Annotated in this window: 220 protein-coding genes, 4 tRNA genes and 1 other RNA gene (2 of these 225 running past the window's edge); 119 read left to right on the plus strand and 106 right to left on the minus strand. The window is 68.2% G+C overall.

The window, feature by feature from the left end; all coding sequences use genetic code 11:
* The 9 genes from BMX29_RS00730 to BMX29_RS00770 all read left to right on the plus strand — a co-directional run.
* A protein-coding gene (locus BMX29_RS00730) for an RluA family pseudouridine synthase (RefSeq protein ID WP_092809595.1) crosses the window boundary here: on the plus strand, positions 1-587 show its 3' portion. 460 nt of this gene lie to the left of the window's left edge; 587 of the gene's 1,047 nt are visible here — the last part of the coding sequence; its start codon lies off the left edge, out of view; it ends in the stop codon at positions 585-587.
* A complete protein-coding gene (locus BMX29_RS00735; RefSeq protein WP_092809597.1) occupies positions 584-1,261 on the plus strand; it encodes an HAD-IA family hydrolase in 678 nt (225 codons plus the stop codon). The genes BMX29_RS00730 and BMX29_RS00735 overlap by 4 nt, the downstream gene beginning before the upstream one ends.
* A complete protein-coding gene (locus tag BMX29_RS00740; protein ID WP_092809599.1) occupies positions 1,258-1,974 on the plus strand; it encodes an ATP12 family chaperone protein in 717 nt (238 codons plus the stop codon). The genes BMX29_RS00735 and BMX29_RS00740 overlap by 4 nt, the downstream gene beginning before the upstream one ends.
* Positions 1,975-2,177: 203 nt before the next feature.
* Positions 2,178-3,194, plus strand: coding sequence for an amino acid ABC transporter substrate-binding protein (locus BMX29_RS00745; RefSeq protein ID WP_043844874.1), 1,017 nt, complete (start codon positions 2,178-2,180; stop codon positions 3,192-3,194).
* 153 nt (positions 3,195-3,347) lie between these two features.
* Entirely contained in the window at positions 3,348-4,568 is a 1,221-nt protein-coding gene (locus tag BMX29_RS00750) for an amino acid ABC transporter permease (protein ID WP_043844875.1), read from the plus strand.
* Position 4,569: 1 nt separating this feature from the next.
* On the plus strand, positions 4,570-5,862 hold the full coding sequence (locus tag BMX29_RS00755) for an amino acid ABC transporter permease (protein ID WP_092809601.1): 1,293 nt from the start codon (positions 4,570-4,572) through the stop codon (positions 5,860-5,862).
* 12 nt (positions 5,863-5,874) lie between these two features.
* Complete coding sequence (locus BMX29_RS00760) at positions 5,875-6,663, plus strand: amino acid ABC transporter ATP-binding protein (protein WP_043844877.1); 789 nt, start codon at positions 5,875-5,877, stop codon at positions 6,661-6,663.
* Between the two features lie 354 nt (positions 6,664-7,017).
* Positions 7,018-7,902, plus strand: coding sequence for a formyltetrahydrofolate deformylase (gene purU, locus BMX29_RS00765; RefSeq protein ID WP_043844878.1), 885 nt, complete (start codon positions 7,018-7,020; stop codon positions 7,900-7,902).
* Between the two features lie 186 nt (positions 7,903-8,088).
* Positions 8,089-8,547, plus strand: coding sequence for an NUDIX hydrolase (locus BMX29_RS00770; RefSeq protein WP_092809603.1), 459 nt, complete (start codon positions 8,089-8,091; stop codon positions 8,545-8,547).
* 6 nt (positions 8,548-8,553) lie between these two features.
* Here BMX29_RS00770 and smc read toward each other — a convergent pair whose 3' ends face one another.
* Positions 8,554-12,009 carry a chromosome segregation protein SMC gene (gene smc, locus BMX29_RS00775; protein WP_092809605.1) on the minus strand — a complete coding sequence of 1,152 codons (3,456 nt, stop codon included), beginning with the start codon at positions 12,007-12,009 and terminating at the stop codon, positions 8,554-8,556.
* Between the two features lie 203 nt (positions 12,010-12,212).
* Between smc and BMX29_RS00780 the strand changes: the two genes are divergently transcribed.
* From BMX29_RS00780 to BMX29_RS00795, 4 genes are all read left to right on the plus strand, one after another.
* Positions 12,213-12,704 (plus strand): GNAT family N-acetyltransferase, encoded by a 492-nt coding sequence (locus tag BMX29_RS00780; RefSeq protein ID WP_043844881.1) that lies wholly within the window; start codon positions 12,213-12,215, stop codon positions 12,702-12,704.
* Positions 12,705-13,204: 500 nt separating this feature from the next.
* A complete protein-coding gene (locus tag BMX29_RS00785; protein WP_092809607.1) occupies positions 13,205-14,092 on the plus strand; it encodes a methylated-DNA--[protein]-cysteine S-methyltransferase in 888 nt (295 codons plus the stop codon).
* 131 nt (positions 14,093-14,223) lie between these two features.
* The gene (locus tag BMX29_RS00790) at positions 14,224-14,895 is read left to right on the plus strand and encodes a YiaD family glycine zipper/OmpA-like lipoprotein (protein ID WP_043844883.1); all 672 of its coding nucleotides are present in this window, start codon (positions 14,224-14,226) and stop codon (positions 14,893-14,895) included.
* 94 nt (positions 14,896-14,989) lie between these two features.
* The gene (locus BMX29_RS00795; RefSeq protein WP_092809609.1) at positions 14,990-15,544 is read left to right on the plus strand and encodes an NADPH-dependent FMN reductase; all 555 of its coding nucleotides are present in this window, start codon (positions 14,990-14,992) and stop codon (positions 15,542-15,544) included.
* 21 nt (positions 15,545-15,565) lie between these two features.
* Here the strand turns inward: BMX29_RS00795 and BMX29_RS00800 are convergent, their stop codons facing one another.
* Positions 15,566-16,258, minus strand: coding sequence for a sugar transferase (locus BMX29_RS00800; RefSeq protein ID WP_092809611.1), 693 nt, complete (start codon positions 16,256-16,258; stop codon positions 15,566-15,568).
* Between the two features lie 819 nt (positions 16,259-17,077).
* Between BMX29_RS00800 and BMX29_RS00805 the strand changes: the two genes are divergently transcribed.
* The 6 genes from BMX29_RS00805 (at position 17,078) to BMX29_RS00830 (ending at position 20,952) form a co-directional block, all read left to right on the plus strand.
* Positions 17,078-17,692 (plus strand): ribonuclease D, encoded by a 615-nt coding sequence (locus BMX29_RS00805; protein ID WP_092809613.1) that lies wholly within the window; start codon positions 17,078-17,080, stop codon positions 17,690-17,692.
* Between the two features lie 15 nt (positions 17,693-17,707).
* Positions 17,708-18,319 carry an LPS export ABC transporter periplasmic protein LptC gene (gene lptC / locus BMX29_RS00810; RefSeq protein WP_051487762.1) on the plus strand — a complete coding sequence of 204 codons (612 nt, stop codon included), beginning with the start codon at positions 17,708-17,710 and terminating at the stop codon, positions 18,317-18,319.
* Positions 18,320-18,340: 21 nt separating this feature from the next.
* Positions 18,341-18,850: a lipopolysaccharide transport periplasmic protein LptA gene (gene lptA, locus BMX29_RS00815; RefSeq protein ID WP_043844888.1), complete on the plus strand. Its 510-nt coding sequence runs from the start codon at positions 18,341-18,343 to the stop codon at positions 18,848-18,850.
* Positions 18,851-18,852: 2 nt separating this feature from the next.
* A complete protein-coding gene (lptB, locus tag BMX29_RS00820) occupies positions 18,853-19,614 on the plus strand; it encodes an LPS export ABC transporter ATP-binding protein (RefSeq protein WP_092809615.1) in 762 nt (253 codons plus the stop codon).
* A gap of 246 nt (positions 19,615-19,860) precedes the next feature.
* Positions 19,861-20,430, plus strand: coding sequence for a ribosome hibernation-promoting factor, HPF/YfiA family (hpf, locus tag BMX29_RS00825; RefSeq protein ID WP_092809616.1), 570 nt, complete (start codon positions 19,861-19,863; stop codon positions 20,428-20,430).
* Positions 20,431-20,487: 57 nt separating this feature from the next.
* Positions 20,488-20,952: a PTS sugar transporter subunit IIA gene (locus tag BMX29_RS00830; protein ID WP_043844891.1), complete on the plus strand. Its 465-nt coding sequence runs from the start codon at positions 20,488-20,490 to the stop codon at positions 20,950-20,952.
* A 52-nt stretch (positions 20,953-21,004) separates the two neighbouring features.
* Here BMX29_RS00830 and BMX29_RS00835 read toward each other — a convergent pair whose 3' ends face one another.
* From BMX29_RS00835 to cysQ, 8 genes are all read right to left on the minus strand, one after another.
* Positions 21,005-22,432, minus strand: coding sequence for a sulfotransferase family 2 domain-containing protein (locus tag BMX29_RS00835; RefSeq protein WP_092809618.1), 1,428 nt, complete (start codon positions 22,430-22,432; stop codon positions 21,005-21,007).
* 40 nt (positions 22,433-22,472) lie between these two features.
* The gene (locus BMX29_RS00840; RefSeq protein WP_092809620.1) at positions 22,473-24,170 is read right to left on the minus strand and encodes a DUF5927 domain-containing protein; all 1,698 of its coding nucleotides are present in this window, start codon (positions 24,168-24,170) and stop codon (positions 22,473-22,475) included.
* The gene (locus BMX29_RS00845) at positions 24,167-25,177 is read right to left on the minus strand and encodes a glycosyltransferase family 2 protein (protein ID WP_092809622.1); all 1,011 of its coding nucleotides are present in this window, start codon (positions 25,175-25,177) and stop codon (positions 24,167-24,169) included. The genes BMX29_RS00840 and BMX29_RS00845 overlap by 4 nt, the downstream gene beginning before the upstream one ends.
* Before the next feature lie 43 nt (positions 25,178-25,220).
* Positions 25,221-26,423 carry a glycosyltransferase family 4 protein gene (locus tag BMX29_RS00850; RefSeq protein ID WP_092809624.1) on the minus strand — a complete coding sequence of 401 codons (1,203 nt, stop codon included), beginning with the start codon at positions 26,421-26,423 and terminating at the stop codon, positions 25,221-25,223.
* Complete coding sequence (gene galE / locus BMX29_RS00855) at positions 26,413-27,396, minus strand: UDP-glucose 4-epimerase GalE (RefSeq protein ID WP_092809625.1); 984 nt, start codon at positions 27,394-27,396, stop codon at positions 26,413-26,415. The genes BMX29_RS00850 and galE overlap by 11 nt, the downstream gene beginning before the upstream one ends.
* Before the next feature lie 6 nt (positions 27,397-27,402).
* On the minus strand, positions 27,403-28,296 hold the full coding sequence (gene galU / locus BMX29_RS00860; RefSeq protein ID WP_092809627.1) for a UTP--glucose-1-phosphate uridylyltransferase GalU: 894 nt from the start codon (positions 28,294-28,296) through the stop codon (positions 27,403-27,405).
* A gap of 110 nt (positions 28,297-28,406) precedes the next feature.
* Positions 28,407-29,639: a glycosyltransferase family 2 protein gene (locus BMX29_RS00865; RefSeq protein ID WP_092809629.1), complete on the minus strand. Its 1,233-nt coding sequence runs from the start codon at positions 29,637-29,639 to the stop codon at positions 28,407-28,409.
* A gap of 5 nt (positions 29,640-29,644) precedes the next feature.
* A complete protein-coding gene (gene cysQ / locus BMX29_RS00870; protein WP_043844899.1) occupies positions 29,645-30,442 on the minus strand; it encodes a 3'(2'),5'-bisphosphate nucleotidase CysQ in 798 nt (265 codons plus the stop codon).
* 140 nt (positions 30,443-30,582) lie between these two features.
* Between cysQ and BMX29_RS00875 the strand changes: the two genes are divergently transcribed.
* Both BMX29_RS00875 and BMX29_RS00880 read left to right on the plus strand, forming a co-directional pair.
* A complete protein-coding gene (locus tag BMX29_RS00875) occupies positions 30,583-31,416 on the plus strand; it encodes an ABC transporter permease (protein ID WP_043844900.1) in 834 nt (277 codons plus the stop codon).
* A gap of 60 nt (positions 31,417-31,476) precedes the next feature.
* Positions 31,477-32,124 carry a COG3650 family protein gene (locus BMX29_RS00880; protein ID WP_175471095.1) on the plus strand — a complete coding sequence of 216 codons (648 nt, stop codon included), beginning with the start codon at positions 31,477-31,479 and terminating at the stop codon, positions 32,122-32,124.
* Between the two features lie 6 nt (positions 32,125-32,130).
* Here BMX29_RS00880 and BMX29_RS00885 read toward each other — a convergent pair whose 3' ends face one another.
* Positions 32,131-32,736 carry an alpha-ketoglutarate-dependent dioxygenase AlkB family protein gene (locus BMX29_RS00885; protein ID WP_043844902.1) on the minus strand — a complete coding sequence of 202 codons (606 nt, stop codon included), beginning with the start codon at positions 32,734-32,736 and terminating at the stop codon, positions 32,131-32,133.
* A gap of 256 nt (positions 32,737-32,992) precedes the next feature.
* Here BMX29_RS00885 and dnaK point away from each other — a divergent pair, with 256 nt between their 5' ends.
* From dnaK to BMX29_RS00915, 6 genes are all read left to right on the plus strand, one after another.
* Positions 32,993-34,918: a molecular chaperone DnaK gene (gene dnaK, locus BMX29_RS00890; protein ID WP_043844903.1), complete on the plus strand. Its 1,926-nt coding sequence runs from the start codon at positions 32,993-32,995 to the stop codon at positions 34,916-34,918.
* Positions 34,919-35,014: 96 nt separating this feature from the next.
* Positions 35,015-36,169 carry a molecular chaperone DnaJ gene (gene dnaJ, locus BMX29_RS00895; RefSeq protein ID WP_043844904.1) on the plus strand — a complete coding sequence of 385 codons (1,155 nt, stop codon included), beginning with the start codon at positions 35,015-35,017 and terminating at the stop codon, positions 36,167-36,169.
* 188 nt (positions 36,170-36,357) lie between these two features.
* Entirely contained in the window at positions 36,358-36,717 is a 360-nt protein-coding gene (locus tag BMX29_RS00900) for a hypothetical protein (RefSeq protein ID WP_043844905.1), read from the plus strand.
* A gap of 110 nt (positions 36,718-36,827) precedes the next feature.
* The gene (locus tag BMX29_RS00905; RefSeq protein ID WP_092809633.1) at positions 36,828-38,858 is read left to right on the plus strand and encodes an NADPH-dependent 2,4-dienoyl-CoA reductase; all 2,031 of its coding nucleotides are present in this window, start codon (positions 36,828-36,830) and stop codon (positions 38,856-38,858) included.
* A 106-nt stretch (positions 38,859-38,964) separates the two neighbouring features.
* Complete coding sequence (locus BMX29_RS00910) at positions 38,965-39,525, plus strand: type 1 glutamine amidotransferase domain-containing protein (RefSeq protein ID WP_092809635.1); 561 nt, start codon at positions 38,965-38,967, stop codon at positions 39,523-39,525.
* Between the two features lie 200 nt (positions 39,526-39,725).
* Positions 39,726-40,631 carry a LysR family transcriptional regulator gene (locus BMX29_RS00915; protein ID WP_043844908.1) on the plus strand — a complete coding sequence of 302 codons (906 nt, stop codon included), beginning with the start codon at positions 39,726-39,728 and terminating at the stop codon, positions 40,629-40,631.
* Between the two features lie 73 nt (positions 40,632-40,704).
* Here the strand turns inward: BMX29_RS00915 and BMX29_RS00920 are convergent, their stop codons facing one another.
* The 7 genes from BMX29_RS00920 to ttcA form a co-directional block, all read right to left on the minus strand.
* Entirely contained in the window at positions 40,705-41,202 is a 498-nt protein-coding gene (locus BMX29_RS00920) for a SixA phosphatase family protein (RefSeq protein ID WP_342342368.1), read from the minus strand.
* Positions 41,199-42,092 (minus strand): acetylglutamate kinase, encoded by an 894-nt coding sequence (gene argB, locus BMX29_RS00925; protein WP_092809637.1) that lies wholly within the window; start codon positions 42,090-42,092, stop codon positions 41,199-41,201. The genes BMX29_RS00920 and argB overlap by 4 nt, the downstream gene beginning before the upstream one ends.
* A 134-nt stretch (positions 42,093-42,226) precedes the next feature.
* Positions 42,227-42,880 (minus strand): ribosome biogenesis GTP-binding protein YihA/YsxC, encoded by a 654-nt coding sequence (gene yihA / locus BMX29_RS00930; RefSeq protein ID WP_092809639.1) that lies wholly within the window; start codon positions 42,878-42,880, stop codon positions 42,227-42,229.
* On the minus strand, positions 42,877-43,623 hold the full coding sequence (locus tag BMX29_RS00935; RefSeq protein WP_092809641.1) for an MOSC domain-containing protein: 747 nt from the start codon (positions 43,621-43,623) through the stop codon (positions 42,877-42,879). Before BMX29_RS00935 ends, yihA begins: the two co-directional genes overlap by 4 nt.
* Complete coding sequence (yidC, locus tag BMX29_RS00940) at positions 43,620-45,524, minus strand: membrane protein insertase YidC (RefSeq protein ID WP_092809642.1); 1,905 nt, start codon at positions 45,522-45,524, stop codon at positions 43,620-43,622. Before yidC ends, BMX29_RS00935 begins: the two co-directional genes overlap by 4 nt.
* Positions 45,525-45,874: 350 nt before the next feature.
* Complete coding sequence (locus BMX29_RS00945) at positions 45,875-47,425, minus strand: EAL domain-containing protein (protein WP_092809644.1); 1,551 nt, start codon at positions 47,423-47,425, stop codon at positions 45,875-45,877.
* A 63-nt stretch (positions 47,426-47,488) separates the two neighbouring features.
* Positions 47,489-48,367: a tRNA 2-thiocytidine(32) synthetase TtcA gene (gene ttcA, locus BMX29_RS00950; RefSeq protein WP_092810147.1), complete on the minus strand. Its 879-nt coding sequence runs from the start codon at positions 48,365-48,367 to the stop codon at positions 47,489-47,491.
* Between the two features lie 95 nt (positions 48,368-48,462).
* On the opposite strand from ttcA, the gene BMX29_RS00955 reads away from it, so the two are divergent.
* Complete coding sequence (locus BMX29_RS00955) at positions 48,463-49,020, plus strand: superoxide dismutase family protein (RefSeq protein ID WP_240092503.1); 558 nt, start codon at positions 48,463-48,465, stop codon at positions 49,018-49,020.
* 81 nt (positions 49,021-49,101) lie between these two features.
* Here the strand turns inward: BMX29_RS00955 and yidD are convergent, their stop codons facing one another.
* The 3 genes from yidD to rpmH are packed head-to-tail and all read right to left on the minus strand — an operon-like array spanning position 49,102 to position 49,910.
* The gene (gene yidD / locus BMX29_RS00960; protein ID WP_043844915.1) at positions 49,102-49,323 is read right to left on the minus strand and encodes a membrane protein insertion efficiency factor YidD; all 222 of its coding nucleotides are present in this window, start codon (positions 49,321-49,323) and stop codon (positions 49,102-49,104) included.
* A gap of 4 nt (positions 49,324-49,327) precedes the next feature.
* Positions 49,328-49,723 (minus strand): ribonuclease P protein component, encoded by a 396-nt coding sequence (rnpA, locus tag BMX29_RS00965; protein ID WP_244889113.1) that lies wholly within the window; start codon positions 49,721-49,723, stop codon positions 49,328-49,330.
* 49 nt (positions 49,724-49,772) lie between these two features.
* Positions 49,773-49,910, minus strand: a complete 138-nt coding sequence (gene rpmH / locus BMX29_RS00970; protein ID WP_043844917.1) for a 50S ribosomal protein L34 — start codon at positions 49,908-49,910, stop codon at positions 49,773-49,775.
* Between the two features lie 359 nt (positions 49,911-50,269).
* On the opposite strand from rpmH, the gene BMX29_RS00975 reads away from it, so the two are divergent.
* From BMX29_RS00975 to BMX29_RS00990, 4 genes are all read left to right on the plus strand, one after another.
* Positions 50,270-51,034, plus strand: coding sequence for a TVP38/TMEM64 family protein (locus tag BMX29_RS00975; protein WP_425314267.1), 765 nt, complete (start codon positions 50,270-50,272; stop codon positions 51,032-51,034).
* A gap of 3 nt (positions 51,035-51,037) precedes the next feature.
* Entirely contained in the window at positions 51,038-52,459 is a 1,422-nt protein-coding gene (locus tag BMX29_RS00980) for a dihydrolipoyl dehydrogenase family protein (RefSeq protein ID WP_092809648.1), read from the plus strand.
* A 21-nt stretch (positions 52,460-52,480) separates the two neighbouring features.
* Entirely contained in the window at positions 52,481-53,875 is a 1,395-nt protein-coding gene (locus BMX29_RS00985; protein ID WP_043844919.1) for a sensor histidine kinase, read from the plus strand.
* 110 nt (positions 53,876-53,985) lie between these two features.
* A tRNA-Arg gene (locus BMX29_RS00990) sits at positions 53,986-54,062 on the plus strand.
* Positions 54,063-54,184: 122 nt separating this feature from the next.
* Here BMX29_RS00990 and BMX29_RS00995 read toward each other — a convergent pair.
* Genes BMX29_RS00995 through BMX29_RS01005 form a run of 3 tightly spaced genes read right to left on the minus strand, consistent with a single transcriptional unit; the run spans position 54,185 to position 56,273 of the window.
* Complete coding sequence (locus BMX29_RS00995; protein WP_092809650.1) at positions 54,185-54,982, minus strand: metal ABC transporter permease; 798 nt, start codon at positions 54,980-54,982, stop codon at positions 54,185-54,187.
* Positions 54,979-55,767, minus strand: coding sequence for a metal ABC transporter ATP-binding protein (locus BMX29_RS01000; protein ID WP_092809652.1), 789 nt, complete (start codon positions 55,765-55,767; stop codon positions 54,979-54,981). The genes BMX29_RS00995 and BMX29_RS01000 overlap by 4 nt, the downstream gene beginning before the upstream one ends.
* Positions 55,764-56,273 carry a Fur family transcriptional regulator gene (locus BMX29_RS01005; RefSeq protein ID WP_092809654.1) on the minus strand — a complete coding sequence of 170 codons (510 nt, stop codon included), beginning with the start codon at positions 56,271-56,273 and terminating at the stop codon, positions 55,764-55,766. The genes BMX29_RS01000 and BMX29_RS01005 overlap by 4 nt, the downstream gene beginning before the upstream one ends.
* Positions 56,274-56,360: 87 nt before the next feature.
* Between BMX29_RS01005 and BMX29_RS01010 the strand changes: the two genes are divergently transcribed.
* Positions 56,361-57,434, plus strand: coding sequence for a zinc ABC transporter substrate-binding protein (locus BMX29_RS01010; RefSeq protein ID WP_092809656.1), 1,074 nt, complete (start codon positions 56,361-56,363; stop codon positions 57,432-57,434).
* A 45-nt stretch (positions 57,435-57,479) separates the two neighbouring features.
* On the opposite strand, the gene BMX29_RS01015 is transcribed toward BMX29_RS01010, so the two are convergent.
* The 9 genes from BMX29_RS01015 to BMX29_RS01055 all read right to left on the minus strand — a co-directional run bounded on the left by BMX29_RS01015 (position 57,480) and on the right by BMX29_RS01055 (position 67,159).
* Complete coding sequence (locus tag BMX29_RS01015) at positions 57,480-58,946, minus strand: mannitol dehydrogenase family protein (protein WP_092809658.1); 1,467 nt, start codon at positions 58,944-58,946, stop codon at positions 57,480-57,482.
* A 32-nt stretch (positions 58,947-58,978) separates the two neighbouring features.
* Positions 58,979-59,752 carry an L-iditol 2-dehydrogenase gene (locus BMX29_RS01020; RefSeq protein ID WP_092809660.1) on the minus strand — a complete coding sequence of 258 codons (774 nt, stop codon included), beginning with the start codon at positions 59,750-59,752 and terminating at the stop codon, positions 58,979-58,981.
* Positions 59,749-60,753: an ABC transporter ATP-binding protein gene (locus BMX29_RS01025; RefSeq protein WP_043844925.1), complete on the minus strand. Its 1,005-nt coding sequence runs from the start codon at positions 60,751-60,753 to the stop codon at positions 59,749-59,751. The genes BMX29_RS01020 and BMX29_RS01025 overlap by 4 nt, the downstream gene beginning before the upstream one ends.
* A gap of 11 nt (positions 60,754-60,764) precedes the next feature.
* Positions 60,765-61,595 (minus strand): carbohydrate ABC transporter permease, encoded by an 831-nt coding sequence (locus tag BMX29_RS01030; protein ID WP_092809662.1) that lies wholly within the window; start codon positions 61,593-61,595, stop codon positions 60,765-60,767.
* Positions 61,596-61,608: 13 nt separating this feature from the next.
* Entirely contained in the window at positions 61,609-62,475 is an 867-nt protein-coding gene (locus tag BMX29_RS01035) for a carbohydrate ABC transporter permease (protein ID WP_043844927.1), read from the minus strand.
* A 143-nt stretch (positions 62,476-62,618) separates the two neighbouring features.
* The gene (locus BMX29_RS01040; RefSeq protein ID WP_043844928.1) at positions 62,619-63,926 is read right to left on the minus strand and encodes an ABC transporter substrate-binding protein; all 1,308 of its coding nucleotides are present in this window, start codon (positions 63,924-63,926) and stop codon (positions 62,619-62,621) included.
* 157 nt (positions 63,927-64,083) lie between these two features.
* On the minus strand, positions 64,084-65,109 hold the full coding sequence (locus BMX29_RS01045; RefSeq protein WP_043844929.1) for a LacI family DNA-binding transcriptional regulator: 1,026 nt from the start codon (positions 65,107-65,109) through the stop codon (positions 64,084-64,086).
* 131 nt (positions 65,110-65,240) lie between these two features.
* Complete coding sequence (rlmN, locus tag BMX29_RS01050) at positions 65,241-66,419, minus strand: dual-specificity RNA methyltransferase RlmN (RefSeq protein ID WP_092809664.1); 1,179 nt, start codon at positions 66,417-66,419, stop codon at positions 65,241-65,243.
* A gap of 164 nt (positions 66,420-66,583) precedes the next feature.
* Positions 66,584-67,159 carry an invasion associated locus B family protein gene (locus tag BMX29_RS01055; RefSeq protein ID WP_081749771.1) on the minus strand — a complete coding sequence of 192 codons (576 nt, stop codon included), beginning with the start codon at positions 67,157-67,159 and terminating at the stop codon, positions 66,584-66,586.
* A gap of 168 nt (positions 67,160-67,327) precedes the next feature.
* On the opposite strand from BMX29_RS01055, the gene BMX29_RS01060 reads away from it, so the two are divergent.
* On the plus strand, positions 67,328-68,329 hold the full coding sequence (locus BMX29_RS01060; RefSeq protein ID WP_092809666.1) for an asparaginase: 1,002 nt from the start codon (positions 67,328-67,330) through the stop codon (positions 68,327-68,329).
* Between the two features lie 15 nt (positions 68,330-68,344).
* Here BMX29_RS01060 and serB read toward each other — a convergent pair whose 3' ends face one another.
* Positions 68,345-69,220 (minus strand): phosphoserine phosphatase SerB, encoded by an 876-nt coding sequence (serB, locus tag BMX29_RS01065; protein ID WP_092809668.1) that lies wholly within the window; start codon positions 69,218-69,220, stop codon positions 68,345-68,347.
* A 158-nt stretch (positions 69,221-69,378) separates the two neighbouring features.
* On the opposite strand from serB, the gene BMX29_RS01070 reads away from it, so the two are divergent.
* Entirely contained in the window at positions 69,379-70,536 is a 1,158-nt protein-coding gene (locus BMX29_RS01070) for a phosphoserine transaminase (protein WP_092809670.1), read from the plus strand.
* Between the two features lie 114 nt (positions 70,537-70,650).
* Entirely contained in the window at positions 70,651-72,246 is a 1,596-nt protein-coding gene (gene serA, locus BMX29_RS01075) for a phosphoglycerate dehydrogenase (protein WP_092809672.1), read from the plus strand.
* Between the two features lie 69 nt (positions 72,247-72,315).
* Here serA and BMX29_RS01080 read toward each other — a convergent pair whose 3' ends face one another.
* Positions 72,316-72,687, minus strand: a complete 372-nt coding sequence (locus BMX29_RS01080; RefSeq protein ID WP_342342369.1) for a hypothetical protein — start codon at positions 72,685-72,687, stop codon at positions 72,316-72,318.
* 297 nt (positions 72,688-72,984) lie between these two features.
* On the opposite strand from BMX29_RS01080, the gene fdhF reads away from it, so the two are divergent.
* The 5 genes from fdhF (at position 72,985) to BMX29_RS01105 (ending at position 80,430) form a co-directional block, all read left to right on the plus strand.
* Positions 72,985-75,771, plus strand: a complete 2,787-nt coding sequence (gene fdhF, locus BMX29_RS01085; RefSeq protein WP_092809676.1) for a formate dehydrogenase subunit alpha — start codon at positions 72,985-72,987, stop codon at positions 75,769-75,771.
* A gap of 99 nt (positions 75,772-75,870) precedes the next feature.
* Complete coding sequence (locus tag BMX29_RS01090) at positions 75,871-76,332, plus strand: DUF2383 domain-containing protein (protein ID WP_092809678.1); 462 nt, start codon at positions 75,871-75,873, stop codon at positions 76,330-76,332.
* Positions 76,333-76,506: 174 nt separating this feature from the next.
* Positions 76,507-78,483, plus strand: a complete 1,977-nt coding sequence (locus tag BMX29_RS01095; protein ID WP_092809680.1) for an AMP-binding protein — start codon at positions 76,507-76,509, stop codon at positions 78,481-78,483.
* 76 nt (positions 78,484-78,559) lie between these two features.
* Positions 78,560-79,372, plus strand: coding sequence for an ABC transporter ATP-binding protein (locus BMX29_RS01100; RefSeq protein WP_092809682.1), 813 nt, complete (start codon positions 78,560-78,562; stop codon positions 79,370-79,372).
* Positions 79,373-79,479: 107 nt separating this feature from the next.
* Positions 79,480-80,430, plus strand: coding sequence for a branched-chain amino acid ABC transporter permease (locus BMX29_RS01105; protein WP_043844942.1), 951 nt, complete (start codon positions 79,480-79,482; stop codon positions 80,428-80,430).
* Positions 80,431-80,443: 13 nt separating this feature from the next.
* Here BMX29_RS01105 and BMX29_RS01110 read toward each other — a convergent pair whose 3' ends face one another.
* Positions 80,444-80,638, minus strand: a complete 195-nt coding sequence (locus tag BMX29_RS01110; RefSeq protein ID WP_043844943.1) for a hypothetical protein — start codon at positions 80,636-80,638, stop codon at positions 80,444-80,446.
* A gap of 144 nt (positions 80,639-80,782) precedes the next feature.
* On the opposite strand from BMX29_RS01110, the gene BMX29_RS01115 reads away from it, so the two are divergent.
* From BMX29_RS01115 to BMX29_RS01145, 7 genes are all read left to right on the plus strand, one after another.
* The gene (locus tag BMX29_RS01115; protein WP_092809684.1) at positions 80,783-80,995 is read left to right on the plus strand and encodes a hypothetical protein; all 213 of its coding nucleotides are present in this window, start codon (positions 80,783-80,785) and stop codon (positions 80,993-80,995) included.
* A 57-nt stretch (positions 80,996-81,052) separates the two neighbouring features.
* Complete coding sequence (locus BMX29_RS01120; RefSeq protein ID WP_092809686.1) at positions 81,053-82,129, plus strand: branched-chain amino acid ABC transporter permease; 1,077 nt, start codon at positions 81,053-81,055, stop codon at positions 82,127-82,129.
* 56 nt (positions 82,130-82,185) lie between these two features.
* A complete protein-coding gene (locus BMX29_RS01125; protein WP_092809688.1) occupies positions 82,186-83,481 on the plus strand; it encodes an ABC transporter substrate-binding protein in 1,296 nt (431 codons plus the stop codon).
* Between the two features lie 121 nt (positions 83,482-83,602).
* Positions 83,603-84,427, plus strand: a complete 825-nt coding sequence (locus BMX29_RS01130) for an ABC transporter ATP-binding protein (protein ID WP_092809690.1) — start codon at positions 83,603-83,605, stop codon at positions 84,425-84,427.
* A 139-nt stretch (positions 84,428-84,566) separates the two neighbouring features.
* Entirely contained in the window at positions 84,567-84,851 is a 285-nt protein-coding gene (locus tag BMX29_RS01135) for a hypothetical protein (RefSeq protein WP_043844951.1), read from the plus strand.
* A gap of 206 nt (positions 84,852-85,057) precedes the next feature.
* Entirely contained in the window at positions 85,058-86,278 is a 1,221-nt protein-coding gene (locus BMX29_RS01140; RefSeq protein ID WP_092809692.1) for a phenylacetate--CoA ligase family protein, read from the plus strand.
* 37 nt (positions 86,279-86,315) lie between these two features.
* Positions 86,316-88,031: a peptidoglycan-binding protein gene (locus tag BMX29_RS01145; RefSeq protein WP_092809693.1), complete on the plus strand. Its 1,716-nt coding sequence runs from the start codon at positions 86,316-86,318 to the stop codon at positions 88,029-88,031.
* A 228-nt stretch (positions 88,032-88,259) separates the two neighbouring features.
* On the opposite strand, the gene ykgO is transcribed toward BMX29_RS01145, so the two are convergent.
* Positions 88,260-88,385, minus strand: a complete 126-nt coding sequence (ykgO, locus tag BMX29_RS01150) for a type B 50S ribosomal protein L36 (RefSeq protein ID WP_008562923.1) — start codon at positions 88,383-88,385, stop codon at positions 88,260-88,262.
* 90 nt (positions 88,386-88,475) lie between these two features.
* Positions 88,476-88,550: transfer RNA gene (locus tag BMX29_RS01155), tRNA-Val, on the minus strand.
* Positions 88,551-88,708: 158 nt separating this feature from the next.
* Between BMX29_RS01155 and BMX29_RS01160 the strand changes: the two genes are divergently transcribed.
* Positions 88,709-89,572 carry an N-formylglutamate amidohydrolase gene (locus tag BMX29_RS01160; protein WP_092809695.1) on the plus strand — a complete coding sequence of 288 codons (864 nt, stop codon included), beginning with the start codon at positions 88,709-88,711 and terminating at the stop codon, positions 89,570-89,572.
* Between the two features lie 6 nt (positions 89,573-89,578).
* Here BMX29_RS01160 and lpxK read toward each other — a convergent pair whose 3' ends face one another.
* Genes lpxK through BMX29_RS01175 form a run of 3 tightly spaced genes read right to left on the minus strand, consistent with a single transcriptional unit; the run spans position 89,579 to position 91,996 of the window.
* The gene (gene lpxK / locus BMX29_RS01165) at positions 89,579-90,580 is read right to left on the minus strand and encodes a tetraacyldisaccharide 4'-kinase (RefSeq protein WP_092809697.1); all 1,002 of its coding nucleotides are present in this window, start codon (positions 90,578-90,580) and stop codon (positions 89,579-89,581) included.
* Positions 90,580-91,770 carry a 3-deoxy-D-manno-octulosonic acid transferase gene (locus tag BMX29_RS01170; RefSeq protein WP_425314268.1) on the minus strand — a complete coding sequence of 397 codons (1,191 nt, stop codon included), beginning with the start codon at positions 91,768-91,770 and terminating at the stop codon, positions 90,580-90,582. Before BMX29_RS01170 ends, lpxK begins: the two co-directional genes overlap by 1 nt.
* A 4-nt stretch (positions 91,771-91,774) precedes the next feature.
* Complete coding sequence (locus BMX29_RS01175; protein ID WP_043844959.1) at positions 91,775-91,996, minus strand: DUF4170 domain-containing protein; 222 nt, start codon at positions 91,994-91,996, stop codon at positions 91,775-91,777.
* A gap of 196 nt (positions 91,997-92,192) precedes the next feature.
* Between BMX29_RS01175 and BMX29_RS01180 the strand changes: the two genes are divergently transcribed.
* The 3 genes from BMX29_RS01180 to BMX29_RS18705 all read left to right on the plus strand — a co-directional run bounded on the left by BMX29_RS01180 (position 92,193) and on the right by BMX29_RS18705 (position 94,430).
* Positions 92,193-92,606 carry a BrnA antitoxin family protein gene (locus BMX29_RS01180; protein ID WP_217644368.1) on the plus strand — a complete coding sequence of 138 codons (414 nt, stop codon included), beginning with the start codon at positions 92,193-92,195 and terminating at the stop codon, positions 92,604-92,606.
* 115 nt (positions 92,607-92,721) lie between these two features.
* Positions 92,722-93,825: a hypothetical protein gene (locus BMX29_RS18700; RefSeq protein WP_139196890.1), complete on the plus strand. Its 1,104-nt coding sequence runs from the start codon at positions 92,722-92,724 to the stop codon at positions 93,823-93,825.
* A 77-nt stretch (positions 93,826-93,902) separates the two neighbouring features.
* Positions 93,903-94,430, plus strand: a complete 528-nt coding sequence (locus BMX29_RS18705) for a hypothetical protein (protein ID WP_139196892.1) — start codon at positions 93,903-93,905, stop codon at positions 94,428-94,430.
* Between the two features lie 20 nt (positions 94,431-94,450).
* Here the strand turns inward: BMX29_RS18705 and BMX29_RS01185 are convergent, their stop codons facing one another.
* The 5 genes from BMX29_RS01185 to rbfA all read right to left on the minus strand — a co-directional run bounded on the left by BMX29_RS01185 (position 94,451) and on the right by rbfA (position 100,212).
* Positions 94,451-95,191: an inositol monophosphatase family protein gene (locus BMX29_RS01185; protein ID WP_092809700.1), complete on the minus strand. Its 741-nt coding sequence runs from the start codon at positions 95,189-95,191 to the stop codon at positions 94,451-94,453.
* The gene (locus BMX29_RS01190; protein WP_092809702.1) at positions 95,178-96,530 is read right to left on the minus strand and encodes a TldD/PmbA family protein; all 1,353 of its coding nucleotides are present in this window, start codon (positions 96,528-96,530) and stop codon (positions 95,178-95,180) included. The genes BMX29_RS01185 and BMX29_RS01190 overlap by 14 nt, the downstream gene beginning before the upstream one ends.
* An 890-nt stretch (positions 96,531-97,420) precedes the next feature.
* On the minus strand, positions 97,421-98,494 hold the full coding sequence (locus BMX29_RS01195) for a hypothetical protein (protein ID WP_092809704.1): 1,074 nt from the start codon (positions 98,492-98,494) through the stop codon (positions 97,421-97,423).
* Positions 98,495-99,047: 553 nt separating this feature from the next.
* Positions 99,048-99,809, minus strand: coding sequence for a phosphodiester glycosidase family protein (locus BMX29_RS01200; RefSeq protein ID WP_092809706.1), 762 nt, complete (start codon positions 99,807-99,809; stop codon positions 99,048-99,050).
* 7 nt (positions 99,810-99,816) lie between these two features.
* Positions 99,817-100,212 carry a 30S ribosome-binding factor RbfA gene (rbfA, locus tag BMX29_RS01205; protein ID WP_043847404.1) on the minus strand — a complete coding sequence of 132 codons (396 nt, stop codon included), beginning with the start codon at positions 100,210-100,212 and terminating at the stop codon, positions 99,817-99,819.
* A 149-nt stretch (positions 100,213-100,361) separates the two neighbouring features.
* Here rbfA and dapB point away from each other — a divergent pair, with 149 nt between their 5' ends.
* A complete protein-coding gene (gene dapB, locus BMX29_RS01210) occupies positions 100,362-101,171 on the plus strand; it encodes a 4-hydroxy-tetrahydrodipicolinate reductase (protein ID WP_092809708.1) in 810 nt (269 codons plus the stop codon).
* A 241-nt stretch (positions 101,172-101,412) separates the two neighbouring features.
* Here the strand turns inward: dapB and BMX29_RS01215 are convergent, their stop codons facing one another.
* Positions 101,413-101,628: a hypothetical protein gene (locus BMX29_RS01215; RefSeq protein ID WP_092809710.1), complete on the minus strand. Its 216-nt coding sequence runs from the start codon at positions 101,626-101,628 to the stop codon at positions 101,413-101,415.
* Positions 101,629-101,940: 312 nt separating this feature from the next.
* On the minus strand, positions 101,941-102,129 hold the full coding sequence (locus tag BMX29_RS01220) for a DUF1674 domain-containing protein (protein WP_043847378.1): 189 nt from the start codon (positions 102,127-102,129) through the stop codon (positions 101,941-101,943).
* 86 nt (positions 102,130-102,215) lie between these two features.
* On the opposite strand from BMX29_RS01220, the gene BMX29_RS01225 reads away from it, so the two are divergent.
* Both BMX29_RS01225 and BMX29_RS01230 read left to right on the plus strand, forming a co-directional pair.
* Positions 102,216-103,496, plus strand: a complete 1,281-nt coding sequence (locus tag BMX29_RS01225) for an RsmB/NOP family class I SAM-dependent RNA methyltransferase (protein WP_092809712.1) — start codon at positions 102,216-102,218, stop codon at positions 103,494-103,496.
* Between the two features lie 272 nt (positions 103,497-103,768).
* A complete protein-coding gene (locus BMX29_RS01230) occupies positions 103,769-104,656 on the plus strand; it encodes a LysR family transcriptional regulator (protein ID WP_092809714.1) in 888 nt (295 codons plus the stop codon).
* A 6-nt stretch (positions 104,657-104,662) separates the two neighbouring features.
* Here the strand turns inward: BMX29_RS01230 and BMX29_RS01235 are convergent, their stop codons facing one another.
* Positions 104,663-105,010, minus strand: coding sequence for an ArsR/SmtB family transcription factor (locus tag BMX29_RS01235; protein WP_043847384.1), 348 nt, complete (start codon positions 105,008-105,010; stop codon positions 104,663-104,665).
* 204 nt (positions 105,011-105,214) lie between these two features.
* Between BMX29_RS01235 and BMX29_RS19055 the strand changes: the two genes are divergently transcribed.
* From BMX29_RS19055 to BMX29_RS01270, 7 genes are all read left to right on the plus strand, one after another.
* Positions 105,215-105,751, plus strand: coding sequence for an OmpA family protein (locus BMX29_RS19055; RefSeq protein WP_217644369.1), 537 nt, complete (start codon positions 105,215-105,217; stop codon positions 105,749-105,751).
* A gap of 136 nt (positions 105,752-105,887) precedes the next feature.
* Positions 105,888-106,175 carry a hypothetical protein gene (locus BMX29_RS01245; protein WP_043847386.1) on the plus strand — a complete coding sequence of 96 codons (288 nt, stop codon included), beginning with the start codon at positions 105,888-105,890 and terminating at the stop codon, positions 106,173-106,175.
* 340 nt (positions 106,176-106,515) lie between these two features.
* The gene (locus BMX29_RS01250; RefSeq protein ID WP_043847387.1) at positions 106,516-106,869 is read left to right on the plus strand and encodes an AtpZ/AtpI family protein; all 354 of its coding nucleotides are present in this window, start codon (positions 106,516-106,518) and stop codon (positions 106,867-106,869) included.
* On the plus strand, positions 106,862-107,647 hold the full coding sequence (locus BMX29_RS01255) for a F0F1 ATP synthase subunit A (protein ID WP_092809718.1): 786 nt from the start codon (positions 106,862-106,864) through the stop codon (positions 107,645-107,647). Before BMX29_RS01250 ends, BMX29_RS01255 begins: the two co-directional genes overlap by 8 nt.
* 88 nt (positions 107,648-107,735) lie before the next feature.
* Positions 107,736-107,960 (plus strand): F0F1 ATP synthase subunit C, encoded by a 225-nt coding sequence (locus tag BMX29_RS01260; protein ID WP_043847389.1) that lies wholly within the window; start codon positions 107,736-107,738, stop codon positions 107,958-107,960.
* A 92-nt stretch (positions 107,961-108,052) separates the two neighbouring features.
* Positions 108,053-108,604 carry a F0F1 ATP synthase subunit B' gene (locus BMX29_RS01265; RefSeq protein WP_043847390.1) on the plus strand — a complete coding sequence of 184 codons (552 nt, stop codon included), beginning with the start codon at positions 108,053-108,055 and terminating at the stop codon, positions 108,602-108,604.
* A gap of 4 nt (positions 108,605-108,608) precedes the next feature.
* A complete protein-coding gene (locus BMX29_RS01270; RefSeq protein WP_043847391.1) occupies positions 108,609-109,175 on the plus strand; it encodes a F0F1 ATP synthase subunit B in 567 nt (188 codons plus the stop codon).
* Between the two features lie 278 nt (positions 109,176-109,453).
* Here BMX29_RS01270 and BMX29_RS01275 read toward each other — a convergent pair whose 3' ends face one another.
* Positions 109,454-110,608 carry an alkane 1-monooxygenase gene (locus BMX29_RS01275; RefSeq protein WP_092809720.1) on the minus strand — a complete coding sequence of 385 codons (1,155 nt, stop codon included), beginning with the start codon at positions 110,606-110,608 and terminating at the stop codon, positions 109,454-109,456.
* Between the two features lie 91 nt (positions 110,609-110,699).
* Positions 110,700-111,779 carry an A/G-specific adenine glycosylase gene (gene mutY / locus BMX29_RS01280; protein WP_092809722.1) on the minus strand — a complete coding sequence of 360 codons (1,080 nt, stop codon included), beginning with the start codon at positions 111,777-111,779 and terminating at the stop codon, positions 110,700-110,702.
* Between the two features lie 135 nt (positions 111,780-111,914).
* Here mutY and BMX29_RS01285 point away from each other — a divergent pair, with 135 nt between their 5' ends.
* The 7 genes from BMX29_RS01285 to BMX29_RS01315 all read left to right on the plus strand — a co-directional run bounded on the left by BMX29_RS01285 (position 111,915) and on the right by BMX29_RS01315 (position 120,751).
* Positions 111,915-112,430 (plus strand): DUF721 domain-containing protein, encoded by a 516-nt coding sequence (locus tag BMX29_RS01285; protein WP_092809724.1) that lies wholly within the window; start codon positions 111,915-111,917, stop codon positions 112,428-112,430.
* 66 nt (positions 112,431-112,496) lie between these two features.
* Positions 112,497-113,231, plus strand: coding sequence for a DsbA family protein (locus BMX29_RS01290; protein WP_244889115.1), 735 nt, complete (start codon positions 112,497-112,499; stop codon positions 113,229-113,231).
* Positions 113,228-114,352: a CaiB/BaiF CoA transferase family protein gene (locus tag BMX29_RS01295; protein WP_244889116.1), complete on the plus strand. Its 1,125-nt coding sequence runs from the start codon at positions 113,228-113,230 to the stop codon at positions 114,350-114,352. Before BMX29_RS01290 ends, BMX29_RS01295 begins: the two co-directional genes overlap by 4 nt.
* Before the next feature lie 275 nt (positions 114,353-114,627).
* A complete protein-coding gene (locus BMX29_RS01300; protein ID WP_092809726.1) occupies positions 114,628-115,803 on the plus strand; it encodes an aminotransferase class I/II-fold pyridoxal phosphate-dependent enzyme in 1,176 nt (391 codons plus the stop codon).
* A 40-nt stretch (positions 115,804-115,843) separates the two neighbouring features.
* Positions 115,844-119,038, plus strand: a complete 3,195-nt coding sequence (locus BMX29_RS01305) for a DNA translocase FtsK (protein WP_092809728.1) — start codon at positions 115,844-115,846, stop codon at positions 119,036-119,038.
* A gap of 477 nt (positions 119,039-119,515) precedes the next feature.
* Positions 119,516-120,082: an exopolysaccharide biosynthesis protein gene (locus BMX29_RS01310; RefSeq protein ID WP_240092465.1), complete on the plus strand. Its 567-nt coding sequence runs from the start codon at positions 119,516-119,518 to the stop codon at positions 120,080-120,082.
* Positions 120,083-120,154: 72 nt separating this feature from the next.
* Complete coding sequence (locus BMX29_RS01315) at positions 120,155-120,751, plus strand: outer membrane lipoprotein carrier protein LolA (protein WP_092809730.1); 597 nt, start codon at positions 120,155-120,157, stop codon at positions 120,749-120,751.
* A gap of 46 nt (positions 120,752-120,797) precedes the next feature.
* On the opposite strand, the gene BMX29_RS01320 is transcribed toward BMX29_RS01315, so the two are convergent.
* Positions 120,798-121,382, minus strand: coding sequence for a transglycosylase SLT domain-containing protein (locus tag BMX29_RS01320; RefSeq protein ID WP_043846531.1), 585 nt, complete (start codon positions 121,380-121,382; stop codon positions 120,798-120,800).
* Between the two features lie 250 nt (positions 121,383-121,632).
* Here BMX29_RS01320 and hspQ point away from each other — a divergent pair, with 250 nt between their 5' ends.
* On the plus strand, positions 121,633-121,959 hold the full coding sequence (gene hspQ / locus BMX29_RS01325) for a heat shock protein HspQ (protein WP_043846530.1): 327 nt from the start codon (positions 121,633-121,635) through the stop codon (positions 121,957-121,959).
* A gap of 260 nt (positions 121,960-122,219) precedes the next feature.
* On the opposite strand, the gene BMX29_RS01330 is transcribed toward hspQ, so the two are convergent.
* The 9 genes from BMX29_RS01330 to clpS form a co-directional block, all read right to left on the minus strand.
* Complete coding sequence (locus tag BMX29_RS01330) at positions 122,220-123,263, minus strand: threonine aldolase family protein (protein ID WP_092809732.1); 1,044 nt, start codon at positions 123,261-123,263, stop codon at positions 122,220-122,222.
* Between the two features lie 45 nt (positions 123,264-123,308).
* Complete coding sequence (locus BMX29_RS01335; RefSeq protein WP_092809734.1) at positions 123,309-123,806, minus strand: YcgN family cysteine cluster protein; 498 nt, start codon at positions 123,804-123,806, stop codon at positions 123,309-123,311.
* Complete coding sequence (locus BMX29_RS01340; protein WP_092809736.1) at positions 123,803-124,738, minus strand: bifunctional riboflavin kinase/FAD synthetase; 936 nt, start codon at positions 124,736-124,738, stop codon at positions 123,803-123,805. The genes BMX29_RS01335 and BMX29_RS01340 overlap by 4 nt, the downstream gene beginning before the upstream one ends.
* Before the next feature lie 147 nt (positions 124,739-124,885).
* Positions 124,886-125,329 (minus strand): MaoC family dehydratase, encoded by a 444-nt coding sequence (locus tag BMX29_RS01345; protein ID WP_043846524.1) that lies wholly within the window; start codon positions 125,327-125,329, stop codon positions 124,886-124,888.
* Positions 125,330-125,463: 134 nt separating this feature from the next.
* Positions 125,464-126,336 (minus strand): TIGR01459 family HAD-type hydrolase, encoded by an 873-nt coding sequence (locus tag BMX29_RS01350; protein WP_092809738.1) that lies wholly within the window; start codon positions 126,334-126,336, stop codon positions 125,464-125,466.
* A gap of 233 nt (positions 126,337-126,569) precedes the next feature.
* Positions 126,570-127,463 carry an oxygen-dependent coproporphyrinogen oxidase gene (gene hemF, locus BMX29_RS01355; RefSeq protein ID WP_092809740.1) on the minus strand — a complete coding sequence of 298 codons (894 nt, stop codon included), beginning with the start codon at positions 127,461-127,463 and terminating at the stop codon, positions 126,570-126,572.
* A gap of 76 nt (positions 127,464-127,539) precedes the next feature.
* Positions 127,540-128,343 carry an SDR family NAD(P)-dependent oxidoreductase gene (locus tag BMX29_RS01360; protein ID WP_043846518.1) on the minus strand — a complete coding sequence of 268 codons (804 nt, stop codon included), beginning with the start codon at positions 128,341-128,343 and terminating at the stop codon, positions 127,540-127,542.
* Between the two features lie 16 nt (positions 128,344-128,359).
* On the minus strand, positions 128,360-129,355 hold the full coding sequence (locus BMX29_RS01365) for a class I SAM-dependent methyltransferase (RefSeq protein WP_092809742.1): 996 nt from the start codon (positions 129,353-129,355) through the stop codon (positions 128,360-128,362).
* A gap of 36 nt (positions 129,356-129,391) precedes the next feature.
* Positions 129,392-129,745 carry an ATP-dependent Clp protease adapter ClpS gene (gene clpS, locus BMX29_RS01370; protein ID WP_092809744.1) on the minus strand — a complete coding sequence of 118 codons (354 nt, stop codon included), beginning with the start codon at positions 129,743-129,745 and terminating at the stop codon, positions 129,392-129,394.
* 488 nt (positions 129,746-130,233) lie between these two features.
* Between clpS and BMX29_RS01375 the strand changes: the two genes are divergently transcribed.
* A complete protein-coding gene (locus BMX29_RS01375) occupies positions 130,234-131,793 on the plus strand; it encodes a D-alanyl-D-alanine carboxypeptidase family protein (protein ID WP_092809746.1) in 1,560 nt (519 codons plus the stop codon).
* Between the two features lie 63 nt (positions 131,794-131,856).
* Here the strand turns inward: BMX29_RS01375 and BMX29_RS01380 are convergent, their stop codons facing one another.
* Positions 131,857-132,732, minus strand: a complete 876-nt coding sequence (locus BMX29_RS01380) for a LysR family transcriptional regulator (RefSeq protein WP_092809748.1) — start codon at positions 132,730-132,732, stop codon at positions 131,857-131,859.
* 100 nt (positions 132,733-132,832) lie between these two features.
* Between BMX29_RS01380 and BMX29_RS19060 the strand changes: the two genes are divergently transcribed.
* Positions 132,833-132,976 carry a hypothetical protein gene (locus BMX29_RS19060; RefSeq protein ID WP_157835909.1) on the plus strand — a complete coding sequence of 48 codons (144 nt, stop codon included), beginning with the start codon at positions 132,833-132,835 and terminating at the stop codon, positions 132,974-132,976.
* A gap of 81 nt (positions 132,977-133,057) precedes the next feature.
* Positions 133,058-133,201 (plus strand): hypothetical protein, encoded by a 144-nt coding sequence (locus BMX29_RS19065; RefSeq protein WP_175471096.1) that lies wholly within the window; start codon positions 133,058-133,060, stop codon positions 133,199-133,201.
* Between the two features lie 93 nt (positions 133,202-133,294).
* On the opposite strand, the gene BMX29_RS01385 is transcribed toward BMX29_RS19065, so the two are convergent.
* The 5 genes from BMX29_RS01385 to BMX29_RS01405 form a co-directional block, all read right to left on the minus strand.
* Entirely contained in the window at positions 133,295-134,887 is a 1,593-nt protein-coding gene (locus tag BMX29_RS01385) for an ABC transporter ATP-binding protein (protein WP_092809750.1), read from the minus strand.
* A 223-nt stretch (positions 134,888-135,110) separates the two neighbouring features.
* Positions 135,111-136,259 (minus strand): ABC transporter permease, encoded by a 1,149-nt coding sequence (locus tag BMX29_RS01390; RefSeq protein WP_051487890.1) that lies wholly within the window; start codon positions 136,257-136,259, stop codon positions 135,111-135,113.
* Between the two features lie 58 nt (positions 136,260-136,317).
* On the minus strand, positions 136,318-137,412 hold the full coding sequence (locus tag BMX29_RS01395; RefSeq protein WP_092809752.1) for a microcin C ABC transporter permease YejB: 1,095 nt from the start codon (positions 137,410-137,412) through the stop codon (positions 136,318-136,320).
* Positions 137,413-137,421: 9 nt separating this feature from the next.
* Positions 137,422-139,422, minus strand: a complete 2,001-nt coding sequence (locus BMX29_RS01400; protein WP_092809754.1) for an extracellular solute-binding protein — start codon at positions 139,420-139,422, stop codon at positions 137,422-137,424.
* Positions 139,423-139,853: 431 nt separating this feature from the next.
* Positions 139,854-140,369, minus strand: a complete 516-nt coding sequence (locus BMX29_RS01405; RefSeq protein WP_092809756.1) for a c-type cytochrome — start codon at positions 140,367-140,369, stop codon at positions 139,854-139,856.
* Positions 140,370-140,492: 123 nt separating this feature from the next.
* Between BMX29_RS01405 and BMX29_RS01410 the strand changes: the two genes are divergently transcribed.
* The gene (locus tag BMX29_RS01410; protein ID WP_043846508.1) at positions 140,493-141,332 is read left to right on the plus strand and encodes a prephenate dehydratase; all 840 of its coding nucleotides are present in this window, start codon (positions 140,493-140,495) and stop codon (positions 141,330-141,332) included.
* 3 nt (positions 141,333-141,335) lie between these two features.
* Here the strand turns inward: BMX29_RS01410 and BMX29_RS01415 are convergent, their stop codons facing one another.
* A complete protein-coding gene (locus BMX29_RS01415; protein WP_092809758.1) occupies positions 141,336-141,590 on the minus strand; it encodes a DUF3253 domain-containing protein in 255 nt (84 codons plus the stop codon).
* Between the two features lie 167 nt (positions 141,591-141,757).
* On the opposite strand from BMX29_RS01415, the gene BMX29_RS01420 reads away from it, so the two are divergent.
* Complete coding sequence (locus tag BMX29_RS01420; RefSeq protein WP_092809760.1) at positions 141,758-142,270, plus strand: protein-tyrosine phosphatase family protein; 513 nt, start codon at positions 141,758-141,760, stop codon at positions 142,268-142,270.
* Between the two features lie 326 nt (positions 142,271-142,596).
* On the opposite strand, the gene ffs is transcribed toward BMX29_RS01420, so the two are convergent.
* Together ffs and BMX29_RS01430 are read right to left on the minus strand one after the other, a co-directional pair.
* Positions 142,597-142,693: signal recognition particle sRNA small type (ffs, locus tag BMX29_RS01425), an RNA gene on the minus strand.
* Between the two features lie 48 nt (positions 142,694-142,741).
* The gene (locus BMX29_RS01430) at positions 142,742-144,691 is read right to left on the minus strand and encodes a 5'-nucleotidase C-terminal domain-containing protein (RefSeq protein ID WP_175471097.1); all 1,950 of its coding nucleotides are present in this window, start codon (positions 144,689-144,691) and stop codon (positions 142,742-142,744) included.
* A gap of 202 nt (positions 144,692-144,893) precedes the next feature.
* On the opposite strand from BMX29_RS01430, the gene nudC reads away from it, so the two are divergent.
* The gene (gene nudC, locus BMX29_RS01435) at positions 144,894-145,886 is read left to right on the plus strand and encodes an NAD(+) diphosphatase (RefSeq protein ID WP_092810159.1); all 993 of its coding nucleotides are present in this window, start codon (positions 144,894-144,896) and stop codon (positions 145,884-145,886) included.
* 70 nt (positions 145,887-145,956) lie between these two features.
* Complete coding sequence (locus BMX29_RS01440; protein ID WP_043846499.1) at positions 145,957-146,424, plus strand: SRPBCC family protein; 468 nt, start codon at positions 145,957-145,959, stop codon at positions 146,422-146,424.
* 427 nt (positions 146,425-146,851) lie between these two features.
* Here BMX29_RS01440 and hemC read toward each other — a convergent pair whose 3' ends face one another.
* A complete protein-coding gene (gene hemC, locus BMX29_RS01445) occupies positions 146,852-147,808 on the minus strand; it encodes a hydroxymethylbilane synthase (RefSeq protein ID WP_092809764.1) in 957 nt (318 codons plus the stop codon).
* 96 nt (positions 147,809-147,904) lie between these two features.
* Here hemC and hemE point away from each other — a divergent pair, with 96 nt between their 5' ends.
* From hemE to BMX29_RS01465, 4 genes are all read left to right on the plus strand, one after another.
* Positions 147,905-148,930, plus strand: coding sequence for a uroporphyrinogen decarboxylase (hemE, locus tag BMX29_RS01450; protein ID WP_092809766.1), 1,026 nt, complete (start codon positions 147,905-147,907; stop codon positions 148,928-148,930).
* A 365-nt stretch (positions 148,931-149,295) separates the two neighbouring features.
* Positions 149,296-150,234: an ABC transporter ATP-binding protein gene (locus BMX29_RS01455; RefSeq protein ID WP_092809768.1), complete on the plus strand. Its 939-nt coding sequence runs from the start codon at positions 149,296-149,298 to the stop codon at positions 150,232-150,234.
* A gap of 37 nt (positions 150,235-150,271) precedes the next feature.
* A complete protein-coding gene (locus tag BMX29_RS01460; RefSeq protein ID WP_092809770.1) occupies positions 150,272-151,033 on the plus strand; it encodes an ABC transporter permease in 762 nt (253 codons plus the stop codon).
* A 185-nt stretch (positions 151,034-151,218) separates the two neighbouring features.
* Positions 151,219-152,454, plus strand: a complete 1,236-nt coding sequence (locus BMX29_RS01465; RefSeq protein WP_092809772.1) for an MFS transporter — start codon at positions 151,219-151,221, stop codon at positions 152,452-152,454.
* A gap of 19 nt (positions 152,455-152,473) precedes the next feature.
* On the opposite strand, the gene BMX29_RS01470 is transcribed toward BMX29_RS01465, so the two are convergent.
* Positions 152,474-154,069 carry a sodium:solute symporter gene (locus BMX29_RS01470; RefSeq protein ID WP_092809774.1) on the minus strand — a complete coding sequence of 532 codons (1,596 nt, stop codon included), beginning with the start codon at positions 154,067-154,069 and terminating at the stop codon, positions 152,474-152,476.
* Between the two features lie 89 nt (positions 154,070-154,158).
* Between BMX29_RS01470 and BMX29_RS01475 the strand changes: the two genes are divergently transcribed.
* Positions 154,159-155,028, plus strand: coding sequence for a 50S ribosomal protein L11 methyltransferase (locus BMX29_RS01475; RefSeq protein WP_092809776.1), 870 nt, complete (start codon positions 154,159-154,161; stop codon positions 155,026-155,028).
* Between the two features lie 122 nt (positions 155,029-155,150).
* Complete coding sequence (locus tag BMX29_RS01480) at positions 155,151-155,492, plus strand: hypothetical protein (RefSeq protein ID WP_092809778.1); 342 nt, start codon at positions 155,151-155,153, stop codon at positions 155,490-155,492.
* A 106-nt stretch (positions 155,493-155,598) separates the two neighbouring features.
* Here BMX29_RS01480 and BMX29_RS01485 read toward each other — a convergent pair whose 3' ends face one another.
* Positions 155,599-155,805, minus strand: coding sequence for a DUF1127 domain-containing protein (locus BMX29_RS01485; protein ID WP_051487882.1), 207 nt, complete (start codon positions 155,803-155,805; stop codon positions 155,599-155,601).
* Positions 155,806-156,108: 303 nt separating this feature from the next.
* Between BMX29_RS01485 and ruvC the strand changes: the two genes are divergently transcribed.
* The 7 genes from ruvC to BMX29_RS01520 all read left to right on the plus strand — a co-directional run bounded on the left by ruvC (position 156,109) and on the right by BMX29_RS01520 (position 162,493).
* Entirely contained in the window at positions 156,109-156,663 is a 555-nt protein-coding gene (gene ruvC, locus BMX29_RS01490; protein WP_092809780.1) for a crossover junction endodeoxyribonuclease RuvC, read from the plus strand.
* Entirely contained in the window at positions 156,660-157,340 is a 681-nt protein-coding gene (gene ruvA, locus BMX29_RS01495; RefSeq protein ID WP_092809782.1) for a Holliday junction branch migration protein RuvA, read from the plus strand. The genes ruvC and ruvA overlap by 4 nt, the downstream gene beginning before the upstream one ends.
* 31 nt (positions 157,341-157,371) lie before the next feature.
* Positions 157,372-158,397 (plus strand): Holliday junction branch migration DNA helicase RuvB, encoded by a 1,026-nt coding sequence (ruvB, locus tag BMX29_RS01500; RefSeq protein WP_092809784.1) that lies wholly within the window; start codon positions 157,372-157,374, stop codon positions 158,395-158,397.
* Between the two features lie 282 nt (positions 158,398-158,679).
* On the plus strand, positions 158,680-159,333 hold the full coding sequence (locus BMX29_RS01505; RefSeq protein WP_092809786.1) for a hypothetical protein: 654 nt from the start codon (positions 158,680-158,682) through the stop codon (positions 159,331-159,333).
* A 37-nt stretch (positions 159,334-159,370) separates the two neighbouring features.
* The gene (gene ybgC, locus BMX29_RS01510; RefSeq protein WP_043846480.1) at positions 159,371-159,760 is read left to right on the plus strand and encodes a tol-pal system-associated acyl-CoA thioesterase; all 390 of its coding nucleotides are present in this window, start codon (positions 159,371-159,373) and stop codon (positions 159,758-159,760) included.
* 293 nt (positions 159,761-160,053) lie between these two features.
* Positions 160,054-161,472 carry a calcium-binding protein gene (locus BMX29_RS01515; RefSeq protein WP_092809788.1) on the plus strand — a complete coding sequence of 473 codons (1,419 nt, stop codon included), beginning with the start codon at positions 160,054-160,056 and terminating at the stop codon, positions 161,470-161,472.
* A 151-nt stretch (positions 161,473-161,623) separates the two neighbouring features.
* A complete protein-coding gene (locus BMX29_RS01520) occupies positions 161,624-162,493 on the plus strand; it encodes a DUF2927 domain-containing protein (RefSeq protein WP_092809790.1) in 870 nt (289 codons plus the stop codon).
* A gap of 171 nt (positions 162,494-162,664) precedes the next feature.
* Here BMX29_RS01520 and BMX29_RS19470 read toward each other — a convergent pair whose 3' ends face one another.
* The gene (locus tag BMX29_RS19470) at positions 162,665-163,279 is read right to left on the minus strand and encodes a hypothetical protein (RefSeq protein WP_139196898.1); all 615 of its coding nucleotides are present in this window, start codon (positions 163,277-163,279) and stop codon (positions 162,665-162,667) included.
* Positions 163,280-163,564: 285 nt separating this feature from the next.
* Positions 163,565-163,798 (minus strand): hypothetical protein, encoded by a 234-nt coding sequence (locus BMX29_RS19475; RefSeq protein ID WP_244889117.1) that lies wholly within the window; start codon positions 163,796-163,798, stop codon positions 163,565-163,567.
* Positions 163,799-164,254: 456 nt separating this feature from the next.
* Between BMX29_RS19475 and tolQ the strand changes: the two genes are divergently transcribed.
* From tolQ to BMX29_RS01575, 10 genes are all read left to right on the plus strand, one after another.
* On the plus strand, positions 164,255-164,950 hold the full coding sequence (gene tolQ, locus BMX29_RS01530) for a protein TolQ (RefSeq protein ID WP_043846476.1): 696 nt from the start codon (positions 164,255-164,257) through the stop codon (positions 164,948-164,950).
* A gap of 1 nt (position 164,951) precedes the next feature.
* Positions 164,952-165,452, plus strand: a complete 501-nt coding sequence (gene tolR, locus BMX29_RS01535; RefSeq protein ID WP_051487879.1) for a protein TolR — start codon at positions 164,952-164,954, stop codon at positions 165,450-165,452.
* Positions 165,453-165,462: 10 nt separating this feature from the next.
* Positions 165,463-166,674 carry a hypothetical protein gene (locus BMX29_RS19075; RefSeq protein ID WP_092809792.1) on the plus strand — a complete coding sequence of 404 codons (1,212 nt, stop codon included), beginning with the start codon at positions 165,463-165,465 and terminating at the stop codon, positions 166,672-166,674.
* Between the two features lie 82 nt (positions 166,675-166,756).
* A complete protein-coding gene (gene tolB, locus BMX29_RS01545) occupies positions 166,757-168,076 on the plus strand; it encodes a Tol-Pal system beta propeller repeat protein TolB (RefSeq protein ID WP_092809794.1) in 1,320 nt (439 codons plus the stop codon).
* 219 nt (positions 168,077-168,295) lie between these two features.
* Entirely contained in the window at positions 168,296-168,838 is a 543-nt protein-coding gene (gene pal, locus BMX29_RS01550) for a peptidoglycan-associated lipoprotein Pal (protein WP_043846472.1), read from the plus strand.
* An 8-nt stretch (positions 168,839-168,846) separates the two neighbouring features.
* Positions 168,847-169,782 carry a tol-pal system protein YbgF gene (gene ybgF / locus BMX29_RS01555; RefSeq protein ID WP_092809796.1) on the plus strand — a complete coding sequence of 312 codons (936 nt, stop codon included), beginning with the start codon at positions 168,847-168,849 and terminating at the stop codon, positions 169,780-169,782.
* A 16-nt stretch (positions 169,783-169,798) separates the two neighbouring features.
* The gene (tilS, locus tag BMX29_RS01560; protein ID WP_244889126.1) at positions 169,799-171,076 is read left to right on the plus strand and encodes a tRNA lysidine(34) synthetase TilS; all 1,278 of its coding nucleotides are present in this window, start codon (positions 169,799-169,801) and stop codon (positions 171,074-171,076) included.
* Positions 171,077-171,164: 88 nt separating this feature from the next.
* Entirely contained in the window at positions 171,165-173,087 is a 1,923-nt protein-coding gene (ftsH, locus tag BMX29_RS01565; protein ID WP_043846470.1) for an ATP-dependent zinc metalloprotease FtsH, read from the plus strand.
* Positions 173,084-173,875 (plus strand): methyltransferase domain-containing protein, encoded by a 792-nt coding sequence (locus tag BMX29_RS01570; RefSeq protein WP_092809798.1) that lies wholly within the window; start codon positions 173,084-173,086, stop codon positions 173,873-173,875. Before ftsH ends, BMX29_RS01570 begins: the two co-directional genes overlap by 4 nt.
* A gap of 43 nt (positions 173,876-173,918) precedes the next feature.
* A complete protein-coding gene (locus BMX29_RS01575; RefSeq protein WP_092809800.1) occupies positions 173,919-174,518 on the plus strand; it encodes an MOSC domain-containing protein in 600 nt (199 codons plus the stop codon).
* Positions 174,519-174,551: 33 nt separating this feature from the next.
* Here BMX29_RS01575 and BMX29_RS01580 read toward each other — a convergent pair whose 3' ends face one another.
* The 4 genes from BMX29_RS01580 to BMX29_RS01595 all read right to left on the minus strand — a co-directional run bounded on the left by BMX29_RS01580 (position 174,552) and on the right by BMX29_RS01595 (position 179,129).
* Positions 174,552-174,968, minus strand: coding sequence for a PaaI family thioesterase (locus BMX29_RS01580; protein ID WP_092809802.1), 417 nt, complete (start codon positions 174,966-174,968; stop codon positions 174,552-174,554).
* The gene (gene pdeM, locus BMX29_RS01585) at positions 174,965-175,660 is read right to left on the minus strand and encodes a ligase-associated DNA damage response endonuclease PdeM (RefSeq protein ID WP_092809804.1); all 696 of its coding nucleotides are present in this window, start codon (positions 175,658-175,660) and stop codon (positions 174,965-174,967) included. Before pdeM ends, BMX29_RS01580 begins: the two co-directional genes overlap by 4 nt.
* Positions 175,661-175,701: 41 nt before the next feature.
* On the minus strand, positions 175,702-176,130 hold the full coding sequence (locus BMX29_RS01590) for a PACE efflux transporter (protein ID WP_092809806.1): 429 nt from the start codon (positions 176,128-176,130) through the stop codon (positions 175,702-175,704).
* Positions 176,131-176,684: 554 nt separating this feature from the next.
* Positions 176,685-179,129, minus strand: a complete 2,445-nt coding sequence (locus BMX29_RS01595; protein ID WP_092809808.1) for a ligase-associated DNA damage response DEXH box helicase — start codon at positions 179,127-179,129, stop codon at positions 176,685-176,687.
* Between the two features lie 80 nt (positions 179,130-179,209).
* Between BMX29_RS01595 and BMX29_RS01600 the strand changes: the two genes are divergently transcribed.
* The 4 genes from BMX29_RS01600 to pnp all read left to right on the plus strand — a co-directional run bounded on the left by BMX29_RS01600 (position 179,210) and on the right by pnp (position 183,818).
* Positions 179,210-179,725, plus strand: coding sequence for a DUF1643 domain-containing protein (locus tag BMX29_RS01600; protein ID WP_092809810.1), 516 nt, complete (start codon positions 179,210-179,212; stop codon positions 179,723-179,725).
* Between the two features lie 93 nt (positions 179,726-179,818).
* Positions 179,819-180,910, plus strand: coding sequence for a calcium-binding protein (locus BMX29_RS01605; RefSeq protein WP_092809811.1), 1,092 nt, complete (start codon positions 179,819-179,821; stop codon positions 180,908-180,910).
* Between the two features lie 148 nt (positions 180,911-181,058).
* The gene (gene rpsO, locus BMX29_RS01610; RefSeq protein ID WP_043846542.1) at positions 181,059-181,328 is read left to right on the plus strand and encodes a 30S ribosomal protein S15; all 270 of its coding nucleotides are present in this window, start codon (positions 181,059-181,061) and stop codon (positions 181,326-181,328) included.
* 348 nt (positions 181,329-181,676) lie between these two features.
* On the plus strand, positions 181,677-183,818 hold the full coding sequence (pnp, locus tag BMX29_RS01615; protein WP_043846455.1) for a polyribonucleotide nucleotidyltransferase: 2,142 nt from the start codon (positions 181,677-181,679) through the stop codon (positions 183,816-183,818).
* Positions 183,819-184,472: 654 nt separating this feature from the next.
* Here pnp and BMX29_RS01620 read toward each other — a convergent pair.
* The 4 genes from BMX29_RS01620 to BMX29_RS01635 all read right to left on the minus strand — a co-directional run bounded on the left by BMX29_RS01620 (position 184,473) and on the right by BMX29_RS01635 (position 188,440).
* Positions 184,473-187,004: an outer membrane protein assembly factor BamB family protein gene (locus BMX29_RS01620; protein WP_244889118.1), complete on the minus strand. Its 2,532-nt coding sequence runs from the start codon at positions 187,002-187,004 to the stop codon at positions 184,473-184,475.
* The gene (locus tag BMX29_RS01625) at positions 187,001-187,360 is read right to left on the minus strand and encodes a hypothetical protein (RefSeq protein ID WP_092809813.1); all 360 of its coding nucleotides are present in this window, start codon (positions 187,358-187,360) and stop codon (positions 187,001-187,003) included. Before BMX29_RS01625 ends, BMX29_RS01620 begins: the two co-directional genes overlap by 4 nt.
* A gap of 110 nt (positions 187,361-187,470) precedes the next feature.
* Positions 187,471-188,175, minus strand: coding sequence for a helix-turn-helix domain-containing protein (locus BMX29_RS01630; protein ID WP_043846452.1), 705 nt, complete (start codon positions 188,173-188,175; stop codon positions 187,471-187,473).
* Complete coding sequence (locus BMX29_RS01635; RefSeq protein ID WP_092809815.1) at positions 188,147-188,440, minus strand: hypothetical protein; 294 nt, start codon at positions 188,438-188,440, stop codon at positions 188,147-188,149. Before BMX29_RS01635 ends, BMX29_RS01630 begins: the two co-directional genes overlap by 29 nt.
* A 152-nt stretch (positions 188,441-188,592) precedes the next feature.
* Between BMX29_RS01635 and BMX29_RS01640 the strand changes: the two genes are divergently transcribed.
* From BMX29_RS01640 to BMX29_RS01655, 4 genes are all read left to right on the plus strand, one after another.
* Positions 188,593-189,288: a hypothetical protein gene (locus BMX29_RS01640; RefSeq protein ID WP_092809817.1), complete on the plus strand. Its 696-nt coding sequence runs from the start codon at positions 188,593-188,595 to the stop codon at positions 189,286-189,288.
* Between the two features lie 62 nt (positions 189,289-189,350).
* Positions 189,351-189,980 carry a ribonuclease HII gene (locus BMX29_RS01645; RefSeq protein WP_043846449.1) on the plus strand — a complete coding sequence of 210 codons (630 nt, stop codon included), beginning with the start codon at positions 189,351-189,353 and terminating at the stop codon, positions 189,978-189,980.
* Between the two features lie 93 nt (positions 189,981-190,073).
* The gene (locus BMX29_RS01650) at positions 190,074-191,183 is read left to right on the plus strand and encodes a site-specific DNA-methyltransferase (protein ID WP_043846447.1); all 1,110 of its coding nucleotides are present in this window, start codon (positions 190,074-190,076) and stop codon (positions 191,181-191,183) included.
* Positions 191,184-191,368: 185 nt separating this feature from the next.
* Positions 191,369-192,250, plus strand: coding sequence for a DMT family transporter (locus BMX29_RS01655; protein WP_092809819.1), 882 nt, complete (start codon positions 191,369-191,371; stop codon positions 192,248-192,250).
* A 227-nt stretch (positions 192,251-192,477) separates the two neighbouring features.
* Here BMX29_RS01655 and BMX29_RS19080 read toward each other — a convergent pair.
* A tRNA-Tyr gene (locus BMX29_RS19080) sits at positions 192,478-192,561 on the minus strand.
* Between the two features lie 142 nt (positions 192,562-192,703).
* Here BMX29_RS19080 and rlmB point away from each other — a divergent pair.
* Complete coding sequence (gene rlmB / locus BMX29_RS01660; RefSeq protein ID WP_092809821.1) at positions 192,704-193,486, plus strand: 23S rRNA (guanosine(2251)-2'-O)-methyltransferase RlmB; 783 nt, start codon at positions 192,704-192,706, stop codon at positions 193,484-193,486.
* Between the two features lie 110 nt (positions 193,487-193,596).
* Here rlmB and nusB read toward each other — a convergent pair whose 3' ends face one another.
* The 5 genes from nusB to BMX29_RS01685 form a co-directional block, all read right to left on the minus strand.
* Complete coding sequence (nusB, locus tag BMX29_RS01665) at positions 193,597-194,097, minus strand: transcription antitermination factor NusB (RefSeq protein WP_081749810.1); 501 nt, start codon at positions 194,095-194,097, stop codon at positions 193,597-193,599.
* Entirely contained in the window at positions 194,094-194,609 is a 516-nt protein-coding gene (locus tag BMX29_RS01670) for a 6,7-dimethyl-8-ribityllumazine synthase (RefSeq protein ID WP_043845609.1), read from the minus strand. Before BMX29_RS01670 ends, nusB begins: the two co-directional genes overlap by 4 nt.
* Positions 194,609-195,736, minus strand: coding sequence for a 3,4-dihydroxy-2-butanone-4-phosphate synthase (gene ribB, locus BMX29_RS01675; RefSeq protein ID WP_092809823.1), 1,128 nt, complete (start codon positions 195,734-195,736; stop codon positions 194,609-194,611). Before ribB ends, BMX29_RS01670 begins: the two co-directional genes overlap by 1 nt.
* 356 nt (positions 195,737-196,092) lie before the next feature.
* Complete coding sequence (locus tag BMX29_RS01680; RefSeq protein ID WP_092809825.1) at positions 196,093-196,842, minus strand: COG3904 family protein; 750 nt, start codon at positions 196,840-196,842, stop codon at positions 196,093-196,095.
* A complete protein-coding gene (locus BMX29_RS01685) occupies positions 196,839-198,191 on the minus strand; it encodes an AAA family ATPase (RefSeq protein ID WP_092809827.1) in 1,353 nt (450 codons plus the stop codon). Before BMX29_RS01685 ends, BMX29_RS01680 begins: the two co-directional genes overlap by 4 nt.
* A gap of 123 nt (positions 198,192-198,314) precedes the next feature.
* On the opposite strand from BMX29_RS01685, the gene BMX29_RS01690 reads away from it, so the two are divergent.
* The gene (locus BMX29_RS01690; RefSeq protein WP_092809829.1) at positions 198,315-198,791 is read left to right on the plus strand and encodes an MmcB family DNA repair protein; all 477 of its coding nucleotides are present in this window, start codon (positions 198,315-198,317) and stop codon (positions 198,789-198,791) included.
* Here BMX29_RS01690 and BMX29_RS01695 read toward each other — a convergent pair.
* Complete coding sequence (locus tag BMX29_RS01695; protein WP_043845602.1) at positions 198,769-198,969, minus strand: DUF6324 family protein; 201 nt, start codon at positions 198,967-198,969, stop codon at positions 198,769-198,771. The two genes, BMX29_RS01690 and BMX29_RS01695, sit on opposite strands and share 23 nt — an antisense overlap.
* A gap of 105 nt (positions 198,970-199,074) precedes the next feature.
* Between BMX29_RS01695 and BMX29_RS01700 the strand changes: the two genes are divergently transcribed.
* Both BMX29_RS01700 and BMX29_RS01705 read left to right on the plus strand, forming a co-directional pair.
* A complete protein-coding gene (locus BMX29_RS01700) occupies positions 199,075-199,557 on the plus strand; it encodes a GNAT family N-acetyltransferase (RefSeq protein ID WP_092809831.1) in 483 nt (160 codons plus the stop codon).
* Positions 199,558-199,612: 55 nt separating this feature from the next.
* Positions 199,613-199,689, plus strand: a tRNA-His gene (locus BMX29_RS01705).
* Positions 199,690-199,720: 31 nt separating this feature from the next.
* On the opposite strand, the gene BMX29_RS01710 is transcribed toward BMX29_RS01705, so the two are convergent.
* Positions 199,721-200,035 (minus strand): DUF6476 family protein, encoded by a 315-nt coding sequence (locus BMX29_RS01710; RefSeq protein WP_092809833.1) that lies wholly within the window; start codon positions 200,033-200,035, stop codon positions 199,721-199,723.
* Between BMX29_RS01710 and BMX29_RS01715 the strand changes: the two genes are divergently transcribed.
* The 3 genes from BMX29_RS01715 (at position 200,034) to BMX29_RS01725 (ending at position 203,232) form a co-directional block, all read left to right on the plus strand.
* Positions 200,034-201,086 carry an RluA family pseudouridine synthase gene (locus BMX29_RS01715; RefSeq protein ID WP_092809835.1) on the plus strand — a complete coding sequence of 351 codons (1,053 nt, stop codon included), beginning with the start codon at positions 200,034-200,036 and terminating at the stop codon, positions 201,084-201,086. The two genes, BMX29_RS01710 and BMX29_RS01715, sit on opposite strands and share 2 nt — an antisense overlap.
* Positions 201,087-201,223: 137 nt before the next feature.
* On the plus strand, positions 201,224-202,120 hold the full coding sequence (gene rpoH, locus BMX29_RS01720; protein ID WP_092809837.1) for an RNA polymerase sigma factor RpoH: 897 nt from the start codon (positions 201,224-201,226) through the stop codon (positions 202,118-202,120).
* Positions 202,121-202,263: 143 nt separating this feature from the next.
* Positions 202,264-203,232, plus strand: coding sequence for a Gfo/Idh/MocA family protein (locus BMX29_RS01725; protein WP_092809839.1), 969 nt, complete (start codon positions 202,264-202,266; stop codon positions 203,230-203,232).
* 19 nt (positions 203,233-203,251) lie between these two features.
* Here BMX29_RS01725 and BMX29_RS01730 read toward each other — a convergent pair whose 3' ends face one another.
* Together BMX29_RS01730 and phaZ are read right to left on the minus strand one after the other, a co-directional pair.
* Entirely contained in the window at positions 203,252-204,469 is a 1,218-nt protein-coding gene (locus BMX29_RS01730; protein ID WP_092809841.1) for an MFS transporter, read from the minus strand.
* 140 nt (positions 204,470-204,609) lie between these two features.
* Positions 204,610-205,878, minus strand: coding sequence for a polyhydroxyalkanoate depolymerase (gene phaZ, locus BMX29_RS01735; protein WP_092809843.1), 1,269 nt, complete (start codon positions 205,876-205,878; stop codon positions 204,610-204,612).
* Between the two features lie 114 nt (positions 205,879-205,992).
* On the opposite strand from phaZ, the gene BMX29_RS01740 reads away from it, so the two are divergent.
* The 4 genes from BMX29_RS01740 to phaR all read left to right on the plus strand — a co-directional run bounded on the left by BMX29_RS01740 (position 205,993) and on the right by phaR (position 209,794).
* Positions 205,993-207,798, plus strand: coding sequence for a PHA/PHB synthase family protein (locus BMX29_RS01740; RefSeq protein ID WP_092809845.1), 1,806 nt, complete (start codon positions 205,993-205,995; stop codon positions 207,796-207,798).
* 130 nt (positions 207,799-207,928) lie between these two features.
* Positions 207,929-208,381, plus strand: coding sequence for a phasin family protein (locus tag BMX29_RS01745; RefSeq protein WP_043845589.1), 453 nt, complete (start codon positions 207,929-207,931; stop codon positions 208,379-208,381).
* 240 nt (positions 208,382-208,621) lie between these two features.
* On the plus strand, positions 208,622-209,083 hold the full coding sequence (locus BMX29_RS01750) for a phasin family protein (protein ID WP_043845587.1): 462 nt from the start codon (positions 208,622-208,624) through the stop codon (positions 209,081-209,083).
* Between the two features lie 159 nt (positions 209,084-209,242).
* Positions 209,243-209,794, plus strand: a complete 552-nt coding sequence (gene phaR / locus BMX29_RS01755) for a polyhydroxyalkanoate synthesis repressor PhaR (protein ID WP_043845586.1) — start codon at positions 209,243-209,245, stop codon at positions 209,792-209,794.
* Between the two features lie 40 nt (positions 209,795-209,834).
* On the opposite strand, the gene BMX29_RS01760 is transcribed toward phaR, so the two are convergent.
* The 13 genes from BMX29_RS01760 to cutA form a co-directional block, all read right to left on the minus strand.
* The gene (locus BMX29_RS01760) at positions 209,835-211,025 is read right to left on the minus strand and encodes a DegT/DnrJ/EryC1/StrS family aminotransferase (RefSeq protein WP_043845584.1); all 1,191 of its coding nucleotides are present in this window, start codon (positions 211,023-211,025) and stop codon (positions 209,835-209,837) included.
* Positions 211,026-211,127: 102 nt separating this feature from the next.
* Positions 211,128-212,429: an NAD(P)/FAD-dependent oxidoreductase gene (locus BMX29_RS01765; RefSeq protein WP_092809847.1), complete on the minus strand. Its 1,302-nt coding sequence runs from the start codon at positions 212,427-212,429 to the stop codon at positions 211,128-211,130.
* Between the two features lie 76 nt (positions 212,430-212,505).
* A complete protein-coding gene (locus BMX29_RS01770; protein ID WP_092809849.1) occupies positions 212,506-213,867 on the minus strand; it encodes a glutamine synthetase family protein in 1,362 nt (453 codons plus the stop codon).
* Positions 213,864-214,547, minus strand: coding sequence for a type 1 glutamine amidotransferase (locus tag BMX29_RS01775; RefSeq protein WP_092809851.1), 684 nt, complete (start codon positions 214,545-214,547; stop codon positions 213,864-213,866). Before BMX29_RS01775 ends, BMX29_RS01770 begins: the two co-directional genes overlap by 4 nt.
* Before the next feature lie 88 nt (positions 214,548-214,635).
* Complete coding sequence (locus BMX29_RS01780) at positions 214,636-215,988, minus strand: glutamine synthetase family protein (RefSeq protein ID WP_043845580.1); 1,353 nt, start codon at positions 215,986-215,988, stop codon at positions 214,636-214,638.
* Between the two features lie 28 nt (positions 215,989-216,016).
* A complete protein-coding gene (locus tag BMX29_RS01785; RefSeq protein WP_043845578.1) occupies positions 216,017-216,826 on the minus strand; it encodes an ABC transporter permease in 810 nt (269 codons plus the stop codon).
* Between the two features lie 82 nt (positions 216,827-216,908).
* A complete protein-coding gene (locus BMX29_RS01790; RefSeq protein ID WP_043845576.1) occupies positions 216,909-217,793 on the minus strand; it encodes an ABC transporter permease in 885 nt (294 codons plus the stop codon).
* Between the two features lie 47 nt (positions 217,794-217,840).
* A complete protein-coding gene (locus BMX29_RS01795; protein ID WP_092809853.1) occupies positions 217,841-218,569 on the minus strand; it encodes a transporter substrate-binding domain-containing protein in 729 nt (242 codons plus the stop codon).
* 39 nt (positions 218,570-218,608) lie between these two features.
* The gene (locus tag BMX29_RS01800) at positions 218,609-219,385 is read right to left on the minus strand and encodes an ABC transporter ATP-binding protein (protein WP_092810164.1); all 777 of its coding nucleotides are present in this window, start codon (positions 219,383-219,385) and stop codon (positions 218,609-218,611) included.
* A 162-nt stretch (positions 219,386-219,547) separates the two neighbouring features.
* Positions 219,548-219,988, minus strand: a complete 441-nt coding sequence (locus BMX29_RS01805) for a tellurite resistance TerB family protein (RefSeq protein ID WP_092809855.1) — start codon at positions 219,986-219,988, stop codon at positions 219,548-219,550.
* Positions 219,989-220,028: 40 nt separating this feature from the next.
* Positions 220,029-220,415 (minus strand): TerB family tellurite resistance protein, encoded by a 387-nt coding sequence (locus BMX29_RS01810; RefSeq protein ID WP_051487807.1) that lies wholly within the window; start codon positions 220,413-220,415, stop codon positions 220,029-220,031.
* Positions 220,416-220,526: 111 nt separating this feature from the next.
* On the minus strand, positions 220,527-221,333 hold the full coding sequence (locus tag BMX29_RS01815) for a 23S rRNA (adenine(2030)-N(6))-methyltransferase RlmJ (RefSeq protein ID WP_092809857.1): 807 nt from the start codon (positions 221,331-221,333) through the stop codon (positions 220,527-220,529).
* A protein-coding gene (cutA, locus tag BMX29_RS01820; RefSeq protein WP_043845568.1) for a divalent-cation tolerance protein CutA crosses the window boundary here: on the minus strand, positions 221,333-221,446 show its 3' end. The gene runs 210 nt beyond the window's last position; only the last 114 of its 324 coding nucleotides appear in the window; the start codon falls outside the window, past its right edge; its stop codon occupies positions 221,333-221,335. The genes BMX29_RS01815 and cutA overlap by 1 nt, the downstream gene beginning before the upstream one ends.

The following is a 221,446-nucleotide window of genomic DNA, read 5'->3' on the forward strand; positions in this document are numbered from 1 at the left end:
GCACCCGCGAGGTGGCCAAGGGCCTTTCCGAGGCATTCCGTGCCCGCGATGCGCGCAAGATCTACTGGGCCGCGGTCGCCGGCGTGCCGCATCCGCCGATGGGCACCGTGCGCTACGGTCTGGTGAAGGCGCCGGGCCACGGCTCTGGCGGGGAGGGCGAGAAGATGCTCTGCCTTCATCCCGACGACGTGCCGCGCACGGAAGGCGCCAAGAACGCCACAACCGATTACGCGGTGCTGTCTCCGCTGGCCAAGCGGGCGGCGTGGGTCGCGCTGGTGCCGGTGACGGGGCGCACGCACCAGCTGCGCGCGCACATGGCCGAGATGGGTCACCCGATCGTGGGCGACGGCAAGTATGGCGGCTCGGGACAGGAAAACCTCGGCGACGGCTGGGGCGCCCAGCTGGGCGGCGAGATCAGCCGAAAGCTGCACCTGCACGCCCGGATGCTGTCGTTCACCCACCCGGTGACCGGCGCCCGCGTGGTCGTCACCGCACCGTTGCCCGACCACATGGCCCGCACCTGGGACACCGTCGGGTGGGCCGCGAACGACGTGCCGGTGGACCCGTTCGACGAGGACGAACTGTGACCGACCTGCGACTGGTGATCTTCGACGTCGACGGCACGCTGGTGGACAGCCAGGCCGACATCCTCGCCGCGATGGGCGGCGCCTTCGCGGCGGTGAACCGGCCCGCGCCCGACCGGGGCGCGATCCTCGGTATCGTCGGGCTCTCGCTGCCGCAGGCGATGGTGGCGCTGGCCCCCGACCTCGAGGCCGACCGGCGCGCGGTCATGGTCGAGGCCTACAAGGACGCCTATTTCGATCTGCGAGCCAAGGCGGGCGCCGCGGAATCCTCGCCGCTCTATCCCGGCGTGCGCGATGTGCTGGAGCGTCTGCACGCGCACCCTGAAACTCTGCTCGGGGTCGCCACGGGCAAGTCGCGCCGGGGCCTCGACAAGCTGATCGAGGGGCACGGGCTGGAGCACCTGTTCGTGACACGCCACTGCGCCGACGATCACCCGTCCAAGCCGCATCCGGCGATGGTGCAGGCGGCGCTGGCCGACACCGGGCTCGATCCGCACCGCGCGGTGATGGTCGGCGACACGAGCTTCGACATGGAGATGGGTGCGGCCGCGGGCGTCGTGCCCGTGGGCGTCGCCTGGGGCTACCACCCTGCCGAACGCCTGAACGCGGCGCATACCGTCATCGAGACGATCGAGGCGCTGCCGCCGCTTCTCGACACGATCTGGGAGGACGCATGACCGAGTGGGCCGCACGCCGCTTCTGGACCGACGCGACCGCCGAACCGATGGAGGGCGGCGGCCATACCGTGCGCCTCGACGGGCGGGCGGTGAAGACCCCCGCCAAGTCGCCGCTGATCCTGCCGTCCGAGGCGATGGCGCGCGCCGTCGCCGCCGAATGGGCCGCGCAGGGCGAACTGATCGCGCCGCTGTCGATGCCGGTCACCCGCGGCGCCAACGCCGCCATCGACAAGGTGCGCCCGCAGCGCGCCGAGGTCGCCGACATGTTGGCCGAGTACGGTGACAGCGATCTTCTGTGCTACCGTGCCGAGACGCCCGAGGAACTGGTCGCGCGGCAAGAGGCTGCGTGGGACCCGCTGCTCGACTGGGCGGCTGACACGCTTGGAGCACGGCTCGAGGCCCGCACCGGTATCATGCACGCGCCGCAGGACGCCGACTCGCTGGCGCGGCTGCGCGCCGCCGTGCACCGGCTGGACGCGTTCGAACTGGCGGCGTTTCACGACCTCGTGTCGCTGACCGGCTCTCTCGTGATCGGCTTCGCGGCCGAGCGAGGACAAGGCGCGCCGGACGATCTCTGGGCTGCCTCGCGCATCGACGAGGACTGGCAGGCGCAGCAATGGGGCGAAGACGAAGAGGCTGCCAACGCAGCCGAACACAAGCGCCGCGCGTTCCACGACGCGGTCGCCTTCCTGAGCCTCGCGCGGGCCGAATAACGCTGCGTCAGCGGCCTGCCCGATTTCGCGCCGACTGCGGAATTACCGGGCAAACGTCAGGGCCTATGGCTTGACCTCCGGAAAAGATTGCGACCACACTCCTGCGCACCGATAGGGGAGATCCCGACTTTCGTCGCAAGGTCCCGGAACTGGGGCCACCGTAACCGCCCACGAAGGGCGGCGGACAACAGGAAGAGGTTACCATGAACAAATCCGTCATTCTTGGCACGCTCACCGTGGCGGCGCTCTCGGCCGGCATGGCCAGCGCGCAGACCGTCTCGGATGTGCAGGATCGCGGCACGATGAACTGCGGTGTGACCACGGGCCTCGTGGGCTTTGCCGCTCCCGACGCCAACGGCGAGTGGTCCGGCTTTGACGTGGCCGTGTGCCGCGCGGTCGCCGCGGCCGTGCTGGGCGATCCCAGCGCCGTCGAGTTCGTCCCGACCACCGGCAAGACGCGCTTCACCGCGCTCGCCTCGGGCGAAATCGACCTGCTCGCGCGCAACACCACCTGGACCTTCACCCGCGACGTCGACCTCAAGTTCGAATTCGTCGGCATCAACTACTACGACGGCCAGGGCTTCATGATCCCGAAGGAGCTGGGCGTCAGCTCGGCGCGGGAGCTTGGCGGCGCGACGGTCTGCATCCAGACCGGCACCACCACCGAGCTGAACCTCGCGGACTACTTCCGCAAGAACAACATGGAGTACACCCCGGTCCCGATCGAGACCAACGCAGAGGCGCAGCAGCAGTACCTTGCCGGCGCCTGTGACGTGTACACGACCGACGCGTCCGGCCTCGCCGCGACCCGTGCCGCTTTCGAGACCCCGAGCGATCACGTCATCCTGCCCGAGATCATCTCGAAGGAGCCGCTGGGCCCGCTGGTCCGCCATGGCGACAACGAGTGGGGCGACATCGCACGCTGGACCCTCAACGCGCTGATCGCGGCGGAAGAGTACGGCATTACGTCGGCCAACATCGACGAGCTGAAAGAGGGCACCGACAGCCCCGAGATCAACCGGATCCTCGGCACCGAGGGCAACCTGGGCGAGATGCTGGGCCTCGACAACGAGTGGGCCTACCGCGCCATCAAGGCGAACGGCAACTACGGCGAGATCTTCGCCAAGAACATCGGTGAATCGACCCCGATCGGCCTGTCGCGCGGCCTGAACGCGCAGTGGACCGACGGTGGCCTGATGTACGCACCGCCGTTCCGTTGATCGCATGACCGGGGGCGCTGGCCTGTGTAAGGCCCGCGCCCCCTTTCCGTTCGGCCCCCGCGGGGGCCGGCGGCCAGGATAAGGATCCGCTCGGGACGTCAGGACGGGATCAACCCGCCGGCAGTGAAGCGGACGCCAACAGGGATCACATCGATGGCTTCTCTCAGCGACCCGCAAGGCAGCGAGTCGTCGTTCCGGCTTTCTATGCTGCTGAACGACACGCGCTATCGTTCCTATACATTCCAGTTCATCGCGCTTGTCTGCGTCGCCCTGCTGTTCGCCTATCTGGGCTCGAACCTGGCGGCGAACCTGCGGGCGGCCGGCCTGAGTATTTCGTACGACTTCCTCGGCGATCCCTCGGGCTATGACATCAACCAGGCTCTTCTGCCCTATACCAGCCAGTCCACCCACCTGCGCGCCTCGCTCGTGGGCCTGCTGAACACGCTGCTGGTGTCGATCCTCGCCTGCATCACCGCGACCCTGATCGGGGTGACGGCGGGCGTGCTCCGGCTGTCGAACAACTGGCTCGTGTCCAAGCTGATGGCCGCCTACGTCGAGCTGTTCCGCAACGTGCCGGTGCTGATCTGGATCATCATCATCTTCACGATCATGACCGCCGTGGCCCCGGCCCCGAGCGCCTTCCGCGGTGACAACCCGGATGCGAACATGCTCTTCGGCGCCATCGCCTTCACCAACCGCGGGGTCTACGTGCCGAAGCCGCTGCTCGACCCGCTTGGATGGGTCGTGGTCGCTGTCTTCGTCGCGTCGATCATCGGAGCGATCCTCTACCGGCGCCACGCGCGCAAGCGGCTCTACGCGGACGGAACGCTTTTGCCGACGACCTGGCCGACGCTTGCCATCGTGTTCCTGCCGGCGCTCGTGGCCTACGTCATCCTCGGCCGCCCGATCACGCTAGAGCTGCCCGAGCTTGGCGGCTTCAACTTCTCGGGCGGGATCAACCTTCTCGGGTCGCTGATCGCGCTGTGGTTCGCGCTAGCCATCTACACCGGCGCCTTCATCGCCGAGAATGTCCGCGCCGGCATCCTTTCGGTCAGCCGGGGCCAGACCGAGGCGGCCGCCGCACTCGGCCTGCGCCCGCGCCGGATCATGAACCTCGTGATCCTGCCGCAGGCGCTGCGTGTGATCGTTCCGCCGCTGATCTCGCACTACCTCAACATCACCAAGAACTCGTCGCTGGCGATCGCGGTGGGATACATGGACCTCACCGGCACGCTGGGGGGCATCACGCTCAACCAGACGGGCCGCGCGATCGAGACGATCCTGCTGCTGATGCTGTTCTACCTCGCGATCAGCCTGACGATCTCGGCGCTGATGAACGTCTACAACAACGCCGTCCGGCTGAAGGAGCGCTGAGATGAGCGATCTTCACGCGCATTCCGTCGCCTATGTCCGCGAGTCGATGCTGGACCAGCAGCCGCCCCCGGCCACCGAAACCGGCGTGGTCAAGTGGATGCGGTCGAACCTATTCTCGACGATCCCGAACGCGATCCTCACGCTGCTTGCGCTCTGGGCGCTGTGGTCTCTTCTGTCCGGCGTGGCGCCCTGGCTGTTGAACGGCATCTGGACGGCACCATCGCTGTCGGCGTGCCGCGAGATCCTCGACGGCGCGACAGGCGGCTGCTTCTCGGTTCTGACCGAGCGGTGGAACCAGCTTCTGTTCGGTTTCCAGTATCCGTCCGAGCTTTATTGGCGGCCGACGCTGGCCTTCGTGCTGCTGTTCGTCGCCATCGCGCCGGTGCTGTTCTTCAACACCTTCCCGCGCAGGATGCTGATCTTCACCGCGATCTACCCCTTTCTCGCCTACTGGCTGATCTGGGGCGGCTCGATCCTTGTGCCGCTTCTCGCGGCGGTTGGGCTGGTCGCGGGCTACTTCGTCTACGCGCGCTTCGTGGCGCAGTCCTTCGCGATGGGCTTCTTCGGCGGGATCGTCGCGGCCTTCGTGGTGTGGTGGATCACCGGCTTCCTGCCGGTGGAGGGCATCCTCGCCCTGACCCCGGTGGAAAGCCGGAACATGGGCGGCTTCATGCTGAACCTGATCCTGGGCTCGGTCTGCGTGTCGCTGTCGATCCCGTTCGGCATCGCGCTGGCCCTCGGGCGGCAGTCCCGGATGCCGATCATCAAGTGGATCTGCGTGGTCTTCATCGAGTTCATCCGGGGCGTGCCGCTCATCACATTGCTCTTCGTGGCGAACGTGGTGCTGGCCTACTTCCTGCCGCCGGGCACCAACTTCGACCTGATCCTGAGGGTGATCATCATGATCACGATGTTCGCCTCGGCCTATATCGCCGAGGTGATCCGCGGTGGCCTCGCCGCCCTGCCCAAGGGTCAGTACGAGGCGGCCGACAGCCTCGGGCTCGACTATCCGCAGGCGATGCGCCTCATCATCCTGCCGCAGGCGCTGAAGATCTCGATCCCCGGCATCGTCAACGTGGCGGTGGGCCTGTTCAAGGACACGACGCTGGTGTCGGTCATCTCTATGTTCGACCTCGTGGGCATGATCCGCGGGCCGATCCTCGCCTCGACCGAGTGGAACGGCGTCTACTGGGAGCTTCTGGGATTCGCCGCGCTCCTGTTCTTCGTCACCTGCTACGGCATCTCGCAATATTCCCAGTGGCTCGAGCGTCAGCTCAACACAGACCGGCGCTAAGGAGGTCAGGACATGGCACAAACCGCAGTAGACACGCCGTCCCCGGCAAAGCTCGAGGTCTCCGACGAGGTCGCGATCCAGATCTCGAATATGAACAAGTGGTACGGCACCTTCCACGTGCTGCGCGACATCGACCTGACCGTCTATCGGGGCGAGCGGATCGTGATCGCGGGGCCCTCGGGCTCGGGCAAGTCCACCCTGATCCGCTGCATCAACGCGCTGGAGGAACACCAGCGCGGCCGGATCGAGGTGGACGGCACGGTGCTGTCCTCCGACATCAAGAACATCGACACGATCCGGTCGGAGGTCGGGATGGTGTTCCAGCACTTCAACCTGTTCCCGCACCTCACGATCCTCGAGAACTGCACGCTTGCGCCGATCTGGGTGCGCAAGACGCCGAAGCACGAGGCGGAGAAGACCGCCATGCACTTCCTCGAAAAGGTCAAGATCCCCGAACAGGCCGACAAGTATCCCGGCCAGCTCTCGGGCGGTCAGCAGCAGCGCGTGGCGATCGCGCGGTCGCTCTGCATGAAACCCCGGATCATGCTGTTCGACGAGCCGACCTCGGCGCTCGATCCCGAGATGATCAAGGAGGTGCTCGACACCATGGTCGAGCTCGCCGAGGAAGGCATGACGATGATCTGCGTCACCCACGAGATGGGCTTTGCCCGGCAGGTGGCGAACCGGGTGATCTTCATGGACCAGGGCCAGATCGTTGAACAGAACGAGCCGGAAGAGTTCTTCAACAACCCGCAGAACCCGCGGACGAAGCTCTTCCTGAGCCAGATCCTCGGGCACTGAGGCGATCGGGGCAGGGGCTCTGGCCCCTGCCTCGCGGCCGGCCGTTCGTGCGTCGGCCGACGGGCAGAGGGCTGGCCACGAACCAGCAAGGCGTGGCGGAGATCGATCGCGCCCCTGCCATTGATCTCGAAGGCTGCGTCCGCCGGTGCGGAAAGCATCCGCGCGATTTCCATCCTGATAACCAAAGCCGAAATTGCGCCGCGACTGGTCGTTTGCGGGCCTTTTCGCGACCGGGCCCGCGTGTAGGGTGCCGGTCAGCACACCGGGCGTGCGACTGATCTCCATGGCACGCGCGCGGTCGGCGTGTCCGGGATCGCGCGACCCTGACCAAGGCCCCCGACCGCCGGAACCGTCATGTCTGAATACTTCCTCACGATGACCTGCCCCTCGACGCGCGGGATCGTCGCGGCGATTTCGACCTACCTCGCCAAGAACGGCTGCAACATCACCGACAGCGCGCAGTTCGACGACCAGGAGACCGGCAACTTCTTCATGCGCACGAGCTTCGTGCCCGAGACCGGCGTGTCGCTCGAGGACCTGCGCGATGGCTTCGACGAGGTCGCGGCCCCCTTCGACATGACTTTCGACTTCCACAGCCGCGACACGCGCATGAAGGTCGTCATCATGGTGTCGCGCTTCGGGCACTGCCTGAACGACCTGCTTTACCGCTGGCGCATCGGCGCGCTGCCGATCGACATCGTGGCGGTGATCTCGAACCACATGGATTACCAGAAGGTCGTGGTGAACCACGACCTGCCGTTCCACTGCATCCGCGTCACCAAGGAGAACAAGCCGCAGGCCGAGGCGCAGATCATGTCCATCGTCGAGGAGACGGGGGCCGAGCTGATCGTGCTGGCGCGCTACATGCAGGTGCTCTCGGACGACATGTGCGCGCGCTACTCGAGCCGGATCATCAACATCCACCACTCGTTCCTGCCCTCGTTCAAGGGGGCCAACCCCTACAAGCAAGCCTTCGAGCGGGGCGTGAAGCTGATCGGCGCGACGTCGCATTACGTGACGGCCGACCTCGACGAGGGCCCGATCATCGAACAGGATGTGGTGTCCGTCACCCACGCCCAGAGCGCGTCGGACTACGTGTCGCTTGGCCGGGACGTCGAGGCGCGGGTGCTGTCGCGCGCGGTACACGCGCACATCCACCGGCGGGTGTTCCTGAACGGGGCGAAGACGGTGGTCTTCCCGGCCTCGCCCGGCTCTTACGCGTCAGACCGCATGGGCTGATCCCGCCGATATTGGTCGGCCTCCCGTTTCGACCGAAGCGGAGTGACAAATCGGAACCGCCGGAATTGCCTTCCGGCGGTTTTCTATTTTGGAAACCGCGGGCGGTTGGAAACTGTCTTTCCCGGATTACACTCTGTGTTTACGATGGAAGACATAAAAACAAATCGGGCAAATCGTGGCGGCACAATGCCAGACCGGGGAGAACAGATCGCGGCCCTTCCTCTAAGCTGGGACCGCAAGGCGCGGCTGCGCGTGCTGATGGTGACATCGCGCGACACCGGCAGGTGGGTCATGCCCAAGGGCTGGGAAATGGACGGCAAGAAACCGTGGGCCGCCGCCGAGATCGAGGCGCTCGAGGAAGCCGGGGCAAAGGGTTACATTTCCAGGCAGTCGGTCGGGTCCTACACCTACGACAAGGGTTTGGACGACGGCACCGTGCTCCCGTGCATCGTGCAGGTCTACCCGATGTTCGTCAGCAACCTGAAGCGCCGGTGGAAAGAGCGGAAAGAGCGCAAGCGCCGCTGGTTCACGCTCGACGCCGCGGCCGATCGTGTGGACGAGCCGGACCTCGCGGAGCTTCTGCGCAACCTCGACCTCAAGGGCATCCCGCGCGACGTCGCCAAGCGGCTGAAGCGCGCAGCCTGAGGGTGGTCAGGCCACCATCTTCTCTGCGCGCTTGAGGTCGACCGAGACCAGCTGGCTCACGCCCTGTTCCTGCATCGTGACACCGAACAGCCGGTCCATCCGCGCCATCGTCACCGCGTGGTGCGTGATGATGAGAAAGCGCGTGTCGGTCTGGCGGCACATCTCGTCAAGCATGTCACAGAACCGCGTGACGTTCGCGTCGTCCAGCGGGGCGTCAACCTCGTCGAGCACACAGATTGGCGCCGGGTTCGCGAGGAACACCGCGAAGATCAGCGCCAGCGCGGTCAGTGTCTGCTCACCCCCTGACAGGAGCGACAGCGTCGACAGCTTCTTGCCCGGCGGCTGACAGAGGATCTCGAGTCCGGCCTCCAGCGGATCGTCGCTTTCGACCATGACGAGGTTCGCCTCGCCGCCGTTGAAAAGATGGGTGAAGAGCAGTTTGAAGTTCGAGTTCACCTGCTCGAACGCGGTCAGCAGCCGTTCGCGGCCTTCCTTGTTCAGGCTGGCGATGCCCGACCGGAGCGTGGTGACGGCCTCTTCGAGGTCGGCCTTCTCGGAAACGAGGGTGTCGTGCTCCTCCTGCACGGTGCGTGCGTCCTCTTCGGCGCGCAGGTTAACCGCCCCAAGGGCGTCGCGCTGGCGCTTGAACGTGTTCACCTTCGCCTCGATCTCGTCGGCGGCTTCCAGTGCCTCGGCGTCGATCTCCAGGCTCGCCTGCAGCGCGGCAGGCGTCGTTTCGAGTTCGTCCTCGATGCGCTCCTCGGCGGCCTTCACGGCCTCGTCCGCGGCCTCGGCACGGGCCTCGTCGCGGGCGCGGGCCTCGCGGGCGTCGGACGCGGCGCGCTCGGCCTCGCGTTCGGCGGCGACCGCCTCGCGCAGCGCGGTCTCGGCGGCGGCGAGCGCGTCCGACGACGCGCGGCGGCGGGTTTCGGCGGCCTCGATCTGTCCGGTCAGCTTCTCGCGCCGTGCGATCAGCGCCTCGGGCGCGGCCGATGCTTCAGCCAGTTCGGCCTCGGCCTTGGCGCGGCGGCTGTCGAGTTCCGAGGTTCGGGTCCGTGCCGTCTCCAGCCGGTGGCGCCAGCCCGCCAGCTCCCTCGTGACCTGCTGTTTGCGGTGTGCCCGGGCCTCACCCTCGCGGCGCACCTCGTCGTGGGCCGAGCGGCGGGCCATCATCGTCATGCGCGCCGCCTCGACCGTCATCCGTACATCCTCGAGTTCGGCGCGTGCGGCGTCGAGGTCGGGCAGGTCGGCGACGGCGCTCTCGGCCTCGGCGAGGTAGCGTCGCGCTTCCGAGGCCTCTTCCGCATGGCGGTCCACCGATGCGGCGGCGGTCTCGACCTTGCCCTCGGCCATGTCGCGGTCGGCCTCCGCACGGCTGACCGCGCGGGCGGCCTCGGCCACGGCCTTGTCGGCCTCGCGCCGGGCGGCGCGCGCCTCGGTCTCGGCGCGGCTGAGATCCGCCAGCCGCGACGCCAGCGCCTCGTGCGCGGACGCCGCCCCTTCCAGCTGCGCCTCGGCGTGGGCGTTCTCCTGCTTCAGCGCCTCGAGCCGGTTGAGCTGCTCAAGCCGCAGCGCGGCGGCCGAGGGCATGTCCTCGGCCCAGGCGCGGAACCCGTCCCAGCGCCAGAGGTCGCCGTCGCGGTTCACCAGTCGCTGCCCGGGGGCGAGCTCTGCCTGCAGCACGGTGCCCTCGTCGCCCTCAACGAGCCCGATCTGCGCCATCCGGCGTTCCAGCACGTCCGGCACCGAGACATGGCGCGACAGGGGCGTGACGCCCGGCGGCAGCGGCTGCGCGGTGTCGTAGGCCGGAAGCACGGCCCAGCCGGAGGGACCGTCGGCGGCCACTTCCGGTGCGCGCAGGTCGTCGGCCAGCGCGGCGCCGAGCGCCTTCTCGAAGCCCTGCTCGACCTGGAGACGGTCGAGGATCTGCCCGCCCTCTGCGGTATCGCGGTCGAGCAGCCGGGCCAGTGCCGACACCTCGGCGCGAAGGGCGGTGGCTTCGCCCTCGGCGGCGCTGCGGGCGGCGCGGGCATCGGCCTCGCGACCCTGGGTGTCGGCGCGGGCGGCCTCGGCATCGGTCAACAGAGTCTCCGCGCGGGCGGCGGTCTGGCGGGCGCGCTCGGCTTCGGCCTCGGCACCGAGCTGCGCGTCGCGGGCCGCGGCGCGGGTCGCTTCGGCCTCGGTTGCGGCGGTGCGCGCCGCCTCGGCGGCGGCTTCGCTGCGGGTCAGTGCCTTGGCGGCCTCGTCGCGCGTCCGGTGCGCGGACTGGTGGCGCGCGGACAGGCGCGCCATGTCCTCGGTCTGCTCGGACAACGCGCTTTCACGTGCCTCAAGCACCGATGCCGCCTCGCGCGCGGCCTCGGCCGCCTCGTCGAGTCGGTCCTCGTGGCCCTCGCCGGCCTCGGCCAGCTCCTCCGCCTCCTGTTCGAGGTTGGCGATGGTTTCGTCGGCGTCGCGGTTGAGCCCGCCCTCGCGCTCGATGTCGCGGGTGAGCTGTTCGATACGGGCCGTCAGGGTCTCGATCGCCTCGGCGGCGCGCGCCTCCTCGGCGGTCAGCTGGTCGCGCTCGACACCGAGCCGCTGAAGGATCGCGGACGCGACGCTGTCCTCCTCGCGCAGGGCGGGCAGGGCGTCTTCCTGTGTCTGTCGTGTGTCGGAGGCCTTCTGCGCGGCGGTCTCGGCGCGGGCTGCCGCGGCGACGGCCTCGCGCAGCGCGGCGCGGGCGGTGCGGCGCGCGGAATCGGCATCCATCCAGCGACGGTAAAGCAGCCGGCCCTCGGCCAGCCGCAGGTCCGCCCCGATGGCGCGGTAGCGCGCGGCCTGCTTGGCCTGCCGCGCCAGGCTGGCAAGCTGGGTCGCGAGGCCCTCGACCACGTCGTCGACGCGGGTGAGGTTGGCCTCTGTGTTCTTCAGCTTTAGCTCGGCCTCGTGCCGGCGCTGGTAGAGACCGCCGATGCCGGCCGCATCCTCCAGCACACGGCGCCTCGACTTGGGCTTGGCGTTGATCAACTCGCTGATCTGGCCCTGCCGCACCAGCGCGGGCGAGTGCGAGCCGGTCGCCGCGTCCGCGAAGAGCATTTGCACATCGCGGGCGCGCACCTCCTTGCCGTTGACCCGGTAGGCGCTGCCCACGTCGCGGGTGATCCGGCGGGTGACGTCGAGCGTGTCGGTCTCGTTGAAGCCGGCCGGCGCCAGCCGGTCGGAGTTGTCGATCTGCAGCGCGACCTCGGCGTAGTTGCGCGCGGGGCGCGAGGCGGCGCCGGCAAAGATCACGTCCTCCATGCCGCCACCGCGCATGGCGGTGGGGCGGTTTTCACCCATCACCCAGCGCAGCGCTTCGAGCAGGTTGGACTTGCCGCAACCGTTCGGCCCGACCACGCCGGTCAGACCCTCCTGAATCAGGAGGTCGGTGGGGTCGACGAAGCTTTTGAACCCTGTCAGGCGCAGCTTTGAAAAGCGCATGGCGCGGCCTCGATTCCTGCTCTTTTTTCCAATGTGCCGGTCCGCGAGGGGGAGAGTCAAAAGCTTTCGACTGCATATCGCCGTGGGCAAGGGCTTATCCACAACATCTGGGTCGTGCTAACGCAAATCCGCGGCTTGACCCGCAGGCATTTCGGCCTGTCTTGTGGGGAGTAGATACATGCTAGCCAAGATCGGTGGACGTCATGCCCCTCGTCATCCGCCCCGTCTCGCCGGATTTGCCCGCTGCGCGCGCCCTCCTGGACGCCAGTCACGCGCTGATGGCAGCGCTGTTTCCACCGGATGAAAATGCGGTTCTCGATGCGACGGCGCTGGCCGAACCGGACGTTACCTTCTATGGCGCCGAAGAGAGCGGGGCGCTTCTGGGCTGCGTCGCGCTGAAGCGTCATCCGGAATTCGCCGAGGTGAAATCGCTGTTCGTGGCGCCCGAAGCGCGGGGGATCGGGCTCGGTGCTCGGCTGCTCGCCCACGTCGAGGCTGAGGCCGCGCGCGAGGGGCTGCCACTCGTGCGGCTCGAGACCGGCGACAAGCTGATGGCGGCAAGCGCGCTCTACCGGCGGGCGGGCTACCGCGCACGGGGACCGTTCGGCAGCTACCGCGCCAATGCCTCGAGCGTGTTCTTCGAAAAGGCGCTGACCGCGCCGGCCACCGCGGCGCAATCGAGAGAAAGGCCGTAACGAAAGCCGCCCACGTCCGAGGGGTCGGCATCGAGAACCTCGCAGTCCACTACCGGCGGCGGGTGCGGCGGCGCGGGCGGCAGTCGGGCCGGGCAATCCAGACCCATCCGCAAGAGAGCCGCATCGCCCCGCACCCACTCCACCCCGCAGCCGGTTCTTCGCGACACCACCAAGGCGGCATGGGTCGCAACGCGCGCAGGGTCGGGCATCCATGCGGGGTCGAGGCGTATCGCCTCCACCTCCGGGCCAGCCTGGCGCAGGGCGAAGCGGTGAGGTCCGCTTGCCACCAGATGCACCGGTGCCCCCCGAAAGCCCGGACCCGCCACGTTGCAGGCGGCGAGCCAGGCCATCAGGGGGCCAAGGAGAAGCAGGCGGACCATGTCCCCGATCTACAGCAGGCACCTTCCCGAAGGATTAACGGCGCACATTCCGCAAGAACCGGGTCGCGCGCGCGACCCGCGCCCCGTTAGATGGGGCAGCGTTCCATCGGAGGTTCCGCGATGACCGACATGACCCTGACCGCCGAGACCACCCCGCCCGCTGGTCGCAGCCGCTACCATTTCGAGGTGATGCGCCGGGCGATTGACGTGATCGACGCCGCCGGCCCGCAGGCGCGGCTCGAGGACGTGGCGGCCGAGATGGGCATGAGCGCAGCGCACTTCCAGCGCGTTTTCTCGGACTGGGCAGGCATCAGCCCCAAGCGCTTCGCGCAGTATCTTGCCCTCGGTCACGCCAAGTCGCTGTTACAGGAGCGGTTCACCACGCTCGAGGCCGCGCATGCCGCGGGTCTTTCGGGCACCGGCCGGCTGCACGATCTCTTCCTTCGGTGGGAGGCGATGAGCCCCGGAGATTTCGCCCGCGACGGCGCGGGCCTCGACATCGCGTGGGGCTGGTTCGACAGCCCGTTCGGGCCTGCATTGGTGACCGGCACGGCACGTGGCATCTGCGGGATCGCCTTTGCCTCCGAGGCCGGGGAGGATGCGGCCTTTGCCGACCTGACCGGGCGCTGGCCGGCGGCGGCCTTCACCGAGTCGCCGGGACGACTGGCCCCGTGGGTGGACAGCGCCTTCGGGCAGGGCGGCGGCGGGCCGACCCCGCTGGTGATGATCGGCGCGCCGTTCCAGATCAAGGTGTGGGAGGCGCTGATGCGGATCCCCTCGGGCCATGTCACCACCTATTCCGAGATCGCCGGCGCCATCGGTCATCCGAAAGCCGTCCGCGCCGTCGGGACCGCGGTGGGGCGCAACCCGATCAGCCTTCTGATCCCGTGCCACCGGGCCTTGCGGAAATCGGGCGGGCTCGGTGGCTATCACTGGGGCCTGCCGGTCAAGCGCGCGATCCTCGCCTGGGAAAGCGCGCGGGCCGATGCGGGCGTCTCGGGAGGCTGAAACAGTGTTTCAAGGAGGGCGGCGAAACTTCGCCGAAATATCGCGGCAAGGTGTCGCTTGCGCGCAAACGGCAAGCTATACCTGAGCGGGATCCCGAGCCGGGACCGAAACAAGGAACGAGGCCTACCGACATGATCCGCGCCAAATCCGCACTTCTTCTCGCCTCTGCCGCCGTCGTGGGCCTTGCCGCCTGCGAGCCGCTGCCGAGCGACCCGAACAACCCCAACCCGCGCCAGAACACCCAGCGCGGCGCGCTGATCGGTGCCGGTGTCGGCGCCGCGGCTGGCGCGCTGATGGGCAATGACCCCGAAGAGCGTCGCGCCAACGCGGCCGCGGGCGCCCTGATCGGTGGCGGTGCGGGCGCGCTCGTCGGCAACGAGCTCGACAAGCAGGCGGCAGAGCTGCGCAACTCGGTCGGCAACTCGAACATCGACGTGCGCAACACCGGCGACCGCCTGATCGTGACGCTGCCGCAGAACATCCTGTTCGCCACCGACAGCGCCCAGGTGTCCGGCTCGATCCAGGGCGACCTGCGCGCCGTGGCGTCGAACCTGCAGCAGTACCCGAACCAGACCATCCAGGTGATCGGCCACACCGACAACACCGGCGAGGCCGCCTACAACTACGACCTGTCGCAGCGCCGCGCGCAGGCGGTGTCGGGCATCCTGATCGCCAACGGTGTGCCGTCGGGACGCGTGCAGGCCATCGGCCGTGGCGAGGACCAGCCCGTTGCGTCGAACCTGACGCCCGAGGGTCGTCAGCAGAACCGCCGCGTCGAGATCGTGATCCTGCCGAACGCCTGATCGTTCACGCAGACCAAGTGTGGAGCGCCGCGGCTTGCCGCGGCGCTTTTTCGTGTCATGTCGGGCGCAGACACGGCCACAGGAGACCCATCGCATGTCCGACCTTCGCCTTCTCGGCCTCTGCGGCGCCTTGCGCGCCGCCTCCACCAATCGGCTTCTCCTGCATGAGGCCGCTCGTCGCTTCGGGCCCGCACACTTCGCCGAGGCCGATCTGCGCCTGCCGCTCTTCGACGGCGATCTCGAGGCCGAGGGCATCCCGCCCGAGGTGCAGGCCCTGTCCGACCAGATCGCGGAGGCGGACGCGGTCATCGTCTGCACCCCGGAATACAACAAGGGCGTCTCGGGCGTTCTGAAGAATGCGCTCGACTGGGTCAGCCGCACCAAGGGCGCGCCGTGGCGCGACAAGCCGGTGGCGATCCTGTCGGCGACGTCGGGCGTAGCGGGCGGTCATCGCGCTCAGACCATGCTGCGCGCGTGCCTCAACCCGTTCCGTCCGCTCGTGCTGCCCGGTCCGGAGGTCTTCGTCGGAAATACCTCGCAGAAATGGGACGAAGACGGGCGCCTCACCGACGAGGTCGGCGGCAGGATGATCGACGAACTGATGGGCCTTCTGCGCGAGGCGGCCGAGGATCGTCGCGCCAGGGGGTGAGGCGTCCGGAGCGGTACCGGCCTAGCAGCCGGTGCCGGTGACGACCACGCGCACGGTACGGGCCAGCACCCGCATGTCCGTGCCGAAGGACAGCTCGCGCAGGTAGGCGGCGTCGAAGCGCGCGCGCTCGGCAAAGCTTGCCTCGTTGCGGACCGAGGTCTGCCAGAAGCCGGTGATGCCGGGCCGCAGCGCGTAGTAGGCGGAGCCGGGATAGAGAGCGCGCTGGTTCACCATCATCGGACGCGGACCCACGAGGGCCATGTCGCCGGCCAGCACGTTCCACAGTTGCGGCAGCTCGTCGAGCGACGTCTTGCGCAGCAGGTGCCCGATTGGCGTGATGCGCGGATCGCGCCGCAGCTTCTGGGTCACCGTCCACTCCAGCCGCGCGTGGGGATCGGCGGCGAGATGCGACTCGAGCCGCGCCTCGGCGTCCGGAACCATGGTGCGCAGCTTCCACATGCGAAACACGCTGCCGTTGCGGCCCACCCGGGCCTGCCGGTAGATCGGCGCTCCGCCGTCGAGGGCGATCAATGCGAGGAGCGGCAGGAGAATGGCGAGCACGGGTAGCGCCGAGAGCAGAACCGCGGCCACGTCGAACGCGCGCTTGAAGATGTCGCGGTAAAGAACGGGAGCGGTCGCCGGCGACAGGGCCTCGGCGATCAGCGGGTCGAACTCGGCAACGGCCTGGACCGGCTGGCGAACATGCAACGTCACGGTGCTCTCCTCGGAGGCAGCGCGGAAGAGAGCACCGGCGGCGCGACCTCGCCCTCAAGGGGCGGCCGTCAGACGCCGGTGCGACAGCAGCGTCGCGAGCGGTTGACGGATCACGTCGCCGGACGATCCCTCCCGCTCGAATGCACCAGCCCCCAAGTGCCACGATGGGAAAAACGTCTGAAATGTGGCGGTCCACATGTGCCAAGGATATGCGATTGCGGCATATTTTAGTCAACTTGGCTCACGCAGATACATCCGGAAGGAGAGCTGCGCCCAAGTGTCCGCACGGGCATCGATGACACACGCGCCTTCGCTTCATGGTTTGGCGCAGCGAAGTGTTCTCGTGAGAAGAGAAACGATCGCTCGGGCGTCGAGTGGCAACTGATCTCGACTTTCGCACACTTCCCGGTCAGCGAGGGGATTTTGCGGGGTTTGTCCGCCTCGGGCTCATCGAGCTACCGCGCTACCGGCTGTTTGATTGGTATTCGGAAACAATAGGGCTCCGGCAATCTACATGACGATGCGGCGCGCCGGCTGGGCGCGGGGCCGCAGCGGGCTGGCCCTGACACGCACAGGCTGTGTGGCGCGGCTTTCGGTTTGTAACAATGCACCGCTTAAACCCGGCCTCATTCTGGCGGGAAGCCCGGAATTTCGCCTCAATTCGTGCGAATCGTTCAGTGACCGGACAGCTTGCGCAGGGGCAGGCGGGACTTCGGACCGCGGCCGACGCCCCGCCCGCGCCTTGCCTCGGACCCCCGCGCTGGCTATGTGCGCCGGGAAGACGCTGCGGGAGTGCGGCGGAATTGAGGACGCGAGGGCATGGCGAACCACCTCTACCAGCGGGACCTGCCGAGCGGCCTCGACCTCGGGCCGGTGGTGGCCATCGACTGCGAGAGCATGGGCCTCAACCCGAATCGGGACCGCCTCTGCGTTGTGCAGCTGTCCTCGGGTGACGGTGATGCGCACCTCGTGCAGATCGCCCGGGGTCAGACCGACGCGCCGAACATCGTGCGGCTTCTGACCGATCCCGCGGTGCTCAAGCTCTTCCACTTCGGGCGCTTCGACATCGCGATCCTGCTGCGGACATTCGGCGCCCTGACCGCTCCGGTCTACTGCACCAAGATCGCGAGCCGTCTGGTGCGGACGTATACCGACCGGCACGGGCTCAAGGTCCTGCTGCAGGAGCAGGTCGGCGTCGACATTTCCAAGCAGCAGCAGAGTTCCGACTGGGGGGCGGTGCAGCTGACCGACGCGCAGATCGGTTATGCCGCCTCCGACGTCCTGCACCTTCACAAGTTGCGGGACCGGCTGGCCGCCATGCTCGACCGCGAGGGCCGCACCGAGATGGCGCAGGCCTGCTTCGACTTCCTTCCCATGCGCGCGCGTCTCGACCTGGCCGGCTGGCCAGAGACCGACATCTTCGCGCATTCCTGACGGGGAGGGATGGCGATGGCCCGGGGGGTGGGCTCCTATTCGCGGATCGTCTCCTGGCTGAAGCTGCTTCTGCCGCTGGGCGCCCTGGCGCTTCTGTCCACGATCTTCCTCTTCGCGCGCAGCTCGGACCCGGTGGAGAACCTGCCGGTCGCCACGCGGGAAGGACTGGCGGGACGCGCCTCCGAGATGGTGACCTCCCCCAGCTATTCCGGAACGACCGATGATGGCGCCATGCTGACGATCAGTGCCGAGAGCGCCCGCCCCGATCCGGACACCGAGGGCCGCATTCGCGCGCAGGCGCTCGATGCGGCGATGAGCTTCGAGGATGGCAGCCGCATCGACCTGTCGGCGCCCGAGGCCACCATCGACGACGAGAGCGATGCCGCCCGGCTGACCGGCGGCGTGACGATCCGCAGCTCGCAAGGCTATCGCCTGACCACCGACGCGCTGGACGCCGCCCTGACCCGCGTCGAGGTGGAGAGCGACGGGCCGGTCGAGGGGCAGGGGCCGTCGGGCACGCTGTCGGCGGGCAAGATGCGCGTCGAGGCCGAGACCGGCGAAGGCGCAGATACGGGCGCGGTGCGACTGCTCTTCACCGGGGGCGTCGACATGATATATCAGCCGTAACCCCAGACCGGAGAACTCCCAATGGTCCGCGCCTTCCTTCTTGCCGCCCTCCTTGCGGCCCCGGCCCTGCCCGTCCTCGCGCAGGGCACCGAGGTCGCGTTCGGCGGGATGCGGCAGGACAGCTCTCTTCCGGTCGAGATCAGCGCGGACCAGCTCGAGGTCAGCCAGTCCGATGGCACCGCGCTTTATACCGGCAACGTGGTGATCGGCCAGGGCGAGATGCGCCTCGCGGCCCCGCGCGTGCTGGTGGTCTACGGCGAACAGGCAGGCCGGATCGACCGGCTCGAGGCGTCGGGCGGCGTCACGCTTGTCTCGGGCGAAGAGGCCGCGGAGGCCGACCAGGCGGATTACGACATCGACGCCGGCACAGTCGAGATGACCGGCAACGTGCTTCTCACCCAGGGCCAGAACGCGCTGACCTCCGAGCGCATGGTCGTGGATCTCGACACCGGAACGGCGCAGATGGCCGGCCGCGTGCGGACCGTGCTCCAGCCCGGCGAGGGCAACGGCACCGGCGGCGGGTCGCAATAGGCATGGCCGAGAGTCCCGATCTGAGCGTGGCCGACGGGCCACACGGCCTCGAGGTGCGCCACCTGCGCAAGAGCTATCGCAAGAAGGTGGTGATCCGGGACGTGTCGATCTCGCTCGACCGGGGCGAGGTCGTGGCGCTGCTCGGGCCGAACGGGTCGGGCAAGACCACCAGCTTCTATGCGATCGCGGGTCTCGTGAACCCCGAGGGCGGTCAGGTGCTGATCGACGGGCGCGACGCCACTTACCTGCCCATGTATCGCCGCGCGCGCATGGGCATCGGCTACCTTCCGCAGGAGATGTCGATCTTCCGCGGTCTGTCGGTCGAGGACAACATCCGCGCGATTCTCGAGGTGAGCGTGCCGGCCGCGCACAAGCGCCGCCGCCGGCTCGAGGAGCTTCTTGGCGAGTTTTCGATCGAGCACTTGCGCCGGGCGCCGGCCTTGGCGCTGTCGGGCGGCGAGCGGCGCCGGGTCGAGATTGCGCGCTGCCTCGCGGCGGATCCCAAGTACCTGCTGCTCGACGAGCCCTTCGCCGGGGTCGACCCGATCAGCGTCGGTGACATCCGCGGCCTGGTGGCCGACCTCAAGACCCGGGGAATCGGCGTTCTCATCACCGATCACAACGTGCGCGAGACGCTCGAGATCGTGGACCGGGCCTACATCCTGCACGACGGACAGGTGCTCATGTCGGGCACGCCGGACGAGGTCGTGCGGAACGAGAACGTGCGCCGCGTCTACCTCGGTGACAATTTCCGGATCGGCTGAGCGGCGTTGCGCGGCCTTCAGCATCGCTGACGGTTTCGTTTGACAGCCCGCGCCCTTCTCGCCTCAAATGGACAAATGACGTCGCGAGATCGCACCGGCCCGATGCATCGAGAAGCCCCCGGCTTCGGCGCATTTCCATGGGCCGCGATCACCCCTCTCGGGCGTCGTTTCCACAGCAATACCGCAGGGGGCCGGGCCATGTCCGGCACCGGCCCGCGTGCGCCGTTCCCCAGGAGGAGCCTTTCCATGCGTTACCAGATCACGGGCAAACAGATCGACGTCGGTGAATCGTTGCAGACACATGTGGAGACCGAGCTCGGGGCAATGCTCGAGAAGTATCCGGGCCGCCCCACCGATGCGAACGTCATCTTCTCCAAGTCCGGGCATGAATACGTGTGCGAGGCGGTGATTCACCTGTCGACCGGCCTGAACTGCACCGCGAAGGCCAAGGGCACCGAGATCTACGCCACGTTCGCCGACTGCGCCGAGAAGATGGACAAGCAGTTGCGCCGCTACAAGCGCAGGCTCAAGGACCATCACAAGGAGCGGACGACTCCGGTTGAACTCTTCGGGGCCGCCTCGTATATCCTCGCCGGAACGGGAGAAGGCGACTCCGAGGTCGCTGAACCCGAAAGCTTGCAGCCGATCATCGTGGCCGAGATGGAGACGAAGATTCCGTCCCTGTCGGTCGGTGAGGCGGTCATGCAGATGGAGCTTGCCGGGGCCCCGGTCCTGGTGTTTCGCAACGAGAAGAAGGACGGCGTGAACGTCGTCTACCGCCGCGACGACGGCAATATCGGCTGGATCGATCCGTAACCGGCCGACCCCCGTCCACAGGGCGCGGCCCGACGCCCCGGAAAAGAGCAGGCACTGATGAACGTGATGGATCTTCTGAAGCCCGCGGCTGTCCGCGCGATTTCGGCCGCTTCGAGCAAGAAGCGCATGATGCACGATATCGCCGATATTGCCGCGGGGGCCTACGGGCTGAACCCCGACCGCACGGTCGAGGCGCTGATGGAGCGCGAGAGCCTCGGACCCACAGGAGTCGGTCACGGCGTGGCACTGCCGCACGCGCGGCTTGCCGGGCTCGACAAGGTGGTGGGTGCGTTTCTGCTGCTGGAAAAGCCGATCGACTTCGAGGCAGTGGACCGTCAGCCGGTGGACATCGTCTTTGCCCTGTTCGCCCCCGAGGACGCGGGCGTCGAACATCTCAAGGCGCTGGCGCTGGTGTCGCGCACGCTGCGGGATCCGGCCTTTTGCGACAAGCTGCGGGCCAACCCGGATCCGGCGAAGCTCTATACCATCCTGACCGAAGTCGCCCCCGTAAAGGCGGCGTGACCGGCCCCGCGGCCGGGCCTTTCGGTCCGGCCGGAACCGCCCTGACCGGCGCTTATCCCCAGTCCGAGAAACCGAACATCAGGTAGTCGCGCGCGTAGGCGTCGCGGGACAGTTGTTCGAGCGTGTCGTCGTAGATGCGCGCAAGGCCGTGAGGCGCCGCCACCGGGGTCGGTTGCGGTTCGATCGCGGTCTCGCGGCCGACCTGCATGGCCAGCGCCGGCAGGTAGGCGGCCATCTCGTCCTCGCGCACGATCATGTCAGGCAGCGTGAACTCGGCCATGCCCTGAAGCGTCTGCGCCTGCCCGGCCCAATGCGCGTCCACCCGGATCGGCGTCTGGCCGTTCAGATTGTCCTTGAGAAACCGCAGGAAGCCTTCGAACGCGGCGCGGTGTGCGTCGGCGTCCCAGTCGGCGCCCGGATCGCCCTCGGGCAGGGCGAGGTTATACTTCTTGCCGAGGAACCGACGGATCGCGGCGAAGGTGCCGGGGCCTGTGGCGAGGATCTTGTCGCAGAAGGCCGCGTGGGCGCGGGCCAGCGGATGCCGCACCACGGTAAAACTGCGGTGGCCGGGCCGCTCTCGCTTCCACTGCCGGAGGGTCTTCTGGCTGAAATCGCGGGTCAGCGCATCGGCGTCCACGCCGTCGAGCGCGGCCAGCCAGGCGGTCACCGCCGCCTCGGGGCCCGAGCGGATCGGCATGTACAGAAGCGGCGTCTCGGCGCCCGCGACGTAGGAGGGCACCACCGGGCCGCGCCGCGGCTCGAAGTTCGGTGTCCGCGACAGGTCGAACCGGTCGATCCGTGCAAGCGCTGCTTCCATCTCGGGGAAGTTCGCGACCTTGCTTTCCAACGGTTCGGGGTTCTGCCGTTTCAACGAGGTGTCGAGGCTCTCCAGCCGGTCGGGAATGCCGAGCCACGCGGCGATGCCGTTCATGACCTCAACGTCCTGAAGGTCCTCGTAAGCGACGTAAAAGGCCGTCTGACCGCTACGCTGGAGCGCGCGCAGCAGCGTGATCTGGAATTCCTGAAGTCCGGCGAGATGCGTCTCGAATTCGGCGCGGTCGAAGCGGGCCTTGGCCGCCTCGCGGCGGGCGACGTTGGTCAGCTTCCACTGGCCGGTGGCCTGCGCGATCTTCCAGCTGACATAGCTGTCGACCGGGTTGCGGGTCAGCACGATCTTGGCCGCACGAGGGTCTGACAGGATGGCATCCAGAACGCGAGGGTCGTGATCGTGGAAGTACCGGAAGCCCCCCATGCCGTGGCTGGCTCGCGCGATGTGGCGCAGAAGCCGCTCGGGGTGGGCGTCGCGCTCTTCGCGCGAGATCCCGAGTATATCGGTGGAATTCGGGTAGCCGATGAAGTGCGGGTTGAACGCCTCGCCGTGACAGGTGAGGGGCGGGAACGCGTTGAGGTTCGTTTCCAGAAAGTTCGATCCCGTCCGCATTTCTGCGAAGACGACGAAATAGTCGAAGCGGTCGGTCATCGGGCCTCTCGGACGCGGCGGCGGTTTTCGGCGCGGCGCGTCATCGCTTGATCAGGTAGGGCTTTTTCGCGGGCGTTGCGCCGCGGCGCGGCGCGGGGTCCACGGGGAAGTCGCCCATCAGGTAGGGGTGCATCCCCTGGTTCTTGAGGTTTTGCAGAAACTGACCAAAGCCGGCCAGGTCGGCCATGCGCGGGGCCTCGGTCAGGCGGCGCTGCGCTTTCTGGCCGATCTCGTCCACGATGACCTGCAGGGGCTCCATCGGGGCCTCGATGAACTCGGCCATGGACCAGATGCGGATGCGGGCCTTCACGTCTGGACTGCGTAGCTCGTCGAGGAACTTGGCCTCGACCTTCTGAAGGGCGGCGGCCTCGCGGCGCAGGTCGGCGAAATCGCGGTTCGAGCGGAACAGCGGCACCGCCCAGGCCCCCGACACGATCGAGATCTGCGCGTTCGGATCGCGCCCGGTGAACCAGTTGACCGACGGCGTGTCGTGTGGCCCGAACTGGAAGCACTGCCGCTCGCCGCGGGTGTTCCAGATCAGGTTGGTGAGGAAGGCGCGCGGGTTGGCGTCGCGGATCGCCGCGCTGTCCGACAGGGCCCCGTTCACCAGCGTCTGCCCGCCAGCGTAGTGCACCCGATCAGGGGCGAAGAGGTGGCCGTGCACCTGCGCGTCGGTGGCGCGCGCGAGCCAGGTCTCGAAGTCCTCGAACAACTCGGCGAAGCCGTGGAAGACGGAATACTTGCCCGCTGTCAGCCCATTTTCCCATCCCCAGTTCGGAAAGCGCGACTGCATGTAGAGGCCCGGGCGCCCCCGCGTCCGGCGGTCCACCGCCTTGGCGAAGATACGGTCGATCTTGCCGGGGTTGGGCTCGGCCTGGTTCTGGGCGGCGGCCTCTCCGAGGAAGGCGTCGTAAAGCCGCTGCGCGCGGGGCCAGATCTTGCGCGCAACGAAGCAGTCCGACCGCCGCAGAAGCTGCAGGTGGTCGTCGTAGAAGATGTGCGGCTTGCCCTGGAAATCGAACTTCGACAGCGTGAGCGACCGGCTTTCGATGTTGGTCGAGTAAAGCCGCGCGAGAGTCTGGAAGTAGCTCTCGTCGGGGATCCAGACCGAGCGGAAGTAGCGGTCGTATGTCGGGCGCTTGGGGTCCTGAAGGATCGCAGAAAGCGTCTGCCGGGTCAGGCACCACCATTGAGAGCCCATGTGCGGCACCAGCCCGCGCGGGATGCGGCGGCGGTAGCCCACGCGGCGCTGGAACGCCACGAAGCGGTCGAACAGCGTCCGATGGCGCCGCCACGAGAACGGGAACCGCATCGTGAAGCGTTCCTCGTCCAACCCGCCCACGGTCCACGGAACCTCCGACGTGGTGGCGCTTTCGATGAAGTCGGTGCGCGGCCGCTCGGCGAGGTAGTCGATCAGCTCTTCCACCGGGCGCAGCGGCAGGCACGACCCCGACGCGAGGTAGACGTGGCGGACATCCGGAAACTCGGCCAGCATCAACTCGCTCGCATCCTGGCTGGCGGCGACAAGACCCCAGGTGCCCCACTCGCAGCGATGCCGGCGTGAGAAGCGGATCAGCGGATCGTCCGAAAGCCTTTCCCTGAAGTCGGCGTAGGCTTTCGACGCGACAGTCACGTCGGTGTGGATCACAACCGGACAGCCCGCCCTCGTCCAGTGCCGGGCGACCTGCTCGGCTCGCCCGAACGCGGTGTGGATCAGCATGACGATCCCGACGCTCACGCCCAGTTCCCCTTGGACATGAGGCCGAGAATCTCGAGCTGTCGCCAGTTGATGTAGCGCTCGGACCACTTGCACCAGAGCTGCGGATTCTCCTTCAGGCCGGCGGCGTAGGCCACGTATTCCTTGGACGCGCCATAATGCTCCCGGCGGGTCAGCTCTTCCTCGGCCTTGGATGTGAAGGTGTCGAGGAACTTGGTGTGCAGCAGGACGCCCGACGCCTTTTCGCCGCCCCACTCGTCGTAGACGAGATTCAGCCCGCGCGGCAGGAGCATGTGCGTGGACGACACGTAGGCGTAGCGCCGATCCCACTTCACCAAAGGAATCTTGTTGAGCGCCGGCGCCTTCTCGGGAGCCTCGGGGAAGAACACGCGCGACCGCGGGCCGCCCTGGATCCACAGGTTGCCGAACCGCGGGTTGCGGGTGATCGTGTAGTTGCCGGCGTCGAACCACGGCGCGACCTCGAGCGGATCCTGACCGGCGCGGTAGGGCTCCTCGTCGATCCGGCCCTTGGGATACATGTCGAGCAGCATCGCCGAGAACGACTTGATCGACGACGCGTCGAGCCAGTCGGTCAGAGCCCGCAGGGGCCGCGTGTCGCAGAACGGGTAGAGGAACAGCTCGTCGGGATCGACCACGAGGCACCAGTGCCCGTGGGCGTACTTCATCTGGAGCCAGTTCAGCCAGTCGACCCCGAAGCGCGCACGCTTGTAGCTGTGGCGCGTGTGCCAGACCGACACGTCGGGCTGCGACGCCAGCCAGTCGAGCGACCCGTCGGTGGAGTCGTTGTCCACGATCAGGAAGTGGTTCACCCCCATCTCGCGGTAATACTTGAGGAAGTAGGGCAGGCGGACGCCCTCGTTCCGCGCGGTCGAAAACAGCAGCAGGTCGGACGGTCGGATCTGATCGGTGCGGTTCGCGACGGGGGCGAGGTTGCGCCGTTTGCGGAAGGCGCGGATGCGCCAGCGTCGCCGCTGCAACCTCAGCCGGTATGACTGCCAGACCCCCACGGGAAACCGCTGCCCTCATCATGTCCCGCGCGGGGGACGTCCCTCAGATACGCGCCAGAACCGTGTCGAAATGCGCGCGCCAACTGGGCGGGGTGATCCCCGTCCGCTGGCCCGGCGCCCCGGTCCCCGGCGCGGCGGCTTCTGCAATGAGCCGCCTTATCGCTTTTGTCCAAAGATAGTGTTCAGAAAGTGGAGCGTAAATTGGAAAACCTGTGGCGATCTCGCGGAAGACGGGCAGGTCGCTGCACACCACCGGAACCCCCAGCGCTGCAGCTTCGAGCAGGGGCAGGCCGTAGCCCTCGGCAAGGCTCGGGAACAGAAGGCCCGCGCTTCCGGCCACCAACGCGAAAAGCGCGCCATCGTCGAGGCCATTGAGCTCGTGGATGCCGGGCGGGCCCGCGTCCAGCCGGGCGAAGGTCGCGTGGTTCTCCCACCCCCGTGCGCCGAGGATCAGGAGAGGCGGTGCGTCGGCGCCCATCTCCTCCCAGAGGTCCAAAAGGAAGGCGTGGTTCTTTCGCGGCTCGATGGTGCCCACGGTGACGAGGTAGGGCCGGTCGCTCCACGGGCCTGACGGTGCCGTACCGGGGCGCGGCGGATCGATCCCAAGATGCGCGACGACTGTGTCGGGCGGCGTGTCCAGGTGGCCGGCGATGTCGTCCGCGGTGGCTTTCGAGTTCGCGATCAGAAGGTCGGCATGGCGCTCCGCGCGGTGCAGGAGATGGGCGAAGCGGTCTGGCGTGCCGGGGCGCTGGTGGTCCGGCCAGTCGAGCGGGATGGTGTCGTGGATCATCATCGCGATCCGGGCCTCCGCCTCGGTCAGACCGGCAAGCAGACGGTCCGACAGTGCGGTGTGGCCGACGTTCACGTAGCGCGTCCCCAAAGGAAGGTGCCGCCTCAGGAGCCGTCCGAGGCCCCCCGGCAGGACGCGGCCGACGGCGCGGCGCCGCACGGTGTCCTCGGCCCCGGCTCGGTCCGGATCGCCCCGTCGCATCAGTCTCGCGGCGAGGCCGGGCACGTCCCAGCCCGGGCCGTCCAGCCGGTCACGGATAGCCGCGACGCTCCCCGGGTCCAAGAGAAGGAACCCCGCGCCTGTGCGAACCAGTCCCCAGAGCGGGGCGTCATCGGCGCGCGAGAGATATTCGAGATAGGCGCGCTCCACCCGGTCGACACCGGTGGGGCGGCGTCCTGCGCGGCTGACCGTGCGGCTCAGGTCCAGAAGCCGCGCGGGCGGAGGCTCAGCGCGCATAGCCCCCGGATCGATGCCAACGCCACGCATCCGCGATCATCGTGTCGAGGGTCGAGCGATCCGCCTTCCACCCCAGTTCCTCGGCGGCGCGGATCGACCCGGACACCAGCCGGGTCGCGTCGCCGGCGCGGCGCGGGCCGGTGTTGTGCGGCACCTCGGCGTTCGTCACCCGCCGCGAGGCATCGAGCACCTCGCGCACGGAAAAACCGCGCCCGGTGCCGAGGTTGAACACGCGGCTCTCGCCACCTTCGAGAAGACGGTCGAGTCCGCGCAGGTGGGCGTCCACCAGGTCGGAGACGTGCACGTAATCGCGGATGCAGGTGCCGTCGGGCGTGTCGTAGTCGGTGCCGTGGATGGTCAGCGCGGGGCGCTGCCCGTCAATGGCCTCCAGCATGACCGGAATCAGGTGCGTTTCGGGCTCGTGGGCCTCGCCCAGTTCGGCCTCGGGATCGGCGCCGGCCACGTTGAAGTAGCGGAAGATCACGTGCCGCATCCCGTGCGCGGCCTCGAAGTCGGTGAGCATGTCCTCGATCGCGCGCTTGGACTTGCCATAGGCATTGAGCGGATGCTGCGGCGTGGTCTCGTCGAGGACCACGTCGTCGTGCTCGCCATATGTCGCACAGGTCGACGAGAACACGAACCGCGTGCAGCCGGCCGCGGCCGCGGCTTCCAGCAGGGTCAGCGAGCCGACGACATTGTTGCGCCAGTAGCGACCCGGGTCGGCCATCGCCTCGCCGACGAGGCTGAGCGCGGCGAAGTGCATCACCGCGTCGGGCGCGTGGTCGGCGAAGGCCCGGTCCAGCGCCGCGCGGTCCGACAGGTCGCCTTCGACCAGCGGGCCGAAGCGCACGGCCTCGCGCCAGCCGGTCGAGAGATTGTCGAATGTCACCGGAACGTGCCCCGCCCGGGCCAGCGCCTTGCAGGCATGGGCACCGATATATCCGGCGCCCCCGGTTACAAGAATCGTCGCCATCGCCGCTTACCCGGCTGACGGGCGGGTGCCGCAGACCTCGTCGAGGTAGGCCTGCAGGTCATCCTTGAGGTCGTCACGCTCCAGCCCGAAGGCCACGGTCGCCTGCAGGAAGCCCGCCTTGGAGCCGCAGTCGAAGCGTCGCCCGTTGAAACGCAGGCCGTGTACGCCTTCCGAGCTTCCGATCTCCTGCGCGATGGCGTCGGTCAGCTGGATTTCCCCGCCCGCACCGTCGGAGGCGTTGTCGAGGTTGTCGAGCACCTTCGGAGACAGGATGTAGCGGCCGATCACGGCAAGGTTCGACGGTGCGTCCTCGACCTTGGGTTTCTCGACCATGCCCTTGACCTGGACGATGCTGCCCTTGTCCTCGGCCACGTCCAGGATGCCGTAGGACGACGTCTTGTCCTGCGGCACTTCCATCGCGGCAACCATGTTGCCACCGGTCTCGGCATAGGCGTCGACCATCTGCTTGAGGCAGGGGACGTCGGCCGAGATCACGTCGTCGGGCAGCATCACGGCGAAGGGTTCGTTTCCGATCAGGCGCCGCGCGCACCACACGGCGTGGCCGAGGCCGAGCGCGCGGTGCTGACGGATGTAGGCGATCTCGCCCGAATCCATGTAGGTGGACTTCAGCGTGGCGAGAAGCTCGTCCTTGCCCTTGCTCTCCAGCTCGCGCTCGAGCGTGGGCGCGTGGTCGAAGTAGTCCTCCAGCGCGCCCTTGCCGCGCGACGTGACGAAGATGAATTCCTTGATCCCGGCGGCGCGGGCCTCGTCGATGGCGTATTGCACCAGCGGGCGGTCCACGAGGGTCATGATCTCCTTCGGCACCGACTTGGTGGCCGGCAGGAACCGCGTTCCCAGCCCCGCCACGGGGAAAATTGCCTTGGTGACCTTGTGTTGCATCGTGCCGTTCTCCTCGAAACCTTGTGGGCAACCTAGCCGATGCGGCGGACCATGCACCACGTCGAACTGCTGGGCCATGACGAATTCGGACCGTCATGCGTCCCGAGGGGTCAGCCGCGCACGAGTGGGCGGATCGGGGCCAACCGTTCGATCTCGGCCGCAACCCGTGTGGAGCGGCGCGTGATCCGGATGCGCGGCCCGGTCCGGTCGGAGCGGCCGAAGAGGCCGCCGGACTGTACCCAGACCCCGCCGGGGTCGAAGCGCATGTGGTGGGCACGGGTGCCGGGCCGCATGTGCAGAACGGTCACCACCTCGCCGGCGCGGTCGCGGCGGCGGGCAGCGTCCAGCAGGGGCGCGAGGCGACGCCCGGTCAGCAGCACTTGCGGCGCGCCGGGGCGCGTGGGGTATGAGACAAACCCCTGCGCCGGGCGGGGCAGCGGATCGAGGGGGGCGAGCGGCCGCGTGCGGCCCTGGGCGATGCCGGCCTCGAGGCCGCGCATCAGTCGGCGCATGTCGGATGGGTCGAGCGGCCCGCGCTGCAAGAGCCCGATCAGCCGCGCGCGCTGGTGCCGGCGCAGGGCGTCCAGAGCGGGACCGTGCCGATCGTCTTCGGCGTGACGCCGCAGGAAAACAGCGGTGGATGCGCCGATCTCGGTCAGGTCGCGCGGCGTGCGGTCCGGCCCGCGACGGGCGCTTTCGGCGAAACCATGATGGACCTGCGCCCGCGGCACCAACGCGGTGGCGTGACCAGCCCGGGCCAGCCGCAGGTTCAGGTCGGTCTCGTCGAGGTAGAAGCGGTAGGCCGGGTCGAAGCCGCCGAGCGCGGCCAGCACGTCGCGCCGGACCGCCATGTTGGTGCCCTCGGTCTTGATCGCGCGGCGCGGCGTGCCGTGCAGGATCACCGGGGCATCGCCGGTCAGCGCAAGCGGCGTGGCAAAGCCGGTGTCGTCCACGGTCCGCGCGCCCCACTGTAGCGAGATGCCGTTGCGCCCCAGCACGTAGCCGCCCGCGGCATCGACCTCGGTGACGGCGAACGGGGCGACGAGGTGGCGCAGCCAGCTGGCCTCGGGCACCGCATCGTCATCGAGGAAGGCGACGACCTCGCCCGCGGCGGCGGCAATGCCGCGATTGCGTGCGGCCGATATGTTGGCGGCGTTGTATTCGAGGATCTTCGCCGCCCGCCCTTCGGGATGCGCCCGCGCCGCCTCGGCGCCGCGGGAGCAGGCCACCACGACCACCTCGAGCGCGTTCCAGTCGAGCCGCGCCAGCGCGGTCAGCGTCACGGCCAGCGAGCGCGGCCTGCCGTGCGAGACGACGACGACGCTGACCGTGGGATCCTCCACCCGGTTCAGCCCTCCTTGAGGTCCACGCCGGGTGCGTAGGCGATGAAATAGGGATTGGCGAAGCCCGGCTTGCCGTAGGCCAGCGCGGTGTGATCGTCGAAGCGCACCACGCGCCCGCCAGCGCCGAAGAGCACGGCGTGCCCGGCGGCGGTGTCCCACTCCATCGTGCGGCCGAGGCGGGGGTAAAGGTCGGCCTCACCGGTCGCGACGAGGCAGAACTTCAGCGACGATCCTGCCGAAGTCATGTCCTTGACCGCGTAGCGGTTGATGTATTCGTCCGTCGCCTCGTCGCGGTGCGACTTCGACGCCACGATCATCAGCGCATCGTTGTCGGGCTCGGAAACCTCGAGAGGCTTCGTTTCGCCCGGCGTGTCCTTCTCGAACGGGCCGATCTCCTCGACGCTGCGGCCGGTGGAATCGGTGTAGAAGAGCCTCCCGCGCGCCGGAGCATAGACGACGCCGCGCGTGGGCGCGCGGTCCTCGACGAATGCGATGTTCACGGTGAAATCGCCGCGCCGGTTGATGAATTCCTTGGTCCCGTCGAGCGGATCGACGATCAGGAAGGTGATCGCGTCGACATCGTGCGTGTCGGCCTGTTCTTCGGTCACGATGGGCGTATCGGGAAACGCCTCGGCCAGACCCTGGGCAATCAGACGGTCGGCGGCCTTGTCGGCGGCGGTCACCGGGCTGTCGTCGTCCTTGGTCTCGACGTCGAGGTTCGGGCGCTCGTAGATTTCCATGATCGCGTCGCCGGCCTCGAGTGCGAGACGACGCATCACCTGGGTCAATTCGGAATAGTTCAAACTCTCGCCCTTTCGGTGGCACATTCGTGCGGTTTGTTGATCGGACATCCGCCGCCCCTTATGGTGACGGTGGCACCCGGCGTCCAGCGTCGGCACCGCTCCGCCGACGCGCGGATCACCCGGAGGCGAGAGCGCGCGGCATGTTCCAGACCACCCGAGACAGTCGCGGCCGCGCCGGTTCGGCGCTGGTCCTGGCGGAGGTCACGTATCACGCCGCTGTCCGTTCGGTCCGCAAGACTCACGGCAACGCGCTTCTGGCGATCGCCCTGAACATCATGCAGGCGGTGATCTTCGTCGCCGTCTTCTACTTCATGTTCGCACTTCTCGGGCTGCGCGGGGCGTCGCTGCGCGGGGATTTCCTTCTTTACATCATGTCGGGCGTGTTCCTGTTCCTGACCCACACCAAGACGCTGGGCGCGGTCGCGGGTGCAGAAGGTCCGACCAGCCCGATGATGCAGCACGCGCCGATGAACACGGCGGTGTCGATCCTCGCGGCGATGCTGTCGACGCTCTACATCCAGACACTCAGTCTGTTCACCATCCTGTTCGTCTACGACGTGGTGCTGAATCCCGGCGTGGTGATGGAGATCATGGACCCGATCGCGGCGTTCGGGATGTTTCTGCTGGCGTGGTTCACCGGCGCGGCGCTGGGCATGGTGCTGATGGCGGCCAAGCCTTGGGCCCCGGTGCCGGTGGGCATCATCACTACGCTCTATCAGCGCGCCAACATGATCGCGTCGGGCAAGATGTTCGTCGCCAATACCCTGACGCCGCAGCTTCTGGCGATGTTCGACTGGAACCCGCTGTTCCACTGTATCGACCAGGCGCGGGGGCACATGTTCGTCAATTACTTCCCCCGCAACTCCAGCGTGGAGTACCCGATCTGGGTCGCGGTGGTGTTCCTGATGCTGGGTCTCATGGGCGAGTTCTATACCCGCAAGCACGCCTCGGCCTCGTGGGGTGCCAAGCGGTAGCGATAAGGGCTTTGGCGCGGGGCCGCCCTGTCGTATCCTCGGCGCATGATGCGTGTTCGCTTGTCTGCCGCGCTCTGCGCGATGATCGCCGCCGGTCCCGTCCTGTCGCAGGAGGAGGCCGAGGCTCCGGCCGATCCGGCCATGACCGCCTTGCCGGACGTGCCGGCATTGTTCGACGTCTCGGGCGTCGTTCCGGGCGACGTTCTCAATATTCGGACGGAACCCGATGCGAGCGCCGAGAGGATCGGCGAGTTCGCGGCCGATGCGGTGGGCGTCGAGGTGATCGAGATCGACGAGGCGACGGGCTGGGGCCGGGTGAACACAGGCGAGCGGACCGGGTGGGCCTCGCTCGATTTCCTGACCGAGGCCGAGCCCGCGCGCCTGCCGGACGTGGCGCGCTTCACTTGTTTCGGGACCGAGCCGTTCTGGACGCTCGACCTCGACGCGGGCGGCCTGTCGAACTTCTCGACGCCCGAAGCCGAGGCGCTCTACCTCACCGGACCGGTGCGGCCGGGCGAGAACCGGCCGGGGTCCTTCGGTGTCACCGGCGGAGCGGCGGACAGCACGCTCGCGCTGGCGATCACCTCGGCGCAGTGCTCGGACGGGATGTCGGACCGGCTCTTCGGGCTGACGGCGCAGCTGTTGCTGGGTGGGGGCGGGGCACGGACGCTGTCGGGGTGCTGTTCGCTGCAGGGCGCGGGCGAGTAGCCCGACTCAGCTCACCACGCGCAGTGTCAGGTTGATTCGCCCGCCTTTCGGCAAAAGCGTGGACGAACCGAAACGGATCCTGTCGACCCCGTGATGGCGCAGGCGCGCCGCGCCGCCCATCACCACCACGTCGCCCGAGCGCAGCCAGACCGATTCCGTCTTGCCGCCACGCTCGACGTTGCCCATGCGGAACAATCCGTCGTCCCCGAGCGAGATCGACACCACCGGCTGGTCGAAATCGGCCTCGTCGCGGTCCTGATGAAGCCCCATGCGCGCGCCCTCGCCGTACCAGTTGATGAGGCAGCACTCGGGCGGCCGTGCATCCGGCACCACCGCGTCCCAGACCGCGCGGACGCTGTCGGGGATCGGGGGCCACGGCTGCCCGTCGGGATGCGTCTCGGAATAGCGGTAGCCCTTGCGGTCGGTGATCCAGCCGAACCGACCGGCCGCCGACATCCGCACCGACATCGGCCGCCCGCGCGGCGTCACCGGCTGGACCAGCGGCGCGACCTCGAGGGCGGCGCGCAGATCGGCCACCATCGACTCCTGGGCAGAGCGGTCGAGAAAGCCGTGGAAGAGTGAGAAGTCGCGGATCGAAAGCGGTGCGGTCATTGCGCCATGCTCGCCCGGCGTCACGGGGATGCAACCCCCGGAGCCCATGAAATCGACCCGAAAAATGCCCCGGAAATTGCCGGACCGGCCGGTTCCGTCTTCTTGCAGGTAAATTTCCCGCTCCTTATATACCGATCGAACGCGGCGCAGGGGCCGTTCCCTCAGCCGCATCTTCACCCCAGACCGGGGCTTGGATGCCGTTTCGGGTCCGGCGCCTCGGGGAATCGCCTTGAAGACAAGAAGGGATCGAAAGCACATGGGCAAAGTCATCGGCATCGACCTCGGCACCACCAACAGCTGCGTCGCCATCATGGACGGCAGCCAGGCCAAGGTCATCGAGAACGCGGAAGGGGCACGCACGACCCCGTCCATCGTCGGTTTCACCGACGACGAACGTCTGGTTGGCCAGCCGGCCAAGCGCCAGGCGGTCACCAACCCGACCAACACCATCTTCGGCGTCAAGCGCCTGATCGGTCGTCGTCAGGACGACCCCGATCTCGCCAAGGACAAGAAGAACATGCCGTACGAGATCGTCGACGGCGGCAACGGTGATGCGTGGGTCAAAGCCAAGGGCGAAACCTATTCGCCGTCGCAGGTCTCGGCCTTCATTCTGCAGAAAATGAAGGAAACCGCCGAGAGCTACCTCGGTGAGGAAGTGACGCAGGCGGTCATCACCGTGCCCGCATACTTCAACGACCAGCAGCGTCAGGCCACCAAGGACGCCGGCAAGATCGCGGGCCTCGAAGTCCTGCGCATCATCAACGAGCCGACCGCAGCCGCGCTGGCCTATGGCCTCGACAAGAAAGAGAGCAAGACGATCGCGGTCTACGACCTCGGCGGCGGCACGTTCGACGTGACCATCCTCGAGATCGACGACGGCCTGTTCGAGGTGAAGTCGACGAACGGTGACACGTTCCTCGGCGGTGAAGACTTCGACATGCGGATCGTCAACTACCTCGCCGACGAGTTCAAAAAAGAGAACCAAGTCGATCTCACGCAGGACAAGATGGCGCTTCAGCGCCTGAAGGAAGCTGCCGAGAAGGCGAAGATCGAGCTGTCCTCGGCCAGCCAGACCGAGATCAACCAGCCGTTCATCTCGATGGGCTCCAATGGCCAGCCGCTGCACATGGTCATGAAGCTGACCCGTGCGAAGCTGGAAAGCCTCGTGGGTGACCTCATCAAGGGCTCCATCAAGCCGTGCCAGGCGGCGCTGAAAGATGCCGGCCTTTCGACCGACGACATTGACGAGGTCGTGCTTGTCGGTGGTCAGACGCGGATGCCGAAAGTGATCGAAGAGGTCACCAAGTTCTTCGGCAAGGAGCCGCACAAGGGCGTGAACCCCGACGAGGTCGTCGCCATGGGCGCCGCGATCCAGGCAGGCGTTTTGCAGGGTGACGTGAAGGACGTGGTTCTTCTCGACGTGACCCCGCTGTCGCTGGGCATCGAGACGCTCGGTGGCGTGTTCACCCGCCTGATCGACCGCAACACGACGATCCCGACCAAGAAGTCGCAGATCTTCTCGACCGCCGAGGACAACCAGAACGCCGTGACCATCCGGGTCTTCCAGGGTGAGCGCGAGATGGCGGCCGACAACAAGATGCTCGGCCAGTTCAACCTCGAGGACATTCCGCCGGCACCGCGCGGCATGCCCCAGATCGAGGTGACGTTCGACATCGACGCGAACGGCATCGTCCACGTTGGCGCCAAGGACAAGGGCACCAACAAGGAGCAGAAGATCACCATCCAGGCCTCCGGTGGTCTGTCGGAATCCGACATCGAGCAAATGGTGAAGGATGCCGAGGAAAACGCCGAGGCGGACAAGAAGCGCCGCGATCTGGTCGATGCCCGCAACCAGGCGGAAAGCCTGATCCACTCGACCGAGAAGTCGATGGAAGAGCATGGCGACAAGGTCGATCCCTCGACGATCGAGGCAATCGAGCTGGCCATCGCCGCGCTGAAGGACGAACTGGAGAACGACGATCCGGAGAAGATCCGCTCGGGTATCCAGAACGTCACCGAAGCCGCGATGAAGCTGGGCGAGGCGATCTACAAGTCGCAGGCCGATGACAGCGCCGGCGATGCCGATCCCGACGCCGACGATCAGTCGCAGAACTCCGCGTCGGGTGACGACGACATCGTCGATGCGGATTTCGAGGATCTCGACGACAGCAAGCGGGCCTGATCCCGCTGGTCGCCGCAACGAACGGGGCCGGTCCGGACGCCGGACCGGCCCCGCGCACGTTTCGGTGGCCGTGCTGTCCCCAGAAGGAGGGCATGAATGTCCAAGCGTGACTACTACGACGTTCTCGGCCTCAAGAAGGGCGCCTCGGCGGACGAGATCAAGAAGGGCTATCGCAAGAAGGCGAAGGAACTTCACCCCGACCGCAACGCCGACAACCCCGACGCCGAGTCCCAGTTCAAGGAAGCCAACGAGGCCTACGACGTCCTGAAGGATCCCGAGAAGAAGGCGGCCTACGACCGCTTCGGCCATGCCGCTTTCGAAGGCGGAATGGGTGGCGGCGGGGGCGGTCCGCGTCCCGGCGCTGGCGGCCCGCAGGGCGACTTCGCCTCGGCCTTCTCGGATGTGTTCGACGACCTTTTCGGCGACTTCATGGGCGGTGGCGGCCGGGGCGGCCGCAGCCGTGCTGCGCGTGGCGCGGACCTGCGCTACAATCTGCGCGTCACCCTCGAAGAAGCCTATAACGGCCTGTCCAAGACCATCACCGTGCCGACCTCGGTCGCGTGCGGGGCCTGCAGTGGCTCGGGCGCGGAAGGGGGCGCCGAACCCACCACCTGTCCGACCTGTTCGGGCATGGGCAAGGTGCGCGCGACGCAGGGCTTCTTCACGGTCGAGCGGACCTGCCCGACCTGTTCCGGCCTCGGTCAGATCATCAAGAACCCGTGCAACGAGTGCGGCGGCAACGGCCGCGTCCAGCGCGAGCGCGCGCTCAGCGTCAACATTCCCGCGGGCGTCGAGACCGGCACCCGCATCCGGCTTGCCGGTGAGGGCGAGGCGGGGATGCGCGGCGGTCCTCCGGGCGATCTCTACATCTTCGTCGAGGTCACGAAGCACGAGATCTTCGACCGTGAGGGCGTGAATCTGCATTGCCGGGTGCCCGTGTCGATGACCTCGGCTGCGCTCGGCGGCGACATCGAGGTGCCGACCATCGCGGGTGGTCGTTCGCGTGTGGCGATCCCGGCGGGGTCGCAGTCGGGCCGGCAGATGCGCCTGCGCGGCAAGGGTATGCCTGCCCTGCGCGGCGGCGGACATGGCGACATGTTCATCGAGCTGGCCGTCGAGACCCCGGTGAACCTGACCTCGCGCCAGAAGGAACTGCTGCGCGAGTTCGAGGACCTGTCCGAGGACAACAACCCGGAGTCCAAGAGCTTCTTCAAGAGCGTGAAGGGATTCTGGGACGCCATGAAAGGCTGACCGGGTCACCTCCCGGTCTCCGGACCCGATAACGGAACGGCCCGTCGCACCAAGCGGCGGGCCGTTTTCGTACGTCGCCGCGGTATTGCTCCGGTTTGCCTGAGCCTGTGGTATCCTTGACGCGCGCACCGCCGGATATTCCCGGCAACGCGCCATTTTTTCAATGATACTCACGAGGAACGATTGCCATGACCTACTCAAAACCCGCCCTCGCCGTGGTCGCGCTCTTGGCCCTTGCCGCCTGCGACGAGGATATGAGCGGCTCGTCCGACATGATGGCGACCCCGCAGATGCAGCCCGCGCCGGGTGGACCGCCCTTCATCGAAACCATGGACGCCTCGGTCAGCAATGCCGCGGTCAGCGCGTGCCGTTCGGCGCTGGAAGCCACCACCACCGGCGGGGTGACCGTGGTGGGGTCGGAGTTTTCGCAGGCCAACACCGCGATCTACATGCGGGTGGGCGCAAACGGCGCGCCCTGGCGCTGCCTCGTCTCCGCGGACGGCTCGAATCCGTCGCTCGAGTTCCAGGGCAGCGAGGGCGCCGCCTGACACGGTCCGTGCCGGGCGCCCGTTGACGCGGGCGCCTCTTACGTCACGTTGAACTCGACACCTCCCGCGCCCCGTGGAACCTTCGCGCGCAAGGCAAGGGAGGCCCGTTCATGTCCGATCTCTACCCGCATTTGCTGCAGCCGCTCGACCTCGGTTTCACGACGCTGAAGAACCGGGTCCTGATGGGCTCCATGCACACCAACCTCGAGGAAACAGGCGACTGGAACCGGGTGGCCGAGTTCTACGCCGCCCGCGCGCGCGGCGGCGCGGCCCTGATGGTGACGGGTGGTATGGCGCCCAACCGCGAGGGCGGGGTATTTCCCGGCGCGGCGGGGCTGTTCTCGGATCAGGACATCGCCAACCACCGTGTCGTCACCGACCGGGTGCACGAGGCGGGCGGCAAGATCGCCATGCAGATCCTGCACGCGGGCCGTTACGCCTACAGCCCCGAGTGCGTGGGGCCGAGCCCGATCAAGTCGCCGATCTCCCCGTTCACGCCAAAGGAACTGGACGAGGAGGGCATCGAGAAGCAGATCACCGACATGGTCACCGCCGCGGTCCGCGCCCGAGAGGCCGGCTACGATGGTGTCGAGGTGATGGGCTCGGAAGGCTACTTCCTCAACCAGTTCCTCGCCGCCCACGTGAACAAGCGAGAGGACCGCTGGGGCGGCTCCTACGAGAACCGGATGCGCCTTCCAGTCGAGGTCGTCCGCCGCGTGCGCGAGGCCGTCGGGCCGGACTTCATCGTGATCTTCCGCATTTCGATGATTGATCTCGTGCCCGACGGCGCGACCCATGACGAGGTGGTGCAACTGGCGCAGGCGATCGAAGCGGCCGGCGCAACGATCCTCAACACCGGCATCGGCTGGCACGAGGCGCGCGTGCCCACCATCGTGACCTCGGTGCCGCGCCGGGCCTTCGCCTGGGTGACCAAGAAGCTCGTGGGCAAGGTCGGCATCCCGGTCATCACCTCGAACCGGATCAACACCCCCGAGGTGGCGGAAGAGGTGCTGGCCGAGGGCTGCGCCGACATGGTGTCGATGGCGCGGCCGTGGCTTGCCGACGCGGAGTTCGTGACCAAGGCGGTCGAGGGACGGTCGGCGCAGATCGCGCCTTGCATCGCCTGCAACCAGGCCTGTCTCGACCACACCTTCCAGGGCAAGATCTCGTCCTGCCTCGTCAACCCGCGCGCCTGCTACGAGACCGAGCTCACGGTGACGCCGGCGGCCACACCCAAGACGGTTGCGGTGGTGGGCGCGGGGCCCGCGGGCCTTTCGGCCGCCATGACTGCGGCCGAGCGGGGCCACGCGGTGACACTCTTCGACCGGGCGCCCGAGATCGGCGGACAGCTCAACATGGCCAAGGTCGTGCCGGGCAAGGAAGAGTTCCACGGCCTCGTCGACTGGTTCGACACCATGCTGGACGTGCGCGGCGTGACCCGGAAACTCGGCACCGAGGCTACGCCGGAGCTGCTCGCGGAGTTCGACGAGGTGGTGATCGCCACCGGGGTCCTGCCGCGCGACCCGGAGATCCCGGGGCAGGACGGCGACAATGTCGCAAGCTACGTGGACGTGCTGCGCGGGACCGTGACGCCGGGCAAGCGCGTCGCCGTCGTGGGCGCTGGCGGCATCGGCTTCGACGTGTCCGAGTTTCTCGTGATGGACGGCACCAGCCCCACCGAGAACCTGCCCGAATGGCTGCGCGAATGGGGCGTCGCGGATCCCGAGGACGCGCGTTCGGGCCTTGCGCCCGAGGGTCCGCAGCCGCATCCGGCAGCTCGGGCGGTGACGCTTTTGCAGCGCAAGGCCGAGAAACCGGGCAAGCGGTTGGGCAAGACGACTGGCTGGATCCACCGTGCCGGCCTGCAAATGAAGCAGGTTCAGATGAAGGCGGGCGTGAACTACGAGCGGATCGACGCGGAGGGCCTGCACATCTCCTACAGCGAGGGGCGCGAGCGGCCGGAACTGGTCGAATGCGATACCGTGGTGCTCTGCGCGGGGCAGGTCAGCGCGCGCGGTCTGGCCGATGCGCTCGAGGCCGAGGGCCGGAGCGTCCACGTCATCGGGGGCGCGGATGTTGCTGCCGAGTTGGACGCCAAGCGCGCCATCGATCAGGGGACGCGGCTCGGCGCACGACTTTGAGAGCGGCCCCGGGGGGATCGGAACGCGCCCCGGTATTCGGCGTTGGTCGGGTGAAGGCGCGCGGCAATCGCGCGCCACACATCTAGATCGCACGAAGGAGGCCCACATGCCCCGCATTACCGAATCCAAAGTGCTTATCATCGCAACCCACGGCTTCGAGCAGTCCGAGCTCGAGACCCCGCGCGACGACCTCAAGAAGGCCGGTGCCGAAGTCCACGTCGCCTCGCTCGACGGCAAGGAGATCAAGGGCTGGGACGGCGACGACTGGGGCAACACGGTGCCCGCCGACCTGAGCCTGTCGGACGCCGACCTGACCGCCTACGACGCGCTTGTCCTTCCGGGTGGCCAGATCAATCCGGATATCCTGCGCACGAAGGACGAGGTCCTGTCGGCCGTGAAGACGTTCCACAATGCCGGGAAGGTCATCGCCGCGATCTGCCACGCGCCGTGGATCCTGATCGAGGCAGGCGTTCTGAAGGGCCGCGAAGCCACGTCCTACACGTCCATTTCCACCGACGTGAAGAACGCCGGGGCCACGTTCCTCGACCAGCAGGTAGTGGCGGATAACGGTATCGTGACCAGCCGGAACCCGAATGACCTCGAGGCGTTCGTGAACAAGATTGTTGAAGAGATCGAGGAAGGCCGCCACGAGCGCGCCGCAGCCTGATTTCTGAAGCGAACTCATGTGTTCCAAGGCCGGGTGCGTCGCGCACCCGGCCTTTTTCTTGTGTGTGTCCCGCCCGGGTTGTTTCGTTGCCTCCGACATTTCCGCGAATGACCACCCCATTGTCGGTCCCGTGACGCGGTTTCGCCCAGATCTGCGACGATACCGGTCGGACGAAGATCCGACGATGCAAGGAGACACGCATGGACCGCCTCACCGAGATGGAGGCCTTTGCCACGGTGGTGGATCAGGGCGGCTTCACCGACGCCGCCCGGAAGATGGGAATTTCCAAATCCGCTGTCTCCAAGCACGTTTCCTCGCTCGAGGCGCGGCTGGGAGCACGGCTTCTGAACCGCACGACGCGCCGCGTGAGCCCGACCGAGATCGGTCTGGCCTACTATGATCGTGCGCGCCGCGTGCTGAACGACGCGGGCGAGGCCGATGCACTGGTGACGTCGATGCAGTCGGCGCCATCGGGCCTTCTGCGAATCTCGGTCGCGACCGATTTCGGGGTGAATCATCTGTCGCCGGTGCTGGGTGACTTCCTGGCGGAGTTTCCCGACATCACCGTCAACATGGTGCTGAACAACCGCTACGTGGAGCTGATCTCGGAAGGCTTCGACATGGCGGTGCGGATCGGCGATCTCGAGGATTCGACGCTGCGCGCGCGCAAGCTGACAGAGACCACGAAGCGCATGATCGCCGCGCCGTCCTATTTCGAGAAGTTCGGCCGCCCCGCGCGGATCGACGACCTCAACGAGCACAAGCTTCTGCACTACTCGAACCAGGCGTCGGGCAACGTGTGGAAGGTCACCGCGCCCTCGGGCGAAAAGCGGCAGGTGCGCACAGCGGGCTGGTTGTCGGTCAATGACGGACAGTCGCTGCTGAACGCTTGCGTGGCGGGGCTGGGAATCGCCTACCTGCCGTCTTTCCTCTACGCAGACGCGATGGAGAAGGGGCTGGTCGAGGACGCGATCCCGGATCTTCCGACCGAGACGCAGGGCATCTACGCCGTCTACCCGCCAGGCCGCTTCACGCAGCCCAAGGTACGGGCTTTCATAGATTTTCTGGTCGCGTCCTTCGGCGAGAAGGGTCCGATCGACTGGTAACTCCCTCGCCTGTTCAGGCAACCTGGCCCCGGACGCGCGCGCTGCGCCTCCGGGGCTTTTTATCGCGCGGGGGTCAGACGCTGGGAAGTTCGCGCGGGACGACGAATGAGACGGTGCGGGCGGTTCCCCAGTCTAGGTCGGTCCAGTCCTCGATGTCCAGATCAGCAACGAGGGTCGCGCCTGTCGGGTAATCCCCTGCGCGAGGGTGGGCGATCGGGGCGCCCACGATGCGGGCAGCGAATTCCTGAAGGCCGGGGTTGTGGCCCAGCACCATCACGCACTGGCCCTTGGCGTGACGCAGCACGCGCAGGACTCCGTCGGCCTCTGCGAGGTAAAGAGCCTCCTCGAAGCGTACTGCGGCATCGGGCAGCGCCAGCCGGTCAAGCGTCTCGCGGGTCCGCACCGCTGATGAACACAGCACCTGATCCGGCGCGTGCGCTGTCTCTCGCATCCATGTGCCGAGGGCGTCGGCGCTGCGCCGGCCCCGCTCGTTCAGGGGGCGCGCATGGTCCGACAGGCCGCGCGACCAGTCCGACTTGGCGTGACGCATCACGATCAGGCGCCGGGTCACAGCCTCTGCTCGTGCTTGGGCAAATCCGGCGATCGGATGAGAGAGCCTGCGCCGTGCTCGGTGAACAGCTCGAGCAGGCAGGCGTTCGGCACCCGCCCGTCGAGGATAACCACACCCCGCACGCCCTGCTCGATAGCCTTCAGCGCGGTTTCGGTCTTGGGGATCATGCCGCCAGCGATGGTGCCATCCTCGGTCATGGAGCGCACGTCCTCGGGCGACAGCTGCGTGACGACCTCGCCCGCGGCGTCTTTCACGCCCGGCACGTCCGTGAGCAGTAGCAGCCGGTCCGCGGCGAGGGCCCCGGCGATGGCGCCCGCCGCGGTGTCGCCGTTGACGTTGAAAGTCTCGTTGGGGTCCATACCCGTCGCCACCGGCGCGATGACGGGGATGATTCCCGCCGCGAACAGGTCGCGCAGGACCTGCACGTTCATCTCGATGGGGCGCCCGACAAAGCCCAGCTCGGGATCGTCGGCCTCGCATACGATAAGATCGTCGTCCTTGCCCGAAAGGCCCACCGCGCGGCCGCCCTCGTCCATGATCGCCTGCACGATCCGCTTGTTGACGAGACCGGTCAGAACCATCTCGACCACCTCGACGGTGGCCTGATCGGTAACTCGCTTGCCGCGCACGAACCGTGATTCGATCCCGAGCTTGTCGAGCGTCGCGTTGATCATGGGCCCGCCGCCATGCACCACGACCGGGTTCATGCCGACCTGGCGCATCAGCACGATGTCCCGGGCGAAGCTCGCCATTTCTCGGACGTCGCCCATGGCGTTGCCGCCGAACTTCACGACGACGGTGGCCCCGGAATAGCGCTGCATGTAGGGCAGGGCCTCCGAGAGGGTGCGGGCTGTGGCGTGCCAGTCTCGATTCATGTCTTGCGGCTGCATCTCGTTGTCCGGGCCTGAAGCCCCTTGGTTATCGGCACCGGGGCGCGGGGGTGCAAGCACATCGGCCCGTGGCCTCGGGGGCGCGGCGCGTCGTTGCGGTTTCGACCCGGGCTGCGCCCCGGCGGGTCCGGACGTCAGGGTAGGGTGGCGATGATCGCGCGCAAGGTGTCGATCCCCATCCCCTTCTCGGACGAGGTCAGGACCATCTCGGGGAATGCCGCAGGGTGCTTCGACAGGCGCTCTCGCACCTGGTCGAGGATGCGCGCGCGATCCTTCTCCTTCACCTTGTCGGCCTTTGTCAGCACCGCCTGGAAGGTCACCGCGCTCTGGTCGAGCAGGGTCATGATCTCTTCGTCGGCTTTCTTCACGCCGTGGCGCGCGTCGATCAGCACGAAGGCCCGGCGCAGCGTCGCACGTCCGGCGAGGTAGGTCCGCAGCAGCTCCTGCCAGCGCTGAACGACCGGCAGCGGGGCTTCGGCAAAGCCGTAGCCCGGCAGGTCCACGAGGTAATGGCTGTCGCCCAGCGTGAAGAAGTTGATCTCCTGCGTGCGGCCGGGGGTGTTCGACGCGCGCGCGAGGCCCTTGCGGCCGGTCAGCGCGTTGATCAGGGTCGATTTCCCGACGTTCGAGCGCCCGGCAAAGCACACCTCGATCCGGTCGGCGGGGGGCAGGCCGTCCATGGCAACCACGCCCTTGAGGAAGTCCGCGCCGCCGGTGAAGAGCCTGTGCGCGGCCTGCGCGGCCTGCGGTTCGGGCGCCTCGGCAAGGGGGAAGGGCAGGGACGTCATAGGGGGGTCACCTCGTCGTCGATGGCGACGTCGCCGCCCGAGATCACCTCGGCCTTGACCGAGAAATCCGTGTGTCCGAAGCGCGAGGACAAGAGCGACAGCATGTCTAGATCGCGCACGCCGGTTTCGGGATCGGCATGGGTGGCCTTGCACCGTCCTGTGGCCTCGCGCACCCGCAGGGTCACGCCACCGATGCGGATGTCATGGCCGATCCAGTCCATCTCGGCCCAGGGGCTCAGCCCGTCGATCCAGACGTTGCCGCGCCAGCGATGGATCGACAGCGGCCGGCCTGCGGCCTCTTCGACCGCGACGTGGGAGGCGCGGTTGCACAGGGTGACCGAGGGCCAGTCGCTGTCGGTCATGCCGCGCTCGGCGGCACGCACGACGGCGACCGGCGCGCGGGGATCGTCGCCTACAAGAGGGCCCAGCCAGTCGATGATCGCCGCACCCTCGGTGTCGGGGTCGACGGTCAGGCTCGGCCGGTCGGGATGGGTCAGGGTCAGGTGCAGCGCGGCCTCGTCGAAGCGCGCTTCGACCGCCATCAGGGCGGGCAGGTTCACGCCGCGCGCGAAGCTGCCGCAATGGGCCCATTCGGACCCATCGGCCCGGCTGCGCGCGTGCGGTGCGGCCCAGGCCCGATCCCACGGAAAGGTCTGCGCCGCCGTGAGAGTGACGCGCGCCACCGCCTCGCGGCCGATGGCCTTGACCGGGTGCCGCCAGAGACCGGTGACGCGGGCCGTCACTTCTTGTCCGCCCCGCCCTTCTTGGCGTCTTTGGCATCTTTCGCATCACCACCGGACTTGCGCTTGAAGCTCGACTTTATGTTGCCGAACACGTCCGGGTGGTAACCTTGGCTGCGCATGATCAGGTACTGCTGCGTGAACGTGATGGTGTTGTTCGCGATCCAGTAGACCACCAGGCCGCTGGCAAAGCTGCCCAGCATGAACATGAACACCCAAGGCATCCACGCGAAGATCATCGCCTGCGTCGGGTCCGGCGGCGCCGGGTTCAGCTTCTGCTGGAGCCACATGGACGCGCCGAGCAGCAGCGGCAGCACCCCGATGAAGACCAGCGCCAGCATCGTGCCCTCGGCCGGCGCGCCCCACGGCAGCAGGCCGAACAGGTTGAAGATCGACGTCGGGTCGGGCGCCGACAGGTCCTGGAACGGGCCGAAGAACGGCGCGTGACGCAGCTCGAGCGTGACGAAGATCACCTTGTAGAGCGAGAAGAAGATCGGGATCTGCATGAGGATCGGCAGACAGCCCGAGGCCGGGTTCACCTTTTCCTTCTTGTAGAGACCCATCATCTCCTGCTGGAGCTTCTGGCGATCGTCGCCGGCGCGCTCCTTGATCTTCTCCATCTCTGGCTGGAGTTCCTTCATCTTCGCCATCGAGACGTAGGACTTGTAGGCCAGCGGCAGAAGCAGCGCCTTGATCAGCAGCGTCAGGACGATGATCGCCACGCCCATGTTGCCGATCAGGCCGTTGAGGAAGTGCAGCACCGCGAAGATCGGCTTGGTCAGGAAGAAGAACCAGCCCCAGTCGATCGAGTCGACGAAGCGGTCGATCGGCTGGCGGTCGGAGTTCTGCTCGGCCCCGAAGAGACGGGCAAAGAGACCGGGCTGGTTCTGGTACTCGCGGATGGTTTCCCATTCCTTGGCGCCGGCGAAGAGGCGGGTCGAGACCTCGGCGCTCTCGCCCGCGGCCACGGTCATCGTCGGCAGCACCTGCTCGGCCTGGTAGATGTCGCGCTGCTCGTCGTACTTCGCGGTGGCGCGGAAGCGCTGGCCCTGGTCGGGGATCAGCGTCGACATCCAGTAATGGTCGGTGAAGCCGATCCAGCCGTCCTCGGCCACCTCGGTGACCTCGGCGCGGGCGCCCTCGCGCTCGTTCACGTCGAGATCGGTCATGTTGTCCCAGGAGGTCTCGGTCAGTTCGCCATCGGCCATGGCGATGGCGCCCTCGTGGAGGATGAAGAAGTTCTTGGCGTTCACGGGCTCGCCGTGGCGGCGCAGGATGCCGTAGGGCGCAAGCGCGGCGCTGTCGCCGCCGGTGTTCTCGACTCGCTGGGTGACGGTGAACATGTAGTCGTCGTCGACCGCGATCTGACGCGTGAAGGTGAGGTCCGCCGGGCTCTCCCATGTCAGGACGAGAGGCGTGTCGGGAGTGAGCGTCGCACCGGCCTCGGCCTGCCACTCGGTTTCGGGACCGGGTACGTCAGCGGGGTCGAGACCCTGGCCCGCGGCCCAGCCGTAGAGCGCGTAGTAGGCGTCCTGTCCACCCACCGGGTTGAACAGATGGACGATCTCGGAGTCGGGCTCGATCGTTTCGGTATAGTCCTTGAGCTGCAGATCGTCGATCCGACCGCCCTGGAGCGACACCGACCCGGCCAGTCGCGGAGTGTCGATCTCGACGCGCGGGGACTCACTGGCCTCTTGCACATCGGCCGGCGCGCTGTCGGTGGTGGCCGCATCCGACTGCGCCGAGGGTGCGACGACGGGACCGCCATCCACGGTCTCTTCCTGCTGCGCGGGCGCGTTCGGATCGGTCGGCTGTTCCGGTGGCGGGAAGAGCAGGAACCACACGAGGATGACCACGAAGCTGAGCGCGGTGGCGAGGATGAGGTTCTTGTTCTGGTCGTCCATGGAGGCGGATTCCGGTCCCGGGCAAATCTGCTGGGGTTCAACAGAGACAGGGGGTGAAGGTCAAGCGGAAAGGCCCCGGGCGCGACCGGGCGCCGCTGGAAGGCCATGGATAGCACGCGGACCTGTCCCTGCGTCAGTGCGCGGGCGACGGGCGCCGGTTTCCGTCCCGGAACGTAACGCGAGCCGACCAGAAGGCCGTGAGCCGGGTCGCGGCCTGCGGAATATCCTCGGCGCCATCGGACAGCGCGTCGCGGAAACCGTGTCCGGCCTGGACGGGCACAGCGCTCCACTTGCGAAAGCCGATGCCGAAGCCGTCAGGCTGATCGGTTCCGGCAACGCGAAATCCACCTTCACGGCAAGCGTCGTGAAAGCGTGGGGGCGGCGATGGTCGCTCGGTGGTTCTGCACCCAGTCCGTGAATCGCTCGGCCGGCATCGGGCGCGCGATGCGGTAGCCTTGCACGTGACCACAGCCGAGCTGTGCGAGAAGCGCATGCTCTCCCGCGCTTTCGACGCCTTCGGCCAGCGTCTCGATGCCAAGTTGTTCTGAAAGACTGAGCATACCCGCGACCATGCGGCGCTGCGCCTCGTTCCGGTCGATGCCGGCGATGAAGCCCCTGTCGATCTTCACCCGGTCGATGGGCAGGCGGTGCAGCGCCATGATCGAGGCGTTGCCGGTGCCGAAATCGTCGAGATCGATGCGGCAGCCGAGCGTCTTCAGCCGCGCGACGTTGGCAGTGACCGGGCATCCCTCTGCCGCGGTGAACACGGTTTCGAGGACTTCGACCGCCAGTCGGTTCCCGCTGAGCCCATGGCGGTCCAGCTCCCACTGGAGACGCGCGGCGAAGCTGGGGTCGCCAAGGTCGTCGCCCGACAGGTTCACGCTCACGCAAGGGATGTCGAGGCGGTCGCGATCCCATCGCACCAGCGCGGCCAGGGCGCCGGACAGGATGGTGTCGGTAAGCCGGGCCATGTGTCCGCCGGATTGCAGCGCCTCGAGGAACTGGCCCGGCGGAATGATGCCGCGCTCGGGGTGAACCCAGCGCGCGAGGGCCTCGACGCCGCTGATCTGGCCGGTGGAGGTGCAAATCTGGGGTTGGAACCACGGCCGGATCTGCTGGTTCGACAGCGCCGCCACCACATCGGTCCGCAGCACGCGTCGCAGGCTGCGCGACGCATCGAGGCTGTCGCACCAGGCGCGGATCTCGGACGGACCGTCACGACCCGCTTCGGACAGGGCGCTCAGCGCCGCATCGAGGAACCCTTCGCCCCGCCGGTCGGACGGCAGCCGTGCCCCGGTGCAGCAGCCGATCGCCGCCTGTGGCGCAATCAGCGCATCGTCATGGGTGCGCAACGGCTCTTCGAGCGAGGATTGCAGCCGGTTGGCGAGGTCGAGCACGCTGCCGGTGTCGAGACGCAAATCGGGCTTCAGGATGACGAGGTACCGCCGGTCGCCGATGCGCACGGCCCGGTCCCCGGTGCGCAGGCGAGCGCGCAGGCGCAGGAGGCACGCACGCGCCAGTTCGGCCACGGCACGGTCGTCCAGCCGGTGGGGCACGGCGTCGCCCGAGGTTACGTCGATGGCGAGGATCGCTGTTGCGAGACAGGACACGCGCGCGTCTTGCAGGGCCGCGCCGCAAAGATCTTCGGCCCGGGCGATATCGACGAGGTCGGCTTCGGGCCGGGCGGTGCGCAGACCGGCCGGCGCCACGGCATCGAGCCCGCCGCCGAGAGCCATCATCAGCGGGAGGCCGAGCGCCACCGCAATAAGCATCCACTCTCCGCCGATCCAGAACGCGCCGAGTGCCGCGGCCGGCAGGAAGGCCAGCATCTGCGCACCAGCCATGCATCGGCGCAGGGCTGCACCCGCTCGCGCGCAGCGTTGCGCGACGGTAGTCCCCATGATCTTGCCCCCTCAGGCGGACCGTATCGGGAACATCTTTAGATCGTGTGGATGAGTGATCCGTTAATTCAGGTCGGGGACGTCGTCCGTCGCCGCGTCGCGAGTGGAGCGCTTCAGCCCGGCAAAGTCGAAGAGCTTCGGGTCAAGCAGGTGCGACGGCCGCGCGTTCATCAGCGCGCGGAACATCACCTGCCGCCGGCCGGGGCTGTTCCTTTCCCAGCCGTCGAGGATCTGTTTCACCTGCTGTCGCTGTAGCCCGTCCTGAGACCCGCAGAGGTCGCAGGGAATGATCGGGTACTGCATGGCATTGGCGAACTTCTCGCAATCGGCCTCGGCCACGTGGGCGAGCGGGCGATAGAGAAACAGGTCGCCTTCCTCGTTCACCAGCTTCGGCGGCATGGTCGCCAGCCGTCCGCCGTGGAAGAGGTTCATAAAGAAAGTCTCGAGGATGTCGTCGCGGTGATGACCCAGAACCACGGCCGAGCATCCCTCCTCGCGCGCGAGACGGTAGAGGTGCCCCCGACGCAGCCGCGAGCAGAGCGCACAGAAGGTCCGCCCCTGCGGGATCTTGTCGACCACGACGGAATAGGTGTCCTGGTACTCGATCCGGTGCGGCACGCCCCGTTCCTCGAGGAACGCCGGGAGCACGGTGGCCGGAAAGCCGGGCTGTCCCTGGTCAAGATTGCACGCCAGCAGGTCCACCGGAAGCATTCCGCGCCATTGCAGCTCGTGCAGAATGGCGAGCAACGTGTAGCTGTCCTTGCCGCCCGAGAGACACACGAGCCATTTCGGGCGGGTGCCGTCGGCGGTCCGTTCGACCATGCCGTAGTGCTCCACCGCCTCGCGCACGTTCTGCACGAGCCGCTTGCGGAGTTTCTTGAACTCCGTGGTCTTGGGCGCTCCGGCAAAGAGCGGATGGATATCGTCGCTGTCGTCGAGCATGCCCCGGGCCATACGCGCGGTCATGTGACCGGGCAAGGGGGAACGCGCCCTCCGGGGGTCACGTTAGGGGTACAGCAATCAAGGAGATTTCTTCCATGTTCCGCACCACCACGATGATGACCGCCACGGCTGCCGCACTTCTCGCCGCGCCTGCGTTCGCCGAAAGCCACGGCGACGGTTCCAGCGAAATGAGCGGCGACATGGCGAGCCCCGCGGCAATGGCGACGCTTATGGACCAGAGCGGCACCGAGGTTGGCCAGGTCGAGATCTACGAGACCGTCGAAGGCCTTCTGTTCCACGTCGAGGCCACGGGTATGCCCGAAGGCGCGCACGGCTTCCACGTGCACCAGACCGGCGAGTGTTCGGACGATTTCACCTCGGCGGGCGATCACTACCAGCCGGGCGGCAACGGCCATGGCCTCATGTCCGAAGAGGGCGCGCACGCGGGCGACCTGCCGAATGTCTTTGCCGACGACAGCGGCAACGTCCGTGCCGACCTGACCAGCGCCCGACTGAGCATGGAAGACGGTGACGCGCCGATCATGGATGACGACGGCTCGGCGATCATCGTGCATGAGAACGGCGATACCTACAGCTCCGACGCCGGCGCTGGCGGCCGCATCGCATGTGGCGTGATCGAGGCGGCCTCCTGATCCGGAGCCATTCACACCGGTAGACCCTACGCCCCCGGCCCGTGCCGGGGGCGTTTTCGTGTGCGGCCGGGTCGAAGCGGTTCAGTCCGGCACATTGTCGATCCCCGAACTGCCCCACGGATGGCAGCGGCCGATGCGGCGCAGGGTCAGCCAGAGACCACGCCGTGCGCCGTGCTTCTCCAGCGCCTCGAGCGCGTAGGCCGAGCATGTGGGGTGGTAGCGGCAGTGGAAGCCGACCCAAGGCGAGAAGACGAGACGGTAGGCCCGGACGGGCAGGGCGAGAAGGCGCGCGGCGGGGCGCATCGGACTAGCGCCGGCCGTTCAATCGCCCGTGCAGACGGTCGAGCGCCTGCCTCAGGTCGCCGGTCAGCGCATCGAAGGGCCGCGTGACGGTGGCACCCGGCTTGCCGATCAGCACGTAATCGAGGCCGGGACGGGCGTGGACAGACAGCACTTCGCGCGCCGCAGCGCGAAGCCTGCGCTTGGCACGGTTGCGGGTGACCGCGTTGCCGATCTTCTTGGAACACGTGAAGCCGACACGCACTGTGGACGTGCCGTCAGCCCGGGGGCGCGCCTGCACGAGCATGGACGCTGTGCCCTGCTTGTCCGCGCGCGCGGCGGCAAGAAAATCCGGCCGCCGCCGAAGCGTCTCGATCCGGGGAAGCGGGCACGACGAAGCCGCCGGAGACATGTCCGCACGCATTGGCGCGGGGTCGTCCGGCGGCGTCGTCATCGGCCCGGGCCGAATCGGCTCAGGCGCTGAGCTTCTTGCGGCCACGCAGGCGGCGTGCGTTCAGGATCTTGCGGCCGGCCTTGGTGGCCATGCGTGCGCGGAAGCCGTGGCGGGCCTTCCGCACGTAGTTCGAGGGCTGATAGGTGCGCTTCGACATCGCTTCGGTCTTCCTTCGTCTTGCGTCTCGCGGGGGCCGGTCAGTGGGCGGACCCGTGACGTCGGCAGAATCTGTCTCGTGTGAGCCACGCGCTATAGGGAAACAAGGAGCGTCTGTCAAACGGGTCCGTGCAGCGTGCGCGCCGGCGCGCGCGGCTGCAACATCCTGCCCTCGCCACCACGCGATTCTGAAACATTTCGCCCCGGAAATCGCGCCCATGTGCTTGCCAGCCTACGTTTCGCGTCGCGCTGCTTCAATGCGGCGTGAGGCGGCTGTTGCGACGTGCCGTGGCGGCTCATGTTGTCGCAGGGGGCATCATCGTCCCCCGCACGCCTGCCCCCGCCGTGAAAGGACCTCCCATGCCGAATGCCGCCGCCGACCCCGAGAGCGACGAGATGTCCGGCCCGTCCCGGACACGGCCCGGCTGGCTGCGGCACGTGCCGCTCGCTCTGATCGTCATCGTGGCGCTGATCGGGACGTTCGCGCTGCGCGACTATCTCAGCTTCGAGACGCTGGCAGAAAACCGCGAGCGGCTGCTGGCATTCCGGAACGACAACTTCGCCGGGCTCGCGGCGATCTTCGTGGCGGTCTACGTGGCGATCGTCGCGTTCTCGCTTCCGGGCGCGGCAGTGGCGTCCGTCACCGGGGGCTTCCTGTTCGGCCTCTGGGCCGGGACCGCGTTCAACGTTTTGGCCGCAACGATCGGCGCGGTCGCGATCTTCCTTGCCGCGCGCACTGGCCTCGGAAGCGCGCTGGCCCGGCGGATCGAGGCGTCGGAGGGCACGGTGAAACGTCTCAGCAAGAGCCTGCACGAGAACGAGATCAGCGTGCTGTTCCTCCTGCGTCTCGTGCCGGTGGTGCCGTTCTTCGTCGCCAATCTCGTGCCGGCCTTCGTCGGTGTATCGCTGCGGAACTTTGTGCTGACCACCGCGCTTGGCATCGTGCCGGGGGCTTTCGTCTACACCTCGGTCGGCGTCGGCGTGGGTGAGGTTTTCGACCGAGGCGAGACGCCGGACCTTTCGCTTCTGTGGGAGCCGCAGGTGATCCTGCCCCTGCTCGGCCTTGCCGCACTGGCGGCTCTGCCGATGGTCATCAAGGCCGTGCGCGGCAAGTCGGGAGTTTGAGCGATGGAGCGGATCGAGACCGATCTTCTGATCGTCGGTGCCGGATCGGGCGGTCTTTCGGTCGCGGCTGGCGCCGTGCAGATGGGGGCCCACGTCGTGCTGGTCGAGCGCGGGGAAATGGGTGGCGATTGCCTGAACTACGGCTGCGTTCCCTCGAAGGCGCTGATCCGTTCGGCCAAGACGGCGCACGCCATGCGTCATGCCGACCAGTACGGGATCGCGTCCGTCGCGCCGCAAGTCGATTACGCCGCGGTGAAGGATCATGTGAAGGGCGTGATCGCTTCGATCGCCCCACATGACAGCCAGGAGCGGTTCGAGGGCATGGGCGTTCGCGTGATCCGCGAAAGCGCGCGCTTCGTGTCGGGCGACGAGATGGAGGCCGGCGCGCACCGCATCAAGGCCCGCCGCATCGTTCTGGCGACGGGCTCGGGTCCCTTCGTGCCTCCGATCGAGGGTCTGTCGGAGGTTCCCTACCTCACCAACGAGACCCTCTGGGACCTGCGTGAATTGCCGCGGCACCTGATTGTCATCGGGGGCGGCCCCATCGGGATGGAGATGGCGCAGGCACACCGCAGGCTGGGCTCCGAGGTCACGGTGCTGGAGGGCGGCACGGCGCTGTCCAAGGACGACCCGGAGCTTTCGGCCATCGCACTCGATGCCGTGCGCGGAGAGGGCGTCCGGATCGTCGAGGGCGCGCAGGCCGCGCGCGTGTCCGGCACGGAGGGTGCCCTGACGGTCGAGACCGACGACGGCCAGCGGTTCGAGGGCTCGCATATCCTGGTGGCCGTGGGGCGGCGGGCCAACACCGACGGGCTCGGTCTCGATGTCGCAGGCATCGAGACCACGAAGACCGGGATCAAGGTGGACGACGCGCTGAGGACCACCAACCGCAAGGTCTACGCCATCGGTGACGCCGCCGGCGGTCTGCAGTTCACCCATGTCGCGGGCTACCACGCGGGCATCGTCGTGCGCTCGGCCGTGCTGGGCCTGCCTGCCAAGGCAAAAGCGGATCACCTGCCCTGGGCGACCTATCTCGACCCCGAGCTTGCGCATGTGGGCCTGACCGAGGCGCAGGCCCGCGAACGTCACGGCGAAAGCGCGATCGAGATCGCGCGCTTCGACTACGAGGGCAACGACCGGGCGCAGGCGGATCGGCTGACCGATGGCAGGGTCAAGGTCGTCATTCGCAAGGGCAAGCCGGTGGGGGCCTCCATCGTCGGCCACCAGGCCGGCGAGCAGATCTCGCTCTGGGCCTTCGCTATCGCCTCGGGCGCGAAGATGCGGGACGTATCAAGCATGGTTGCGCCCTATCCAACCTACGGAGAACTACACAAACGGGCTGCCGGGGCCTACTTCTCTCCCAAACTCTTCGACAGCGCGGCGGTGAAGCGCGTGGTGCGGCTCGTCCAGCGGGTCCTGCCCTGATCCGTCGCAGCCAAGGCGCGCATGTTCAATTCTCTTTCCGGCCGCTTCCTGATCCTCACGACAATCTTCGTGATGCTGGCCGAGGTTCTCATCTTCGTGCCCTCCGTGGCGCGCTTCCGCGAAAGCTACCTGCTGACGCGGCTCGAACGCGCGCAGATCGCGTCGCTCGCCGCGCTTGCGACCGAGGACGTGGATCCCGCGCTCGAGGAGGAGTTGCTGCTCAACGCAGGCGTCTACAACGTGGTGCTGCGTCGGGACGAGGCGCGCCAGCTCATGCTGTCCTCGCCGCTGCCGTCCGAGGTCGAAACGACCTATGACCTGCGCGATGCCACCGCGTTCGAGCTTATCGTGGACGCGCTCACGACGATGGTGCAGCCGCACTCGGAGCTCGTGCGCGTGATCGGCAGCCCTTCGCGAGAAGCGGGGCTGCAGATCGAAGTGACGATGCACACCGCCGAGCTCCGCACGGCGATGGTCGACTACGGCCTGCGGATCCTCGCGCTGTCGGCGGTGATCTCGGTTCTGACGGCGTTCCTCCTCTTCCTGGCGGTGCGGCGGCTCCTGGTGCGGCCGATCAAGGGCGTTGTGGGCCACATGCAGCGCTACGCGGACGCGCCCGAGGATGCCGGGCGGATCATCCGGCCCACCGCCACCGTGCGGGAGCTGCGCGAAGCCGAGGACGCGCTCGCCAAGATGCAGACCGAGCTGACCCAGGCCCTGCGTCAGAAGGAGCGGCTTGCCCAGCTGGGCGGCGCAGTCGCGCGGGTCAGCCACGATCTGCGCAATATCCTGACCTCGGCCCAGCTCTTCACCGACCGGATCGAGACCTCGGAGGATCCGATCGTCTCGCGGCTCGCGCCGAAGCTCGTGAACTCGATCGCGCGGGCGGTGTCGCTCTGCGAATCGACCCTCGCCTTCGGGCGCGCGGAAGAGCCGGCTCCGGTCCTGACCATGGTGAATCTCGCCGCCGTGGTGGACGAGGTGCTGGAGGCCGAACACGCGGCCATCGGCGACGCGGACATCTCTCTGGCCGCCGAGGTGCCGCCGCACATGCGCCTGCGCGCCGACCCTGAACAGTTGCATCGCATCTTGTCCAACCTCGTGCGTAACGCCCGGCAGGCCCTGATCGGCACCAACGCCCCGGGCGAGATCACCGTCCGCGGTCACACCGGCGACGATCACTGGATCATCGAAGTCGCCGACAACGGCCCCGGCCTGCCGCCCAAGGCGCGGGAAAATCTGTTCAAGCCGTTCCAGGGCGGCGTGCGGAAGGGCGGGTCCGGTCTCGGCCTCGCCATTGTGTCCGAACTGGTGCGTGGCCATGGCGGGCGGCTGGACCTGAAGGAGACCGGTGACGCGGGCACGACTTTCATCATCCGGCTGCCGATGGGCGCGGTGGAGGGCGAGCAGCGTTAAGTCTCGTCGCCCTGCCGCGGCGTCACGATGGGCGGGCGAAAAATCCGTCCGGATTTTTCCCGCCGATCCCCTTGCGCTCCTGCGGCACCCCGGTTAGACCCGCGATCCACGGACCGATAGCTCAGCTGGATAGAGTACCTGACTACGAATCAGGGGGTCGGGGGTTCGAATCCTCCTCGGTCCGCCACTTCCCTCCTAGGGAATGGCGAAACGCCCGGATAGGGCACCGTATCCAGCACATTTCCCGAGAAATTCGCGACCGAAACCGGAACGTCTTTCCCTAGCGGATGTCGTGTGAACGGACGCACGTCAGCGCGCCCGTTGCAGGCCCGAGGCCACCGTCGACAGTCCGAACAGAAGGGCCGCCACGCAAACGATCGTCGGGCCCGTCGGCGTGTCGAGCGCGTAGGACGCGCGGAGCCCCGCCCAGGCCGACGCCATGGCGACCAGAGCGGCCAGTGCGCCCATACGCTCGGGCGTGGTGGCGAAGGGGCGCACCGTCGCGGCGGGGATGATGAGAAGCGCGGTGATCAGCAGGACGCCCACCACTTTGATCGCCACGGCCACCACCACCGCGAGCGCCAGCGTCAGCACCAGTTGCTCGCGCTTCGGATCGATGCCGGCGGCACGGGCGAGGTCGGGGTTCAGCGTCGAAGTGAGCAGCGCCGACCAGCGCCACCCGATCAGCCCCAGCACGAGCGCCGCGCCGCCCCAGATCACCGCGAGGTCCGCACGGGACACCGACAGGATGTCTCCGAAGAGGTAGGCCATGAGGTCGATCCGCACGCCGCCGAGGAACGACACCCCGACGAGGCCGAACGCGAGTGCGGAATGCGCCATCACTCCGAGAAGCGTGTCCATCGCGTAACCCCGGCCCGAGATCAGAGTCACCGCCGTCGCCATGACGAGCGCGACCACCAGAGCGCCTGCGAAGACCGGCAGAGACATCGCCAGGGAAAGCGCCACGCCGAGGATGGCTGCGTGTGCCGTGGCGTCACCGAAATAGGCCATGCGGCGCCAGACCACGAAGCAGCCGAGCGGCGCCGCGGCGAGCGCGGTGCCGATCCCGGCAAGCGCCGCGCGGGTCATGAAGTCGTCGAGAATCATTCCGTCGCGCCTCTTTCGGTCCCGTGGTGGTGGGCGCATCCCGGTCCGTGCGTATGTGCGTCGTCGTGGAAATGCGTGTGGTCGTGGTCGTGACGATAGAGCGCCAGCGTCCCGCGCGTGCCCGCACCGAAGAGGCGTCGGTAATCCGGCGCGGCGGCGACCACCTCGGGCGTGCCCTCGCAGCAGACATGGCCATTCAGGCAGATCACCCGGTCGGACGCGCTCATCACCACGTGCAGGTCGTGACTGACCATCAGCACGGCGCAGCCTGTGTCGGCGCGTACCTGCTCGATCCGCTCGTAGAAGGCGGCCGAGCCCGGCTGGTCGAGGCCCGCGGTCGCCTCGTCAAGTATCAGCAGGTCCGGCGTCGACAGGAGCGCGCGGGCCAGAAGCGCGCGCTGGAATTGGCCGCCCGACAATACGGACATCTGACGGTCGGCTATCCCGGGCACGCCGGCGCGCTCCAGCGCATCGTGCACACGGTCGCGGGGGACGCGGCGTGGCAGGCTCAGGAAGCGCGCCACGGTCATCGGCAGCGTGGGGTCGAGGACCAGCCGCTGCGGGACGTAGCCGATCCTGAGGTCGGGCCTGCGGGTCACACGGCCCTCGGACGGGCGCACGCCGCCCAAGATTGCGCCGATCAGCGTCGACTTTCCGGAGCCGTTCGGCCCGACGAGGGTGACGATCTCGTTCGGCGCCACCTGCAGGTCCACGCCCTGCAGCACATCGGAATCGCCGTAGCGCACAGAGAGGTTTGAGACCTCCACGAGGGGACGGTCGGTCATGCGCTGGCGGTCCGGTCGCCTGCGACCTCCGGGGTGGCGCCCGCGCAGGCCGGGCAGAGTCCCTCCGCCTCGCGCACAGTGCGTTCGATGACGAAACCCGCTTGCGTGGCGGCGCGCCCCAGTTCTCCGCCCACCGGGTCCGACTCTGCCTCGACCACGCGCTCGCAGGAGCGGCAGATCAGGAAGGCCGGAGCGTGGGCGTTCTGCAGATGCGTGCAGGCAATGAAGGCGTTCAGCCGCTCGATCCGGTGCGCGAGCCCGTGCTTGGTAAGGAAGTCGAGCGCGCGGTAGGCTACGGGCGGCTGCGAGCCCAGCCCCTCGGCGCGCAGGTGATCGAGGATCTCGTAGGCGCCCATCGCCTTGTGCTCGGACAGCAGGATCTCGAGCACGCGCTGGCGCACCTGGGTGAACTGCAGCTTGCGTTCGGCACACAGCCGTTCGGCTGCCGCGACGGCGTCGGCGATGCAGTCTTGGTGATCGTGCGCTTCGAAGGCGTGGCGCGACATGCGGGGCTCCGGTGAGTTCGAGCTTGATATGTTATACTATTCGATATAGGTCGATCGTTAAGTGTTATATAATCACATGAGGTACCGATGTCCACGCCGCTCTATCGTTCGAATCGCTGCGCCGCTCTGCTTCTCTCGGGCGTGGCGGGAGCCACGCTCGCTTCGGCCGCAACCGCTGAGGTGCCCAGCGTGGCCACCGATATCGCGCCGGTTCACGGGTTGGTGGCGCGGGTGATGGAAGGTTTGGGTGAGCCCGCGCTGATCGTGCGTCCCGGCGCCTCGCCGCACGGCTATGCCATGCGCCCGTCCGAGGCCCGCGCGCTGCAGGACGCCGACGCAGTGTTCTGGGTGGGGCCGGAGCTGGAGCCGTGGCTGGCCGAAACCATCGACACGCTGGCGCAGGACGCGGCGGTGACCGAACTATTGGAGGTGTCGGGGACCGAGACGCTGGAGTTCCGCGAAGGGGCTACCTTCGCAGGCCACGATCATGAAGATGGCCATGGCGACGGTGACGACCACGCCGAGGACAATTACGACGAGGAAGATCACGACGACCACGCCGATCACGCAGAGGACGACCATGACGACCATGCAGAGGACGACCATGCCGAGGATGATCATGATGACTATGCCGGCCATGATCATTCCGGGGTCGATCCACACGCGTGGCTCGACCCCGAGAACGGCAAGGCCTGGCTCGATGTGATCGCCACGGAACTGGCGGCGCTCGACCCGGACAACGCGGAGACGTATCGCGCGAATGCCGCCGCAGGGCGGGACGAGATAGACGCGGCTGCTGACGCGGTCCGTGCCCGCTTCGCCGAGGCCGGCACGCCGGAGTTCGTCGTGTTCCACGACGCCTACCACTACTTCGAGAATCGCTTCGGGCTCGCCGCGGCGGGCGCGATATCGCTCAGCGACGCCTCCGATCCGAGCCCGGCGCGGGTCGAGGAGGTGCGCGATACCGTGCGGGATCTCGGCGTGGACTGCGTGTTCTCGGAGCCGCAATTCGACCAGCGTCTCGTGCAGACCGTCCTCGACGGAACGGAAGGACAGGCGGCCGTCGTCGACCCGCTCGGGTTCGAGATCGAGACGGGACCGGGCTTTTACCCGGCGCTGATCGAGGCCATCGGAACCGAGATCGCGGACTGCGCGTCCTGACGGCGGAACGGTGTCCCCGCTCGGGGGCGCGGGGACACCGGGCGGCTACTCCGCCACGTAGCGCCGCAGGGCCGCGCGGGCGCCCTCGGCCCAGATCAGGCCGAGCCAGTCGCCAAACGCCTCCGCAAAGCGGGGGGCGTCGGCAAGAGGACCGTAGAAGCCCCGCTGCGCAAGCCACGCGGCGGGGTCCGAGCGGGCGGCCACAGCGGCCGCCTGCAGATCGTTCCAGAAGGGATCGTTGGGCTCGATCCTGGTGCCGTCCTCTCGCTCTCCGGTGCACATGCGCGCCCACAGAGCCTCGGTCAGCGCGAGGCCCGATATCGGCGTGCCGGCATCGAGCGCGTCGCGCAGGGTCGGAAGGACGAAGCCCGTGTGTCGCGACGAGCCGTCGAAAGCCACGCGCCGGGTCGAGTCGCGAATGGCCGGGTTGGCGAAGCGGCCCGCGATGAGTTCGAGATACTCGGTCGGTGTGCGGTCGGGGACGGCCGCCACGTGCGGGACGATCTCCTGGGCTTCGACCTTGCGAAAGAACGGCGCGATGTCGGCATCGGCCATGCAGTCGGCTATGGTCGGCACCGACAGGATCTCGCCCGCGTTTGCCAGCACCTGGTGGCCGCCGTTCAGCATCCGGATCTTCATCGCCTCGTAGGTATGGACATCGTCGGTCAGCGTCGCGCCGGCCTCTTCCCACGCGGGCCGTCCGTTGCAGAACGTGTCTTCGATCACCCACTGGCGGAAGTTCTCGTGGGTCACGGGGGCCGCATCCTCGATGCCCAGTTCGCGCGCCAAGGCAAGGGTTTCGGGGCTCGTGGCGGGCACGATGCAGTCGACCATGGAATTCGGGAACGCGCCCTCGGCCTCGATCCACGCGGCGAGGTCAGCGTCGATCAGTCGGGCGAGGCCGGTAACGCAGTCGCGCAGGATATGCCCGTTGCCCTGAAGGTTGTCGCAGCTCATGGCGGTGAACGGCGCTGTTCCGGCTGCGCGCCGGCGGGCAAGGGCGGCGACCATGGCGCCGAAGGCGGTACGCGGCGCGTCGGGATGTGCGGCGTCGTGGCGGATGTCGGGGTGTTCCGGGTCGAACGCGCCCGAGGTCGGGTCTAAATAGTAGCCCCCCTCGGTCACCGTCAGCGACACGATGCGGATGCGCGGATCGGCCATCGCTTCGATCAGGGGACCATTGGCCTCGGCGATGGGCAGGTAGTCGATCATCGACCCTGTCACCTCTGCCGAAACGCCGGCCGGGTCGAGCTCGATCAGGGTGGTCAGGCAGTCCTGCGCCAGCAGCCGGTCGCGCATGGCGGCGTCGTAGGGCCGGACGCCCGCGCCGATGATCGCCCAGTCGCGCGCGCCGCCCGCCTGCATCAGCCGGTGCAGGTACCAGGCCTGATGTGCGCGGTGAAAGTTGCCGAGACCGATGTGCACGGTGCCCGGCGTCAGTGCGCCGCGGTCGTAGGTGGGGCGGGCCACCGCCTCGGGGAGGCGGTCGAGCGTGGCGTTCGAAAGGGTCATGGCGGCGGGTCCTCGGGAAGCGGTCTGTGCCATCAGCTCATCCAGTTGCCGCCGTCGACGTTGTAGGTCTGGGCGACGATGTATTTCGCCTCGTCGGTGGCGAGGAAGATCGCCATGCCGGTGAGGTCCTCTGCGGTGCCCATGCGGCCGAAGGGCACGGCGGCACCGACCTCGCGCTTCTTCTGGCCCGGGGCCTTGCCTTCGTGGCGGGCGAAGAAGGCGTCGACGCCATCCCAGTGTTCGCCATCGACGACGCCGGGCGCGATGGCGTTCACGTTGATGCCGTGGGAGATCAGGTTCAGCCCCGCCGACTGCGTCAGCGAGATCACCGCTGCCTTCGAGGCGCAGTAGACCGCGACGAGCGGCTCGCCCCGGCGGCCGGCCTGGCTGGCCATGTTGATGATACGGCCTGCGATGCCCCGCTCGATCATGTGGCGCGCCACGGCCTGCATGGTGAAAAGGCAGCCCGAGACGTTGATCGCGAACACCCGGTCGTAATCTGCGCGCTCGATCTCGGTCAGGGGCGCGGCGGTGAAGATCGCGGCGTTGTTGATGAGGATGTCGATCTGCCCGAGCCGGTCCGCGGTCTCGGCCACCGCGGCGTCGATGCTTTCCTGCCGGGTCACGTCCATCTCGACCGCGATGGCGGCTTCGCCGATCTCGGAAGCCGCGGCGCGCGCCCGGTCGATGTCGATATCGGCGAGAGCCACGCGCGCGCCTTCGCGCACGTAGGCTTCGGCGAACGCGCGGCCTATGCCGCGCGCCGCGCCGGTAATCAGCGCCGTCTTGCCGTCCAGCCGCCTCATCCGATGCGCAGTCCCTGCTTGTCGAAGCGATGGATGGCGTCGGTCCGCGGGCTCAGCCTGATGCGGTCGCCGTGGCGGAAGCCGACCTCGCCGTCCGCGCGGACGGTGATGGTTTCGGCCAGACCGGTGTCGTGGATGTGGAAGAAGGTATCGGAGCCCAGATGCTCGGACACGCCGACCACGCCGGACCACTCGCCCTCGGTCTGGGATACGGCGATGTGCTCGGGGCGGACGCCGATGGTGTGCGCGTCGTGCCTTGCGGCGGTCTCGCCCTCGATGAAGTTCATCCGGGGCGAGCCGATGAAACCCGCGACGAACAGGTTCCGCGGAGTCCTGTAGAGCTCCAGCGGAGAGCCCACCTGCTCGATATGGCCGGCGCGCAGGACGACGATCTTGTCGGCCATGGTCATCGCCTCGACCTGATCGTGAGTCACGTAGATCATCGTGGTCTGCAGCCGCTTGTGCAGTTCCGAGATCTCGAGCCGCATGCCCACCCGCAGCGCCGCGTCGAGGTTCGACAGCGGTTCGTCGAAGAGGAACGCGGCCGGCTCGCGCACGATCGCGCGGCCGATGGCGACTCGCTGGCGCTGGCCGCCAGACAGCTGGCCGGGCCGGCGGTCGAGGTAGTCGGTCAGGTTCAGCACGTCCGCCGCGCCGGTCACCCGGCGGTCGATCTCGGCCTGGTCGAGTTTGGCCATCCGCAGCGGAAACGCGATGTTCTTGCGCACGCTCATGTGGGGGTAGAGCGCGTAGGACTGGAACACCATCGCAAGGCCGCGCTTGGCGGGTGGCGTTTCCGTGGCGTCCTGGCCGTCGATCCGGATCTGGCCGCTGCTGACGTCCTCGAGGCCTGCGATCAGGCGCAGGAGGGTGGACTTGCCGCAGCCCGAGGGGCCGACGAAGACCGCGAACTCGCCGTCCTCGATGGTCAGGTCCAGCGGCGGGATGACCTCGGCCTCTCCGAAGCTCTTGGTCACCTTGTCGAGCGTGATACGTCCCATGTCTGTCGTCCTTATTTCACCGCGCCGAAGGTCAGGCCGCGGACGAGCTGCTTCTGGCTGAACCAGCCGAGGATGAGGATCGGCGCGATCGCCATGGTCGAGGCGGCCGAGAGCTTGGCGTAGAACAGGCCTTCGGGGCTCGAGTAGCTGGCGATGAAGGCCGTGAGCGGAGCGGCCTTGGCGGCCGTGAGGTTGAGCGTCCAGAACGCCTCGTTCCAGGCGAGGATGACGTTCAGCAGGATCGTCGATGCGATGCCCGGAATGGCCATCGGCGTCAGCACGTGCACGATCTCGTCGCGCAGGGTCGCACCGTCCATCCGGGCGGCGTCGAGGATTTCGCCCGGGATCTCGCGGAAATAGGTGTAGAGCATCCAGACGATGATCGGCAGGTTCACGAGCATCAACACGAGAGTCAGGCCGATGCGGGTGTCGAGCAGGCCCATCTGGATGAAGATCAGGTACATCGGATAGAGCACGCCCACCGCCGGCAGCATCTTGGTGGACAGCATCCACAGCAGGATGTCCTTGGTCCGGTGCGAGGGCACGAACGCCATCGCCCAGGCCGCGGGCACGGCGACGATGATTCCGAGGATCGTGGAGCCACCGGCGAGGATCACCGAGTTCCACAGGAATCGCAGGTAGTCCGACCGCTCCTGCACGACCGAGTAGTTTTCGAGCGTCCAGTCGAAGAACAGGAACACCGGCGGGTCGCTGATCGCCTGCGCCTCGGTCTTGAAGCTGGTCAGGATGGTCCAGAGGATCGGGAAGAAGATCAGGAGACCGACTGCCCAGGCGGCGAGAGTGGTCAGGGCCTTGCGGCGGGGGGTGACGGCGCGTGCCATGTGGGGTCCCTCCTCAGGCGTCGAGGTTCTTGCCGACGATCCGCATCAGGAAGATCGCGACGATGTTGGCGAGGATGATGGCGTAGACGCCGCCGGCGGAGCCGAGGCCGACGTTCTGGCTTTCCAGCACGCGCTGGAAGATCAGGTAGGTCAGCGTGCGGGTTCCGAACGAGCCCTGCGTTGTCACGAAGATCTCGGCGAAGATCGACAGCAGGAAGATCGTCTGGATCAGGATCACCACGGTGATCGCGCGGCTCAGGTGCGGCAGGATGATGTGCCAGAACCGCGACAGCGACGGCGCGCCATCCATCTCGGCGGCCTCCAGCTGTTCGCTGTCCAGCGACTGGATCGCGGTCAGCAGGATCAGCGTCGCGAAGGGCAGCCACTGCCACGACACGATCAGCACGATCGAAAACAGCGAGGCCTCGGACAGCCACGACACCGGGTCGGCCCCGAAGGCCCGCCAGAGATGCGCGAACAGCCCGTTCACCGGGTCCATGAACATGTTCTTCCAGACCAGCGCCGAGACGGTGGGCATCACGAAGAAAGGCGCGATCACGAGGATCCGCACGATCCCCTGGCCCCAGAAAGGCTGGTCGAGCAGCATCGCCAGCAGGACGCCGAACACCACCGTGATGGCAAGGACGCCGCCCACGATGATGAGGGTGGCCTGGACGCTCGGCCAGAAGGCCGAGGACGTGACGAAGCGGACGTAGTTCTCGAAGCCCACCCAGCCGAGATCCCCGCCGCGCAGCGGCAGGTACTGCTTGAACGAGAACCACAGGGTCATCGTCAGGGGCACGAGCATCCACGCCAGCAGCAGGACGACGGCGGGCGCCATCATCAGCCGGGCAGCGGAACGGGAGTGCTGGGTCGCCATCGGGGATACCTCCTCCGGGGCGCGCAGCCGCGGAGAGGGCGGCGCGCGCGGGAAACGACGGTCGGTCGAAGGGTCGTGTCAGTCGTATCAGGTGGCCGGGGGCACCCTTGGGGATGCAGCGCCCCCGGCCTGGGAGGAGCCGGTCAGTAGCCTGCGGCTTCCATCTCGTCGGCGGTCAGCGCCTGGGCCTTCTCGAGGGCCTCTTCAGCCGACTGCTGCCCGGCCAGAGCGGCCGAGAATTCCTGGCCCGCCAGGGTGCCGATGCCCGCGAATTCCGGGATCGCGACGAACTGCACGCCGGTATAGGGGACTTCGTCCACCGACGGATTGGTCGGATCGGCGGCCTGGATCGACTCGAGCGTTTTCTGGGCGAAGGGCGCCGCGTCCAGGTATTCCTGGTTCTCGTAGAGCGAGGTGCGGGTGCCCGGAGGCACGTTGGCCCAGCCCTCTTCCTCGGCGACCAGTTCGGTGTAGCCCTTGGAGGTCGCCCACTGGACGAACTTCTTGGCAGCCTCTTCCGAGTCGGTGCCCGCCGGGATTGCCAGCGTCCACGCCCACAGCCAGTTGCTGCGCTTGCCGAGGCCGGCATCCGGCGCCAGTGCGAAGCCGACGCTATCGGCGACGGTCGAGTCGTCGGGGTTGGTCACGAAGGATGCGGCCACGGTGGCGTCGATCCACATGCCGCACTTGCCCTGCTGGAACAGCGACAGGTTCTCGTTGAAGCCGTTGTTCGACGCGCCCGGAGGGCCGTATTCGTTCATCAGCCGCAGGTAGGTGTCGAGGGTGGTCGCCCAGGCCTCGGAGTCGAACTGCGGCTGCCAGTCCATGTCGAACCAGCGCGCGCCGAAAGAGTTCGACATCGCGGTGAGGAACGCCATGTTCTCGCCCCAGCCGGCCTTGCCGCGCAGGCAGATGCCGTAGACCTCGTTGTCCTTGTCGGTCATCGCCGCGGCGGCTTCCTCGATGAACTCCCACGTCGGAGCCTCGGGCATCTCCATGCCGGCCTCTTCCATGAGGTCGGTGCGGTACATGACCATCGAGCTCTCGCCGTAGAACGGTGCGGCGTAGAGCTCACCGTCGACGGTGAGGCCATCGCGAATTGCCGGCAGAAGGTCCTCGGCGTCGTACTCTTCCGGCAGGTCGTTGAGGGACACGAGCCAGTCGTTCTTGGCCCAGATCGGAACCTCGTAGGTGCCGATCGTCATCACGTCGAACTGACCACCATTGGAGGCGATGTCCTGCGTGACGCGCTGGCGCAGCACATTCTCTTCGAGGGTGACCCACTCGAGCTCGATGTCGGGGTTCTGTTCGGTGAAGTCCGCGGTGAGGCCCTGCATCCGGATCATGTCACCGTTGTTCACGGTGGCGATGGTGATGGTTTCGGCCGATGCAGCCGCACCCCACACCAGTGCAATCGCCGTCGCCGCGCGACGTGCGTTCGTAAGGTACATCCCACTCCTCCCTTGGCTTGGATGTGTATCAGGAAGGTTACGTAGGAATGGTGCGCGCCGTCAATAAAAAGTTTTCGCGCGTAAACTTTTGAAGCTAATGTAGCCGGTTTCCGATGCCCCATGGAAAGGTGCGGGATTTCCGTGTGTTGCGCTCTGCTCAGGCAGAATCGCGCATGACCAGCTTGCCCTCGAACAGGGTCACTTCATGGGGCGTCTCTTGCCCTTCGAGGGCGCGGAACAGCGTTTCGACCGCGTGACGGGAAATCGAATCGTAGTCCTGTGCCACGGTGGTCAGCGGCGGACAGGTGTAGCGCGAGAAAGGGTGGTCGTCGTGCCCCGCGACCCGGATGTGGCAGTCGGAGCCGCGACCGACCTTGAGGCCCCTCTCGTAGCACGCGGTGAGGAAGCCGATCGCCAGCCGGTCGTTGCTGCACAGCACGGTGTCGGTGTCGAACCGGCCCGCGTCGAGCGCTGCCAGGCCCTCGCGCAGCCCGATCTCTTCGAAAGCCCAGCCTTCACCCGGAACCTGCACGATGTGCGGTGCATGGCCGAGAGCTTCCATGGCGGCGATGTAACCCTGCCGCCGCCTGTTCGCGTTGGGGTTCGCGGGGGTCTTCATCTCGAAGAAGCACGGCGGTTCGCCCGAGCGGCAGAGATAGTCCACCATGAGCCGCGAAAACTGCGGGTTGTCCGAGCCGACGAAGGCCAGCCCGAGGTCGCGGATCGAGCTGTCGAACAGCACCGTCGGTACATCGCCGCAGAACTTCTCGATCGCGGCGCGGTCCGAGAGGCGACCGAGAGGCGCCAGCAGCACGCCCGCCGGCTTGAGCGAACGCAGGCTGTCCAGGATGTCGTTCTCGAGGTCGGGCTCGCCGTGGGCACTGTAGAGCACCGGGGTGTATCCGGCTGCGATGCATGCCTGTTCCAGCGTCCGGGCGATCTCGGCAAAGAAGGGGTCGGCAAGATAAGGGACCACGATCCCGACGTTCTTCGTCAGCTTCCGGTTCTGGTTCATCGCGAAGATGTTGGGCCGGTAGTCGTAGCGCTCGAGCGCGTCCTCGATCCGGGCGCGCGTTTTCGGGCGGACGCTGTCGGGGTCGTTGAAATACTTCGAGACCGTGGGTCGCGAGACGCCGCTGGCCGCGGCGAACTCTTCCATATTGCGAATCCTGGTCTCGGACATGCGGCCAGCCTCCCATGCGCCGACCTGCTTCGGTCGGCGGTTCGTCCCCCGACCTCAGCGTTATTTGTCACGCGAAAAAACGCAATCCTTCCGCGCGTAAATTTATGGAAAGTTCGAGCGGCGCCGCCGGGTCAGCCGCGCGCGGCTTCGGCCTCGATCGCCTTGCGCGACTTGCGCGCGCGTTCGGTCGCTGATTTCAGCTGGCCGCAGGCCGCCATGATGTCCTCGCCCCGCGGCGTGCGGATCGGCGACGCATAGCCGGCCTTGTAGACGATGTCAGCGAAGGCCTCGATCCTGCTCCAGTCCGAACGTTCGTAGGGGGCGCCGGGCCATTCGTTGAACGGGATCAGGTTGATCTTGGCGGGGATGCCCTTGATCAGGTTCACCAGCCTACGCGCATCCGCGTCGCTGTCGTTCACGTCCTTGAGCATCACGTATTCAAACGTGATCCGCTCCGAGTTCGAGAGGCGCGGATATTCCTTGAGCGCGCCGAGCAGCGCCTCGATGTTCCACTTCTTGTTGATCGGCACGAGCTTGTTGCGAACCTCGTCCGTGGTCGCGTGGAACGACACGGCAAGCTGGCAGCCGATCTCTTCGGCGCAGCGCGCGATCTCGGGGACGATGCCCGAGGTCGACAGCGTGATGCGGCGACGCGAGAGCGCGATGCCCTCACCGTCCATGACGATCTTCATGGCGTCGCGCACGTTGTCGAAGTTGTAGAGCGGCTCGCCCATGCCCATCAGCACGACGTTCGACAGGAGCCGCGTCTCGTTCTTGGGGCCGCCGCGTTCGGGCCACTCGCCGAGGTCGTCGCGCGCCAGCATGACCTGGCCGACGATCTCGTCGGGGGTCAGGTTGCGGACCAGCTTCTGCGTGCCGGTGTGGCAGAACGAACAGGTCAGCGTGCAGCCCACCTGGCTCGAGATGCACAGCGTGCCGCGATCGGATTCGGGGATGTAGACGACCTCGACCTCGTGACCGCCGGCAATACGAACAAGGTATTTGCGGGTGCCGTCGGCCGACACATTGCGCGACACCATCTCGGGCAGGCGGATGACGAAGTTGTCCGAAAGGAGCTGGCGGTAGTCCTTGGACAGGTTCGTCATGTCCGCGAAGTCGCGCACACCCCAGTAGTAGATCCACTGCCAGACCTGGTTCACCCGCATCTTGACCTGCTTCTCGGGCGTCCCGGCAGCAAGGAAGGCGTCGCGCATGGCGTCGCGCGAAAGGCCGACGAGGTTCAGCGGTCCCTCCGGCGCCTTGCGGGGGATCGTGACGAGGTCCTGTGTGATCGGTGCGGTCGCGGTCATGTCCAACGCTCCATCGGGAAGCCGGGTGCATACATCATTCGGGTGTCCGACGCAATTTGGGGTCGTCTGGTCAAAACGAAAGGGGCGGCCGCACGGCGCCCGCCCTCATCTGTATCTGTCATATGCTGCGGGACCTGACGATCAACGTCCGCCCCGCTCGCTGATCAGCTGTCGCTGCTTGCCTCGGCGTCAGAGCCGCCGCCATCGCTGGAGCAGCGCTGCTGAGCATCCTCGACCGCAGCGGTGAACCCGAGCAGAGAGAACGTGTCCTCGGTCTGCGTCCCGCGCGAAGAGCGTGCGGTGACCACAGCATCGGCGCCGCGCTTCATTGCGGTTACGATGCGGGCATCGTCCTGCGGCGACGGCGGCCACGCCCACTCGCCCTCGGTGAACAATTCGAACTCGGACCCGCCGATATTCATGTTCACGGTCGAGTTCTCGGCGAACGGGTAGCCACCGGTGAACGCGACCTGCCCCTGCACCTCGGCGCCCGGGCGGAAGAACACCATCAGGAGAATCTCGCCCCGCGTCACCGACACCACGCGGCCGTCGCGGGTGTTCTCGCTTTCCTTGAAGGTCGTCACCGCCCAGCATTCACGCGGGTCGCTGCCCTCGAAAACCGACCAGTCGGTCATCGCGTCCACGCGATTGCTGCTTTCCGCGTCCTGTGCCGCGACCGTGCCCACCAGGGCGAGCGACAGAAGCCCCCCGGTCAGCGCGCCCTTCGTCCATGCCATCATGCGACCAGCCTCCAGCCGTCCTGAACCTCTTCGCGTCGCGGGTTGCACCCCATCTGCGTGTGCTTATGGTGATTTTTCCGGGCCGCGACGGCGCGAAACCTACTCGTATTTTGCCGGACGCGAAAACCCCTCTCGGCAGAATATCGCTGAGACGTGAGGACACCTGACATGATCGCGGGCGCAATCCCCCTGGCGGAAATCTGGCGCGGGCCGATCGCCGAGTCCGTCCACCTTGGACACGCGGTGATCGCCCGCGACGACGGCACGCTCGAAGACGCCTTCGGCGCGCCCGAGACAATGGTGCTGCCGCGGTCCTCGGCCAAGATGATTCAGGCGCTGCCGCTGGTGGCCTCCGGGGCCGCCGATGCGGCCGGGCTTTCGTCGCGCCACCTCGCGCTTGCCTGCGCGAGCCACGAGGGCGCGCCCCTGCATGTCGAGGCGGTCGGTGACTGGCTGGAGGCGCGCAGGCTGTCAGAGGCCGACCTGCGCTGCGGCGCGCAGCCGCCAAGGGACCGCGCCCTCAAGCACGAGATGATTCGCGCGGGCGGGACACCGGACCAGCGCCACAACAATTGCTCGGGCAAGCACGCGGGCTTCTTGACGCTGATGCAGCACCTGGGCGCGGGGGCCGAGTATCACGAGGCCGACCACCCGGTGCAGGTGGCTGCCCGAGAGGCATTCGAGACGGTCACCGACCGGACCAGCCCGTTCTACGGGATCGACGGCTGCTCGGCGCCGAACTTCGCCACCACCGTTGCGGCGATGGGCCGGGCGATGGCGTGGTTCGCGACCGCGCATGGTCGCTCGGACCCGCTGTCGCTGGCGGCCGCCCGGCTGGTGCAAGCGATGATCGCACACCCGATGGAGGTCGCCGGAGAAGGCCGCGCCTGCACGCTCCTGATGCGAGCGGCGACCGAGCCAGTGGCCCTCAAGACCGGGGCGGAGGGCTTCTTCATAGCGATCCTGCCCGAGCGCGGGCTCGGGGTGGCGCTCAAGGCTGCGGACGGGGCGACGCGGGCGGCGGAATGCGCGGTGGCGGCGCTGCTCGTGCGACTCGGCGCGCTCGATTCGCGACACCCGGACGTGGTGCGGTTCCTGAATCCCGAGATCCGCAACTTCCGCGGTGTGGTCACTGGTCAGATCAGGCCAGCGGACAACATTTTCGCCTGAAACGAGGCGCCGAGCCTAGGCCGGGGTCGCGAAGTCCGACCGCGCGTAGCCCTGCAGGAACAGCAGCGCCGTAAGGTCGCCGTGGTTCACGCGGACCTCGCAGGCCTCCTGCACGGACGGCTTGGCGTGGAGGGCGACGCCGGTGCCGGCGCGCTCCAGCATCCCGAGATCGTTTGCGCCGTCGCCCACGGCGATCACGTCTGTCTCGGACAGCCCGAGCCGGGCGCTGATCTCGGACAGCGCCTGCACCTTCGCTTCGCGCCCGAGGATCGGCTGCGCGACCTCTCCGGTCAGCGTGCCGTCTTCCATCAAGAGCGTGTTCGCGCGGTGCTCGTCGAAGCCGATCTGTTCGGCGATGCGCGCGGTAAAGGCGGTGAAGCCGCCAGAGACCAGCGCCGCGTGGCCGCCCTCCGCCTTCATCGTCGCGATCAGTTCCGGACCGCCGGGCATCAGCTCGATCCGGGTGGCGATGACCCGATCGACGATATCCTCGGGAAGGCCCTTCAGCAGCGCGACGCGCTCGGTCAGCGCGCCCTCGAAGTCGAGTTCGCCGTTCATGGCGCGGGCGGTGATCTCCTTCACATGCGCGCCTACGCCGGCTTCCTCGGCCAGCTCGTCGATGCACTCCTGCCGGATCATCGTGGAATCCATGTCCGCCAGCAGCATGCGCTTGCGGCGTCCCTCGGTGGGCTGAACCACGAGGTCGGTGCGCTGCCGTTGCAGGTCGGCCCACACGTCCCAGCGGTTCGAGGGGACTTCGGCCAGCGTGAATTCCGCCGCCTCGTCGGGGGCAAGCCACACCGCGTCGCCGCCACCCCAGGCGTCGCGCAGGGCGTGGACAAGGGCGGGATCGAGCACGCCCCGGGGCGCGATGAGCGTGGCGGTGAACATGGGCGCGAGTTTCCGATAGAGGACGCGAGGCGCGTGATTTCGACTGTTCCGGCCCCCGTAGCGCCATTTTCGCGCTTGTGGAACCGGGGGCGCGACCGTATCTGCGGCGGTGGGACACCCCTCCCCAACGAGGGGCTTCTATCTGGAAGGTTAGATACATGACCACGACCGAAAAACCGGCCGCGCGGCCGGCCAATCCGCGCTTTTCTTCCGGCCCCTGTGCCAAGATCCCCGGCTTCACCCTCGACATGCTGAACGACGCGCCCCTGGGGCGGTCGCATCGCGCCTCCGTGGGCAAGACCAAGCTCAAGGACGCGATCGAGGGCACCCGCGAGGTGCTGGGCGTGCCCGCCGACTACCGCATCGGGATCGTGCCCGCCTCGGACACCGGCGCCGTCGAGATGGCGATGTGGTCGATGCTTGGCGCCCGCAAGGCGACGATGGTCGCCTGGGAAAGCTTCGGCGCGGGCTGGGTCACCGACGTGGTCAAGCAGCTCAAGATCGATGCCGACGTGGTCGAGGCCGACTACGGCCGCATCGTCGACATGGCCGCGCTGGACTACGACACCGACGTTGTCTTTACTTGGAACGGCACGACCTCGGGCGTGCGGGTGCCGAACGGCGACGCGATCCCGGCGGACCGCGCGGGCCTGACGATCTGTGATGCGACCTCGGCCGCCTTCGCGCAGGACCTGCCGTGGGACAAGCTCGATGTGGTCACCTTCTCCTGGCAGAAGGTCATGGGGGGCGAGGCCGCGCACGGTGTGCTGGTGCTGTCCCCGCGTGCCGTGGAGCGCCTTGAAAACTACACCCCCGCGTGGCCGCTGCCCAAGATCTTCCGCATGACCAAGGGCGGCAAGCTCAACGAGGGGATCTTCGAAGGCGCGACGATCAACACGCCGTCCATGCTGTGCGTCGAGGACTACCTTGTCGCACTGGACTGGGCCCGCCGGATCGGCGGCCGCGAGGCGCTGCAGGCGCGGGCGGATGCCAACGCGCAGGTCGTCTGGGACTTCTGCGAGACGCGCGACTGGATCGCCAACCTCGCCGAGGATCCGGCGACGCGGTCGAACACCTCCGTGTGCCTCAAGTTCACCGATGCGCGCATCTCCGATGCCGGCGCCTTCGCCAAGGCCGTTCAGAAGCGGCTCGAGGCCGAGGGCGTGGCTCTGGACGTGGGCGCCTACCGCGACGCGCCCGCAGGTCTGCGGATCTGGTGCGGCAGCACGGTCGAAACCGCGGATGTCGAGGCGTTGATGCCCTGGATCGAGTGGGCGTTCCACGCCGAGCTTGACGCCCAGGCGCAGGCCGCCTGATCCATCCCGCCTTCGCCCGGCATGCCGGGCTTTCCTGACGGACCCGGCGCCGCGGACACCCGCGGCGCCGCACCGGGGAACTCCCATTCCATCCTGCTCGCAAGGACCCGTTCCATGGCACCCAAAGTTCTGATTTCCGACAAGCTCTCCGCCGCCGCCGTCCAGATCTTCAAGGATCGCGGCATCGAGGTCGACTTCCAGCCCGACCTCGGAAAGGACAAGGACAAGCTGGCCGAGGTGATCGGCCAGTACGATGGCCTCGCCATCCGCTCGGCCACCAAGGTCACGCCGAAGATCCTTGAGAACGCGCCGAATCTGAAGGTGATCGGCCGCGCCGGTATCGGTGTCGACAACATCGACAAGGAGGCTGCGTCCAAGCAGGGCGTGATCGTGATGAACACGCCGTTCGGCAACATGATCACCACCGCCGAGCACGCCATCGCGATGATGTTCGCCGTCGCGCGCCAGATCCCCGAAGCGTCGACATCGACCCATGCCGGCAAGTGGGAGAAGTCCAAGTTCATGGGCGTCGAACTGACCGGCAAGACGCTCGGCGTTATCGGCGCCGGCAATATCGGCGGCATTGTCTGCGACCGGGCGCGCGGCCTGAAGATGAAGGTCGCGGCCTACGACCCCTACCTGAGCCAGGAGAAGGCGGACCAGATGGGTGTCGAGAAGGTCGAGCTCGACGAGCTGCTGACCCGCGCCGACTTCATCACGCTGCACGTGCCGCTGACCGACCAGACCCGCAACATCCTGTCGCGCGAGAACCTCGCCAAGACCAAGAAGGGCGTGCGGATCATCAACTGCGCCCGCGGCGGCCTGGTCGACGAGCAGGCGCTGGCCGATATGCTGAAGGAGGGTCACGTCGCGGGCGCCGCCTTCGACGTGTTCGCCGAGGAGCCCGCGACGGACAACCCGCTCTTCGGCCTGCCGAACGTGGTGTGCACCCCGCACCTCGGCGCGGCGACCACCGAGGCGCAGGAGAACGTGGCCCTGCAGGTCGCCGAGCAGATGGCGAACTACCTGCTGACCGGCGCTGTCGAGAACGCGCTCAACATGCCGTCCGTTTCGGCGGAGGAAGCCAAGGTCATGGGGCCGTGGATCAAGCTCTCGGACCATCTCGGCAGCTTCATCGGTCAGATGACGGACGAGCCGATCAAGGCGATCAACATCCTCTACGACGGCTCGGTCTCCGAGATGAACCTCGCGGCACTGAACTGCTCGGTCGTGGCAGGCATCATGAAGCGGGTGAACCCCGACGTGAACATGGTGTCGGCCCCGCTGATCGCGCAGGAGCGCGGCATCCGGATCTCGACCACCAACCAGGCGCAGTCGGGTGCGTTCGAGGGCTACATCAAGGTCACCGTCGTGACCGACAAGCGTGAGCGCTCGATCGCGGGCACGGTGTTCTCGGACGGCAAGCCGCGCTTCATCCAGATCAAGGGCATCAACATCGACGCCGAGATCGGCCGCCACATGCTCTACACCACGAACGAGGACGTGCCTGGCATCATCGGCACGCTGGGCCAGACCATGGGCCAGAACGGCGTGAACATCGCGAACTTCACGCTCGGCCGGTCCAAGGCCAAGGGCGAGGCGATCGCCTTGCTCTACGTCGACGACGTGGTGCCCGCGGACGTGATCGGCGCGCTCGAGGACACCGGCATGTTCCAGCAGGTGAAGCCGCTACAGTTCGACGTGGCCTGAGCCGCAGCGACCTCGGTAAAATCGGAAGGCGGCGCGGGCAGATGTCCGCGCCGCTTTTCTGTTGAAAGGTCAGGCCACGGCCGGCCGCGACGGTGCCGAAGCTCGATGCGGGCGCAGTACCACGGCCGCAAAGGCGATCAGCGACAGGACCGTCAGGATCGAGCCGATCTTCGCGAGGGTTTCGCCGGTCCCTTGCACAGCCGACACGATGCCCGGCACGATGAAGACCACGCCCGTGACCGCGAGAGCGAAATGAGCCCTCGCGAGCCTTCCCTGCGCCGCCTGTGGCACGAGGTGGTAGTAGAAAGCGAAAATCGCGAAGCCGACCCAGCCCAGCAGGTTCAGGTGGGCGTGGGCGACGGAAAGTCCGTGATCTCCCGAAGCGGACATCTGTATGCCCCATCCCATTCCGACAATCGCCGATATCACGGCGAGGATCATGAAGCGGCGTGCCAATCCATTCATCTCGAATTACTCCCTGTGGCCACCTGGTATCTGGCGGCGGCCGGAAAATGCGCGACCGGCACCCCCGATCGCGGAACGGATCTTACATTCGTGATCTGGCCCCACGAAGTGTTTTCGGCAGGCTTGCCGGACTGGCCGGTGCTGCGGCGCGGGGGCGTGATTGCAGCGCATCGGAACCCTCCGCGCCGCGTTTTCTAGGCAAGGAGTCGGAATTGACCGCAGCGCCCCCCGCGCGCGATTGGTAGAGGTAGCCCGACCAAGGGAGGCTTTCGCATGTCCGGCACCATCCGCTTCACACTCGACGGCCGAGAGGTCGAGGCAGAGCCCGGCCAGACCATCTGGGAGGTGGCGCACGGGCAGGGCCTCGTGATCCCGCACCTCTGCCACCGGCCCGAGCCCGGCTATCGCCCCGACGGCAACTGCCGCGCCTGCATGGTCGAGGTCGAGGGCGAGAGGAATCTCGTGGCCTCGTGCATCCGCGAGCCGAAGGAGGGCATGGTCGTGACGTCCGATTCCGGCCGGGCTACACACGCGCGCAAGATGGTGGTCGAGATGCTGATGGCCGACCAGCCGGAGCCCGAGGTGGCGCACGATCGCTCGGCGCATTTCTGGAAGATGGCCGAACTGCAAGGCGTGACCGAAAGCCGCTTCCCGACGATGGAAGCCGAGCGCATTCCGCTGCTCGACGACAGTCACGTCGCCATGCGCGTGAACCTCGACGCCTGCATCCAATGCAACCTCTGCGTCCGCGCCTGCCGCGAGGTGCAGGTGAACGACGTGATCGGCATGGCCGACCGCGGCCACGATGCTTTCCCGATCTTTGATCTCGACGACCCGATGGGCGCCTCGACATGCGTGGCCTGCGGCGAATGTGTGCAGGCCTGTCCCACCGGTGCGCTGATGCCGGCCTCGGTGGTGGACGAACAGCAGGTCGGCGACCGCGAGGACTTCGATGAGGAGGTCGACAGCGTCTGCCCGTTCTGCGGTGTCGGCTGCCAGGTCTCGATCAAGGTCAAGGACGACAAGGTGAAGTACGTTCAGGGCATCAACGGCCCGGCGAACGAGGGGCGGCTTTGCGTCAAGGGCCGCTTCGGCTTCGACTACATCCATCACGGCCACCGTCTCACGAAGCCGCTGATCCGGCGCGAGGACGCGCCCGACAAGGGCTTGAACGTGGACCCCGAAAATCCCTGGACTCATTTCCGCGAGGCCACCTGGGAGGAAGCGCTGGACGTCGCCGCGCGTGGCCTCGCCGACCTGCGGTCCTATTACGGCGGCAAGACGATCGCGGGCTTCGGCTCGGCCAAGTGCACCAACGAAGAAGCCTACCTGTTCCAGAAGTTCATCCGCCAGGGCTTCAAGCACAACAACGTCGACCACTGCACCCGGCTCTGCCACGCCTCGTCGGTGGCCGCCTTGATGGAGAACGTCGGTTCGGGCGCCGTCACCGCCTCGTTCAACGAGATCGAGAACGCGGATATCGCCATCATCATCGGCGCCAACCCGACCGAGAACCACCCCGTCGCGGCCACCTTCTTCAAGCAGTTCGCCAAGCGCGGCGGAAAGCTGGTCATCATGGACCCGCGGGGGCAGGGCGGTCTGAAACGGCATGCCTGGCAGAACCTCCAGTTCCGGCCCGGCACCGACGTTGCGCTCCTGAACGCGATCATGAACGTGATCGTCGAAGAGAAGCTCTACGACCGGCAATACATCGAGGGCTTCACCGAGGGCTTCTTCGAGTTCCGCGATCACATCCGCGCCTTCCCGCCCGAGCGCATGGCCGAGCTCTGCGGCATCGAGGCGGAGACCATCCGCGAGGTCGCACGCGAGTTCGCACGGTCCCGTGCAGGGATGATCTTCTGGGGCATGGGCGTGTCGCAGCACATCCACGGCACCGACAACTCGCGCTGCCTTATCTCTCTCGCGCTGCTCTGCGGCCATGTCGGGCGGCCGGGCACCGGTCTGCATCCGCTTCGCGGGCAGAACAACGTGCAGGGCGCGTCGGATGCGGGGCTGATCCCGCAGGTCATGCCGGACTATCAGCCCGTGACCGACAGCGAGGTGCGCGATCTTTTCCGCCACATCTGGCGCGGCACCGAGATCGACGCCGAGCCCGGTCTGACCGTGGTCGAGATCATGGACCGGGTCTATCGTGGAGAGATCCGAGGCATGTATGTGCTGGGCGAAAACCCGGCCATGTCCGACCCTGACGTCGAACATGCCCGCCGCGCCCTCGCCAAGCTGAGCCACCTCGTGGTGCAGGACATCTTCCTGACCGAGACGGCGATGTATGCCGACGTGATCCTGCCGGCCTCGGCGCTGCCCGAGAAGACCGGCACGGTGACCAACACCAACCGGCAGGTGCAGATGGTGCGCCGCGCGGTGCCGACCCCCGGCGAGGCGCGGGAGGACTGGCGTATCATCGTCGATCTCGCGCGGCGGATCGGGCTCGACTGGGACTACGACCACCCGCGTCATGTCTTCGACGAGATGAAGATGTCGATGTTCTCGCTGCATCATATCACCTGGTCGCGGCTGGAGCGCGAAAGTTCGGTCACCTATCCCTGCAAGGGGCCGGACATTCCCGGCGAGGACGTGGTGTTCGGCGACGGCTTCCCGCGCCGGGCGGGCCGCGCCAAGTTCACCCCCGCCCGCGTGACCCCGCCGGCGGAGGTGCCGGACGAGGCCTACCCGATGATCCTGACCACCGGCCGCCAGCTCGAGCATTGGCACACCGGGTCGATGACCCGGCGGGCCTCGGTGCTCGACGCGGTGGAGCCCGAAGCGAACTGCTCGCTACATCCCTCGACCCTGCGCAAGCTGGGGGTCGATGCCGGCGGGCGGGTGCGCCTGACCACGCGACGCGGCAGCCTCGACGTGATGGCACGGGCCGACCGCAACGTGGCGCCGGACATGGTGTTCCTGCCCTTCGCCTACGTCGAGGCCGCGGCGAACATCCTGACGAACCCGGCGCTGGATCCGTTCGGCAAGATTCCCGAGTTCAAGTACTCCGCGGTGCGCGTCGAGGCCGCGGACGGAGACGCGGTGGCGGCCGAGTAGCGCCGAACCGGCGGCCTCTTTCCGCCCATTGCCGCGCGGGCCCGGGAACGGGCGCGGGCGGCGTACGTTTGGCTGGCATCCCGGACGGAGGATGACACCATGACGGACCGTGACGATGCGCCCACCAGCCCCGACGCCGTGCAAGACGTTCAGATCAATGCGGTGCAGTCGCTGTTGCGGCGCACGGTAGACGCGCGCGAGGGCTTCGACGTAATGGTCGAAAAAGCCGAACCAGAGTTTCGGCCGGTCGCCCTCAAGTTCCGCGAGACCCACCACCAGCACGCCGAGCGTACCGCTGCGATCGTCACCGCGCTGGGCGGTGAGCCGGACAGCGAAGGCAGCTTCTTCGGCACCGTGAACCGCACGGTTGTCTCGGTGCGCGCCATGTTCGACGAGATCGACGAGGACGTGATGGACAGCGTCCGCGACGGCGAGAAGCACGTGCTCGAGTCGTTCGACGAGGCCATCTCCACGCTCGGCACCAATCGACACCGCGATGAAATCCTCGCCATGCGTGGCGAGATCGAAGCGCTGCTGGACGAGACCCGCCACCTCGACTGAGAGAGCGGCTTGTGCCGCGCCGCGGCACAAGCCGACCCTGCGGAACCTTCCCAAGAAACCGTTGACCGGTGCGCGGTTGGCTGACCAAATGGGTTTGCCGCGCACAGACGCGGCCGTGCGCCGGGAGGACGGCTCCGGACCCCGGAGACGCGGCGCCGAGAGGGAGGATTTGCCGTGGCAACGACGCCGCAGGGCGCGGAGCATCCGCGCTCCGTACCTGCATTGCTGGCTCGCAACGCCGCGCGCTTCGGCGCGCAGGCGGCCTATCGCGAGAAAGAATTCGGCATCTGGCAGAGCTGGACCTGGGCCGAGGCGCAGGAAGAGATCGAGGCGCTGGCACTCGGTCTGCTCGATCTCGGCGCTCAACCGGGCGATTTCATCGCGGTGATCGGGCGCAACAGGCCCTACCTCTACTGGTCCATGGTCGCGGCGCAGATGGTCGGAGCCGTGCCGGTGCCGCTCTACCAAGATGCCGTGGCCGAAGAGATGGCATACGTTCTCGACCACTGCGGCGCGCGCTTCGTGGTCGCCGCCGATCAGGAACAGGTCGACAAGGTGATCGAAGTCGCCGACCGGCTGCCGTCGTTCGAGCGCATCATCTACGTCGACTCACGGGGCTTGCGGAAATACGACCACAGCCGCCTAAGCGCCTTCGACGCGGTGCAGAAGGCCGGGCGCGAGGCAGGTGAGACGCAGCGCGAAGAGTTGGAGAACCGGCGCGCCCGGCTCGACTACGACGATATCTGCGTGATGCTCTACACCTCGGGCACCACCGGAAAGCCCAAGGGCGTCGTGCTGTCCAACCGCAACATCATCGAGACGGCGAAAAACTCGGCCGAGTTCGATCACCTGCGCGCGGACGACGAGGTCTTGGCCTATCTGCCGATGGCCTGGGTGGGCGATTTCATCTTCTCGATAGGGCAAGCCTACTGGACGGGGTTCTGCGTGAACTGCCCGGAAAGCGCCGACACGCTGGTCACGGACCTGCGCGAAATCGCCCCAACCTACTACTTCGCGCCGCCGCGCGTCTTCGAGACCAATCTCACCCAGATCATGATCCGGATGGAAGACGCGGGCGCTCTCAAGCGGCGCATGTTCCACTACTTCATGGAGCACGCCCGTCGCGTGGGGCCGCGCCTTCTCGACGGACATTCCGTTGGGCTTTGGGACCGGCTGAAATACCGCATGGGCGAGGTGCTGGTCTACGGTCCGCTCAAGAACGCGCTGGGCTTCAGCCGGATCCGGGTGGGCTACACCGCGGGCGAGGCCATCGGGCCGGAGATCTTCGACTTCTACCGCGCGCTCGGCATCAACCTGAAGCAGCTCTACGGCCAGACCGAAGCGTCCGTGTTCATCACCCAGCAACCCGACGGAGAGGTGCGCTCGGACACCGTGGGCGTGCCGTCGCCGGGGGTGGAGCTGAAGATCGCGGAGTCGGGGGAGGTGTTCTACCGCTCTCCGGGCACCTTCGTGGAATACTACAAGAACGCCGAGTCGACCCGGGACACCAAGGATCCCGAGGGCTGGGTCGCGACCGGCGATGCGGGTTTCGTCGAGGAGGACAGCGGCCACCTGCGGATCATCGACCGCGCGAAGGATGTGGGGCACATGGCCTCGGGCGCGCTGTTCGCGCCGAAATACGTGGAGAACAAGCTCAAGTTCTACCCCGCGATCCTCGAGGCGGTGGTGTTCGGCGCGGGCCGCGAGACGTGTTGCGCCTTCATCAACATCGACCTCACCGCGGTGGGCAACTGGGCCGAGCGCAACAACATCGCCTACTCGTCCTACCAGGAGCTTGCCGGGCATCCGTTGGTGCTGGAAACGATCCAGTCCCACGTCGAGGAGACCAACGAGAGCGTCGCGCAGGACGAGATGCTGTCGGGCTGTCAGGTGCATCGCTTCCTGGTGCTGCACAAGGAGTTGGACGCCGACGACGGCGAGCTGACGCGCACCCGCAAGGTGCGGCGCAAGATCATCGCCGAGAAATACGCGGACCTCGTGACCGCGCTCTACGACGGGTCGGACGAGGTCTACACCGAGACCGAGGTGACCTACGAGGACGGCCGCACGGGCCGGATACGCGCGACGCTCGCGATCCGCGACGCAAAGACGGTGCCGGTGTCCGCGCCGGTCAGGGAGGCTGCAGAATGACGCGTGACGCTCGCGCTGACGCGCATCGCCCCACCCGCCATCCCGTGGCGCCGGTCAGAACCAGAGGGGACCGGACATGATGGATGGGGCGGGATACGTGACCGCGGACGGCCGTCAGATCGGTGGGGAGCTTCTGGCCCTGCATAACATCACCCTGCGCTTTGGCGGCGTGGTGGCCATCAACGACATCTCGTTCGATATCCGCGAGGGCGAGATCCGGGCCATCATCGGACCGAACGGAGCAGGCAAGTCGTCGATGCTGAACGTGATCTCGGGGTTCTACACGCCGTCCCAAGGCGAGGTCCGCTACAAGGGCGAGACGCGTCCGCCCATGAAGCCCTACGAGGTGGCTCGAATGGGCGTTGCGCGCACGTTCCAGAACATCGCGTTGTTCGAGGGCATGACGGTTTTGGACAACGTGATGACCGGCCGGCTTACGCACATGAACACAGGCATCGCACAGCAGGCGCTCTGGTGGGGCCGCGCACGCGACGAGGAAATGGAGAACCGCGCCAAGGTCGAGCGGGTGATCGATTTCCTCGAGATCCAGAACATCCGCAAGACGCCGGTGGGGCGGCTGCCCTACGGTCTGAAAAAGCGGGTCGAGCTGGCGCGGGCGCTGGCGGCCGAGCCGTCATTGCTGCTGCTGGACGAGCCGATGGCGGGCATGAACGTCGAGGAGAAGGAGGACATGAGCCGCTTCATCCTCGACGTGAACGACGAGTTCGGCACCACGATCTGCCTGATCGAGCATGACATGGGCGTGGTGATGGACCTGAGCGACCGGGTGGTCGTGATGGATTACGGCAAGAAGATCGGGGACGGCACGCCGGACGAGGTGCGCGGCAACCAGGACGTCATCGACGCCTATCTCGGGGTGTCGCATTGATCCGGCGCGGCGCACGGGCGGCATTGTGCGAGAGGCGCGGTCCCTCGCGCTCCGCGGAAAATTTGAACCAGGAAGAAGCGGCGCCCGCGGGCGGGGAGAGGCGGTAAATGTACACGTACCTGATCGAGCCTTTCGTGGAGATGTTCGAGGCTCCGGATTTCCTGATGCAGGTGCTCTGGGAGGGCCTGGTCTCGGGCGTGCTCTATGCGCTGATCGCACTCGGCTTCGTGCTGATCTTCCGCTCGAGCCGCATCTTCAACTTCGCGCAGGGTATCATGGTGGTCTTCGCGGCGCTGACGCTGGTCGGGCTGCATGCCGCGGGGCTGCCGGCCTGGATCGCGGTGGCGGCCACGCTGGGCGTGATGTTCCTGCTGGCTGTGACGGTCGAGCGGGTCGTGTTGCGGCCGCTGGTCGGACAGCCGGACATCATCCTCTTCATGGCGACGATCGGCATCACGCTGTTCCTGATCGGTTTCGGCGAGATCATTTTCGGCGGCGAGAACAAGGCGATGATCACGAGCGAGCTCGGGATCCCGACCGGAGACGTGGTGCTGGAGCCGTTCGGCGGGCTGCTGATCCTGCAGAAGCTCGATATGACCGTGGTCGCGGTGGCGGTAATCCTCGTCGGTGCACTGCTGGCGTTCCTCAACTTCACGCGTATGGGGCGCGCGATCCGGGCGCTCGGCGACGATCACCAGGCGGCGCTGTCGGTGGGCATCTCGCTGCAGACGATCTGGGTGCTGGTGTGGTTTATCGCCGGGGTCATCGCGCTGGTAACGGGCATCGCCTGGGGCGCGCGTGCGGGCGTATCCTTCGCGCTCGAGGTCATCGCCTACAAGGCGCTGCCGGTGCTGATGCTGGGCGGGCTCGAGTCGATCACCGGGGCAATCATCGGCGGGCTGATGATCGGGATGCTGGAGAAGCTCTTCGAGATCTACTGGGGTCAGCCGTTTCTCGGCGGCAACACCGAGACGTGGTTCGCCTTCGTGCTGGCGCTGATCGTGCTGCTGTTCCGCCCGCAGGGTCTGTTCGGCGAGCGGATCATCGAGAGGGTGTGAACGTGCAGGCGGCTCAGCGGCGGGAGAACGGAAACCACATGGCGCGCATCATCGAGATCGCCGGGGCCGTCCAGAACTCCATCGCGTCGCGCATGGCGTGGGTCCCGGTGAAGCGCCGCGGGGCGGCGTCGCCGTCGCGCTCGAAGCCGATGTCAGCCTCGGCATCGGAGATGAGCTGGCGCATGCGGGTTTCGAGGTCGTCGTACATCGCTCGGGCCTTTCCGGTCATTGATGCAACTATGTTGCGCACAGGCGTTTTATATCAACCAAAAATAACTCTCAGGCCGCGAGAGGGTTCCGTGGCTAGGCCTGCCCGATGCGAAAATGCCGCGACGTGTTGCGGGAGAGCTGCATGAGGGAAGACGGCCTGCGGCGACTGCGCCTGGTGGTGGGGCTGCTCGCCGCGCTTGGCACCGCGGCGGCGGTGGCGGCGGCACTCGCAGGTCAGGGCGCGGTCCTGCGGATCGTGACGGTCCTCCCGCTCTGGGCGGTCGCCGGGTTCGCGGACTGGCGGCTGAGCGGGCGATGGCGCGGGCTCTACGCCCCGGTGTTCGGAGGCCGCTGAGGCAGGAAAGACGGAAGACCGGGCGGCAGGTGCCGCCGGCAAGGGAGGAGAAAGCAGATGCTCTACCGCACGGCGGGGCAGTTCAAGACGAGCTACACGGCCGACCAGGCGCTTTTCCCGGTCCGGCAGGATGCGGTGCTGCTCGGGATCATCCTGGTACTGGCCTGGGTGGTGTTGCCGCTGACGGCGTCCGAGTTCGCGTTCCAGACGCTGCTGATCCCGATCCTGATCTACGCGCTGGCGGCGACGGGTCTGAACCTGCTCACGGGCTATGCCGGTCAGCTGTCGCTGGGCACGGCCGCGTTCATGGGGGTCGGGGCCTATGCCTGCTACAAGCTGGTCACTCTGATGCCGTGGCTGAATCCGGTCGTGGCGATCCTGCTGTCGGGCGTGTTCTCGGCCGGCATCGGCGTGGCGTTCGGGATCCCGTCTCTCAGGATCAAGGGATTCTACCTGGCGATCGCCACGCTCGCCGCGCAGTTCTTCCTGATCTGGCTCTTCGAGAAATGGGCGTGGCTCTATAACTACAACGCCTCTGGCGCAATCCAGGTACCGAACCTCGACATGTTCGGGCTGTGGGTTGCCGGGCCGCAGGCGGCGTCGGCCACGCAATACTTCGTGGTCCTGGCTGTGGTCACGCTGATGACCGTGCTGTGCATCAACCTGACGCGGGGGACTCTGGGCCGGACGTGGAAGGCCACGCGCGACATGGACATCGCGGCCGAACTCATCGGCATCAACCTGATGAAGTCGAAGCTGACCGCCTTCGCGATCTCGTCCTACGTGGTGGGCGTCGCCGGCGCGCTTTTCGTCTTCATGTGGCGCGGCGCGGCAGAGCCCAACCTCTTCGACATCGGTCTGTCCTTCCGCATCCTCTTCATCGCGATCATCGGGGGGCTGGGCTCGATCCTCGGCAACTACCTGGGCGCGATCCTGATCGTGGGCCTGCCGGTGGTCCTGAACGTCGTGCCGGAGGCGCTTGGGCTGCACATCTCGTCAGCGACGGTCGAGCATCTGAACACGATGATCGTCGGCTCGCTCATCATCTTCTTCCTCGTGATCGAACCGCACGGACTGGCGCGGCTGTGGACTCTGATCCGGGAAAAACTCATCGTGTGGCCGTTCCCATACTGACCTGAAGGACGGCCCCGCGCAGCACGAACGACAAAGGACAAGGGAGGAGACCAGACATGAAACTTCTGACGAGCGTCGCCGCGATTGCCGCCCTCTTGGGGACGGGTGCGCTGGCGCAGGAACTGAACGTGCCGAACTTCAGCTACCGCACGGGACCCTTCGCCTCGACTGGGATTCCGCTGATGAACGGCCAGCGCGATTACCTGCTGATGCTCAACGAGCGCGACGGCGGGATCGGCGGTCTCGAGGTGAACTACAGCGAGTGCGAGACCGGCTATGCCACCGAGAAGGGCGTGGAGTGCTACGAGTCCAACAAGGCCGACGCGCTGGTGACGCAGCCCTGGTCGACGGGCATCACGCTACAGGTTCTGCCGCAGACCAACGTGGACGAGATTCCGATCTTCGCGCCGGGCTACGGCTTTTCGCCGATGCGCGACGGACGGGTGTTCCAGTGGGCGTTCAACATTCCGGCAGGCTACTGGGACGGTGCGTCGATGCTGATCCAGGCGCTGCTCGACGAGAACGACGGCTCGCTCGAAGGCAAGAAGATCGCCTTCCTGCACCTCGATCACCCCTACGGCAAGGAGCCGCTGCCGTTCTTCGAGGACGCGGCCGAACGCCAGGGCTTCGAGTTGCTGCCGATCCCGGTCGGCCTGACCGAAATGCAGAACCAGTCGGCCCAGTGGCTGCAGATCCGGCGCGAGCGTCCGGACTACGTCATCATGTGGGCCTGGGGCGCGATGAACGGCTCGGCGATCAAGGAGGCCGTGCGCACCAAGTACCCGATGGACCAGTTCCTGTCGGTCTGGTGGGGCTCGCACACCGACGACCTCCAGCCCGTGGGCGAGGACGGCACCGGCTTCCGCTCGATCTCTTGGTCGAAGCCGGTGGATGACGCGCCGGCCATGCAGGCGATCCGCGAGCATGTGATCGACGCGGGCGAGAGCCTCGCGGACGAAGAGCAGGCCAGCGAGGTCTACTACCAGCGCGGCGTGGTGATGTCGGCGATCCTCGCCGAGGCGATCCGCGTGGCACAGGATAATGCGGGCACGCCCGAGATCACGCCGACGGACATGCGCTACGGCTTCGAGAACCTGAAGATGGACGAGGCGCGGCTCGAAGAACTGGGCATCTCGGGCATGGTGCCGCCGTTCGAGACCTCGTGCGCCGATCACACCGGACAGGGTGGCGGCTGGATGCTCGAGTGGAACGGGTCGGAGTTCGTGCAGGCCTCGGACCTCCTGAAGCCCGAGATGGACAAGATCGCGCCGCTGGTGGAGGCGAACGCCCAGGAATACGCGGATGCGAACGCGCCCTGGCCCGTGAACGAAGAGTGCAACGTGGGCGGCTGACGCCCTTCGCCCGGCGGCGGCGCGGTCGCCGCCGCCGGGGTTTCGAATATTTTGAACGAGAAGAAGCGGGGGACGGGGCCACGACCGGGGCGCCGCGCCCGCGATGCGCGGAGAGCGGGCCATGCTGGACACGGGCGAGACGCGGGAGCCGATCCTCGAGGTCAACAACATCGAGGTGATCTACAACCACGTGATCCTCGTGCTGAAAGGCGTGTCGCTGACCGTACGCGAGCGCGGGATCACCGCGCTGCTCGGCGGCAACGGCGCCGGCAAGACCACGACGCTCAAGGCGATCTCGAACCTGCTGCACTCGGAGCGGGGTGAGGTCACCAAGGGCTCCATCGTCTATCGCGGCGAACGTGTGCAGCACCTCGACCCGGCGGCGCTGGTGAAGACGGGCGTCATCCAGGTCATGGAGGGACGACATTGCTTCGAGCATTTGACCATCGAGGAGAACCTGCGCACCGGCGCCTATACGCGCCGCGACGGCCGGGGCGCCGTCGAGGCCGACCTCGAGATGGTCTATTCCTACTTTCCCCGTCTCAAGGAGCGACGGAAGAGCCAGGCGGGATATACCTCGGGCGGCGAGCAGCAGATGTGCGCGATCGGCCGGGCGCTGATGTCACGCCCCGAGACCATCCTGCTCGACGAGCCGTCCATGGGTCTCGCCCCGCAGCTGGTGGAGCAGATCTTCGAGATCGTGAAGGCGGTGAACGAGGGCGAGGGCGTCGCCTTTCTGCTGGCCGAGCAAAACACCAACGTGGCGCTGCGCTATGCCCATTCGGGCTACATCCTCGAGTCGGGGCGTGTGGTGATGGAGGGCACGGCCCAGGCGCTGCGCGAGAACGACGACGTGAAGGAGTTCTACCTCGGCATGTCCGACAAGGGCAGGCGGTCGTTCCGCGACGTGCGCTCCTATCGTCGCCGCAAGCGGTGGCTCAGCTAAGCCGACTCGCGCTAGATAAACCTGCCGAAACCGCGGTCAAACACGATTGTTTGTGTCACCTGGCAGGAACGGGCCGGCGCCTGGGCGTGTTTTTTCGCCAGAGGTCGACATCGACCACACACGAACTCAGGAGACAGACATGAAGACCGTTGCAACTCTCGTCGCGGCCCTCGGCCTGACCACCACCTTCGCCGGCGGCGCGTTTGCCGCTCAGCACGAGATGGACCTGACGACGACGAACTGCGCCGAATACCTCACCATGGACGAAGAGACCCAGATGGGCGTGGCCGAAATGGCCGCTGCGGACATGGAAGGCATGGACGCCGAAGAGGTGGCGAACGAGCTGATGGAAGTCTGCAATCAGGACGACGAAGATACCGCGACGATCTCGCTTCAGGACGCGCTTGCCCCCGGCGGCGAGTGATCCCGACTTTCCATAGACCGATCTTTGGACGCCCGGCCTTCGCGCCGGGCGTTTTTGCGTGCGTGGGGACGCTTGGGCCGACGCTGTTATCTGATAGCGTCGACCCGGACATTGCATGACCCGGCCCCCGCGACCAGGTCCGAGCCAAGGAGGCGCCCGATGCCGATGCACCCCGAGACGAAGACAGGCCGGGAGGAGACCCGCGCATGACCAGCTATTTCGACGCGCTCGAGACGCGCAGCGTGGACGAACGCGCGGCCGCTTTGGGCACCGCGCTGCCCGAGCAGATCGCCCGAGCGAAGGGCTTGACCGGTTATGCCGAGCGACTGGCCGACGTGGACGCTTCGACCATCACGGACCGCGATGCGCTGGCCGCGCTCCCCGTCCTGCGGAAGGCCGATCTTGGTGCTGCGCAGGCCGATGCGCCGCCCTTTGGCGGGCTGACGACGCGCCATGCCAGTGGCTTCGCCCACATCTTCCAGTCGCCAGGCCCGATCTACGAGCCGGGCAGCACCGATCCCGACTGGTGGCGCCTGGGCCGGTTTCTTTATGCCTGCGGAATCGGGCAGGGCGACATCGTGCAGAACTGTTTCGGTTATCACCTGACGCCCGCGGGCAAGATCTTTGAAAGCGGCGCGCGGGCGGTGGGGGCTGCGGTGCTTCCCGCCGGCACGGGCCAAACCGAGCTGCAGGCGCGCGCCGCGCACGACCTCGGCGTGACCGCCTATGCCGGAACACCGGATTACCTGAAGGTCATCCTGGAGAAGGCCGACGAACTAGGGCTGTCGCTGAACATTACGCGGGCGGCCGTTTCGGGGGGCGCGCTCTTTCCGTCCCTGAGGGAGTGGTACGCTGACCGCGGCATCACCTGCCTGCAGTGCTACGCGACCGCGGATCTGGGCAATGTCGCCTACGAAAGCCCGGCCATGGAGGGACTGATCGTCGACGAGGGTGTGATCGTCGAGATCGTGACCTCCGGAACCGGCGATCCGGTGCCCGAGGGCGAGGTGGGAGAGGTCGTGGTGACCACCCTCAACCCCGACTACCCGCTGATCCGGTTCGGGACTGGCGATCTTTCCGCCGTGATGCCGGGGCAAAGCCCGTGCGGCCGGACCAATATGCGGATCAAGGGCTGGATGGGGCGCGCCGACCAGACCACCAAGATCAAGGGCATGTTCGTGCGGCCCGAACAGGTCGCGCAGCTTGTCGCCCGGCACCCCGAGATCCAGCGCGCCCGCGTGGTCGCCGGACGTTCGGGCGAGGCCGATACCATGACCGTGCGGATCGAGGCCGAGGGCGGCGACGCCGAGGCCTTCGCCGCTACCGTCGCCGACGTTCTGAAGCTCAAGGGCGAGGTCGAGATCGTCGCCCCCGGCGGACTTCCGCGCGACGGGCTCGTCATCGAGGACACGCGGAGCTACGAGTGACTGCTCCGTCGGATTGTCACCCTGCAAGGAGGACCGAATGAACCGGACCCTGACCGCCGTGCTGGCCACGCTGCCGGCTGCCGCGCTTGCCCTGACGCTTCTGCCCCGGGAGGCCGATGCGGCGGGCGACGCACTAATTTTCGCGAACGGCGAATACGACGACATGCCACGGCTTTCGGGGGCGAACCGCGTGCTTGCTGCTGCCGAGCCTCTCGAGCGGCAGGGCTTCGCCGTGACGCGTCTGGTCGAGGGCGCTTCGGACGAGATGCGGGAGGCGCTGCGCGATTTCCTCGCCGGGATCGATAGCGAGACCGACCGCGTGGCGGCAATTCTGTCCGGGCGCTTCGTGCACACAGAGGCCGAGACCTACCTGCTGCCACCGGATGCGCCCGATCCGCTGGACGAGGCGGCTGTGCTGACAGAGGGACTGCCGGTATCGGCGCTTCTCGGTGTGCTGGCGGACTTTCCCGGAAGCGCGGTTCTGCTGATCGCCGAGGACGAGATGGACCCGCTGCGCGAGACGCGGTTCCTGTCGGCGGGCAGCGGACCGATCGAGCCGCCGCAGGGCGTGACCCTCGTACGCGGAACGCCCCGGCAGATCGAGCGGCTGGCCCGGCGCGACCTCGCGACCCCGTCGCGGGACTTCGCCGAGGCCGTGCGGGACGCCGAGCTCGAGATGGAGGGCTACGCGCCACGTCGCATGGTCTTTATCGACGAGGCCTTCGAGCCCGAGCCCGAGCGCGAAGAGCCCGCGCCCGAGCCCGAGCAGACCACGGAAGACCGCGGCGAAGAGCGCCTCTGGTCGTCGGTCAGCCAGCGCGACGATGCGGCGGGCTACGAGACCTACCTCTCGGCCTATCCCGACGGGGCCCATGCCGCCACGGCGCGGGACCGGCTGGAATACCTCCGGGACGCGCCGGGCCGGCAGGCCGAGGCCGACGAGGACGCCCTGAACCTGTCGCGGACCGAACGGCAGGAGATCCAGTCGGACCTGACCTCGCTCGACTATGACACCCGCGGGGTGGACGGCATCTTCGGGCAGGGCAGCCGCCAGGCGATCCGTTCGTGGCAGGAGGCCAACGGGCAGGAGGCGACCGGCTTCCTCACCCGCCGACAGATCGAGAGAATCGATGCGCAAGCCGCCTCCGCCGAGCGCCGTGCCGCCGAAGAGCGCGACCGCGCGGACCGGGCCTACTGGTCCGAGATCTCGCCGGATCCGGGCGCCGAACAGCTGCGCACCTATCTCGACCGCTATCCCGATGGCATCTACGCCTCGGACGCGCGCAGCCGACTCGATTCGCTCGAACAGAGCGCGCGCGACAGGGCCGCGCAGCGCGACCGGGATGCCTTCGTGGCCGCGCGGGACCAGGACACGGTGCGGGCGTACCAGCTCTACATCGAGGAATGGCCCAACGGCGCCTTCACCGACCGGGCCGAGCAGCGCATCCGGGCGCTGCGGCAGGCGGCGCAGGAGCGGCAGGGCGGCAACGTGCAAGACGGCGGAAGCGCCTCGGGGTCGCGGGCTGCGGCCGAGGAGGCGGCGATGAACCTGCCGAACATGGCGTGGGCCATCGCCGAGCGCCAGCTTGCCGCGAATGGTCACAACCCGGGCCAGGTGGACGGCACCGTGGACGGGCAGACCCGCCGCGCGCTCGCCGCTTACCAGGCCGACAAGGGACTGACCGCGCACGGGTATCTGGATCAGGCCACGGCAGCTCAGCTGCTGTCGGACACGGTGTTCGGGCGGTTTTGATCTGGCAGGGCGCGTCGCGCCCCGTCGCAACGCGAAAGGGCCGCCCAAACGGGGCGGCCCTTTTCTTGCGTTTCTGCCCGCTTCGGGTGGGCGTCGCCTTGCCAGATGAGGGTCCGAAGATCCGCGCGAGGAGCGCGTTAATCATCCGATCATCGAACATGCGAAAGGGCCGCCCGAGGGCGGCCCGTTTCACATCGGACCCACGCGCGCCCGCGGGCGCGCAGCGGATCAGCCCTGGCGTGCCTTGAAGCGACGCTGGGTCTTGTTGATGACGTAGACGCGGCCCTTCCGGCGCACCACGCGGCAATCGCGGTGACGGTTCTTGAGCGAGCGGAGCGAGTTCTTGACCTTCATCGGTCGTCTCCTCATGTCGCGGCGCTCGGTTGCGCCTGGCTGGTGTTCGGGGCCCCGGGGATCTTGCGATCCCGCCGGAGCGGTGATGGATGGTGGGCGGTACTGGGATCGAACCAGTGACCCCTACGATGTCAACGTAGTGCTCTACCGCTGAGCTAACCGCCCGTTTTCACCTGCGCTTTTCCCCCATCGGGTGCCCCATAAAGACATGGGGCGCGGGAGACCCGCGCCGGTAAGCGGGGTCTATAAATAGAGTCGGAGGCGGGATCAAGGGGCTTTTGAGCGCGTTCGAAAACGGGCTATGTTGCCCCCGAGGAGTACGAATGCCCAAGGTTCCCTATCACCTCTTTCGTCCGGAGCACCTGACCTCCCGTGTCGTGTTCGCCTCGCCGCATTCGGGGCGCGACTATCCGTGGTCCTTCCTGCGCCACACCGTGCTGGACGAACATTCGATCCGCTCGTCCGAAGATGCCTATGTCGACCGGCTCTTCGATTGCGCCCCGGAATTTGGCGCGGCCTTCCTGAAGGCCGGGGCGCCGCGGGCCTTCATCGACCTCAATCGCGCCCCGGACGAACTCGATCCCGCGCTTGTCGAGGGCGTGCGCCGGTCGGGCCACAACCCGCGCGTGGCGTCGGGACTGGGCGTCGTGCCGCGGGTCGTCGCAAACGGTCGCGCGATCTACCGCGGCAAGTTGCCCTTTGCAGAGGCCGAACGGCGCATCCGTGATTACTGGCATCCCTACCACGCCACCTTGCAGAGCGCACTCGACGACGCGCACGCGGCCTTCGGTGAGGCGCTGCTGATCGACTGTCACTCCATGCCGCACGAGGCGGTGGACGGCATCGCCCGCGGCGGCGCCCGGCGGCCCGAGATTGTCATCGGCGACCGATTCGGGGCCTCCGCCTCTCCGGACTTCGTGGACCGGATCGAGGCGGCGTTCACGGCTGCAGGCTTTGCCGTGTCGCGCAACACGCCTTTCGCGGGCGCCTACATCACCCAGCATTACGGCCGCCCCGCCCGGCGCCAGCACGCGGTGCAGATCGAGATCGACCGCGCCATCTACATGGACGAGATGCGGATCCGCCCGAACGCGCAGTTCCACACCGTCCGCAAGGCGCTGCGCGGGATCATCGCCGAGATCGCCGCGCTGGGCGCCCCCCGGATCGACAGCCTCGCCGCCGAGTAGGGCGGGTCAGTCCCGGGCCGGCCAGAGCGCGTCCAGTGCCGCATCGAGCGGCCCGGGCGCATCGAAACGCAACCGCACCGGAACTGTCAGAACCTTGCGCCGGAAGGCCTCGGGCAGTCGCACCGCGTCCTTCTCGGTCGTCACGAGCTGCGCGTTCATCATCTGCGCGTCCCGTTCCAGACGGGTTAACAGGGCGGTCGTCAGCGGCTGGTGGTCGTCAAGCGCCTCGGCGTGGACGACGTCGGCGCCAAGATCGCGCAGGGTGGCAAAGGCCTTCTCCGGCCGCCCGATCCCGGCGAAGGCAAAGGCGCGCAGGCCCTCCCATGGCATCCCGGTCTGAAGCGCCTCGACATGGGCGGACACGATCGGGCAGGGGACCTGATCGCCCCAATCCTTGCGGAACGCCTCTTGCGCGATGCTGTCGCCGATGGCGACCACGAGGTCGGCGCGCGAGAGCCCCGTGTCGACCGGCTCGCGCAGGGGGCCTGCCGGCAGGCAGAGCCCGTTGCCGAAGCCGCGCGCCGCGTCCACCACGACCAGTGACAGGTCCTTGGCGACGCCGGGGTTCTGGAAGCCGTCGTCGAGCAGGATCGCCTGGGCACCTGCGGTTTCGGCCGCGCGGGCTCCGGCTGCGCGATCGCGGGCCACCCAGACTGGCGCGAAGGCCGAGAGGAGCAGCGGCTCGTCGCCCACGGCGGCCGCGTCATGTGTCTGCGGGTCCACCCGCACCGGCCCGGCGAGTTGCCCGCCATAGCCGCGCGAGACCACGTGCGGGGTCACGCCGCGGGCAGTCAGCCGCTCGATCAGCGCGATGGTGGTGGGGGTCTTGCCGGTCCCGCCGGCGTGCAGGTTTCCGATGCAGATCACCGGGACGGCCGGGCGGGCGCTCGGCGGACGGGTCACGCGCCGCGCGGTGGCGAGCGCGGTGAGCGCGCCCAGAGGCTGCAGCGCGCGCGCGCGCAGGCCCGGGGCATTGGCTGGCCGATCCCAGAAGCGGAACGGGCGCATCAGGTCCGCCCCCTGCGCGCGTCCAGAAGCTCGACCATGCGGGCGAGAACCGCGTCCGTCGCCTCGGCCCCGGCGGAGACCACTTCCCAGCCCGCATGGGCCATCGAGGCCGCGCGGTCCGGGGCCAGAAGCTGCGAGACCGCGCCGGCAAGGCTGTCCTCGTCCCGCACGATCCGCGCCGCGCCCGCGTCCACCAGGGTGGTGTAGGCGGCAAGGTGACGGCCCACGTTCGGGCCGTAGAGGATCGCGACCCCCAGCGAGGCTGCCTCGAACGGATCGGTGCCGCCGTGGCCCGACACCAGCGACCCGCCGAGGAAGGCCAGCGGGGCGAGGCGATACCACAGGCCGAGCTCTTCGGCGCCCTGGCACAGGATGATCTGCGTGCCGTCGTCCACGGTCTCGCCCTCGTCCCAGCGGCTGACGCGCAGGCCGCTGGCATCGGCGGCGGCGGCGATCTGGACGCCGTCCTCTTCGGAGGCGGGCACCAGCACGAGGACCAGCCGGTGCGACAGCCGCGTAGCCACCCTGTGGGCGTCGATCACGAGCCGCGCCTCGCCCGCACGCAGTCGCGCCGCCAGCCAGATCGGGCGTCCGGCCAGCAGCCCCAGAAGTTCCTCGTGCTGGTCGTCGTCGCAGTCGAGCGGCAGCGTCGTCTCCTGCAGGACGCCGCTGCGGCGGATCCGGTCCGCGGAGAGCGAGGCTCGGGGCAGGCGGCGCTCGGCGGCGGCATCGGCGACGAAGAGCGTGTCGAACAGCGCGAGCGTCGCCGGCACGGGGTCCGGCAGCCAGCGCGCGGCGGGCGCGACATGGGGCGCCTGGCCGTCGTCGGCGTGCAGGAGCGGGACGCCGTCCTCGTGGGCGGTCCAGAGGAGGGCGGGGTTCAGGGTGGGGCCGGACCACAAACAGAGGTCGGGGCGCCAGTGATCTAGGAAGAGACGGGCGTCGCCGGGCGTTTCGGGGGGCAGGGCAGCGGCGCCCTCGTCCCAGGCGCCGGTGGCCAGGAGGCCGGTCTCGGGACGCTGCTGGCGCAGGCGCGCGGCGAGCGTCTCGAGCGCGCGCGCCTCGGCCCGGCTGCCGGCGTGCAGCCACACCAGCTCACCCTTGGGGCGGGGGGCGTCCGGGGTCCAGACGGGAGCGCGTCCGCGCGTCGAGGCGAAGTAGGTATTGATGGAAAACGGACGCTTGACCAACGGCTTACGCGGAGGCGGCGCCGCTGCCGACGCGGTCGCCCAGCGGCACGAGGAAGTAGCGCATGTGGGCGTTGTCCACGGTCTTCTGCGCCCATTCCGCCCAGGCCTCGCGCCCGGCCTCGCGGGTCGGGAACACGCCAACGACGTGCAGGTCGGAGGGGTCCTTGAACTCGTCGCGCTCGGGCGTCACGAGCTCTCCGCCGAAGACGAGGTGCAGGTCTTGCATCGGTGGCATCCTTTCCGTCGCTCCCTCCCCGGCGCGACCCTGACGCGGGGCGGCGGGGCGGTCAAGCGGGGGGTGGCTCGGGTCTGGCAGGCGTATGGCATCGGTCTGGCCGCGGCGTACGGTCCGCTCACGCCCGGGGAAGGGGCCGCGGGGCATCCTGCGGGCATCCCTCGGACCCCAAGGACGGAGCCCCGCCATGCGCCGGATCGACCCCAGCAAGATGACCAAGACCGAACGCGTCCACTACTCGTTCGGAATCGACGCGATGGAGATCCTCGAACACGAGCTGCTGGACAAGTTCATGGCCGCCCGGAAGGTGCCGCGCGACTGGCACGAAATCAGCCGCGACCGCGACCACCGCGACGGCCGCTCGGTGAAGGTGACGATCCGGCTCGACGCGGACGTGGTGCGGTTCTTCAAGGGGATCGGCCCGGGCTACCAGCCGCGCATCAACAAGGTGCTGCGGGCCTTCATGCACATGAAGCTCGCCCACATCCTCGACGGGCCGGACTGCACCGACGTGGTGATGCGCCCCGACGCCGTCCTGGAGAAGGCGCGGGACCGTCCGGGCTGGGGGAAGACGGCGGAGTGGCTGGCGGAGGAGGGGTGACGCCGAAATACGATAAACGTAAATGATAGAGAGCCATATTCATTAAATGGTTGCGTGAAAACGAAAGGTAATATCATATGCGGGAAACCGGCAAGAAAATACTTATGAGATCTTCATGATACGAGTCGACCTGAACTCAAGAATAATTGACGAAGGGCATAAGGTCTTTATGGTTAGGCCGGGCGCAAACTATCGTCTCTACGACTTGTTTCGCGAGAATGAGGCGATATTTGCAGACATAGTTGCCTTGGACTTGAAGCAAGGTATCTCGTTCGATGATCAAGATAGAATTTTAGCGCAACTGCAAAGATCCAGGAACATTCGAGCGCATCTTTTGAGGCCTAGCGGGGATGCTCCTTCACGGGACTTGGATCATTATCAAAGTGTTTCGCGAACCTCTGCCCTCGCACAACTTTTGCGCGTTTTGCGTGGCTATTTTGAGCAGGCGAAGAAGGGCGACCTGGTCTTGGTCCCGCCTTCAGCGTTTTCGCTCGATGCTCTAGTCGGCGAAATTCAGGATGAGCCAAATAACTTTAAAGTAATCGAATATTCCGAGAGATATGGAAATGAGAGGCTTTATGGTCGACGTGTTAGGTGGCTTGGTAAAGTTCAAAAGGGAAAGCTCTCTCCATATCTATTGGACTTAATATCGAAGCCGAACGCCTTTGTTCAGATCCGACGGCAGGAGGCTCAGTCTATATATCGCATCGCATATGGAAGTTATGCTGACGAAAGCGATGTAAGGGTAAGCTTCACGGTTGATGACCCTGACTTCACTATCTCAGACGATCTCAAGATTCAGGCTTTCTTCAACTTTGTCGCTGTAAATTTGGAAAATCAGCGGAAGGGTAGACCGCCTCAGTCGGTCGAAGAGGCAATTTTTTCTAGAGATGGAGATAGTTTTGAGCTGCAATCTAATATTCATTCCCCTGGATACCTTAATCTTGTTTCCAAGGCGACCGGTCCTCTCACCGTCGCTGCTTTGTTCCTGCTTGCGACTCAGCTTGGGCCGGAGGCAGTCGACGCGGCGGGTAACGATACGGTCATAATAGGCAACTCGAAAGATCCAAATGATGTGTGCACAGCGGAGGTAAGTCGCGAAGTCTTGAGTCAACTGCGGCTGTTGGGGGCAGAACGTTGGGCCAAGGCTTGCGAAATCGCAAACGATGCTGCATTGTCCTCTGGTTTGAAGGGGCCTGCGACCATAGATCTTCCGTAGCCGCTAGGGCACGACTGCGTACCGCATCCAGCGAGTAGAAACTTCGTTCATTATTGATATCAATGACTGAGGTCGGCGTGGAAAGTAAAGACGAATCCAGCACGTCAGGCACGAATCTGCCCAGCGGCCCAAACGGCTTAAAGATTCCTAGTTGGCTTGCGAAGTCACTTATCGGATTAGTGTGTCTATTTTCTGGTGCATTGGTCGAGAACTATTTTGATGTATTTGGTCAAAATCACAAAATTACAGCTGAATATTCAGAAGCTGTGGATAACGCTGCAGCTGCTGTAGATGAACAACTTCAGAAGGTCTTCGCTGTAATTGATCATCCCTATGATCGGGTTTCCGACGAACTTAAATTGGAGTTGCAAAGCGCACTCCTCGATCTGAATAGAAATGTTGAGCGCCTGTCTGACCAAATCGGTGACAATAATTTGCCGGCCGCGCAGTTTTCTATCGCTATGGCAAATTTATTGAGCGAGATAGACAATGCCGAAAGTGCGCTGTTTGCAAAAGGTTTTGTAAGTGCGACTGGTGCGTATTACGAGGATAAACGCGCATTTCAGGCGGCTGTGTCGGAAAAGCTCAAAAGAACATTTCTCTAACTCTTACGTCTCAACCTAGCTCACTTCACCCCAGCCCACACCCCGTCCGCCTTGGCGGCCTCGGAGTTGAACCGCAGTGCGGCGCCCTTGCCGTCGGTCACGTTGGCTCCGGCCTCCTGCACGACCAGCGCGCCGGCAGCGATGTCCCATTCCCAGGTCTCGCGGAAGGTGAACATGGCGTCGAAGCGGCCCTCGGCCACGAGGCACATGCGGTAGGCCAGCGACGGGCGGTGGGACCGCCTCACGTTGGGCACGCCGTTGGGCCAGAACTTGGGCGCCATGTTGGGCTTGGTGGCCAGCACGTGCGCGCCCTCGAGCCCGGTGCGCGCCGACGGCGCGATGGGGGCGCCGTTGAGGTAGGCGCCGTGGCCCTTCGAGGCGGTATAGAGCTTGTCGACCAGCGGCAGGTAGACCACGGCGGCGGTGATCTCGTTCCCGTCGCAGACCGCCAGCGAGTGGGCCCAGATGTCGTCGCCGTCGATGAAGGACCGGGTGCCGTCGATGGGGTCCACAATGAAGGTCGAGGGCGCGAGGGTGCGCGTGGGGTCGTGGGCGCTTTCCTCCGACAGCCAGCCATAGGCCGGGCGGGCCGAGAGCAGCGTGTCGGCCAGCGCCTCGTTCACGGCGAGATCGGCGGCGGTCACCGGACCCTGGCCGCCGGGCTTCTCGCGGATGTCGAGGGGGCCGCCGATGTGGCGGGTGGCGACCTCGGCGGCGCGGTGGGCCGCGTCGATGAGCAGGTCGAGATCAGTCGCCGGCAAGGGTGAGCCCCTCGACCAGAAGCGACGGCACCACGCGGGTCAGCCACGGCCGCGCGTCGTTGGCGGGCACGATGGAGCGCAGCATCTCGGGCAGCGACCCGGCGATGGTGACGCCCGAGACCGGGTAGGCGGGTTCGCCGTTCTCGATCCACATGCCGGCGGCGCCGCGCGAGTAGTCCCCGGTGTTGGGGTTGATCGTGGCGCCGATCATGGAGGTGACCAGCAGGCCGGTGCCGATCTCGGCCATGAGGTGTTCGCGGGTCCTGGAGCCCTGGGTCAGCGCGACGTTCCATGCCTGCGGCGAGGGCCCGGAGCTCAGCCCGCGCGAGGCGTTCGCGGTCGGCGCGAGGTCGAGCTGGCGCGCGGCGGCGAGGTCCAGCGTCCAGCCCGAGAGCACCCCGTCCGAGACGATGTCGCGGGGCCGGGTGGGCAGGCCCTCGGCGTCGAAGGGCCGCGATGCGAGGGTGCGCGGGCGGTGCGGGTCCTCGTGCAGCGACAGGCCCCTGGGCAGGACCTCTTCGCCCATGCGGCCGCGCAGCCACGAGGCGCCGCGGCCCACCGCGCGCCCCGAGGCGGCCGACAGCAGGTGCCCGATCAGCGAGGCGGCGATGCGTTCGTCGAAGATCACCGGGTAGGCGCCGGTCTTCGGGCGGCGCGGCGCCATGCGGGCGAGGGTGCGTTCGGCGGCGGTGCGGCCGATGTCCTCGGGGGTCCGCAGGTCCGCGGCGTGAGAGCGGGCATCGCCGTCGTAGTCGCGCTCCATCCCCGTGCCTTCCCCGGCGATGGCCACGCAGGAGAGAGAGCGCATGGTCCGCGCGTAGCCCCCCGAGAAGCCGTTGGTCGCCGCGAGGTGCATCCGGGTCTGCGAGAACCCGGCCGAGGCGCTGTCGATCCGGGTGATGCCGGGCACCGCGCGGGCGGCGGCCTCGGCGCGGCGGGCCTCGTCCTCGAGCGCGGCCGGTTCGGCGGCGACGCCCGCGTCCCAGAGGTCGAGCGCGGTGGCGTCGGTGGCCTCTCCGGTGGCCACTTGCGACGGATCGGCGAGGCCGACATGCGGATCTTCGGGGGCGACGCGGGCCATGGCGACGGCGCGCTCGGCCATGGCGTTCATGGTCTCGGGGCGCAGGTCCGAGCCCGAGACCGTCGCCGCGCGGGTGCCGAGCAGCACCCGCAGGCCGATCTCCACCGCCTCCGAGCGTTCGGCCTGTTCCAGCGTGCCCGCGCGCACGTCCACGCCCACCGACGTCCCCGCGATCGCCAGCGCGTCGGCGGCGTCGGCCCCCGCCCGCGTCGCCGCGGAGAGAAGCGCGTCGGTGAGGGCGGAGAGGTCGTGGGCCATGCGTGCGCGTCCTGTTCTTGGTCCGTCCTGAGGTAGAGGCGCGGGCAGGAGGGCGCAAGGGAAAGGGGCGGTGTCGGAGCGTCGCGCCGGGTGGCTCGGAGGGGGCGCGAAGAACTGCGTCGAGGGCATGACCGCGCGCCGCGGTGGGCGCTGGTCCGGGGGATTTCCCGCGGCATATGTCGGGAAGGGAGGGCACCGCGCGGGCGTTGCAGCGGCGGCGTGCGTGCCGTTCCTTCGGTGACCGATGGTGAGGACCGTGGGCGGACCGGTTCGACCGGTGGTGGACGGCCCCTGCCGCGGCTGACGTCCGATGAGCGCGATGCTCGTCCGGGCGCGGGGCGCCGGCAAACGGCCGACGCGCAGGGAGCGCACGTCGTGTCTGGCGAGGCAACAGCGCAGGTCGCGCCGATGAACGTGCCGCTTGCCCGGATCGCTGGGACCAACGTGGTGCCGGGGCCGACCGTGAGGGCCGTGCGGTCGGCGTGCAGCGCGGTTTGGACCTGAAGGGCGGGCCGGTCGCGGTGCTAGGTGCGCGGGTTAGGTGGCTCGGGCCGGGTCGCGCCACGCACGGTGCGGCCCGAGCAGCGCTGGGACCGGACGCCTCCGGCAGCAGTCGTGCAGCCCCTCCGAACGTGCCTCGCGGCGAAGAAGATGCCCACCAGAGCCACGGGGTGCTCTCCACAACACGTGGCACCTTAATGCCGGGCGGCCGAGGGCCCGCAGCGACCGCGGGAGGCGCTGCGACACTCGAGTCACGGGACCCTCATCTCAACGCACCAGCCCTCACGGCACTGCCTCGCCGGGCGAGCGGACGCCCGGACCGGCCACGGGACGGGCCGCTAAGGGCCCCGGACCCGTCCGGCCCGAAGCCCCTCGCGACCTCGCCCCGGTCAGCAGTCCGAGCTGACCGAGACGTGTCCGCGGTCGATGCCGTCCACGGTGACGCTGCAGCCGTCACCGGCGTCCACGCTGTCCCCGAGCGCCACGGTCTGCGGCACCACGCCGTTCACCGCGATCCGGGCGCTGGTCGAATCCGCCGAGACGCCCGAGACGAACACCCGCACGTCGCCGTCGGCCAACCGGATCGTGTTGCCCGCGCGGGCCCCCTCAGGGGCCGGGAGCGCGTCGCCGCATGCCGCCGAAACCACCGCGCGGCGGCCCGAGACCGAATCGAGCGCGACCATGCAGGGGCCGCCCTCCGTGTCGGCCTCGTAGGTCTCGCCGGTCGACAGCGCGGCGAGCGCGCCGTTGATCGACAGCCGCGCGGCGCCGCCCTCGGCGTCGACGCGGCTGACGAAGACGCGCACCGCCCCATCGGCGAACGAGGCGGTCTCGCCCGCGGCGATGCCCTCGAGTTCGCCGGCCTCGGCGACCGCCTGCGCCGCGGGGCTCTGCGCCTGCGGTTCCTGGCCGCCGCCTGCGCCGCTCTCGCCGTCGGCCGTCTGCGTGCCGGAGCTTGCATCGCCGGAGCCAGACCCGCCGGACCCCGAGCCGCCCGCCATCTCCGACAGACCGCCCATGGCACCGAGCGCGCCGGCAAGCCCCGACAGACCCTCGCCGAGACCGGACAGCGCGCCTTCCAGGCCCTCTTGCGCGTCCGCGCTTGCCGATAGGCCCTGATCCACGGCGCCGCGCAGCTCGGCCACCTGGCTTTCCAGCGCCGAGACCGCCTCGGCGGTGCCACCCAGTCCCGAAAGCTGCTCCTCGATCGCGGCGAGACGCGCGTCCAGCGCGGCGACGGACTCGGCGACCGCCGTGATGCCCTCGCCGGCCGATTGCGCCGCGTCGCGTGCCTCCGTCGCGGCGTCCCCGGCGGCGCCGCCGGCTTCGGTGGCCGGGGTCACCGCCGCGGTGACGGTGTCGCCGATCTCATCGAGCGAGGGCCCGGTCGAGACGGTGACGGTGCCGATCACCACGCCCGCCACGAGGCCCGCGACCCCCAATCCGATCGCCTTGGTGTCCATGTGAAGTCCTCCCTGAAAATCATGACCGCCGCGCGAAAATCCGAGGGACCGGTGCGCGGCTGGTGGGAATGGTAGACAGCCAGGGGCGATGCGCGAAGGCTTTTCGGCCCGTCTGCGGCACCGTGCCCGACCATTGGTCTAGCCCCGTGCCCGCCGAACGGGCAGATCGACCGCGGCGTGCGGTCCCGGGCCTCCGGCCACGACGCACCGTAATCCGGTCCGCGTCCCGGCGGATCTGTCCGGTGCGCCCGGCCGAAGCCGCGCGTCACGTCGAATGCGCCCACGGGCCCGCGATCGACGCCCCGCCGTCACCGGCCCCCCACGTAGCATCTACCGCCACGCGATGGTCTGCGGCGCGCCGCGCCGAACCCGGACCGGGATCACCCGCCGGTCCTCTTCCCGTGCAGGATGCGTCCCGGAGCACGAAGGCGGAGCTCTCTGTCCGGCACCGCAGGCACGCACGCGCACCTGCCCCTTCTTCTCGGTGAAAATACTCCGGGAGCGCGAGGGCAGCGCCCTCGCTCCGCCGCGGGCCGCACGCGCCGCGGCGCGTCTACTCTCCGGCGCCCTCCGCCGGGGCCGCGACGCCGATGATCGGGCCCATGGTGCGCCCGAAATCCGAGCGGTTCAGCGCCGGCGCGTGCAGCTTGGACACCGACCCGTCGAGAAACAGCGCCTGGTCGACGCCCAGCCCGTCGCGGAACAGGCGGCCGAACTCGTGGAAGGTCACCGGTCGGTGCGAGATCGCGAAGATCGCCTCGCCGCCTCCGGCGAAGGTGCCGACGCCGTTGCGCACGTAGCGAGAGGTGCTGTCGGGCAGGAACCGGGGGTGCAGCTCGCCGTCGATCACCAGCATCGGTCCAGACTGGGTGGCGTGGCGGCACGCGGGGGGATCGGCGCGGTAGGCCTCGGTCTCGATCACCCGGGCGCGGTCGCCGGCGATGCAGAACACCCCGTTCGGGACGAGGCCGAAATTGCCCGGCCCGGCGCCGGCGACCAGCGGCGCGATCTCCTCGCCGTCCTGGATGTAGAGGCCCACCGGCGCGCGGTCGGCGTGGTACATGCCGGCGTTCATGGCGAAGGACAGGCGGCGGCCCTCGCCCTCGAGCGCGGCGTCGAGCCGTCCGAACTGCCCCCACGGGCGGCCGTCGGGGGCCTCGAGGAAGAGCCGCAGGTCGTCACGCTCCATGTCCACGCGGCACACGGTGTAGCCCTGTCCGTCGAAATCCAGCGTCTTGCATCCCAGCGCCAGCGCCGGCGCGGGGCCGAGGACGGCCGCGAGACAGAGCGCGGCGGCGGCGGACAGAAGGCGCATCGGGGACTTACTCGTCGATGTCGCGGCGGACGTTGTCCTGCGAGAACAGGCGCCGGGTCTCGTCGAGCCGGTCGAAGGTCTCGTCGAGGCGGAAGCGCAGGTCGGGCGAGAACTTGAGCGTCATCTGCTTCGACACCTGGCGGCGCAGCTCGCTCTTGTTGCGGGCGAGGATCTGCACGATGTCGTCCTGCCCTTCGCCGCCGAGCGGCAGCACGTAGGCGGTGGCGACCTTGAGATCCGGCGACACGCGCACCTCTCCCACGGTGATCGAGCGGCCCACGAGGTCGGGGTCGTGCACGTCGCCGCGCATGAGGACGTCGGACAGCGTGCGGCGGATCAGTTCGCCGACGCGCAGCTGTCGTTGAGAGGGGCCGTCGCCCGCGTTGTGTCGTGCCTTCGCCATCGCTCCACAGGTAATCCCGCGGGGAAGATTTGCCAATGGGGGCCACGCGGCTCGTGGCGGGCGACGCCGGGGCAGGGCGCGGCGCTTTGCCAGCGCCCGCCCGCGCCGCTATGCAGGGCCGAGATGAAGGCACAGGCGGGAGAGACGGCATGAGCGAGTTGCCGGGCGTTGCGGTGATCGGCCCCTCGGGGCGCATGGGGCGGATGCTGGTGGCCGAGCTTGCGCGCTCGGACCGGCTGCGGCTCGCGGGTGCGCTGGTGCGGCCGGGGCACGACTGGGCCGGGCGCGATCTCGGCGCGGCGCTGGGCGGGGCAGAGAGCGGCCTGACGGTGACGGACGATCCCGCAACCGCGCTGGAGGGCGTCGCGGCGGTGATCGACTTCACGGCGCCCGAGACCACGCTGGAGATCGCAGAGCATCTCGAGGGCCGGGGCGCGGTGCATGTGATCGGCACCACGGGCTTCGATTCGGAGCAGCTGGCGCGGCTCGACGGCTACGGCGCGCGGGGCGTGCAGGTCCGGGCGGGAAACATGTCGCTCGGGGTGAACCTGCTGGTGAGCCTCACGCGGAAGGTGGCCGAGGCGCTCGACGCCGACTGGGATGTCGAGGTGATCGAGGCGCACCACAACCGCAAGGCCGACGCGCCTTCGGGCACCGCCCTGATGCTGGGCGAGGCCGCGGCGGCGGGCCGGGGCGTGACGCTGGACGAGGTGGCCGACCGGGGCCGCGACGGCATCACCGGACCGCGCGAGAGGGGGCACATCGGCTTTTCGGCGGTGCGCGGCGGCGACATCGTGGGCGAGCACGACGTGCTTTTCGCCGGGGCCGGCGAGCGGATCGTGCTGCGCCACATGGCCACCGACCGGGGCATCTTCGCCCGAGGCGCGCTAAAGGCCGCGCTCTGGGGGCTCGACCGCGAACCCGGCACCTACGACATGGCGGACGTGCTGGGGCTTTGACCTTTGCCGAAGGCGTGGCTCCGGGGGGACGTTGTTCCTGTCCGAATGCCCCGGGGCGGTTGGCGAAGGCATTCCCAGTCGGCCGGATCGGCCAGTTGCGTCGCGCAGGCGCAGGTGCAGGGGCCGGGGAGCGGGACGATATCTCCGCCCGCCAGTGCTTGCCCATCCATCCTTCGGGCTGGCTGAGCGGGAACGGCGGCGACACCCTCGCCACGCAGACCGGCCGGAAGCCGCTCTGTCGTTAGAAGGCGGGATCGGGATAGCTTGTCGTGACTTCGGCGCCCCCGGCCACCAGGTCTGCCAGGGGCCGTGACAAAAGCGCCTGCGCGATGCTTTGGCGCTGGCGCTCTGGCGTCACGGCGAAGGGCGACAGCATGTAGCCGATGCGTGGGGCGGCTCCGAGGGTCAGTCGGGGGAATACCGTCGCCGCGATCGGAGCGCCACGCTCTTCTGCCACTTAGACGCGTCGTTCCCGCGCGGGCATGACGGTCAGCAGACGCTCGACCAGATGTCGGACAAAGTGGCCTTCGTCGGACCCCTCCGAAGCGGTGAACCTGTCTCGAACAGCGATGACAGGGTGTCTTCGCGGCCTTCTCATCAGGTCGAGCCGTCCAGCACTGTCCTGTCCGGCGGCGAGCCGCCACGGACCGCCGGGGGTGGCGGCAGGGTGGCTGCGCGGAGCGCGCGCGGCCAAGCTCACCGGGGCGGGAGGGGAAAGGGCCGAAGCCGTCCGGGTCGGTTTCGGCCGCGAGCCCGCAAGAGCCGGCGATCAGAAGTCGATCGCCAGGCCCTTCTTCTCCCAGTCGCCGTAGCGCACGGGCTCGGGACCCTTGCGGCCGCCCAGCTCGACGGGGCGGGGGTTGGCGGCCTCGGCTTCGGCGGCCTCCTTGCGGCGCGCTTCGGCCTCTTCGAGGGCGCGGCGGGCGGCGGGGGGCAGGTCGTCGGGACGGTCTGTCATCGGAACGCTCCTTCCTCGGGTGGCGGTCTTTGCGTCGGCCGCCGCCCCTGATATACGCCCGCGTCCCCGACGAACAAGGAAGCGCCATGCCCGCCCGTCCCGCCGCCCCCGCCGCCGATCCCGCGCGCCGCGCCGCCGTGGACCTTCTGAACGGGGTCCTCGGCGAGGGTCGGCTGATGTCCGACCTGACCGCCGCGCCCGCGTTCCAGCGCCTGCCGCCCGAGGCCCGCGCCGCCGCGCAGCGGCTGGCGGCGGGCGTGCTGCGCGGGCTCGACCGCTGCGACGCGCTTCTCGAACCGCACCTGAGGAAGGCGCCGCCGCTGCGCGCGCGCAACGTGCTGCGGCTCGGCGCGCTGGAGCTGGCCGAGGGCGGTGCGCCGCACGGCGTGGTCAACGAAGCGGTGGCGCTGCTCGCGGCGTCGAAGCGCACCGCGGGTTTCAAGGGGCTGGCCAACGCGGTGTTGCGCAAGCTCGCGCCCGAGGCGGCGGCCCGCTGGGCCGACCTGCCGGTGCCTGAGCTGCCGGAATGGCTGCGCGGCCCGCTGGTCGAGGCCTGGGGGGCCGAGGCCGTCGTCGCGATGGAGGCCGCCCACGCCGACGGCGCGCCGCTGGACCTGAGCCCGCGCTCGGACGCCGCCGCCGTGGCGGACGCGGTTGGCGGAACTGTCCTGCCCACCGGGTCGGTGCGCTGCGGAACGGCCGGGCAGGTCTCGGCGCTGCCGGGCTTCGACACCGGCGACTGGTGGGTGCAGGACGCCGCCGCCGCACTGCCGGCGCGGCTTCTGGGCGATGTCGCGGGGCTGCGCGTCCTCGACATGTGCGCCGCGCCGGGCGGCAAGACGCTTCAGCTTGCGGCGGCGGGCGCCGAGGTCACGGCGCTCGACCTGTCGGAGGCGCGGCTCGGGCGCCTGCACGAGAATCTCTCTCGCACCGGACTTGCGGCCGAGGTGGTCGCGGGGGACGCGCTGGCCTTCGAGGGCGGCCCATTCGACGCGGTGCTGCTCGACGCGCCGTGCTCGGCCACCGGCACGATCCGGCGCCATCCGGACCTTCCTCACGCGCGGGCGGGCGAGGGGATCTCGGAGCTGATCGGCCTTCAGGCCGAGATGCTCGACCGTGCGCTGGCGCTGCTGAAGCCCGGCGGCCGGGTGGTGTTCTGCACCTGCTCGCTCATCCCCGACGAGGGCGAGGTGCAGATCGAGGAGGCGCTGGAGCGTCATCCGGGCCTGCGCGTCCTGCCGCCCGAGGCGCCGGGGATCGAGGAGGCGTGGCGCAGTTCCGAGGGCGGTCTGCGCCTGCGGCCGGATTACTGGTCCGATCGCGGCGGGATGGACGGCTTCTACATGGCGGTGCTGCAGCGCGACTGACCGGGCGAGGCACTGACGCCGGGCGGGCGGCGGCCGGTGTGCCCGGCCGCCCGAGCCGTCTTCGTCCGGTGGCGCAGAACCAATGGCGCCGCGCCGTGGTCCGTCGCGGGACTGACCGTCGCGCCGGTGGCTTTGGCTCCGCCGGGCGCGGGCGGGTCGCGGGCGTCACCGTCCGCCCGACCTGCGCGCCGCTATTTTCCTTGCGCCGATGCACCTCGTCACGGCACAGGGGCGGTATATGTGTGTCGCTGCACCAAGGGAGGCCGCCCGCGATGGACAACTGGGACGAGATTCGCACCGCCTACCAGGTCGCGCGCCGGGGCACCGTGTCCGGCGCCGCCGAAGAGCTGGGCGTCCACCACGCCACCGTGATCCGGCACATCGACGCGCTCGAGGCGCGGCTCGGGGTGAAGCTGTTCCAGCGCCATGCGCGCGGCTACACCGCGACCGAGGCGGGCTCGGACCTTCTGCGCGTGGCGCAGACCACGGATGAGCAGTTCCAGCAGCTGGCCGGCCGCATCAAGGGGCGCGGCTCGGACGTGTCGGGCGACCTGCTGGTGACATCGCTCATCAACTTCGCGTCGCTGATGGTGCCGGCGCTGGTGTCGTTCCGGCAGGAGCATCCCGAGGTGCGGGTGCGCTACCTGACCGACGATCGCGTGTTCCGCCTGGAATACGGCGAGGCGCACGTGGCCCTGCGCGCGGGCAGCGCCCCGCAGGAGCCCGACAACGTCGCGCAGCGATTCGCGTCGGAGCCGGTCGCGCTGTTCGCGGCGCAGTCCTACATCGACCGCCAAGGCCGCCCCGAGGGGGTGGAGGACCTGGCCAACCACGATTTCGTCGGTCCCGAGAACCTCGACAGCCGGGCGCCGTTCTGGCGCTGGCAGCGCAAGCACGTCCCCGACGACCGGGTCGTGTTCCGCGCCGCCGATCCGCGGGTGCTGGAGCAGGCGCTGCTGCTGGGCGACGGGCTCGGTTTCATGCGGACGCGGGATGCCAAGCGGCACGAGAACCTCGTCGAGATCATGCCGTCGCAGGACGACTGGACCACGCCCTTGTGGCTGGTGACGCATGTGGACCTGCACCGCACCGCCAAGGTGCAGGCGTTCCTCAAGCACCTGAAGGCCTTCGCCGAGAACGGCTGGACCGAGCAGGACTAGGGCGGGTCAGCCGCGCTCGGGCTCGTCGGGCTTCGGGGCGAGTTCCACCGCGAGGAATCGCTCGAAGGCGTCGAGGTGGACCGGCTCGAACTGGCCGAAGCCCTGCATCCAGACGCTGGCGGCGCGCAGCGCGTCGGGTTCGAGCTGGCACCAGCGCAGGCGGCCGCGCTTCTCCTGGCTGATGAGCCCCGCCTGCGCGAGAATCGCGAGGTGCTTCGAGACGCCCGCCAGCGAGATGTCGAAGGCGGCGGCCACGTCCGTCACCGCCATGTCGTCCTCGAGCAGCAGCGTGAGGATGCGGCGGCGGGTGGGATCGGCCAGCGCCGAGAACACGAGGTCGAGGTCGCGGGTCATCCGCGCACCGGGCAGAACATCGCCTGAACGGGGCGCATGTCGGCCGAAAACCGCCCGTATGCCGGAAATGTTCGCATTATCTTAACTCGCGCGCTGGACAGCTACGGCCCATACTACAGGTCGCGTATCCACGCCAATCCGCAGAAACGCCGCGCCCGACGCGGCGATCACGGCCCAAAGGGCGAAGGACAGGAGACCACGACCATGACGCACCTCACACGCGCGCTTGCCGCGCTTGCGGTGACCGGCGCCGCTGCCGCGGCTGCCGTCCCGGCGCAGGCCCAGGACACGCAGACCTGCGGCATCTACGTCTTTTTCAACAGCGGCCAGTCCAGTGTCGGCGCCTCGGCGCGCGACGTGCTGATCGAGTTCGCGCGCGACTATCCCGGCGCGCAAATGACGGTCACCGGCTATTCCGACGCCGCTGGCAGCGCCGCGGCGAACCAGGCGCTGTCGCTCCAGCGCGCCCAGAGCGTGGCCGCGGCCCTTGCCGGCACCGAGATCTTCGCCGTCAACGGCGTGGGCGAGGCCGTGCGCCCCGGCACCACCGGGCCGAACGATCCCTCCAACCGCCGTGTCGAGGCGCTGCGCGCCGATTGCGACGAGGTTCCCGGCGTGGTGACCGACAACGCGGGCCTCGCGGCAGGCGCGGGCGTCGCCGCACTTGCCATCGGCGCGGCCGTCGCAGGTGACGACGACGACAGCGACAGCGGCACCTCGACCGGCGGAACCGGCGACTGAATGATGCGTTTTCGCGCTGCGACGGCGTAAAAAGGCAACAGCTGACGGCACCAATACGATTTTCTATGGTAATGGCGGCGCGCAATCGTCTATGGGTGCAATCAGCGGAACTCCACTGCATGAAGAGAGAGACGGCATGAACATTTCCATCAAGGCACTCGTGGCGGCCACCGCATCGGCCACCCTCCTGGCAACTTCGGCCTTCGCAGGCGGCAAGAGCGACGTGGTCATGGACCCGGTCGTCGTGGGTGACGACGACGTCGTCGTTCCCGCAGCAGGTTCGTCGCTCGCAGGCGGCACCGGCCTCGCGATCGCAGCAGGCGTCGGCGCACTCGCCATCGCAGCTGCCGTTGCAGGCGGCGACGACGATGACGATTCGGACGACAGCACCTCGACCACCCCGACCGATCAGGCAGAAGACTGATACGTCGGCGCCGTCCTGTCGGACGGTGCGAGGACAGAGTTCAGGAGGCGCGCCCCAGCCGGGCGCGCCTCTTTTCTTTGCGCGGTATTCCGTGCGCGGTGCCCGCGACGCCGATCCGGTCGGCAAGACCGCGGGTGGGGCGTCCGTCGGCGGTGGTGCGGGCACCCACGCCATGCTCAACCCGCCGGTTGAATAAGGCCGTGCCGTCAGATCGGACCCGCGCAGTCTTGCGAGAGTCGGAATTCCGAACATTTCCAGCCGCTTACACGGCGCTTGCGGCTGCTTGACTTGAAGCGGCCGGCGACATAGCAACCTCGCGACGATCCGACAGGGGTGCAGATTGACCGAACCCGATCCCAAGGCCCGGATGAAGGCGCTCGAGGCGCGCATCGCGGCGGCCCGGGGACGCAAGGACGGCGAGAAGCGCCACCAGGAGGAGCATTACAGTCAGGCCCAGATGGCCTGGCGCATGGTCATCGAGCTGGTCGCGGGTCTCTGCATCGGCTTCGGGATGGGGTTCGGGCTCGACTACCTGTTCGGGACGACGCCGTTCCTGATGGTCATTTTCACTTTGCTGGGCTTCGTGGCCGGCGTGCAGACGATGATCCGCAGCGCCAACGAGATCCAGCGCCGCGGTTTGATGGACGATACGGGCGAGACGCCCGCCGAGAACGAGGACGAGGGTCATGGCTGAAACCACGGGCGAAGCACACGGCGCGGCAGACGCGGCACACGGCGACGGCGGCGGCCTGGTCTTCCACCCGATGGACCAGTTCATCGTCGAGCCGCTGTTCGGCGACGGCGCCGTGAACATGCTGACCGTCACCAACGTGACGCTGTGGATGGCGATCGCGGTTCTGTGCATCATGGCGCTGATGGTTCTGGGCACCAGCGGCCGGGGCATCGTGCCGGGCCGGGTCCAGTCGGTCGCCGAGCTTGCCTACGGCTTCGTCTACAAGATGGTCGAGGACGTCAGCGGCAAGGACGGGGTGAAGTATTTCCCCTACATCATGACGCTGTTCATGTTCATCGTCTTCAGCAACTTCCTCGGGCTGATCCCGATGGCGTTCACCACGACCTCGCACTTCGCGGTCACCGTGGTGCTGGCCCTGGCGGTGTTCATCGGCGTGACGGCGCTCGGCTTCGTCAAGCACGGCGTGAAGTTCCTCGAGCTGTTCTGGGTGACCTCGGCGCCGCTGGCGTTGCGCCCGGTGCTGGCGGTGATCGAGCTGATCTCGTACTTCGTGCGGCCGGTCAGCCACTCCATCCGTCTTGCCGGCAACCTCATGGCCGGCCACGCGGTCATCAAGGTCTTCGCGGGCTTTGCCGCGCTGGCGGCGGTGTCGCCGATCTCGGTCCTCGCGATCACCGCGATGTACGGGCTCGAGGTGCTGGTGGCCTTCATCCAGGCCTACGTCTTCACGATCCTCACCTGCGTCTACCTCAAGGACGCACTGCATCCGCATCACTGAACGTGCGGCGGGCTCCGGTCCGCCCGCGCCGGCCCCGGCCGGACGACCCATCACGAACGCAACTTCCAATTCGTAAGGAGAATTCACCATGGAAGGGCAACTCGCACACATCGGCGCAGGTCTTGCTGGTCTCGGCTGCGGCCTCTCGGCACTCGGCGTCGGCAATGTCGCCGCGAACTACCTCTCGGGCGCCCTGCGCAACCCCTCGGCTGCCGCTTCGCAGACCGCGACGCTCTTCATCGGCATCGCCTTCGCGGAAGCCCTGGGCATCTTCTCGTTCCTCGTCGCCCTGCTGCTGATGTTCGCGGTCTGAACCGCGACAGGCTACGAGACGATCCTTACGCGCGGGCGGTGCCGGTCGATCCGGCCCCGCCCGTTGTGATCACCCACTGACCGGAGGGCGCCATGGCGACCGAACCGTATCAGCAGGAGCTTGCCGGCGCGTGTGTCGGCCCCAACGGCTCTGCCATCGGCATGCCGCAGCTCTGCGGCGACTGGGTGTGGAACCAGGTCTTCTGGCTGGTTCTCGCACTGGTCGCCATCTACTTCGTGCTGAACCGCGTCGCGCTGCCGCGCATCGCGGCGATCCTGGCCGAGCGTCAGGGCACCATCACCGGTGACCTCGCGAAGGCCGAGGATCTCAAGCGCAGCGCCGAGGAGGCCGAGGCCGCCTACGACAAGGCGCTGGCCGATGCGCGCACCGAGGCGCGCAAGATCGCCGACGAGACCCGCGCGGAAATCCGTGCCGAGGTCGAGGAGGCGGAAGCCAAGGCGGACGCGGACATCGCCGCGAAGACCGCCGAATCGGAAAAGCAGATCGCCGAGATCCGCGCCTCCGCGCTCGCCAATGTCGAGCAGGTGGCCAAGGAGACGGCGGAGGCGCTTGTCGCCGCGCTGGGCATCGACGCGTCGAAAGCCGAGCTGGACGCGGCTGTCGACAAGCGGATCGAGGGGTAACGTCATGCGCAAGCCGATCATCGCACTGAGCGTGCTGGCCGCGCTGGCGGCGACGCCCGCGGCCGCGGCAGGAGACGTGTTCTTCTCGCTCAACAACACCGACTTCATCGTGCTGCTGGCCTTCGTGCTGTTCATCGCGGTGCTGCTGTACTTCAACGTGCCCACGCTGCTGGGCAAGATGCTGGACAAGCGCGCCGAGGGCATCCAGTCCGAGCTCGACGAGGCGCGGACGATCCGCGAGGAGGCGCAGAGCCTTCTGGCGTCCTACGAGCGCAAGCAGCGCGAGGTGCAGGACCAGGCGGACCGCATCGTGGCGCAGGCCCGCGAAGACGCCCGCGCGGCGGCGGACGACGCCAAGCGCGACCTCGATCGCTCGATCGAGCGCCGTCTGCAGGCCGCCGAGGACCAGATCGCGTCGGCCGAGGCGTCGGCGGTGGACGAGGTCCGCAACCGCGCCATCGACGTGGCTGTGGCCGCGGCCCGCGAAGTGGTGTCGCGCGAGATCAGCGACGCCAAGCGCGCGGAGCTGATCGACCAGTCCATCGAGACGGTGAACCAGCGCCTGAACTGAGATCGCGACGGGGCGTGATCCCCGGCCGCTTGCACAAAGAGCCCGGTGCCGCGAGGTGCCGGGCTTTTTCGTGGGCGGGCGTCCGGACGGCGCTCGGCTGCGCCATCGCCCCGCCCGCCGTCCCGCCGGCGTTGCGCTGGGGAGGAGGGGGCGTGTGGATGCGAACGGTGTTGGGGTGAGAAAGATCTCCGGGCCGGACCATTTCGGGACCAGCCGCGGTGGCTGGTCCTCGTCCCGCGCGCCGGGCCCGAGCGAGGGCCCGTCGGTCCCGCGTCGCCTCAGCGCGGCAGCGGCAGGGTGCCCCGGTTGTAGGGCGTCCAGTCGGTGATCTCGGGATAGAACTGCCGCCGCCATGCCCGCACGCGCGGGTTCATCACCCGGCGCCAGACCGGCGGGACCATCGCCGCCATCGCCATCAGCGGGTAGCCGTAGGGCAGCTGTGGCGCCTCTTCCTCGGCGTAGGTCTGGAGCAGGGGAAAGCGCCGGTCGGGCTTGTAGTGGTGATCCGAGTGACGCTGCAGGTTGATGAGCAGCCAGTTCGACGCGGTGTGCGAGGCGTTCCACGAGTGGCGCGGCTTCACGTGCTCGTAGCGGCCGTGGCCCTCGTGCTTGCGGGTGAGGCCGTAGTGCTCGACGTAGTTGATGAGCTCGAGCTGCCAGATCGCCACGCCGGCCTGCACCGCGAAAAGGCCCAGACCGGCCCAGCCGCCGAGCAGCGCGGCCAGGGCCAGCATCGCGGCCTGGAGGCCCCAGTAGATCCAGAACGGGTTTCGGTGGTGTGTCCACGGCAGCCCGCGCCGCGCGAGCATGGCGCGCTCGGCCTCGAAGGCGGACACCAGCGATTGCCGCAGCACCCGCGGGTAGAAGCGGTGGAAGCCCTCGTTGTAGCGCGCGGTCACCGGATCGCGCGGGGTGCCGACATAGCGGTGGTGGACGTGCAGGTGCTCGGACCGGAAGTGGCCGTAGAGGACCATCGCGAGCAGCAGGTCGCCCAGCCGCCGTTCCCACCGGTTCCGCTGGTGCATGAGCTCGTGGGCGTAGTTGATCCCGATGGTGCCCGAGATCACGCCCATGCCCGCGAAGAGCGCGATCTTCTCGCCGGTGCCCAGGTGGTCCGAGGGCGCGATCCAGGCGATCAGGCCGAACAGCGTGGCGCCTTGCAGCGGTGGCCAGACCAGCGTGACGAGGCGATACCAGACGAGCTGCGACTCCTCGGTCATCGGGTCCGCATTCTCGGTGTTGAGGCCGAGCGCCGCGTCGAGGGCCGAGAACAGGTACCACGTCAGCAGAGGCGGCAGGGCCAGCCACGCGCCGCCCCTGGCCGCCGCGATCCAGAGGACCGGCAGCAGCAGCAGCGACACCCAGAACGGCAGCGCCGCGGTCAGTCGGGCGATGGCGGGGCGGCTGGGGGCGGTGTCGGTCGTGTCGGTCATGCGCGCGCTCCGGGGCGGGTGATCCTGTCAGTTACCGCGTCCCGGGCCGCGCGGCCAAGTGAGCACCGTGCCGCAGGCGGACGGGGCGGGCTCAGCGCGGGCGGGCGAGGTCGAAGGCCTTGCGCATGAGCGTTGGCAGATCGGCGGGGCGAAACTCGGGCGCGGGGATGAACTCTCCGCGGCACGGCGCGCGGTCCATGGGAACCAGCGCGACCCTGAGGGTGAGGCGCAGGTGGAAATGCGTGAAGGTGTGGCGCGCTTCTTCGGACAGCGTGCGCCACTCGGCCCGGATCGGGGGCGCGTCGTCCGGAAGGGCCGCGTCGCTGGAAAACCAGTCGGTGCCGGGCCAGCCGAGCATTCCGCCCAGAAGCCCGGTCTCGGGGCGTGTCTCGAGCAGCCACGCACCGTCCACCCGCCGCGCGAGGTAGGCGATGCCGTGGCGCGTGGGCTTGACCTTCTTCGGAGCCTTCTTCGGCAGCTCGGGCGCGGTGCCCGCGGCCCACGCGGCGCAGTCGGTGCGCCACGGACAAAGCCCGCAGGCCGGGTTCCTGGGCGTGCAGATGGTCGCGCCGAGATCCATCACCGCCTGCGCGTAGTCGCCGGGGCGCTCGGGCGGCGTGAGGGCGCGGGCGTGTTCGGTCAGGATCGGCTTGGCGGCGGGCAGCGGCGTGTGCTCGTCGTGGAGCCGCGCCATCACCCGCTCCACGTTGCCGTCCACGACCGTCTCGGGCCGGTCGAAGGCGATCGCCGACACCGCGGCGGCGGTGTAGGGGCCGACCCCCGGCAGGGACAGGAGCGCGTCGTGGCTGTCGGGAAAGATGCCCTCATGCGTCTCGGCCACGGCGCGCGCGCATTTCAGCAGGTTGCGCGCCCGGGCGTAGTAGCCGAGCCCGGCCCACGCTGCCATGACGTCGGCATCGGCCGCGGCGGCGAGGTCCGAGACGGTGGGCCAGCGGGCGGTGAACGCCTCGAAGTAGGGCTTCACGGCGGCCACGGTGGTCTGCTGGAGCATGATCTCGGAGAGCCACACGCGGTAGGGATCGGGGCGCACGCCGTCCGCGCGCGCCGCCGGCCCGGTGCGCCACGGCATGGCGCGGGCGTGGCGGTCGTACCAGTCCAGCAATTCGGCGGCGAGGCGGGGCGCGCGGGCTGTCGGCGCGGCGTCGGTCATCGAGGCTCCGGGACCAGTGGGTCGGGCGCGCGGTTGCGCGCTCACGCAGGGGTGACGATCTCATGATGCGGCGCGGGCAGGGGTGGTGCCCGCGCCGCAAGCCACTAGAATGGCAATACGGAAGGGGATGCAACCATGGCAGAGCGCCGCACCACCACCTACGGCTTCACCCGGACCTCGAGCCTGTTGCAGGCCCGGATCCGGCAGGCGTCGGAGACCCGTGGCTTCGCGCAGAGCCGGGTGCTGACCCACTGGCCCGAGATCGCGGGCCCGCAGATCGCGGCGATCTGCCGCCCGGTCGAGATCGGCTATTCCCGCGGCGGCTTCGGCGCGACGCTGACGCTGCTGACCACCGGGGCCAACGCGCCGATGCTCGAGATGGAGCGCGAACGCCTGCGCGAGCGCGTGAACCAGGTCTACGGCTACACCGCGATCGCCCGCATCCGCATCACCCAGACCGCCGCCACCGGCTTTGCCGAGGGGCAGGCTGACTTCGTCCATCGCAGGGCCGCCGCCGAGGAGCGCCCGCCGTCGCCCGAGCACAAGCGCGCCGCCGAGGCGACCACCGAGGGCGTGGGCGACAGCGGCCTGCGCGCGGCGCTCGAGCGGCTGACGCTGAACCGTCTCGCCAAAGAGGGGCGCGACGGATAGGCGCGGGCCGCGCGTAGAAGATTTCGATACCCGAAAGACCCGACACCGGATCATCAGGAGGCCGACTTGGCACAGACACGGATCATCTCCACCGCGGCGCTGGCCGCCGCTTTCGCAGCTGGCGGAGCCTGGTTCTTCGCCCCCGCAGGCGGGCCGGACATGACGCTGCCCGGCGCCGCCTCGGCGCAGACGGCGGATGACGCGCAGGACAGCGCGGACGCGGAAGCCTCTGCCGGCGATGAGTCCGCCGAGAGCGCGCCGTCCGGCGAGGTGAAGGACATGATGCTGGGGTCGGCGGACGCGCCGGTGGAGGTGATCGAGTACGCCTCCTACACGTGCCCGCATTGCGGCAACTTCCACGACACGGTCTACGACCAGCTCAAGGAAAACTACATCGACACCGACAAGATCTCGTTCACCTACCGCGAGGTCTACTTCGACAAGTACGGGATGTGGGCGTCGATGATCGCACGCTGCGGCGACGACACCGACCGCTTCTTCGGCATCACGGACATGCTCTACGACAGCCAGGAAAGCTGGACCCGCGCGGGCTCGGAGGCCGAGATCGCCGACGAGCTTCGCAAGATCGGCCGGCTGGCCGGGATCGACAACGAGCAGCTTGAAGCGTGCATGACCGACGGCGAGAAGCTGCGCTCGCTTGTCGAATGGTACCAGACCAACGCCGAAGAGGACGACGTCACCTCGACGCCGACCTTCATCATCGACGGCGAGAAGTACTCGAACATGAATTACGAGGACTTCTCGGCCATCCTCGACGAGAAGCTCGCGGAGGCCGAGTGACCGTCTCTGCACCACGCGGCCCTCTCGAGGGGCTGAAAGTCGTCGAACTGGCGCGCATCCTGGCCGGCCCCTGGGCCGGTCAGACGCTGTCGGACCTGGGCGCCGAGGTCATCAAGGTCGAGGCGCCGCAGGGCGACGACACCCGCCGCTGGGGCCCGCCCTTCGTCGAGCGCGAGGGCGACACCAGCGCCGCCTATTTCCACTCGTGCAACCGCGGCAAGCGCTCCGTGGTCATCGACCTGGCCTCCGAGGCGGGGCAGGCCGAGCTGCACGAGCTGGTCGCCGGGGCCGACATCCTGATCGAGAACTTCAAGGTCGGCGGCCTGCGCAAGTACGGCGCCGACTACGAGACGCTGAGCGGGGTGAACCCGCGGCTGATCTACTGCTCGATAACGGGATTCGGACAGGATGGACCCTACGCGCACCGGGCCGGCTACGATTACATCATCCAGGGCATGTCCGGGCTGATGTCGATCACCGGCGATCCCGAGGGCCAGCCGCAGCGCGCGGGCGTCGCGGTCACGGACCTGTTCACCGGGCTCTACTCGGTGGCGGGCATCCTCGCCGCGCTGCACCAGCGCGAGCGCACGGGCAAGGGTCAGCACCTCGACATGGCGCTGCTCGACTGCGCGGTAGCGGCCACGGCGAACCAGTCCCTGAACTATCTCTCGACCGGCACGCCGCCGGGGCGGACCGGGAACTATCACCCGAATCTCGCGCCCTACCAGGTGTTCGACTGCTCGGACGGGTTCATCATCGTGGCCACCGGAAACGATCCGCAATACCAGCGGTTCTGCCGCCTGCTGGGCCTGCCCGAGATGGCCGTCGCGCCCGAGTTCCTGACCAACGCCGACCGGATCGCCAACCGCACCGAGCTGACGGCGCGGCTGACCGAGGCGACGCTGCGCATGACGAAGGCCGAGCTTCTGGCGGCCTGCGAGGCCGAGGGCGTGCCCGCCGGGCCGATCAACGACATGGCCGAGGTCATGGCAGACCCGCAGGTCATCGCGCGCGGCCTTCAGATCGCGCCCGAGGGGCTGCCCGGAGTGCGGGCTCCGTTCCGCTTTTCGGATGCCGAGCTGGTCACCGACCGTCCCGCGCCCAAGCTCGGCGCGGGCTGAGGAACCGCGCCGCCCGCGCAAGGTCGTTCTCGACGCGCGGGCGGTGGCCCTTCCCCGTTTTTTCGGGGCCCCCGGGCAGGGCAGGGGGGATAAGTCCCTGCAATCGTTGACCTCGTGTGCTGGTCCCCTCGCGGAAATTTCCTGCGCGGCTTGCGACCTTCCTGCCACAGCGTGGCGCTTCGGCACCTCTTGTCTGGACGGATGGCCTGTGGCGGCGCTATCGTGACGCCCAATGACGGGGCGCCAACGACCCCGCGACCGAGGCAGTTACAGCAATGTTCCCCGAGCGGTTTTCAACCCTCCCGGCTTACGCGTTCCCGCGTCTGCGTGCGCTTCTCGATGCGCACGAGGCGGGTGGACCGGTCGTGCACATGACCATCGGCGAGCCCAAGCACGGGTTTCCGCCGTGGATCTTGGACGTGATCGCGGACCATGCCGAGGGATTCGGCCGCTACCCCGTGAACGAGGGTACGCCCGAGCTTCTGGAGGCGATCGGCGCGTGGGTCGCGCGGCGCTACGGCGTGACGCTCGACCCCGCGACTCAGGTCATGGCGCTCAACGGCACGCGCGAGGGGCTCTACAACGCCGCCATGGCGCTTTGCCCGGAAGAGAAGGGCGATAAGCGCCCGGTCATCCTGTCGCCGAATCCGTTCTACCAGGTCTACGCGGTCGCGGCCCTGTCGGTCGCCGCCGAGCCGGTGTTCGTCAACGCGACCGAGGAGACGGGCCACCTGCCGGACTACGAAAGCCTGCCGGCCGACGTTCTCGACCGCACGGCGCTGGCCTACATCTGCTCGCCCGCGAATCCGCAAGGGGCCGTCGCCGACCGCGACTACTGGACCCGGCTGATCGCGCTGGCCGAGCGGCACGATTTCCGCATCCTCGCGGACGAGTGCTATTCCGAGATCTACCGCGACACGCCGCCCGTGGGCGCGCTTCAGGTCGCGCAGGAGATGGGCGCCGATCCAGAGCGGGTCGTGGTGTTCCATTCGCTGTCGAAGCGGTCGAACCTGCCGGGCCTGCGCTCGGGTTTCGTCGCGGGCGGACCCGAGAGCATCGCGCGGATGCGCCAGCTTCGGGCCTATTCGGGCGCGCCGCTGCCGTTGCCGCTTCAGCACGCGGCCGCGGCGGTCTGGGCCGAAGAGACCCACGTGGAGGAGAATCGCGCCCTCTACGCCGAGAAATATGCGGACGCGGATCGCATCCTCGGGCACGTTCCGGGCTATCACAGCCCGCAGGCGGGGTTCTTCCTGTGGCTGCCGGTGGACGATGGCGAGGAGGCGGCGCTGAAACTCTGGCGCGAGACCGGCGTGCGGGTGCTGCCCGGCGCCTACCTGTCGCGGGACACCGCGGCGGGCAATCCGGGAAAGGGATACATCCGCGTGGCGCTCGTCGCCCCGCGGGTCGAGACGGCGGACGGCCTGACGCGGCTGGCCGGCTGTCTCTACTGACGAACCGACACGAGAGAAAAGACCGATCAAGAGGCGAGGCATGGCATATCAGGCTCGGGGGCGGGACCCTCTCTTCGACACCGACATGGCGAACGCGCTCGAACGGCGCGGCAAGGAGCTTCTGGGGCTCGCGCTGGTCGTCGTCGGCCTGATGGCGGCGGCGATGCTGGGCTCCTACACGCCCGACGATCCGTCGTGGATGTCGGCCACCGACGCGGCGATCCAGAACTGGATGGGCCGGATCGGGGCCTCGGTCGCCGCGCCGCTGGTGATGATCTTCGGTGCGGGCAACTGGATCCTGCCGCTGTTGCTGGTGGGCTGGGGCCTGCGCTTCGTGACCCATCGCGGCGAGGAGCGCGCGCTGGGCCGGGTGATCTTTTTGCCGATCTGGTGGGCGGTTGCGTCGATCTACGCCGCGGGCCTGACGGCCGGTCCGGAGTGGGGGCACTCCTTCGGGCTGGGTGGACTCTTCGGGGACGTGGCGATGGGTTCGGCCATGGGAATGCTGCCGTTCGGCGCGGGCTTCAGCCTGACGCTGGTGACGGTCCTGGCCTTTGCCGGCGTGCTGGTCGTGGGCGCGTTCGTGCTGGGCTTCACCCGCGCCGAGCTGAGCCAGGCGGGCCGATTCGTGATGCTGGCGCTGGTCATGGCGTACGCCGCCGTGGTGCGCCTTCTGGGGCAGGGCGCCTCGGGCGCGGCGCAGGGGGCAAGCGCCATGCGTGCGGCCCATGCCGATCGCCGCGCGCGCCGCATCGCCGAAGCCGAGGACGACCGCGCCTGGGCCGAGGCACAGGAGCCTTCGCTCGGCCGCACCGCCGCGGCCGCCGCCCCGGCGCCGCGCGTGCGCCGCTCGGCCCGGATCGAGCCGGAGCCCGAGGTCGAGGTGGTCGAGGACGACTACGATGACTGGGACGCGGCGCCCGAACCCGCGCCGCGTGGCGGCTTGCTGTCGCGGGTGCCCGGCCTGATGCGCTTTGGCGGGGGCGGTGACCGCGCGGTCGCCGACGAGGCCGACGACCTGCCGTTGCCCGAACTGGTGGAAGAGGCGTTCGACGAGGTCGATGCGCCCGCCGACGACCGCGTGCAGGCCAAGATCGCCGACGCCATCCGTGCCCGCCTGCGCGCCACGCCGCAGGCCCGCGTCGCGACGGACACGCCGCTGACCCGTGGCCGGGGCCGCCGTCCCGATCCGCTGATCGCGGACCTCTCGCCGCGCCGCCAGCGCGCCGAGCCGCCGCTGACCGCCGAGCCGGGCACCGTCGAGACCCGCCGCGAGCCAGTCCTGACCGCGCCCGCGCGGGCGGCTGCCGCCGAGCCGCGTCCGCAGGCGCAGCCGGTCGCCGCGCGTCGCGCCTCGGCCGCCGCACCGATGACCCACGTGGAGCCGGAAGACGATTACGACATCGCGAACCCGGTCGAGGAAGAGGCCTTCGAGGCCGACGCTCCGCAGGCCGGCCGCCTGCTGCGCCGCTCGGGCGCACCGGCGCCGGCCGAGCCCGCGGTGCCGGAGTTCGACGACGGCTACGACGACGAGGACGACGATGCGGTCGCCGCCTTTGCCGCCGCCGAGGCCGAGGCAGCCCCCGCGCCGCGCCCGCAGGTGCCGGTCGCGCCTCAGAAGAAGGTCGTGCAGCAGGCTGCGCCGAAGCCGGTGCAGCCCTCGAAACGCGCCCAGGAAGAAGCCGAGCCGCGTCTGCAGTTCGAGGAAAACGCCGAGGCGTTCGAATTGCCGCCGCTCTCTCTCCTGATGAACCCCGACCGGATCCAGCGTCATCACCTCAGCGACGAGGCGCTGGAAGAGAACGCGCGGATGCTCGAGAACGTGCTCGACGACTACGGCGTGAAGGGCGAGATCGTGTCGGTCCGTCCCGGCCCCGTGGTCACCATGTACGAGCTGGAGCCGGCGCCGGGTCTCAAGGCGAGCCGCGTGATCGGACTCGCCGATGACATCGCGCGGTCGATGTCGGCGCTGTCCGCGCGTGTCTCGACCGTGCCGGGCCGGTCGGTGATCGGCATCGAGCTTCCCAACGACAACCGCGAGATGGTGTCGTTCCGCGAAATCCTGTCGTCGCGCGAATACGGCGACGGCAACGCCAAGCTGCCGCTGGCGCTCGGCAAGGACATCGGGGGTGATCCGCTGGTCGCCAACCTCGCCAAGATGCCGCACCTGCTGATCGCGGGCACGACAGGCTCGGGCAAGTCGGTGGCGATCAACACCATGATCCTGTCGCTGCTCTACAAGCTGACGCCCGAGGACCTGCGCCTCGTGATGATCGACCCGAAGATGCTGGAACTGTCGGTCTACGACGGCATCCCGCACCTGCTGTCGCCGGTGGTGACCGACCCCAAGAAGGCGGTCGTGGCGCTCAAGTGGGTCGTCGGCGAGATGGAGGACCGCTACCGCAAGATGTCCAAGATGGGCGTGCGGAACATCGACGGCTACAACGGCCGGGTCGAGGATGCGCTTCGGAAGGGCGAGATGTTCTCGCGGACGGTCCAGACGGGCTTTGACGACGAGACCGGCGATCCGGTGTTCGAAACCGAAGAGATCGAACCCAAGAAGATGCCCTACATCGTCGTCATCGTCGACGAGATGGCCGACCTGATGATGGTCGCGGGCAAGGAGATCGAGGCCTGCATCCAGCGACTTGCGCAGATGGCGCGGGCGTCGGGCATCCACCTCATCATGGCGACGCAGCGCCCGTCGGTGGACGTCATCACCGGCACGATCAAGGCCAACTTCCCGACGCGGATTTCCTTCCAGGTGACGTCGAAGATCGACTCGCGGACCATTCTTGGCGAGATGGGCGCCGAGCAGCTTCTGGGCATGGGCGACATGCTCTACATGGCCGGCGGGGCGAAGATCACCCGCTGCCACGGGCCGTTCTGCTCGGACGAAGAGGTCGAGGAGGTGGTGAACCACCTCAAGGCCTTCGGCCCGCCCGCCTACGTGGGCGGCGTCGTGGAGGGGCCCGAGGAAGAGAAGGCCAGCGACATCGACGCGGTGCTCGGCCTCAACACCGGGGGCAACACCGGCGGCGAGGATGCGCTCTACGACCAGGCGGTGGCGATCGTCATCAAGGACCGCAAGTGCTCGACCTCCTACATCCAGCGCAAGCTGGGGATCGGCTACAACAAGGCCGCGCGACTGGTGGAGCAGATGGAGGACGAGAACGTCGTCTCCTCGGCCAACCACGTCGGCAAGCGCGAAATCCTGGTGCCGGAGCCGCAATAGGGGCCGGCCGTGCATGTTCGAACGGGGAGGGGCGGTCCGGAGCGGGCCGCCCTTTTTCGTTCGCCTCCGCGAGGGAGCCGCCCCCGCGTCGGAGCGGTGTGTGCCTGGTCTGATGGCGGCTGGGGATGCTCTGCCCCGTGTTGGTCAGGCAGAGCCTGCGACTGGTCGTTCGCCCACCTATGTTCAGCGGAGGGCCCGCGCCGGACCGTGGGCTGGCGCGGACGCCGTGCGGGGCCCGCGCTTTATCCAGACCAAGTCACTCCGACACCCGAACGCAGCGCGCGGGTGACAAGGCGCCGGCCCGGCGGGCCCTGCGCCCCTTGTTCCGGGCCGGGTGCGTCCACACGGCTTCGGCGCGTCGAGTATCCCCCGCCGGAACAACCCTGTTCACAAACGCGTTCCGGGCGCATGTCAGCGACCTCCGCCTCCCCCGACCGGAAACGAGAACGGCAGCCCGGCCGACGGGCCGTGGAGGGCGTGCTCGACAGGCTCAAGGCGCGGATGGAGGAAGGCGACGACGAAGCGGTGACCATCGGCGACGCGGTGGAGGCGATCGGGACGCGGGGCTTTGGGCCGGTGTTCCTTGCCCTCGCGCTTCTGGTGGCGAGCCCGTTCGGCGGAATCCCCACGGTGCCCACGATCTTCGCCGCGATGCTGGCGATCCTCGCGGGGCAGATGGTGATCGGGCGGCAGAGCCTCTACGTGCCGGGCATCTTCGCGCGCCGCGAGGTGCCGGGAAAGCGGGTCGCCAAGGGCGTGGACTGGCTGCGGCCGATCGCGCAACGCATGGACCGCTGGTTCGGGCGCCGGCTGGTGGTGATGACCTCGGACCCGGCGCGACGACTCGCGGGGGTGGTCATCATGGCCCTCTGCGTGACGGTGCCGCCGCTCGAATTCGTGCCCTTCGCCTCGGCGATCCCGATGACCGGCATCGCGCTTTTCGGCCTCGCGATCACGGCGCGTGACGGGCTGTTGATGATGCTCGCCTTCGCCGCCGCGGCGGCCGCCTTGATCGGCGGGCCGTGGCTGCTTTTATCCAACTGAAACCCGTTGCTATCGCCTAGCGGCGGCCTTTCCGTCACAAACGGACGGACCAAAACGAGGAGAGACCACACGATGCGAGTCGCACAGACCCTTGCCGCCGCAGCCCTCGCCGCGCTGACCGCGCTGCCCGCGAGCGCGGCGCAACTGTCGCTTGGACAGGTGTCGAACTACCTGAACCAGCTCAGCTCGGCCACGAGCGGCTTCACCCAGGTGAACGGCGACGGCACGATCTCCAAGGGCACCGTCTACATGCAGCGCCCCGGCAAGGTGCGGTTCGAGTACGATCCGCCCGAAGAGGCGCTGGTCATGGCCAACAACGGAACCGTGGTGATCTTCGACCGCAAGGTGAACGCCGCGCCCGAGACCTATCCGCTGAGCCAGACACCGCTGTCGATCATCCTTGACCGGAACGTGAACCTCGGCCGGGCCAACATGGTGACGAACCACTCCTACGACGGCACCGCGACGACGGTCACCGCGCAGGATCCGCGGAACCCGCAATACGGCACGATCCAGATGAAGTTCACCGACAACCCGGTGGAGCTGCGCCAGTGGATCATCAACGACAGCAACGGCTCGTCGACGACCGTGATCCTTCAGGGGCTTCAGCCCGCGCAGATCAACTCGGGCAAGTTCAACGTCCGGGGCGAGATCGCCCGCCGCGACTGATCGTGCATGGCCGGCCCGGGGATAGCCCCCGGACCGGCGCATATGCTCAGCGGCAGCGCACCAGCTGCGCCTGGTACATGGCGGCGCGGCTGTTCACCTTGTCGGCCACCCGCACCAGCCAGGCCTTCTGGTTGTAGCTCCCGCGGGAAAAGCCAGTCCGGCCCTCGTGATAGGCGAGGTACTGGTTGCGGGCGTCCCAGAGCGAGATGCCGAGGCTGTCGCGGGACTTCACCATGTACCAGCCCATGAAGTCTGTCGCGTCGTCGATGCGGTCCCGCCGCGTGCGGCGGCCGCCTTGCTGGTCCTGGTATTCCTCCCACGTGCCGTCGAGGGCTTGGGAGTAGCCGAAGGCCGAGCTTTGCCGGCCGATCGGAATGACGCCGAGGGAGTAGCGGAACGGGGTCCGCGCATCGCCGTCGAATTTGGATTCCTGGTGAATCGTCGCCATCTGGACGTGCACGGGCACGCCCCATTTGCGTTCCACGCGCTTGAAGGCGCGGTAATATTCGGGCCGCTCGCGGATGATCGCGCAGGCGTCGTCCAGGTTGCTGCGGGGGGGCGCATCGTAGCCCCCGCCACCGCAGGACGCCGCCAGCAGCACGATGACCAGAGCGCGAAGGGAAGGTTTCATCTGCCTCTCGCTATGACTGCTCGGTTCTTGTCGTTTTTCGACAACCTTACCGCAGACGGCCGCTGTGGAAAATCACAATCGCGCCGCGGTGGGGGCGCATGGTTGCAATCCGCGGCCGCAAGGCAGAGATCCGCCCGATACGCCGACGGTCGAATCGCGCGCACAGAGTGTTTCCGGCCGAATTACGGCAAGTCATTGGACAAAATGGAGCATGACGCGCTAGCTTATGAGGCAGGCAAGGATCTGGACGATGAACACAGCACGCGCCAAGTACAATCTCGGCCAGGTGGTCCGGCACCGCAAGCACCCCTTCCGAGGGGTGGTCTTCGACGTGGACCCCGAGTTCCAGAACACGGAAGACTGGTACGAGGCCATTCCCGAGGACAGCCGCCCGGCCAAGGAGCAGCCGTTCTATCACCTGCTGGCTGAAAACGATCAGAGCTTCTACGTGGCCTACGTGTCCGAGCAGAACCTCGTCGCGGACTATTCCGGTGAGCCGGTGGAGCATCCCGACGTCGCCGACCTCTTCGGCGCGTTCCAGGACGGCACCTACGAGCTGCATTTCCAGATGAATTGATCCGCCTCCCGGTTTCGGGGGCGGACGCACGCGGCGCGGCCGGGAGACCGGACCGCGCCTTTGTCGTGAGCGGTGTTCCGCGCGTCGCGGTCGTCGTCTGGATGCGACGTGGGCTCCGGGATGTGTCCGTCGCGCGCTGTCGCGTGACCGATTCCGGGTATCTCACGAACAAGGCTTCAAGAGCCCGCGCGGGCCGGTGACGCCGCCGCCATTCCGAGGGAGGAGACCCGCGCGCCGGGTGATCGGCGCGCTGAAGGCGGTCAGGCGCCCTTCGCGATCTCCACGAAGCGCGCGATGTCCGCCTCGGTCACGGACCAGTCGCAGACGAGACGCGCCGTGAGCATCTCGGAGTCGTCATGGCCGTCAAGCTCGCCCTCCCACATGTAGTAGCGTGCACCGGCCTCGTGCAGCGCGCGGTGGGCGCGGCGGGGCAGGGCGGCGAACAGCATGTTGCCCTGCGGCACGTTGCGGATGTCGGCGACGCCCGTGAGGCCCGCCGCCAGTGCCGCGCAGCGCGCGTTCGCCATGCCGGCCAGTTCGCGCCAGAGGTCGCCCTCGAGGTAGGCGTCCATCTGGGCGGCGAGGTAGCGGAACTTGGAGAACAGGTGTCCGCCCCGCTTGCGCCGCAGCTGGAATTCCCAATGCTTCGCCGGGTCGAAGAAGATCACCGCCTCGACGCCCATGCAGCCGTTCTTGGTGCCGCCGAAGACCGCGACGTCGACGCCGGCCTTCCACGTCATCTCGGCCGGGGTGCACTCGAGCGCGACGCAGGCATTGGCGAAGCGCGCGCCGTCGAGATGCACCGGCAGGTCGTAGTTACGCGCCACCGCGCTCAGCGCGTGCAGCTCGTCGAGGGTGTAGAGGTTGCCGCGCTCGGTGATCTGGGTGATCGAGACCGGCCCGCGCTGGGGGCCGTGCACGCCGCGGCTTTCCTCGGCGGCGATGGTGGCGCGCAGGCCCTCGGCGGTCATCTTGTCGGCGCCCGGCACCAGAGTCAGCTTGGCGCCGCCGGTATAGAACTCGGGCGCGTTGCACTCGTCCTCGTGGATGTGCGCCACCGGCGAGCAGAACACCGTCTGGAACGGCTGGCAGAGCGTCGCGAGCGCAAGGCTGTTGGCGGCGGTGCCGGTCGAGACCAGCTCGACCGCGGCGTTCGGTGCGTCGAACAGGGTGCGGATGCGGTCGCGCACGCGCTCGGACAGCTCGTCGGCGCCGTAGCCCGGGGCATGGCCCGCGTTCGCACGGGCAAGCGCGTCGAGAACGGCGGCCGGGACCGGGCCGGCATTGTCGGAGGTGAAGTTCATGGATGCGCCTTTCGGGTCTTGATTCGGCTCTTGGACGGCGCGGCGTCAGACCGGCTCGTCGATGATGTGGTCTTCCCAGTCGTCGTCGTCCACGGCGGCCTCCGAGACGGTGGCGCCCCGGATCGAGACGCCCGCGCGGTGCACGCTCTCGGGGGTGCCCGAGATCAGCGGGTGCCAGTCGAACAGCGGCTTGCCCTCCCACAGGAGGCGGTAGGCGCAGGTCGCGGGCAGCCAGTAGGCGTGGTCGGGAATGGTGCGCGGGCTGAGGACGATGCATTCGGGGACGAAGGCGTGGCGCACCTCATAGCGGGCGCAGCGGCAGGTGGAATCGTCGAACAGGCGGCAGGCCACGCGGGTCAGTGCCACCTCTCCGGTGTCCTCGTCCTCGAGCTTGTTGAGGCAGCACTTGCCGCAGCCGTCGCAGAGCGCTTCCCATTCGGCGCCGGTCATGTCCTCGAGCCGCGTGGTCTTCCAGAAGCCGGGGGCGAGGCCGTCGCGGTCGATCGGGTCGTCGCGGTCGGTTTGGGGGGCGGTGTCGGTCATGCCAGCGCGTCCAGGATGGTGCGGGCCTCGGCGCAGTCGGCATCCATCTGCGCGATGAAGGTCTCGAGGCTGTCGAAGGTCGCCTCGGGCCGCAGGTAGTCGACCAGGGCGACCGACAGCGGCTGGCCGTAGAGGTCGCCGGAGAAGTTTAATAGGAAGGTCTCGATGTTGGCGGTGTTCTCGCCGAACATGGGGCGCACGCCGATGGAGGCGGCGCCGTCGTAGGTGCCCGCGGACGGGCCGCCGAGAACGTCGACGCGCACGGCGTAGACGCCGAAGCGCGGCGGGTGCAGTCCCTCGATGGACATGTTCGCGGTCGGATAGCCCAGGTCGCGGCCGCGCTTCTCGCCGTGCAGGACCGGGCCGTCGATGCGGTGCCAGTGACCGAGCAGCGCGGCGGCGTCGCGGGGACGGCCCTCGGACAGCGCGGTGCGGATCGCGGTGGACGACACGCGAAGGCCATTGTGCTCGCGGATCTCGGAGACGGTGGTGCCGAAGCCCATCGCCGCGCCGAACCGGGCGAGATCGTCGGCGCCGCCGGCGCGGCCCTTGCCGAAGCGGAAGTCGGGGCCGGTCACGGCATGGGCGAGGCCGAGCCCGTCGGCGAGGACCTCGCGGGCGAAGTCCTCGGGGCTGAGTTCGCGGAGATCCGCGTCGAAGGGCAGCTCGAACAGAACGTCCACGCCGAGCTTGCGCAGACGGTTGGCGCGTGCCTCGGGGCCCGTCAGGCGGAAGGGCGGGGCGCCTGGGGCGAAGACCTCGCGCGGGTGCGGCTCGAAGGTGACGACGGCAAGCGGCGCATCGGGCCGCGCGGCCTGCGCGGTCTCGATCACCGCGCGGTGGCCAAGGTGCACGCCGTCGAAATTGCCGATCGCGGCGGTGGCGCCGCGGGCGGCATCCGGCACGTCGCGGAAGTCGCGGAAGATCTCCATGCGCCGGGGTTAATCCCGCCCGGAGAGGGGCGCAAGTGGGCTTGATCGACGGGGCGCGCCGATCGGGGGCCGCACAATCTTAGTTAAGATTGTGCGGTGTCCGGCGCCCCGCGCCACGTCCAAAATCTTATCTAAGATTTTGGACGCCTAGTCGAACTTGCGCGACGGCGCGAGGACCTTGGCTTCGCCCACGAGGACCTTCTTGCCGTCGACCTCGCAGTGGCAGTCGAGGGTCACGCGGCGCTTGGCCACGTCGATGTCGACCACGCGGACTTCGGCCGTCACCACGTCGCCGGGGCGAACCGGGCCGAGGAACTTGAGGGTCTGGCCCATGTAGACCGTGCCGTGGCCGGGCAGCTGCTCTCCGATCACCGCCGAGACGAGGCCCGCGGTCAGCATCCCGTGGGCGATGCGCCCCTCGAAGATGGTGTCGCGGGCGTAGTCCTCGTCGAGATGAACCGGGTTCCGGTCGGTGGAGACCTCGGCGAACATCTCGATGTCGGCGTCGGTGATCTCCTTGCGGAGCGAACGGGACATGCCGATCTCGATATCCTCGATCGGGATCGTGCCGCGCGGCAGGTTGTCCAGCATGTCAGCCCCCATGGAGAATCCGTCCGGTAACAAATGCGCGCACCAAGGCGTGCCTCGGCAACTTTATTGCTTCGCGGGCGCAGAAAATCAAGGGGGCGCGGCGCAGGACCTGCGCGACCATTGTCCCGGTCGCCCTAGCGCAGGAAGCCGATCGCGTAGGTGGGCGAGATGCCCTCGCGCCCGAGCGCGGTCTCCAGCGCCTGCGCGTCGGGCTGGGTCTCGGTGCGGGTCTCGGCCGCCAGCAGCCCGCCGGTGATTAGCAGCGAATCGATGTCCTCTCCCATGGCGCCCGAGATGTCGGTCTGCGGGCCATCGCCGATGGCGAGGATGCGGTCCGCGGCCGGCACATCGGCAATCTCGGCGAGCCGCATCCGTGCGAGGTCGTAGATCGGCGGGTGCGGCTTGCCGAAGTAGAGGCTCTCGCCGCCCATTTCTGTGTAGAGCCGTGCGATGGCGCCGGCGCACCATTCCCGCACGCCGCCGCGATCCACGACGATGTCGGGATTGGCGCAAAGCAGCTTCAGCCCCTTCTGCTTGGCCAGCAGCAGTTCGGGGCGCAGGACGGAGGGGTCGGCGTGGGCGTCGAACGGGCCGCAGCAGACGAGACCTTCGGCCTCGGACAACTCGGTGCGCTCGACCTTCACAGGGTCGGATACGAGCTGCATCGGCTCGAGGAAGGTCCGGTCGCGATCCTCGCCCATGAACCAGACCTTCTGGCCCACGGCGCCGCGGAACATCGCTGCGCGCGCCGAGTCGCCTGAGGTCGCGATGGCGTCCCAGGCGTCGCCGGGCACGCCCATGCGCTCGAGCTGCCGTTCCACATCCGCGCGGGGGCGGGGGGCGTTCGTCAGCAGCACCACGCGGCCGCCATTCTTCCGGTAGGCCTGAAGCGCCGCCACGGCGTCGGGATAGGGGCGCACCCCGTCATGCACGCAGCCCCAGAGGTCCACGAACAGCGCCTCGTAGTTCCGGGAGATGTCCGAGAGGGCGGAGATGATCGTGGTCATGGGCGGGCCTTTCGCGCTGGTCGCGCGGACCCTAGGCGGGCGGACGCCGGGCGGCAAGCGAGGGGACGTGGAGCCGGCGCCCGGAGATGTCCGGATGCAGGCGGCGCGTGGGGCCTGACGCATCCCGTGCCGGGGCGCCGTGTCTCGCCCGGATATGGGGCGCGCAGCTCACCACATGCCCGGGCACCGGGCGGGCACCATTCCCGCAGGCGCCCGTCCGCGCGGCGGCCCTGTCAGATCCACTTCGCCAGCGGCGGCAGGGACATCAGCACGGCGTTGGCGTCGTGCCCGGTCTCGAGCCCGAACTTGGTGCCGCGGTCGTAGACGAGGTTGTACTCGGCGTAGAGGCCGCGGTGAACGAGCTGCGCCTCGCGGTCGGCCTCGGTCCAGTCCTGCACCCCGCGCTTTTCCACCAGCGGCAGGTAGGCCGGCAGGAATGCCTGCCCGATGTCGCGGGTGAGGGCGAAGTCCGCCTGCCAGTCGCCGGTGTTGTGGTCGTCCATGAAGATGCCGCCGACGCCGCGCGCCCTGTGGCGGTGGGGGATGTAGAAATACTCGTCCGCCCAGGCCTTGAGACGCGGGTAGTGGTCTGCCCCGTGGGGATCGAGATGCTCCTGCTGCGTGGCGTGGAAATGGGCGGTGTCCTCCGCGTACTCGATGCACGGGTTGAGGTCGGAGCCGCCGCCGAACCACCACGCGTGCGGGGTCCAGAACATCCGCGTGTTCATGTGGACCGCCGGGACGTGCGGGTTCTGCATGTGCGCGACGAGGCTGATGCCCGAGGCCCAGAAGCGCGGATCGTCGGCCATGCCGGGGATGCCCTTGCGCGCGGCCATCGCCGCCTGCGCGCGGTCGCCCAGCGTGCCATAGACCTCAGAGACGTTCACGCCGACCTTCTCGAAGACCCGGCCGCCGCGCATCACGCTCATCAGGCCACCGCCGGCGTCCGAGCCGTCGTCCGAGCGGCGGGTGGTCTCGGTCACCTCGAACCGGCCCGGCGCAGCGGCGGCGCCCGGCCCGCTCGTGTGGCTGTCCTCGATCGCCTCGAAGGCCGTCACGATCCGGTCGCGCAGCTCGCGGAACCAGTCTGCGGCGCGGGCGCGCTCGTCCAGAAGCTCTTCTGTCATGGGATCCTCCGGTCGGCTGCGGTGACGGGTCTGTCTAGACGCCGGCCGCCGCGTCCCGCAAGGGCGCGCGCGGCGCTCAGTGCGCGGGCGCGGTCACAGGGTCGAGCAGCGTGCGGCCGCCGTCGAGCGTCATGATCTGCCCGGTCACGAAGCGCGCCGCGTCCGAGACGAGGAACTGCACCGCCTCGGTCAGCTCTTCCGGCGCGGCGATGCGGCCCAGGGGCGTATGCTCCTCGATGTCGCCGCGATATTCGCGGTGCTCCTTGAGCGTGTCCTTGAGGCTGGCCGACATGACCGAGCCGAAGGCCACGGCGTTCACCCGGATCTTGTGCGGCGCCAGCGCCACCGCCATCGACCGCGTCATCTGGTCGAGCGCGGCGCAGGACACCGAGTAGCCCAGAAGCGAGGGATGGGTGCGGCGCGCGGCGATCGAAGAGAGGTTCACGATGGCGCCCGCCTGCGGGGTGTCCTGGCCCTCGGACTGCTTGATCATCCGGCGCGCCACCATCTGCGACAGGCGCATCGCCGTGGTCAGGTTCTGGTCGAGCAGGGTCGCCACCGAGTCGTCGTCGATGTCGAGCGGGTCGGACGGCACCATCTGGCGGCTGGCGTTCACCAGGATGTCTACACGGTCATAGGCGTCGAGCGTGGCCGACAACAGGTTCGCGATGGTCAGCCGCTCGCGCAGGTCGCCGGCGAAGTAACGGGTCTGGCCCCGCTCGTCGTCCGAGTCGCCGACCTCCTTGGCCAGCCGGGCCTCGTCGATGTCGGCGAACATGACATTCGCGCCCTTGGCGGCGAAGTGGCGGCCGATGGCGAGGCCCACGCCGTTGGCGGCGCCCGTGACGATGGCGGTCTTGCCTTCGATGGTGAAGCTCATGGGGAGGATGCTCCTGTCAGGCGCGGCGCGCGGACGGGCCGATGGGCCGGGCGGCGTGGAGGATCTTGAAGCGCCGGTCTCCGCCGGCCTCTGCCACGTCGCGGAACGTCTCCGCAAGCGTGGCCTCGTAGGGCAGGTGCCGGTTCGCCACCATCCAGAGCGCGCCGTGGGGCGCCAGCGCACGCGCCGCGGCGGCGATGAAGGCCCGCCCCAGCGCGGGATCCGCGGCGCGGCCGACGTGGAAGGGCGGGTTCATCACCACCGCGTCGAGCCGGTCGGGTGCGCGCCATGACGTCGCGTCCGCCCAGTGGAAGGCGGCACGCGGGTCGGTGACGTTCGCCTCGGCGCAGTCGAGCGCGGTGCGGTCGGCCTCGACGAGGTGCAGTAGCGCGACGCCCTCGCGTTCGAGAATGCGGGTGGCGAGGTAGCCCCAGCCGGCACCGAGATCCGCGACCCGCGCGCCGAGCTTGGCCGGCAGCGCATCGGCGAGCGCGCGCGAGGCGGGGTCGATCCCGTCCGCCGAGAACACGCCGGGCGCGGTGACGAAACCGTCACCGTTGGGCGCGGGCGACTGTCGCCAGTCATCGAAGGCGTCGGTGCCGTCGAACCAGAAGAGCTTGCCGTGATTCTTGGCGACCTGCCCCGAGAGCGTGACGCGCCCGCGGACGGCCTTGAGCATGGCATCCACGCCGTCGGTCTTGGCGCCATCGATCACCACCGGACCGTCGGTCCGGGCGGCGGCCTCGGCCAGCCAGTCCTGCGCCCGATCGCGGGCGCGGGGCAGGGTGACGATGGCGGCGGCGAAGCGCCCCTCTGGGCGGGGCGTCACGGTCGCGCCGCGCGCCTGGAGGGCAGAGGCTGCGGGCGCGAATGGCTGGATCGCGGTGATCCGGCCGGCCTCGACCAGGGCGAAGTCGGCATCGCCGGGGGCGCCGAACCACGCGACGGGACCCGCGTCGGGCAGGACGAGACCCGCGGCATCGCGGGCATGGGACAATCGGGAAGCGGCCATGTCAGGCGGTCCGTCCGGCGCCTGGGCGCGGGCGGATCATTCCTTTTCCATGGTGCATTGCAGCGGGTGCTGGTGGCGCCGGGCGAAGTCCATCACCTGGCCGACCTTGGTCTCGGCGATCTCGTGGCTGAAGACGCCGACGACGGCGACGCCCTTCTTGTGGACCGTCAGCATGATTTCGAACGCCTGGGCATGGGTCATGCCGAAGAACCGTTCCAGCACGTGCACGACGAATTCCATCGGCGTGTAGTCGTCGTTGAGAAGCAGCACCTTGTAGAGCGGTGGCCGCTTGGTCTTGGGCTTGGTGTCGACGACGACGCCCGCATCGCTGTCGCCGGGCGGCTGTGTGGGGCCGTTCTGCGCGAACGGGCTCGGGCGGGAATGAAACATGGGCTTGGAGGACGTCCGCATAGTGGCAGGGTCGAGCGGACTATATAATGGCCGGGCCGGGTGAGAAAAGGGTTGAGGCCGCGCCGTCGCGGCGTTCCTTGCCGTGATGCAGCGGCGCGGTGACGTATCTGGGGAACCGCGGTGCCCTTCGAGGCGGCCCCGGGCCACGGGGCGAACGAGACTTGCGGGCCGGCCGACCCCGCGCCCGGCGAGTGCGGCGTTTTGTGGCGCGCCCGCCCCGATTCCGCCCCATTGCGCGGGCCTGTCCCCGTGGTGGTGTCGAAGGAGCCCCCGCGCGACAAGATGTTGACCGGACGTCGTTCCCGAACGGCAAATAATTCAGTCATGACGGCTCTTTGCCGGAGGTCGTTGACGTGCTATCCTCCGTGAAACACCGCCGGAAACAGGCGGGTTCACACGAGCGGCACAGCCCACCGAAACATCGGGGGCACGAGGCAGAGAAGGCGGGAAACGTGACGGGACGGCGCATGCGGCCGGGCCAAACCGGTCTGTTCATATTCACTATAATTTGGTTCTTTCTCATCCTGCCGATCGGCGCGATGGCGGCCCCCTATGCGGGGATGGTCATGGATGCGCGATCCGGCAAGGTCTACTATTCCGAGAACGCGGACACGCGGCTTCACCCAGCGTCGCTGACCAAGATGATGACGCTCTACATCGCGTTCGAGGCGGTGGAGCACGGCGAGCTGACGATGGACACGCTGGTGACGGTGTCGCGCAACGCCGCCGCAGAACCGCCCTCGAAGCTGGGGCTGCGCTCGGGGCAGAAGATCGCGCTGCGGTATCTCGTGCGCGCTGCCGCGGTGAAGTCGGCGAACGACGCGGCCACCGCCATCGGCGAGGCGATCTCGGGATCCGAGGCGGCCTTCGCCCGCCGCATGAACCGCACCGCCAAGGCGCTGGGCATGACCCGCACGACGTTCAAGAACGCCCACGGCCTGACCGAGAGCGGTCACCTGTCGACCGCGCGTGACATGAGCATCCTCGGGCGGCACGTCCTCTACGACTATCCCGAGTACTATAACCTCTTCAGCCGCATCACCGCCGACGCGGGCGTGCGCGAGGTCTACCATACCAACCGGCGCCTGCTGCAGAGCTATTCCGGCGCCGACGGCATCAAGACCGGCTACACCAACGCGGCGGGCTTCAACCTCGTGGCCTCGGCCGAACGCGGCGGCGAGCGCGTGATCGCCACGGTGTTCGGTGGCAAGTCCACCGCCTCGCGCAACGCGCAGGTGGCCAAGCTGCTGGACCTTGGGTTCTCGAAGGCGCCGAGCCGCGTGGCCTTCGCGTCGCCCGGTCGCCCCGTCTATCAGGGCAATGCGGGTCTTTCCGTGACCGTCGAGCGCGATGCCGATCCGACCCTTGGCCACCAGGGGCGGGCGGTTCGCACCGTGGCCGCGGCCGTGACGCGCAGCCTCCGGCCGATGCCACGCCCGGGCAGCGCGGCGGTCGAGCCGGCGCCGCTTGTCGCGTCCGTGGCCGTCGACATCGAGAGCGTGATCGCCGAGGCGGAAGCCGAGTCGGCGGCAGAGGCCGAGACCGTGGCCCTGGCCTCGGTGGAGGCCGAGAGCTCGGCCGTGGCCGATGCCGTGGCCGCGGCGGTGGACGTCGCCGCCAGCACCATCGCGCCGGGCGCGTCGGTGAAGCCGCGGATGCGGCCGGCCGCACCGCAGGCGACCGTGACCCTGGCTTCGGCCGGCCCGCCCAAGGCCGCCGTCCAGTCCGCCGCGCGCCGCGCCGAAGAGGATGCGGGCGCCGAGGTTGTGACCCGCGTCTCGACGTCGGGCGGCCGTCACTGGGGCGTGAACATCGGCCGCTTCCCGAGCCAGTACGCGGCCGAGACCAAGCTGGTCGAGACGGCGCTTGCCGAGATGTCGACGCTCGACGGCACGCTGCGCAAGGTCGTGCACCGGCCCACAGGCTTCGACGCCAACTTCATGGGCATGACCCGCGAGATGGCCGACCTTGCCTGCCGCCGCCTTCAGGCGCGCAACGTGACCTGCTTCATGGTGGGCCCGAGCTGAAAGGGCGGCGCACAATCTTAGATAAGATTGTACGCGCCGAGGCGCCCGGCCGCAGATTTTTAGTTAAAAATCTGCGGCCTGCCGGCGCAGCCAGCGCGTGAAGGCGCGCAGCTGGGGGCGCGCGATGCCGCGTGCGGTCACGATGTGATACCCGCCCTCGGGGCGTTCCTCGAAGAGAAGACGCAGGCGGTTCGCGCGCACGTCCTCCTCGACCGAGACGCGCGTGGTCACCACGATCCCCTGCCCGTTGCGGGCGCCATCCAGCATCAGGTTGCCGGGCACGTGGATGATGCCCTTCGCCCGCCGGCCGGTGACGCCGCGCTGGGCCAGCCATTCCGTGGCCTCCGAGGTGCCGAGCTCCTGCAGCCAGGGAAAATGCAGGAGATCCTCGGGCTCGTCCGGCGCGAGGTCGCCGATCAGCGATGGCGCCGCCACCACCCAGATCGGTGAGGTCATGAGCCGCTCGCTGTCGAGATTGGGCCAGTCGCCCTCGCCGTAGCGGAGCGCCACGTCGATGCTGCCCGGCGACGGATCGTTCAGCCAGGGCGAGGGGTCGATCATGATGTCTATCTCGGGGTGCTCGGCGCGAAAGCCCGCGAGGCGCGGCATCAGCCAGTTCGACGCGAAGGAGGGCGAGGTCGAGACGTGGAGCGGCCGGTCCATGTCCGCCTCGGTCAGAGTCTCCACCGTCTGAAGGATGCGTCCGAAGCCCGCCGACAGCGCGTCGGCGAGCTGCTGACCCTCCTGCGTCAGTTCCAGCCGTCGCCCGCTACGGTCCAGAAGCCGGACGCCCATGTGCGCCTCGAGCGCACGCATCTGCTGGCTGACGGCGGCGTGGCTTACGTTCAGCAACCGCCCGGCCTGGCTGACCGATCCGGTCTCCGAGTAGGCGAGGAACGCGCGGAGCGCCGAGAGGGGCGGCAGCTGGTGCAGGTTCATGTGTAAGCTCCGCTTACATCCTCCGAGAATTCCTGAGTCGCATGTATGCGCTCTCGGCACAATATTGAGGGCATCGGCGCAGTCGAAAGGAGCCCCGCCCATGCTGCAGATTCTTGCCCTGAGTTTCATCACCGCGGCACGTCGCGATGACACGGTCGCCCATCCCGAACGTCATCGCGTGCGGACCACGCCGATGCCCGCCACCGACGAACGGCGCATTCCCAACCCGGGCGCGCGCCGCTGACCGGCCGCGGACGTGAGCGGACCAAAAGCCCTGCCTCTCCCGGCGCGTCCCGTCCCACCGATCAATCGAAAGGAGCCAGCCATGCTCGACCCGATTCTCCGCCAGACCGAAGCCCTTCTGAAAGGCGACCTCGATGCCGCGCAGCGCATGCGCTGGGTGTTCCGCCTGTCGCCCTGGGATGCCGGCCGTGCGCCGACCCCGCCGCGCTTCACGCGCGCGAAGTGACACCGTTTTCCGACCGTCCGTTCTCCCTGTCGGACCGGCCGGACACCTGACGGCCCCTCGCCTTGCGGGGGGCCGTTTTTTCGTGACGCCGCCTCAGCCGACCGGGTCGAAGGCGGCGGCGATCAGGGCCTTGGTGTACGCGGTCTGCGGCCGGTCGAAGATGTCGTCTGTCTCGCCCATCTCGACCACGTCGCCGTTCTGCATGACCACGACCTTGTGGGACATCGCGCGCACCACCTTCAGGTCGTGGCTGATGAACAGGTAGGCGAGGTCGTACTTGCGCTGGAGCCCGCGGAGAAGGTCCACGATCTGCACCTGCACGGTCATGTCGAGCGCCGAGGTCGGCTCGTCCAGCACCACGAGGCGCGGCCGCAGGACCATGGCGCGGGCGATGGCGATGCGCTGGCGCTGCCCGCCCGAGAACTCGTGCGGGTAGCGGTGCATGGTGGCGGGGTCGAGCCCCACCTCCTGCATCACCTCGGTGACCAGTTCGCGGTGTGGCCGCCCGTCAGGCGAGCCGTGCACCCCCAGACCTTCGGCAATGATCTGTTCGCAGGTCATGCGCGGGGACAGCGAACCGTAGGGGTCCTGAAAGACGATCTGCATCTCCGAGCGCAGCTTGCGCAGGCGCTTCGTGTTCCAGTCGCGCACATCCTCGCCGCGAAACTGGATGCCGCCCTCGGATTCGATCAGCCGCATGATGGCCAGCGCAAGCGTGGTCTTGCCCGAGCCCGACTCACCGACGATGCCGACGGTCTCGCCGGCGCGGACCGCGAGGCTGGCCTCGTTCACGGCCTTCACGTGGCCCGTGGTGCGGCGCAGAAGTCCGGAGTGAATGGGGAACCAGATGCGCAGCTTGTCGGTCTCGGCCACGGTGGGCGCGCCCGCCTTCACCGGCTCCGGGGTGCCGGTGGATTCCGCCGACAGGAGTTTCTGCGTGTAGGGGTGCTGCGGGTCGGCGAAGATTTCGCGCGTGGGGCCCGTTTCGACGATCTCGCCGTTCTTCATCACGCAGACCCGATCGGCGATGCGGCGCACGATGCCGAGGTCGTGGGTGATGAACAGCAGGCTCATGCCCTCGTCGCGCTGGATCCGCGCTAGCAGCTCGAGGATCTGCGCCTGGATGGTGACGTCGAGCGCGGTGGTCGGCTCGTCCGCGATCAGCAGGTCGGGGCCGTTGGCGAGCGCCATGGCGATCATCACGCGCTGGCGCTGCCCGCCGGAAAGCTGGTGGGGATAGGCGCCGAGACGGCTTTCGGGGTCGCGGATGCCGACGCGGTGCAGGAGGTCGAGGATTCGCGCGCGGGCAGGGGCGCCTTGCAGCCCCTGGTGGAGCGCGAGGCTTTCGCCCAGCTGCTTTTCCAGCGTGTGCAGCGGGTTGAGCGAGGTCATCGGCTCCTGGAAGATGAAGCTGATGTCGTTGCCGCGGACGCGGCGCAGCTCGCGTTCGGGCGCGCCGATCATCTCGCGGCCGTCATAGGTGACCGAGCCCTCGACCCGCGCCGAGGGGCCGAGGAGCTGCACGGTCGAGAGGGCCGACACCGACTTGCCGGAGCCGGATTCGCCCACCAGCGCGACGGTCTCGCCCTTTTCGATGTGAAACGAGACACCGCGGACGGCCTGCGTTTCGGTGCCGTCCTGATTGAAGGTCACGCGCAGATCGCGCACGTCGAGGATGCGGGTCATGGGCGGGCCTCGGCTTGGGCGGTGAAGGTGAGAGCGGCGTTCGGGGCAATGGCGATGATGGGGCGGTTGTGATCGGGGCAGGGCGCCCGGACCGATGCCGCGAATGTCCGCGGCGTTGCGTCTCCGCCCCTGGAGGCGTCGGCCGGATGACGACCGGGACCGTCATCACTATGCCCTGCGATGGGCGCGGCACGCCCACCGCGGGGAAGATTCGTAGCCCCCCTCACGAGAACGTCTTTCGCGGGTCGAACGCGTCGCGGACGCCCTCGAAGATGAAGATCAGCAGCGACAGCATGATCGCGAAGACGAAGAACGCGGTGAAGGCGAGCCACGGCGCCTGCAGGTTCTGCTTGGCCTGAAGCGTCAGCTCGCCCAGCGACGGCGACGATGACGGCAGACCGAAGCCGAGGAAGTCGAGCCCCGCCAGCGTCGAGATCGTGCCGGTCACGATGAACGGCAGCATCGTCACCGTGGCCACCATCGCGTTGGGCAGCATGTGGCGGAACATGATCTTCCAGTTCGACACGCCGAGGGCCTTGGCCGCGCGCACGTATTCGAGGTTCCGCGCCCGCAGGAACTCGGCGCGCACCACGCCCACCAGCCCGATCCAGCCGAAGAACACCATCAGGAACACCAGCAGCCAGAAACTTCGCCCGAGAATGGCGAACAGGATGATGATGACGTAGAGCGTCGGCGTCGACGCCCAGATCTCGATGATCCGCTGGAAGATGAGGTCCGTCCGCCCGCCGAAGAAGCCCTGCACGGCGCCGGCGATGATGCCGATGACCGAGGACAGGGCCGTGACCATCAGCGTGAACACGATCGACAGCCGGAATCCGTAGATCACCCGCGCCAGCACGTCGCGCTTGGTGTCGTCGGTGCCCAGCAGGTTCTGTCCGTTCGGCGCCAGCGGCGCCGCGCCGGGGCGGTCAACGGTGGTGTCGAACGAGTAGGGCAGGGGCGGCCAGAGCATCCAGCCCTTCTCAAAGTCCGGATCGTCGATGGTGCCGGCCTGCGCGGCCTCGATCAGACCGTCGGGGTCGTCGAAGCAATCGACCAGCCCGCCGGTCTCGATCAGGCAGCGCACCTCGGGGTCGCGGTAGGCGGCCTCGGTGCGGAAGTCGCCGCCGAACGCCGTCTCGGGGTAGAAGCTGAAGATCGGCATCCGGTATTCCCCGCGGTAGTTCACGAGGATCGGCTTGTCGTTCGCGAGGAACTCGGCGAACAGCGACAGCCCGAACAGGATCGCGAAGATCCACAGCGACCAGAAGGCGCGGCGGTTGCGCTTGAAGTTCCGCCAGCGCCGCTTGTTCAGCGGCGAGAGCGAGAACATGCCCCCGGTGGGCTGGGGCGCCACCGGCTTGCCGGGCATCGGCTGCGGGGTGACGTGATCGGCGGGGTCGCGCGGATCGGGATTGGCGGCCATGGTCTCAGCCCTCCCGCTTTTCGAAGTCGATGCGCGGATCGACGAGGACGAACATGAGGTCCGAGGCGATGTTCACCAGCAGACCGATCAGGCCGAACAGGTAGAGCGTCCCGAAGATCACCGGGTAGTCGCGCTGCACGGCGGCCTCGAAGCCCAGCCGGCCCAGCCCGTCGAGCGAGAAGATCGTCTCGATGATGAGAGAGCCGGTGAAGAAGATGCCGATGAACACCGACGGGAAGCCCGCGATGATGATGAGCATGGCGTTGCGGAAGACGTGCCCGTAGAGCACCGACCGTTCGCTCAGGCCCTTGGCACGGGCGGTGATGACGTACTGCTTCTTGATCTCGTCGAGGAAGCTGTTCTTGGTCAGCAGCGTCAGCGTCGCGAAGGCCGCGATGGTCGACGCGATCACCGGCAGCGCGATGTGCCAGAAGTAGTCGCCGATCTTGCCGAGGAGGGACAGGTTCTCGAAATTATCAGAGGTCAGACCCCTCAGCGGGAACCACTGGAAGTAGGAGCCGCCGGCGAACAGCACCAGAAGCAGGATCGCGAACAGGAAGCCTGGAATCGCGTAGCCCACGATCACCAGCGCCGAGGTCCAGGTGTCGAAGCTGGTGCCATCCTTCACCGCCTTCCGGATCCCCAGGGGGATCGACACAAGGTAGGCGATCAGCGTGGACCACAGGCCCAGCGAGATCGACACCGGCATCTTTTCGAGGATCAGGTCGGTGACCGAGATGGAGCGGAAGTAGCTCTCTCCGAAGTCGAAGCGCGCGTAGTCCCAGACCATCGACAGGAAGCGTTGCAGCGGCGGCTTGTCGAAGCCGAACTCGCGCTCGAGCTGCTCGATGAACTCGGGCGGCAGGCCCTGGGCGCCCACGTACGAGCTGTCCCCGGGCCCCAGAAGCTCGGTGTTGGCGGCGTCGGCGCCCTGCTGGCCGGCGAAACCGCCGAACACGTCGCCCTGGCCCTGTATCCGGGCAAGCGTCTGCTCGATCGGGCCGCCGGGCACGAACTGGGTCAGCGCGAAGTTGACCACGAGAATGCCCAGCAGCGTCGGTATGATCAGCAGCAGGCGGCGAAGGATGTAGGATGCCATGTGGGGCGGTTACCTCAACGCGCCGTCCGAGCGCAATTCTTCCGCGACATCCGCGTCCTGCCACCAGAAGTCCAGCACGCCGAGCGCGTAGGGCGGCATTTCCTCGGGGTGTTCGAGGTGCTTGTAGTAGGCGATGCGGTGGACGTCGGCGTAGTGCATGGGGATCTGGAACAAGGTCCAGCGCAGCACCCGGTCGATCGCCCGCATGGCGGCGTCTTCCTCTTCCTGGGTCTCGCTCTCGAGGGCGACGTCGATCAGCGCGTCCACGACCGGGTCGGCGAGGTTCGCGGGGTTGAACAGCGAGAACTCCGCCGATTCCGAACCGTAGACCTGCCGCAGGCCGGTGCCCGCTCCGGTCAGCGCCGAGTAGTTGTCGTAGACGATGTCGTAATCGCGGTCGCGCGTGCGCAGGGTGTATTGCGCGGTGTCGATCTTCTCGACCCGCGCGTCGATGCCGAGCGCGCCGAGGTTCTCCGAGAATGTCTCGAAGATCGATTCGACCGTGGGATCGGCATTCGACGACAGCGGCATCTCGAGCACCAGCGTCTCGCCGGCCTCGTTGCGGCGGATGCCGTCGTCGCCCACGGTCCAGCCGGCCTCTTCCAGGAGGCGCGCGGCCTGGCGCAGGTTGCCGCGGTCGGTCAGCCGGTCCGGCGACGAGGTATGCGGCATGAGCGCGGGCTCGGTCAGGATCTCCTCGGGGACCTCGACGTCGAGCGATTGCAGGATCTCGAGCTCGCGGCCTTCTGGCACGCCCTCGGCCTGCAGGTCGGTGTCCTGTGCGAAGGACGCGCGCTGCTCGTAAAGCCCGTATTGCAGAGACTCGTTGGTCCACTCGAAATTGTAGGCCAGCGCGATGGCCTGACGCACGCGGCGGTCCTGCAGCTTCTCCTTGCCGAGATTGAACACGAAGCCGACCGGCGCCGGCGGCGTGCCGTCGGGGATCTCCTCCTTGATGACGTCGCCGCGTTGGATCGCCGGGAAGTCGTATGCGGTGGCCCAGAGGCGCGAGTTGGCCTCGGTCCGGTACGAGATCTCGCCGGCCTTGAATGCCTCGAAGGCGGCGATGGTGTCGGCGAAGAATTCCACGCGGATGGTGTCGAAGTTGTGCCGGCCCTGGTTGATCGGCAGGTCCTTGCCCCAGTAGTCCGGGTTCCGCTTCAGCACGATCCGGCGATTGGCCTCGACCTCGTCGATCATCCACGGCCCCGATCCCGGCGGTGTCTCGAGACGGCTCTCGTCAAGCCGCGCGCCGGTCTCGTCGAACCATGCCTTCGGAAACACCGGCGTGGTGCCGACCTGGTCGATCAGCGACCGCCGCGAAATGCCCTCGACGAAATCGTAGCGCACGGTGTGCTCGTCGATGACGGTGGCGCCCTCGATGCGCGCCTTCACAGCACCGGCGTAGGAGGGCAGGCCCTGCTCGAGAAAGAGGTTGTGGGTGAAGACCACGTCCTCGGCGGTGACCGGCGTGCCGTCCGAGAACTCGGCCTCGGGGCGCAGGTGAAAGATCGCGTAGGTCTTGCCCTCGTCGTATTCCACGCTCTCGGCCAGCAGGCCGTAGAGCGCCTCGTTGTCGTCCGCGGGCAGCGCCTCGTTGGTGACGCTCTCGGCGAAGAGGCTCTCGTAGGGGAAGATCGAGTAGACGTAGGCCCGGCCCTGCCGCGCGTAGGGGTTCATGCTGTCGAAGGTGCCGGTGGTCGCCAGGACGATTTCGCCGCCCTTGGGCGCGTCCGGGTTGACGTAGTTCAGCTGCTCGAAGTCTTCGGGATACATGAGGTCGCCGAAATACGAGTAGCCGTGGCTGCGGATCACCTCGCCTGCATCTTCGGACGAGCCGGCGGCATCGGCCCCGGTCGCGGCCGGATCGGCCTCCTGCGCCGGAACGCGGTCGGCAGCAAGCGCGAGGCCCAGGGCAAGGAGGCTCGCGGCCCCGATCCGCGCCAGGGGAAGCGGCCGCGCGGCGGCGTCCGTCTGCGTGCCGGCATCGCGGCGATCTCTTGGCGTCATGTCGTGCCCTCCTGCTCGAAGCGTCCCTGTGCCGGGATCGAGGCACAGGCTACTGTCCGTGTCGATCCACGATCAAGTTGCGTCTGTGTTATCTGCCCGTGTCGCCACGGCCCCGCGCACCGCACCGCCCGGCCGCGCGCCATTTCCCGGGCGACGTCTCCCGTAGCCGCGTCGCAACAGCTTCTGCCGCCCCGGTCAAGACGGCGGACACCCGTTCCGGTCTGCCAGCACACGATCCCGGATCACGCGGCCGCCGCGCTTCGACCCCCGGCAACGGCCCGGACTTGCTTACTGGCGAAAATATCCCGGGACCTTGGGGGGGGCAGCACCCTCGCGCTAGGTCGACCGTGAAAGCGACGGCGCAAGAAAAAAGCCGCCGGCGTCTCCGCGGGCGGCCTCGATCTGCGGGGTCCGGCGTTGCCGGTCCCGGATCAGCTGTTGCTTTCAAGGTAGGCGATCAGGTTCGCGCGGTCCTCGGGGTTGCTGATGCCACTGTAGCTCATCGAGGTGCCCGAGGCGTAGCCCTGAGGGTTCTCGAGGAAGGCAAACAGGTTCTCGGGGGTCCAGACATCGGCCGCCTGGCTCAGCGCGCCCGAGTAGTTGAAGCCGTCCACGGTGCCCACGTCGCGGCCCACCACGCCATCGAGGTGCGGGCCGACCGCGTTGTTGCCGTTCAACTGGTGACAGGCGCGGCAGGCGTTGAAGACACGCTCACCGGCGCCGGCATCGGCGTTTTCCCACAGCGTGGCGAAATCGACGGTCTCTTCCTCTTCGGCGCCGCCGCCTTCTTCCTCGACCTCGATGACCCAGGCCGCCTGGTGCTCTTCGCCGTGGCTTTCGCCGCCCACGTGGTAGACCGTCTCGGCGACCCAGCCGCCCAGAAGGAAGACGAGGAACGCGCCGCAAAAGCCGCCGACCACCTTGGTGAACGTCATCGTGTCAAACATCTGTCGCCTATCCGTCTGAGGTCCGTCTGGCACGGTCTACTATTGGTTCCCTTCGCCCGAGGCAAGGTGTAGTGACCGCGACGAAACGCCCGGCTGACGCGCGCGACACGGACGACACGAGCAATGACCGACACACCCAAGATCGCGTTCCAGGGCGAGCCCGGCGCCTATTCCGACGAAGCCTGCCGCGCCGCGCGGCCTGATCACGCCCCGATGGCCTGCCGCACCTTCGAGGATGCCATCGACGCGGTGCGCGACGGAACCGCCGATCTGGCCATGCTTCCGGTGGAGAATTCCACCTATGGCCGCGTCGCCGACATCCATCGCCTGCTGCCGCAGAGCGGCCTGAGGATCGTGGGCGAGGCCTTCGTGCGGGTCCACATCAACCTGCTGGGCGTGCCGGGCGCGACCCTCGCCGACATCCGCGAGGCACATTCGCATCTGGTCCTGCTGCCGCAATGCGGGAAGTTCCTGCGCGACAACGGCATCACCGGCCGCGTCAGCCCCGACAACGCCCGCGCCGCCCGCGAGGTGGCCGAGCGCGGCGACCGGGCGCACGCCGCCCTCGCCAGCGAGCTCGCGGCCGATATCTACGGCCTAGACGTCGTCGCCCGCCACATCGAGGACGAAGGCACCAACACGACCCGATTCCTCATCATGTCGCGCGAAGCCGACCTGACCCGGCGGGGCGATCACGGCATGCTCACGAGCTTCGTCTTCCGCGTCCGCAGCATTCCCGCCGCGCTCTACAAGGCGCTCGGCGGGTTCGCGACCAACGGCGTGAACATGACCAAGCTCGAGAGCTACATCGTCGACGGCACCTTCGAGGCGGCGCAGTTCTACGCCGATATCGAGGGGCATCCCGAGGATCCGGCGGTGCAGCGCGCCTTCGACGAACTGTCCTATTTCACGCACATGATGGACATCCTAGGCACCTATCCGCGCGACGCCCAGCGGCCCTGACCGTCAGGCGCGGGACCGGGCATCTGGATCGAGCGACAGCCGCACCGGCCCGCCGGGATCGCGCAGGTCCACCTGTGTGCCACCGCGCGTGGCCCGCAGCGGAAGGGTCGCGGCCACAAGGCGCACGTCCTCCATCAGCGGGCGCCAATCGTCGGACAGGCGGCGCGCGGCCTCGGACGGACAGAACGTCTTGTCGGTGCCGCGAGCGCGGGCCAGTGCCATCAAGGTCTCGGCGATCCGGTCATCTTCAGGTGTCATGTCTGCGATCCTAGCTCCCCGCCGCTGCGGGGCGAGCGGCGAAAAGTCGTGCGATTCCCGGCGAACGGCCTATCATTGTCGCATCGTTCGGGGGTGAAAGGCCGAGACATGGCGGTCCGGGGGGGCAGCGCAGCGGTATCGGGCGCGCGACTGCGCGGGGGCGCGGCATGACCGTAATCCATGCCCTTCCCGTGGGTGGGGGTATCCTCGCCCTGGCGCCGATGCCGGGCGCAGACGGCGACTTCGCCGCGGATCTCGCGCATATCCTCGACTGGACCCCGGCGCTGGTGATCTCGCTCGCCACCACCAACGAGATGGCCGCCGCGGGTGCTGGCGACCTCGGTCCACGTCTCCAGCAGCGGGCGACGCGCTGGCTGCACATTCCGGTTCCCGACATGGAAGCCCCGGACGACGAGGCGACGGCACTCTGGGCCGACGCGAGTCGCTTTGCCTGCCGCGCGCTCACGGGCGGCGGCCGCGTCCTGATCCACTGCAAGGCGGGTATCGGGCGCTCGGGCATGGCGGCGCTGCGGCTGATGATCGAGGCTGGCGAGGCACCGGACGAGGCGCTCGACCGGCTGCGCGCCGTGCGGCCCGGCGCCGTCGAGACGGACGTGCAGTTACACTGGGCGATGTCGGCCCCGCGCGAGGCCGCCCGCTTCGTCCGAGGGAAGGGCTGAACAGGACGCGGGTGGCAGCGCGTACGCGCGAGCTCCGACGTTGGCTCATTCAGAACAGCGCCGCGGCTTCGGGTCCGCGGTTGCCTCGCGTGGTCAGATGCGGGCGCCTCGTGCCACTGGCGACATGCCGTACAGGACCATGACGCCCAGGTGCCGATGTCGACGCCGAACCGTCCGCGGGACACTCTCTCCGAATGCTTGTTCCGCCAAGTGCGCCGCGTGGTGGTCCACGTCCTGACAAGCGGAAAGAAGGCCGGGGCACACGACAGCGGCGTCCCCGGTACGACTCGGGGCGCGCTCATCTCAAACGGCGGTTGGGGGAGTGAGGTGAGAGGCTGGAAAACGACCCAAGCGGGGCTCGTTACGGCTGCTTCCTTCCGGACCTGACCGGGTTGGCGAGGCGCCTGCCCGCACCAACCTCTCAAGGCTCGATTTAGTGGCTCCGCACGGGATTCGCAACCCCGGCCCGGATCAGAGGTGCAGGCGGAAGAGCGCGTAGCCCTCGGCATCCGTCACCCCGGTGTCCTCCAGGCCGAGCCTGCGTGCGAGGCTCTTGTGACGTCGCGCGCCGGGGCCGGTGCGCAGCCGCGCCGTGGTGCCGGGCATCGCGGCGAATCGCCAGCCTGCACAGCGCGGTTCCTCGTTGTCGCCGGGTCCGAGGCGGCTCAGCATCCGGGCGAGGATATCGGGCACCGTGGACGCGTCGGCGTGGCGCAGCTGCGCGTCGGCGAGGTCCGGAAAGCCGTTGCTGCCCGCCGCGCGGTAGTCGGTGACGGCGACATCCACCGGGTCGTCCTCCGCCAACGGGCCGTCCACCGTCACCAGGTCGCGCACGCGGTCTCCGACCGGGCGGGACAGGTCGATACGCCAGCCCAGCCCGTCCACCGTGTCGATGTCGTAGCCCGGGACCACAAGATCGCGCAGCGGCACGTCGCGGGCGCCGGGCGTGACGGTGCGAAACGCACGGGCCGACCGCTCGAGCCACTGGCGCAGGACCGCGCCGCGCACGCGCCGCACCTGCACCGTGTTCGCGAAGGGCGACAGCCGCGCGAGGTCCCGCACCAGCAGCGGGCCGGGCGCGATGTCCACGTAGTCCGAGGGATCGCCGCGCCCGCCGGTGGAAAACAGCGACGTGGCCACCAGCAGCGGAGTGCCATCGGACCGGTCGAGCCCGACCTCGTCGAGATGGGCCCGCACCGCCCGCGCCACGCAGCGCGCCATTGCGTGATCGCCCGCATCGGCGAAATAGCTGGTGAGCGGCGCCGAAAGCTCGGTCACCGGGCGGCGGATGCGGGCGAGGGTCCGGCGATGCGCCGGCTCCAGAGCGTTCAGGACCCGGGCGTAGAGCGCGGCCGCCTCGCCGGTCCCGGCGGCGCCCGGCGCAACCGGAAGGGCGGTCGCCGGGACAAGCGAGGCGCTGCCGCGCAGCACACTACAGCGGCCGTCGTCCCGGCACCGGAGCCGCAGGTCGATGCGGCCAAGATGGGTGCCCCGGCTGCCCGGCGATACGATCGGCGCAAGGCCGGGCTCGGGGACCGCCGCCGGGCGCGGACCGGCGGACAGGCGGGCGCCGGCGTTTTCGCCGTTCCACGCGCCCCGCCCGGCACCGGGAACCATGACCGGCGAGGGCGCGGCACGCAGCGTGTGGCTGTGCCCGGCGACGACGGCGTCGACCCCCGGCACCCGGGCAACATCGAGCGCGCCCGCATCGGCATCGCGCGACTCCCCCTCCGCGTCGTCGTCGATCCCGGCGTGGCAAAGTGCGATGACGATATCGGCCCCGGCCGCGCGCAACTCGGGGACCATGCGTCGGGCGCAGTCGGCCATCGGCTCGGCCCGAAGCGCCCCGCCGAGCCGGGCGCGGTCCCAGGTCAGGGTTTCGACCGGCGCGAAGCCCACCACTCCGATCCGCAGCCGGCGCCAGCGTCCGGCGAGGTCGCGAATCTCGCGCCGCAGGATCGTCCATGGAGGGAACAGCGCCTCGGCCGCGGCCCCGGCGGGGCGCAGGTTGGCCAGGACCACAGGAAAACCCGCGGCGCCGTGGCACCGGCGCAGCATGCCAAGTCCGTAGTCGAACTCATGGTTGCCGACGGTGGCGGCGTCATAGCCCAGAAGGTTCATCACCGTGATCGCGGGATGCGCCGCGTCGTGGTCCGCGGCCAGCCTTCTGGCGGCCCAGTCGCCCATCGCCGTCCCCTGGATGACGTCGCCGTTGTCCACGAGGATCCCGTTCGACGTGCGCGCCCGGTGCACCGCCACGTGCCGCGCGAGCGCCGCGAGGCCGCGCCTCGGATCGGGACGGTCGGTGGCGTAGTCGTGGGGATAGAGGTGCATGTGCAGGTCGGTCGTCGCCAGAACGCTGACCAGAGCCTCGCTTGCAATGGTTTCCTTCGGTGCCGGACGAGTCGCGTCCGCGTCCATGCCGTTCCCCCTCCCAGTGACGGCGGCCGCCCTCCCGTCGCGGTGCCGTGCGTCAGACGCACCATAGGTGAGGGGTTTCATTAGCCGCAACCCGCAGTTGCAGATTCCGATGGAGGACGCGGCAGCGCGCCGCAGCACATTGTCTCGCCGCGCCGGGCGTGAGAGGTCTTGCGCCGACGGGACGGGACCGGGGAAGCGGCGCATGCGCGACGACGGCATCATCACATTCGGCGGCTCCGGCCTCGACCGGGCGGCCGAGCTGCGCGGCGATCCGTCGGCGATCGCGGCGCTGGCCGCCGATCCCGCGGCGCGGGCGATGGTCATGTGGCAAGGCAAACCGCTGACAGGGAACCCTGCCCCCGCGGGTGACGGCACCGGCCCGGCGGCGCTGGCGTGGATCGGGCTCGGTCACCCGGCACTCGAGGACGCGCGGTCCGCCCCGATCCTGCTCGGGCGCGATGACGACGGCAGGCCGCTCTTCGCCGCCGAACTCGATGCATGGGAACCGCCCGACCTCGACGCGGCCGCCCTCGGCGCATTCGCCGACCCGAGCGAGCAGTGGCACCCCGAACTGACCGGCACCGGGTCATTCGTCGAGCTGCGCCGGGTGATGACGACGCTCTCGGCGCGGGACGCCGAGCTTGCGGCGACGGCCCGCGCGCTGTTCGGCTGGCATCGCAGCCACGGCTTCTGTGCCCGCTGCGGCGCGCGCTCGGAGGTCGCGCAGGGCGGCTGGCAGCGGCTCTGCCCGGCCTGCGGCGCGCATCACTTCCCGCGCACCGACCCGGTGGTCATCATGCTGGTGACCCGCGGCAACCGCGCACTGCTCGGCCGCAGCCCCGGCTGGCCCGAGGGGATGTATTCCTGCCTCGCGGGGTTCGTCGAACCGGGCGAGACGATCGAGGCCGCGGTGCGCCGCGAGGTCCACGAGGAGGTCGGCGTCCGCGTGGGCCGCGTGGACTACCTCGCGAGCCAGCCCTGGCCGTTCCCGGCCTCGCTGATGATCGGCTGCCACGGTATCGCCGAGAGCGACGAGATCGTCCGCGATCCCGCCGAGATCGAGCACGCGCTCTGGATCGAACGCGAGGACCTCGCCGCCGCCTTCGCGGGCGACCACCCCACCGTGTCGCCGGCCCGGCCCGGCGCCATCGCCCGGGCGCTCCTGCGCAACTGGCTTGCGGACCGGCGGTATTGACGACACATTTCCGTCGCGATCCGGCGTCAGACCGGAGCGAGCGGCATTCGGGACGGGCAGGCGACGCATCATGGAATTTTCGGTAAAGGAAGACGTCGAAGGCACCCAGAACGAGGTATTCGACGCGCTGGGCGACCTCGAGGCGATCGAGCGTGCGGCGATGCGCCGGGGCGTCGAGATCAGCAGAACCGACCCGCCCGGGGGACCCGGCGAGGGCAGCACCTGGGCGGTGCGCTTCCGGTATCGCGGCCGGATGCGCGACGCCGAGATCACGCTGACCGAGTATGCCCCGCCCCAGCGGATGGCCTGCCTCGCCCACTCCGGGGGGCTGGACGTGCGCACGGTACTCGACGTGGTGGCCCTGTCGCGCACCCGCACCCGGATTGCTGCCGACACGGTGCTGATGCCGAGAACACTGTCGGCGCGGCTTCTGGTGCAGTCCCTCAAGCTCGCGCGCAGCTCCATCACGAAGCGGATGAAGGCACGCTCCACCGAATTCGCCCGCGACCTCGAAACGCGGATCCGCCGCGCCGGGTAGGCCCGCCGGGGCGACTGTGGGGGGCATCGGATGCTTTCGGCGTAGCGAACTGATCCGGGAAGACGCGGCGGGCAGAGCGATGCGCCCGAGGCAGGACGCCTCCGGCGGAGATAGTCCGATCAGGTGAAGCTGCGGCACGTCTCGCGGGAAGGCCGCGCGAAGATCGGCGCTCGGTAGGGCGCCTCGCGGGACGGTCGCGCGCCCCCACGACATCGTACAGGCCGCGAAGATTGCATCGCGGCCGCGCCTCGCCACATGCCCCGACCGGGAGACCGGGCGCTCCGGGACCGTTGCGACCGCGTCCGGTGCGGGTGTGGGTGGGCCTCACGCTTCACCTCGGCCTCGCACCCGTGACGTCGTCGCGGGGTGACGTGGTCGGCACCGCGGCTCGGGCGGCGCTGCAAGAGATGCCGCGCGCCGAGCGCCCTCAGCGCCCGGTGATCCAGTCCATGAAGTCGCTGCCCGCCCGCGCGATCAGGTCCTGCGCGAGGTCGCGGCCCATGGCGGCGCCATCTGCCACGGGGCCGCTGCGCTCTCCGGCATGGGCTTCGGAGCCGTCCGGGCGCAGCACCTCTCCGCGCAGGCGGAGCGTGCCGTCGGCCACCTCGGCGAGGCCTGCGATAGGCGTCTCGCACGAGCCGTCCAGCGCGGCGAGGAAGGCGCGTTCCGCGGCCAGTCGCTCGGCGGTGGCGGCACAGTGGATCGCCGCCAGCATGTGCGCCGCGCGGTCGTCCTCGGCGCGGCGCTCGATGCCGATGGCGCCCTGCGCCACCGCCGGGAGCATGTCCTCGGGCGGGACCGGCGTCTGCGGCAGTTCCTCGGCCATGTTCAAACGGTGAAGGCCCGCCAGAGCGAGGAAAGTGACGTCGGCCACGCCGTCCTCGAGCTTTTTCAGCCGGGTCTGCACGTTGCCGCGGAATTCGACCACCTGCAGGTCCGGACGGCGCTGCAAGACCTGCGCGCGGCGCCGCAGGCTGGAGGTGCCGACGACGGCGCCCTTCGGCAGTTCGGCGATGGATGACAGCGCCGGCGAGATGAACGCGTCGCGCGGATCCTCGCGGGGGAGGTAAGTGTCGAGCGTCAGCCCCTCGGGCTGCAGCACCGGCATGTCCTTCATGGAGTGCACGGCAAGGTCGATCTCGCCCGAGAGCATCGCGGCCTCGATCTCGCGCGTGAAGAGGCCCTTGCCGCCGATCTCCTTCAGGGGGCGGTCGATGATCCGGTCGCCGGTGGTCTTGATCACCACGATCTGGAACGCCTCGTGCGGCAGGTCGAAGGCGTCGGCCAGCCGGTCGCGGGTCTCGTTGGCCTGCGCCAGCGCCAGCGGCGAGCCGCGGGTGCCGAGCTTGAGGGGCGCGTCGGGGGAGGGCATCTCTTGCGTCATGGGCCGCAGGGATAGGCGCGCGCGCGGTCCGGGGCAAGCGCGCTTGACACCCGGCCGCCCCTGTCGGACCACGGGCCGAACCTCAGGAGGGGCGAGATGACCAAGACGATCCTGCGTGCCATGGCCGGAGAGACGCTGCCCACACCGCCGGTGTGGATGATGCGGCAGGCTGGCCGCTACCTGCCGGAATACCGCGCCACGCGCGAGAAGGCCGGCGATTTCCTGTCGCTGTGCTACACGCCCGAGCTGGCCGCCGAGGTCACGCTGCAGCCGCTGCGGCGCTTCGATTTCGACGCGGCGATCCTGTTCGCCGACATTCTTCTGGTGCCGCAGGCGCTGGGGGCGGACCTGTGGTTCGTGAAGGGTGAAGGCCCGCGGCTGTCGACGATCACCACCGAGGACGATTTCGCCGCGCTGAAGCCCGTCCACGCCATCGACGAGACGCTGTCGCCGATCTACGAGACCGTGGGCATCCTCTCGCGCGAGCTGCCCTCGGACATCACGCTGATCGGTTTCGCCGGGGCGCCGTGGACCGTGGCGACCTACATGATCGCCGGGAAAGGCACGCCGGACCAGGGCCCGGCGCACGCGCTCAAGGACGAGAACCGGCCGCTCTTCGAGCAGCTACTGGGCAAGATCACCGAGGCCACGATCGAGTACCTTTCGCGCCAGATCGAGGCCGGGGCCGAGGTGGTGAAGGTCTTCGACAGCTGGGCGGGGTCGCTCAAGGGCGAGGATTTCGACCGCTACGCGGTGGAGCCCGCGCGTCTGATCGCCGAGGCGCTGAAGCGGCGTCACCCGGACGTGCCGGTCATCGCATTCCCGCGCGGCGCGGGCGAGCGGTTCGCGGGTCTGCACGAACGCATCGGCGCGGAGTGCATCGCGCTCGACGACGGGGTGACGCCGGACTGGGCGGCGAAGCACGTTCAGGTTTCCGGCTGCGTGCAGGGCAATCTCGCATCGTCGCACATGGTCACGGGCGGCGAGGACTTGGTGCGCGAGACGCGCCGGGTGGTCGACGGCTTCAAGGGCGGCCCGCACATCTTCAACCTCGGCCACGGCATCACGCCGGACGCGGACCCCGACAACGTCTCGCGCATGATCGAGGCCATCAAGGGCTGACGCTTCCCAGCGGCCGTATCCGGACCATCGGGGAGCGGGCGACACGGCACTCGTCGCAGGGTCAGGATCGGTCTGCTTTCGCCGCCCGGTGATCGCCCTGCTCGGCTGCAAGTGATAGCCACGCTCACTTTCAGCGTCCTGCGCGGTGCATTTCGACAGTCGTCGCTCGGGGGGCCCGCGAACCGACCCCCGGCATCTGCCGGCCGGGGCGTCCGCGTTGCTCAGCAGGTGCCACAGCTCTGCACTGTGCGCCCCTCCCCCGCCGCGCGCCACCGCGCAGGGTGCCGGGCCGCATCGCACATTGCGTCCCCGCCGCCCGCCGCTAGGTTTCGCCTCAACCGGCGCAGGCGAAGGAGGCCCGTGACATGACGGCGATGGTCGAGATCAGCGATGCGCGGAAGGTCTATGACGGGGGCTTCGAAGCCCTCAAGGGCGTGAGCCTGTCCATCGAGAAAGGCGAGATCCTCGCGCTGCTCGGACCGAACGGCGCCGGCAAGACGACGCTGATCTCCTGCATCTGTGGCATCGCCGTGCCGACCGGCGGACAGATCCGCGTGGGCGGACACGATGTGGTGCGCGACTTCCGCAAGGCCCGCTCGCTCGTCGGACTTGTGCCGCAGGAGGTCAATCTCGAGCCCTTCGAGAAGGTCTGGAACACCGTGCGCTTCACCCGCGGCGTGTTCGGACGCCCGCGCGACGATGCCCATCTCGAGGACATCCTTCGCCGCCTCTCCCTGTGGGAAAAGCGCTACGCCAAGATCAACGAGCTGTCGGGCGGCATGAAGCGCCGGGTGCTGATCGCCAAGGCGTTGTCTCACGACCCCGAGGTGCTGTTCCTCGACGAGCCCACTGCGGGCGTCGACGTCGAACTCCGCCGCGACATGTGGCGGATCGTGGCGGACCTGAAGGCCGCCGGCACAACCATCATCCTGACGACCCACTACATCGAGGAGGCCGAGGCCATCGCCGACCGCATCGGCGTCATCAGCCGCGGCTCGCTCATGCTGGTCGAGGAAAAGGACGCGCTGATGACCCGGCTCGGCCGCAAGGAGCTGCGGATCGAGTTGCAGGAGCCGCTGGACGCGGTGCCGCCGCAGCTCTCGGAATTCGACCTTAGCCTCGAAGAGGACGGCCGGGTGCTGGTCTACAGCTACGACACCGGCGCCGAGCGCACCGGGATCGGGCGGCTGATGACGCGCATGACCGAAGCCGACATCGTGCTCCGCGACGTGCGCACACGGCAGAACTCGCTCGAGGATATCTTCGTGGACCTCGTGCACGACACCGGGACGGACGCGGCATGAGCCGGCTGCCCCGCCACCGCCAGACGGAGACGACGCCATGAACTGGACCGCCGTGGGCGCCATCTACCGCTTCGAGATGTCGCGCTTCTTCCGCACGCTGCTGCAGAGCTTCATCTCGCCGGTGATCTCGACCTCTCTCTACTTCGTGGTCTTCGGCGCCGCGATCGGCAGCCGCATCGACGAGGTCGAGGGCGTGAGCTACGGCGCGTTCATCGTGCCGGGGCTGGTGATGCTGTCGGTGATTACGCAGGCGATCTCGAACGCCTCGTTCGGGATCTACTTCCCGAAATTCATCGGCACGATCTACGAGCTTCTCTCGGCACCGATCAACTTCCTCGAGATCGTCGCGGGCTACGTGGGCGCCGCGGCGACGAAGGCGCTGTTCATCGGCATAGTGATCCTCATCACCGCCTCGCTCTTCGTGCCGATGCGGATCGAACACCCGTTCGCGATGCTGGCCTTCCTGCTGCTGACCTGCCTGAGCTTCGCGCTGCTGGGCTTTATCCTGGGGATATGGGCGTCGAACTTCGAGCAGCTGCAACTGGTGCCGCTGCTGGTGGTCACGCCGCTGGTGTTCCTCGGGGGCTCATTCTACTCGATCTCGATGCTGCCCGGCATCTGGCAGAAGATCGCGCTGGCGAACCCGGTGGTCTACCTGATCTCGGGCTTCCGCTGGTCGTTCTATGGCCTCGCCGACGTGCCCATCGCGGTGAGCCTCCTGGCGATCGCGGCGTTCACCGGCATCTGCCTCGCGGTGATCTGGTGGATCTTCCGCACCGGATGGCGCATCCGCGACTGAGCGGTCGCAAGCGGCGGCGGGGAGCGGGGGCGCTGCCCTCGCGGTCCCGGGAACCCGCGGTCCCGGGAAATTGACAACCAGGCGGTCACGATGCCTGACGTCGCTCGCATGGAGAATTGGCCGGGCGACCACGCCGCTGCGTTTTCGGGGTCGCCCACGGGAAGGGCTGGGCGTATCAGGTCGACATGACGCGATCCGTTCCCCTGTCCGACGCCCGCTCGCTGCCGCTCTGGCGGCGGCCGGTGACGCTGCTCTTCCTGATGGCGGTGGCGATGCCGCTGTCCTTCGCCACCTGGTCGGCGCTTCTGAACAACTTCGTCATCGAGGCCGCGGAGTTCGACGGCTCGGACATCGGCTGGCTGCACACGGTGCGCGAGATTCCCGGCTTTCTCGCCATCGGGGTGATCGCGATCATCGTCTTCCTGCACGAGCAGACGCTGGCGTTGCTGTCGCTGGCGCTCCTGGGTGCGGCGACCGCGGTCACGGCGTGGTTTCCCTCGCTCGGGGGGATCCTGACGATCACCATGCTGAGCTCCATCGGGTTCCACTACTACGAGACGGTGAACCAGTCGCTGACGCTGCAATGGCTGCCCAACGACAAGGCCCCGCAGATCCTCGGCTGGATGGTCGCCGCCGCCTCGGCCTCGGCGCTGGTGGCCTACGGCGCGATCGTGATGACGTGGGAGAGCCTCGATCTGTCCTACAACACCGTCTACATGGCCTCGGGCGGTCTGACGCTGGTGATCACGCTCTACTGCGCGCTGGCAATGCCGCGGTTCGAGGCGCCGGAACCGCAGGTGAAACGCTTCATTCTGCGCCGGCGCTACTGGCTCTACTACGCGCTGCAGTTCATGTCGGGCGCGCGGCGGCAGATCTTCGTGGTCTTCGCGGGCTTCATGATGGTCGAGCGCTTCGGCTTCGAGGTGCACGAGGTGACCGGGCTGATGCTGGTGAATCTCGTCGCGAACATCCTCTTCGCGCCGCTCATGGGCCGGGCCGTGCATCGCTTCGGCGAACGCAACGCGCTGGCCTTCGAATATGCCGGGCTGATCTTCGTCTTCCTCGCCTATGGCGGTGTCTACTGGTTCGGGTGGGGCGTGGCGCTGGCCGCGGCGCTCTACGTGCTCGATCACCTGTTCTTCGCGCTGGCGCTTGCGCTGAAGACCTACTTCCAGAAGATTGCCGCGCCGGGGGACATCGCGCCCACCGCGGCGGTGGCATTCACCATCAACCATATCGCGGCGGTCTTCCTGCCGGCGCTCCTCGGCTACCTCTGGCTGCAGGCACCGGACGCGGTTTTCGCGTTGGCGGCCGGCATGGCGGGGGTGTCACTGGCGCTGGCGCTTCTGATCCCGCGGCATCCGGCCCCCGGGCACGAAACGCGGTTGCAACCGCTTCTGGCAGCTGCGCCGGCGGAGTAACCGCCGGCGCAGCGCGCGCTCACCAGAACAGCACCAGGATCGCAAGCATCGCGACGCCCAGCAGCACCGCCCAGAGCGTCACCCGCGCATAGATCGGGGCGTCGTCGCGCAGGGCGTCGGTGGCCATCTCGCGGGTCCAGGTGGCGCCTTCGACCTCTTCCTGGCTGCCGTGGCTGCCGGCGAGGCTGACCGCGGCGAAGATCACGCAGGACACAAGCGTCATGAGGCCGACATTGGCGGTGAAGTGGATCGGCCAGTAGCCGAGCTGGGTGGCGATGAAGACCGCGATGGCGATGGCGTGCCCGGCCCAGAGCGTGGTGAACGCGGCGGTGTCGGTGCCGCGCTTCCACAGCGCGCCGAGGATGAAGATCGCCACGACCGGCGGCACGAGGACCGAGAACGCCTGCTGGAGGTAGTCCCAAAGCCCGCCCATGTCGTCGATGAACGGCGCCCAGAGGATCGCGATGACCATCAGCACCAGCGTGGTGATCTGGCCGATCCGGCGCTGCTCGGTCGGCTCGCGGTCGGCGATGTTCATGAAGTCGTGGCCGATCAGCGTGGAGGATGAGTTGAGCGTGGAATCGACGCTCGACATGATCGCGGCGACAAGGCCGGCGAGGACGAGTCCGGTCAGGCCCGCAGGGAGCACCGTGGTCGTGATCGTCGGGAACACCATGTCGGCGTTGCTGAGGTCCGGCACCACCGAGATCGCCATCGCGCCCGGCAGAACCATGATGAACATCGGGATGATCTTCAGAAAGCCGCCGAGGATCGCGCCCCGCTGCGCCTCGCGCAGGTCGCGGGCCCCGAGCACCCGCTGGACGATGTACTGGTTCGTCACCCAGTACCAGAAGCCCAGCAGCGGCACGCCAAAGAACAGGCCGGTCCACGGCAGCGTCCCGTTGTCGCGCGGGAGCACGAGGCTCAGCTGGTTCTCGTTCGGCATGCTCTCTTTCACGTTCGCCCACGAGAAGTCGTTGCCCTGAAACAGGATGAAGGTCATCGCCGCGCAGCCGAGGATCAGCACAACGGCCTGCAGCACGTCTGTGTAGACCACCGCCTTGAGGCCGCCCGTGGCCGTATAGACGCCCGCGAAAATGCCGAGGCCGACGCAGGTCTGCCAGATCGGGATGTCCGGAAAGAACGTCTTGACCACCACGCCGCCCGCGTAGAGGCCGCCGGCGGTGTCCACGATCACCGTCAGGACGATGGTCACCGCCGAGAAGTAGAGCCGGGCGCGCCGGTCGAAGCGGCGCTCGAGCCATTCGGGGATGGTCGTGACCCGCGCCTTGAAGAAGAGCGGCGCGAAGATGAAGGCCAGAAGGATCAGAGGAATGCCCGCCATCCACTCGTAGGCCGAGGTGGCGATGCCGGTGGTGTAGGCGGCGCCGGTCAGGCCGATCAGCGTGGTGGACGAGATGTTCGAGGCGAAGAGAGAAAAGCCGACGACGCCCCAGGTCAGCGTCCGTCCCGCAAGGAAGAGGTCTTCGCCCGATTCCGTTCGTCGCGACACCCAGATGCCAATTCCGACGATCACAAGGAAATATGCCGCGAGCACGCCGATATCGAGGCCGGTGATGGCGTTCGACACCGCTTGCGAGGCTTCCTCTTCCATGCTTCAAGCCCTCGAAAAGTTGCGTTTGTCACAACCAACCGGCGACGAATTGTCTCGGTTCCGCGTCAGTCGATGAATTGGAGGGCTTTATGGCCACGTATACGGCACTCACGACATTGAAGGGACGCGAGGCGGCAGAGGCTTTGGGCGAGGCGCTGGAAGATCTCGATCCGGCTCCGATGGGCGTGGGGGTCTTCGAGATCGAGGACGACTCCGGCATGTGGGAGATCGGCGGCTACTTCGATGGCAAGCCGGACGAGGTCGGGCTCGCGCTTCTGTCGGCGGCCTACGGCGCGGCCGAGTTCGCCATCTCCGAGGTGCCGGACACCGACTGGGTCGACAAGGTACGGCGTGAGCTGACGCCGGTCGCAGCGGGGCGTTTCTTCGTCTACGGCAGCCACGACGCCGACAAGGTGCCCGAGGGCGCCGAGCCGCTTCTCATCGAGGCGGCGATGGCCTTCGGGACCGGCCACCACGGCACCACGCTGGGCTGCCTGCGGGCGCTCGACCGGTTGGCCGAGGCGGGTATCGTAGGGCGCAACGTGGCCGATATCGGGTGCGGCACCGCGGTGCTGGCGATGGCCGCGGCGCGGATCTGGCCGAACCCGGTGCTGGCCTCCGATATCGACCAGGTCGCCGTCGAGGTCGCCGAGGCCAACGTGCGCGCAAACGACCTCGTGGGCCGGGTGAACTGCGTCGAGGCGGCGGGTTTCGACGCGCCGGAGCTGGCCGAGGCGGCGCCCTTCGACCTCGTCTTCGCCAATATCCTCATGGCTCCGCTGATCGAGCTGGCTCCCTCGATGGGGCAGGCGGTCGTGCCCGGCGGCCATGCGATCCTGTCGGGCATCCTGACGCGTCAGGCCGACGAAACGCTGGCCGTCTACGTGGATGCGGGCTTCGAGCAGGCGCACCGCGAAGTTATTGGCGATTGGGTGACGCTGACGCTGAAGCGCGTCTGAGTTCGGACATTTTTGGGCGCGATTTACGAAAATCAGACCCGTTTGCCCCAATATTGCCGCAAAGCGGGACTAGAAGCGTCGGACATAATAATCCGGTGGGGGCCGGTGTGTACGAGGCTGTCATGTCCGACCAGCTCAGAGATTTCGCGCGGCGCCACAAGCAGGTGCAGCGCAAGCATCGCCGTTTGGCGCAAGGCTATGTCACCAAGCTCGACCGTCACGGGGTCATCCGGCACGTTCCCAGACGGGACTACGGCGGCGTCCTCGCGATGCCGCTGGCGATCCTCGTGCTCGCCTTCTTCGGCTTCAAGGCCATGCTGATGAGCGGGCTCAGCCCGCAGGATTACCAGATGCACCTCGACGCGCTGGCGCAGGGCAATCTGGCCGAGAAGGTGGGTGCGCGTCTGATGGCGCGTGATCCGCTGACCGAACTGCTCGTGGGGCTCTGGCGGTCCATCGGCTGAGGCTTCGGCCCGGCCGGTCATTCGGTTTCGAGACCGCAACGCAAAACGGCGCCGCGATCGCGGCGCCGTTCGTCATTCTGCCAGACCGTATCGGGTCGCGCGGCGCTCAGCGGCGGCCGCGGGCAACGCGCGCGATGTCGCTGCGGGTCAGGCCGATGTCGGCAAGCTCGCGGTCGGTCAGCTCGTTCAGCTGACGCTCGGTGCGGCGGACGTCCCGCCACTTGCCGGCCGACGACATGGCCGACACGAAGAGTCCGCCGATCTGACCGGCGAAGTTGAGGGACGTGGGGTAGGAGGGGTTGAAGGTGTTCATATCGGGCATCCTCGATCTGGCGCGAAACTGTGCGGTTTTAAGCTGCTGGGGCGCAATTAGGCGGCGGTCTGAAAACGGACAAGCCGTGAAAAGCGCATGGGACAGTTGCGGGGATTGCATGACGACGGTCACGGAACGTTAGCAATTTCATGCATTTATGAGCATCCGCAGCGTGCCGTGGAAGGATGCTGCGCGGCAGCGTATCGTAGCGATCTTTTGCTGCGCCGCAGCGATCGCGCGGGCAATGCGGAGCGCGCCCAAAGGGGGCGCCACGCCCGGCCGCCCGGTCTATTCGCTTGGCGGATGTTCCCTCTTCGTGCTAACTCCGACGCAAGCAATAGAACGGGCAGGACAGATTTGGTACGCGTGCTGGGCATCGACCCGGGGTTAGTCAACCTCGGCTGGGGCATCATCGAGGCCGACCGCGGGCGCATGCGCCACGTGCAGAACGGCACCTGCCATTCCGGCACCGGCACCCTGGCAGAGCGGCTCCTTCGCCTGCACGCCGCGCTGTCGGAGGTGATCGAGCGGCACGCTCCCGAAACCGCGGCGGTGGAGCAGACCTTCGTCAACAAGGACGCGGTCGCGACGCTGAAGCTCGGGCAGGCCCGGGCCATCGCGCTGCTGGTTCCGGCGCAGTTCGGCCTCGACGTCGGCGAATACGCCCCGAACAAGGTCAAGAAGTGCGTGGTGGGCGTGGGCCACGCGGACAAGACGCAGGTTCAGCACATGGTAAAGATGCAGTTGCCGGGCGTGTCGCTGGCCTCGCCCGATGCCGCCGATGCACTGGCGGTGGCAATCTGCCACGCATTCTACATGCGCGCTCCGGTGCCGCGCGTCGCCGGGGGTGCCGCATGATCGGGCGGGTCGCGGGCCGCATCGTCTACAAGGCCGACGACCACGTCCTGATCGACGTGCGCGGCGTGGGCTACGTCGTGTTCTGCTCGGACCGGGTTCTGGCCGGGCTCGGCGTGCCGGGCGAGGCGGCGGCCCTGTTCACCGACCTGCTGGTGCGCGAGGATATCCTCCAACTCTTCGGCTTTCCCACGCTGGTCGAGAAGGAGTGGCACCGCCTGCTGATGTCGGTGCAGGGCGTGGGCGCGAAGGCTTCGCTCGCCATCCTGGGTGCGCTCGGGCCGGACGGGGTCAGCCGCGCCATCGCGCTTGGCGACTGGAATGCGATCAAGGCGGCCAAGGGGATCGGCCCCAAGACCGCGCAGCGCGTCGTGAATGAACTGAAGGACAAGGCGCCGACGGTCATGGCGATGGGTGCAGGTCCGGTCCAGGCGCCAGCGGGCGACGCGATCCCGGAGGACGACGGGGTGATCGAGGCGCCGGCGCGCACGGCTCCGGCGCCCGCACCGGCCCCCGCGACCGGCGGCGCCGCGCAATCCGAAGCACTCTCGGCCCTGCAGAATCTGGGCTACGCGCCCGGCGAAGCGGCGAGCGCGGTGGCGCAGGCCGCGGGCGACGCGCCCGAGGCCGATACGGCGGGGTTGATCCGCGCCGCGCTCAAGCTGCTGGCCCCGGCATGACCTGCACCGTCCGCACCGAAGGTTTCGCGCGATGAGCAGCTCCGACCCGATGATGCGCCCCGACCCGCTGCCCGAGGACGAGGGCCGCGCGCTGCGCCCGCAAAGCCTTGACGAGTTCGTGGGCCAGGCCGAGGCCCGCGCCAACCTCAAGGTCTTCGTGCAGTCCGCCCGCTCGCGCGAGGAGGCGATGGACCACACCCTGTTCCACGGCCCGCCCGGCCTCGGAAAGACGACGCTGGCGCAGATCATGTCGAAGGAACTGGGCGTCAACTTCCGGATGACCTCCGGCCCGGTGCTGGCCAAGGCCGGCGATCTCGCCGCGATCCTGACGAACCTCGAGGCGCGCGATGTCCTCTTCATCGACGAGATCCACCGCCTGAACCCGGCGGTGGAGGAAGTGCTCTACCCCGCGATGGAGGACTTCGAGCTGGACCTCGTGATCGGCGAGGGGCCGGCCGCGCGCACCGTGCGGATCGAGCTGCAGCCCTTCACGCTGGTGGGCGCGACGACGCGGCTGGGCCTTCTGACCACGCCGCTGCGCGACCGCTTCGGGATCCCCACGCGGCTGCAGTTCTACACCGTCGAGGAGCTCGACATCATCGTGACCCGCAACGCCACCAAGCTCGGCGTCCGGGCCGAGCCCGAGGGCGCGCGCGAGATCGCCCGCCGTGCCCGTGGCACCCCGCGGATCGCCGGCCGGCTGCTGCGGCGCGTGGTGGACTTCGCCGTGGTCGAGGGCGACGGCGTGGTGACGCGCGAGCTTGCCGACAACGCGCTGACGCGGCTCGGGGTGGACGGGCTCGGCCTCGACGGCGCGGACCGGCGCTACCTGTCGCTCATCGCCGAGAATTATGCCGGCGGGCCGGTCGGGATCGAGACGATTTCGGCCGCCCTGTCGGAAAGCCGCGATGCGCTCGAGGAGGTGATCGAGCCCTACCTTCTGCAACAGGGCCTGATCCAGCGCACACCGCGGGGCCGGATGCTGGCGCAGAAGGGATGGACACACCTCGGCCTGCCGGCGCCGCGCGCGCCGGGTCAGCCGGGACTTTTCGAATAACGGTTCGGCACTCCTGCCCGGCGAGGCGGGTGCGCGGACCGCGCCTCATCGGTCGAGGAGGGGCCACAGCGGCGCGGCCAGGGCCGACCTGCGGGCGCTCTGCCCCCGCGCAACCGGGATATTTCAGCCAGCAAGAAGATCCACGCCATCTGGTTCACGGGGTGTGGTGACCAACGCGTCACTCTGTCGCGCGCGTTGCAATGATACATCGCTCCGTCGCGCGCGATTGGACAAACTCCGCGCGCTGTGTCACCGGGTTTCGCAGCACTGGAAGCGAGCTTGATGACCGATACCCCCGACGTCCCCACCCCCGAGGAGATCGAGGCGCTGTTCACCCGCGCGGACGGCACGTTCCTCTGCGCGCGGTGGGGGCGGCCGATCGCGCCGGTGGTCTTCGGCGTCGACGATGCCACGCTCGGGACCGTGAAGGCGGCGTTCGAAGCAGTGGCCGAGCTGGTCGGTCACCCCATCGCCGAGACCGACCCCGAGCTCGGGGCCAACGTGATGATGTTCTTCGTGCGCGCCTGGGACGAGCTGCCCGCGGTGCCGAACCTCGACCGGCTGATCCCCGGGCTGGACGACCTCGTGGCGCGGCTGAGCGCCGCCGAGGCCAACCAGTACCGGGTCTTCCGCTTCGACGAGGACGGCGCCATCCGCGCATGTTTCGTCTTCGTGCGGATGGACGAGGCGCTTTCGGACGTGCCCGCCGAGACGCTCGCGCTCGGCCAGGTGGCGCAGCTCATGGTGCTGTGGTCTGACACGGCCTTTACCGATCGCGCGCCACTGGGGCAGCTGTCGGACGGGCGCGTCGTTCTGCGTCCCGACGTCGGCGCGGTGATCCGCGCGGTCTACGACCCAGTCCTTCCCGTGGTCTCGACCGAGCCTGCCCACGCCCTGCGCCTGCACGCCCGCATCACCGCGGGCCGGCTGGCCTGAGCGCGCCTGGCGCGCCGCTGCGACGAGGAACCAAGACATGAGCCCCCACAACTTCCCCGTCCGGGTCTTCTACGAGGACACCGACATGGGCGGGATCGTCTACCACGCGAACTACCTGAAGTACTGCGAGCGCGCGCGCAGCGACTGGGTGCGGATGCTCGGGCTGGACCAAAACGCCATGCGCGAGCAGGGCATCGTGTTCGTCGTGCGCCGGGTCGAAGCGGACTTTCTGGGGGCGGCGCGGCTCGATGACGAACTGGTGGTGCGGACCGAGACCATCAGTGTGACCGGCGCGCGGCTGGTGATGTCGCAAGAAGTGCTGCGCGAGGGCAAGCCGATCTTCCGCGCCGAGGTGACCGCAGCCTGCACCACGACCGGCGGACAGCCGGTGCGCCTGCCCGCGGAACTGCGCCGACAGGTTCACTGAGGGCCGGCGGCCGCGACGGGCGTCTTTCGCGGTTCGCTGATCCTTCACCTTCGGACAAGCGCGCCGCGCTAGGCTGCCGGAAGGTCGGCGACAATTTTCGTACATGGCCATCAGGCGCTGCCCTTGTCCGGGGCCGAATGGACAAGTCCGGGGGCGGGCGAAGCTCGACCTTGCCGGCAACCTTACGGAAAGTCACCGAATATTCCGAGGTCTGACGCTGGTTGACACCAGGTGCGTGCCGGGCTTCGATCCGTGGTGACGGTCGGGGTCTGCTCGGCATTTCCAGAGGTCCCATGCAACGTTTTTTCTTCACCGCCCCGGCTCTGACCTATGACCCCGCCCAAGGCAGGCTCGTCACCGATGTGACCATGGCCGAGATCGATCTCGGTCTCGCGATCGACAATGGGACGTTCGTTCCGAAGGAGCGATTGGAGATTCAGGGTCCGCCGTCCGCGTTCGAAGCCGCCTTGGCGGAGGCCCACCCCAGAGGGGGGCTCAGGATCGACGGCGAGGCGGTTGACGGAAACTACGGCTTCTTCTTCGGTCTGCTCGAGTTCGAGGACGCGCCTGCGGCGGAGGTCCTGACCATTTCGCCCGCCGGCACGACGGTCGAGTATGTCGTCCAGATCAGTGGCCCTGCGCTCGATCTGTCGACCGCCGAGCGGGCGAATGACGTGCTGGGCAGCATCACCTCGGTCGTCGCCATACCGAGTGGCGATGCGAGCACCCTGCTGCGTGCGCGGCTGGACGCGGACGATAGCGAAGTCAGTGCGAGCCCGGGCGCAGACACGGCCGGGACGGACGGCAACGACATCCTCGAAGGCACCGCGGACGACGATACCCTGTCGGGGCTCGACGGTGACGACCGTCTCGACGGACGCGCGGGGAACGACGCGCTGTTCGGCGGCGCGGGCGCGGACGGTCTTCTCGGACGGGGCGGCGACGATCTTCTCCGAGCGGGCGCTGGCGACGACACCGTCGCGGCGTCGAACGGCAACGACAGCGCCTATGGTGGCCGGGGCCGGGACATGATCGGCGGTGGCCCCGGAGACGACCTGCTGGAGGGCGGCGCGGACGACGACACGCTTGGCGGCGGCGTCGGGGACGATGAATTGCACGGCAGTCTCGGCGACGACGTTCTCGCTGGTGGAGCCGGGCGCGACCGCCTGTTCGGCGAGGACAGCGGCGACACGATCGGCGGCTCCTTCGGCGACGATCTCGTCTACGGCGGGGCAGGCGGCGACAGCCTCGGCGGCGGTGCGGGCCTCGACATCCTCGAGGGCGGCACGGGTGATGACAGCATCGGCGGCGGTCTCGGGACGGACAGCGTCTTCGGGGGCGCCGGATCCGATTTTCTTGCCGGAGGCAGCGGCGACGATGCACTGGTCGGGGGCGCGGGGAACGACGCGCTCAACGCGGGGGGCGGATCGGACTCGCTTCACGGTGGCGAGGGCGCCGACGTCTTCGTCTGGAATGCGGCGGATCCCGGCGCCCGCGACGTGATCTACGATTTCACGCCGCTGGAAGACCGGATACGCCTCACTGGCGTGGACAGCATCGACGAACTGAACGTGGACTACACAGCCAGTGTTTCGCTGATCTACGAGGGGCAGGATCTCGACACTGCGGTCCTCGAGTACAACGGGCAGGAAATCGTCCTTCAGGGCGTTCAGGTGGGGGAACTCGACGAGTCCCATTTCATCTTCGTCTGATGCCTTGCGGACGATCCCACCCGAGCGCACGGGCGGGACCCCACGCCGGTGGCGGTCAATCGATCCGGTGCTGGAGGTGCCTGACTTGGGAGTGTCGTCAACGTCAGCGAGTGCCTCCGGACGGCGCAGGAGATGACAGCCCTTGGCATTGATGCCGATGGAACTTCGGCGGAGCGTGCGGCTGCATGGCTCAATGATGGAGAAGACCATGATCGATGTCCTCGGTCCCCGCTTGGCGGCCGCGCTTGTCACCCTCGCTTTGCTGACGGGTCCCACGACAGCCGATCCGCAAACCACCGGAGACCTTCTGGAGGATGCGCGGATCATCGTGACCTCGGACAAGGACGATGTCAGGTTGTGGGCGCACCCGCCGCGGATACTCGTTTTGCATAACGAGCCGGCGGTGGTCGAGGTGATGCGAGACATCTACCAGGAGGTCGAAGAGGCTGTGTCCTCTCCGTTCGGAGACCGGTTTCTCGGAGAACTGATATTCGCCAGCGTTCCTGAGGGTCTTGGAGACGGTGACGCTCCCATGAAGATCAGGATGGCAAAGGGTGGCCCGTCGGGAGCCGAAGTGCGCGTGGCCTTGTCGCCCGAGATGGACCTCCGCACGGACATCGTCGTGGTCGTGGCGGACCGACCGACTGTCGCCATGCTCAATGGCCTTTGGGGCGTCGAACGAAAATACACCCGCCGTCAGATGGAGAGAGCGCGGGGTGGATGCTTCTACGAGGCGAACTCGCTCAATGGGGTCAAGTTCGGCGCCTATATCGCGATTGCCACGCCCGTCGGCCGCGACCATCTGCGCCTGTGCGTCCGGGAGGAGTTCCTGCAGGTGCTCGGCCCGCTTCAGGATGCCGACGGTTCGCCCTTCTTCTCGTTCAACAACCATCTTGAGGCGTCGGCCGAGCAGGAAAGCAACGATATCGCCCTGATCCGCGCCCTCTACGAAAGCGGGGCGGGACCCGGTGGGTCGCCAGACGTCGTCATCGACTATTTGGAGACACTGACCGCGCAGTAGTCCTGTGATTGACGGGGTGTTCCTCGCGCCTGCCCGGTCAAGATCGCTGATACCGCGACGCCTTCGGAACGGTCACGAGCCTCGGGGAGTATTGCGGCCGGCGGGCGCCGTCAGTCCGGCGCACGCACGATGTCTTTGATTGGCTCCGATACGCGCATTTCGCCCGCGACGTCAGAGCACGGCCCGTGCGATGCGGATCAGCTGAAGCGTCTCGTACGCCGAGTCGTCCAGTTGCAGAAGCTGGCCGTTGACCACGGCATAGTTCTGGTCCGGCCCGCGCTGCGGCAGCCGGTAAAGGTTGACCAGATCGTCCTGGGTGAGCGCCGCAGTCGGTGCGACCCGCAAATCAGACGGGACGTTGGGCACGCGCGACACCTGGTTCACCAGAAGCAGCGAGTCGTAATCCTCGTCGTCAAGCAGGACGGGAAGGCCGTCGATCAGGGCGTAGCGCTGACCGCTGGGTGCCGGCTCGAGGTCGAACAGCCTTTGGATCTGGTCCGATCTGAGCAGCAGAAGCTCTGGGTCCGGTTCGACTTCGAAGTCCGAGCCGAGCCAGTCTCTCCGGCGGTCAACCCAGAGTTCGTCGTATCGATCCTCGCCGTACGAGGCCCATTCGTCGTAGGTCACGCCGTCCCGCGCCAGACCCGGCGGAACGCAGGGCGGGTCTTTCTTGGCAAGGCCCGGGGGGCAGTTGCTGTAGGTGATCAGCTCATCCTCGGGCACATCGGAGATGACGAGCTGCGGCGTGGCAAGGGCGAGCGCGGTGGTTCCGATGAGGCGCCGCATGTCGCGACCGTCCGGCGCCGGCGTCGAGACGAGGCGGTCGACGATCTCTTCGCGCTCTGCTTTGGAGTATGTGCGATGGGTCTTGCCAGCGTTGCCGTTTCCGGTCGCCGCGCGTTCGTTGCCGTTGCCGTTGCCGTTGCCGTTGCCGTTGCCGTTGCCGTTGCCGTTGCCGTTGCCCGCTTGCTTCGCGCCGCCGGCATGCTCGGGCTTGCCCTTTGCGGCATTCGTGTCGGCCTTGGCATTCCCCTTGCCGGGGTTGCCCTGGCCGTTGCCCGCGTTGGCGTTCTACTTGCCGGGCGCCGCGCCGCCGGAATTGCCGGGGCTCTTCTTGAGAACCTTGTTCCCGCCTCCGTTACCGTTCCCCTTCGCTTTGCCGCTGTTGCCCTGAGCGAGCCAGAGCTCCGCGCCGACAGGCGCTTTCGAGACGGCCTTGCCGCCCGCGTCGTGAACAGAAAACGCCCATAGGGGAGTGGAGGTCAATGCAAGCGCAACAGCGCTTCCGACAAGGAATTTGTTCATCTCAGCCGCCTTCAGTTGACACGAGGTAACGCCTCTGCCGCGTGGCCCGTTCCCCCGCGCGCCGCGCGCGGTCTTGCACGCGAGAGGCGAAAGCGATGGCGTTGTGGCGATCGCTCTCGTGGCCGACGCGGGCTGCGGCAACCTCCCTTTCTGGCGGGACGCTCGCGTCTATCGAGGCAAGAGTGACCGCACGGCAACCTGCCCTCCGCTGGCGCGTCGAAAGGAACTGCACCGAAAAGGAGGGTGGGCCAGTGAAGCAAAAGCCCGGTTTCCGGGCGGTCGCCAGCCGTGTCGCGCCCCGCCGCGGGCGACAATCCGCGCATCAGGGCCGCGACCGCCGGGCCGGGAGCCGCTGCCCTGACGGCAATGTGTTGGCCCCGGCCCGGCAATTGCGGTAGAACCCCGAGCAGAGGCGGGCCCGGCAGAGGCCCGGTGGACAAAACGCAGAGCAGGCTCATGGAAACCGAAGCACTCACCCTCGCGCAGGAGGTGGATTTCTCCATGTGGGCGCTATTCGCCCGCGCCACGATCCTCGTGAAGTTCGTGATGCTGGCGCTTGTCGTCGCGTCGTTCTGGTCCTGGTCGATCATCGTGCAGAAGATCATCACCTTCCGCGCCGCCCGCGCCGAGGCGCGCAGGTTCGACCGGACCTTCTGGTCGGGCGAGCCGCTCGACGAGTTCTACGAGGAGATCGGCCCCGACCCGCGTGGTCGCTCGGAGCGTGTCTTTGCCGCCGGAATGACCGAATGGCGACGCTCGCACCGCGATGACGGCGCTCTGATCGCGGGCGCGCAGGCGCGGATCGACCGGTCGATGGACGTGGCCATCCAGAAGGAGGCCGAAAGCCTGCAATCCGGTCTCGGCGTATTGGCGACCGTGGGGTCGGTCGCGCCGTTCGTGGGCCTTTTCGGCACCGTTTTCGGCATCATGAACGCCTTCGTCGAGATCGCCGAGCAGCAGAACACGAACCTTGCCGTCGTGGCGCCGGGCATCGCCGAGGCGCTGCTCGCCACGGGCCTCGGCCTGATGGCGGCGATTCCGGCGGTCATCTTCTACAACAAGCTCTCGGGCGACGCGGACCGGCTGATCGGCGGCTACGAGGCCTTCGCCGACGAGTTCTCGACCATTCTTTCACGACAGCTGGACGGCTGACATGGGAGCGGGTGTCATCAAGAAGGGCTCTGGCGGGGGCAAGCGGCGGCGGACCCGTCGCGGCGGCGCCCAGCCGATGTCCGAGATCAACGTCACGCCCTTCGTGGACGTGATGCTGGTGCTGCTCATCATCTTCATGGTGGCGGCGCCGCTTCTGACGGTGGGGGTGCCGGTCGAACTGCCGAAGACCTCGGCCACTGCGCTGCCCTCGGACAACGAGGAACCGCTGACCGTCACGGTCTCGGCGGATGGGGCCGTGACGCTGATGACCACCGAAGTGCCGCGCGACGAGCTGGTCGGGCGCCTGCGCGCCATCGCGGCGGAACGCTCGGACGACCGCGTCTACCTGCGGGCCGATGGGGCAGTGCCCTACGAGACGGTGGCGCAGGTCATGGGCGCGCTGAACAACGGCGGATTCGCCTCGATCGGCCTCGTCACCGATATCGGCGGGCCCGCGCTGGATGCGCCGACGCTGTCGGCGCCGGCCGGGGACGGGAACTGAGGGGCGGCCCATGCATACGGGCCATTACATCTCGGGCGGGGGCCATCTGGCGCTCTTGCTGTGGGTCCTGTTCGGGAGCGTGTTCAGCTCCGAGCCGGACGCCGTCGAGGTGCGCGAGGTGTCGGTCGTCTCGGAAGAGGAATTCGCGGCGCTGACCGAGCGGGCGCAGCCGCCCGAAAGCACGGTGGACGTGACCGCACCGCCGGTGCCGGAGGCCGAGGCCGGAGCGCCGCCGCCCGCCTCGGCGCCCGATCCGGAGCCCGCGCCTCAGCCGGACCCCGAACCGGTGCCGGAGCCGGAACCCGAGACCGCGCCCGAGCCGGTTCCGCCCACGCCCGAGGCCGACGCTCAGCAGGAAACTCAGGAACTGGCCGCACCCGCGCCGGAAGCCGCGCCGCAGATCGACGCCCCCGAGGCGTCGGACCGGCCGACGCCGCGGCCGGCACCGCGCATTTCGCCCGAGCCGGTGCCCGAGCCCGAGCCGCAGGCCGACACCGCGCCCGACGTGCAGGAGGCAGTGGAGCCGGAGCCGTCGCCGGATGCGATCGAGGAGGCCGATCCGCAGGAAGCCGAGGCACCCGAGGCCGCCAGCACCGAGATCGTCACCGAGGCCGAGGAGCCGTCGCGCGCGCCGTCCGCGTCCATGCGCCCGCAGACGCGTCCCAACCGCCCGACTCCTCAGCCCGAGCCGGAACCGGAAGCGCCCTCCGAGACCCAGACCGCGGAGGCGCCCGAACCCGAGCCGGAGCCGACGCCGGAGCCCGAGCCGGCCCCGGAGCCGGAACCTGAGCAAAGCGCATCCGAGACCTCCGAGCAGCTCGAGGACGGTATCGAGAGCGCGCTGGCCGAGGCGCTTGGCGGGGGCGGCACCACCGATCCCGAGCCTGACGTTCCGGTCGGCCCGCCGATGACCGCCGGCGAGAAGGACGCGCTGCGCCTCGCGGTGCAGAGCTGCTGGGTGGTCGACGTGGGCAGCCAGGCGGCGAACGTGACCGTCGTTGTCGGCATGGATATGGCGCGGGACGGCACCGTGGTGCAGGAGAGCATGCGGCTGGTGTCCTCGTCGGGCGGCGAAGGCGCGGCGGTGGAGACGGCCTACCAGTCCGCGCGCCGCGCGATCCTGCGCTGCCAGCGCGGCGGCTACGACCTGCCGCCCGAGAAATACGACCAGTGGGACGAGCTGGAGATCAGCTTCGATCCCTCGGGGATGCGGATCCGATGACCGGGTTCGCGTTCCCCCGGTGCGGGCCGGATCGGGCAGGCGCCCGGCCGGACCCGATCGACCCAACAGGAGAGGGTGACAGATGCGACGACTGATCTCACTTTGCCTCGGCCTCGTGCTGGCCGCCGCGCTGCCGATGATGGCTGCCGCGCAGGACGGGCCGCTTCGGATCGACATCACCGAAGGCGTGATCGAGCCGGTTCCGGTCGCGATCCCGTCCTTCGTGCCGGAGAACGGCGCCTCGGACATGGCCGCGCAGATCACCCGCGTGGTGGGCGAGGATCTGACCGGCACCGGGCTGTTCCGGCGCATCCCTCAGGAGGCGTTCATCAGTTCGATTTCGAGCTTTTCGAGCCCGATCCAGTACGCCGACTGGCGCGCGATCAACGCGCAGGCGCTGGTGACCGGCGCGGTGACGGTCGAGGGCAGCCAAGTCATCGTGAAGTTCCGCCTCTACGACGTGTTCACCGGCCAGGAGCTGGGCGAGGGCATGCAGTTCGCCGGCACCACCGACGGCTGGCGGCGGATGGCGCACAAGGTGGCCGACCAGGTCTATTCGCGGATCACGGGCGAGTCGGGCTACTTCGACAGCCGGGTGGTGTTCGTGTCCGAGAGCGGTCCGAAGGATCAGCGCGCCAAGCGCCTCGCGGTCATGGATTACGACGGCGCCAACGTGCAGTACCTGACCGGCTCGGGCTCCATCGTGCTGGCGCCGCGCTTCTCGCCCTCGGGGGACCGTGTGATCTACACGAGCTACGAGACCGGCTCGCCGCGGGTTCACGTTCTCAGCGTCGGCGACACCCAGAGCCGCATTCTGCCGGCGCAGGCAGGCTCCATGAGCTTCGCGCCGCGGTTCACGCCGAACGGGCAGGGGCTGCTCTACTCGGTGAACGAGGGCTCCAATACCGACATCTACCGCATGGACATGGCCTCGGGTCAGACCTCGCAGCTGACCACCGGACCCGCGATCGACACCGCGCCGAGCTTCTCGCCGGACGGCAGCCGGATCGTGTTCGAGAGCGACCGCTCGGGGTCGCAGCAGCTCTACGTGATGCCGGCGGGCGGTGGCGAGCCGACGCGGATCAGCTTCGGGCCCGGCCGCTACGGCACCCCGGTCTGGTCGCCGCGCGGGGATCTCATCGCCTTCACCAAGCAGAACGCCGGCCGCTTCCACATTGGCGTGATGCGTGTGGACGGCTCGGAAGAGCGTCTGCTGACCGCTTCCTTCCTGGACGAAAGCCCGACCTGGGCGCCGAACGGGCGGGTTATCATGTTCGCCCGTGAGACCCAGGGTGCGCAGGGCGCCTCGTCGCTCTACACCGTCGACGTCTCGGGACGTAACCTCAAGCGGGTCACGACCCCCGACGGCGCATCGGACCCGAGCTGGGGACCGTTGCAGTGACTCCGGGCGGCGCGCAGATTTTTATCTAAAAATCTGCGTACTGTCGGCCGTGCGCACAAACTTTTAGTTAAAAGTTTGTGCGCCCCCGTCGGCCCCGGGGCGCGGCGTGCGGGATCACGCGAAAGTTCGCGGGCGGACCCCGCGCCGGTCCGGAGCCGCATTTCCATGATCGTTGCGGCGTGGTAACGTCCCGCAAAACATCCGAGCAGGACAGTGACCATGACCCTCCCGAAGACAGCCGCCCTTCTCTGCGCCGCGCTTCTCGCCGCTGCGTGCACCAACCCTGATCGCTTTGGCGCCGGCGACGGCGCCGGCATGAACGGGGGCATGGGCGCCGGTGCCGGCGCCAATGGCGGTATCGTCCCGGGCAGCGCCAATGACCCGCAGTCGCCGGCCTACTTCAACCAGACCGTCGGCGATCGCGTGCTGTTCGCCGTGGATCAGTCGACGCTTTCTCCGCAGGCCCAGCAGACCCTCGAGGGTCAGGCCCAGTGGCTGCAGCGGAACGCGGACTACCTTGCCGTGATCGAGGGCCACGCCGACGAGCAGGGCACCCGCGAGTACAACATCGCGCTTGGCGCCCGCCGCGCCAACGCCGTGATGGAATTCCTCGTCTCGCGCGGCGTTGCGCCCAACCGCCTTCGGACCGTGAGCTACGGCAAGGAGCGCCCGATCGAGATCTGCTCGGAAGAGAGCTGCTACGCCAAGAACCGCCGCGCGGTCACCGTGATCTCGTTCGGTACCGCGGGCGCCACCAGCTGAGGACGACCATGACCCGCATCGCCGCGCTGTTCCTGACCGTCGCGCTTGGCGCGACGACGCCCGCCGTCGCGCAGGACGCCGAGACCCTCGCCGACATCCGGCAGGATCTCTCCGCGCTCGCCTACGAGCTTCAGTCCCTGCGACGCGAGATGTCGACCACCGGCGCCTCGGACGTGTCCGTGGCCGGGTCGACCATCGATCGCGTCAACCAGATCGAGCAGGCGATGCAGCAGCTCACCTCGCGCACCGAGGAGCTGCAGAACCGCATCGACCGGGTGGTGAGCGACGGCACGAACCGCATCGGTGACCTGAAGTTCCGGCTCTGCGAGCTGGAGGAGGGCTGCGATATCGGCGCGCTCGACCAGGAGGATCCGCTGGGCGGTCTGGCGCCCGCGACCTCCGGGTCTGCGGCGCCGGCCGGCGGCAGCGCTGCACCGGCCCCCGCGACGGGCGGCACGGAGACCGCGACAGCCGGTGCGGGTGCGGGTGCAGGCACCACCGGCGCGGCGTCGGGCGGCGGGGCGTCCGATCTGCCCATCGCCGATCCGAACCTGCAACTCGCCGCGGCCGAGGAGCAGGATTACCGCCGGGCAGCTTCGGCGCTCGAGGCGGGCGAGTACCAGTCCGCCGCCGACCAGTTCGAGGCTTTCCGCCAGACCTATCCGGGCGGGCCTCTCGATGCCGCCGCGCGGCTTGGTCAGGGGCGTGCGTTCGAGGGTCTCGACAACACGCGCGAGGCGGCGCGTGCCTATCTCGACGTCTATTCCGGCAGCCCGGACACGCCCGTGGCGCCCGAGGCGCTCTGGCGGCTGGGCGCGGCACTGGCGGAGCTCGGCTCGACCCGCGAGGCCTGCGTCACTTTGGCCGAGGTCTCGAACCGGTATCCGGACAGCGACGCCGTGGCGCGCGCGCAGGAGGCCCGCAGCGGCCTGACCTGCCCCTGAGCGCGCCTTGTCCGGGGTGACGGGCAGCCTCGACGCGCGTTTCGCCGCCGAGATGGGCCGGCTGCTCGGTCCGGACTTACCCCCGGCGCTTGGGGTGGCGGTGTCGGGCGGCGGCGACTCCATGGCCATGCTGGCACTGGCGCACAACTGGGCGCGGGTGTGGGGCGTGCCGCTCCATGTGGTGACCGTCGATCATGGGCTTCGGGCCGAAAGTGCGGACGAGGCCGCGATGGTCGCCGGCGAGTGCGCCCTGCTCGGGCATCCCCACGACATCCTGACATGGGAGCGGTCCGGTGACCCGACCGGAAACCTCATGGACGCCGCCCGCCGCGCCCGGCTCGGGCTGATCGACGGCTGGCGCGGCGCGATTGACCACGTGCTCATGGCGCACACCCAGGACGACGTGGCCGAAACCTTCGTCATGCGGCTGGCGCGAGGCGCGGGCGTGGACGGGCTGGCCGCGATGGCGCCGCTGCGCCGGGTCGAGAGCGCGCGGGGGCCGTGGCACGTGGTGCGGCCATGCCTGAGCATGGGGCGGGAAGAACTGCGGCACTACGTCCGCACGCTTCAGGTGCCCTGGGCCGAGGATCCGACCAACGCGGACCCTGCCTACGAGCGGGCGCGCATTCGCGCGCAGAGCGCCGCTCTGGCAGCGGTTGGGCTTGACGCCGCCGCGCTCGCCGCGACCGCCACGCGGCTCGCGCGGTCGAAAGAGGCGCTGTCGGCGCGGGCGGCCGAGGCGGCGGCATGGATCGTCGAGACCGAACCCCGGACCGGTGCGCTGCGGATCGGCCGCGACGCCTTCGCGGCGCTCGACCGCGACACCCAGCTGCGGCTACTGGGAGGTGCTTTGAGGTGGGTCGGCGGCGCCGAGTACGCGCCCCGGTCTGTGCCGCTGGAAGCGCTGGCGGATCGCCTGCTGGCGGGCGGCGGAGGCACCCTCGCGGGCTGTGAAGTGACCTGTGGACGCGAGGTCATTCACGTCTTTCGCGAATATGCGGCGGTGGCCGATCACGTGGCGGCGCCCGGCGCGCTCTGGGACGGACGCTGGCGGCTCGACGGGCCGGACCGCGCGGAGGTCCGTGCGCTGGGTCAGCCGGGCTGGGAGCAGGCCTTGCCGTGGCGCGATGCAGACACGGCCCCGCCCCACCGACGCGCGCTGGGGCTGCCCGCGCTCTGGGACGGCGGGACCCTGCTCGCCTGCCCGGCGCTTGCGCCCGGATCCGCCGAGGGGCTCTCGTTCCACCCGCCCCGTGGCGCCATGACGCTGGATGCTTTCCTGCTTTCCGATTGAACCGGCCCCCTTGATCCTTATGTTAGTCCAAAGCCTGCCGCGGCGCGCCGCGCGCGGGGGCACCGGTTTTCCGTTAGGAGGTCCTTTCGTGGGCAACGCGCGCAACATCGCCTTTTGGGTCGTGCTCTTCCTGCTCGTCCTGGCGCTCTTCAACCTGTTCTCGGGCGGCGGCTCGACCCTGCAAAGTCGCGAGGTCAGCTACACCGAGTTCGTCCAGCGCGTGGAGGACGATTCCGTCCAGTCCGCGACGATCGACGGCGAACGGGTACGCTTCCGCTCGGCCGATGGTCAGGACTACATCACCGTCAAGCCGGAGGACGCCGAGGTCACGCAGCTTCTGGTCGACAATGGCGTGACCGTGCGGGCCGAGCAGCAGGAACAGTCCGGCTTCCAGTCGTTCCTGATCTCGCTCCTGCCGTTCCTTCTGCTGATCGGCGTCTGGATCTACTTCATGAACCGGATGCAGGGCGGCGGACGCGGCGGGGCCATGGGCTTCGGCAAGTCCAAGGCCAAGATGCTGACCGAGAAGCACGGGCGCGTCACCTTCGACGACGTGGCAGGCATCGACGAGGCCAAGGAGGAACTCGAGGAGATCGTCGAGTTCCTGCGCAACCCGCAGAAATTCAGCCGCCTCGGCGGCAAGATTCCGAAGGGCGCGCTGCTGGTTGGCCCTCCGGGCACCGGTAAGACGCTGCTCGCACGTGCCATCGCGGGCGAGGCGGGCGTTCCGTTCTTCACCATCTCGGGCTCCGACTTCGTCGAGATGTTCGTGGGCGTCGGCGCAAGCCGCGTGCGCGACATGTTCGAGCAGGCGAAGAAGAACGCGCCCTGCATCGTGTTCATCGACGAGATCGACGCCGTCGGCCGCAACCGAGGCTCGGGCTACGGCGGCGGCAACGACGAGCGCGAGCAGACGCTGAACCAGCTTCTGGTCGAGATGGACGGCTTCGAGGCCAACGAGGGCGTCATCATCGTCGCGGCCACGAACCGCCGCGACGTGCTCGACCCGGCGCTGCTGCGTCCCGGCCGTTTCGACCGCCAGATCACCGTGCCCAATCCCGACATCAAGGGCCGCGAGAAGATCCTGGGCGTGCACGCCCGCAAGACCCCGCTGGGACCGGACGTCGACCTGCGCATCATCGCGCGCGGCACGCCGGGCTTCTCGGGTGCGGATCTTGCCAACCTCGTGAACGAAGCGGCACTGATGGCCGCGCGTGTCGGTCGGCGCTTCGTGACCATGGTCGATTTCGAGAACGCGAAGGACAAGGTGATGATGGGCTCCGAGCGCCGCTCGATGGTCCTCACCCCCGAGCAGAAGGAAAAGACCGCCTACCACGAGGCGGGTCACGCCATCGTCGGTCTGACGTTGCCGCAGTGCGATCCCGTCTACAAGGCGACGATCATCCCGCGCGGTGGTGCGCTTGGCATGGTGGTGTCGCTGCCCGAGATCGACCGTCTCAACTGGCACAAGTCCGAGTGCGAGGAAAAGCTGGCCATGACCATGGCGGGCAAGGCGGCCGAGATCATCAAGTACGGTGACGACATGGTGTCGAACGGCCCCGCCGGCGATATCCAGCAGGCGTCGGCGCTGGCGCGCGCGATGGTTCTGCGTTGGGGCATGTCCGACAAGATCGGCAACATCGACTACGCCGAGGCGCACGAGGGCTACCAGGGAAACACCGCCGGCCTGTCGGTCAGCGCCCACACCAAGGAGCTGATCGAGGATGAGGTCCGTCGCTTCATCGCCGAAGCCTACGACCGTGCCTATGACATCCTGACGACCAACAAGGACGGGTGGGAGCGCCTCGCTCAAGGTCTTCTCGAGTACGAGACCCTGACCGGCGAAGAGATCAAGCGGGTGATGAACGGCGAACCGCCGAACTCGGGTGACGACGACGAGGGCGCGGGCGAGTCGCCCGACGACACGCCGTCCGTCACGGCGATCCCCAAGACCAAGCCCAAGTCCAAGCCTGCGGGCGACGGCGGACTGGAGCCCGAGCCGACCGCATGAGCGACGCGACGACCGCGCCCGACACCGATTGGGACCCCGGAATCTACTTCAGGTTCCGGGGTCTTCGCTTGCGCCCCGCGTTGGATCTTCTGCGCGCGGTAGGCCCGCTGCCCGAAGGGTGCGTGGTCGACCTCGGCTGCGGAGCGGGGTCTGTGGGCCCGGCGCTCGGGCAGTTGCGTCGTCGGCTGATCGGGGTCGATGCCAGCCCCTCCATGCTGGAGAAGGCGCGGCTTACCGGCGTGTACGATGCGCTGCACGAGGCGGACCTCGCGTCCTGGCGGCCGGACGAGCCTGCCTCCCTGATCTTCGCCAACGCGTCGCTGCATTGGGTCGGGAACCACCCGACGCTGCTGCCGGCGCTGATCGATGCGCTGTCGCCCGGCGGGGTCCTCGCGGTCCAGCTTCCGAACCAGAACAACGCGCCATCCCATCGTCTGTGGGTGCAGATCGCCGAAGAGATGTTCCCCGACCAGGTGGACGCCAAGAAAATGCCGCGCATCCTGTTGCCGGCCGAGTATTTCCGCCTGCTCGCACCGCTCGGTCGCGTGACGGTGTGGGAGACGGAGTACTACCAGGAACTCGCGCCGGACGGCGAGGGCCACCCGGTGCGGCGCTTCACCGAGGGCACCTATGCCCGCCCCGTGCTCTCGTCGCTCTCTGAAGGCCAGCAGGCACAACTGGTCGCGGCCTATGAGCGCGTCATCGGCAAAGCCTACCCCAAGGATGCGCGCGGCACGGTGCTCTTTCCTTTCCGGCGACTTTTCATCACCTTGCACCGCGACGGCTGAGGGCGTTTCTCCCGCGGCCCGCATGCCCGAGGGAGATTGCACCATGCCCGCCCTGAAACCCACCGAGTTCGGTGCCCGCGTCACGTGGCTCGGCCTGGTGCCGACGGAAGGCGACGACATCCGCTCGTCGCCCGCCGAGGCGCTGTCCCTCGGCTGGGAGGGCATCGCGGGCGAGCGGCACGCGGGCGTGACCCGACCATCCTGTTCACGCGTGACCTCGCAGCATCCGCGCGGCACCGAGATCCGCAACGTTCGCCAGCTCTCCGTGGTCGCGGCCGAGGACCTCGCCGCGATCGCCGCGCGGATCGGGCTCGGGGCCTTGCCGCCGGAATGGCTGGGCGCGACGCTGGTGGTCGAGGGGCTGCCGGATCTCACCCATGTGCCGCCGTCCTCGCGGCTGCAGGGCCCGGATGGGGTGACGCTTGTCGTCGACATGGAGAACCGCCCCTGCCACCTGCCGAGCCGCGAGATCGAGCGCGAGGCGCCGGGCGTAGGCGGCCGGTTCAAGCGCGCGGCCGAGGGCCGGCGCGGGGTCACGGCGTGGGTAGAGCGCCCGGGAACGCTGTCTCTCGGTGACCGGCTGGCGCTGCACGTTCCGGACCAGCGTCTCTGGGCGCATCACGAGGCGATCGCGCCCAAATAGCCGTATGTCCTTCGGGCTCCGTGCCGCGAGGGCTCAGGGATCGACCGGGACCAGCGTGCCGGTCAGAAGCGCAACCTGCCGTTCCGCCCCGTCGCGGCGGGCGAAAACCTCTCCGAGCACCACGATCAGTCGCTTGCCCGGCTTGATGACCCGCGCCCGCGCGATCAACGCATCGCCCACCGAGGGCGACATCAGGTTCACCTTGATCTCGGCGGTCACGACCTCGCGGTCGGCGGGCAGGGTGGAGAGCGCCGCGTAGCCCATGGCGCTGTCGGCAAGGCCGAAGGGCAGGGCGGCATGGCCGTAGCCATGCTGCTGGGAAGCGAGCGCGAGGATGGGCGCCTCGATTTCGCAGCGTCCGTCGGCGCAGCTCAGGAGCATGGCGCCGAAGGTCTTCATCATGCCCTGCCGTTCGAAGCTGGCGGCGAGGTGGGGCGCGATGGCGCTCATGATGCGCGCCGGCGCGGCTGCTGCGCCCGCGGCATCGGAAGGCGCGCGGGCTTCGGACCGCAGAGGATCGCCTGTGCGTCCGCGTCCATCAGGGCCGACAGGACCGGCGATCGCGTGCAGAGCCCACCCGTGTAGGCACCGTAGGCCGGCATCACCAGGCGGCGAGAATCCACGAGGAAACAGGGCCGCGACAGCGTCCGACCGCGCAGCGCGATGCGGGCCTTGGGGTGGTAGTGGCCCGAGACCTCTCCGCCGCCATGGGCATCGGCCTGCGCGATGTGACGGAAGTGCAGTGCGCCGTGGCGCGCCTCGCGCAGGTGGGTGCCGCCGAGGCCGACGGGGCCGGGATCGTGATTGCCCTCGACCCAGGTCCACTCGCGGCCGGCCTGCAGGCGGGTGATCCAGGCGCGTTCGTCCTCGGGCAGGACGGCGCCGATCTCGGCGGTGTCGAAGCTGTCGCCAAGGCAGATCACGCGGGTCGCGCCCGTGGCGTCGAGATCCGTGGCCAGCCGGGTCAGCGTCTCGCGCGCGTCGTAGGGCGGCAACGCGGCGCCGCCCCCGGCCGAGAGCCGGGCGCACTTGCCGAGGTGAAGGTCCGACACGACCAGCAGCCCGTGCGCCGGCCAGTAGAGTGCGCCGGAGCCGAGCGCTTCGAGCGTCGCGCCGTGGAAAGTAAAGGCAAGCCGGTTCATGCTTTGTTTCTTGCCCCGGCTGCGCGCACGGCGCAAGGGGGCTACCGCGCGCCCTGCCATTCGGGCAGCGGGAAGGCGCGGTCGTAGGCCCAGTTGAAGCCCATCGCGTAGACCACGTAGAAGGCCGACACGCCCAGGTTCATGGCGAGCGCCGCACCGACACCGATCTGCAGGTAGGCCATGAAGACCGGCACCAGTGCAAGGATCAGGCCGGTCTCGAACGCGATGGCATGAAGGACGCGCATCGGCGGCGTCTTGTAGGTCGACCGGCCGAGCCGCACGAGAAGCCTGTCGACGGCGAGGTTGAAAACGTAGTTCCACGCCATCGCCACGGTCGCGCTGAGCGCGATGACGACGAAGCTCTCGTGCAGCTCCAGCCCGAAGATCCAGGCGGCGGCCGGGGTCACGATGGTCAGGGCGATGGCTTCGAATAGAATGGCGTGGCGGATGCGATCGCGCGGGCTGCGCATGGGGGACCTCCTGTCCGTATGTGCCGGGTCGTCCCGGCCGGGCGCCCGGACCCTGTCGGGCCGCGGGGGAGGTCGTCCTCGCTTGCGACGCTCGATATGGGGAGCGGTGGCACCCGGTCAAGACGCCGCGGGGCCGGCCCACGCGCCCGCCCACCCACCCCGCGCGGGCCGTCCCCGCACCTTGCCCGGTGGCAGATTGGTGCGGGTGGGGTGCAACCTTGCCGGGACGCGCTTGAGGAGCGGGCTGCTTTTTAAGGCGCCGCATCGAGGGTGGGACCGTCCGTCTCCACCTCAAGGACGGGCCGCCTTCGGCGGTCGCTTGCGGCGATCCTTGACCCGCAGCCGGACGGCAGGGGCGAGCGTGGCGGGGCCCGGCGGTGGGCGGTTCGTCGTGGACTGGTGGGGCTGGCAAGTGAACCACGTGGCGCCGTTGCCGAGCGTCCGCGCGCTCCGGTCAGACGCGGGGCCATGTGATCCGGCAGTGCGGCCATTCGATCCGGTCCGGGGCCCTAGTGTCGTATGCGAGCCGAGCCTGTGTTTGCCCGCGGCCGATCTCAGGACGGGATCGGGCGGCGCGGTTTCGGGGCGGTGTCGACCTGCGCGAGGCCGGATTCGTCGAGAAGCCGGGTGACTTCCTCCTCCAGCAGGCGCTCGTCGGCGGAGCCGCGGATCGGCACGCGGCCCGGTTCGAGGAACAGCGGCGCGGCCAGCGGCGTCACCCGGGTGAGGCGTTCGAGGTCGATGCGGTCGCCCACCCGGGCCTTCATCTCGCGGATGCGGTCGAAGTCGACGAGCCCGCGCATGGCCTCTTCGCGCGTGATCTGCATCAGCAGGTGGTCGGGATCGTATTTCAGCAGCGTGTCGTAGAGAATGTCCGAGGACATCGTCGCCTGCTTGCCGGTCTTGCGTGTGCCCCCGACCTGCCGCTCGAGCAGCCCGGCGATATGGGCCGAGGCGCGGAAGGTGCGTTTCATCACCGCGTTGCCGGCGAGCCAGCCATCGAGTCCGGCCTCCAGCCGCTCCATGTCGAACAGCGGGCGCGGGTCGGTCACGGCATCGAGGCCCCAGATCAGCGTGGCGTAGTCGGTGGCGACGAAGCCCATGGGCGCCTGGCCTTCCTCCTCCATCCGCTTGGTCAGCAGGAGGCCGAGGGTCTGCTGCGCGTTGCGCCCGGCGAAGCCGTACACCACCAGCTGCTCGCGGCCGTCATGGGGAAAGCTCTCGATCAGGAGGCGGCCCGGCTCGGGCAGGCGCGAGACGTCGCGCTGGAGCTTCAGCCAGTCGGCGGTGTGCGTCGGCAGCTCGGGCCAGTCCTCCTGCTGGCACATCCGCACGATCCGGTGCGACAGCTGCGTCGAAGTGGCGAACTTGGTGCCCATGAAGGTGGCGATCTTGGGTTTTTGCGCGGCGTCGCGGCTGACCTCGACGACCATCTCGCGCAGCCCCTCGTATCGCACGATCTGACCGCCGATCAGGAACGTGTCGCCCTTGGAGAGCTGCGCGGCGAAGCCCTCCTCGACCTCGCCCAGCGGCTTGCCGCCCCGGCCGCGCATTCGCACCTTGAGCGTGTCGGTGTCCTGGATGGTGCCGATGTTCATGCGAATGCGCTGCGACGCGCGTGGGTCGCGCAGCTGCCACAGGCCGTCAGGGCGCTGCACGATCCGTCGCCACTGGTCGTAGGCCCGGAGCGCGTAGCCGCCGGTGGCGCAGAAATCGAGGCAGGCGTCGAAACGCGCGCGGGTCAGGCCGGCGTACGCCCCGGCCGAGATCATCTCGGCGTAGAGCATGTCGGCGTCGAAGGGCCCGGCGCAGGCCGCAATCAGGATGTGCTGGCAAAGGACGTCGCGCGGACCCGGACCGGGCGGGTCGCCGTCGAGGTCGCGTTCCTTCACCGCCTGCAAGGCGGCCACGCATTCCACCACCTCGAAGCGGTTCGCGGGCACCAGCAGCGCCTTCGAGGGCGCGTTGTAGCGGTGGTTCGCGCGGCCGATGCGCTGGACCAGCCGCTTGACATTCTTGGGCGCGCCGACCTGGATCACGAGGTCCACGTCGCCCCAATCGATGCCGAGGTCGAGCGAGCCAGTGCAGACGATGGCGCGCAGCTCTCCGGCGACCATCGCGGCCTCGACCCGCTCGCGCTGCGCGCGGTCGAGGCTGCCGTGGTGGATACCGATCGGCAGCGCCTCCTCGTTGGCGAGCCAGAGGTTGTGGAAGAAGATCTCTGCCTGCGCGCGGGTGTTGTGGAAGATCAGCGTGGTCTTGTGACGTTTCACCTCGTCCAGCACGGCGGGGATCGCGTATTTGGCGCCGCCGCCCGACCAGGGCGGGGGCGTCTCGGTCACCAGCATCTCGATGTCGGGATCGGGGCCGGGGTCGGCTTCGAGGATCTCGCAGCGGTCGGGGTGTCGGGCGAGCAGGGTGGCGATCCGGTCGGGGTCGTCCACCGTGGCCGACAGACCGACGCGCCGCAGGTTCGGCGCCAGCGTCTGTAGCCGCGCAAGCGCCAGCATCAACTGATCGCCGCGCTTCGACTCCGCCAGGGCGTGGATCTCGTCGATCACCACGCGCTCGAGGCCCGCGAACATGCGGTGCGCGTCCTCGTAGGAGGTCAGCAGCGCGAGGCTTTCCGGCGTCGTCAGCAGGATGTGCGGCGGGTCGGCGCGCTGACGCTTCTTTCGCGAGGCGGGCGTGTCGCCGGTGCGGTCCTCGACCCGGATCGGCAGGTTCGCCTCGGCGATCGGCGTTCCGAGGTTGCGCTTGATGTCCGCGGCCAGCGCCTTGAGCGGCGAGACGTAGAGCGTGTGGAGCCCGGGTTTCGGCGCCTCCGCAAGCTCGGCCAGCGTCGGCAGGAAGCCTGCGAGCGTTTTGCCGCCCCCGGTGGGTGCGATCAGCAGGAGCGACGGCGCGGTGGCGCGGTCCAGCATGGCGCGCTGGTGAGGGTGCAGGTCCCAGCCACGGGTCGCGAACCAGTCGAGGAGGGAGGCGGGCAGATCGGTCATGCGCGGCAATCTATGCGCGCCGCGCGCGATGGAAACCTGCGGCTTGATCGCGCGGGCCGCGGGGCGTATCCGCCGCGCCCATGATCCGCAGGACCCACGAAGAGGCCGGCACAAGCTCGGTCGCGCTCTATTCGCCGTGCGAACGCTATCGCTACGGGCTGGCGCGGACGTGGGACGCGGCGGTGCCGCCGGTGCTGTTCGTCATGCTCAACCCGTCGACAGCCGACGAGCGGCGCAACGACCCGACCATCCATCGATGCGAGCGCCGGGCGCGAGACTGGGGCTATGGGGGCGTGATGATCGCCAACCTTTTCGCGTGGCGGGCGACGCGTCCGTCGGACCTGCGCCTGGCCGCGGCACCCGAGGGGCCCGAGAACGCAGCCATCCTGTCGGACTGGCACGCGGAGGCGGGGCGCACGGTGGCGGCCTGGGGCGTGCACGGCGCGCTGCGCGGGGCCGGGCCGGACTGGGCCGCACGGGCCGGCACGCTGTCGCATCTGGGGCTGACCAAGGCCGGGCACCCGCGCCATCCACTCTATGTCGGCTACGACGTGACGCCGCGGGACTGGCCGCTGGCGGCGCGCTACGCGAGATAGAGCGGCGTTAACCCTGAGTACGGGTTTCCGTTGATCCGGGCGGAACATTTCGGGATCTTCGGTCGGGGAACGTGATGTCTTCGGAGTCGGGTCATGTTGTGGCTGACGGGTCTTGTCGGTGCGATGCTTGCCGGATCGGTCGCGATCCTCGGCACTATCCCGTTCGGCCCGGACGAGGCGGAAGACGACGCGGAGACCGGGCAGGACGACATCGCGGCCACGTTCGACGTGGTCACCGCCATGCCGGCCGGTGATCCGTCCGGTGCGAGCGTGGACGAGGCGGCTGCCGTGCGCTCCACTTCCACGTCCGGGCCCGACATCGCCGCGACACCCGATGCGGAGGCTGAGGCGCCCGGGGACGATCCCGGCCGCGTCTGGACCACGCTCAGTCCGGACGGCGGTGCGCTGGAGGTCGGCACCGACGCGGACGAGAGTTTCGCGGGCACCGGGCGGACAGACGTGATCGACGGCGCGGCTGGTGCGGACATCCTGACCGGTGGGGCGGGGGACGACTCGCTCTCCGGCGGCGCGGGCGACGATCTGGTCGCTGGCGAGGGCGGAGATGACACGCTTCACGGCGACACGGGCGAGGACATCCTGCGCGGCGGTGGCGGCGCGGACCTGCTTTTCGGTCACGACGGGGACGACCATCTCGACGGCGGAGAGGGGGAGGACGTCCTGTTCGGCGGCCTCGGCGCGGACGCGCTGAGTGGCGGAGCGGGCGACGACGCCCTCCACGGTCGGGAGGGCGCCGACACGCTGACTGGCGGTGCCGGGCAGGACACGCTCATGGGCGGGGACGGAGACGACTTGCTGCGCGGGACGGCCGATGCCGACGGGGGCATCGACTACCTCAACGGGCAGGATGGCGACGACACGCTCGAAGCGGGCGCCGCGGACGTGCTGTCCGGCGGCGAGGGGCACGACCTGTTCCGCCTGGGCAGCGAGTTGACGACGGACCCGGCCCGCCTCGCCGACTTCGACCCAAGCGAGGACAAGATCGTGATCCTTTACGATCCGGGCCAGCCGGTGCCCGACGTGGCGCTTGTACCGGACCCGGACGATTTGGGCGTGGTGTCGCTGACCGTCGACGGGGAGGTGGTCGCACGTCTGGCCGCGGCGGATGCGCCGGACGCCGGGGCCATCGCGCTGCTCGCGCGGGCGGCCACGGACGGGCCGCCTTGACCTGGCGCCCCGGCGAACTCCGCTTTACAAACGGCATCACACCGACTATGCGCCCCCATCCGGTCTCGTGCCGGAGCTCTCCACGGGCCCTGCTGGACGACATCCCGGCTTGCGCCATGACCGCAACACGAACCTCAAGGAGATCCCGATGTCGATTACAGCCGAAGAAAAGCAGAAGGTCATGAAGGACTACGCGACGAAGGAGGGCGACACCGGCTCCCCGGAAGTCCAGGTCGCGATCCTGACCACGCGCATCAGCGCGCTGACCGAGCACTTCAAGACCCACAAGAAGGACAACCACTCGCGTCGTGGCCTTCTGAAGCTGGTGGCCCAGCGCCGCAAGCTGCTCGACTACCTCAAGGCGAACGACGAGGAGCGGTATCGCACCCTCATCGGCAAGCTGGGCATCCGTCGCTAAGCCGACAGGCCCGACAGATGCGATGCGAAGGACCGCCCCCGGCGGTCCTTTTGCGTTTCACACAAAGGCGTTGCGTCGCGAGCGCCCCGAGGCGGCGGCCGGCGCCTCGCGTTCCGACCCGGCGATCACCCGTCCGGCGTGTGGTCGCGGGCGACCGGGCCACCTGCGCGCGCTGCGCGAATCGCGGTTTCCAAAAGCGCACTTTTCGTATAGGGGCCAGTCATCTGAGACGTGGCGCCCCGACCCCGGCGCTCGAGGGAATGATGATGGGGTCGGCGGCAATGGGGCCGCCAATCAAACGGGAGCCCCGGCATCCGGCCGGGAGGGCTCCCAGACAGGATACGCTAGATGTTCAACGTGACGAAGAAATCCATGCAGTGGGGCGAGGATACGCTCACACTGGAAACGGGCAAGGTTGCCCGTCAGGCCGACGGCTCGGTCATCGCCACCCTGGGCGAGACCTCGGTCATGGCCAACGTGACCTTCGCCAAGCAGCAGAAGGAAGGTCAGGACTTTTTCCCCCTGACTGTTCACTACCAGGAGAAATACTACGCCGCGGGCAAGGTGCCCGGCGGCTTCTTCAAGCGCGAGGCGCGGCCGACCGAAAAGGAAACGCTGACCGCGCGCCTGATCGACCGTCCGATCCGTCCGCTGTTCGTGCCGGGCTTCAAGAACGAAGTCCTGGTCATGTGCACCGTGCTCAGCCACGACCTCGTCAACGACCCCGACATGGTGGCGATGATCGCCGCGTCGGCCGCGCTGACGATTTCGGGCGCGCCGTTCATGGGTCCGATCGCGGGCTGCCGCGTCGGCTACTCCGGCGGTGAGTACGTCCTCAACCCCGACGTCGAGGACATGCACGACCTGCGCAACAACCCCGACCAGCGTCTCGACCTGGTTGTGGCGGGCACCAAGAACGCCGTGATGATGGTCGAGTCCGAGGCCTACGAGCTGACTGAGGAAGAGATGCTGGGCGCGGTCAACTTCGCGCACGAGCAGATCCAGCCGGTCATCGACCTCATCGTGTCGCTGGCCGAAGAGGCCGCGAAGGATCCGTTCGACTTCACCCCGCCGGACTACTCGCAGCTCTACGAGCGCGTGAAGAGCCTCGGCGAAGACAAGATGCGCGACGCCTACGCGATCCTCGACAAGCTCGAGCGCCAGGAAGCCGTCGCCTCCGCGAAGGACGCGATCAAGGCCGAGCTGACCGAAGAGGAACTCGAGGACAAGAACCTCGGCTCCGCGCTCAAGAAGCTCGAGTCGACCGTCCTGCGTGCCGACGTGGTCAAGAACAAGCGCCGCATCGACGGCCGCGCGCTCGACCAGGTGCGTGCGATCGAAGCCGAGACCGGCTTCCTGCCGCGCACGCACGGCTCGGCGCTGTTCACCCGCGGCGAGACGCAGGGCCTCGTGGTCACCACGCTCGGCACCGGCGACGACGAGCAGATCATCGACGCGCTGCACGGGAACTTCCGTTCGAACTTCCTGCTGCACTACAACTTCCCGCCCTACTCGGTCGGTGAAGCGGGGCGCGTCGGACCTCCGGGACGCCGCGAGATCGGCCACGGCAAGCTCGCATGGCGCGCCCTGCAGGCGGTTCTGCCGGCGCCGACCGACTTCCCCTACACCATCCGCGTGGTGTCCGAGATCACCGAGTCCAACGGCTCGTCCTCGATGGCATCGATCTGTGGCGGGTCGCTGTCGATGATGGATGCGGGCGTTCCGCTGAAGTCGCCGGTGGCGGGCGTGGCCATGGGCCTCGTGCTGGAAGACGACGGCGAATGGGCCGTGCTGACCGACATCCTCGGCGACGAGGATCACCTCGGCGACATGGACTTCAAGGTCGCCGGCACCGAGAACGGCATCACCTCGCTGCAGATGGACATCAAGGTCGCGGGCATCACGTCCGAGATCATGAGCCAGGCGCTGGACCAGGCGAAAGCCGGCCGGATGCACATCCTCGGCGAGATGAACAAGGCGCTGAGCGAAGTGGGCGCGTTCTCCGAGCACGCACCTCGCATCGAGACCATGACGGTTCCGCAGGACAAGATCCGCGAAGTCATCGGCTCGGGCGGCAAGGTTATCCGCGAGATCGTCGAGACGTCGGGCGCCAAGGTCGACATCAACGACGACGGTGTCATCAAGATCGCGTCGCCGAACGGCGAGGCCATCCAGAAGGCCTACGACATGATCTACTCGATCGTGGCGGAGCCGGAAGAGGGCAAGGTCTACAAGGGCCGCGTGGTCAAGATCGTGGACTTCGGTGCCTTCGTGAACTTCTTCGGCAAGCGGGACGGCCTCGTCCACGTCAGCCAGATCGTTCCGAAGCGGCTGAACCACCCGTCCGACATCCTCAAGGAAGGTCAGGACGTCTGGGTCAAGCTGCTGGGCTTCGACGATCGCGGCAAGGTGCGCCTGTCGATGAAGGTCGTCGATCAGGAGACCGGCGAAGAGGTCAGCGAAGAGCGCAAGGAAGACGTGGACGGCTGATCGCCGCACGTCGTCTGCACTGGATCTAGAGGGCGCGCCGGGAGACCGGCGCGCCCTTTTCACGTTCGCGCGCCATGAGGCGCTATGCGGCGGCTGTGAGGAGGTATGTCGGACTTGGTCGGGTGCCGGGCGGAAATCTCACGCGGCACGCAGATGCGCCCCACACGGCGCGTATGACGATCCCGAAAAAGAACCGCCGCCGGCGATGTCTCGACGGCGGCGGGAGATGTCTGGCCCCCCTGCGGCGCTTCGGACCGGGCGGGGGAGGGGCGGTTAAGCCCCTATGTGCGGCGACGTCGCGCCGGGCTCAGGCGCCGGTGCGGCCGTTGCGGCGGAAGTCGCGGACGATGAATCCGGCGGCGACGAGAGCGGCGACGGTGATGACCGAGGAGATGATGTCGATGAACATTGCGGTGATCCTGAACGGACGATTGTGGAACTGCGGCTCATATAGGATCGGTCTTTACGAACCGTGAGCTTGGCTGCGGCGCAACGCGATCAGAAAACGACCAAACGATGTTCCCTCACGTTTTCGTCACCGAAAAACACGATGGGCGTGAGCTTCAATAAGTTGTTGTAAATTCGTCATGAAACGGCCCCGCTCCGAAATGCGAAGCGGGGCCACATTGTCGCGTTCCGACGTGTCGGAAACGGTCAGTCGGGCAGGGCGTAGACCGCCACCTGGTCGCCGACCTGAGGCTTGAGAATCGTGTTTCCGCCGCCGATGAAGGCCACGTACTGCTTGCCATCGTGCTCGTAGACCGCGGGGTTAGACACGGAAGGGGCCTCGACCGTGTCCTCCCACAGCTCTTCGCCGGTCTCGATGTCGAAGGCGCGCACCTTGGCGTCCATGGTCGAACCGATGAAGATCAGGCCGCCTGCGGTCACCGCGGGGCCGCCGATGGTGGGCGAGCCCATGCTCTCGGGCATGTAGAAGCCGAACTTCTGCGACGAGCCCAGCGGCTTGCGCCAGTTCACGTCGCCGGTCTTCATGTCGATGGACACGAGCTCGCCATACGGGGGCTTCCAGCACGGCATCCCGAGCCAGTTCATCGCGACCTTGAGCGACATTCCGTAAGGCGAGCCGATCTGCGGGTAGTAGCCGCTCTCGTTGCCCGAGCCGCCCTGGATCTCGTCGTATTCCTCGCGCGCATAGAGCTGGATGTACTGCGTAATGTGCGAGGTGTTGACGATGGCGGTCTGGCTTTCGGGGTCGAAGGCCACGCCGCCCCACTGCACGCCGCCCGAGCTGTCGGGGAAGGTGTAGACGCCCTCACCCTCGGTCGTGGGCGGGGTGTACATGCCCTCGTACCAGAGGTCGTCGAAGAGGCGCGAACACTGGCCGAAGCCTATCGCATCGGCGATCCACCAGATATCGGCCTTCTCGGCCTGATCGAGCAGCGGCGCAGGTTTCGTGGGGAAGGGCTGGGTTTCGGAGTAGACCTCGCCTTCCACGGTGCCGTCGCCTTGCGGGACGGGACGCTCCTCGATCGGCCAGACGTCCTCGCCGGTCTCGCGGTTCACCACGAAGAGGAAGCCCATCTTGGTCGCCTGGATCAGCGCGGGGATCTCCTCGCCGTCCACGGTGATGTCCATAAGCGTGGGCGCCGAGTTGATGTCGTAGTCCCAGATGTCGTGATGGACCCACTGGCGCGACCACTCGACCTCGCCGGTCTCGAGATCGACTGCGGTGGTCGATGTGGCGAGGGGAATGTCCTCGGTGCGGTTGCCGCCCCAGTAGTTCGGGGAGGGCGAGGCGACGGGCAGGTAGACCATGCCCAGTTCCTCGTCCACGGACATGGCCGTCCAGACGTTCGCGGTGCCGGTCTGCTGGCGGATATCCTCGGGCAGGGTTTCGACCGCCCATTGCAGCTCGCCCGTCTGGGGGTCGACAGAGAACACCGATCCCGGCGGGGCTTCGGCGAATTTCCAGTCGTTGCCGGCCCAGCCCATGATGACGTGGTTGCCCGCGACGGTGGGCGGCTGAAGCAGCGAGAACGGCCACTTGTTGTTGGTGTCGTTCCACTGGTTCACGTTCAGCGCACCGTTGTCGCCGAAGTCGGAGCAGAGCTCACCTGTGTCGGCGTCCATCGCGAAGAGACGTGCGTCCATCGTGCCGAGGTAGACGATCTTCTGGCACGTCTCGCCCTCGACGGGGTTCTCGGCTTCCCAGTAGGCCACGCCGCGGTTCTTGAGCGCAGGCTGCGTCAGCGCCTCGAGCCGCGACTCGGAATCGAAGCTCCAGACCTCCTCGCCGGTGGCGGGGTCGAGCGCCAGCACACGGTAGAACGGCGTGCCGATGTAGAGCAATCCGTTGGCGTAGACCGGCGTGGCCGACCAGACGGTCGTGGGTAGATCGCCCGAACCGTCCGAGACGTCGCCGGTGTGGACTTCCCAGACCTTTTCGAGGTCGCCCACGTTGTCGGGCGTGATCTCGGTCAGCGGCGAATACTTCTGCGCCGAAAGCTGGCCGTGGAAGGTGTTCCAGGTCGGCGTATCGGGCACCAGCGGGACCGGCGCGCGGGCCTGTGCCTGTGCGGCCTGTTCTCCATCCGACGTGCCTGCGGCGGACGCCTCGTCCCCGGACGGGTCAGAGGCTGTCTCCTGCGTGCCGGAGTCCGCCGCTGTGGCGTTGGACTGCTCAGCCGCGTCCTGCCCGGTGGCATCCTCGGTCGGCTGATCCGCTTGCGTGTCCTGCGTGTCGGATGGCTCCGTCTCGGCCGCGGGCTCCGATGCGGCTTCGTCGGCAGCGTCGCCGGACGCTCCCGAGCCGGGCTCGGAGGTTTCGCCCTCGGTGAGGGCGTCTCGGGCCGGTCCTTCCTCGGTCATGGCCCCGTCACTGTCGGCCCCTTCGGCCTCTGGGGAGGCGTCGGTTTCTGCGTCGGACGCATCTGTCTCCGGGGAGGCGTCGCTCTCGGTCGGTGTCGATCCGGAACCGTCACCGGACCCCTCTTCGGTCAGTGCGTCACGGGCCGGTCCTTCGTCCGCTCCGGTGGCGCTGCCGGTTTCCGGTTCGGGGACCGCCTCGGTCTCGGCCGGATCGGACTGGGTGCCGGGCTGGCCGCTCTCGGGGCCGGCGTCGGTTTCTGTTTCGCCGTCGGAGGTCTGGGCCAGCAGGGGCGCGGGACCGGCGTGAACGGCAAGCGCGGCGGCAAGGGCGAGAATGCTCAGGCGGGAGGTCATCATGCTGCGGCTCCTTCTGTCTTGCGGACGGGGCCGATGCCGTCGAGGACGACGCCGACGAGCGCGACCGCCATCGCGACGATAATCCACCAGCCGTGCAGGAAGAACGCGGCAAGCGCGGTGCCGAGGATCCCCAGAACGGTCAGCCAGCGCCAGACGCGATGGCCCGTCGCCATCATCAGGACGGCGCCCAGCGCGACCAGCAGCGACGCCACGAGGACGATCAGCGCGCCGATCGTGCCGGTGACGCCGGTGAGCGGCGTGATGTAAAGATAAAAAGCGATTGCGGCCCCTGCGAGCCCGGCGAGCGCGATGAGCGTGGCGCCGAGAGGGGACCTGCGTTTTCGGGTATGCGGCATATTAATTTCCTTCTGCTCCCGTAACGGGAACGCGGAAACCGGGGCCGCAAGTTCCGGACGAATGGCAGGTTCCCGCCGAGCGCATGACGATTTCGTCAGGCGCGTCCCGGTCAGACCACCTCGATCACGCCCTTGTCCACGGCGAGGACATAGCCGCGCCGGGCGATCGTCTTGACGATCAATTCGGACACCAACTGGTTGCCCAGCCCGTCGCGCAGGCGTTTCACCCGGGTCGCGCCGGCGGCTTCGTCGCAGTCCTCGGCCGCGCGCCCCGAGATCATGCCCTCGATCTGTGCGCCCGTGAGCATGTCGCCGTCGAGCCGGGCCTCGGCCAGAACCGCCAGCGTCTCCATCATCGCCTCGGTCAGCTTGAAGCCCATGGTGTTGAGATAGACCGTGTTCTCCTCGCGGCTGACGATCAGCGACGTGACCTCGATGCCCGAACGCTCGATCTCGGCCATGCGGCGGTTGAGCGTGACCAGCATCACCAGGAACACCAGCGCCGCGACCATGAGCGCGGTGGCGAAGACCAGCAGCACGAGGATCACCATTCGGTATCCCGCCAGCGTCTCGGCGAACGCGGTGCCGGACTGGGCGAGGATCTCCAGCAGCTTGACCTCGGCCTGAGCGGTGAGGTCGTCGTTCTCGATGAAGATGCGCTCGACCCGGTCGTTGAAGGCCCCGGCGTCCGGAAGGGCCAGAACGAGCCACGCGCCCGCGCCGACCAGCAGCGCGACGATCAGCGCGAGGCCTGCACCGACGATGCGGGTGCCCGAGCGGCGGGCCTCAGTAACGGAGGAAGTTTTCGCCGGCACTGTCGCGCTTCTCGTCCAGTTGGTCGCCGCCGAAGGTCGAGACGACGTTTAGAAGGGTCCAGCCCGCGTCGGCCAACCGGGCGCGCAGGGCATCGGCGGCTGCGCCCCGAGAACAGGCGTCGTCGGGCAGTTCGGCCACGCCGTAGTGCAGGCGCAGCGGGTCTTCCTGCTTGGCCTTGTAGTCGGCGTAGCAGGCCGCCGCGGCGGGGCCGGGCAGGGCCAACGCGAGGCAGAGGAGGGTCAGGGGCAGGACGGTGCGTGTCATGACACCTTGATGCGGCGGAGGGCGCGGAAAGGCAATGACGCACGGGCCAAGCGCGCCGGTTATGCGATAGCAGGCGGCCGACATTGCGGGTCAGTGGCCGGCGGCAGGACGGTAGGTCTGCACCGTTTCATCCCGCGAAGGAGACCCAAGCCATGCGCCGTCCGATCCTCATCCTCGCCGCCGCCATCGCGGCCCTCTCTCCGCTTCTGGCCGGGCCCGCGCACGCCGGCGACGATGACATTCCCGCCGCGCTGGGCGGCATCCGTCCCGCCTATCTCTACGGGCTTGCGCAAAAGCGCGAAGAGGCACTGCGCGAAGAACTGCGCCGGACCGAGAAGGCTCTCGAGCGCGAGCGACTCCGGAATGCCGAAGCTCGGAAAGCCGAACGCCGCAAGAAGCTGCATGCCGAGGAGGCTCGCCGCGCCGCGTGGCGCGAGCAAGAGCGCCGCACGCGTGAGGCAAAGCTGGAGCGCCAGCGCCGCGAGGCCCGCCAGGCCGAAGCAGAGCGCCGCCGGGAGCGCGAGCGCGACCGCCATCACCGGGCCGGAGGCGGGCATCGTGCGACGCCGTGGGGTGACGACGATCGCCGCAGGGACGGGCATCGCCGGGGCTGGGACGACGATCGCCGCCATGTCCGTCTTGCGCCGATTCCCGCCTCCTGCCACCGCACGGTGATCTTCGACCGCACCGGGCCGCAACACGCCTTCGGGGGCCGTTGCCTCGCCCGGAGCTACCCGGACGCGGACCGTCTGCCGAATGCCTGCCGCGTGCCGCTACCCAAGGGACAGGGTCGCGCGGCATACCTCGCCGAGTGCCTCCTGCGGCGCGGCTTCACCATCGGGCGCTGATCGCCGCCCGCGGATACGGTCCCGGCTGGATCGGCCCCGCAACCTCGGCTAGACCCCGGCGCATGGGACCGACCGACTTTCACGAACGCGCGCTGATCGACCGGGGCCTCGGCCCCGTGGCCGGGGTGGACGAGGCCGGGCGCGGCCCGCTCGCCGGGCCGGTGGTCGCCGCGGCGGTGATCTTCGATCCGGCGGTGCTGCCGCCGGGACTCGCCGACAGCAAGACGCTCTCGGCCAAGAAACGCGCCGACCTCTGCGACCTGCTGCGCGGCACCGTTGCTTTCGGCATCGGCCAGGCCAGCGTCGAGGAAATCGACGAGATGAACATCCTGCGCGCCAGCCACCTCGCCATGCTGCGCGCGGTCGCGGCACTGCCGAACCCGCCGCGTCACCTGCTGATCGACGGCAACATGATCCCGCGCGATTGCCCGCATGAGGCGACTGCGCTCGTGAAGGGCGACGCGCTGGCCCTGTCGATCGCGGCGGCGTCGATCCTGGCCAAGGTGGCGCGCGACACCATCATGCGGGACTTGGCGCAACACTTTCCGGGCTATGGCTGGGAGACGAACCAGGGCTACCCGTCGAAAAGCCACACCTCCGCGTTGCGCGATCTTGGTGTGACCCCACACCATAGGCGAAGCTTCGCGCCCGTGCGCAATATCTTGTATCAAGCGGATTTGCCAACCTCCTGATTCAAAAATCGAATTGACCGCGAATCGTCTTCGACTCATCCTTGGGACCAACCACAGAGCGCCCGTCAGAGGCGCCGGGGAACGAGGCAGAGAATGACGAAGATGGACCGGATGCAGGGCGCACAAACGCTCCCTCTCAACACGATTCTGGCAGGCGATTGCATCGAGCAGATGGCGGCGCTTCCCGACGCCTGCGTCGACCTGATATTCGCGGACCCGCCCTACAACCTGCAACTGAAGGGCGAACTGCACCGGCCGGACAACAGCCGTGTCGACGCGGTGGACGATGACTGGGACCGCTTCGCGAGCTTCGAGACCTACGACCAGTTCACCCGCGCGTGGCTGACCGAGGCGCGCCGCATCCTCAAGCCCGACGGGGCGATCTGGGTGATCGGCTCCTACCACAACGTGTTCCGCATGGGCGCGGCGCTGCAGGATCTCGGCTACTGGATCCTCAACGACGTGGTCTGGCGCAAGTCGAACCCGATGCCGAACTTCCGGGGCAAGCGCTTCACCAACGCCCACGAGACGCTGATCTGGGCCTCGAAGTCCGAGGGCGCCCGCTACACCTTCAACTACGAGGCGCTGAAGGCCATGAACGAGGGCATCCAGATGCGCTCGGACTGGGTGCTGCCGATCTGCACCGGCGGCGAGCGTCTCAAGACCGACAGCGGCGAGAAGGCGCATCCCACGCAGAAGCCGGTGAGCCTGCTGCACCGCGTGCTCGTCGGCTGCTCCAAGCCCGGCGATGTCATCCTGGATCCGTTCTTCGGCACCGGCACCACCGGCGCCGTCGCCAAGGCGCTCGGTCGCGACTGGATCGGCATCGAGCGCGATCCGGGCTACCGCGAGGTCGCCGAGGCGCGCATCGGCAAGGTCCGCAAGTTCGACAAGGCCGCGCTCGAGGTCACCCGCGCCAAGCGCGCCGAGCCGCGTGTCCCCTTCGGCACCCTCGTCGAGCGCGGGATGCTTCAGCCCGGCGAGACGCTGGTCTCGGCCACCGGCAAGAGCGCACGGGTCCGCGCCGACGGTACCCTGATCGGCCTCGACGTGTCGGGCTCCATCCACCAGGTCGGCGCCGCGCTCGAGGGCGCGCCCTCCTGCAACGGGTGGACCTACTGGCACTTCGTCAAGGACGGCCAACGCGTTCCCATCGACGTGCTGCGCCAGCAAATCCGCGCCGAGATGCACGCCGCGCGCTGAGGCGCGGCTTCACCCCACATACGGTTACCGCCAGCGCCCGCACGTCATCGTCCGCGGGCGCCACTGGCCCCGTCCGTGCGCGCACGGACGGGGCATTTTCGTGACGGCGCCGTTCCGCCGTGCGCGGGTTGCACACGGACGCGCGAGGCGGTCATGTGGCGCAACCTCGGGAACGGAGACTATTCATGGACCTGCGCGCCATTCTCATGGGCCTCGCCTTCGCGGCGATGTGGTCCTCGGCCTTCACCTCGGCGCGTATCATCGTGACGGCGGCGCCGCCGGTCTCGGCGCTTGCGCTGCGCTTCGCGATCTCGGGCGCTCTGGCGTTGCTGATCGCGCTGGCGCGCGGCGAAAGCTGGCGGCTGACGCCGGCGCAATGGAAGGCAACGATCCTTTTCGGCATCTGCCAGAACGCACTCTATCTCGGGCTGAACTTCGTCGCGATGCAAAGCGTGGAGGCGTCGCTCGCGGCGATTATCGCCTCGACCATGCCGCTGATCGTGGCCTTCGCGGGCTGGGCGATCTTCGGGGAGCGGTTGCCGGTGATGGGCGCGGTGGGCCTCGGCGCCGGCGTCGCGGGCGTGGTCATCATCATGGGCGCGCGGCTTTCGGGCGGGACCGATCTGTGGGGCGTTGCGCTCTGCGTGGTCGCGGCCTGCGCGCTTGCGGCCGCCACGCTGTCGCTGCGCAGGGCGAGCGGCGGCGGTGGCAGCGTGATGACAGTGGTCGGCATGCAGATGCTGGTGGGCGCGGCGGTGCTGCTGATCCCGGCCGCGTTCGAGACCCACGTGATCCAGCCGTCCTGGGCGCTGTTCTGGGCCTTCCTCTACACCACGCTGGTGCCCGGGCTCGCCGCTACCATCGTCTGGTTCCTGCTGGTCGAGCGCATCGGCGCCGTGCGGGCGGCCACGTTCCACTTTCTCAACCCGGTCTTCGGCGTGGCCATCGCTGCGGCGCTTCTGGGCGAGGCGCTGCGGCTCGCGGACCTTGTGGGCGTGCTTGTCATCGCTGGGGGCATCCTGGCCGTGCAACTGTCGAAGCAGAAGCCGGTGCAGGCGCCCGTCTGAGGCTTGGGGTCGCCGCCGGTCGCAGTGGCGTCCCCGTTCCTCGTGGCGTGCCGTGAGGCGCGACCACCTGCGGCAAGTTCCCTGGTAACGGAAGCGGACGCGCGTGAATGAGGCCGCAGCAGCGTCCCCGTAGCCAGTCCTGTCCGTGTCCAAGGAGTTTGCCGACAAAGCCTGCCTCGGCCCCTCGGCAGGATCCGGCACGTCGCGCTATCATGGAGAGGGGGAAGTGGTGGGCGACCCTGGAATCGAACCAGGCGTGGGTCTCCCCGGCGGATTTACAGTCCGCTGCCGCACCTTGCAGCGCGTCGCCCATATCGGTGCGGGACAGCGCCCGCTCCAACGTGACGGGGTGCTTACAAGCGGCCCCGGAAGGCGTCAACCGGAAAAAGCCGCGGGCTTGCGGGACGGCGCGGGCGGTGCCACAGGAGGGCGGCGCGACCGGAGGGCGCTGGCATGAAGAAACCCGACTGGGTCATCCGCAAGGAACAGGACAAGCGCGCGAAGGCGGCCGAAACGGTGTGGCTGTTCGGCCTCCACGCCGTGCGCGACGCGCTGGAGAATTCGCGCCGCGAGAAGCTGCGCCTGATCGTCACGCCGAACGCGCAGGCCAAGCTTGAGGCGGCCATCGCGGCGTCGGGCATGACGCCCGAGGTCAGCGACCCGCGCAAGTTCGCCGCGCCGCTCGATCCGCAATCGGTGCACCAGGGCGCGGCGCTCGAGGTGAAGCCGCTGGACTGGGGGCCGCTGGCCGAGGTCGCGGCGGCGGGCGAGGATGGACGGCCGCCGCGGGTGGTGCTGCTCGACCGGGTGACCGATCCGCACAATGTCGGCGCCATCCTGCGGTCGGCCGAGGTGTTCGGCGCGCGCGCGGTGATCGCCCCGCTGCATCACTCGGCCCCCGAGACCGGCGCTCTTGCCAAGACCGCCAGCGGCGCGCTGGAGCGGCAACCCTACCTGCGGGTAACCAACCTGGCGCGCGCGATGGAGGAGCTGCGGGACATGGGCTACACGCTGCTCGGTCTCGCGGGCGAGGCCGAGGCAACGCTCGAGGCCGAGGTCGCCGCGGCCGGCACGCGGCCCGTGGGGCTGGTGCTGGGGGCCGAGGGACCGGGCCTGCGGCCCCGCACGCGCGAGACCTGCGATGCGCTGGTCAGGATCGACTTCGCCGGGGCGTTCGGGTCGCTCAACGTCTCGAACGCGGCGGCGGTAGCGCTCTACGCGGCGACGCGGAGCTGAAACGACGGGGCCGGGCGGCAATTTCCTTAATTAAGGAAAATTCTCCCCCCGGTGAGGTCGCTCGATCTGAGGCCGGTCGCACATTCTTGGACCAAGAATGTGCGCGCGGATCAGAATGCGTCCGGCCGGGCCTCGCGCGCCATGTGGTCGAGTACGGCGTTCACGAAGCGTGCCTCGCGCCCGTCGGGATAGAACGCCTTCGCGATCTCGACGTATTCCACGATGACGACCTTCGGCGGAGTCTTGGTCGCCACCAGTTCGGCGCCCGCCGCGCGGAAGAGCGCGCGCAGGGTCGGGTCGATGCGATCGATGGGCCATTTCGCGACCAGCGCGCGGTCGGTCATCTGGTCGACCCGGGCCTGCCAGTTCACCGCCTCGTCGATCACCATGCGGAAATGGTCGATGTCGCCGTCGATCATCTCTTCGCCCTCGATCAGTTCGAGGCCGAAGCGGTGGGCGAGGAACTCGGCGCGGACCTCGTCCGACGAGAGCGACGAGTGCTCCATCTGGAACAGGGCCTGCACCGCGTGCAGCCGAGCCGCCGAGCGGCGCAGCTTTTTCATCTCGCGGGCGTCGGGGGCGGCGGGTTGTCCGGTCTCTTCGGCGCTCATGACATGTCTCCCCCGGCCTGGAAGCCGATGCCCTGCTGCGGCGCGCCCCATTGGCGTGCCAGCGCCACGAGATGCAGTGCGGCCGCCGCTGCGCCCCCGCCCTTGTTCTGCTGAGCGGGATCCGCCCGCACCTCGGCCTGGCCCATGTCCTCGACGGTGAGGATGCCGTTGCCGATGCACAGGCCCTGAAGGCCCAGCAGCGTGATGCCGCGCGAGCTGTCGTTGCAGACGGTCTCGTAGTGCGTGGTCTCGCCTCGGATGACGCAGCCGAGCGCGACGAAGCCGTCGAACTCCTTCTTCATGCGTCCCGCCATGCCGATGGCGGTGGGCACCTCGAGCGCGCCCGGCACCTCGATCGTCTCGTGGGTGCCGCCGGCGGCCTCGATCTCGGCCCGTGCACCGGCGAGCAGGTCGTCGGCGATCTTGCGGTAGAAGGGGGCGACGACAAGCAGCAGCTTCACCGGCCGGTCGAACTCCGGCCGGGGCAGCGTGTAGTGGTCGGTGGAGGCCATCAGCCAAGCTCCGATATCTTGCGGGTGCCGACGATCTCGAGGCCGTAGGCGTCGAGGCCCACGACCTTCGGGGTCGGCGAATTGGTGAGAAGGACGAGACGCGACAGGCCGAGCGAGGACAGGATCTGCGCGCCGAGGCCGTACTGGCGCAAGGTGCGCGGGCTGGCGCCCTCGGGCACGTCGAGTTTCATCGCGGTGTCGCGCAGCAGGACCACGACGCCCCGACCTTCGGCCTCGACCGTGCGCATGGCGTCCCGGAACTCGTCGGCGCGGCCGGTGGGGCCGGTGCCCACCACGTCGAGCATCGGGTCCATGGCGTGCATCCGCACGAGGACCGGATCGTCCCCCGCGAGGTCGCCCTTGGTAAGGACGATGTGTTCGTCGCCGTGGGTGGTGTCGGCATAGATCCGCATCTGCCACTCGCCGCCGAATTCCGACGTGATGGTTTCCTGCTTCTCCACGCGGACGAGGTTGTCGTTGCGGCGGCGGTAGCGGATCAGGTCCGAGATGGTTCCGATCTTGAGGCCGTGCCGCTGGGCGAACGCGATCAGCTCGGGCAGCCGCGCCATCGAGCCATCCTCGTTCATGATCTCGCAGATCACGCCGGCGGCGTTGAGGCCCGCGAGCCGCGCCATGTCCACGGCCGCCTCGGTATGGCCCGCGCGGACAAGCACGCCGCCGTCCTTGGCGCGGAGCGGAAAGACGTGGCCGGGCGTCGCGATGTCCTGCGCGCCCTTCGAGCTGTCGATCGCCACCTGGATGGTGCGCGCGCGGTCGGCCGCCGAGATGCCGGTGGTCACCCCCTCGCGGGCCTCGATCGACACGGTAAACGCGGTTTCGTGGCGCGACGAGTTGTTCGAGGACATGAGCTGAAGCCCCAACTCCTCGATCCGCTCGGTGGTCATGGCGAGGCAGATCAGCCCGCGCCCGTGGGTGGCCATGAAGTTGATGACGTCGGGCGTCGCCCACTGGGCCGGGATCACGAGGTCGCCCTCGTTCTCGCGGTCCTCGTGGTCGACGAGGATCACCATGTGCCCGTTGCGCGCGTCCTCGAGGATTTCCTCGATCGAGGAAATCGCGTCCTTCCAGTCCTGTTCGACCGGGCCGGGTGTCTCGAAGTCGGTCATGGCGGGGTCCCTTGTGCTGCCCGCGCCAGATAGGACAAGCCGCCGCGGAAGGCCAGAGTGCGCCGCGCGCCGTGGCGGCACGTCGCGTGTGCGCGGACGAAGGGGGCGGGGAAGCGGCGGGACCACCACAACCGTGCGGTTATCTCATTCCCGAGGACCTGTATATACAGGTGGGCGTCAGGTAACCAGACCACGGCCTGGACAGAGCCAACTCCCTCGGAATTGCTTAAGGCCACCGGAATGCAACCATTGCACGGGAAGGGCAGAACCCGCCTGCGATTGGAATTAGGAAGCGCGCGCCGCGCTGGCAAGGGGGCGAGGGTAGGGCGTGGTGACGAAACCGTCATCGCCCGCGCTCAGTCCTCGTCGTCGGTCACGAAGCCGTAGCGGTCGAGCTCTTCGGGCAGCAGCACGTAGATCTCGTCCGGCGGGGTCTCGAGCGCGTGGCGCATGACAAGGGGATCGATTCCCATCTCCTCGAGATAGCTCATCACCTCGGCCTGTCCGCGCTGGATGTCCTCGACCGCGAATCGGGCGGGCAGGAGGGTGTTCTCTCCGAAGTAGTGCTGATGCACCCCGACCGAGGCGTCGTCCGCGATCTCTCGGGTGGCGCCGCCGGCCAGAAGGTAGGGGCAGGCCGAGTAGCAGTATTCGCCCGCGAGCATCCGGGTCGCGATCCCTTCGCGCCGCAGGTGCCGCCCGAGGCGCAGCGCCTCCTGCACAGCGCCACCGGGGCTTTGCAGGATGAGCGTCTCGGCGGCGGGCGAAACATCGGCCAGCCGCGCGGCGATGCGTTCGGCGTCACCCTCGCCGATGCCGCCCTCGAGCCGCCATGTGGCGCCGTCCTCCTGCGTGAGGGTCAGGCGGTCGGGCAGGTCGCCGGGATCGCGGGCGGGGCGCGTGGTCGGGCTGACCCGGGACGGATCGAAGGTGCGGCGCTGGTCGCCGGGGCGGACCGGTTCGGTCAGCCCGGGGGCGGAGGGACCGAAGGACGGCATCCGCCAGCCACCGGCTTCCATGTCGCCGATCACCAGCGCCGCGCCGATCACGATCTGAAGCGCCAGCACACCCTTGAGCGTGCGGCCGATGCCCGCGGGGCCGCTCATGCCGAGCCGCTGCCGCGAAGCGGTTTGACCTCCGACACCGGGCGCTCCGGCTCGCGTTGCGCGGCGGCGGGCTCGGGGGGACCTTGCGCCTCGACCGTGGTGGAGGGCGCGGCGACAGTCGGCTCGGCGGTGCGGGTGGCGTCCATGTCGCGCAGGGCCGTCATCGCCGCGCGCAGCTCGGCAAGTGTCAGAGTGTCCTCGATGCCCGCCCCCTCACGGCCGCGCCGGATCGCCGCCTGCGTCACCGCGAGGATGAAGACGAGCACCGCCGGCAGCAGGTCGATGGCGATGGCGCCTGCCCAGGACGGCACGAAGTTCCGCGCGTAAAGAATGACCGCGTCGGCCGAGGACACCGGCGTGTAGGTGACCTCCTGCGCCGGCGCCATCTCCTGCACCGCCTGCGCGGCCCGCTCCAGCGTCTGCGCGCGGCTGGCCAGCACATCGAGGACCGAAGTGATCGTGGCCTGCTGGTTGCCCCGACTCTCGGCCGTGGAGCCGTCGAGCTCGGGCAGTACCACCGACGCCGACAGATCCTGCGCGGCGCGCTCGACCAGCGAGGCGACGGACAGCTGGCGCAGGCGGGTGATGAGACCCTGCAACTGGACCGCAAGTTCCGAGAACTCGACCGACCGCGCCTCGACGCTGCCTTGCTCCACGGTGAGCGCGCGCATCCGGCTCAGGATCGCGTTGCCCTCCGTGAAGGCTTGCTCGACCAGCGGTGTCTGGCTCGCGATCTGGTCCTCGAGCGCGGCCAGCTCCTCGGACTTCTGGGTCAGGACGCGAAACACCGCGCCCCGGCCGGCGAGGCCCGAAAGCGACCCCGCGGCCTCCTGCTCGGACAGGTCGTCGAAGCTCTGGCGCACGCGGGCCACGTCACGCTCCAGCGCCTGTCCCGACAGAGCGACCTCATGGGCGCGCTCCAGACTGGTCTGGTAGTCCTGAACGGTCTCGGCGAGGTGCTGCTCCACCGCTGCGGACCCGGCCAGGGCAGCCGCATTCAGCCACGAAGACATCGCCACGATGGCCAGAGAACCCACGCCCATCGCCGCGAACAGGCCAAGCCGTGCGCCAGTGGTCCGCACCGCCGGGAACAGCCGCATGAGGTAGGACCAGAACACGAAGATGCCGACCGACACCGCCACCGAATACGCGATGGCGGCGAAGACGGTCATCGCGCCGTTGTCTTCCAGCAGGGTCGAGACGCCGAGATAGGTGTAGATGCCCGAAGCCACCGACAGCACGCCCAGTGCAGTGCCCGAGAAGCTTTCGAGCCAGCCGACATGGCCTTCGAGATCGCGGGCGTGGGCGACCCCGCGCGCCTCCGTCCGGCTCAGTTTTTCGTCACTCATCTGCCGTCCCGCTCCACCATTCCGAGGAAAGGTAGGGTCGGGGTGCCTGCGCGCCTAGGGCCTTGCGCAATCGTGAGCAATCCGCGCCTTGCAGATGTTCTTAATACGTTCTTTACTGGTGCAATGGCACTCGACCCCGATCCGCAGCTTCCGCAGATGATGCCCGGCCAGCTTCTGGCCCGCGGCGTCGCGCGCCACCTGTCATCGGCGCTGGGCTTCGCCTCGGTCGAGGAGTTCGTGCCGGAGCGGGGCAAGCGCGTGGATGTGATGGCACTCGGCCCCAAGGGCGAGATCTGGATCGTCGAATGCAAATCGAGTCGCGCCGACTTCATGTCCGACGGCAAGTGGGAAGGTTATCTGGACTGGTGCGACCGCTACTTCTGGGCGGTGGACCAGGAGTTTCCCACCGACCTCCTGCCAGACGATACCGGCCTGATGATCGCGGATTCCTATGACGCGGAGATCCTGCGCATGGCGCCTGAGCACAAGCTGGCTGGCGCGCGCCGCACGGTTCTGACGCGCAAGTTCGCATTCCACGCGGCGCGCCGGCTTCAGGCCGTGCGCGACCCGGACGCGGTCAGCGCCTGGACTTCGGTTTGACCTTTGCCGCCCCGTCCGCGGCGGCGCGGATTTCCTCGGCGATCTCGCGCGCCTCGTCGGGCGAGAAATCCATCGGGATCTCGATGCCGTCGGCCAGGACGAACAGGCGCACCATGCCCTGATCGGTGGGGCCGATCTGGAGGTTGGCCTCGATGTCGCGTTCGTCGTTGATACCCATGGCTCATCTCCGCAGGACGTGGGGTGCGGCGCGGGGCCGCGGCGTGGACGGGCAGATAGCCGCAGACCCCTTGCAAATCAAGCCGCGCCGGGCTCCGCTGCGGTCATGGACGTGACCTTCCGCGACTACGACCCCGCCGATGCCGACTGGATCGTCGCCCGCCACCAGGCGCACTACGCCGAGTCCGAGGGCTTCGACGACAGCTTCGGCGCGCTCGTCGCAAAGGTGCTGGCGCGGTTCGAGGCAACGTGCGACCCGGTACGAGAACGCGGCTGGATCGCTGTTGATGCAAACGGGGCCCGCCGGGGGTCGATCTTCTGCATGACGCGCGATGACGACACGGCCCAGCTGCGGCTGTTCCTTCTCGACCCGGCGCTGCGGGGCCACGGGGTGGGGCAGCGGATGCTGGACGCGTTCACCATATGGGCGAGGCGCTGCGGCTATCGCCGGGCGGTGCTCTGGACCCACGAAAGCCACCGCGCGGCCTGCGCGCTCTATGCACGTTCGGGCTGGACCTGCCGCAGCTCCGCGCCCGTCACCAGCTTCGGGCGGCCGCTTGTCGAACAGCACTGGGACATTGTACTCTGACCCCGCGCGGCGGGGTTGCATCGCCCGGTCCGAGGCGCTATCTGCCGTCGCCAGTGCCGCCTTAGCTCAGTAGGTTAGAGCGCTAGATTGTGGATCTAGAGGTCCCCCGTTCGAACCGGGGAGGCGGTACCATTCTCTTCCCACCGGAAAACTCTGTGCGTCTTTAACGGGTTGCCGCGCTCTTGGGGGCAATCTGAACGCGCTGGCGCAGCCGTCCCGTCAGCCGATCGTAGACGAGGATCTCCTCGGCTTCGGTGACGATGGCGATCCAGTCGTCCCCTTGCGTCACCGCCGTGGCCCGTGCGCCGTCGGGCAGCGTGATCTCCGAGGGCAGGGGCGGCGGCGTTGGCTGCAGTCGGATGACAAGCACGATCACCACCGCTAGAACGCCGCAGATCATCACGGCGGCGAGCGTCGTGACCAGCCATTTCAGGAATTTAACATCCGGCGATGGAGCCGGGTCCGGAGTGTCGTCCATGTCGGAACGGGTCCTGCGCGTTGTCATCGGGGCGGCACCGCCCGGGCGCCTTGATAAGGCGCTGGCGCGCGACGTGCCAGAGGAGGCGGCCCTGTCGCGTACGCGGCTGGCGCGGCTGATCTCCGACGGCGCGGTAACGCGCGACGGTCTCGCGCTGACCGATGCCAAGGGCCCGGTCGCCGAGGGCGACACGCTGGAGATCCGCGTGCCCGAGGCCGCCGAGGTCGAGACCCGCCCCGAGGCCATCGCGCTCGACATCCGGTTCGAGGACGACGACCTCTGCGTGTTGATGAAGCCCGCGGGTCTCGTGGTCCATCCCGCGCCGGGCAGCCCGTCGGGTACGCTGGTCAACGCGCTGTTGCACCATTTCGGCGGGCGGCTGTCGGGCGTCGGCGGCGAGAAGCGCCCGGGCATCGTGCACCGCATCGACAAGGACACGAGCGGGCTGCTCGTCGTGGCGAAGTCGGACCGTGCCCACCACGGACTGGCCGAGCAGTTCGCCGCGCACACGGTCGAACGGCGTTACCTCGCGCTGTGTCACGGCGCGCCGGACGCGGGCGATCCGCGGCTTCTGGGCACACGGGGCGTGGCCAAGGAACCCGGCGCCACGATCCGCATCGAGACGGGCCTTGCGCGGCACAAGACCGACCGCCAGCGGCAGGCGGTATACTTTGGCTCCGGCCGACACGCGATCACCAGGCTTGGCGTGATCGAGCGATTCGGCGCACCGCCTACCGCCGCGCTCGTGTGGTGTCGGCTCGAGACCGGACGCACGCACCAGATCCGCGTGCACATGGCGCATGTGGGCCATGCACTGATCGGCGATCCGGTCTACGGCGGCCGGCGTCGGGTGGCGGCCAAGGCCCTGTCCGCCGGCGCAGCGGAGGCCGCGGACACCTTTCCCAGGCAGGCCCTGCACGCGGCGACGCTGGGTTTCGAGCACCCCGGGACCGGCGAAACGCTGCGGTTCGAGGCAGACCTGCCGCAGGACATGGCCGATTTGGCCGCACGGCTGCGCGGCGGCGCCGACATACACAGCACGTCCGCTTGAGCGCACCGAAACACGGGATCGCTTCTGCCAGAGATCCGTTATGTCTTCGTAAATCCTTGCGGGCGATGCTCGCTTGAAACCCGTCGGGCGAATCCCCATCTGGGATGTTAAGCCCATAAACATATGGAGGGATGGTCTTGAGCAATTATGCAAATCTTCCCGCGCCGTCCCCGGAAGCGGGGCTCAGCCGCTACCTGACCGAGATCCGGAAGTTCCCGCTTCTGGAGCCCGAAGAAGAATACATGCTGGCCAAGCGCTGGGTCGAGGATCAGGACCCGCAGGCCGCGCACCGGCTGGTGACATCGCACCTGCGGCTCGCCGCCAAGATCGCGATGGGCTACCGCGGTTACGGCCTCCCGCAGGCCGAGGTCATCTCGGAGGCGAATGTCGGCCTCATGCAGGCGGTAAAACGCTTCGACCCCGAGAAGGGCTTTCGACTCGCGACCTACGCCATGTGGTGGATCCGCGCCTCGATCCAGGAATACATCCTGCGGTCTTGGAGCCTGGTGAAACTCGGCACGACGTCGGCGCAAAAGAAGCTGTTCTTCAACCTGCGCAAGGCCAAGAGCCGCATCGGCGCGCTCGAGGACGGCGATCTGCGTCCCGAACATGTCGACAAGATCGCCACCGATCTCGGCGTGACCCATGACGAGGTTATCTCGATGAACCGGCGCATGGCCGGCTCGGACGCCTCGCTCAATGCCCAGGTCGGGCAGGAGGGCGAAGGGTCCATGCAGTGGCAGGACTGGCTCGAGGACGAGGATGCGAATCAGGCCGAGGACTACGAGGCCCGCAACGAGCTCGAGGCGCGCCGGGAGCTTCTCAGCGCCGCGATGGACGTCCTGAACGATCGTGAAAAGGACATCCTGACCAAGCGGCGCCTGGCCGAGCAGCCGATCACGCTCGAAGATCTGTCCGGCGAATACGACGTCAGCCGCGAGCGTATCCGCCAGATCGAGGTGCGCGCGTTCGAGAAGCTGCAAAAGCGGATGACCGATCTCGCCAAGGAGCAGGGGATGCTGTCTGGGGCCTGAACCGGGCGCTTATTCTAGAAATTACCGAACCGGCCGCCATGCGTGGCCGGTTTTTGTTTGGCGGAGACGTCGCCTTTCCGCCGACCGTTGCCGCGCGGGCGTGGTCCGCTAGGGTCGCTCCCGAACCAAGCCGGGAGGATCGGATGAGCGATATCGTGAACTGGGGCATTCTGGGCGCGGCCAATTTTGCGCAGACGCAGATGGGGCCGGCGATCCACGCCGCACGAGGCGGACGTCTCGCTGCGCTGGCGACGTCGACGCCGTCAAAGGCCGATCCCTTCCGGGCCTTCGCTCCAGACGTACGTGTGCACGATGACTACTACGCGCTGCTGGCCGACGAGGGCATCGATGCCGTCTACATCCCTCTGCCCAACCACCTGCACGTCGAGTGGACGAAGAAGGCGGTAGAGGCCGGCAAGCACGTGTTGTGCGAGAAACCCCTCGCTCTGTCGGCCGGGGATTTCGACGAGGTGATCGCGCTGCGTGACCGGACCGGCCTTCTCGCCGCCGAAGCCTACATGATTGTTCATCACCCGCAGTGGCAGCGCGCCCGCCACTTGGTGCGCGAGGGTGCGATCGGGACTCTTACGGCCGTGCAGGCGGCCTTCAGCTTCGACAATCCCGATCCGTCGAACATCCGAAACAAGCCCGAGACCGGGGGTGGCAGCATTCCCGATATCGGGGTCTACATCTACGGCGCCACGCGCTTCGTCACCGGGGAAGAGCCCGAGGCGATCCTGTGGAGCGACATCACGCGCGAGAACGGGGTCGACACGGTCGCGCACGTCTCGGCGCGCTTTCCGTCCTTCCTCTTCACCGGCTACACCTCGACGCGCCTCGCGCCGTGGCAGCGCATGACCTTCCACGGAACGGACGGGATTCTTTCGCTTTCGGCGCCGTTCAATGCACAGGTCTACGGCATGGCGGAGGTGACGCTTCAGGATCGAAACCAGATCGTCACGACCGAGCGCTTCCCGGCGGCCAGCCACTACGTCCTGCAGGTCGAGGCATTCAACGAGAGCGTCCGGACCGGGGCCGAGTATCCTTGCCCGCTGGAGTTCTCGCGCGGGACACAGGCGATGATCGACATGGTCTTCGCCGCCGAGCGCTGAGGCACGGCGGCGGCCGGGGTCAGGCCCGGCGCGGCTCCATCCGGTATGTGCGGGCCTCGGGGCGGGGCCTGCGGTGGAAGGCGCCGAAGACAATCGCCGCCATCGCCAGCAGGATACCGGCCGCAACCGCGAAGGTCAGCTCGTATCCGAGCCAGCCGATCATCGGCGTGCTGAAAATCGGCGACAGGAATTGGCCAAGGAAGATGCTCGTGGTGATGGCTCCCGACGCAAAACCGCGCCGGTGCGCCGGTGCCACGTCGAGCGCGATGGCGAAGAAGGTGGGCATGGTCAGGCCGAAGCCTCCGCCCAGCATCAGGGCCGCAAGCGAGATGAAGGGCAGCGCGTGCGCCTGGTCGAGCACCCCGAAACCGCCCGCCATCAGCAGGTAACCAAGCGCCGGCGTCATGCCGCGACCGAGCCGCGCCCGGACGGCTCCGAACACGAGCGCCGAGAAGCCCCCCGCCAGCGTGACCATCGCCAGAACCTGCGCCTGCGCGCTTGGGTCGTCGTAGCCCAGCGTGCCGAGATAGAACGGCATCTGCGTGGGGATCATGTAGAACAGCACGAAGCTCAGACCCGACAACACAAGCACGATGCCGAGGGTGAGCGGCCAGTTCGCGTCCCCGCCGAGGTCCTCGGGCTCGTGGCCCTCGGCCTGCTCGGGCGTGGTGCGGTTGGGCTCGACCACCGCCCACAGCAGGAACGGAAGGATCAGCGCGCCCATGCCGTAGATCAGGAACGGCAGGCGCGGCGAGATACCGGCGAGCCAGCCCGCGAGGCCGATGAAGGCAAAGCCGCCGAAGTTCACCGCGGCGATCTGGAGGCCCATGAAGCGACCGCGCGCAGCGCCGCTGAAGTAATCGCCGATCAGCGCGGCCTGGCTCGTCATGACGATCGCCACGGCAATGCCGAGGACGAGGCGGCTTGCCAGGATGAGAGGGAGGGTCGGCAGGACGGCGCCGGCACAGCCCGCAACCGCGAAGAGCGCCACGCCAAAGAGCAATTGCCGGCGGCGGCCGAAGCGGTCGGCGGTGATGCCCGCGAGGGGAGCGACGATCGCGACGAGGATCGAGGGCGCGGTCACCAGGAGCCTCGTCAGCAACGCGGCATTTTCGGTCCCGTCGAAGCTGGCCTCAAGTCCCGGCAGTGCCGGACTGATGACCATGTTCGACAGGATGGTCAGCGACGCAGCCAGCAGCAACGCCACCGCCTTCGGATCCTTGAGAAAGGCGAGCATGAACGGCAACCATATATGGAACTATAGAGTTCCCTAAATAGTCAGAATACGCGCCACGCAAGGGAAAGCCCGCGCACATTCGGTGTGCACGGGCTTGAAGGCGGGGTTGCGCGGAACGAACTGTCCGCGCCGTGGGCAGATCAGTTCACGACCGAGAGGCTGGCGCCCGAACGGGCCTCCGCGGCGTTCTGGTCGATGAAGTTCAGAACCAGCGGACGGATGTTGTTGCGCCAGCTCTTGCCGGCGAAGATGCCATAATGGCCTGCGCCCGGCTCGAGGTGGCTGGCCTTCTTCTCGTCGGGCAGGCCGGTCAGCAGATCAAGCGCGGCGACACACTGGCCCGGGGCCGAGATATCGTCGTTCGCCCCCTCGACCGTCTTTACGGCGACGGTGGTTATCTTGCCGATGTCCACATGCTTGCCGTTCACGGTGAAGGCGTTCTTCGCGACCTCGCAGTTCTTGAAGATGCGTTCGACCGTCGAGAGGTAGAATTCCGCCGGCATGTCCATCACGGCGAGATACTCGTCGTAGAACTTGTTGTGGGGGTCGTGATCCGACGCCTCGCCACGCGCGACGCGCAGGATCTGGTCGGTGAAGGCCTTCGAGTGACGGTCCATGTTCATCGACATGAACGAGCTGAGCTGCAGCAGTCCCGGGTAAACCCGCCGCCCGACACCGGCATACTTGAAGCCCACGCGCTGGCACATCGTCTCTTCGAGCTGACCCATCGTGACGCGGTGCCCGAAGTCGGTGACGTCGGTCGGGGTCGCATCGGGGTCGATGGGGCCGCCGATCAGTGTAAGCGTGCGCGGCTGGGCGTCCGGGTCCTCTTCCGCAAGGTAGGCGGTCGCGGCGAGCGTGAGCGGCGCGGGCTGACAGACCGCGACGACGTTTGTCTCAGGTCCGAGATGCCGCATGAAATCCACGAGGTAGAGGGTGTAGTCCTCGACATCGAACTTGCCGGCGCTGACCGGAATGTCCCTCGCATTATGCCAGTCGGTAACATAGACTTCACAGTTGGTGATGAGCGACTTTACGGTCGAGCGGAGGAGCGTCGCGTAATGGCCCGACATTGGCGCCACGAGGAGGATCTTGCGCGGCTGCGGCTCTCGTCCTGCGACCTCGAAGTGCAGGAGGTCACCGAACGGACGCTCCACCACCGTGCGGACGTTGACCAGGTGGTCGCGCCCGTCGTCGCAGGTGATCGAATCGATCCCCCAGTCAGGCTTGGCGACCATGCGCTCGAAGCTGCGCTCGGTCACTTCGCCCCAGGCCGCCATCCAGCGGATCGCCGGGTTGGGAAGCATGGCCATGTAGGGAAAAGACGCCAGCGTGCGCGCAGAAGCGCCGAGCCACTGGTTGGTGTTGCGGATCGTCTCCATCAGATCGTAGGTCGCCATGTAGCGCATGATCCGGCTCTCCTTTCACCGACGCGGGGCCCTGTTGCCCAGCGGGCGCGAGGGGGATCGGGGCGTCGGCGACAAATGCTGCATTGCGGAGAAAACTAAGGGGGAACTGCAGCGATGACAACTGAGACCAACGCCGCATCGAATATGAATGTCACGCGTTTGAACGAGAATCTGGCCCGGGTTGAGGAGCTGTCGCAGCGTCTGATCCATGCCATGACGCAGAAAAAGATGACGAATCCCTCGTTGTCGGGCCCCAGCCAGGACCTCTACGCGAACGCGCTGACCGCCTATTGGCAAGAGTGGTTTCAGAACCCCGCCAAGGTCATGGAACACCAGTTGGAGTACTGGTCGAAGTCGGTGCGTCACTACCTCGAGGCGCAGCAGGCGCTGGCGTCGGGCAGGCTTCGCGCGCCGGACGATCCGGGCCCGGCGGACCGGCGTTTTTCCAATCCGCTCTGGGACAGCCACCCCTATTTCAACTTCATAAAGCAGCAGTACCTGATCAATTCCGAGGCGATCGAGCAGGCCGTATCCGACATCGATGATATGGATCCCACAGAGAAACGGCGGCTCAAATACTTCGCCCGGCAGATCGTCGACATGATGGCGCCGACGAACTTCCTGTCGACCAATCCCGACGCGCTGGAAAAGGCGATCGAGACCGAGGGCGAGAGCCTCGTTCAGGGCATGGAGAACCTGATCCGCGATCTCGAGGCCAACGATGGCGAACTCGTGGTGCGACTCGCCGACGAAGAGGCCTTCAAGATCGGCGAGAACATCGCCACCGCCGAGGGCGAGGTCATCTTCCGCAACCGGATGATGGAGGTGATCCAGTACGCGCCCACGACCGACAAGGTGAAGCAGACGCCCGTCGTCCTCTTTCCGCCGTGGATCAACAAGTTCTACATCCTCGATCTCAAGGAGAAGAACAGCTTCATCCGCTGGCTGGTCGGGCAGGGTTACACGCTGTTCGTCGTGAGCTGGGTGAACCCCGACGAAACCTATGCCGACGTCGGCCTCGACACGTATATCGAGGAGGGCTTCCTGACCGCCATCGACCTGGTGAAGTCCATCACCGGCGAGGAGCGCATCAATGCCATCGGGTACTGCATCGCCGGGACGACCCTGGCGCTGACGCTGTCGCTCATGAAGAAGCGCGGCGACAACTCGATCAAGTCGGCGACGTTCTTCACCACCCTCACCGATTTCCGCGACCAGGGCGAATTCACGCCGTTCCTGCAGAACGATTTCATCGACGGGATCGAGGAAGAGGTGAACCGCACCGGCCTTCTGCGGTCCTTCATCATGGCGCGGACGTTCTCGTTCCTGCGCTCCAACGACCTGATCTACGGGCCGGCGATCAAGTCCTACATGATGGGCGAGACGCCGCCCGCCTTCGACCTGCTCTACTGGAATGGCGACGGGGCCAACCTGCCGGCGCGTATGGCGGTGCAGTACCTCCGCCGCCTGTGTCAGGACAACGCCTTCTGCGAGGACGGAGTCGAGTTCCTTGGCGAGACGCTGCACATCTCGGATGTGGACCTGCCGCTGTGCGCGGTGTCGTGCGAAACCGACCACATCGCTGCGTGGCGCGACTGCTACCGCGGCATGTCCAAGACCGGCTCGCGCCAGCGGACGTTCATCCTGTCGGAGTCGGGACATATCGCCGGCATCGTGAACCCGCCGTCGAAGAAGAAGTATGGCCACTACGTCAATGACGACCTGACCGGCACGGCGGACGAATGGTTCGACGGGGCGACGTACCACGAGGGCTCGTGGTGGCCGGTCTGGGAAAGCTGGATTTCCAAGCGTGCCGGCAAGTGGGTCGAGGCCCGGACCCCGGGGGATTCGCAGCATCCGCCGCTCTGTCCGGCCCCCGGAACCTATGTGAAGGTCAAGGCGAGACAGGCAGAACAGTGACTTAGGGTAAATTTTCTGCACCGCAGCGAAAATGCTTGAAATGCTGCGGTGCAGCGCTCATATTTTGGTCAGCTACGGAGGCAACGCGGGGTGGGCCCGCTGCCAACACGGCAAGTAAGAGGTGACCAAGATGGCTGCGAAGACCCAAGATTTCACGACCATGATGAAAGACATGATGGGCGCGTTCCCCGTGGATACCGCGGCGATGGAAGACGCGTTCAAGACCACCGCGACGCTGAACGAAAAGCTGTCGGGCGTGGCTCTCGAGGCGGCGGAGAAGTCGACCGAGATTTCGTCCAAGTGGACGAAGGACACCCTGACCCGTCTCAGCGAGATGTCGAAGGCCAAGACCGAGCCCGCCGACTACGCGAAGGCGATGACCGATTTCGCATCGGCGCAGGCAGAGATGACCGCCGAGCACATGGCGGCCTTCGCCGAAGTCGCGAAGAAGGTCCAGATGGACACCGTCGAGCTGATGATGGCGGCTGGCAAGGATTTCTCCGAGGACGCATCCGCCGTCATGAAGAAGGCCACCACCGACATGACCGCGAACGCCAAGAAGGCGACCGCGGCGGCCAAGTAAGCCGACGTCGACAGACAACGTGCCGCCTTCCTCCCATTCGGCGGCACGACCCTGGGGCGGGCTCTTCGGGCCCGCCTTTTTTATGTTTGCAAGTGCGGCAAGCACTTAGCACTGAACCGAAAATTTTTTGCTGCAGTGCAGCAATTCCCCCTTGCGTGACGCTGGGTCATTCCCCACATGGAGGTGGAAGGCGCAGGGCAGCCCCCGGCGCGAGAGACACACGCCAAAGGAGGTCCCACGATGACCAAGCAGACGCAGAACTTCGACACCATTCTCCGCGATGCCATGAACGCGTTCCCCGTGAACACCGAGGCGTTCGAGGACACGTTCAAGCGCAACGCCGAGCTGACCGAGAAGCTCTCGGACATCGTCACCGACGCCGCAGGCCGCAGCACCGAGCTGTCGACCGACTTCACCCGCAAGACGCTCGAGCGCATGGGTGACCTGACCAAATCGAAGTCCGAGCCCGCCGACTACGCGCAGGGCGTTGCCGACTTCTCGAGCGCACAGGCGCAGGCCGCGTTCGACATGATGAACAGCTTCGCCGAGATCGCGAAGGAAACCCAGAAGGCGACCGTCGACGCGATGATGGACGCCGGCCGTGCCCACGGCACGCAGGCCGCGCAGACTGCAAAGAAGACCACGCAGCGCGCCACCAAGACTGCGAACGACGCGGCAAAGGCCACCGCATCGGCGGCCTGAACGATCCAGGTTGAGTGACGCCCCCACGAGGGCGACAGGGGCGGGCCCGCGAGTCCGCCCTTTTCTCTGCGCATGCATCCGATCCGACCGGCGAGGGTTGCAGGTGCAGCGAACCTCGGCCTAAGCTTTTCCGACGCGCCGACATTGGGAGGTCTATCGTTGTCCGACGCCGAAAAACCGCTGCTGATCAAGCGTTACGCGAGCCGGCGGCTCTACAACACCGAAACCAGCGATTACGTGACCCTGGAGGATATCGCAGGGTTCATCCGCGAAGGGCGCGAAGTGAAGATCGTCGACCTGAAATCGGGCGACGACCTGACGCGGCAATATCTTCTGCAGATCGTGGCCGAACACGAAAGCCGGGGCGAGAGCGTGCTGCCGATCAGCGTGCTCACCGATCTCGTGCGCAGCTACACCACGCAGGCGACGTCGATGGTGCCGCAGTTCCTCGCGGCCAGCTTCGAGGCATTCCGCGACAGCCAGTCGAAGTGGGTCGAGAACATGAACCAGATGAACCCGATGGCCAAGATGCCCGGGTTCGAGGCCATGCAAGCCCAGCAGGAGGCGTTCCTGAAGGCGATGACCGGCGGAGCGGGCGGTGCCGGCTGGCCCAGCGGTCCGCAGCCCGAGGACGAGAATGGTGACGATCTCGACACCATCAAGAAGCAGTTGGCGGAGCTTCAGGACAAGCTTGCGAAGATGAACAAGTGAGGGGCCTGCGGGCGTGGCAGGTGCCGCGCCCGCGCCGGCCTCAGGTGCCGTAGGCGCGCGCCGGGCGCATAACGTGCTCGGCCGCGGCCAGAAGCACGTCCGCCACCGCCTCGCACTCGTCCGTGGTCAGCCGGGCGGGCAGGCGGGTGTCACAGGCCCGCATCAGCATGGCGCGGGTCTTGGGAAGCTCGGGCAGATCCGGAATGAACGTCCAGTTCCAGAAGGCACGGGCGTTGTCGCGGCTCATGCCGAAGGCCTGAACCTTGACGCCGGCCGCTTCGGTCGCCTGCACGAAAGCCTCGACCTCGACATCGCTCATGCCGCGCAGGTTGAACTGCAGCGAATCCGGCGCGCGCTCTTCCGGGCCAAGCTTCTCAGGCACCGAGAACCACGGCGATGCGTTCAGCCGCGCCGCCACGAGGTCGTGGTTGCGCCGGCCCTGGGCCACCCGCTCGGCGATCAGCGCGATCTGCGGCCGGATGACTGCCGCAGCGAGGTTCGACAGGCGCTGGTTGTAGAGCGGAAGGCGGTTCTGCCACCGCGCCACGGCCTCGTGCAGGACGGGATGCTTTTTCCAGTTGTGCTCGTAGGCGCCGGACATGATGACGGCGCGCGCCATCACGTCGGGATCGTCCGACACCAGCAATCCGCCTTCGCCCGCGTTCACCAGCTTGTAGCTCTGGAAGCTGAAGCAGCCGATCTTGCCGAGCGTGCCGATCGTGCGGCCGTTCCAGGTGGTCCCCAGCGAGTGCGCCGCGTCCTCGACCACCGGCACGCCGGCGGCGTCGCAGAGCGACAGGATCGCGTCCATGTCCGATGTGTGGCCGCGCATGTGGCTGATGACCACCGCCTGCACGTCCGGCAGCTTGGCGGCGAAGTCGTCCATGTCCACGCGGTAGTTCTCGCCGACCTCGCACAGGATCGGCAGGCAATCGGCATGCATGACCGCCGAGGGCACCGCCGCGAAGGTGAAGCCCGGCACCATGACGCGCGCGTCGCGGGGCAGGTCCAGGGCCTTCAGCGCCAGGAAGATCGCCGCCGAGCAGCTCGACACGGCCAGCGCGTAGCGCGCGCCCAGATGCTCCGCGAACTCGGCCTCCAGCAGCGACACCGGGCTGTTCTCTGGCGCCGTGTAGCGGAACAGGTCGCCGGAGTTGAGCAGCCGGTCGATCTCGTCGCGCGCGGCGTCCGGGATCGGCTCCGCCTGGTGCATGTCGGGGATCGTGGTCATGGGGGCCTGTCCTCTGGATAAACCTTTCAACGTCATACGGGTCCGGGCCCGGCCCGCCAAGTCATATCGCGGACCGTGCGCCCGTGCCGCAGGGCCGTTGCCTCAGATCCCCAGCTTGTCGCGCAGGGCGAACCACGACATCGCCAGCGCCAGGAGCGGAGTGCGCAGCGCGCCGCCGCCGGGGAAGGCGGGGGTGGGCACGGCGGCCATGGCGTCGAACCCGTCGGTTTCGCCCGCGACCGCCCGCGCCATCAACTGGCCGGCGTGGATCGCGGTCCCGACGCCGTGCCCGGAATAGCCTCCCGCCGACAGGATACCGGGCGCGGGGCGCGCAAGGTGCGGCATCCGCGAACGCGTGATCCCCAGCGTGCCGCCCCAGGCGTAGTCCAGCCGGACGTCCTGCAGCGACGGGAACACCTCCAGCATCGGCTTGCTGACGGTCTTGCGGATGTCGGGAAACCGGTAGCCGTAGCTCTCCCCGCCGCCGAAAAGCAGTCGGCCGTCCTGGCTGAGGCGGAAGTAGTTCACCACGAAGCGCGCGTCCGCGACGGCGATGTCGCGGGTCAGCACCTCGGCGGCACGGCTCCCCAGCGGTTCGGTTGCCACGATGAAGTTGTTGATCGGCATCACCGACCGCGAGACCTCGGGCTGCAACCCGCCGAGATAGCCATTCCCTGCGAGGATCACGTGATCGGCCACCACGCGCCCCGCCCCGGTCGTCACCACGTTGGGCGATCCGGGCTCGACCCCGGTGACGTGGCTCTGCTCGTGGATGACGGCGCCCGCGTCCCGTGCGGCGCGCGCCAGGCCGATCGCCAGCCGCAGGGGGTGCAGGTGGGCCGCGTCCATGTCCACGATCCCGCCGCGGTAGTCGGGCGAGGGACAGATCGACGCCCAGCTCGCGGCGTCATGGACCTCCAGCGCGTCGTAACCGTAGTGCCGCGACAGGTGCTCGGCGTAGTCGTGCAACTCGCGGACGTCGCTCTCGGACGAGGCGGTCCAGGCCACGCCCGGCCGCAGGTGACAGTCGATGTCGTGCCGCGCGATCAGGTCCTTTGCCAGTCGCTTCGCGTCCTCGGCCAGGTCCCAGAGCCGCCGCGCATCCTCGGCGCCCACCATCTTCTCGAGCTTTACCTGGTCCGCGCGCTGGCCCGATCCGAGTTGCCCGCCGTTGCGTCCCGACGCGCCGAAGCCCACTCGGTGCGCCTCGAGAAGCACCACGCGCCGCCCGGCCTCGGCCAGGTGCAGTGCCGCCGACAGGCCGGTATAGCCGCCGCCCACCACGCAGACATCGGCGCGGGTCTCGCCCTCCAGCGCCGGGAACGGGGCCAGCGGCTCGGCCGTCGCCGCGTACCAGCTTTCCGGGTATTCGCCCCGCCGGTCGTTCGAGAACAGCAGATCCACGCGCGCGCCCTTCTTCTTGGTGAAAATACTCCGGGAGCGCGAGGGCAGCGCCCTCGCTCCGGCCGGTGACACGGTCTCAGACGTTCATCAACAGGTGCTCGCGCTCCCAAGGGCTGATGACCTGCAGGAACTCCTCGTACTCCGCGCGCTTCACGATCGAGTAGACGCGCGCGAACTCGGGGCCCAGCACGTCGTGCAGCGCGGTCGCCTCGTCGAAGAGGTCGAGCGCCTGTCCCAGCACCCGGGGAATGTCGCCGTCGCCCTCGTAGGCATCGCCCTTGAACTGCTTCGACGGCCAGCGCTCTTCCATCAGCCCGAGATAGCCGCACGCGAGCGACGCGGCGATTCCGAGATACGGATTGCAGTCCATGCCGGCGAGCCGGTTCTCGATGCGCCGGCTTTCCGGCCCCGAGAGAGGGACGCGGATGCCGGTGGTGCGGTTGTCCCGCGCCCATTCGAGGTTGATCGGCGCCGCGTGGTCGCGGACGTAACGGCGGTAGGAGTTCACGTAGGGCGCCAGCACCGCGATCGCCGAGGGCAGATGCGTCTGCATTCCCCCGATGAAGTGGAAGAAGGCGTCGGTCTCGCCGCCCTGCGGCCCCGAGAAGATCGACTTGCCGCTTTCGAGATCATTGATCGAGTGGTGGACGTGCATGGCCGAGCCGGGTTCGTCGGCAATCGGCTTGGCCATGAAGGTGGCGAAGCAGTCGTGGCGCAGCGCGGCCTCTCGGATCAGCCGCTTGAAGAAGAAGACCTCGTCGGCGAGCCGCACCGGATCGCCGTGCCGCAGGTTGATCTCGAGCTGGCCGGCGCCGCCTTCCTGGGTGATGCCGTCGATCTCGAAGCCCTGTGCCTCTGCGAAGTCGTAGATGTCGTCGATCACCGGGCCGAACTCGTCCACCGCGGTCATCGAGTAGGCCTGCCGCGCCGCGGCCGGGCGCCCGGAGCGGCCCATCATCGGCTCGATGTCCTTGGCCGGGTCGACGTTGCGGGCGACGAGGTAGAACTCCATCTCGGGCGCCACCACCGGCTGCCAGCCCTGCTTGTGGTAAAGATCAACCACCCGGCGCAGCACGTTGCGGGGGGCGCATTCCACGGGCTTGCCCTTGCGGTCATAGGCGTCGTGGATCACCTGCAACGTCCAGTCCCCGGTCCACGGCGCCGCCGAGGCGGTCGCCATGTCGGGATAGAGGATCATGTCTCGCTCGATGAAGCCCTCCTCCTCGTCCGCGGCCTCGCCCCAGTCGCCGGTGATGGTCTGGTAGAAGATCGAATCCGGCAGGTGGAAGTACTTCTGGCGGGCGAACTTCGACGCGGGCACGGCCTTGCCTCGGGCGATGCCGGGCAGGTCGGCGATGATGCATTCCACCTCGTCGAGCCGGCGCCCCTCCAGGTAGTCGCGGGCCGCCTGCGGCAGGGTCTCGATCCACTCGCTCATGTCAGCTTTCCGGTCTTGAGGAATTCGGCGATCTGGTCGCTCATCTCGCCGGTGGCGAGCGGCGTGCCGATCTTGGCGCGCGCGCCTTCGAGCAGCGCATCGGGCACCACGCCGCGGCCGCGCTGGTCGATCAGGCCCTCGGTGAAGGCGTCGTCGAATTCGGGATGGGCCTGCACGGTGTAGATGCTGTCGCCGTAGAGCAGGGCGGCATTGGCGCAGAACGGGTTGGTGGCGACCACGCGGGCCTCCTCGGGTTTGTCGATCACCTGGTCCTGGTGCCAGGCGTTGATCGTGCGCGGCCCGTCGGCGAAGTCGTAGGTATGTGCGCCCACGGCCCAGCCGCCTTCGTATTTCGCGACCGTCCCGCCGAGGGCCTGCGCGATGATCTGATGGCCGAAGCAGATGCCGACCATGCGCTTGCCGGAGGTGTGGATCGCCCGGATCAGGTCCTCGAGCGGCGGGATCCAGTCGTGCTCTTCGTAGGCGCCGTGGCGCGAGCCCGTGATCAGCCAGGCGTCGGCGTCGTCGGGGCCGTTCGGGAACTCGCCCTCGACCACGCTCCAGCTCTGGAAGGTGAAGCCCTGGTCCGCGAGCAGCCGCTCGAACATGCCGGGATACTGGCCGTGCTCCGCGGCGAGGCCGTCGGGCACGAGGCCTGTCTGCAATATGCCGATTTTCATGGATCACCACATCCGGTTTCGGGCCCGACCCTAAAGAGGCGCCCGGAGGGCCGCAAGGCAGCGGCCCGCCGCCTCGCGGATTTTTTGATCAAACCGTGTCGAGGTAGATCGTGACCTGCTCCTGCGGGCTCAGCTCGTTCATGTAGAACACCTCCTGCTTCTTGGTCAGCAGCAGGTTGCGGATCAGCTCTGCGGGCAGCAGCCGCGGGATGATCTCGCTCTGCTCGAACGCCTTGATCGCGGTGTCCCAGTCCGACGGGATCGTCTTCAGACCCTGTGCGTAGGCGTTGCCGGTGATCGGCTCGGGCGCCTCGGCCTTGCGCTCGATCCCGTCCAGCGCGGCACCGAGGATCGCGGCCAGGAGAAGGTAGGGGTTCACGTCGCCTCCCGCCACGCGGTGCTCGATCCGCCGCGCCTTGGGGTTGCCGGACGGCACGCGGATGGCGCTGGTGCGATTCTCGTAGGCCCACGAGATGCCGGTGGGCGCGTGCGCGTCGGGCACTAGACGGTCGTAGGAATTGAGGTGCGGCGCGAAGATCAGCGTCGAGTCGTACATCGCATCGAGGCAGCCGCCGATGGCGTGGCGCAGCGTGTCGGTGCCGGCCTGACCACCGTCGTCGAAGATGTTGCGTCCCTCGTCGTCGAGGATCGAGAAGTGCGTGTGCAGGCCGGAGCCGGGATAGTCCTCGTAGGGCTTGGCCATGAACGACGCGGCAAAGCCGTGGCGCCGCGCCATGCCCTTCACAAGCAGCTTGAAGAACCACGCGTCGTCGGCCGCGCGCAGGGCGTCGTCGCCGTGCATGAGGTTGATCTCGAACTGACCGAGGCCGGCCTCGGAGATCGCCGTGTCGGCGGGAATGTCCATCTCTTCGCAGGCGTCGTAGAGTTCGGTGAAGAAATTGTCGAACTGGTCCAGCGCGCGGATCGACATGGTCTCGGCGGCCTTGCGCCGCTTGCCCGAACGCGGGCTGACGGGCACCTCGAGATTGCGGCCCGAGTCGTCGATCAGGAAGAATTCGAGTTCACAGGCCACGACCGGGGTGAGGCCCTTCTTGCGGTAGCGGTCAAGGACCGAACGCAGGGCGTGGCGGGGATCGCCCTCGAACGGGCGGCCGTCCTCGCGGAACATCCAGATCGGCAGCATGGCGGTCGGGCCTTCGAGCCAGGGCATGGGGACGAAGCCGCGCTCGGTGGGCCACAGGATGCCGTCGCGGTCCCCGCTTTCGAAAACCAGCGGGCTGTCGTCGATGTCCTCGCCCCAGATGTCGAGGTTCAGCACCGACATCGGAAACCGGGTGCCGTCCTCGACGATCTTGTCGGCGAAGCGCGACGGCACGCGCTTGCCGCGTGGCTGGGCGTTCAGGTCCGCCGCGGTGGCGCGGATCGTCCGGATCTGGGGGTTCTTGCGAAGGAAGCTCTTGAGGTGGTCGGCACGCGCCATGGAGAGGTCTTTCCGGGTTCTCGGTGTCTCAGCGCATCAGGGTCGCGGCCCGGAACCGGGGCCGCGTGCGCCGCTCCTGCGGAAGATGCCGGTTCAGCCGCCGGTTCACCACCCCGAAGATCGAGATCACCACGAGGGTCAGCAGGATGAAGTAACCCGCGAGGATCGGGTAGGGCACGAACGGGTTGAACGTCTTGTCCGCGAAGTAGCTGGCATAATAGAGCGCATCGCCCTTCTGCTGCCGGGCGGGAAAGCCCGACACGAAGACGAGCGCCGTTGCGTGGAAGAGGAAGATCGCCTCGTTGGTGTAGGCGGGCCACGCCAGCCGCAGCATCGTGGGCCATGTGATCCGACGGAACTTGCGCCAGCCCGAGAAGCCGTAGGCATCCGCGGCCTCGGTGTCGCCCTTGGGCACCGACAAGAGCGCGCCGTAGAAGATCTCGCCCGAGTAGGCGGCCGTGTTGAGGAACAGCACGATCGTCGCGCCCAGCCAGGCCGAGGTGAACGGATCGAAGAACGGGTAGGCGGACTTGAGCGACAGGAACGCGAAGTAGGCAAAGAAGAACTGGATGAAGAGTGGCGAGCCCCGGAACAGGAAGATGAACCATTCCGAAGGCTTGCGGATCAGCGGGTTCGACTGTGCCTTGCCCACGGCGACCGCGGTCGCCAGCGCGAAACCGGTGACCAGCGCGAGGACGCCGAAGTAGATGTTCCAGATCATGCCCGAGCCGATGAGCACCACCTGCTGGCAGAGCGTGAAATCCGAGCGCGGCAGCAGCCGCTCTCCGATTCCGAGGCTGCGCAGGCCGTAATCTGCGATGGTCTCCCAGCAACTCATGGCGCGGCACTCCGGCGGCTGGCGTCCGACCGTGGAGGTTCGCACCAAGAAGAAGCGGGGGCGGGTGCGCGGATCGGGAAGGTCATGCGGCCGCCTTCCGCTGCGCTTCGCCGCCGGCGGTGGCCTGGCCCTTGGTCAGCCGCGCCATGATACGCGCCAGCACGACCTCGGAGACCTTCGTGAAGGCGAGGTAGAAGACCAGCAGCGCGAGGAAGTACCACATGCGCCAGTCGCCGTGCGGGTAGTCGGTGAACTGCGGCGTCTTGGTCCCGCCAAGCTCGCGCGCCCAGTAGACGATGTCGCGCACACCCAGCAGGAACAGGAGCGGGGTCGCCTTGATCAGCACCATCCACAGGTTCGACAGGCCCGGCAGCGCGTAGACCCACATCTGCGGCACGAGGATGCGACGGAAGGTCTGGCGCTCGGTCATGCCGTAGGCTTCGGCGGTCTCTATCTGGGCACGTGGCACGGCCCGCATGGCGCCATAGAGCACGTTCGCCGCGAAAGCGCCGAAGACGATGGCGAAGGTCAGCACGGCCAGCGCGAAGCCGTAGGTCTCGTGCACCCATTGCGGCGCTGTCGAGAGCGGTAGCTTGGCCTCGGCGCAGACCACGAAGTCGTTGCCCTGCCGGATCGGCTGGTCCCAGTCCGGGCACTTGGCCTGATGACGCAGCCACTCGAAGGCCTGGTCGAGGGCGATGACGAAGAACAGGAAGAACGCGATGTCGGGCACGCCTCGGACGATCGCGATGTAGGTGCGTCCGATCCACGAGACCGGCGCGATGCGCGAGCGCGCCATGACCGCGCCACCGAAGCCGAAGGCCAGCGCCGCGGGCGCGGTGATGGCGAGCAGCAGCAGCACCGTCCCGAAGGAGGTATAGAACGCCATGTGCTTGCCCGTCGTGAGGTAACAGGCAAGCCAGGCGAGGCCCTCGAGGGCGTCGGGATCGGTGCAGGCCGGCATCATCGCTGGGCGGAGGGCCGGGCGGGCGCTGGGCCCGCCCGGTCATCGGATCAGTACTGGCCGATCTCGTCGCCGAACCACTTCACGAGCATCTCGTTCAGCGTGCCGTCTTCCTTCATCGCGGTAATCGCTTCGTCGAAGGTGTCCTTCAGCTCGGCGTCGCTTTCACGCAGGCCCATGCCGATGCCGCCGCCGAGCGGGACCGGCTCGCCGACGAAGACCAGCTCGCCGCCGGAGGATTCGACCACCGGCTTGAGGAAGTCGTAGTCCGCGAAGACCGCGTCGGCCTCGCCGTTACGCACGGCGGCGACGGTTTCCTCGGGGGTGGCGAACTCGAGAAGGGCGGCGTCGCCCTCGGCCACGTGGGCGGCCTGGATCGTGGTGGCCTGCGCGGCGACCACGCCGGTTTCCCAGTCGGCATCCTCGGACGCGGCGACGTAGGCGCTTTCGGTCGGCGGGTAATAGTCCTGGGTGAAGTCGATGACCTCGTCACGCTCGTCGGTGATCGACATGCCGGCCATGATGGTGTCGTAGTTCGACGACACGAGGTTCGGGATGATCGAGTCCCACTCGTTCGTCACCCACTCACACTCCAGTTCGGCCCGCGCGCACAGCTCGTTGCCCAGCTCGATCTCGAAGCCGTCGACCTCGCCCGCATCGTTGATGAAGTTGTACGGAGGGTAGGCGCCCTCGGTGCCCATGCGGATCACGTCCTGTGCCGAAACGGCCGAGGCCGCGAGCGTCAGCGCCGCGGCGGCGGTGGCAAGGTGAAGCTTCATGTCTGGGATCTCCCTGGTCTTGTGATTGATCGCCCGGTCTCAGCCGGGCTGGGTCGAGGTCAGGAACCCGCGGAGGCGTTCGCTCTGCGGGTTTCCGAACAGCGTCTCGGGCGGGCCTTCCTCTTCGATCAGGCCCTGGTGCAGGAATACGACGTGGTTGGACACGTCGCGCGCCATCTTCATGTCGTGGGTCACGATGATCATCGTGCGGCCCTCTTCGGCCAGCGCCTTGATGACGCGGACCACCTCCTGCTCGAGCTCGGGGTCGAGCGCCGAGGTCGGCTCGTCGAAGAGAATGGCTTCGGGCTCCATGCAGAGCGCGCGTGCGATGGCGGCGCGCTGCTGCTGGCCACCGGAGAGCTGGGCCGGGTAGACGTCGCACTTGTCGCCGATGCCCACCTTGGCGAGGTAGTCGCGGGCGCGGGGCTCCACCTCGGAGGGCGCACGGCGCATCACCGTGACCGGCGCCTCCATCACGTTCTGCAAAATGGTCAGGTGGGACCACAGGTTGAACTGCTGGAACACCATCGACAGGTTCGTGCGGATTCGCAGGACCTGCTTGGCGTCCGAGGGCCGCCGGCTGTGGCCCGTGCCCTTCCACGTCACCGCCTCGCCCTTGAACAGGACCTCGCCCTGCTGGCTGTCCTCGAGCAGGTTGGCGCAGCGCAGGAGCGTGGACTTGCCCGAACCCGACGAGCCGATCAGCGACACCACGTCGCCGCGCCGCGCCTCGATGTCTACGCCTTTCAGCACCTCGAGCGAGCCGTAGCTCTTGTGAAGGTCACGGATCGCGATGACGGGGGTGGAAGGGGTCACGGTGGGCAGGCGCACTCGCAGTCTGGGTTTGGCGGAGTGTGGTGCAAAACCCGAGGGCGTTGCAACGTGCAATCCGGCGAAAGTGCCGCCCGGAGCGGCACCGTGACGGAGCGTCAGCCCGTTTTTCGGGCGGCGCGGCCGGGGCCGACCGCGGCGGGCGAGCTAGCCGCGCGCCTCGACCCGTTGCCGCGCGAGCGCGCTGTCGCGATCCTCGATCCCCAGCATGTGCGAGACCAGCCGCAGGAGGGAATCTTCTTCGGGGTCGCGCACGCCGTCGGCCAGCACCACCGACCACAGCGCCTCGATCACGCCGATGCGCTCCTCGTAGGGGACGGCGTCCTTGATCGCGCGGGTGAAGCGGACGGTGTCGGGGGCCTCCGCTTCCAGCGCCTCGGCCTCGGTGCGCAGGGCGGTGGCGGCTTCGGGCGCGAGATCGTAGCGCGCGGCAGCGATGCGGCCGATGCGCGCGCGTTCCTCGCTGTCGTAGTCCCCGTCCGAGCGCGCCACGCGCACGAGAAGGGCGGTCAGTGCGAGACGCGCGTCGGAATCGGGCAGCGTGTCGGGGTCGGGGGCGGTCAGACGCCGGAGGAAATCGCCAAACATGATCGGAATATAGTCAGGGCCCGCTGCAGGGAAAGGCGGCTCAGGCGCGTCCGACCGCGCCGAAGGCCGTCTCGGGCAGGCCGAAGGTCCGGGCAAGCGTGCGGGCCGCGTCGGGATCGGCTGCGGGCCGCCGCGCCTCGCGCCACAGGCACCGCGCGAACGCGTCGCGTTCGTCGGCGGCCACGTGCTGCGCCACCAGCCGCGAGTAGCCCGAGCCGGGTGGCACTGCCGCGGCGACCTCCTCGCAGGCGCGGCGCATTTCCTCGGCCTCGCTGCGGGTCAGGTCGTAGCGATGCGCCAGCGCGGCATCGATCCGCGCGCTGTCGAGCGCGAGCGGCGCGAGGTCCTGGCGCGCGAGGCGCACGGCCAGAGCCCCCAGCGCGAGCGGGGTGTCGGCCGGGTCGAGCCAGCCGTAATTGGGCCGCAACGCCCAGAAGATCAGTCGAGCGGACAGCGCGCATCCTCCTTCAGCCCACGCCGACAGCCCGGACGAACCGGCCTGTTCGGGGCGAAGCGTGGCGGGCGGCGCGCGGTTTGTCTAGGTGGCGGTTCGTGGCGATCGCGTGCCGAGGCGCCGCGAGAAGGTGCGCGACAGGTCTGCCATCGCGCCATCGAGCCCCCAGGGCGGGTTCACCACGAAGAGGCCCGATCCCTCCATCCGGTGTCCCTCGCGCACCGGCGGGAAGCGGACTTCGTGGCCCAGGCCCTCGGGAAACGCCGCCTCGAGCGCGCGCGCCATCGCGCCATGCGGGCCGTCGCGCAGCAGCGGGTACCACAGGATCAGGATGCCGACGTTCCATTTCCGGGCGAGCTTCTGGAAGGCCCGGGGAATGTCCTCGTAGTCCGACTTGATCTCCCAGGACGGGTCGCAGAGCAGCACGCCCCGGCGCGGGTCGGGCGGGCAGAGGCTCTGGGCCAGCGCCAGTCCGTCCTGCTTGTGGACCTGCGTCCCGGTCCCGGCCATCGCGGCCTCGAGCGCGGCGTGCTCGGCCGGATGCAGCTCGGCCAGGTGCATCGGGTCGGTGGCGCGCAGCAGGTGGCGCGCGATCAGCGGCGAGCCGGGATAGGCGTCGGCCCCGTGCGCCGCGCGCACCGCATCCACCGCCCGGCGATAGGGGTGGTCCGCCCCGAACCAGTCGGCAGCGCGGACGATCCCGGCCGCGGCTTCCCCTGTCTTGACAGCCTCGGCGCCCGAGAGGTCGTAGAGCCCGCGGCCGGCATGGGTCTCGATGTAGCTCAGCGGCTTGTCCTTCCGCGTGAGGTAGTCGAGCGTCCACGCCAGCGCCGCATGCTTGTGCACGTCCGCGAGGTTTCCCGCGTGATAGGCGTGCTGGTAGGACAGCATCAGCCGACGGACTCGGCGATCCAGGCGAGGTAGCCGCCCGAGCCCGCGGCGATCTCGTGCGCCCAGAGCGACGGCTCGTCGTAGGGGTGGGCGTCGAGGATCATCTCTTCCAG

It is taken from the genome of Roseivivax marinus, assembly GCF_900109705.1.
GTDB classification, from domain to species: Bacteria; Pseudomonadota; Alphaproteobacteria; order Rhodobacterales; family Rhodobacteraceae; genus Roseivivax; species Roseivivax marinus.

What these genes read in the sequence shown, in the direction of transcription:
- lptA (WP_043844888.1), top strand. Translation starts at nt 18,341, where the DNA reads ATGGTCCGCGCCTTCCTTCTTGCCGCCCTCCTTGCGGCCCCGGCCCTG.
- BMX29_RS01335 (WP_092809734.1), bottom strand. Translation starts at nt 123,806, where the DNA reads ATGACCGACACCGCCCCCCAAACCGACCGCGACGACCCGATCGACCGC.
- BMX29_RS01745 (WP_043845589.1), top strand. Translation starts at nt 207,929, where the DNA reads ATGGCTGCGAAGACCCAAGATTTCACGACCATGATGAAAGACATGATG.
- BMX29_RS01595 (WP_092809808.1), bottom strand. Translation starts at nt 179,129, where the DNA reads ATGACCGATCTGCCCGCCTCCCTCCTCGACTGGTTCGCGACCCGTGGC.
- BMX29_RS01395 (WP_092809752.1), bottom strand. Translation starts at nt 137,412, where the DNA reads ATGGCATCCTACATCCTTCGCCGCCTGCTGCTGATCATACCGACGCTG.
- BMX29_RS00995 (WP_092809650.1), bottom strand. Translation starts at nt 54,982, where the DNA reads ATGATTCTCGACGACTTCATGACCCGCGCGGCGCTTGCCGGGATCGGC.
- BMX29_RS01760 (WP_043845584.1), bottom strand. Translation starts at nt 211,025, where the DNA reads ATGACCACGATCCCCGACATGCACCAGGCGGAGCCGATCCCGGACGCC.
- BMX29_RS01430 (WP_175471097.1), bottom strand. Translation starts at nt 144,691, where the DNA reads ATGGACGCGGACGCGACTCGTCCGGCACCGAAGGAAACCATTGCAAGC.
- BMX29_RS01365 (WP_092809742.1), bottom strand. Translation starts at nt 129,355, where the DNA reads ATGGCCGCTTCCCGATTGTCCCATGCCCGCGATGCCGCGGGTCTCGTC.
- BMX29_RS00745 (WP_043844874.1), top strand. Translation starts at nt 2,178, where the DNA reads ATGAACAAATCCGTCATTCTTGGCACGCTCACCGTGGCGGCGCTCTCG.
- ruvB (WP_092809784.1), top strand. Translation starts at nt 157,372, where the DNA reads ATGAGCAGCTCCGACCCGATGATGCGCCCCGACCCGCTGCCCGAGGAC.
- BMX29_RS01235 (WP_043847384.1), bottom strand. Translation starts at nt 105,010, where the DNA reads ATGACCCGCGACCTCGACCTCGTGTTCTCGGCGCTGGCCGATCCCACC.
- BMX29_RS01135 (WP_043844951.1), top strand. Translation starts at nt 84,567, where the DNA reads ATGAAGACCGTTGCAACTCTCGTCGCGGCCCTCGGCCTGACCACCACC.
- BMX29_RS01020 (WP_092809660.1), bottom strand. Translation starts at nt 59,752, where the DNA reads ATGAGGCGGCTGGACGGCAAGACGGCGCTGATTACCGGCGCGGCGCGC.
- BMX29_RS00755 (WP_092809601.1), top strand. Translation starts at nt 4,570, where the DNA reads ATGAGCGATCTTCACGCGCATTCCGTCGCCTATGTCCGCGAGTCGATG.
- hemE (WP_092809766.1), top strand. Translation starts at nt 147,905, where the DNA reads ATGACCAAGACGATCCTGCGTGCCATGGCCGGAGAGACGCTGCCCACA.
- BMX29_RS01455 (WP_092809768.1), top strand. Translation starts at nt 149,296, where the DNA reads ATGACGGCGATGGTCGAGATCAGCGATGCGCGGAAGGTCTATGACGGG.
- smc (WP_092809605.1), bottom strand. Translation starts at nt 12,009, where the DNA reads ATGCGCTTTTCAAAGCTGCGCCTGACAGGGTTCAAAAGCTTCGTCGAC.
- BMX29_RS01780 (WP_043845580.1), bottom strand. Translation starts at nt 215,988, where the DNA reads ATGGCGCGTGCCGACCACCTCAAGAGCTTCCTTCGCAAGAACCCCCAG.
- BMX29_RS00760 (WP_043844877.1), top strand. Translation starts at nt 5,875, where the DNA reads ATGGCACAAACCGCAGTAGACACGCCGTCCCCGGCAAAGCTCGAGGTC.
- BMX29_RS01330 (WP_092809732.1), bottom strand. Translation starts at nt 123,263, where the DNA reads ATGAACTTCACCTCCGACAATGCCGGCCCGGTCCCGGCCGCCGTTCTC.
- lptB (WP_092809615.1), top strand. Translation starts at nt 18,853, where the DNA reads ATGGCCGAGAGTCCCGATCTGAGCGTGGCCGACGGGCCACACGGCCTC.
- BMX29_RS01815 (WP_092809857.1), bottom strand. Translation starts at nt 221,333, where the DNA reads ATGCTGTCCTACCAGCACGCCTATCACGCGGGAAACCTCGCGGACGTG.
- BMX29_RS00885 (WP_043844902.1), bottom strand. Translation starts at nt 32,736, where the DNA reads ATGACCGCACCGCTTTCGATCCGCGACTTCTCACTCTTCCACGGCTTT.
- BMX29_RS01690 (WP_092809829.1), top strand. Translation starts at nt 198,315, where the DNA reads ATGGCACTCGACCCCGATCCGCAGCTTCCGCAGATGATGCCCGGCCAG.
- BMX29_RS01045 (WP_043844929.1), bottom strand. Translation starts at nt 65,109, where the DNA reads ATGTCCGAGACCAGGATTCGCAATATGGAAGAGTTCGCCGCGGCCAGC.
- BMX29_RS00850 (WP_092809624.1), bottom strand. Translation starts at nt 26,423, where the DNA reads ATGCGCGCTGAGCCTCCGCCCGCGCGGCTTCTGGACCTGAGCCGCACG.
- BMX29_RS01700 (WP_092809831.1), top strand. Translation starts at nt 199,075, where the DNA reads ATGGACGTGACCTTCCGCGACTACGACCCCGCCGATGCCGACTGGATC.
- BMX29_RS00785 (WP_092809607.1), top strand. Translation starts at nt 13,205, where the DNA reads ATGACCGACATGACCCTGACCGCCGAGACCACCCCGCCCGCTGGTCGC.
- BMX29_RS01465 (WP_092809772.1), top strand. Translation starts at nt 151,219, where the DNA reads ATGACGCGATCCGTTCCCCTGTCCGACGCCCGCTCGCTGCCGCTCTGG.
- BMX29_RS01415 (WP_092809758.1), bottom strand. Translation starts at nt 141,590, where the DNA reads ATGACACCTGAAGATGACCGGATCGCCGAGACCTTGATGGCACTGGCC.
- BMX29_RS19470 (WP_139196898.1), bottom strand. Translation starts at nt 163,279, where the DNA reads ATGCGGCGCCTCATCGGAACCACCGCGCTCGCCCTTGCCACGCCGCAG.
- BMX29_RS01575 (WP_092809800.1), top strand. Translation starts at nt 173,919, where the DNA reads ATGCCCGCCCTGAAACCCACCGAGTTCGGTGCCCGCGTCACGTGGCTC.
- BMX29_RS01715 (WP_092809835.1), top strand. Translation starts at nt 200,034, where the DNA reads ATGTCGGAACGGGTCCTGCGCGTTGTCATCGGGGCGGCACCGCCCGGG.
- BMX29_RS19055 (WP_217644369.1), top strand. Translation starts at nt 105,215, where the DNA reads ATGACGCACCTCACACGCGCGCTTGCCGCGCTTGCGGTGACCGGCGCC.
- BMX29_RS01570 (WP_092809798.1), top strand. Translation starts at nt 173,084, where the DNA reads ATGAGCGACGCGACGACCGCGCCCGACACCGATTGGGACCCCGGAATC.
- BMX29_RS01360 (WP_043846518.1), bottom strand. Translation starts at nt 128,343, where the DNA reads ATGAGCTTCACCATCGAAGGCAAGACCGCCATCGTCACGGGCGCCGCC.
- BMX29_RS01625 (WP_092809813.1), bottom strand. Translation starts at nt 187,360, where the DNA reads ATGCCGCATACCCGAAAACGCAGGTCCCCTCTCGGCGCCACGCTCATC.
- BMX29_RS01770 (WP_092809849.1), bottom strand. Translation starts at nt 213,867, where the DNA reads ATGAGCGAGTGGATCGAGACCCTGCCGCAGGCGGCCCGCGACTACCTG.
- BMX29_RS00905 (WP_092809633.1), top strand. Translation starts at nt 36,828, where the DNA reads ATGTCCGATCTCTACCCGCATTTGCTGCAGCCGCTCGACCTCGGTTTC.
- BMX29_RS01225 (WP_092809712.1), top strand. Translation starts at nt 102,216, where the DNA reads ATGCCCGCCCGTCCCGCCGCCCCCGCCGCCGATCCCGCGCGCCGCGCC.
- BMX29_RS01750 (WP_043845587.1), top strand. Translation starts at nt 208,622, where the DNA reads ATGACCAAGCAGACGCAGAACTTCGACACCATTCTCCGCGATGCCATG.
- ruvC (WP_092809780.1), top strand. Translation starts at nt 156,109, where the DNA reads ATGTTCCCTCTTCGTGCTAACTCCGACGCAAGCAATAGAACGGGCAGG.
- BMX29_RS01350 (WP_092809738.1), bottom strand. Translation starts at nt 126,336, where the DNA reads ATGACCACGATCATCTCCGCCCTCTCGGACATCTCCCGGAACTACGAG.
- BMX29_RS01245 (WP_043847386.1), top strand. Translation starts at nt 105,888, where the DNA reads ATGAACATTTCCATCAAGGCACTCGTGGCGGCCACCGCATCGGCCACC.
- BMX29_RS01695 (WP_043845602.1), bottom strand. Translation starts at nt 198,969, where the DNA reads ATGGGTATCAACGACGAACGCGACATCGAGGCCAACCTCCAGATCGGC.
- BMX29_RS01315 (WP_092809730.1), top strand. Translation starts at nt 120,155, where the DNA reads ATGCGAGTCGCACAGACCCTTGCCGCCGCAGCCCTCGCCGCGCTGACC.
- rlmB (WP_092809821.1), top strand. Translation starts at nt 192,704, where the DNA reads ATGAAGAAACCCGACTGGGTCATCCGCAAGGAACAGGACAAGCGCGCG.
- fdhF (WP_092809676.1), top strand. Translation starts at nt 72,985, where the DNA reads ATGTCCGGCACCATCCGCTTCACACTCGACGGCCGAGAGGTCGAGGCA.
- BMX29_RS01620 (WP_244889118.1), bottom strand. Translation starts at nt 187,004, where the DNA reads ATGATGACCTCCCGCCTGAGCATTCTCGCCCTTGCCGCCGCGCTTGCC.
- dnaJ (WP_043844904.1), top strand. Translation starts at nt 35,015, where the DNA reads ATGTCCAAGCGTGACTACTACGACGTTCTCGGCCTCAAGAAGGGCGCC.
- yihA (WP_092809639.1), bottom strand. Translation starts at nt 42,880, where the DNA reads ATGACGTCCCTGCCCTTCCCCCTTGCCGAGGCGCCCGAACCGCAGGCC.
- BMX29_RS01710 (WP_092809833.1), bottom strand. Translation starts at nt 200,035, where the DNA reads ATGGACGACACTCCGGACCCGGCTCCATCGCCGGATGTTAAATTCCTG.
- BMX29_RS01005 (WP_092809654.1), bottom strand. Translation starts at nt 56,273, where the DNA reads ATGTCGCGCCACGCCTTCGAAGCGCACGATCACCAAGACTGCATCGCC.
- BMX29_RS01580 (WP_092809802.1), bottom strand. Translation starts at nt 174,968, where the DNA reads ATGAGCGCCATCGCGCCCCACCTCGCCGCCAGCTTCGAACGGCAGGGC.
- galE (WP_092809625.1), bottom strand. Translation starts at nt 27,396, where the DNA reads ATGGCGACGATTCTTGTAACCGGGGGCGCCGGATATATCGGTGCCCAT.
- BMX29_RS01120 (WP_092809686.1), top strand. Translation starts at nt 81,053, where the DNA reads ATGCTCTACCGCACGGCGGGGCAGTTCAAGACGAGCTACACGGCCGAC.
- BMX29_RS01520 (WP_092809790.1), top strand. Translation starts at nt 161,624, where the DNA reads ATGCCGATGGAACTTCGGCGGAGCGTGCGGCTGCATGGCTCAATGATG.
- lpxK (WP_092809697.1), bottom strand. Translation starts at nt 90,580, where the DNA reads ATGCGCCCGTTCCGCTTCTGGGATCGGCCAGCCAATGCCCCGGGCCTG.
- BMX29_RS01795 (WP_092809853.1), bottom strand. Translation starts at nt 218,569, where the DNA reads ATGAAGCTTCACCTTGCCACCGCCGCCGCGGCGCTGACGCTCGCGGCC.
- ribB (WP_092809823.1), bottom strand. Translation starts at nt 195,736, where the DNA reads ATGACCGACTTCGAGACACCCGGCCCGGTCGAACAGGACTGGAAGGAC.
- tolQ (WP_043846476.1), top strand. Translation starts at nt 164,255, where the DNA reads ATGGAAACCGAAGCACTCACCCTCGCGCAGGAGGTGGATTTCTCCATG.
- nudC (WP_092810159.1), top strand. Translation starts at nt 144,894, where the DNA reads ATGCGCGACGACGGCATCATCACATTCGGCGGCTCCGGCCTCGACCGG.
- BMX29_RS01805 (WP_092809855.1), bottom strand. Translation starts at nt 219,988, where the DNA reads ATGTTTGGCGATTTCCTCCGGCGTCTGACCGCCCCCGACCCCGACACG.
- BMX29_RS00945 (WP_092809644.1), bottom strand. Translation starts at nt 47,425, where the DNA reads ATGGGGACTACCGTCGCGCAACGCTGCGCGCGAGCGGGTGCAGCCCTG.
- BMX29_RS01105 (WP_043844942.1), top strand. Translation starts at nt 79,480, where the DNA reads ATGTACACGTACCTGATCGAGCCTTTCGTGGAGATGTTCGAGGCTCCG.
- BMX29_RS01195 (WP_092809704.1), bottom strand. Translation starts at nt 98,494, where the DNA reads ATGGACACCAAGGCGATCGGATTGGGGGTCGCGGGCCTCGTGGCGGGC.
- tolB (WP_092809794.1), top strand. Translation starts at nt 166,757, where the DNA reads ATGCGACGACTGATCTCACTTTGCCTCGGCCTCGTGCTGGCCGCCGCG.
- tolR (WP_051487879.1), top strand. Translation starts at nt 164,952, where the DNA reads ATGGGAGCGGGTGTCATCAAGAAGGGCTCTGGCGGGGGCAAGCGGCGG.
- BMX29_RS01100 (WP_092809682.1), top strand. Translation starts at nt 78,560, where the DNA reads ATGATGGATGGGGCGGGATACGTGACCGCGGACGGCCGTCAGATCGGT.
- BMX29_RS01190 (WP_092809702.1), bottom strand. Translation starts at nt 96,530, where the DNA reads ATGGCCCACGACCTCTCCGCCCTCACCGACGCGCTTCTCTCCGCGGCG.
- BMX29_RS01265 (WP_043847390.1), top strand. Translation starts at nt 108,053, where the DNA reads ATGGCGACCGAACCGTATCAGCAGGAGCTTGCCGGCGCGTGTGTCGGC.
- dapB (WP_092809708.1), top strand. Translation starts at nt 100,362, where the DNA reads ATGAGCGAGTTGCCGGGCGTTGCGGTGATCGGCCCCTCGGGGCGCATG.
- BMX29_RS01115 (WP_092809684.1), top strand. Translation starts at nt 80,783, where the DNA reads ATGAGGGAAGACGGCCTGCGGCGACTGCGCCTGGTGGTGGGGCTGCTC.
- BMX29_RS01670 (WP_043845609.1), bottom strand. Translation starts at nt 194,609, where the DNA reads ATGGCCTCCACCGACCACTACACGCTGCCCCGGCCGGAGTTCGACCGG.
- BMX29_RS01275 (WP_092809720.1), bottom strand. Translation starts at nt 110,608, where the DNA reads ATGACCGACACGACCGACACCGCCCCCAGCCGCCCCGCCATCGCCCGA.
- BMX29_RS01080 (WP_342342369.1), bottom strand. Translation starts at nt 72,687, where the DNA reads ATGATCCTCGCCGTGATATCGGCGATTGTCGGAATGGGATGGGGCATA.
- BMX29_RS01140 (WP_092809692.1), top strand. Translation starts at nt 85,058, where the DNA reads ATGACCAGCTATTTCGACGCGCTCGAGACGCGCAGCGTGGACGAACGC.
- BMX29_RS01000 (WP_092809652.1), bottom strand. Translation starts at nt 55,767, where the DNA reads ATGACCGACCGTCCCCTCGTGGAGGTCTCAAACCTCTCTGTGCGCTAC.
- BMX29_RS01070 (WP_092809670.1), top strand. Translation starts at nt 69,379, where the DNA reads ATGACCACGACCGAAAAACCGGCCGCGCGGCCGGCCAATCCGCGCTTT.
- BMX29_RS01420 (WP_092809760.1), top strand. Translation starts at nt 141,758, where the DNA reads ATGACCGTAATCCATGCCCTTCCCGTGGGTGGGGGTATCCTCGCCCTG.
- BMX29_RS01590 (WP_092809806.1), bottom strand. Translation starts at nt 176,130, where the DNA reads ATGCGCAGCCCGCGCGATCGCATCCGCCACGCCATTCTATTCGAAGCC.
- yidD (WP_043844915.1), bottom strand. Translation starts at nt 49,323, where the DNA reads ATGCGCCCCGCCGCGCGCCTTCTCGCCCTGCCCGTCCGGGCCTACCGT.
- rlmN (WP_092809664.1), bottom strand. Translation starts at nt 66,419, where the DNA reads ATGACCGCGACCGCACCGATCACACAGGACCTCGTCACGATCCCCCGC.
- rpsO (WP_043846542.1), top strand. Translation starts at nt 181,059, where the DNA reads ATGTCGATTACAGCCGAAGAAAAGCAGAAGGTCATGAAGGACTACGCG.
- clpS (WP_092809744.1), bottom strand. Translation starts at nt 129,745, where the DNA reads ATGTTTCATTCCCGCCCGAGCCCGTTCGCGCAGAACGGCCCCACACAG.
- BMX29_RS00900 (WP_043844905.1), top strand. Translation starts at nt 36,358, where the DNA reads ATGACCTACTCAAAACCCGCCCTCGCCGTGGTCGCGCTCTTGGCCCTT.
- rbfA (WP_043847404.1), bottom strand. Translation starts at nt 100,212, where the DNA reads ATGGCGAAGGCACGACACAACGCGGGCGACGGCCCCTCTCAACGACAG.
- lptC (WP_051487762.1), top strand. Translation starts at nt 17,708, where the DNA reads ATGGCCCGGGGGGTGGGCTCCTATTCGCGGATCGTCTCCTGGCTGAAG.
- hpf (WP_092809616.1), top strand. Translation starts at nt 19,861, where the DNA reads ATGCGTTACCAGATCACGGGCAAACAGATCGACGTCGGTGAATCGTTG.
- hemC (WP_092809764.1), bottom strand. Translation starts at nt 147,808, where the DNA reads ATGACGCAAGAGATGCCCTCCCCCGACGCGCCCCTCAAGCTCGGCACC.
- BMX29_RS01725 (WP_092809839.1), top strand. Translation starts at nt 202,264, where the DNA reads ATGAGCGATATCGTGAACTGGGGCATTCTGGGCGCGGCCAATTTTGCG.
- pal (WP_043846472.1), top strand. Translation starts at nt 168,296, where the DNA reads ATGACCCTCCCGAAGACAGCCGCCCTTCTCTGCGCCGCGCTTCTCGCC.
- BMX29_RS01255 (WP_092809718.1), top strand. Translation starts at nt 106,862, where the DNA reads ATGGCTGAAACCACGGGCGAAGCACACGGCGCGGCAGACGCGGCACAC.
- rnpA (WP_244889113.1), bottom strand. Translation starts at nt 49,723, where the DNA reads ATGCGTGCGGACATGTCTCCGGCGGCTTCGTCGTGCCCGCTTCCCCGG.
- BMX29_RS01285 (WP_092809724.1), top strand. Translation starts at nt 111,915, where the DNA reads ATGGCAGAGCGCCGCACCACCACCTACGGCTTCACCCGGACCTCGAGC.
- BMX29_RS01440 (WP_043846499.1), top strand. Translation starts at nt 145,957, where the DNA reads ATGGAATTTTCGGTAAAGGAAGACGTCGAAGGCACCCAGAACGAGGTA.
- BMX29_RS00740 (WP_092809599.1), top strand. Translation starts at nt 1,258, where the DNA reads ATGACCGAGTGGGCCGCACGCCGCTTCTGGACCGACGCGACCGCCGAA.
- BMX29_RS00910 (WP_092809635.1), top strand. Translation starts at nt 38,965, where the DNA reads ATGCCCCGCATTACCGAATCCAAAGTGCTTATCATCGCAACCCACGGC.
- BMX29_RS01470 (WP_092809774.1), bottom strand. Translation starts at nt 154,069, where the DNA reads ATGGAAGAGGAAGCCTCGCAAGCGGTGTCGAACGCCATCACCGGCCTC.
- BMX29_RS01010 (WP_092809656.1), top strand. Translation starts at nt 56,361, where the DNA reads ATGTCCACGCCGCTCTATCGTTCGAATCGCTGCGCCGCTCTGCTTCTC.
- BMX29_RS01055 (WP_081749771.1), bottom strand. Translation starts at nt 67,159, where the DNA reads ATGATGGCATGGACGAAGGGCGCGCTGACCGGGGGGCTTCTGTCGCTC.
- BMX29_RS01730 (WP_092809841.1), bottom strand. Translation starts at nt 204,469, where the DNA reads ATGCTCGCCTTTCTCAAGGATCCGAAGGCGGTGGCGTTGCTGCTGGCT.
- BMX29_RS01040 (WP_043844928.1), bottom strand. Translation starts at nt 63,926, where the DNA reads ATGTACCTTACGAACGCACGTCGCGCGGCGACGGCGATTGCACTGGTG.
- BMX29_RS01655 (WP_092809819.1), top strand. Translation starts at nt 191,369, where the DNA reads ATGGACCTGCGCGCCATTCTCATGGGCCTCGCCTTCGCGGCGATGTGG.
- hemF (WP_092809740.1), bottom strand. Translation starts at nt 127,463, where the DNA reads ATGACAGAAGAGCTTCTGGACGAGCGCGCCCGCGCCGCAGACTGGTTC.
- BMX29_RS01025 (WP_043844925.1), bottom strand. Translation starts at nt 60,753, where the DNA reads ATGGGACGTATCACGCTCGACAAGGTGACCAAGAGCTTCGGAGAGGCC.
- BMX29_RS00975 (WP_425314267.1), top strand. Translation starts at nt 50,270, where the DNA reads ATGCCGAATGCCGCCGCCGACCCCGAGAGCGACGAGATGTCCGGCCCG.
- BMX29_RS01605 (WP_092809811.1), top strand. Translation starts at nt 179,819, where the DNA reads ATGTTGTGGCTGACGGGTCTTGTCGGTGCGATGCTTGCCGGATCGGTC.
- BMX29_RS00875 (WP_043844900.1), top strand. Translation starts at nt 30,583, where the DNA reads ATGTTCCAGACCACCCGAGACAGTCGCGGCCGCGCCGGTTCGGCGCTG.
- BMX29_RS01640 (WP_092809817.1), top strand. Translation starts at nt 188,593, where the DNA reads ATGCGCCGTCCGATCCTCATCCTCGCCGCCGCCATCGCGGCCCTCTCT.
- BMX29_RS19065 (WP_175471096.1), top strand. Translation starts at nt 133,058, where the DNA reads ATGCTCGACCCGATTCTCCGCCAGACCGAAGCCCTTCTGAAAGGCGAC.
- BMX29_RS01600 (WP_092809810.1), top strand. Translation starts at nt 179,210, where the DNA reads ATGATCCGCAGGACCCACGAAGAGGCCGGCACAAGCTCGGTCGCGCTC.
- BMX29_RS01740 (WP_092809845.1), top strand. Translation starts at nt 205,993, where the DNA reads ATGACAACTGAGACCAACGCCGCATCGAATATGAATGTCACGCGTTTG.
- BMX29_RS00750 (WP_043844875.1), top strand. Translation starts at nt 3,348, where the DNA reads ATGGCTTCTCTCAGCGACCCGCAAGGCAGCGAGTCGTCGTTCCGGCTT.
- BMX29_RS01380 (WP_092809748.1), bottom strand. Translation starts at nt 132,732, where the DNA reads ATGAACCTGCACCAGCTGCCGCCCCTCTCGGCGCTCCGCGCGTTCCTC.
- rpmH (WP_043844917.1), bottom strand. Translation starts at nt 49,910, where the DNA reads ATGTCGAAGCGCACCTATCAGCCCTCGAACTACGTGCGGAAGGCCCGC.
- BMX29_RS00790 (WP_043844883.1), top strand. Translation starts at nt 14,224, where the DNA reads ATGATCCGCGCCAAATCCGCACTTCTTCTCGCCTCTGCCGCCGTCGTG.
- phaZ (WP_092809843.1), bottom strand. Translation starts at nt 205,878, where the DNA reads ATGCGCTACATGGCGACCTACGATCTGATGGAGACGATCCGCAACACC.
- BMX29_RS01340 (WP_092809736.1), bottom strand. Translation starts at nt 124,738, where the DNA reads ATGGAGATCTTCCGCGACTTCCGCGACGTGCCGGATGCCGCCCGCGGC.
- argB (WP_092809637.1), bottom strand. Translation starts at nt 42,092, where the DNA reads ATGCAGCCGCAAGACATGAATCGAGACTGGCACGCCACAGCCCGCACC.
- BMX29_RS01790 (WP_043845576.1), bottom strand. Translation starts at nt 217,793, where the DNA reads ATGATGCCGGCCTGCACCGATCCCGACGCCCTCGAGGGCCTCGCCTGG.
- ybgC (WP_043846480.1), top strand. Translation starts at nt 159,371, where the DNA reads ATGAGCCCCCACAACTTCCCCGTCCGGGTCTTCTACGAGGACACCGAC.
- BMX29_RS00835 (WP_092809618.1), bottom strand. Translation starts at nt 22,432, where the DNA reads ATGACCGACCGCTTCGACTATTTCGTCGTCTTCGCAGAAATGCGGACG.
- pdeM (WP_092809804.1), bottom strand. Translation starts at nt 175,660, where the DNA reads ATGAACCGGCTTGCCTTTACTTTCCACGGCGCGACGCTCGAAGCGCTC.
- serA (WP_092809672.1), top strand. Translation starts at nt 70,651, where the DNA reads ATGGCACCCAAAGTTCTGATTTCCGACAAGCTCTCCGCCGCCGCCGTC.
- dnaK (WP_043844903.1), top strand. Translation starts at nt 32,993, where the DNA reads ATGGGCAAAGTCATCGGCATCGACCTCGGCACCACCAACAGCTGCGTC.
- BMX29_RS01030 (WP_092809662.1), bottom strand. Translation starts at nt 61,595, where the DNA reads ATGGCACGCGCCGTCACCCCCCGCCGCAAGGCCCTGACCACTCTCGCC.
- BMX29_RS01305 (WP_092809728.1), top strand. Translation starts at nt 115,844, where the DNA reads ATGGCATATCAGGCTCGGGGGCGGGACCCTCTCTTCGACACCGACATG.
- yidC (WP_092809642.1), bottom strand. Translation starts at nt 45,524, where the DNA reads ATGGACGACCAGAACAAGAACCTCATCCTCGCCACCGCGCTCAGCTTC.
- BMX29_RS01130 (WP_092809690.1), top strand. Translation starts at nt 83,603, where the DNA reads ATGCTGGACACGGGCGAGACGCGGGAGCCGATCCTCGAGGTCAACAAC.
- ykgO (WP_008562923.1), bottom strand. Translation starts at nt 88,385, where the DNA reads ATGAAGGTCAAGAACTCGCTCCGCTCGCTCAAGAACCGTCACCGCGAT.
- BMX29_RS01260 (WP_043847389.1), top strand. Translation starts at nt 107,736, where the DNA reads ATGGAAGGGCAACTCGCACACATCGGCGCAGGTCTTGCTGGTCTCGGC.
- BMX29_RS01400 (WP_092809754.1), bottom strand. Translation starts at nt 139,422, where the DNA reads ATGACGCCAAGAGATCGCCGCGATGCCGGCACGCAGACGGACGCCGCC.
- BMX29_RS01475 (WP_092809776.1), top strand. Translation starts at nt 154,159, where the DNA reads ATGGCCACGTATACGGCACTCACGACATTGAAGGGACGCGAGGCGGCA.
- BMX29_RS01200 (WP_092809706.1), bottom strand. Translation starts at nt 99,809, where the DNA reads ATGCGCCTTCTGTCCGCCGCCGCCGCGCTCTGTCTCGCGGCCGTCCTC.
- BMX29_RS01230 (WP_092809714.1), top strand. Translation starts at nt 103,769, where the DNA reads ATGGACAACTGGGACGAGATTCGCACCGCCTACCAGGTCGCGCGCCGG.
- pnp (WP_043846455.1), top strand. Translation starts at nt 181,677, where the DNA reads ATGTTCAACGTGACGAAGAAATCCATGCAGTGGGGCGAGGATACGCTC.
- galU (WP_092809627.1), bottom strand. Translation starts at nt 28,296, where the DNA reads ATGCAACACAAGGTCACCAAGGCAATTTTCCCCGTGGCGGGGCTGGGA.
- BMX29_RS01385 (WP_092809750.1), bottom strand. Translation starts at nt 134,887, where the DNA reads ATGACCCGCATCCTCGACGTGCGCGATCTGCGCGTGACCTTCAATCAG.
- BMX29_RS19060 (WP_157835909.1), top strand. Translation starts at nt 132,833, where the DNA reads ATGCTGCAGATTCTTGCCCTGAGTTTCATCACCGCGGCACGTCGCGAT.
- BMX29_RS18700 (WP_139196890.1), top strand. Translation starts at nt 92,722, where the DNA reads ATGATACGAGTCGACCTGAACTCAAGAATAATTGACGAAGGGCATAAG.
- BMX29_RS01680 (WP_092809825.1), bottom strand. Translation starts at nt 196,842, where the DNA reads ATGAGCGGCCCCGCGGGCATCGGCCGCACGCTCAAGGGTGTGCTGGCG.
- ybgF (WP_092809796.1), top strand. Translation starts at nt 168,847, where the DNA reads ATGACCCGCATCGCCGCGCTGTTCCTGACCGTCGCGCTTGGCGCGACG.
- BMX29_RS19475 (WP_244889117.1), bottom strand. Translation starts at nt 163,798, where the DNA reads ATGAACAAATTCCTTGTCGGAAGCGCTGTTGCGCTTGCATTGACCTCC.
- BMX29_RS01180 (WP_217644368.1), top strand. Translation starts at nt 92,193, where the DNA reads ATGCGCCGGATCGACCCCAGCAAGATGACCAAGACCGAACGCGTCCAC.
- BMX29_RS00980 (WP_092809648.1), top strand. Translation starts at nt 51,038, where the DNA reads ATGGAGCGGATCGAGACCGATCTTCTGATCGTCGGTGCCGGATCGGGC.
- BMX29_RS01270 (WP_043847391.1), top strand. Translation starts at nt 108,609, where the DNA reads ATGCGCAAGCCGATCATCGCACTGAGCGTGCTGGCCGCGCTGGCGGCG.
- purU (WP_043844878.1), top strand. Translation starts at nt 7,018, where the DNA reads ATGTCTGAATACTTCCTCACGATGACCTGCCCCTCGACGCGCGGGATC.
- BMX29_RS01015 (WP_092809658.1), bottom strand. Translation starts at nt 58,946, where the DNA reads ATGACCCTTTCGAACGCCACGCTCGACCGCCTCCCCGAGGCGGTGGCC.
- BMX29_RS01125 (WP_092809688.1), top strand. Translation starts at nt 82,186, where the DNA reads ATGAAACTTCTGACGAGCGTCGCCGCGATTGCCGCCCTCTTGGGGACG.
- BMX29_RS00795 (WP_092809609.1), top strand. Translation starts at nt 14,990, where the DNA reads ATGTCCGACCTTCGCCTTCTCGGCCTCTGCGGCGCCTTGCGCGCCGCC.
- serB (WP_092809668.1), bottom strand. Translation starts at nt 69,220, where the DNA reads ATGTTCACCGCCACGCTCATCGCGCCCCGGGGCGTGCTCGATCCCGCC.
- BMX29_RS01480 (WP_092809778.1), top strand. Translation starts at nt 155,151, where the DNA reads ATGTCCGACCAGCTCAGAGATTTCGCGCGGCGCCACAAGCAGGTGCAG.
- BMX29_RS00830 (WP_043844891.1), top strand. Translation starts at nt 20,488, where the DNA reads ATGAACGTGATGGATCTTCTGAAGCCCGCGGCTGTCCGCGCGATTTCG.
- BMX29_RS01090 (WP_092809678.1), top strand. Translation starts at nt 75,871, where the DNA reads ATGACGGACCGTGACGATGCGCCCACCAGCCCCGACGCCGTGCAAGAC.
- BMX29_RS01405 (WP_092809756.1), bottom strand. Translation starts at nt 140,369, where the DNA reads ATGTTTGACACGATGACGTTCACCAAGGTGGTCGGCGGCTTTTGCGGC.
- BMX29_RS01145 (WP_092809693.1), top strand. Translation starts at nt 86,316, where the DNA reads ATGAACCGGACCCTGACCGCCGTGCTGGCCACGCTGCCGGCTGCCGCG.
- BMX29_RS00805 (WP_092809613.1), top strand. Translation starts at nt 17,078, where the DNA reads ATGGCGAACCACCTCTACCAGCGGGACCTGCCGAGCGGCCTCGACCTC.
- BMX29_RS00915 (WP_043844908.1), top strand. Translation starts at nt 39,726, where the DNA reads ATGGACCGCCTCACCGAGATGGAGGCCTTTGCCACGGTGGTGGATCAG.
- BMX29_RS01410 (WP_043846508.1), top strand. Translation starts at nt 140,493, where the DNA reads ATGACCGACACACCCAAGATCGCGTTCCAGGGCGAGCCCGGCGCCTAT.
- BMX29_RS00955 (WP_240092503.1), top strand. Translation starts at nt 48,463, where the DNA reads ATGTTCCGCACCACCACGATGATGACCGCCACGGCTGCCGCACTTCTC.
- nusB (WP_081749810.1), bottom strand. Translation starts at nt 194,097, where the DNA reads ATGAGCGCCGAAGAGACCGGACAACCCGCCGCCCCCGACGCCCGCGAG.
- BMX29_RS01375 (WP_092809746.1), top strand. Translation starts at nt 130,234, where the DNA reads ATGCGGCCGGGCCAAACCGGTCTGTTCATATTCACTATAATTTGGTTC.
- BMX29_RS01645 (WP_043846449.1), top strand. Translation starts at nt 189,351, where the DNA reads ATGGGACCGACCGACTTTCACGAACGCGCGCTGATCGACCGGGGCCTC.
- BMX29_RS01515 (WP_092809788.1), top strand. Translation starts at nt 160,054, where the DNA reads ATGCAACGTTTTTTCTTCACCGCCCCGGCTCTGACCTATGACCCCGCC.
- BMX29_RS01650 (WP_043846447.1), top strand. Translation starts at nt 190,074, where the DNA reads ATGACGAAGATGGACCGGATGCAGGGCGCACAAACGCTCCCTCTCAAC.
- BMX29_RS00985 (WP_043844919.1), top strand. Translation starts at nt 52,481, where the DNA reads ATGTTCAATTCTCTTTCCGGCCGCTTCCTGATCCTCACGACAATCTTC.
- BMX29_RS19075 (WP_092809792.1), top strand. Translation starts at nt 165,463, where the DNA reads ATGCATACGGGCCATTACATCTCGGGCGGGGGCCATCTGGCGCTCTTG.
- BMX29_RS01460 (WP_092809770.1), top strand. Translation starts at nt 150,272, where the DNA reads ATGAACTGGACCGCCGTGGGCGCCATCTACCGCTTCGAGATGTCGCGC.
- BMX29_RS00770 (WP_092809603.1), top strand. Translation starts at nt 8,089, where the DNA reads ATGCCAGACCGGGGAGAACAGATCGCGGCCCTTCCTCTAAGCTGGGAC.
- BMX29_RS01035 (WP_043844927.1), bottom strand. Translation starts at nt 62,475, where the DNA reads ATGGCGACCCAGCACTCCCGTTCCGCTGCCCGGCTGATGATGGCGCCC.
- ttcA (WP_092810147.1), bottom strand. Translation starts at nt 48,367, where the DNA reads ATGCTCGACGACAGCGACGATATCCATCCGCTCTTTGCCGGAGCGCCC.
- BMX29_RS01345 (WP_043846524.1), bottom strand. Translation starts at nt 125,329, where the DNA reads ATGCTGGACAACCTGCCGCGCGGCACGATCCCGATCGAGGATATCGAG.
- BMX29_RS01060 (WP_092809666.1), top strand. Translation starts at nt 67,328, where the DNA reads ATGATCGCGGGCGCAATCCCCCTGGCGGAAATCTGGCGCGGGCCGATC.
- BMX29_RS01320 (WP_043846531.1), bottom strand. Translation starts at nt 121,382, where the DNA reads ATGAAACCTTCCCTTCGCGCTCTGGTCATCGTGCTGCTGGCGGCGTCC.
- BMX29_RS01775 (WP_092809851.1), bottom strand. Translation starts at nt 214,547, where the DNA reads ATGAAAATCGGCATATTGCAGACAGGCCTCGTGCCCGACGGCCTCGCC.
- BMX29_RS01300 (WP_092809726.1), top strand. Translation starts at nt 114,628, where the DNA reads ATGTTCCCCGAGCGGTTTTCAACCCTCCCGGCTTACGCGTTCCCGCGT.
- BMX29_RS01110 (WP_043844943.1), bottom strand. Translation starts at nt 80,638, where the DNA reads ATGTACGACGACCTCGAAACCCGCATGCGCCAGCTCATCTCCGATGCC.
- BMX29_RS01785 (WP_043845578.1), bottom strand. Translation starts at nt 216,826, where the DNA reads ATGAGTTGCTGGGAGACCATCGCAGATTACGGCCTGCGCAGCCTCGGA.
- BMX29_RS01685 (WP_092809827.1), bottom strand. Translation starts at nt 198,191, where the DNA reads ATGAGTGACGAAAAACTGAGCCGGACGGAGGCGCGCGGGGTCGCCCAC.
- hspQ (WP_043846530.1), top strand. Translation starts at nt 121,633, where the DNA reads ATGAACACAGCACGCGCCAAGTACAATCTCGGCCAGGTGGTCCGGCAC.
- BMX29_RS01390 (WP_051487890.1), bottom strand. Translation starts at nt 136,259, where the DNA reads ATGCCCGGCAAGCCGGTGGCGCCCCAGCCCACCGGGGGCATGTTCTCG.
- BMX29_RS01505 (WP_092809786.1), top strand. Translation starts at nt 158,680, where the DNA reads ATGACCGATACCCCCGACGTCCCCACCCCCGAGGAGATCGAGGCGCTG.
- BMX29_RS01220 (WP_043847378.1), bottom strand. Translation starts at nt 102,129, where the DNA reads ATGACAGACCGTCCCGACGACCTGCCCCCCGCCGCCCGCCGCGCCCTC.
- BMX29_RS01160 (WP_092809695.1), top strand. Translation starts at nt 88,709, where the DNA reads ATGCCCAAGGTTCCCTATCACCTCTTTCGTCCGGAGCACCTGACCTCC.
- BMX29_RS01175 (WP_043844959.1), bottom strand. Translation starts at nt 91,996, where the DNA reads ATGCAAGACCTGCACCTCGTCTTCGGCGGAGAGCTCGTGACGCCCGAG.
- BMX29_RS01635 (WP_092809815.1), bottom strand. Translation starts at nt 188,440, where the DNA reads ATGACACGCACCGTCCTGCCCCTGACCCTCCTCTGCCTCGCGTTGGCC.
- BMX29_RS00780 (WP_043844881.1), top strand. Translation starts at nt 12,213, where the DNA reads ATGCCCCTCGTCATCCGCCCCGTCTCGCCGGATTTGCCCGCTGCGCGC.
- ruvA (WP_092809782.1), top strand. Translation starts at nt 156,660, where the DNA reads ATGATCGGGCGGGTCGCGGGCCGCATCGTCTACAAGGCCGACGACCAC.
- mutY (WP_092809722.1), bottom strand. Translation starts at nt 111,779, where the DNA reads ATGACCGACGCCGCGCCGACAGCCCGCGCGCCCCGCCTCGCCGCCGAA.
- BMX29_RS01485 (WP_051487882.1), bottom strand. Translation starts at nt 155,805, where the DNA reads ATGAACACCTTCAACCCCTCCTACCCCACGTCCCTCAACTTCGCCGGT.